Source organism: Stenotrophomonas sp. C-A (assembly GCF_054030835.1).
Genome location: NZ_CM132916.1, coordinates 335,001 through 561,214, shown reverse-complemented (window position 1 = coordinate 561,214; position 226,214 = coordinate 335,001). Strand labels below are relative to the sequence as shown.

Annotated in this window: 200 protein-coding genes, 3 rRNA genes, 3 pseudogenes and 1 riboswitch (2 of these 207 cut by a window edge); of the genes and pseudogenes, 91 read left to right on the top strand and 115 right to left on the bottom strand. The window is 66.0% G+C overall.

The window, feature by feature from the left end:
- The 3 genes from ACW5IY_RS02570 to ACW5IY_RS02560 form a co-directional block, all read left to right on the top strand.
- Positions 1–1,854 carry the 3' portion of a DEAD/DEAH box helicase gene (locus tag ACW5IY_RS02570; RefSeq protein WP_049434963.1) on the top strand. Its footprint begins 777 nt before the window's first position, so the window shows 1,854 of its 2,631 coding nt (coding positions 778–2,631); its start codon lies beyond the left edge, outside the window; it ends in the stop codon at positions 1,852–1,854.
- A 97-nt stretch (positions 1,855–1,951) separates the two neighbouring features.
- Entirely contained in the window at positions 1,952–3,298 is a 1,347-nt protein-coding gene (locus ACW5IY_RS02565) for a phosphohexomutase domain-containing protein (protein ID WP_049434962.1), read from the top strand.
- Positions 3,299–3,310: 12 nt separating this feature from the next.
- Positions 3,311–4,714: a mannose-1-phosphate guanylyltransferase/mannose-6-phosphate isomerase gene (locus tag ACW5IY_RS02560; RefSeq protein ID WP_049434961.1), complete on the top strand. Its 1,404-nt coding sequence runs from the start codon at positions 3,311–3,313 to the stop codon at positions 4,712–4,714.
- 81 nt (positions 4,715–4,795) lie between these two features.
- On the opposite strand, the gene rfbD is transcribed toward ACW5IY_RS02560, so the two are convergent.
- From rfbD to ACW5IY_RS02535, 5 genes are all read right to left on the bottom strand, one after another.
- Positions 4,796–5,689: a dTDP-4-dehydrorhamnose reductase gene (gene rfbD / locus ACW5IY_RS02555; RefSeq protein WP_049434960.1), complete on the bottom strand. Its 894-nt coding sequence runs from the start codon at positions 5,687–5,689 to the stop codon at positions 4,796–4,798.
- On the bottom strand, positions 5,686–6,243 hold the full coding sequence (rfbC, locus tag ACW5IY_RS02550; RefSeq protein WP_049434959.1) for a dTDP-4-dehydrorhamnose 3,5-epimerase: 558 nt from the start codon (positions 6,241–6,243) through the stop codon (positions 5,686–5,688). Before rfbC ends, rfbD begins: the two co-directional genes overlap by 4 nt.
- Positions 6,240–7,127, bottom strand: a complete 888-nt coding sequence (gene rfbA / locus ACW5IY_RS02545; protein WP_049434958.1) for a glucose-1-phosphate thymidylyltransferase RfbA — start codon at positions 7,125–7,127, stop codon at positions 6,240–6,242. Before rfbA ends, rfbC begins: the two co-directional genes overlap by 4 nt.
- Before the next feature lie 14 nt (positions 7,128–7,141).
- On the bottom strand, positions 7,142–8,197 hold the full coding sequence (rfbB, locus tag ACW5IY_RS02540; RefSeq protein ID WP_049434975.1) for a dTDP-glucose 4,6-dehydratase: 1,056 nt from the start codon (positions 8,195–8,197) through the stop codon (positions 7,142–7,144).
- Between the two features lie 117 nt (positions 8,198–8,314).
- Positions 8,315–9,106: a class I SAM-dependent methyltransferase gene (locus ACW5IY_RS02535; RefSeq protein ID WP_160314121.1), complete on the bottom strand. Its 792-nt coding sequence runs from the start codon at positions 9,104–9,106 to the stop codon at positions 8,315–8,317.
- 404 nt (positions 9,107–9,510) lie between these two features.
- Here ACW5IY_RS02535 and ACW5IY_RS02530 point away from each other — a divergent pair, with 404 nt between their 5' ends.
- The 7 genes from ACW5IY_RS02530 (at position 9,511) to ACW5IY_RS02500 (ending at position 17,884) form a co-directional block, all read left to right on the top strand.
- Positions 9,511–10,257, top strand: a complete 747-nt coding sequence (locus ACW5IY_RS02530; protein WP_012509979.1) for an electron transfer flavoprotein subunit beta/FixA family protein — start codon at positions 9,511–9,513, stop codon at positions 10,255–10,257.
- Positions 10,257–11,195: an electron transfer flavoprotein subunit alpha/FixB family protein gene (locus tag ACW5IY_RS02525; RefSeq protein WP_049434956.1), complete on the top strand. Its 939-nt coding sequence runs from the start codon at positions 10,257–10,259 to the stop codon at positions 11,193–11,195. Before ACW5IY_RS02530 ends, ACW5IY_RS02525 begins: the two co-directional genes overlap by 1 nt.
- 72 nt (positions 11,196–11,267) lie before the next feature.
- On the top strand, positions 11,268–11,654 hold the full coding sequence (locus ACW5IY_RS02520; RefSeq protein WP_049434955.1) for a GtrA family protein: 387 nt from the start codon (positions 11,268–11,270) through the stop codon (positions 11,652–11,654).
- Positions 11,655–11,764: 110 nt separating this feature from the next.
- Positions 11,765–12,928 carry a cystathionine gamma-synthase gene (locus ACW5IY_RS02515; protein ID WP_049434954.1) on the top strand — a complete coding sequence of 388 codons (1,164 nt, stop codon included), beginning with the start codon at positions 11,765–11,767 and terminating at the stop codon, positions 12,926–12,928.
- Between the two features lie 95 nt (positions 12,929–13,023).
- Entirely contained in the window at positions 13,024–13,803 is a 780-nt protein-coding gene (locus ACW5IY_RS02510; RefSeq protein WP_162838407.1) for an ABC transporter permease, read from the top strand.
- Positions 13,804–13,812: 9 nt separating this feature from the next.
- Positions 13,813–14,568 carry an ABC transporter ATP-binding protein gene (locus ACW5IY_RS02505; RefSeq protein WP_049434952.1) on the top strand — a complete coding sequence of 252 codons (756 nt, stop codon included), beginning with the start codon at positions 13,813–13,815 and terminating at the stop codon, positions 14,566–14,568.
- Positions 14,569–14,680: 112 nt separating this feature from the next.
- A complete protein-coding gene (locus ACW5IY_RS02500) occupies positions 14,681–17,884 on the top strand; it encodes a glycosyltransferase (protein ID WP_160314063.1) in 3,204 nt (1,067 codons plus the stop codon).
- Between the two features lie 89 nt (positions 17,885–17,973).
- Here ACW5IY_RS02500 and ACW5IY_RS02495 read toward each other — a convergent pair whose 3' ends face one another.
- The 6 genes from ACW5IY_RS02495 to ACW5IY_RS02470 form a co-directional block, all read right to left on the bottom strand.
- On the bottom strand, positions 17,974–19,767 hold the full coding sequence (locus ACW5IY_RS02495) for a DUF2142 domain-containing protein (RefSeq protein ID WP_049434950.1): 1,794 nt from the start codon (positions 19,765–19,767) through the stop codon (positions 17,974–17,976).
- Positions 19,767–20,813 carry a glycosyltransferase family 2 protein gene (locus ACW5IY_RS02490; protein WP_342593348.1) on the bottom strand — a complete coding sequence of 349 codons (1,047 nt, stop codon included), beginning with the start codon at positions 20,811–20,813 and terminating at the stop codon, positions 19,767–19,769. Before ACW5IY_RS02490 ends, ACW5IY_RS02495 begins: the two co-directional genes overlap by 1 nt.
- A 53-nt stretch (positions 20,814–20,866) precedes the next feature.
- A complete protein-coding gene (locus tag ACW5IY_RS02485; RefSeq protein ID WP_049434948.1) occupies positions 20,867–22,237 on the bottom strand; it encodes a pyridoxal-phosphate dependent enzyme in 1,371 nt (456 codons plus the stop codon).
- A gap of 300 nt (positions 22,238–22,537) precedes the next feature.
- A complete protein-coding gene (locus ACW5IY_RS02480) occupies positions 22,538–22,774 on the bottom strand; it encodes a YdcH family protein (RefSeq protein WP_005407964.1) in 237 nt (78 codons plus the stop codon).
- A 324-nt stretch (positions 22,775–23,098) separates the two neighbouring features.
- Positions 23,099–23,983, bottom strand: coding sequence for an OmpA family protein (locus tag ACW5IY_RS02475; protein ID WP_100049985.1), 885 nt, complete (start codon positions 23,981–23,983; stop codon positions 23,099–23,101).
- The gene (locus ACW5IY_RS02470) at positions 23,980–24,345 is read right to left on the bottom strand and encodes a DUF4398 domain-containing protein (protein WP_005407961.1); all 366 of its coding nucleotides are present in this window, start codon (positions 24,343–24,345) and stop codon (positions 23,980–23,982) included. The genes ACW5IY_RS02475 and ACW5IY_RS02470 overlap by 4 nt, the downstream gene beginning before the upstream one ends.
- 121 nt (positions 24,346–24,466) lie before the next feature.
- Here ACW5IY_RS02470 and ACW5IY_RS02465 point away from each other — a divergent pair, with 121 nt between their 5' ends.
- The 3 genes from ACW5IY_RS02465 (at position 24,467) to ACW5IY_RS02455 (ending at position 28,447) form a co-directional block, all read left to right on the top strand.
- Positions 24,467–25,594, top strand: a complete 1,128-nt coding sequence (locus ACW5IY_RS02465; RefSeq protein WP_043398800.1) for a PilT/PilU family type 4a pilus ATPase — start codon at positions 24,467–24,469, stop codon at positions 25,592–25,594.
- Positions 25,595–25,722: 128 nt separating this feature from the next.
- A complete protein-coding gene (locus ACW5IY_RS02460; RefSeq protein ID WP_049434947.1) occupies positions 25,723–27,006 on the top strand; it encodes a putative DNA modification/repair radical SAM protein in 1,284 nt (427 codons plus the stop codon).
- Positions 26,987–28,447: a UdgX family uracil-DNA binding protein gene (locus ACW5IY_RS02455; RefSeq protein ID WP_049434946.1), complete on the top strand. Its 1,461-nt coding sequence runs from the start codon at positions 26,987–26,989 to the stop codon at positions 28,445–28,447. The genes ACW5IY_RS02460 and ACW5IY_RS02455 overlap by 20 nt, the downstream gene beginning before the upstream one ends.
- 47 nt (positions 28,448–28,494) lie before the next feature.
- On the opposite strand, the gene maiA is transcribed toward ACW5IY_RS02455, so the two are convergent.
- Both maiA and ACW5IY_RS02445 read right to left on the bottom strand, forming a co-directional pair.
- On the bottom strand, positions 28,495–29,178 hold the full coding sequence (maiA, locus tag ACW5IY_RS02450) for a maleylacetoacetate isomerase (RefSeq protein WP_049434973.1): 684 nt from the start codon (positions 29,176–29,178) through the stop codon (positions 28,495–28,497).
- A gap of 14 nt (positions 29,179–29,192) precedes the next feature.
- The gene (locus ACW5IY_RS02445) at positions 29,193–30,182 is read right to left on the bottom strand and encodes a fumarylacetoacetate hydrolase family protein (protein ID WP_049434945.1); all 990 of its coding nucleotides are present in this window, start codon (positions 30,180–30,182) and stop codon (positions 29,193–29,195) included.
- 872 nt (positions 30,183–31,054) lie between these two features.
- Here ACW5IY_RS02445 and ACW5IY_RS02440 point away from each other — a divergent pair.
- Complete coding sequence (locus ACW5IY_RS02440; protein WP_049433705.1) at positions 31,055–32,470, top strand: DEAD/DEAH box helicase; 1,416 nt, start codon at positions 31,055–31,057, stop codon at positions 32,468–32,470.
- A gap of 515 nt (positions 32,471–32,985) precedes the next feature.
- On the opposite strand, the gene ACW5IY_RS02435 is transcribed toward ACW5IY_RS02440, so the two are convergent.
- Entirely contained in the window at positions 32,986–35,580 is a 2,595-nt protein-coding gene (locus ACW5IY_RS02435; protein ID WP_049435137.1) for a M14 family zinc carboxypeptidase, read from the bottom strand.
- Positions 35,581–35,654: 74 nt separating this feature from the next.
- Positions 35,655–38,294, bottom strand: coding sequence for a TonB-dependent receptor (locus tag ACW5IY_RS02430; RefSeq protein WP_049435138.1), 2,640 nt, complete (start codon positions 38,292–38,294; stop codon positions 35,655–35,657).
- Between the two features lie 192 nt (positions 38,295–38,486).
- Between ACW5IY_RS02430 and queD the strand changes: the two genes are divergently transcribed.
- Positions 38,487–38,849, top strand: coding sequence for a 6-carboxytetrahydropterin synthase QueD (gene queD / locus ACW5IY_RS02425; protein ID WP_049435139.1), 363 nt, complete (start codon positions 38,487–38,489; stop codon positions 38,847–38,849).
- A 116-nt stretch (positions 38,850–38,965) separates the two neighbouring features.
- Positions 38,966–39,313 (top strand): phasin family protein, encoded by a 348-nt coding sequence (locus tag ACW5IY_RS02420; protein ID WP_049435140.1) that lies wholly within the window; start codon positions 38,966–38,968, stop codon positions 39,311–39,313.
- 444 nt (positions 39,314–39,757) lie between these two features.
- On the opposite strand, the gene asnB is transcribed toward ACW5IY_RS02420, so the two are convergent.
- Positions 39,758–41,659 (bottom strand): asparagine synthase (glutamine-hydrolyzing), encoded by a 1,902-nt coding sequence (asnB, locus tag ACW5IY_RS02415; protein WP_049435141.1) that lies wholly within the window; start codon positions 41,657–41,659, stop codon positions 39,758–39,760.
- 349 nt (positions 41,660–42,008) lie between these two features.
- Between asnB and ACW5IY_RS02410 the strand changes: the two genes are divergently transcribed.
- Together ACW5IY_RS02410 and ACW5IY_RS02405 are read left to right on the top strand one after the other, a co-directional pair.
- Positions 42,009–42,698, top strand: a complete 690-nt coding sequence (locus ACW5IY_RS02410) for a winged helix-turn-helix domain-containing protein (protein ID WP_010484092.1) — start codon at positions 42,009–42,011, stop codon at positions 42,696–42,698.
- Positions 42,695–44,041: an ATP-binding protein gene (locus ACW5IY_RS02405; protein ID WP_049435142.1), complete on the top strand. Its 1,347-nt coding sequence runs from the start codon at positions 42,695–42,697 to the stop codon at positions 44,039–44,041. The genes ACW5IY_RS02410 and ACW5IY_RS02405 overlap by 4 nt, the downstream gene beginning before the upstream one ends.
- On the opposite strand, the gene ACW5IY_RS02400 is transcribed toward ACW5IY_RS02405, so the two are convergent.
- Both ACW5IY_RS02400 and ACW5IY_RS02395 read right to left on the bottom strand, forming a co-directional pair.
- Positions 44,038–45,507 carry a sensor histidine kinase gene (locus tag ACW5IY_RS02400; protein WP_049435143.1) on the bottom strand — a complete coding sequence of 490 codons (1,470 nt, stop codon included), beginning with the start codon at positions 45,505–45,507 and terminating at the stop codon, positions 44,038–44,040. The genes ACW5IY_RS02405 and ACW5IY_RS02400 overlap by 4 nt on opposite strands.
- On the bottom strand, positions 45,504–46,223 hold the full coding sequence (locus tag ACW5IY_RS02395) for a response regulator transcription factor (RefSeq protein ID WP_014645826.1): 720 nt from the start codon (positions 46,221–46,223) through the stop codon (positions 45,504–45,506). The genes ACW5IY_RS02400 and ACW5IY_RS02395 overlap by 4 nt, the downstream gene beginning before the upstream one ends.
- Positions 46,224–46,367: 144 nt before the next feature.
- Between ACW5IY_RS02395 and msrB (ACW5IY_RS02390) the strand changes: the two genes are divergently transcribed.
- The 4 genes from msrB (ACW5IY_RS02390) to ACW5IY_RS02375 all read left to right on the top strand — a co-directional run bounded on the left by msrB (ACW5IY_RS02390) (position 46,368) and on the right by ACW5IY_RS02375 (position 51,122).
- Positions 46,368–46,943, top strand: a complete 576-nt coding sequence (msrB, locus tag ACW5IY_RS02390; RefSeq protein ID WP_049435144.1) for a peptide-methionine (R)-S-oxide reductase MsrB — start codon at positions 46,368–46,370, stop codon at positions 46,941–46,943.
- 2 nt (positions 46,944–46,945) lie between these two features.
- Positions 46,946–48,712 carry a cytochrome c biogenesis protein DipZ gene (locus ACW5IY_RS02385; RefSeq protein ID WP_049435145.1) on the top strand — a complete coding sequence of 589 codons (1,767 nt, stop codon included), beginning with the start codon at positions 46,946–46,948 and terminating at the stop codon, positions 48,710–48,712.
- A 14-nt stretch (positions 48,713–48,726) separates the two neighbouring features.
- On the top strand, positions 48,727–49,464 hold the full coding sequence (gene msrA / locus ACW5IY_RS02380) for a peptide-methionine (S)-S-oxide reductase MsrA (protein ID WP_049435146.1): 738 nt from the start codon (positions 48,727–48,729) through the stop codon (positions 49,462–49,464).
- A gap of 206 nt (positions 49,465–49,670) precedes the next feature.
- The gene (locus ACW5IY_RS02375; protein ID WP_049435147.1) at positions 49,671–51,122 is read left to right on the top strand and encodes an aminotransferase-like domain-containing protein; all 1,452 of its coding nucleotides are present in this window, start codon (positions 49,671–49,673) and stop codon (positions 51,120–51,122) included.
- A 78-nt stretch (positions 51,123–51,200) separates the two neighbouring features.
- Here ACW5IY_RS02375 and bioD read toward each other — a convergent pair whose 3' ends face one another.
- Positions 51,201–51,884, bottom strand: coding sequence for a dethiobiotin synthase (gene bioD / locus ACW5IY_RS02370; RefSeq protein WP_049435148.1), 684 nt, complete (start codon positions 51,882–51,884; stop codon positions 51,201–51,203).
- A 68-nt stretch (positions 51,885–51,952) separates the two neighbouring features.
- Here bioD and ACW5IY_RS02365 point away from each other — a divergent pair, with 68 nt between their 5' ends.
- Positions 51,953–52,435 carry a GAF domain-containing protein gene (locus ACW5IY_RS02365; protein WP_049435149.1) on the top strand — a complete coding sequence of 161 codons (483 nt, stop codon included), beginning with the start codon at positions 51,953–51,955 and terminating at the stop codon, positions 52,433–52,435.
- On the top strand, positions 52,432–52,794 hold the full coding sequence (locus ACW5IY_RS02360) for a TfoX/Sxy family protein (RefSeq protein ID WP_049435150.1): 363 nt from the start codon (positions 52,432–52,434) through the stop codon (positions 52,792–52,794). Before ACW5IY_RS02365 ends, ACW5IY_RS02360 begins: the two co-directional genes overlap by 4 nt.
- Positions 52,795–52,883: 89 nt before the next feature.
- On the opposite strand, the gene ACW5IY_RS02355 is transcribed toward ACW5IY_RS02360, so the two are convergent.
- Together ACW5IY_RS02355 and ACW5IY_RS02350 are read right to left on the bottom strand one after the other, a co-directional pair.
- Entirely contained in the window at positions 52,884–53,462 is a 579-nt protein-coding gene (locus ACW5IY_RS02355) for a histidine phosphatase family protein (RefSeq protein ID WP_049435151.1), read from the bottom strand.
- A gap of 127 nt (positions 53,463–53,589) precedes the next feature.
- Positions 53,590–54,717, bottom strand: coding sequence for an acyltransferase family protein (locus ACW5IY_RS02350; protein WP_197638485.1), 1,128 nt, complete (start codon positions 54,715–54,717; stop codon positions 53,590–53,592).
- A gap of 61 nt (positions 54,718–54,778) precedes the next feature.
- Positions 54,779–55,002: riboswitch (cobalamin riboswitch) on the top strand.
- Between the two features lie 115 nt (positions 55,003–55,117).
- On the opposite strand from ACW5IY_RS02350, the gene btuB reads away from it, so the two are divergent.
- Positions 55,118–56,962 (top strand): TonB-dependent vitamin B12 receptor, encoded by a 1,845-nt coding sequence (gene btuB, locus ACW5IY_RS02345; RefSeq protein WP_049435152.1) that lies wholly within the window; start codon positions 55,118–55,120, stop codon positions 56,960–56,962.
- 58 nt (positions 56,963–57,020) lie between these two features.
- On the opposite strand, the gene gph is transcribed toward btuB, so the two are convergent.
- The 3 genes from gph to ACW5IY_RS02330 form a co-directional block, all read right to left on the bottom strand.
- Positions 57,021–57,689, bottom strand: a complete 669-nt coding sequence (gph, locus tag ACW5IY_RS02340; RefSeq protein WP_049435153.1) for a phosphoglycolate phosphatase — start codon at positions 57,687–57,689, stop codon at positions 57,021–57,023.
- Between the two features lie 64 nt (positions 57,690–57,753).
- On the bottom strand, positions 57,754–58,545 hold the full coding sequence (locus ACW5IY_RS02335) for a class I SAM-dependent methyltransferase (RefSeq protein WP_049435155.1): 792 nt from the start codon (positions 58,543–58,545) through the stop codon (positions 57,754–57,756).
- Positions 58,542–59,471: a LysR family transcriptional regulator gene (locus tag ACW5IY_RS02330; RefSeq protein ID WP_049435156.1), complete on the bottom strand. Its 930-nt coding sequence runs from the start codon at positions 59,469–59,471 to the stop codon at positions 58,542–58,544. The genes ACW5IY_RS02335 and ACW5IY_RS02330 overlap by 4 nt, the downstream gene beginning before the upstream one ends.
- A gap of 108 nt (positions 59,472–59,579) precedes the next feature.
- On the opposite strand from ACW5IY_RS02330, the gene ACW5IY_RS02325 reads away from it, so the two are divergent.
- Together ACW5IY_RS02325 and ACW5IY_RS02320 are read left to right on the top strand one after the other, a co-directional pair.
- The gene (locus ACW5IY_RS02325; RefSeq protein WP_049435158.1) at positions 59,580–60,218 is read left to right on the top strand and encodes an NAD(P)-dependent oxidoreductase; all 639 of its coding nucleotides are present in this window, start codon (positions 59,580–59,582) and stop codon (positions 60,216–60,218) included.
- A gap of 65 nt (positions 60,219–60,283) precedes the next feature.
- Entirely contained in the window at positions 60,284–61,195 is a 912-nt protein-coding gene (locus ACW5IY_RS02320; RefSeq protein ID WP_049435159.1) for an MBL fold metallo-hydrolase, read from the top strand.
- Between the two features lie 312 nt (positions 61,196–61,507).
- Here ACW5IY_RS02320 and dinB read toward each other — a convergent pair.
- Positions 61,508–62,584, bottom strand: a pseudogene (gene dinB / locus ACW5IY_RS02315) (DNA polymerase IV); the annotation flags it as partial.
- Between the two features lie 191 nt (positions 62,585–62,775).
- On the opposite strand from dinB, the gene fabA reads away from it, so the two are divergent.
- Both fabA and fabB read left to right on the top strand, forming a co-directional pair.
- The gene (fabA, locus tag ACW5IY_RS02310) at positions 62,776–63,291 is read left to right on the top strand and encodes a 3-hydroxyacyl-[acyl-carrier-protein] dehydratase FabA (RefSeq protein ID WP_005407930.1); all 516 of its coding nucleotides are present in this window, start codon (positions 62,776–62,778) and stop codon (positions 63,289–63,291) included.
- Positions 63,291–64,499 carry a beta-ketoacyl-ACP synthase I gene (fabB, locus tag ACW5IY_RS02305; protein ID WP_049435160.1) on the top strand — a complete coding sequence of 403 codons (1,209 nt, stop codon included), beginning with the start codon at positions 63,291–63,293 and terminating at the stop codon, positions 64,497–64,499. The genes fabA and fabB overlap by 1 nt, the downstream gene beginning before the upstream one ends.
- A gap of 136 nt (positions 64,500–64,635) precedes the next feature.
- Here fabB and ACW5IY_RS02300 read toward each other — a convergent pair whose 3' ends face one another.
- Genes ACW5IY_RS02300 through ACW5IY_RS02290 form a run of 3 tightly spaced genes read right to left on the bottom strand, consistent with a single transcriptional unit; the run spans position 64,636 to position 67,078 of the window.
- Complete coding sequence (locus ACW5IY_RS02300; protein ID WP_049435161.1) at positions 64,636–65,319, bottom strand: HAD family hydrolase; 684 nt, start codon at positions 65,317–65,319, stop codon at positions 64,636–64,638.
- Entirely contained in the window at positions 65,316–66,017 is a 702-nt protein-coding gene (locus ACW5IY_RS02295) for a pseudouridine synthase (protein WP_005407927.1), read from the bottom strand. The genes ACW5IY_RS02300 and ACW5IY_RS02295 overlap by 4 nt, the downstream gene beginning before the upstream one ends.
- A complete protein-coding gene (locus ACW5IY_RS02290; RefSeq protein WP_049435162.1) occupies positions 66,014–67,078 on the bottom strand; it encodes a class I SAM-dependent methyltransferase in 1,065 nt (354 codons plus the stop codon). Before ACW5IY_RS02290 ends, ACW5IY_RS02295 begins: the two co-directional genes overlap by 4 nt.
- A gap of 157 nt (positions 67,079–67,235) precedes the next feature.
- On the opposite strand from ACW5IY_RS02290, the gene ACW5IY_RS02285 reads away from it, so the two are divergent.
- The gene (locus ACW5IY_RS02285) at positions 67,236–67,499 is read left to right on the top strand and encodes a hypothetical protein (RefSeq protein WP_005407925.1); all 264 of its coding nucleotides are present in this window, start codon (positions 67,236–67,238) and stop codon (positions 67,497–67,499) included.
- A gap of 70 nt (positions 67,500–67,569) precedes the next feature.
- Here ACW5IY_RS02285 and ACW5IY_RS02280 read toward each other — a convergent pair whose 3' ends face one another.
- Both ACW5IY_RS02280 and ACW5IY_RS02275 read right to left on the bottom strand, forming a co-directional pair.
- Complete coding sequence (locus ACW5IY_RS02280; RefSeq protein WP_010484115.1) at positions 67,570–67,863, bottom strand: DUF3247 family protein; 294 nt, start codon at positions 67,861–67,863, stop codon at positions 67,570–67,572.
- A gap of 43 nt (positions 67,864–67,906) precedes the next feature.
- Positions 67,907–69,670: pseudogene (locus tag ACW5IY_RS02275) on the bottom strand (hybrid sensor histidine kinase/response regulator); the annotation flags it as partial.
- 207 nt (positions 69,671–69,877) lie between these two features.
- Between ACW5IY_RS02275 and ACW5IY_RS02270 the strand changes: the two are divergent.
- Complete coding sequence (locus tag ACW5IY_RS02270; protein ID WP_010484117.1) at positions 69,878–70,441, top strand: DUF3016 domain-containing protein; 564 nt, start codon at positions 69,878–69,880, stop codon at positions 70,439–70,441.
- Between the two features lie 139 nt (positions 70,442–70,580).
- On the opposite strand, the gene alr is transcribed toward ACW5IY_RS02270, so the two are convergent.
- Both alr and ACW5IY_RS02260 read right to left on the bottom strand, forming a co-directional pair.
- Entirely contained in the window at positions 70,581–71,648 is a 1,068-nt protein-coding gene (alr, locus tag ACW5IY_RS02265) for an alanine racemase (RefSeq protein WP_049435165.1), read from the bottom strand.
- A complete protein-coding gene (locus tag ACW5IY_RS02260) occupies positions 71,627–72,931 on the bottom strand; it encodes a D-amino acid dehydrogenase (RefSeq protein ID WP_032128742.1) in 1,305 nt (434 codons plus the stop codon). The genes alr and ACW5IY_RS02260 overlap by 22 nt, the downstream gene beginning before the upstream one ends.
- A 149-nt stretch (positions 72,932–73,080) precedes the next feature.
- Between ACW5IY_RS02260 and ACW5IY_RS02255 the strand changes: the two genes are divergently transcribed.
- The gene (locus ACW5IY_RS02255) at positions 73,081–73,560 is read left to right on the top strand and encodes an Lrp/AsnC ligand binding domain-containing protein (protein ID WP_004140558.1); all 480 of its coding nucleotides are present in this window, start codon (positions 73,081–73,083) and stop codon (positions 73,558–73,560) included.
- 70 nt (positions 73,561–73,630) lie between these two features.
- Complete coding sequence (locus ACW5IY_RS02250) at positions 73,631–73,978, top strand: hypothetical protein (protein ID WP_197638488.1); 348 nt, start codon at positions 73,631–73,633, stop codon at positions 73,976–73,978.
- Here the strand turns inward: ACW5IY_RS02250 and ACW5IY_RS02245 are convergent.
- Positions 73,968–74,345 carry a hypothetical protein gene (locus ACW5IY_RS02245; RefSeq protein WP_049435167.1) on the bottom strand — a complete coding sequence of 126 codons (378 nt, stop codon included), beginning with the start codon at positions 74,343–74,345 and terminating at the stop codon, positions 73,968–73,970. The genes ACW5IY_RS02250 and ACW5IY_RS02245 overlap by 11 nt on opposite strands.
- A 140-nt stretch (positions 74,346–74,485) precedes the next feature.
- Here ACW5IY_RS02245 and msrB (ACW5IY_RS02240) point away from each other — a divergent pair, with 140 nt between their 5' ends.
- From msrB (ACW5IY_RS02240) to ACW5IY_RS02220, 5 genes are all read left to right on the top strand, one after another.
- Positions 74,486–74,953, top strand: coding sequence for a peptide-methionine (R)-S-oxide reductase MsrB (msrB, locus tag ACW5IY_RS02240; protein WP_010484122.1), 468 nt, complete (start codon positions 74,486–74,488; stop codon positions 74,951–74,953).
- 91 nt (positions 74,954–75,044) lie between these two features.
- Positions 75,045–75,899 (top strand): flagellar motor stator protein MotA, encoded by an 855-nt coding sequence (gene motA / locus ACW5IY_RS02235; RefSeq protein ID WP_005407915.1) that lies wholly within the window; start codon positions 75,045–75,047, stop codon positions 75,897–75,899.
- 3 nt (positions 75,900–75,902) lie between these two features.
- Complete coding sequence (gene motB / locus ACW5IY_RS02230; protein WP_049435168.1) at positions 75,903–76,841, top strand: flagellar motor protein MotB; 939 nt, start codon at positions 75,903–75,905, stop codon at positions 76,839–76,841.
- Between the two features lie 95 nt (positions 76,842–76,936).
- Complete coding sequence (locus ACW5IY_RS02225; RefSeq protein ID WP_010484124.1) at positions 76,937–77,425, top strand: hypothetical protein; 489 nt, start codon at positions 76,937–76,939, stop codon at positions 77,423–77,425.
- Positions 77,426–77,438: 13 nt separating this feature from the next.
- The gene (locus ACW5IY_RS02220) at positions 77,439–77,714 is read left to right on the top strand and encodes a DUF4031 domain-containing protein (protein ID WP_010484125.1); all 276 of its coding nucleotides are present in this window, start codon (positions 77,439–77,441) and stop codon (positions 77,712–77,714) included.
- 107 nt (positions 77,715–77,821) lie between these two features.
- Here the strand turns inward: ACW5IY_RS02220 and ACW5IY_RS02215 are convergent, their stop codons facing one another.
- Positions 77,822–78,364, bottom strand: coding sequence for a DUF6630 family protein (locus ACW5IY_RS02215; RefSeq protein WP_049435169.1), 543 nt, complete (start codon positions 78,362–78,364; stop codon positions 77,822–77,824).
- Positions 78,365–78,454: 90 nt separating this feature from the next.
- Between ACW5IY_RS02215 and ACW5IY_RS02210 the strand changes: the two genes are divergently transcribed.
- Positions 78,455–78,703, top strand: a complete 249-nt coding sequence (locus ACW5IY_RS02210) for a DUF3297 family protein (RefSeq protein ID WP_012509930.1) — start codon at positions 78,455–78,457, stop codon at positions 78,701–78,703.
- A gap of 101 nt (positions 78,704–78,804) precedes the next feature.
- Here the strand turns inward: ACW5IY_RS02210 and ACW5IY_RS02205 are convergent, their stop codons facing one another.
- The 3 genes from ACW5IY_RS02205 to ACW5IY_RS02195 form a co-directional block, all read right to left on the bottom strand.
- Entirely contained in the window at positions 78,805–80,454 is a 1,650-nt protein-coding gene (locus tag ACW5IY_RS02205; RefSeq protein WP_032128751.1) for a Na+/H+ antiporter, read from the bottom strand.
- Positions 80,455–80,571: 117 nt separating this feature from the next.
- Positions 80,572–81,360, bottom strand: a complete 789-nt coding sequence (locus ACW5IY_RS02200; RefSeq protein WP_049435171.1) for a dioxygenase family protein — start codon at positions 81,358–81,360, stop codon at positions 80,572–80,574.
- 31 nt (positions 81,361–81,391) lie between these two features.
- Positions 81,392–81,802, bottom strand: coding sequence for a DoxX family protein (locus ACW5IY_RS02195; protein ID WP_049435172.1), 411 nt, complete (start codon positions 81,800–81,802; stop codon positions 81,392–81,394).
- Between the two features lie 96 nt (positions 81,803–81,898).
- Here ACW5IY_RS02195 and ACW5IY_RS02190 point away from each other — a divergent pair, with 96 nt between their 5' ends.
- Complete coding sequence (locus tag ACW5IY_RS02190; RefSeq protein ID WP_049435173.1) at positions 81,899–82,780, top strand: LysR family transcriptional regulator; 882 nt, start codon at positions 81,899–81,901, stop codon at positions 82,778–82,780.
- A gap of 47 nt (positions 82,781–82,827) precedes the next feature.
- On the opposite strand, the gene ACW5IY_RS02185 is transcribed toward ACW5IY_RS02190, so the two are convergent.
- Positions 82,828–85,890 (bottom strand): bifunctional diguanylate cyclase/phosphodiesterase, encoded by a 3,063-nt coding sequence (locus ACW5IY_RS02185; protein WP_049435185.1) that lies wholly within the window; start codon positions 85,888–85,890, stop codon positions 82,828–82,830.
- A gap of 176 nt (positions 85,891–86,066) precedes the next feature.
- Here ACW5IY_RS02185 and ACW5IY_RS02180 point away from each other — a divergent pair, with 176 nt between their 5' ends.
- Positions 86,067–88,178, top strand: coding sequence for a M13 family metallopeptidase (locus ACW5IY_RS02180; RefSeq protein WP_049435174.1), 2,112 nt, complete (start codon positions 86,067–86,069; stop codon positions 88,176–88,178).
- Positions 88,179–88,291: 113 nt separating this feature from the next.
- Here the strand turns inward: ACW5IY_RS02180 and ACW5IY_RS02175 are convergent, their stop codons facing one another.
- Positions 88,292–89,464, bottom strand: a complete 1,173-nt coding sequence (locus tag ACW5IY_RS02175; protein ID WP_049435175.1) for an MFS transporter — start codon at positions 89,462–89,464, stop codon at positions 88,292–88,294.
- On the bottom strand, positions 89,461–90,675 hold the full coding sequence (locus tag ACW5IY_RS02170; RefSeq protein WP_049435177.1) for an MFS transporter: 1,215 nt from the start codon (positions 90,673–90,675) through the stop codon (positions 89,461–89,463). The genes ACW5IY_RS02175 and ACW5IY_RS02170 overlap by 4 nt, the downstream gene beginning before the upstream one ends.
- Positions 90,676–90,808: 133 nt before the next feature.
- On the opposite strand from ACW5IY_RS02170, the gene ACW5IY_RS02165 reads away from it, so the two are divergent.
- Positions 90,809–91,396 (top strand): TetR/AcrR family transcriptional regulator, encoded by a 588-nt coding sequence (locus ACW5IY_RS02165; protein WP_049435178.1) that lies wholly within the window; start codon positions 90,809–90,811, stop codon positions 91,394–91,396.
- Between the two features lie 112 nt (positions 91,397–91,508).
- Here ACW5IY_RS02165 and ACW5IY_RS02160 read toward each other — a convergent pair whose 3' ends face one another.
- Complete coding sequence (locus ACW5IY_RS02160; protein ID WP_049435179.1) at positions 91,509–92,438, bottom strand: oxygenase MpaB family protein; 930 nt, start codon at positions 92,436–92,438, stop codon at positions 91,509–91,511.
- Between the two features lie 309 nt (positions 92,439–92,747).
- Between ACW5IY_RS02160 and ACW5IY_RS02155 the strand changes: the two genes are divergently transcribed.
- Positions 92,748–93,362, top strand: a complete 615-nt coding sequence (locus tag ACW5IY_RS02155; protein WP_049432369.1) for a hypothetical protein — start codon at positions 92,748–92,750, stop codon at positions 93,360–93,362.
- 39 nt (positions 93,363–93,401) lie between these two features.
- On the opposite strand, the gene ACW5IY_RS02150 is transcribed toward ACW5IY_RS02155, so the two are convergent.
- From ACW5IY_RS02150 to ACW5IY_RS02090, 13 genes are all read right to left on the bottom strand, one after another.
- Positions 93,402–93,746 carry a hypothetical protein gene (locus ACW5IY_RS02150; RefSeq protein ID WP_049435180.1) on the bottom strand — a complete coding sequence of 115 codons (345 nt, stop codon included), beginning with the start codon at positions 93,744–93,746 and terminating at the stop codon, positions 93,402–93,404.
- Between the two features lie 34 nt (positions 93,747–93,780).
- On the bottom strand, positions 93,781–94,551 hold the full coding sequence (locus tag ACW5IY_RS02145; RefSeq protein WP_010484137.1) for a LytR/AlgR family response regulator transcription factor: 771 nt from the start codon (positions 94,549–94,551) through the stop codon (positions 93,781–93,783).
- Positions 94,541–95,800, bottom strand: a complete 1,260-nt coding sequence (locus ACW5IY_RS02140; protein WP_010484138.1) for a sensor histidine kinase — start codon at positions 95,798–95,800, stop codon at positions 94,541–94,543. The genes ACW5IY_RS02145 and ACW5IY_RS02140 overlap by 11 nt, the downstream gene beginning before the upstream one ends.
- A gap of 176 nt (positions 95,801–95,976) precedes the next feature.
- Positions 95,977–97,626, bottom strand: a complete 1,650-nt coding sequence (locus tag ACW5IY_RS02135) for a M28 family metallopeptidase (RefSeq protein WP_049435182.1) — start codon at positions 97,624–97,626, stop codon at positions 95,977–95,979.
- Between the two features lie 480 nt (positions 97,627–98,106).
- Complete coding sequence (locus ACW5IY_RS02130; protein WP_049436969.1) at positions 98,107–99,750, bottom strand: CsgG/HfaB family protein; 1,644 nt, start codon at positions 99,748–99,750, stop codon at positions 98,107–98,109.
- Between the two features lie 16 nt (positions 99,751–99,766).
- The gene (locus tag ACW5IY_RS02125; protein ID WP_049436971.1) at positions 99,767–100,444 is read right to left on the bottom strand and encodes a hypothetical protein; all 678 of its coding nucleotides are present in this window, start codon (positions 100,442–100,444) and stop codon (positions 99,767–99,769) included.
- A 98-nt stretch (positions 100,445–100,542) separates the two neighbouring features.
- Entirely contained in the window at positions 100,543–101,643 is a 1,101-nt protein-coding gene (locus tag ACW5IY_RS02120; protein ID WP_049436973.1) for a hypothetical protein, read from the bottom strand.
- The gene (locus tag ACW5IY_RS02115; RefSeq protein ID WP_049436976.1) at positions 101,634–102,830 is read right to left on the bottom strand and encodes a hypothetical protein; all 1,197 of its coding nucleotides are present in this window, start codon (positions 102,828–102,830) and stop codon (positions 101,634–101,636) included. The genes ACW5IY_RS02120 and ACW5IY_RS02115 overlap by 10 nt, the downstream gene beginning before the upstream one ends.
- Before the next feature lie 107 nt (positions 102,831–102,937).
- Positions 102,938–104,200 carry an RNA polymerase sigma factor gene (locus ACW5IY_RS02110; protein WP_049436977.1) on the bottom strand — a complete coding sequence of 421 codons (1,263 nt, stop codon included), beginning with the start codon at positions 104,198–104,200 and terminating at the stop codon, positions 102,938–102,940.
- 45 nt (positions 104,201–104,245) lie between these two features.
- Positions 104,246–104,602, bottom strand: coding sequence for a DUF1428 domain-containing protein (locus ACW5IY_RS02105; protein WP_010484145.1), 357 nt, complete (start codon positions 104,600–104,602; stop codon positions 104,246–104,248).
- Positions 104,603–104,626: 24 nt separating this feature from the next.
- Positions 104,627–105,037 carry a VOC family protein gene (locus ACW5IY_RS02100; protein WP_049436978.1) on the bottom strand — a complete coding sequence of 137 codons (411 nt, stop codon included), beginning with the start codon at positions 105,035–105,037 and terminating at the stop codon, positions 104,627–104,629.
- A gap of 40 nt (positions 105,038–105,077) precedes the next feature.
- Positions 105,078–105,500: a VOC family protein gene (locus tag ACW5IY_RS02095; RefSeq protein WP_005407887.1), complete on the bottom strand. Its 423-nt coding sequence runs from the start codon at positions 105,498–105,500 to the stop codon at positions 105,078–105,080.
- A 67-nt stretch (positions 105,501–105,567) separates the two neighbouring features.
- Positions 105,568–105,981 carry a YciI family protein gene (locus ACW5IY_RS02090; protein ID WP_043403334.1) on the bottom strand — a complete coding sequence of 138 codons (414 nt, stop codon included), beginning with the start codon at positions 105,979–105,981 and terminating at the stop codon, positions 105,568–105,570.
- 744 nt (positions 105,982–106,725) lie between these two features.
- On the opposite strand from ACW5IY_RS02090, the gene ACW5IY_RS02085 reads away from it, so the two are divergent.
- On the top strand, positions 106,726–107,133 hold the full coding sequence (locus tag ACW5IY_RS02085; protein ID WP_049436979.1) for a YciI family protein: 408 nt from the start codon (positions 106,726–106,728) through the stop codon (positions 107,131–107,133).
- On the opposite strand, the gene ACW5IY_RS02080 is transcribed toward ACW5IY_RS02085, so the two are convergent.
- Positions 107,111–109,192, bottom strand: a complete 2,082-nt coding sequence (locus ACW5IY_RS02080; protein ID WP_049436980.1) for an NHL repeat-containing protein — start codon at positions 109,190–109,192, stop codon at positions 107,111–107,113. The two genes, ACW5IY_RS02085 and ACW5IY_RS02080, sit on opposite strands and share 23 nt — an antisense overlap.
- Positions 109,193–109,357: 165 nt before the next feature.
- Between ACW5IY_RS02080 and ACW5IY_RS02075 the strand changes: the two genes are divergently transcribed.
- Positions 109,358–110,875 (top strand): tetratricopeptide repeat protein, encoded by a 1,518-nt coding sequence (locus tag ACW5IY_RS02075; RefSeq protein ID WP_049436981.1) that lies wholly within the window; start codon positions 109,358–109,360, stop codon positions 110,873–110,875.
- Positions 110,876–110,968: 93 nt separating this feature from the next.
- Here ACW5IY_RS02075 and ACW5IY_RS02070 read toward each other — a convergent pair whose 3' ends face one another.
- Both ACW5IY_RS02070 and cycA read right to left on the bottom strand, forming a co-directional pair.
- On the bottom strand, positions 110,969–111,745 hold the full coding sequence (locus ACW5IY_RS02070; protein ID WP_049436982.1) for a lytic transglycosylase domain-containing protein: 777 nt from the start codon (positions 111,743–111,745) through the stop codon (positions 110,969–110,971).
- A gap of 319 nt (positions 111,746–112,064) precedes the next feature.
- Positions 112,065–113,438, bottom strand: a complete 1,374-nt coding sequence (gene cycA / locus ACW5IY_RS02065) for a D-serine/D-alanine/glycine transporter (protein WP_049436983.1) — start codon at positions 113,436–113,438, stop codon at positions 112,065–112,067.
- A 230-nt stretch (positions 113,439–113,668) separates the two neighbouring features.
- Between cycA and ACW5IY_RS02060 the strand changes: the two genes are divergently transcribed.
- Positions 113,669–115,285 (top strand): EAL domain-containing protein, encoded by a 1,617-nt coding sequence (locus tag ACW5IY_RS02060; protein ID WP_049436984.1) that lies wholly within the window; start codon positions 113,669–113,671, stop codon positions 115,283–115,285.
- A 321-nt stretch (positions 115,286–115,606) separates the two neighbouring features.
- On the opposite strand, the gene ACW5IY_RS02055 is transcribed toward ACW5IY_RS02060, so the two are convergent.
- Positions 115,607–116,791, bottom strand: a complete 1,185-nt coding sequence (locus tag ACW5IY_RS02055) for an MFS transporter (protein ID WP_049436985.1) — start codon at positions 116,789–116,791, stop codon at positions 115,607–115,609.
- Positions 116,788–117,966, bottom strand: coding sequence for a serine hydrolase domain-containing protein (locus tag ACW5IY_RS02050; RefSeq protein ID WP_049436986.1), 1,179 nt, complete (start codon positions 117,964–117,966; stop codon positions 116,788–116,790). The genes ACW5IY_RS02055 and ACW5IY_RS02050 overlap by 4 nt, the downstream gene beginning before the upstream one ends.
- 228 nt (positions 117,967–118,194) lie before the next feature.
- On the opposite strand from ACW5IY_RS02050, the gene ACW5IY_RS02045 reads away from it, so the two are divergent.
- Together ACW5IY_RS02045 and ACW5IY_RS02040 are read left to right on the top strand one after the other, a co-directional pair.
- Complete coding sequence (locus ACW5IY_RS02045) at positions 118,195–119,094, top strand: LysR substrate-binding domain-containing protein (RefSeq protein WP_049437075.1); 900 nt, start codon at positions 118,195–118,197, stop codon at positions 119,092–119,094.
- 226 nt (positions 119,095–119,320) lie between these two features.
- Positions 119,321–120,928: an ATP-binding cassette domain-containing protein gene (locus ACW5IY_RS02040; protein WP_049436987.1), complete on the top strand. Its 1,608-nt coding sequence runs from the start codon at positions 119,321–119,323 to the stop codon at positions 120,926–120,928.
- Positions 120,929–121,112: 184 nt separating this feature from the next.
- On the opposite strand, the gene ACW5IY_RS02035 is transcribed toward ACW5IY_RS02040, so the two are convergent.
- Entirely contained in the window at positions 121,113–122,438 is a 1,326-nt protein-coding gene (locus ACW5IY_RS02035; RefSeq protein ID WP_049436989.1) for a GTP-binding protein, read from the bottom strand.
- Between the two features lie 68 nt (positions 122,439–122,506).
- Between ACW5IY_RS02035 and ACW5IY_RS02030 the strand changes: the two genes are divergently transcribed.
- On the top strand, positions 122,507–122,881 hold the full coding sequence (locus ACW5IY_RS02030; protein WP_049436991.1) for a MerC domain-containing protein: 375 nt from the start codon (positions 122,507–122,509) through the stop codon (positions 122,879–122,881).
- Positions 122,882–122,976: 95 nt separating this feature from the next.
- Here the strand turns inward: ACW5IY_RS02030 and ACW5IY_RS02025 are convergent, their stop codons facing one another.
- Positions 122,977–123,261 carry a metal/formaldehyde-sensitive transcriptional repressor gene (locus tag ACW5IY_RS02025; RefSeq protein WP_049436992.1) on the bottom strand — a complete coding sequence of 95 codons (285 nt, stop codon included), beginning with the start codon at positions 123,259–123,261 and terminating at the stop codon, positions 122,977–122,979.
- Positions 123,262–123,314: 53 nt separating this feature from the next.
- Between ACW5IY_RS02025 and dmeF the strand changes: the two genes are divergently transcribed.
- Positions 123,315–124,286 carry a CDF family Co(II)/Ni(II) efflux transporter DmeF gene (gene dmeF, locus ACW5IY_RS02020; protein WP_049436995.1) on the top strand — a complete coding sequence of 324 codons (972 nt, stop codon included), beginning with the start codon at positions 123,315–123,317 and terminating at the stop codon, positions 124,284–124,286.
- A gap of 122 nt (positions 124,287–124,408) precedes the next feature.
- On the opposite strand, the gene ACW5IY_RS02015 is transcribed toward dmeF, so the two are convergent.
- Positions 124,409–124,693, bottom strand: a complete 285-nt coding sequence (locus ACW5IY_RS02015; RefSeq protein ID WP_049436996.1) for a hypothetical protein — start codon at positions 124,691–124,693, stop codon at positions 124,409–124,411.
- Between the two features lie 90 nt (positions 124,694–124,783).
- Here ACW5IY_RS02015 and ACW5IY_RS02010 point away from each other — a divergent pair, with 90 nt between their 5' ends.
- The 3 genes from ACW5IY_RS02010 (at position 124,784) to ACW5IY_RS02000 (ending at position 126,507) form a co-directional block, all read left to right on the top strand.
- Positions 124,784–125,200, top strand: coding sequence for a hypothetical protein (locus ACW5IY_RS02010; RefSeq protein ID WP_049436998.1), 417 nt, complete (start codon positions 124,784–124,786; stop codon positions 125,198–125,200).
- 69 nt (positions 125,201–125,269) lie between these two features.
- Positions 125,270–125,593, top strand: a complete 324-nt coding sequence (locus ACW5IY_RS02005) for a hypothetical protein (protein ID WP_049437000.1) — start codon at positions 125,270–125,272, stop codon at positions 125,591–125,593.
- Between the two features lie 71 nt (positions 125,594–125,664).
- A complete protein-coding gene (locus ACW5IY_RS02000) occupies positions 125,665–126,507 on the top strand; it encodes an MnmC family methyltransferase (protein WP_049437002.1) in 843 nt (280 codons plus the stop codon).
- A 3-nt stretch (positions 126,508–126,510) separates the two neighbouring features.
- Here ACW5IY_RS02000 and ACW5IY_RS01995 read toward each other — a convergent pair whose 3' ends face one another.
- Together ACW5IY_RS01995 and ACW5IY_RS01990 are read right to left on the bottom strand one after the other, a co-directional pair.
- Positions 126,511–127,479: a polysaccharide deacetylase family protein gene (locus tag ACW5IY_RS01995; RefSeq protein WP_049437003.1), complete on the bottom strand. Its 969-nt coding sequence runs from the start codon at positions 127,477–127,479 to the stop codon at positions 126,511–126,513.
- Positions 127,480–127,549: 70 nt separating this feature from the next.
- Positions 127,550–128,209, bottom strand: a complete 660-nt coding sequence (locus ACW5IY_RS01990) for a hypothetical protein (RefSeq protein WP_049437005.1) — start codon at positions 128,207–128,209, stop codon at positions 127,550–127,552.
- A gap of 133 nt (positions 128,210–128,342) precedes the next feature.
- Here ACW5IY_RS01990 and ACW5IY_RS01985 point away from each other — a divergent pair, with 133 nt between their 5' ends.
- Positions 128,343–129,023, top strand: a complete 681-nt coding sequence (locus tag ACW5IY_RS01985) for a hypothetical protein (RefSeq protein WP_049437007.1) — start codon at positions 128,343–128,345, stop codon at positions 129,021–129,023.
- Between the two features lie 91 nt (positions 129,024–129,114).
- Here ACW5IY_RS01985 and ACW5IY_RS01980 read toward each other — a convergent pair whose 3' ends face one another.
- Complete coding sequence (locus ACW5IY_RS01980) at positions 129,115–129,288, bottom strand: hypothetical protein (RefSeq protein ID WP_005412082.1); 174 nt, start codon at positions 129,286–129,288, stop codon at positions 129,115–129,117.
- Positions 129,289–129,297: 9 nt separating this feature from the next.
- On the bottom strand, positions 129,298–130,110 hold the full coding sequence (locus ACW5IY_RS01975; protein WP_049437009.1) for an alpha/beta fold hydrolase: 813 nt from the start codon (positions 130,108–130,110) through the stop codon (positions 129,298–129,300).
- A 221-nt stretch (positions 130,111–130,331) separates the two neighbouring features.
- Here ACW5IY_RS01975 and ACW5IY_RS01970 point away from each other — a divergent pair, with 221 nt between their 5' ends.
- A complete protein-coding gene (locus ACW5IY_RS01970) occupies positions 130,332–130,811 on the top strand; it encodes a DUF4440 domain-containing protein (protein WP_049433460.1) in 480 nt (159 codons plus the stop codon).
- A gap of 76 nt (positions 130,812–130,887) precedes the next feature.
- On the top strand, positions 130,888–131,280 hold the full coding sequence (locus tag ACW5IY_RS01965; RefSeq protein WP_049437012.1) for an XVIPCD domain-containing protein: 393 nt from the start codon (positions 130,888–130,890) through the stop codon (positions 131,278–131,280).
- A gap of 67 nt (positions 131,281–131,347) precedes the next feature.
- Here ACW5IY_RS01965 and ACW5IY_RS01960 read toward each other — a convergent pair whose 3' ends face one another.
- The 4 genes from ACW5IY_RS01960 to ACW5IY_RS01945 form a co-directional block, all read right to left on the bottom strand.
- Positions 131,348–132,493 carry a YncE family protein gene (locus ACW5IY_RS01960; protein ID WP_049437014.1) on the bottom strand — a complete coding sequence of 382 codons (1,146 nt, stop codon included), beginning with the start codon at positions 132,491–132,493 and terminating at the stop codon, positions 131,348–131,350.
- A 184-nt stretch (positions 132,494–132,677) separates the two neighbouring features.
- Positions 132,678–133,691, bottom strand: coding sequence for an XVIPCD domain-containing protein (locus ACW5IY_RS01955; protein WP_049437015.1), 1,014 nt, complete (start codon positions 133,689–133,691; stop codon positions 132,678–132,680).
- A 2-nt stretch (positions 133,692–133,693) separates the two neighbouring features.
- The gene (locus ACW5IY_RS01950) at positions 133,694–134,329 is read right to left on the bottom strand and encodes a hypothetical protein (RefSeq protein ID WP_049437017.1); all 636 of its coding nucleotides are present in this window, start codon (positions 134,327–134,329) and stop codon (positions 133,694–133,696) included.
- Entirely contained in the window at positions 134,326–135,252 is a 927-nt protein-coding gene (locus ACW5IY_RS01945; protein WP_049437019.1) for an XVIPCD domain-containing protein, read from the bottom strand. The genes ACW5IY_RS01950 and ACW5IY_RS01945 overlap by 4 nt, the downstream gene beginning before the upstream one ends.
- Before the next feature lie 318 nt (positions 135,253–135,570).
- On the opposite strand from ACW5IY_RS01945, the gene ACW5IY_RS01940 reads away from it, so the two are divergent.
- Positions 135,571–136,302: a hypothetical protein gene (locus ACW5IY_RS01940; RefSeq protein ID WP_152906200.1), complete on the top strand. Its 732-nt coding sequence runs from the start codon at positions 135,571–135,573 to the stop codon at positions 136,300–136,302.
- Between the two features lie 10 nt (positions 136,303–136,312).
- Positions 136,313–140,137, top strand: a complete 3,825-nt coding sequence (locus ACW5IY_RS01935; protein WP_049437023.1) for an XVIPCD domain-containing protein — start codon at positions 136,313–136,315, stop codon at positions 140,135–140,137.
- A 209-nt stretch (positions 140,138–140,346) separates the two neighbouring features.
- On the opposite strand, the gene ACW5IY_RS01930 is transcribed toward ACW5IY_RS01935, so the two are convergent.
- The 4 genes from ACW5IY_RS01930 to ACW5IY_RS01915 all read right to left on the bottom strand — a co-directional run bounded on the left by ACW5IY_RS01930 (position 140,347) and on the right by ACW5IY_RS01915 (position 146,188).
- Positions 140,347–140,964: an HNH endonuclease gene (locus tag ACW5IY_RS01930; RefSeq protein ID WP_100049880.1), complete on the bottom strand. Its 618-nt coding sequence runs from the start codon at positions 140,962–140,964 to the stop codon at positions 140,347–140,349.
- 1,302 nt (positions 140,965–142,266) lie between these two features.
- A complete protein-coding gene (locus tag ACW5IY_RS01925; RefSeq protein ID WP_049437028.1) occupies positions 142,267–143,922 on the bottom strand; it encodes a hypothetical protein in 1,656 nt (551 codons plus the stop codon).
- Between the two features lie 63 nt (positions 143,923–143,985).
- On the bottom strand, positions 143,986–145,086 hold the full coding sequence (locus tag ACW5IY_RS01920) for a hypothetical protein (protein ID WP_049437030.1): 1,101 nt from the start codon (positions 145,084–145,086) through the stop codon (positions 143,986–143,988).
- A 55-nt stretch (positions 145,087–145,141) separates the two neighbouring features.
- Positions 145,142–146,188, bottom strand: a complete 1,047-nt coding sequence (locus ACW5IY_RS01915; protein WP_197638498.1) for a WYL domain-containing protein — start codon at positions 146,186–146,188, stop codon at positions 145,142–145,144.
- A gap of 646 nt (positions 146,189–146,834) precedes the next feature.
- Between ACW5IY_RS01915 and ACW5IY_RS01910 the strand changes: the two genes are divergently transcribed.
- The 4 genes from ACW5IY_RS01910 (at position 146,835) to ACW5IY_RS01895 (ending at position 149,858) form a co-directional block, all read left to right on the top strand.
- On the top strand, positions 146,835–146,993 hold the full coding sequence (locus ACW5IY_RS01910; protein WP_162838408.1) for a hypothetical protein: 159 nt from the start codon (positions 146,835–146,837) through the stop codon (positions 146,991–146,993).
- Between the two features lie 91 nt (positions 146,994–147,084).
- Positions 147,085–147,510, top strand: a complete 426-nt coding sequence (locus tag ACW5IY_RS01905; RefSeq protein WP_049437033.1) for an energy transducer TonB — start codon at positions 147,085–147,087, stop codon at positions 147,508–147,510.
- A 452-nt stretch (positions 147,511–147,962) separates the two neighbouring features.
- Entirely contained in the window at positions 147,963–148,331 is a 369-nt protein-coding gene (locus ACW5IY_RS01900; protein ID WP_049437036.1) for a hypothetical protein, read from the top strand.
- A 624-nt stretch (positions 148,332–148,955) separates the two neighbouring features.
- A complete protein-coding gene (locus ACW5IY_RS01895; RefSeq protein WP_100049877.1) occupies positions 148,956–149,858 on the top strand; it encodes an HNH endonuclease signature motif containing protein in 903 nt (300 codons plus the stop codon).
- Between the two features lie 32 nt (positions 149,859–149,890).
- On the opposite strand, the gene ACW5IY_RS01890 is transcribed toward ACW5IY_RS01895, so the two are convergent.
- From ACW5IY_RS01890 to aceE, 5 genes are all read right to left on the bottom strand, one after another.
- Positions 149,891–150,136, bottom strand: coding sequence for a hypothetical protein (locus tag ACW5IY_RS01890; RefSeq protein ID WP_457327237.1), 246 nt, complete (start codon positions 150,134–150,136; stop codon positions 149,891–149,893).
- Positions 150,137–150,248: 112 nt separating this feature from the next.
- The gene (locus ACW5IY_RS01885) at positions 150,249–150,422 is read right to left on the bottom strand and encodes a hypothetical protein (protein ID WP_160314080.1); all 174 of its coding nucleotides are present in this window, start codon (positions 150,420–150,422) and stop codon (positions 150,249–150,251) included.
- A gap of 201 nt (positions 150,423–150,623) precedes the next feature.
- Positions 150,624–151,688 carry a reverse transcriptase family protein gene (locus tag ACW5IY_RS01880; RefSeq protein ID WP_152906199.1) on the bottom strand — a complete coding sequence of 355 codons (1,065 nt, stop codon included), beginning with the start codon at positions 151,686–151,688 and terminating at the stop codon, positions 150,624–150,626.
- Between the two features lie 541 nt (positions 151,689–152,229).
- Positions 152,230–153,000: a phosphoribosyltransferase-like protein gene (locus ACW5IY_RS01875; protein ID WP_152906198.1), complete on the bottom strand. Its 771-nt coding sequence runs from the start codon at positions 152,998–153,000 to the stop codon at positions 152,230–152,232.
- A 231-nt stretch (positions 153,001–153,231) separates the two neighbouring features.
- Positions 153,232–155,919: a pyruvate dehydrogenase (acetyl-transferring), homodimeric type gene (aceE, locus tag ACW5IY_RS01870; protein ID WP_049437042.1), complete on the bottom strand. Its 2,688-nt coding sequence runs from the start codon at positions 155,917–155,919 to the stop codon at positions 153,232–153,234.
- 545 nt (positions 155,920–156,464) lie between these two features.
- Here aceE and ACW5IY_RS01865 point away from each other — a divergent pair.
- Together ACW5IY_RS01865 and ACW5IY_RS01860 are read left to right on the top strand one after the other, a co-directional pair.
- Complete coding sequence (locus ACW5IY_RS01865; protein WP_049437044.1) at positions 156,465–157,025, top strand: PadR family transcriptional regulator; 561 nt, start codon at positions 156,465–156,467, stop codon at positions 157,023–157,025.
- A gap of 60 nt (positions 157,026–157,085) precedes the next feature.
- Positions 157,086–157,883, top strand: coding sequence for a siderophore-interacting protein (locus tag ACW5IY_RS01860; RefSeq protein WP_049437046.1), 798 nt, complete (start codon positions 157,086–157,088; stop codon positions 157,881–157,883).
- A 159-nt stretch (positions 157,884–158,042) separates the two neighbouring features.
- Here ACW5IY_RS01860 and ACW5IY_RS01855 read toward each other — a convergent pair.
- Positions 158,043–158,794, bottom strand: a pseudogene (locus ACW5IY_RS01855) (hypothetical protein).
- 209 nt (positions 158,795–159,003) lie between these two features.
- Here ACW5IY_RS01855 and ACW5IY_RS01850 point away from each other — a divergent pair.
- Positions 159,004–159,405 carry a hypothetical protein gene (locus tag ACW5IY_RS01850; protein WP_049437048.1) on the top strand — a complete coding sequence of 134 codons (402 nt, stop codon included), beginning with the start codon at positions 159,004–159,006 and terminating at the stop codon, positions 159,403–159,405.
- 199 nt (positions 159,406–159,604) lie between these two features.
- Here ACW5IY_RS01850 and ACW5IY_RS01845 read toward each other — a convergent pair whose 3' ends face one another.
- Together ACW5IY_RS01845 and ACW5IY_RS01840 are read right to left on the bottom strand one after the other, a co-directional pair.
- The gene (locus ACW5IY_RS01845; RefSeq protein ID WP_088479721.1) at positions 159,605–160,315 is read right to left on the bottom strand and encodes a YceI family protein; all 711 of its coding nucleotides are present in this window, start codon (positions 160,313–160,315) and stop codon (positions 159,605–159,607) included.
- Positions 160,316–160,401: 86 nt separating this feature from the next.
- Positions 160,402–160,992, bottom strand: coding sequence for a malonic semialdehyde reductase (locus ACW5IY_RS01840; protein WP_049437050.1), 591 nt, complete (start codon positions 160,990–160,992; stop codon positions 160,402–160,404).
- A 120-nt stretch (positions 160,993–161,112) separates the two neighbouring features.
- Between ACW5IY_RS01840 and ACW5IY_RS01835 the strand changes: the two genes are divergently transcribed.
- The 6 genes from ACW5IY_RS01835 to ACW5IY_RS01810 all read left to right on the top strand — a co-directional run bounded on the left by ACW5IY_RS01835 (position 161,113) and on the right by ACW5IY_RS01810 (position 165,044).
- Positions 161,113–162,078: a mitochondrial fission ELM1 family protein gene (locus ACW5IY_RS01835; protein WP_049437052.1), complete on the top strand. Its 966-nt coding sequence runs from the start codon at positions 161,113–161,115 to the stop codon at positions 162,076–162,078.
- A 128-nt stretch (positions 162,079–162,206) separates the two neighbouring features.
- Complete coding sequence (locus ACW5IY_RS01830) at positions 162,207–162,437, top strand: hypothetical protein (protein WP_046984459.1); 231 nt, start codon at positions 162,207–162,209, stop codon at positions 162,435–162,437.
- A 48-nt stretch (positions 162,438–162,485) separates the two neighbouring features.
- Positions 162,486–163,337 carry a DUF2145 domain-containing protein gene (locus tag ACW5IY_RS01825; RefSeq protein WP_049437055.1) on the top strand — a complete coding sequence of 284 codons (852 nt, stop codon included), beginning with the start codon at positions 162,486–162,488 and terminating at the stop codon, positions 163,335–163,337.
- 19 nt (positions 163,338–163,356) lie between these two features.
- Positions 163,357–163,860 (top strand): hypothetical protein, encoded by a 504-nt coding sequence (locus ACW5IY_RS01820; protein WP_049437056.1) that lies wholly within the window; start codon positions 163,357–163,359, stop codon positions 163,858–163,860.
- Between the two features lie 32 nt (positions 163,861–163,892).
- Entirely contained in the window at positions 163,893–164,408 is a 516-nt protein-coding gene (locus tag ACW5IY_RS01815; protein ID WP_049412249.1) for a hypothetical protein, read from the top strand.
- A 75-nt stretch (positions 164,409–164,483) separates the two neighbouring features.
- Positions 164,484–165,044 (top strand): queuosine precursor transporter, encoded by a 561-nt coding sequence (locus tag ACW5IY_RS01810; RefSeq protein WP_049437059.1) that lies wholly within the window; start codon positions 164,484–164,486, stop codon positions 165,042–165,044.
- 271 nt (positions 165,045–165,315) lie between these two features.
- Here ACW5IY_RS01810 and glnE read toward each other — a convergent pair whose 3' ends face one another.
- Positions 165,316–168,111 carry a bifunctional [glutamate--ammonia ligase]-adenylyl-L-tyrosine phosphorylase/[glutamate--ammonia-ligase] adenylyltransferase gene (gene glnE / locus ACW5IY_RS01805; RefSeq protein WP_049437061.1) on the bottom strand — a complete coding sequence of 932 codons (2,796 nt, stop codon included), beginning with the start codon at positions 168,109–168,111 and terminating at the stop codon, positions 165,316–165,318.
- A 364-nt stretch (positions 168,112–168,475) separates the two neighbouring features.
- Here glnE and ACW5IY_RS01800 point away from each other — a divergent pair, with 364 nt between their 5' ends.
- A complete protein-coding gene (locus tag ACW5IY_RS01800) occupies positions 168,476–169,990 on the top strand; it encodes an acetyl-CoA hydrolase/transferase family protein (protein WP_049437063.1) in 1,515 nt (504 codons plus the stop codon).
- Positions 169,991–170,123: 133 nt separating this feature from the next.
- Here the strand turns inward: ACW5IY_RS01800 and hglS are convergent, their stop codons facing one another.
- The 9 genes from hglS to ACW5IY_RS01755 all read right to left on the bottom strand — a co-directional run bounded on the left by hglS (position 170,124) and on the right by ACW5IY_RS01755 (position 181,352).
- Entirely contained in the window at positions 170,124–171,485 is a 1,362-nt protein-coding gene (gene hglS, locus ACW5IY_RS01795; protein WP_049437066.1) for a 2-oxoadipate dioxygenase/decarboxylase HglS, read from the bottom strand.
- A gap of 165 nt (positions 171,486–171,650) precedes the next feature.
- Positions 171,651–172,139: a hypothetical protein gene (locus tag ACW5IY_RS01790; RefSeq protein ID WP_049437069.1), complete on the bottom strand. Its 489-nt coding sequence runs from the start codon at positions 172,137–172,139 to the stop codon at positions 171,651–171,653.
- A gap of 31 nt (positions 172,140–172,170) precedes the next feature.
- Complete coding sequence (locus ACW5IY_RS01785) at positions 172,171–172,923, bottom strand: HAD family hydrolase (RefSeq protein WP_049397778.1); 753 nt, start codon at positions 172,921–172,923, stop codon at positions 172,171–172,173.
- A 95-nt stretch (positions 172,924–173,018) separates the two neighbouring features.
- Positions 173,019–173,429 (bottom strand): EF-hand domain-containing protein, encoded by a 411-nt coding sequence (locus ACW5IY_RS01780; RefSeq protein WP_049437070.1) that lies wholly within the window; start codon positions 173,427–173,429, stop codon positions 173,019–173,021.
- Between the two features lie 232 nt (positions 173,430–173,661).
- A complete protein-coding gene (locus tag ACW5IY_RS01775) occupies positions 173,662–174,033 on the bottom strand; it encodes a hypothetical protein (protein WP_049437073.1) in 372 nt (123 codons plus the stop codon).
- 558 nt (positions 174,034–174,591) lie between these two features.
- On the bottom strand, positions 174,592–175,305 hold the full coding sequence (locus tag ACW5IY_RS01770) for a M15 family metallopeptidase (protein ID WP_049435065.1): 714 nt from the start codon (positions 175,303–175,305) through the stop codon (positions 174,592–174,594).
- A complete protein-coding gene (locus tag ACW5IY_RS01765) occupies positions 175,238–176,788 on the bottom strand; it encodes a serine hydrolase domain-containing protein (RefSeq protein ID WP_049435064.1) in 1,551 nt (516 codons plus the stop codon). Before ACW5IY_RS01765 ends, ACW5IY_RS01770 begins: the two co-directional genes overlap by 68 nt.
- Positions 176,789–176,810: 22 nt before the next feature.
- Entirely contained in the window at positions 176,811–179,810 is a 3,000-nt protein-coding gene (locus tag ACW5IY_RS01760; protein ID WP_049435063.1) for a TonB-dependent receptor, read from the bottom strand.
- Positions 179,811–179,861: 51 nt separating this feature from the next.
- Positions 179,862–181,352 carry a transglutaminase domain-containing protein gene (locus ACW5IY_RS01755; protein WP_049435062.1) on the bottom strand — a complete coding sequence of 497 codons (1,491 nt, stop codon included), beginning with the start codon at positions 181,350–181,352 and terminating at the stop codon, positions 179,862–179,864.
- A 132-nt stretch (positions 181,353–181,484) separates the two neighbouring features.
- On the opposite strand from ACW5IY_RS01755, the gene ACW5IY_RS01750 reads away from it, so the two are divergent.
- The 6 genes from ACW5IY_RS01750 to ACW5IY_RS01725 all read left to right on the top strand — a co-directional run bounded on the left by ACW5IY_RS01750 (position 181,485) and on the right by ACW5IY_RS01725 (position 187,887).
- On the top strand, positions 181,485–182,924 hold the full coding sequence (locus ACW5IY_RS01750) for an SH3 domain-containing protein (RefSeq protein ID WP_197638507.1): 1,440 nt from the start codon (positions 181,485–181,487) through the stop codon (positions 182,922–182,924).
- Positions 182,921–184,015: a dipeptide epimerase gene (locus tag ACW5IY_RS01745; RefSeq protein WP_012478950.1), complete on the top strand. Its 1,095-nt coding sequence runs from the start codon at positions 182,921–182,923 to the stop codon at positions 184,013–184,015. The genes ACW5IY_RS01750 and ACW5IY_RS01745 overlap by 4 nt, the downstream gene beginning before the upstream one ends.
- A gap of 514 nt (positions 184,016–184,529) precedes the next feature.
- Positions 184,530–185,378, top strand: coding sequence for a MurR/RpiR family transcriptional regulator (locus ACW5IY_RS01740; protein WP_043400005.1), 849 nt, complete (start codon positions 184,530–184,532; stop codon positions 185,376–185,378).
- 15 nt (positions 185,379–185,393) lie between these two features.
- Entirely contained in the window at positions 185,394–186,155 is a 762-nt protein-coding gene (locus ACW5IY_RS01735; protein ID WP_049435060.1) for a L,D-transpeptidase family protein, read from the top strand.
- Positions 186,152–187,453 (top strand): APC family permease, encoded by a 1,302-nt coding sequence (locus ACW5IY_RS01730; RefSeq protein ID WP_049435059.1) that lies wholly within the window; start codon positions 186,152–186,154, stop codon positions 187,451–187,453. Before ACW5IY_RS01735 ends, ACW5IY_RS01730 begins: the two co-directional genes overlap by 4 nt.
- 110 nt (positions 187,454–187,563) lie before the next feature.
- Complete coding sequence (locus ACW5IY_RS01725) at positions 187,564–187,887, top strand: hypothetical protein (protein ID WP_049435058.1); 324 nt, start codon at positions 187,564–187,566, stop codon at positions 187,885–187,887.
- Between the two features lie 104 nt (positions 187,888–187,991).
- On the opposite strand, the gene yiaA is transcribed toward ACW5IY_RS01725, so the two are convergent.
- Positions 187,992–188,447 carry an inner membrane protein YiaA gene (gene yiaA / locus ACW5IY_RS01720; protein ID WP_010484216.1) on the bottom strand — a complete coding sequence of 152 codons (456 nt, stop codon included), beginning with the start codon at positions 188,445–188,447 and terminating at the stop codon, positions 187,992–187,994.
- A 167-nt stretch (positions 188,448–188,614) separates the two neighbouring features.
- Here yiaA and ACW5IY_RS01715 point away from each other — a divergent pair, with 167 nt between their 5' ends.
- Positions 188,615–189,781, top strand: a complete 1,167-nt coding sequence (locus tag ACW5IY_RS01715) for a PQQ-dependent sugar dehydrogenase (RefSeq protein WP_049435057.1) — start codon at positions 188,615–188,617, stop codon at positions 189,779–189,781.
- Positions 189,782–189,828: 47 nt separating this feature from the next.
- Here ACW5IY_RS01715 and ACW5IY_RS01710 read toward each other — a convergent pair whose 3' ends face one another.
- The 4 genes from ACW5IY_RS01710 to folB form a co-directional block, all read right to left on the bottom strand.
- A complete protein-coding gene (locus ACW5IY_RS01710; RefSeq protein WP_049435056.1) occupies positions 189,829–190,371 on the bottom strand; it encodes a hypothetical protein in 543 nt (180 codons plus the stop codon).
- Positions 190,372–190,500: 129 nt separating this feature from the next.
- Positions 190,501–192,675, bottom strand: coding sequence for a glycoside hydrolase family 3 N-terminal domain-containing protein (locus ACW5IY_RS01705; protein WP_049435055.1), 2,175 nt, complete (start codon positions 192,673–192,675; stop codon positions 190,501–190,503).
- A gap of 128 nt (positions 192,676–192,803) precedes the next feature.
- Entirely contained in the window at positions 192,804–194,075 is a 1,272-nt protein-coding gene (locus ACW5IY_RS01700) for a mechanosensitive ion channel domain-containing protein (RefSeq protein WP_049435054.1), read from the bottom strand.
- 59 nt (positions 194,076–194,134) lie between these two features.
- On the bottom strand, positions 194,135–194,488 hold the full coding sequence (folB, locus tag ACW5IY_RS01695; protein WP_005407807.1) for a dihydroneopterin aldolase: 354 nt from the start codon (positions 194,486–194,488) through the stop codon (positions 194,135–194,137).
- 358 nt (positions 194,489–194,846) lie between these two features.
- Here folB and ACW5IY_RS01690 point away from each other — a divergent pair, with 358 nt between their 5' ends.
- A complete protein-coding gene (locus ACW5IY_RS01690; protein ID WP_100049875.1) occupies positions 194,847–195,512 on the top strand; it encodes a hypothetical protein in 666 nt (221 codons plus the stop codon).
- Between the two features lie 53 nt (positions 195,513–195,565).
- On the opposite strand, the gene tsaD is transcribed toward ACW5IY_RS01690, so the two are convergent.
- Positions 195,566–196,591, bottom strand: coding sequence for a tRNA (adenosine(37)-N6)-threonylcarbamoyltransferase complex transferase subunit TsaD (gene tsaD / locus ACW5IY_RS01685; RefSeq protein ID WP_049426946.1), 1,026 nt, complete (start codon positions 196,589–196,591; stop codon positions 195,566–195,568).
- A gap of 166 nt (positions 196,592–196,757) precedes the next feature.
- Between tsaD and rpsU the strand changes: the two genes are divergently transcribed.
- The 6 genes from rpsU (at position 196,758) to ACW5IY_RS01655 (ending at position 201,925) form a co-directional block, all read left to right on the top strand.
- Complete coding sequence (gene rpsU / locus ACW5IY_RS01680; protein WP_002808376.1) at positions 196,758–196,973, top strand: 30S ribosomal protein S21; 216 nt, start codon at positions 196,758–196,760, stop codon at positions 196,971–196,973.
- A gap of 133 nt (positions 196,974–197,106) precedes the next feature.
- Positions 197,107–197,550, top strand: a complete 444-nt coding sequence (locus ACW5IY_RS01675) for a GatB/YqeY domain-containing protein (protein WP_049435052.1) — start codon at positions 197,107–197,109, stop codon at positions 197,548–197,550.
- Positions 197,551–197,653: 103 nt separating this feature from the next.
- On the top strand, positions 197,654–198,598 hold the full coding sequence (locus ACW5IY_RS01670; protein ID WP_049435051.1) for a YihY/virulence factor BrkB family protein: 945 nt from the start codon (positions 197,654–197,656) through the stop codon (positions 198,596–198,598).
- Between the two features lie 60 nt (positions 198,599–198,658).
- Positions 198,659–200,398, top strand: coding sequence for a DNA primase (gene dnaG / locus ACW5IY_RS01665; protein WP_049435050.1), 1,740 nt, complete (start codon positions 198,659–198,661; stop codon positions 200,396–200,398).
- A gap of 26 nt (positions 200,399–200,424) precedes the next feature.
- The gene (locus tag ACW5IY_RS01660; RefSeq protein WP_049435049.1) at positions 200,425–200,925 is read left to right on the top strand and encodes a fused DSP-PTPase phosphatase/NAD kinase-like protein; all 501 of its coding nucleotides are present in this window, start codon (positions 200,425–200,427) and stop codon (positions 200,923–200,925) included.
- 28 nt (positions 200,926–200,953) lie between these two features.
- Positions 200,954–201,925, top strand: a complete 972-nt coding sequence (locus ACW5IY_RS01655; RefSeq protein ID WP_049435048.1) for a bile acid:sodium symporter — start codon at positions 200,954–200,956, stop codon at positions 201,923–201,925.
- A gap of 186 nt (positions 201,926–202,111) precedes the next feature.
- On the opposite strand, the gene cyoE is transcribed toward ACW5IY_RS01655, so the two are convergent.
- The 4 genes from cyoE to ACW5IY_RS01635 are packed head-to-tail and all read right to left on the bottom strand — an operon-like array spanning position 202,112 to position 205,504.
- The gene (gene cyoE, locus ACW5IY_RS01650) at positions 202,112–203,005 is read right to left on the bottom strand and encodes a heme o synthase (protein WP_005407798.1); all 894 of its coding nucleotides are present in this window, start codon (positions 203,003–203,005) and stop codon (positions 202,112–202,114) included.
- Between the two features lie 4 nt (positions 203,006–203,009).
- Positions 203,010–204,173 carry a COX15/CtaA family protein gene (locus tag ACW5IY_RS01645; protein ID WP_049435047.1) on the bottom strand — a complete coding sequence of 388 codons (1,164 nt, stop codon included), beginning with the start codon at positions 204,171–204,173 and terminating at the stop codon, positions 203,010–203,012.
- Positions 204,174–204,183: 10 nt separating this feature from the next.
- The gene (locus tag ACW5IY_RS01640) at positions 204,184–204,753 is read right to left on the bottom strand and encodes a nicotinate-nucleotide--dimethylbenzimidazole phosphoribosyltransferase family protein (protein WP_049435046.1); all 570 of its coding nucleotides are present in this window, start codon (positions 204,751–204,753) and stop codon (positions 204,184–204,186) included.
- A gap of 13 nt (positions 204,754–204,766) precedes the next feature.
- A complete protein-coding gene (locus ACW5IY_RS01635; RefSeq protein WP_049435045.1) occupies positions 204,767–205,504 on the bottom strand; it encodes an SURF1 family protein in 738 nt (245 codons plus the stop codon).
- Between the two features lie 57 nt (positions 205,505–205,561).
- Here ACW5IY_RS01635 and ACW5IY_RS01630 point away from each other — a divergent pair, with 57 nt between their 5' ends.
- Complete coding sequence (locus ACW5IY_RS01630) at positions 205,562–205,780, top strand: twin transmembrane helix small protein (protein WP_010484233.1); 219 nt, start codon at positions 205,562–205,564, stop codon at positions 205,778–205,780.
- Positions 205,781–205,800: 20 nt separating this feature from the next.
- Here the strand turns inward: ACW5IY_RS01630 and ACW5IY_RS01625 are convergent, their stop codons facing one another.
- The 6 genes from ACW5IY_RS01625 to ACW5IY_RS01600 all read right to left on the bottom strand — a co-directional run bounded on the left by ACW5IY_RS01625 (position 205,801) and on the right by ACW5IY_RS01600 (position 210,618).
- Positions 205,801–206,676, bottom strand: a complete 876-nt coding sequence (locus ACW5IY_RS01625; RefSeq protein ID WP_005412024.1) for a cytochrome c oxidase subunit 3 — start codon at positions 206,674–206,676, stop codon at positions 205,801–205,803.
- Between the two features lie 13 nt (positions 206,677–206,689).
- Positions 206,690–207,280, bottom strand: a complete 591-nt coding sequence (locus ACW5IY_RS01620) for a cytochrome c oxidase assembly protein (protein ID WP_049435044.1) — start codon at positions 207,278–207,280, stop codon at positions 206,690–206,692.
- Positions 207,277–207,495: a hypothetical protein gene (locus ACW5IY_RS01615; protein ID WP_049435043.1), complete on the bottom strand. Its 219-nt coding sequence runs from the start codon at positions 207,493–207,495 to the stop codon at positions 207,277–207,279. The genes ACW5IY_RS01620 and ACW5IY_RS01615 overlap by 4 nt, the downstream gene beginning before the upstream one ends.
- A gap of 8 nt (positions 207,496–207,503) precedes the next feature.
- The gene (gene ctaD / locus ACW5IY_RS01610; protein ID WP_005407790.1) at positions 207,504–209,111 is read right to left on the bottom strand and encodes a cytochrome c oxidase subunit I; all 1,608 of its coding nucleotides are present in this window, start codon (positions 209,109–209,111) and stop codon (positions 207,504–207,506) included.
- 62 nt (positions 209,112–209,173) lie between these two features.
- Entirely contained in the window at positions 209,174–210,130 is a 957-nt protein-coding gene (gene coxB / locus ACW5IY_RS01605; RefSeq protein ID WP_049435042.1) for a cytochrome c oxidase subunit II, read from the bottom strand.
- A gap of 11 nt (positions 210,131–210,141) precedes the next feature.
- Entirely contained in the window at positions 210,142–210,618 is a 477-nt protein-coding gene (locus ACW5IY_RS01600) for a DUF2244 domain-containing protein (protein ID WP_004153894.1), read from the bottom strand.
- A gap of 274 nt (positions 210,619–210,892) precedes the next feature.
- Here ACW5IY_RS01600 and putA point away from each other — a divergent pair, with 274 nt between their 5' ends.
- The gene (putA, locus tag ACW5IY_RS01595; protein WP_049435041.1) at positions 210,893–214,111 is read left to right on the top strand and encodes a bifunctional proline dehydrogenase/L-glutamate gamma-semialdehyde dehydrogenase PutA; all 3,219 of its coding nucleotides are present in this window, start codon (positions 210,893–210,895) and stop codon (positions 214,109–214,111) included.
- Positions 214,112–214,232: 121 nt separating this feature from the next.
- On the opposite strand, the gene pnuC is transcribed toward putA, so the two are convergent.
- Both pnuC and ACW5IY_RS01585 read right to left on the bottom strand, forming a co-directional pair.
- The gene (pnuC, locus tag ACW5IY_RS01590) at positions 214,233–214,805 is read right to left on the bottom strand and encodes a nicotinamide riboside transporter PnuC (RefSeq protein ID WP_019338979.1); all 573 of its coding nucleotides are present in this window, start codon (positions 214,803–214,805) and stop codon (positions 214,233–214,235) included.
- Between the two features lie 142 nt (positions 214,806–214,947).
- Entirely contained in the window at positions 214,948–216,297 is a 1,350-nt protein-coding gene (locus ACW5IY_RS01585) for an outer membrane protein transport protein (RefSeq protein WP_049435040.1), read from the bottom strand.
- Between the two features lie 228 nt (positions 216,298–216,525).
- Here ACW5IY_RS01585 and ACW5IY_RS01580 point away from each other — a divergent pair, with 228 nt between their 5' ends.
- Positions 216,526–217,218, top strand: a complete 693-nt coding sequence (locus tag ACW5IY_RS01580) for a rhomboid family intramembrane serine protease (protein WP_010484241.1) — start codon at positions 216,526–216,528, stop codon at positions 217,216–217,218.
- An 84-nt stretch (positions 217,219–217,302) separates the two neighbouring features.
- Here the strand turns inward: ACW5IY_RS01580 and ACW5IY_RS01575 are convergent, their stop codons facing one another.
- Both ACW5IY_RS01575 and ACW5IY_RS01570 read right to left on the bottom strand, forming a co-directional pair.
- Entirely contained in the window at positions 217,303–218,748 is a 1,446-nt protein-coding gene (locus tag ACW5IY_RS01575) for a S41 family peptidase (RefSeq protein ID WP_457326893.1), read from the bottom strand.
- A 108-nt stretch (positions 218,749–218,856) separates the two neighbouring features.
- A complete protein-coding gene (locus ACW5IY_RS01570; RefSeq protein ID WP_049435038.1) occupies positions 218,857–220,155 on the bottom strand; it encodes a murein hydrolase activator EnvC family protein in 1,299 nt (432 codons plus the stop codon).
- A 95-nt stretch (positions 220,156–220,250) separates the two neighbouring features.
- On the opposite strand from ACW5IY_RS01570, the gene ACW5IY_RS01565 reads away from it, so the two are divergent.
- Both ACW5IY_RS01565 and ACW5IY_RS01560 read left to right on the top strand, forming a co-directional pair.
- Positions 220,251–220,913 carry a DUF4097 family beta strand repeat-containing protein gene (locus tag ACW5IY_RS01565; RefSeq protein ID WP_049435037.1) on the top strand — a complete coding sequence of 221 codons (663 nt, stop codon included), beginning with the start codon at positions 220,251–220,253 and terminating at the stop codon, positions 220,911–220,913.
- 86 nt (positions 220,914–220,999) lie between these two features.
- Positions 221,000–222,709, top strand: a complete 1,710-nt coding sequence (locus tag ACW5IY_RS01560) for a M28 family metallopeptidase (RefSeq protein ID WP_049435036.1) — start codon at positions 221,000–221,002, stop codon at positions 222,707–222,709.
- A gap of 336 nt (positions 222,710–223,045) precedes the next feature.
- Here ACW5IY_RS01560 and rrf (ACW5IY_RS01555) read toward each other — a convergent pair.
- The 3 genes from rrf (ACW5IY_RS01555) to ACW5IY_RS01545 form a co-directional block, all read right to left on the bottom strand.
- Positions 223,046–223,160, bottom strand: a 5S ribosomal RNA gene (gene rrf, locus ACW5IY_RS01555).
- Positions 223,161–223,293: 133 nt separating this feature from the next.
- Positions 223,294–223,408, bottom strand: a 5S ribosomal RNA gene (rrf, locus tag ACW5IY_RS01550).
- Positions 223,409–223,535: 127 nt separating this feature from the next.
- Positions 223,536–226,214 (bottom strand): 23S ribosomal RNA (locus ACW5IY_RS01545); it runs 199 nt beyond the window's last position.

Below are 226,214 nucleotides of genomic sequence, written 5' to 3'. Positions count from 1 at the left end.
GATGCGGGCTGGTTCAACCTGGGCCTGGACATCCAGGTGGAAGGCCGCAACGTGTCGATGGTTCCGCTGCTGCAGCAGGTGCTGCAGTCCGATCCCCGCTGGATGCGTGGCCAGCTGGACGCCATCGGCGATGACGAGAACATCCTGTTGATGGCAGGCGACAGCACCCGCCTGGCACTGCGGGCCGCTCGATTGAAGCCGATCATGGCGCTGTTGGCGGACCTGTTCGCCCAGCGTGGCGCGCCGCTGCGCTTGTCAGCGCTTGACCGTGGCCGCCTGCAGGCGCTGCGGGACACGGCGCGCCTGCAGTTCCGGGGGCGCAAGGACACCCAGGCGCTAGTGCAGCGCCTGATGCAGGCACCCGCACTGGGTGAAGTGCCGCCACCGACGGGGCTGGTGGCGACGCTGCGTCCCTATCAGCGTGAAGGCCTGTCGTGGTTGCAGTACCTGCGCCAGCAGGGTCTGGGCGGCGTGCTGGCCGATGACATGGGGCTGGGCAAGACCCTGCAGACACTGGCGCATCTGCTGCTCGAGAAGGAAAGTGGCCGCCTGGACCGGCCGGCGCTGCTGGTGGTGCCGACCTCGCTGTTGCACAACTGGCAGAGCGAAGCCGCACGCTTCACCCCTGGCCTGCGGGTGCTGCCCCTGCACGGACCGACGCGCGAAGCATTGTTCGAGGCGATTCCCGAGCATGATCTTGTGCTGACCACGTATCCCCTGCTGTGGCGCGACGAGCAGGCGCTGCAGGCACATGCCTACCATCTGCTGATTCTGGATGAAGCCCAGCAGGTGAAGAATCCGAAGTCACGTGCGGCCATTACCCTGCGCACGCTGCAGGCCCGCCATCGCCTGTGCCTGACCGGCACGCCACTGGAGAACCATCTGGGCGAGCTGTGGACGCAGTTCGACTTCCTGCTGCCCGGCCTGCTCGGCAGCGAGAAGCAGTTCAACCAGCATTGGCGCCATCCGATCGAACGTGGCAGCGACCACCGTCGCGCCACGTTGCTGGCGCAGCGTCTGCGTCCCTTCATCCTGCGCCGGCGCAAGGACCAGGTCGCGTCAGAGCTTCCGCCCAAGACCCTCATTACCCGTGCGGTGGACATGGAGGGCGGCCAGCGTGATCTCTATGAAACCGTGCGTGCCGCGATGGAGAAGCAGGTGCGCGAGGCCATCAGCGGCAGCGGGCTGGCGCGCAGCCATATCGTGGTGCTGGATGCCTTGCTGAAGCTGCGCCAGGTCTGCTGCGATCCGCGCCTGCTGCCGGGCGACGCCCCGGCACGCAATGCCGGCTCGGCCAAGCTGGAGCTGCTGCGCGACATGCTGCCGTCGATGGTCGAGGAAGGCCGGCGGGTCCTGGTGTTCTCGCAGTTCACCGGCATGCTGGCACTGATCGCGCAGGCGCTGGAGGAGCTCGGGCTGGCCTATGTGACGCTGACCGGCGACACCCAGGATCGGGTCACACCGGTGCAGCGCTTCATGCAGGGCGAGGTGCCGGTGTTCCTGATCAGCCTGAAGGCAGGTGGCGTCGGGTTGAACCTGACCGCCGCCGACACCGTCATCCACTTCGACCCCTGGTGGAACCCGGCGGCCGAAAACCAGGCCAGTGACCGCGCCCATCGCATCGGCCAGCAGCAGCCGGTGTTCGTTTACCGACTGATCGCTGCAGGCAGCATTGAAGAACGGATCGCCGAGCTGCAGGAACGCAAGGCCACGCTGGCCGACTCGATTCTCGAAGGCGGCGGCGCTACGGGGCCGCGCTTCAGCGAGGAAGACGTGCAGGCGCTGCTGGCGCCGTTGCCGGGCCTGCCCGGCAAACGTTCCCGTAAAGCGGGCAAACGGTCGACGCGAGCCTGACCCCCGAACGCCAGTCAGGTGGCGTTTCCCGATGGAAACGATTCCCATACGGGACTGGGACTACAATTGGGGGCTGAGCTCACAAAGGATCTGATCGATGCCCCTGCCCGCCTTCAAGGCCTACGATATCCGCGGCCGTGTGCCGGAAGAACTGAACGAAGACCTGGCCCGCCGCATCGGCGTCGCCCTGGCCGCACAGCTCGCTCCCGGTCCGGTGGTCCTCGGCCACGATGTGCGCCTGACCAGCCCGGCGCTGCAGGATGCGCTGGCCGCAGGCCTGCGTGGTACCGGCCGCGAGGTGATCGACATCGGCCTGTGCGGCACCGAAGAGGTCTACTTCCAGACCGATCACCTCGGTGCGGCCGGCGGCGTGATGGTGACCGCCAGCCACAACCCGATGGACTACAACGGGATGAAGCTGGTCAAGGAGAATGCCCGTCCGATCAGCTCCGATACCGGCCTGTTCGCGATTTCCGACGCGGTCGCCGTCGATACGTCCGAGGCCCAGCCGCCGCGCGCCGGGCAGACCGCCCAGCATGACAAGAGCGCCTACATCCAGCACCTGCTCAGCTATGTCGATACCAGCAAGCTCACGCCGCTGAAGCTGGTGGTGAATGCCGGCAACGGCGGCGCGGGCGCCATCGTCGACCTGCTGGCACCGCACCTGCCGTTCGAGTTCATCCGCATCTGCCACGAACCCGACGGCAACTTCCCCAACGGCATTCCCAACCCGCTGCTGCCGGAAAACCGTGCCGCCACTGCCGACGCCGTGCGCGAGCACGGTGCTGACTTCGGCATCGCCTGGGACGGCGACTTTGATCGCTGCTTCTTCTTCGATCACACCGGCCGCTTCATCGAGGGCTATTACCTGGTCGGCCTGCTGGCCAAGGCCATCCTCGCGCGCAATCCCGGCGGCAAGGTCGTGCATGACCCGCGCCTGGTCTGGAACACCGTAGAGATGGTGGAGCAGGCGGGCGGCGTACCGGTGCTGTGCAAGAGCGGCCATGCCTTCATCAAGGAAAAGATGCGCGCCGAGGATGCGGTGTACGGCGGTGAGATGAGCGCCCACCACTACTTCCGCGAATTCGCCTATGCCGACTCCGGCATGATCCCGTGGCTGCTGATCGCCCAGCTGATTTCCGAAAGCGGCCGCTCGCTGGCCGACTGGGTCGAAGACCGCATGGCGGCCTATCCGTGCAGTGGCGAGATCAACTTCAAGGTGGCCGATGCCAAGGCTGCTGTGGCCCGCGTCATGGCGCACTTCGCGGCGCAAGCGCCGGTACTGGACCACACCGACGGCATCAGTGCCGACTTCGGCGACTGGCGCTTCAACCTGCGCAGCTCCAACACCGAGCCGCTACTGCGCCTGAACGTAGAAGCCCGCGGCGACGCAGCGCTGATGCAGGCCCGCACCGACGAAATCTCCCGCCTCATCCTGCAGTAATCAAGGAAGATCATGAGCAACATCCAGCCCGTCATCCTGTCCGGTGGTTCCGGCACTCGCCTTTGGCCACTGTCGCGCGAGGCGTATCCGAAGCAGTTCCTGCCGTTGGCCAGCGAGCTGACGATGCTGCAGGCCACCTGGCAGCGCGTCGCTCCCATCGCCGCGCATGGCCCGCTGGTGATCGCCAACGAGGAGCACCGCTTCGTCGCTGCCGAGCAGTTGCAGCAGGTCGGCGCCGAGCCGGCTGGCATCATCCTGGAGCCGGTTGGCCGCAATACGGCGCCGGCGATCGCGGTCGCAGCCCTGGAGGCCACCCGCGATGGCGCCGATGCGCTGCTGCTGGTGCTGCCCTCGGACCATGTGATCACCGATGAGGCCGCGTTCCGCACTGTCGTGCAGGCTGCAGCCAGCGCTGCCGAGGCCGGCAAGCTGGTGACCTTCGGCATCGTGCCGAGCGGTCCGGAAACCGGCTACGGCTATATCAAGGCCGCCGATGGGCAGGGCCTGCGTGCGGTCGAGCGCTTTGTCGAAAAGCCCGACCTTGAGACCGCCACCGGTTACGTCAGCAGCGGCCAGTATTACTGGAACAGCGGCATGTTCCTGTTCAAGGCCTCGCGCTACCTGCAGGAACTGGAGCACTTCCAGCCCGACATGCTGGCCGGCAGCCGCCAGGCCTGGCAGCAGGCCCGTAGAGATTCGGATTTCACCCGTCTGGACAAGGACGCCTTCGCTGCGGTTCCTTCCGACTCCATCGACTACGCGGTGATGGAAAAAACCGCAGACGCCGTGGTGATTCCGCTGGACGCCGGCTGGAACGATGTCGGCTCGTGGACAGCCCTGCGCGATGTCTCGCAGCAGGACGGTGATGGCAATGCGCATCAGGGTGATGTGATCGCCATCGACTGCCGCAACACCTATGCCTATGCACAGCGCCTGGTAGCACTGGTCGGCCTGGACGATGTGATCGTGGTCGAGACGGACGATGCAGTGCTGGTCGGCAAGGCCGATCGCATGCAGGATGTCAAGACCGTGGTGGCGCAGCTGAAAGCCGAAGGCCGCAGCGAGGCCACCTGGCATCGCAAGGTCTACCGCCCGTGGGGCGCCTACGATTCAATCGATAACGGCGAGCGTTTCCAGGTCAAGCGCATCACGGTCAAGCCCGGCGGCACGCTCAGCCTGCAGATGCATCACCATCGCGCCGAGCACTGGATCGTGGTCAGCGGCACCGCTGAAGTGACCCGCGGCGACGAAGTGATCCTGCTCAGCGAGAACCAGAGCACCTACATCCCGCTGGGCGTGACCCATCGCCTGCGCAATCCGGGCAAGCTGCCGCTGGAACTGATCGAAGTGCAGTCGGGCAGCTACCTGGGCGAGGATGACATCGTGCGGTTCGAGGACACGTACGGGCGCAGTTGAGCCGACGCCCTGCAGCGAGTGCCGACCGTTGGTCGGCACACTGTGGATGCACGCGACCACCAACGGTGGTCGCCTACCCGGTCAGGCAATCTCCGCCATCACCCGCTTCAACCCGTCCTGCCATGCCGGCAGCACGATGCCGAAATCCTGCTGCAGCTTGCGGTTGTCCAGCACCGACCAGGCCGGGCGCTTGGCCGGCGTCGGATACTCGGAACTGGGAATCGCCTCGACGGCCGGCACCTTCGCCAGCACACCGTTAGCCAGCGCTTCGGCGAAGATCGCCTCGGCAAACCCATGCCAGCTGGTCTGGCCACTGGCCGTCAGATGCCAGGTTCCCGACAAGTGGCCCGGGTGCTGCAGCGCCTGCGCGGTGACATCGGCGATCAGCGCCGCCGGAGTTGGCGTGCCGATCTGGTCGGCGACCACCCGCAGCTGATCGCGCTCGGCGCCCACTCGCAGCATCGTGCGCAGGAAATTGGCGCCATGTGAGGCATACACCCACGCCGTGCGGAATATCAGGTGGCGGCCACCGGCGGCGCGCACGGCGTCTTCGCCATCCCGCTTGCTGGTGCCATACACGCCCAGCGGCGCGGTTGGCTCATCCTCGCGGTAGGGCGCGCTGCCCTGGCCATCGAACACGTAATCCGTGGAGTAATGCACGAACGGCACGTCGTGGGCGGCGCACCAGCGTGCAATCACGCCCGGTGCCTGCGCGTTGGCGGCGAAGGCCGCCTCGGCGTCCTGCTCGGCACGATCCACGGCCGTGTAGGCGGCCGCGTTGACCACCACCGACGGCTGCAACCGGTCCAGCAGCGCCGGCAGGCTGTCGGGCTGGCCGAAATCCACCACCTCGCAGGCACTGCCGTCGGCCAGCTGCCCGCTGCGGGTGGTGGCAATCACCTCACCGAGTGGCACCAGCGCGCGCAGCAGCTCCTGGCCGACCTGGCCATTGCCACCGAAAACCAGAACGGTCATGGCACGTAGACCGGCAGGCGGTCTTCGGCAATGTCCTTCAGGAAGGGTGCGCTCTCATCCTTGGCCGACAGCGTCGGTGCACTGACCGGCCAATCGACCGCGATGTCGGCATCATTCCAGCGCACACCGGCGTCGAAGTCCTTCAGGTAGACCTCGGTGCACAGATAACTGAACACCGCGCGCTCGGAGAGCACGGCAAAGCCATGCGCGAAACCCTCCGGAATCCAGAACTGCTTCTTGTTTTCCGCACTCAGCACCACCGCTTCCCACTGGCCGAAGGTCGGCGAGCCGCGACGGATGTCGACAGCCACGTCGTAGACCTCGCCTTCCAGCACGCTCACCAGCTTGCCCTGCGGGCGCGGCCACTGGTAATGCAGGCCACGCAGCACGCCCTGTGCCGAGGTGGACACGTTGCTCTGCACGAAGCGATCCGGCAGGCCCAGTGCAGCAAAGCGCTCGGCGTTCCAGGTCTCGAAGAAATAGCCACGGGCATCGCCGAACACGGCCGGTTCGATCACCACGCAACCGGGCAACTTGGTTTCAATCACTTTCACGGAACAACTCCTCGCAGGGCGAGCGTGTGCAGGTACTGGCCGTAGCCGTTCTTGATCAACGGTGCAGCCAGTGCTTCCAGCTGTTCGGCATTGATCCAGCCCTTGCCGAAGGCGATTTCCTCCGGGCAGCAGACCTGCAGGCCCTGGCGGGTCTGGATGGTCTCGATGAAGTTGGAGGCTTCCAGCAGCGACTGGTGAGTGCCGGTATCCAGCCACGCATAGCCACGGCCGAGCGCTTCCAGGTGAAGATTGCCTTCTTCCAGGTAGCGCTTGTTGAGATCGGTGATCTCCAGCTCACCACGCGGCGACGGCTTCAGTTCGGCCGCGTAATCGCTGGCCTTGCCGTCATAGAAATACAGGCCGGTGACCGCATAGTTGGAGCGCGGTTTCTCCGGCTTCTCCACCAGATCGATCACCTTGCCGCTCTGGTCGAACTCGGCCACGCCGTAGCGCTCCGGATCATTCACCCAGTAGCCGAACACGGTCGAGCCGTGCACGCGTTCGTCTGCACGCTTGAGCACCTCGCGCAGGCCGTGGCCGTGGAAGATGTTGTCGCCCAGCACCAGGCAGCTCGGCTTGCCGGCGACGAAGTCGCGGCCGATAAGGTAAGCCTGGGCCAGGCCATCCGGACTAGGCTGCACCGCGTACTGGATGTCCATGCCCCATTGCGAACCGTCGCCCAGCAGCTGCTGGAACAGCGCCTGCTCGTGCGGGGTATTGATGATCAACACTTCGCGGATGCCCGCCAGCATCAGCACGCTGAGCGGGTAGTAGATCATCGGCTTGTCGTACACCGGCAGCAGCTGCTTGCTGACACCCTTGGTGATCGGATACAGCCGGGTGCCGGAGCCACCGGCGAGGATGATGCCCTTGCGCTGGGTCATGAGGTCTCCTGGGTTCAGGCCGCGGTGCCGATGCGCTGCAGACGGTAGCTGCCGTCGAGCACGCCGTTGACCCATGCCTGGTTGTCCAGGTACCAGTCGACGGTGAAGGTGATGCCCTGCTCGAAGGTGTAGGCCGGTTCCCAGCCCAGGTCGTTCTTCAGCTTGGACGCATCGATCGCATAGCGGCGGTCATGGCCGGGGCGATCGGTGACATAGGTGATCTGGCTGCTGCGCGGCTGGCCATCCGCGCGCGGGCGGCGCCGGTCCAGCAGTGCGCAGATGGCCTGCACCACTTCGATGTTCTGCTTCTCGGAGTTGCCACCGACGTTGTAGGTCTCGCCGACCTGGCCCTTGGCCAGCACGGTGCGGATCGCTTCGCAGTGGTCGGACACGAACAGCCAGTCGCGCACCTGCTTGCCATCGCCGTACACCGGCAGCGGCTCGCCAGCCAGCGCCTTGGCGATCACCAGCGGGATCAGCTTCTCGGGGAAGTGGTACGGGCCGTAGTTGTTGGAGCAGTTGGTGGTCAGTACCGGCAGCCCGTAGGTGTGGTGGAAGGCACGGACCAGGTGGTCCGAAGCGGCCTTCGACGCCGAGTACGGCGAATTCGGGGCGTACGGTGTGGTTTCGCTGAACTTGCCGGTCTCGCCCAGGGTGCCGTACACCTCGTCGGTGGACACGTGCAGGAAGCGGAAGGCCGCGCCCTGTTCGGCCGGCAGCGTCTTCCAGTAGTCACGGACCGCTTCCAGCAGGCCCAGGGTGCCCACCACATTGGTCTGGATGAAGGCACCGGGACCGTCGATGGAGCGGTCAACGTGGCTTTCGGCGGCGAAGTTCAGCACGGCATCGGGCTGATGCTCGGCCAGCAGGCGGGAAACCAGCGCACTGTCACCGATGTCGCCCTGCACGAACACGTGGTTGGCGTTGCCTTCGAGGCTGGACAGGGTCTTCAGGTTGCCGGCGTAGGTCAGCGCATCGAGGTTGATGACCTTGATGCCGCGGGCGACCGCCTCGAGAACGAAGTTACCGCCAATGAATCCGGCGCCGCCGGTGACAAGCCATGTGGGCACGAAAGGCATCTCCTTGAAGTGGGCAAATCTGCGGGCTGCGTCTGCAACCCGCCGCACGTTGACCGCCAAGGATACATGCCCAGCCGCTCGCCCCCCCAACACCTGAATGAACAGGCGCTAGCCGGCCATCCCGCCAGCAGGGTCGGACTCGGCCTGAAGCACCCAGACCTTGATGTCCGCAGGCAGCAGCCGCATCACCGGCGCGAGCACGCTCAACGCGGCCGTGAGCGCCATGGCCTTGGCCGTCGACACCGACCGGTCGTAGCGGATGCGCGCGTACAGACCTTTCACGCTCAGGGAAGGCAGCGTACGGGCGTGCTGCAGGCTCAAACCGGTGCGGGTACCAATCGCGCGCATGCTGCCGTCGTCCAGGTAATGCACGTGTGGCGACGGGAACCCCTTCTGCCACAACCGCTCGAAGCTGGCAGGTGCCCCCATCCGGGCCATCACCCGCGCGACCCGGTAGAGCACGCCCGTGCGTGCCGGTGCATTGATCACCACCACCCCCCCGGGGCGAAGGACGGCCGTGCAGGCCCGCATCGCAGACAGGATGTCGGGGATGTGCTCCATGACGTCATTGAAGACGATCACGTCAAATTTCTCACCCGCCTGCAGTACATCCGGGAAAAACCCCCGGCGGACGGGCAAGCCGCGCGCGCTGGCCGAATCGGCTACGCGGGCGTCGGGCTCGATGCCCACGACCTCGAAATGGCCCTCGGTGGCCTGCAGGAACCAACCATGGGCACAACCGACATCCAACAGCCGCGGGCGCCCCTCCGCCCGCTGCGGAAACCGCGCTGCCAGATCCTCGGCCAGCACGGCGAAGTTGCGTTGCCGAAGGTCACTCAACCCCTCTTCGCGAAGCACCTCGTCCAGCACCTCGCGATCCCCCTGCACGTCGATATCCACGCGAAGCGAGCTTCCCTCGTAACTGCACCGGCCGCATTGCAGGTGCCAAGGCTGCAGCCCAGCCTTGAGCTGCCCCTCACAGGCAGGGCATTGATCGAATCCCATCAACATCGTCTCCAGGTTCTGACGCACGCATGACCCGCTCTCCCCGGGCCCGGGAAACATCGTGGCGACTTCAGTGACCACCAGAGCATAACGCCCGCATCCGCACCACCATGTTGCACACGCAGCACGCCAACGCGGGGACGCCGTAGCGGCTCCACCCAACCATACGCATTCGCATGGTCACCCCAAGCCAGCTAGAATCGGGATCCCACCCCCGAACCGGTTGCTGTTGCAGGACCGGATGATCTCCAGCAACTGTGAGCCGGCCAGCGGCCGGTACTACAAGGACCCCGTACAAGATGAAAATCCTCGTCGCGTACAAGCGCGTGGTGGACTACAACGTCCGCATTCAGGTCAAGCCGGACGGTTCCGGCGTGGTCACCGACGGCGTCAAGCTGTCGCCCAACCCCTTCGATGAAATCGCTCTGGAAGAAGCCTTGCGCCTGCGCGACAAGGGCATCGCCAGCGAAGTCGTGGTTGCCACCATCGCCCCGGCCGACGCCCAGGCACACCTGCGCAACGGCCTGGCCATGGGCGCCAACCGCGCCATCCATGTCGTCACCGACCAGGCCATCCAGCCGCTGACCGCGTCACGCACCCTGCTCAAGCTGATCGAGAAGGAACAGCCGGACCTGGTGATCCTCGGCAAGCAGGCCATTGACGACGACGCCAACCAGACCGGCCAGATGCTGGCCACGCTGTGGGGCCGCCCGCAGGCGACCTTCGCCAGCAAGCTTGAGATTGCCGACGGCAAGGCCACGGTGACCCGTGAAGTCGACGCCGGCCTGGAAACACTGGAAGTGGATCTGCCGGCCGTGGTCACCACCGACCTGCGCCTGAACGAGCCGCGCTTCATCAAGCTGCCGGACATCATGAAGGCCAAGGCCAAGCCGCTGGAAACCCTGCAGCTGGCCGACCTCGGCGTTGAAGCCGCCGACACCTTCAAGACCACCCAGTACGCCGCACCGTCCAAGCGCAGCAAGGGTGTGATGGTCAAGGACGCGGCCGAACTGGTTGCCGCACTCAAGCAGAAGGGGCTGCTGTAATGAGCAAGATTCTCGTCATCGCCGAGCACCACGACGGCAAGCTCAATGCCGCCACCGCCAAGACCGTCAGCGCCGCCGCCGCCATCAGCGGTGCCAGCATCGACGTACTGGTGCTGGCCGCCGACCCGGCCGCCGTGGCTGCCGAAGCCGCGAAGATCGCCGGCGTCGCCAAGGTCCTGACTGTGGCCAATGCCGCCAACGCGCACGCCCTCGCCCAGGTGCTGGCGCCGCAGATCGCGCAGCTGGCCAAGGGCTACACCCACGTGTTCGGCCCGTCGACCACCTTCGGCAAGGACCTGATGCCGTGCGTGGCTGCCCTGTTGGGCGTCAACCAGGTCTCCGACCTGATGAGCGTCGAAGGCAGCCACACCTTCAAGCGCCCGATCTACGCCGGCAACGCGATCATCACCGTGGAAGCACCGGCCGACCAGATCGTGGTCGCCACCGTGCGTGCCGCCTCGTGGCCGGAAGCCGCCCAGGGCGGCAGCGCCGCCATCGAAGCAGCCAGCGTTGACGCTGCCCTGCCGACCCACACCCGCTTCGTCGGCCTCGCCGCCGGTGCCAGCGACCGCCCGGACCTGCAGAGCGCCAAGCGCGTGGTCTCCGGCGGCCGTGGTGTCGGTTCGGAAGAGAACTTCAAGGTCATCTTCCAGCTGGCCGACAAGCTCGGTGCCGCCGTGGGTGCCTCGCGCGCTGCGGTCGATGCCGGCTACGTGCCCAGCGACCTGCAGGTTGGCCAGACCGGCAAGATCATCGCGCCGGAACTGTACGTGGCCGTGGGCATCAGCGGTGCCATCCAGCACCTGACCGGCATCAAGGATGCCGGCACGATCGTGGCGATCAACAAGGACGCGGATTCGCCGATCTTCGAGATTGCCGATATCGGTCTGGTGGGGGATCTGTTCACGATCCTGCCGGAGCTGGAAGCAGCGCTCTGAGCCCGTTTGCATGACGCTTGCACGGAGGGCGCCGCCAACGGTGCCCTCCCTTTCCGGACTTCTGTCTTATCCATGATGCCGCGCCTGTTTCGCTTCCTCCTTTCCGGCGGCTCGGCCGCCGCCGTCGAATATGCGATCTTCCTCCTGCTTCAGACCGGGCTGGGTACGGACTGGTTGCTGCTGAACCAATCAGTCAGCTTCGCTGGCGGCTTCATCGTGAGCTTCATGCTCAATCGCCACTGGGTATTCCGCAGTGAGGGAGCCTGGGGCGCGGAACTGGCCAGGTACGGGCTACTGGCTGTAATCAACCTGATCCTGGGCAATGTCGCAATCAGTCTGCTGGCAGGCCCTCTCGGCGTTCCGCCACTGCTGGCGAAACTGATCGTGATGGTCATGGTGGCATCCTGGAACTACGTCATCTTCTCCCGACTGGTCTTCCGGCAGCGCCCGATGGCCTGATCCTGCAGGCCCTGGCGCCATCACCACCTTCCTGAACACCTTGGCGGGGCCCTCTCACGGCTTGCCCTAGAATAGGCCCCCCAAACCTTCGTACCTCCAGGTTACTTCGAATGGCAAAGACCCCGAACTCGCTCGGCCTCGGCACCCGTGCCATCCATGCAGGACAGCAGCCCGACCCGAGCACCGGCGCCATCATGACGCCGATCTACGCCACTTCGACCTACGTCCAGGAAAGCCCCGGCAAGCACAAGGGCTATGAGTATTCACGTACCCAGAACCCGACCCGCAACGCCTACGAGGCCTGTGTCGCCAGCCTTGAAGGGGGCACCGCCGGCTTTGCATTCGCTTCCGGACTTGCCGCTGCGTCGACGACGCTGGAGCTGCTGGACGCGGGCGACCACGTCATTGCGATGGACGATCTGTATGGCGGCACCTACCGCTTGTTCGAGCGCGTCCGTCAACGATCGGCGGGGCTGGAATTCAGCTATGTCGACCTGAACGACCTGGACGCGGTACGGGCAGCGATACGGCCCAATACCCGCATGATCTGGGCGGAAACCCCCACCAACCCCATGCTCAAGGTTGTGGACCTGGCCAAGCTGGGCACCTTCGCCCGCAAGCAGGGCCTGCTCCTGGTCGTGGACAACACCTTCTGCTCGCCGATGGTGCAGCGTCCGCTGGAGTACGGCGCCGATCTGGTCCTGCATTCCGCAACCAAGTACCTCAACGGCCATTCGGACATCGTGGGTGGCATCGTGGTGGCCGGCAGTGATGCCCTGGCCGAACAGATGGCCTTCCTGCAGAACTCGATCGGAGCCGTGGCCGGCCCGTTCGACTCCTTCCTGGCCCTGCGTGGCCTGAAGACGCTGCACCTGCGCATGCGTGCACACAACGAAAGTGCGTTGGAACTGGCCCGCTGGCTCGAACGCGACAGCCGTATCGAAGCTGTGATCTATCCTGGCCTGAAGAGCCACCCGCAGCACGCTCTGGCCAAGCGCCAGATGGATGGCTTCGGCGGGATCATCTCCGTGCGCGTGAAGGGCGGCAAGACCAAGGCCCGCCGCATGCTGGAACGTTGCGAGCTGTTCGCACTGGCCGAATCGCTGGGTGGGGTGGAAAGCCTCATCGAGCTGCCGGCGGTGATGACCCACGCGTCGATTCCGCCGGCCCAGCGCAAGCGACTGGGCATCACCGACAACCTGATACGTCTGTCGGTGGGCACGGAAGATCTGGCCGATCTCCGTCACGAACTGGACGCTGCCCTGGGACGTTGAGCCAGGTCTTCATTGATTCCACGCCGCCGCGCCAGCGGTGGCTTGACGCCGCGTCCTGCACGCGGTGACCGTATTGAACCCGCGAGAATTCCTTGATGAATGAAGCACTCTCCGACCTGGGACGCAGCCTGCGCTCCTGGCGCCTGTGGACATTGCTGGGCTGGCTGGAAATCCGCCAGCGCTACGCCCGCTCCCGTGTCGGTCCGTTCTGGCTGACGATCAGCATGGGCGTGATCATCGCATCCATCGGCATGGTCTACGGCACCCTGTTCGGGCAGAAGCTCAGCGAGTACCTGCCTTACCTGGCGACCAGCCTGGTCATGTGGGGGATGTTCACCAGCACCGTGCAGGAGGGCAGCAACGCGTTCATTTCCAATGCCGCCTACATCCGCCAGGTCTCAACGCCGAAGTTCATCTACATCCTGCAGGTGCCGTGGCGCAACCTGCTGATCCTGTGCCACAACATCGTGATCGTGGTGGCGCTGCTCGCCATCTTCGGCGTGAAGCGCTGGGACACCCTGCCGCTGGTCATTCCCGGCCTGGTCCTGGTGGTGCTCAATGCAACCTGGATGGCGACCCTGTCCGGACTGCTGTCAGCGCGCTTCCGTGACTTCCCGCAGATCGTCGCAGCGATCATGCAGGTGGCCTTCTACATCACCCCGATCATGTACAAGCCGGAAGCGCTGACCAAGTATTCGTTCATCGTCAACCTCAATCCCCTTGCCTATCTGCTCAACGTCGTGCGCCAGCCTGTACTGGGCGAGGTTCCGTCCGTGCGGACCTGGGGAGTGGCCATTGCCATGGCCGTTGTCGGCTGGATCGTCGCCCTGGTGATGGTCCACCGTTATCACAAGCGCATCGCGTACTGGGTGTAAGGATTCCACATGGCTTTCATTGAACTGGAACACGTCAGCCTCGATCTTCCGATCTACGAGGTGCACGGCCGCTCACTCAAGCGCCAGGTGATGCGCCTGGGTCGCTCCAATGCCGTTGCCGACAGCAACGACGGCGTCATCATCGTCCGCGCCCTGCAGGACGTCAGCGTTCGCCTGGAGACCGGTGATCGCGTCGGTCTGATCGGCCACAACGGCGCCGGCAAATCGACCCTCCTGCGCGTCCTTGCCGGCATCTATGCCCCCACCGGAGGCATCATCCGACGCGATGGCAAAGTGGTTCCGCTGCTGGACATCAGCCTCGGCATGGACGACAACTCCACCGGTTGGCAGAACATCCGATTGCGCGGCCTGCTGCTGGGCATGACCAAGAACGAGATCATCGAAAAGCAGGAGGGAATCGCTGAATTCAGCGAACTCGGCGATTATCTCGACCTGCCCATCCGGACCTACTCCAGTGGCATGCGCGTACGTCTGGCATTTGCCATTTCCACGGCGGTTGATGCGCAGATCCTGCTGCTGGACGAAGTGATGGGCGTGGGCGATGCCGGCTTCATGCACAAGGCCAAGCAGCGCCTGGCAGATCTTCACGGCCGTTCGGACATCGTCGTGCTGGCCATGCACTCCAACGAAGAGATCCGCCGTGTCTGCAACAAGGTGATCTGGATGGACAACGGTTCAATCCGGATGTACGGCGATACCGCGTCGGTGGTGTCCGCCTATGAGCAGTTCGTCAACGGACATTGAGTCCCCGTCCCACCCTCCGGTACCCCTGATGACGCACCCCATCCAGCCAGCCTCCAATGCCAGCCACTCATCGCCGCAGTCCTCTTCACCGGAGATGATTGCGAGCTGGCTGATGGATACCCTTCGACCACAGCAGGTGATCGATGCGGCTGGAGAAGGCTCGTCCCTGTTTGCAGCTCTGGTCGATCTGGCCGCTTCGCAAGGGCTGCCGGTGCGTCCGGTCGAAGCACCGGACGCATTGGGCAGCACCAAGCTCAACGCATTGGTGATGCTGGCGCCGGACCAGATCAGTGATGGCTGGCAGCTCATGGACTGGATGCGGCGCCTGGACACCCATGGCGGGATCCTGCTGCTGGGCCCTCCGCCTCGTGAGAGCGCGATCACCGGCCACGCCCTGGCAGACGGCCAGCACTGGCTGTTCGTGGCCGATCCGGAATGGAGCATCGGAGCGACACCACCAGGATCAAGCGATCGGCCACAGATCGAAGAGCTCGCCTCCCTGGAAACGGCACAAGCCGTGCTGCTGGAGCAACGCCAGCACATGGAGCAACTGCGCAGCCAGGTCGTGCAACAGGAAAGCAGCCTCACCGAGGTAGAACAGAATCTGCTGCGTGCAGAACGTCGCGTGGCGTCGCTGCGGCGCGCACTGGAAACATCCGGGATCACTTCCCAAGCGACGCTTGATCATCTGCACCGGGCCCAGAATCAGATCGGAGAGCTGCTCAATTCGCGCTCCTGGCGCGTGACCGCCCCGCTGCGCATGGCACACGTTGCCGTCTGGCGCGTTCGTTCGCTGCTCAAGCAGCTCCTGCATCTGTCCACGGCCACCATTCGCGTCGCCCGCCAGAACGGCATCCGCGAGGCCGGACGCCGGATCACCAGCCAGCTGCGGCAGCCCGCTGCATTGTTCCGCCAGGGCTCAGGGGCCGGAAGCTGGAAACTGAGGCCGGTCCATGCGCTTCCACCGGCAAGGCCGGCGAGCAGTTCGCAGCAGCTGCGCGTCCTGCTGGTGGCGGAAATGGGCATCGGGCAGTGCCTGAAATACCGCGTGCTGCAGAAGCAGCTGATGATCGAAAGCCTTGGCTACGACTGCACCGTCGTCAACTGGACTGATGTCGTCTCTACCCGCGACCTGCTCTCCACGCACAGCGTTGCCGTGTTCTACCGCGTCCCCGGCTATCCGGACCAACTGGAGACGATCGCCCTTGCTCGTGCGGCTGGCGTGCGTACGTTCTGGGAAGTCGACGATCTCATCTTCGACATCGAACACTACCGGAACAACAGCAACGTCAACGATCTCAGCCCAGTTGTGCGCAAGGCCATCCTCGAAGGCGTACCGCTGTTCCGGGAGGCGCTGCTGGCTTGCGATGCCTGCATCGCATCGACCACCGCCATGGCCGACGCCATGCGCGCAACCGGTGCGCCCGAGGTCTGGGTCGTCGAGAACGCACTGGACGTGGAGACACTGCGCGCAGCAGAGGAAATCGCCGCCGCACCGCCGCGTGGTGATGGATTGCTGCGCATCGTCTATGGCTCTGGTTCCAAGGCCCACGATTCCGATTTCCGTATCGCCGCTCCAGCGTTGCTACGCATTCTGAAGAAGCGCTATGACGTTCGCCTTACCATCATCGGTCATCTCAACCTTCCCGAAGCGTTCAACGAAGTCGATGCCCAGGTAGAGCGCCTGCCGCCCTCCGATTACCCGACCTACATGCGCAGGCTCGCCAGGTGCCAGATCAACATCGCACCGCTGGAGCGCACGGTCTTCAATGACGCCAAGTCCAACATCAAGTATCTGGAAGCGGCGATCCTGGGCATTCCCAGCGTCTGCTCCTCCAGCATGGAGTACCAGCAGACCGTCCAGCACGGCACCACCGGTCTGCTGGCCAGTACCGAACAGGACTGGGAAGAACAACTGCTGGCATTGATTGGGAGCCCCGGGCTGCGCCGCCAGATCGGCGAGAACTCGCGTCGCCATGTCGAGGATGACTACACCCCTGAAGCCGTAGCCAAGCACAGGCTGCTGCCATGGCTGAAGTCATTGGAACCGTCCGTCGAGCGTCGGCCACGTATTCTGGGCGTCAACATTTTCTTCGAACCACGCAGCTTCGGCGGCGCCACGATCGTGGCCGAGCAGATGGCACGTATCATCAATGCAGGCGGCCGGGCGGAATACGCGACATTCACCACCCTGCCGGCCACCGATGTGCATGCCTACAAGGTGACCCGCTACGAATCGAGCGCGGGCGAGGTGTTCGCCATGGGTCTGCCGCATGAGCACGATCAGGCCCTGCATTTCGACAATCCCTATCCCACGCATGGGTTCCGCGAAATCCTCCGCGCCTGGCGTCCGGACGTGGTTCACATCCATTCCATCCAGGGCATCGGCATCCAGATCGCGGAAGTCTGCCAGGCCGAAGGCGTCCCGTTCGTGGTAACGCTGCACGATGCATGGTGGATCTGTGCGCGCCAGTTCATGGTCAACGACAAGGGCCGTTACTGCTACCAGCGCAAGATCGACCTTGATGTGTGCTCGCGCTGCGTACCGCAGCCCGCAATGAACCCCTATCGCCAGTACCGCCTGCACGAAGTGTTGACCGGCGCAGCGTTGATGCTGTCACCCAGCAAGTTCTTCGCTGGTGTCTACGCCGACAACGGGTTTGATCCCGAGCGCCTGCGGGTCAACAAGAACGGCATCGTCAAACCTGCTTCGGCCATTCACCGCGAGCCACCCAGCACCCGCCCGCTGCGGTTCGGTTTCGTTGGCGGCGAGGGCCCGATCAAGGGAAGCGCCCTGATCAAGAAGGCTTTCGCAGGCCTGCCGCATACCAACTACGAACTGCATGTCGTCGACAACGAACTCAACCTCGGACGTCGTTCGATCTTCGAATCCAACTGGAAGGTTCCCGGCACCTTCAAGGCGGTCCCCGCTTACAGCCAGGAGACCATCGATTCGTTCTTCGGCAGCATCGACGTGCTGTTGTTCCCGACCCAGTGGAAGGAGAGCTTCGGCCTGTCGGTCCGCGAGGCATTGATCCGCGATGTCTGGGTGATCGCTACCGACGCAGGCGGTGTCATCGAAGATATCGTCGACGGCGAGAATGGCGACATCATCCCGCTGGATGATGATGGCAGCGCGCTGCAGGCCGCCATCAAGCGCCTGCTGGATGCGCCGGGCCAGCTCGACGGTTACCGTAATCCGCACGCCGCAATGGTGCGTCTGTTCGACGAACAGGCTACGGAACTGACCGACTACATGCTGGAAGTGATCGAGCGCCAGCCAGTGAACTGGCGCGACCCGGACGAACTGAACTGAACGAAGATGCCGTTGGAATGAAGCCAGCCGGGTTTCCACGAATTCAACGAAAAAGCCGCTGATCGTGAGATCAGCGGCTTTCTTTTTCATCAGGGCTCAGGGCAACCGCGCGGGAGGATGTCGTCCTGGTTTTCCGTTTCCAGGAATACGCAACTGTCCACGCGTTCCTGGCTGTGGCTTTCCCACACACTTACGCCGCTGCCATCGCGCGGCGCGACTTCCCCGCCTACATAGGCTTTGCCATCCAGCTTGAACTCGGCGTAGCCATTGTCGGTGAGCTCTGACAGCTCGAAGGGCAGCACAAGCCGCTCTCCTCCCTGGGTCCACAGCCGCAGTTCGGCCTGCCCGGCATGCGTGGTCATATAGGTGCCAAACCGCACCGAGATACGCTTCAGGCCAGCAGGATCCTCGCTCTGTGCGGGCAGGAAGTGCAACGGCACGGTGTTGTCGGGCGTCAACGGTGGCGAGGGCTTCAGCTCAGGCGCCGCGATTGCGGACTGCGTCGCGCCAGTATGGTAGCGCTCGACCAGGAGCGAACAGCTCGCATACGCCATCCAGGCCAGGAACAGCATTGCCAGCCCGTGCCCGGCCTTGAACAGCAGGCCATCGCGCGGTGCTGCGTTGGCCGTCAGCGCCATCACCAGGCATAGACCCGGAATCAGCAGATAGCGCCCCTGAACGCCATCAACGGTCGTCGAAGCGGGATCGGTCCACTGCACCAGCAGGGCGAGGAAGGTCATCAAGACCGACGCCAGGCAGACCACGACCAGCGTCCAGCGCGCCAGGCTCTGGGTGCGCCACCCTTCCAGGTCGAGCGACAGCAGCATCAACACCACCAGCGTCAGCCCTGTCATGTGGTAGAAGGCAGGTGAGAAGGACGCGTCCAGCCAGCCCAGCACCCCGATGAACGACACGACGTAGAAGGACATCCGCGCCATGTTGGTCCAGGTCGCGAACAGGATGGAGGTCAGTTCACCGGGATGCGTGAGAAGGTGCAGCAGACGAGCTGCATGATCGATCCGATGGCTGCTGGGGGGATAGACCGTCGTCTTCACCGTGAACAGGGTCCATGCCAGTACGAACACACTGATGGCGATCGCAATGTACAGCTGCCGGCGCTCGCGCATCAGCCATGCTGCGACGAAGGGCAACAGCAGCATCGGCAGCATGTTCGCGCGACAGGCACAGACCAACAGGACACTTATGTGGAGTGCAGCCACCGCCGTCGGTGGCGAGGCACGGCCATCGGTGGCGATCCGCATGAAAGCCGATAGGCCAACCAGCGCCACTGCTGTGGCCATGGGATCAAGCACCGCCGCGCCAAACAGAAACAGGTTCATCGGCAATGCGAGCAACGCCAGCACCACCGCCGAAGGCCGGTGGAGTCTGAAGGCCAGCAGTAACAGAACCCCGCAGGTCATCCATTCCAGCAGGCGGGCCAGCCGATAGGATTTGCCCACGCTCATGCCCAGCGCTTTGCCCATGCCCAGCCCCACGGCTTGTGGCGCGTACATCAGCGGGAAGTAGTAAGCGGTCCCCACTGCCGTCTGGAACTGCGGCTGGTCGCTCCACTTCACGCTGCCTGCCGCCTGCAGTTCATCAGCGGAGACTTTGCGCTGTGACGCTCCCTTCAGTGGTTCGAAGTACGACATGTACTGCACCAGGCCACTGTCGAGGTAGCCTCCCGAAGGGGACCCATCCACCGACTTCAACAGGATCTGCCCCTGCCCCATCATGTAGGCACGCTTGACGTGGTCGTACTCGTCAGGCGCCTGGAACGGCGGCGTGATCGCAGACAGGACCAGGCTGACCAGCAGGGTAGCGAGCAGGTACAGCGGCCAGACCTGAGGCGCCACACGCTCTGCCTGGGCGGACACGCGCATCAGGTATTCCCCACTTCAAGCGCCGACCAACGAAGCCGTGGATGAACAGCATGGCGGGGGGTTGCTGCGATGTCCTGGCCGAAGAAGGCAAGCAACAACTGCACACCCAGCAATATCGGCATCGCGGCCAGCATCACCGTACCGCTGCTGGCAACCTGCCCGGTACCAATGCTGGTCAGCCAATGCTGCAGGCCATAGATCATGCCGAACAGCAACAGCACCAGGCCGGCCGGCAGTTCGAACGACGCCAGAGACAGATTACGCAGGTAATAGTTGTAGAAAACGCGCTTGCCGAAGTTGCGCAGGTTCTTGAACAGGAACTCCGACAACACCTGCGAGATCTTCAGATTGCTGACTTCGTCGCCATACTTGGCGTGCATCGGCACATCCAGCACCACCGCGCGCAGCGTGCTGAGCCGGAACAGCATGTCGGTCTCGAAGAAATAGCGCTTGCTGATCCGCCCCATCGGCAGGTGGCGCGCCACATCACGGTGGATGGCGGTGAACCCATTGGTGGGATCGAACAGGTCCCAATAGCCGGAAGAGAGCTTGGTCAGGAAGGACAGCCCTGCATTGCCAAACAACCGCAGCTTCGGCATCTGCGCAATGCGCTCGAGATCGAAGAAGCGGTTGCCCTTGGTGTAGTCGGCTTCACCGGCGATGATCGGGCTGACGAAGCTTGGGATCAGCGCCGGATCCATCTGGCCGTCACCGTCTACCTTGACGATGATGTCGATGCCGTCTTCGATCGCTGCGCGATACCCTGTCATGACCGCACCACCCACGCCCTGATTCTCGAGATGGCGCAGAACGACAACACGCGGATCGGTGCAGTTCGCTTCAACGAAGTCGCCACTGTTCATCGGGCAACAATCGTCCACCACATAGATCCGATGGATGTCACTCCCCATTCCATCAATAACGCCAAGAATGTGGTTGATGACCTTGTAGGACGGAATCACAACGGCGATCTGGACAGGCATGCGCACTCTCTGAAGTTCTCCGGGCTGGCCCCGGCGGGTAACAAAACAAGCCGATTGTGACATCTGCGACCTGTCCAGAGTGTGCAGGGGGCGAACCCGCCCCCTGCGCAGGACGCTTACTGCACGCGACGGCGCAGGTAGTTCAGCAGGTCGATACGGGTGATCAGGCCCAGGAAAGTGTCGCCGTCCATCACGATCGCCACCTGGCCGCGGTCGAACACCGGCAGCAGCGCCTCGATCGGCGACTTCACGTCCAGCCGGTCCAGCTTGCTGACCATGGCGGTGGCGACGGTGTCGCGGAAACGTGCCTCATCGCCATACACATGCAGCAGCACGTCACTTTCATCGACGATGCCCACCAGCTGGTCACCGTCCATCACCGGCAGCTGCGACACGTCGTACAGCTTCATGCGCTGGTAAGCGGTGGTCAGCAGGTCGTTCGGTCCGATCACCACGGTGTCGCGCTGGCCGTACGGGCGCAGGATCAGGTCGCGCAGGTCTCCATGCTGCGGGCGCTGCAGGAAGCCGTTGTCCAGCATCCAGTAGTCGTTGTACATCTTCGACAGGTACTTGTTGCCGGTGTCGCACACCAGCACCAGCACCTTCTTCGGCGTGGTCTGTTCCTTGCAGTACTTCAGGGCCGCCGCCAGCAGGGTGCCGGTGGACGAACCGCCCAGGATGCCTTCCTTGCCCAGCAGCTCGCGCGCGGTGTGGAAGCTCTCGGCGTCGCTGATGGCATAGGCCTTCTTGACGCGGCTGAAGTCGGAGATCGACGGCAGGAAGTCCTCGCCGATGCCCTCCACCAGCCAGCTGCCCGACTTGTCGTTCAGATTGCCGTCGTTGATGTACTCGGCCAGGATCGAGCCGACCGGATCGGCCAGCACCAGCTCGGTCTTCGGCGACAGCTTGGCGAAGGCGCGCGACAGGCCGGTCATGGTGCCGGAGCTGCCACAGCCGAACACGATGGCATCGAGGTCGCCGCCCATCTGCTCCAGGATCTCCGGGCCGGTACCGAATTCATGCGCGGCAGGGTTGTCCGGGTTGCCGAACTGGTTGATGAAGTACGCGCCCGGGGTCTGCTCGGCGATGGTCTTGGCCAGATCCTGGTAGTACTCGGGGTGGCCCTTGGCCACGTCCGAGCGGGTCAGACGCACTTCAGCGCCCATCGCCTTCAGGTTGAAGATCTTTTCCCGGCTCATCTTGTCGGGAACGACCAGAATGAGCTTATAGCCCTTCTGCTGAGCCACCAGGGCCAGGCCCAGGCCGGTGTTGCCTGCGGTGCCCTCGACCAGGGTCGCGCCGGGCTTCAGGTCGCCGCGCTTCTCCGCCGCTTCGATCATCGACAGGCCGATGCGATCCTTGATCGATCCGCCCGGGTTGGCGCTCTCCAGCTTCAGGTAGAGCTCGCAGACGCCGGTGTCCAGGCGCTGGGCCTTGACGATCGGGGTCTGGCCGATGAGTTCGAGGACGGAAGAATGGATGGGCATTCGGAGGACTTTCGGTTCGCGCCACGCAGGGCCGGACCGATGATTATCCGACGGATGGCGATGAAAGTCAGGTCGCTGCGGCAGCGGCGTGCCCGCCGTAAAAAAGAGATGCGGACGGCCCCGGATCGACGAGGAGACCGGTACCGCCCGCACCGGTGAGTTGTGCCTGCAGGCCAAGGCACCACCGCTTGTGGTGCCTTGGCGCGGCCGCCTCATCGGCGGTGCCGCGATGCCGGGGCAGAAGCGCCCGGCGGGGCCATCGATGGCCGGGTCACGCCGTTCCGGGCGTGACGGGGTGCGTCAAAGCGTGGGGGACGTCGTTGGGAGCGGTGTTTCGTACATTCGCAGAAGTCGTTGCTTGGCCAGCAGCTTCTCGCGCTTCATGCGACCCAGGGTGACATCATCGATCGGGAGTACACCCAACTCCGCGTCCATGCACTTCTTGTTCAACTTGCGGTGCTGGTCATGGAGTGCCCTGAACTCCGGATCACGCGCGCGACGGGCGTCGATCTCGCTCTGGGGCTGATCTTCAAACATGATGGACCTCCTTCGACAGATACACGAACGCCCCGGCCGCAAGGCACGGGGCGTTGTTCATGGAGGAGCGCCGGTCGATGGCCACCTGGACGCCTGCAACGACCTGCGGCACTGGCCTGCGCACGTCGATTCGCTGCGGTTCGCGCCCTGTTTGCATCGGCCCGGCCCTCCCATCGTCCGGTCCGCGGCATTGCGTCCCGGACGATTGACCCTACGCCTGCTCAAGGCGGGGTACAAGACCCCTGCGTCAAAAAGACCGAACCCCGCCGGGGCGGGGTTCAGGCTGGATGCTCATCGCAACGAAAAACAAACAATATCAATCAATTACGGGGCGATGATGACCTCGGCCGAGCGCGCCTGGGTGGAGGCCGCCTTCTTGCCGGCGAGCTGGATCCGGTTGCTGGCGACACCGGCCGCGACCAGGGCATCGCGCAGGGCCTCGGCACGCTTCTGGCCTACGCCATTTGCGTTGTCGTAGGCCTCGATGCGCAGGCGGCCCTTCTTGCCGATGTTCAGGTACTCGGCCAGTGCCTTGGCCTGGTTGCGGGCCCCGCCGGACAGGCTGGAGGCGCCGGCGGTGAACGCGTCACCACGGAAGGTGAAGACCTCGCCGCGACCATCGAACTTCGAGGCCGGCAGTTTCTGACCGGACACCAGCTCGGCTTCCTCGCGGGCCAGCTTGGCGGCGTTCTGCTGGGCGGCGCTGAGGCGCTGCTGCTGCTTGCCGGCCACGCTGGTCAGGGCGTTCTCGGCGTCCTGGCGGGCCAGGGTCTCGGCCTCGGCGGCCTGGCGCAGGCGCTCGGCCTCTTCGGCCTGCATCTGCGCCTGCATGCGCAGCTGCTCGGCTTCCTGGCGGGCGCGGGCGGCGTCGCGGCGGCTGGCCTCGATCAGCAGGTCACTGCGGGTGCGATCGAGGCGATCGACCTCACGCGCGGCCAGTGCGGTACGCACGGCGGTCTCGGCAATCTCCACCCGGCGCTCGGCCAGGTAGGTGGCCAGCTCCTGGTCGCGGCGCTTGGCCTTGTCCAAGGTGGCAATGGCCTGCTGGGCCTGCATGCGCTCGAAGGCGCCCAGCTCAGCGGTATCCGGGTTGGCCTGGATCGCCATCAGGCGCTGGCTCAGCTGCGCCACCATCGGATTGTCGGCGGCCACGGCCAGGGTCGGCAGCGCCAGCAGCGCGGCCAGGGTTGCGGCAGTCATCGGCTTCACCGGCGATCCTCCCCGGTCGACAGCTGGCGTTGCAGCTGGTTGACCTCGTTGCGGCGCAGCTGCAGCTGGGCGGTCACGGTGGCTTCCTCGCTGCGCACGCGGGCCAGGTCGGCATCGGCGGCGGCACGCAGGGCCATTGCCGGGGCGTTCTTGCGCTCGCGGCGGTCGCCGGCAGCGCGCTGGGCCTGCTCCAGCCCCTGCCGGGCCAGCCCGATCAGGTCCGGGGCGTACTGGTCGGCATCGGCCTGGGTGGCCTTGTCGACCGCCTGCCGGGCCTGGGCCAGTTCCATCGCGCCATCCTGCGCCCAGGCGGGGGCAGACAGTGCGAATGCAAACGCCATCACATACAGGCTGTGGCGCATTCGTGCGAAGCTAAGTCGTTTCATTGGGGAGGCCGTACCGGTTGTCGGTTCACGGCCATTGTCGTCAAGCCGACACCGTGCTGGCAACGGGCGTCGGCCGTTTCGTTGGGGAAAATTCGCAATGGATATCGGCTACTTCCTGAAGCTGATGACCGAAAAGAACGCTTCGGACATGTTTCTGACCACCGGGGCACCGGTCTACATCAAGATCGAGGGGAAGCTCTATCCGCTGGGCAATACCGGCCTGCCGCCGGGCATGGTCAAGAAGATCGCCTACTCGCTGATGGACGAAGGCCAGGTACCGCAGTTCGAGCGCGAGCTGGAACTCAACATGGCCATCGCCCTGCCCGATGCCGGTCGCTTCCGCGTCAATGTGTTCAAGCAGCGCGGCGAAGTCGGCATGGTCATCCGTGCCATCCGCAGCCGGATTCCGAGCATCGAAGAGCTGAACCTGCCGCAGGTGCTGAAGGACGTCATCATGACCCCGCGCGGGCTGGTGCTGGTGGTGGGGTCCACCGGCTCGGGCAAGTCCACCTCGCTGGCATCGATGATCGACCACCGCAACAGCACCACCACCGGTCACATCCTCACCATCGAGGACCCGATCGAGTACCTGCACAAGCACAAGATGTCGATCGTCAACCAGCGCGAGGTCGGGCTGGACACCCATGCCTTCCACAACGCGCTGAAGAACGCGATGCGTGAAGCGCCGGACGTGATCCTGATCGGCGAGATCCTGGATGCGGAAACGATGGAGGCCGCCATCGCTTTCGCCGAGACCGGCCACCTGTGCCTGGCCACCCTGCACTCCAACAACGCCGACCAGACCATCGAGCGCATCCTCAACTTCTTCCCGGAAAGCGCGCACAAGAACGTGCTGATGAACCTCGCGCTGAACCTGCGTGCAGTGATCAGCCAGCGCCTGGTGAAGAACAAGGAAGGCCGTCGCCTGCCGGCCACCGAGGTGCTGATCAACACGCCGATGATCCGCGACCTGCTGCGTCGTGGCCAGGTGCACGAGATCAAGGCGGCGATGGAAGGCTCACTGGAGGAAGGCATGGAGAGCTTCGACCAGTGCCTGTTCCGGTTGGCCAAGGCTGGCACCATCGAGCAGGAGGAGGCCCTGCGCGCGGCCGACTCGCGCGATGGCCTGGCGCTGAAGTTCCGCCTGTCCGAAGGCAGCAGCGGCGAACACGACCCGTACGCGGATTTCTCGGCCGGCGCGCCGAGCATCACCCACGGGTTCTGACCTGGAAAAGGGGACGGAGGGGATTAAGTCGTTTATGGCACAAACGACTTAATCCCCTCCGTCCCCTTTTTCTGAAGGGTTCAGGGGCGGTCTCATCCAATGAGACCGCCGATCCGTAGGTTTCCGCAATGGAAACCATCCGCAAGCTTGCCATCCTGGCTGACGCCGCCAAATACGATGCCTCCTGCGCCTCCAGCGGCTCGGGCAAGCGCGACTCACGCGCCAGCGGCGGCATCGGCAGCACCGAAGGCATGGGCATCTGCCACAGCTATACGCCGGATGGCCGTTGCGTTTCGTTGCTGAAGATCCTGCTGACCAACTTCTGCGTCTACGACTGCGCGTACTGCGTGAACCGCGTGTCCAGCAATGTGCCCCGCGCGCGCTTCAGCGTGGACGAGGTGGTCGCGCTGACGCTGGACTTCTACAAGCGCAACTACATCGAGGGCCTGTTCCTTTCCAGCGGCATCATCCGCAATGCGGACTACACCATGGAGCAGATGGTGGAAGTAGCGCGGCAACTGCGCGAGGAACACCGCTACGCCGGTTACATCCACCTCAAGACCATTCCCGAAGCATCGCCGGAACTGCTGGCCAGTGCCGGGCGCTACGCCGACCGGCTGTCGATCAACGTGGAGCTGCCCACCGAAGCCGGGCTGAGCGCGCTGGCACCGGAGAAGACCGTACAGTCGATCCGCGGTGCGATGGGCGAGCTGCGCTGGCGCATCGAGGAAGCCAAGGAAGCGCGCAAGGCGCCAGCGGTGGTCGCGCCGGTGTCCACCCGCAGCGCCCGTCCGCGCCCTCCGCGCTTCGCACCGGCCGGGCAGAGCACGCAGATGATCGTCGGCGCCGACGGCGCCAACGACCGGCAGATCCTCGCCAGCGCCGATGCGTTGTACGGCAACTACCGGATGCGCCGGGTGTACTACTCCGCCTTCAGCCCGATTCCGGATGCCAGCCGCCAGCTGCCGCTGCAGCCGCCGCCCCTGCAGCGCGAGCACCGCCTGTACCAGGCCGACTGGCTGCTGCGCTTCTACGGCTATGGCGTGGATGAAATCACCGATACCACCCAGGCCGGCATGCTCGATCTGGACATCGACCCGAAGATGGCCTGGGCGATCCGCCACCCAGAACGCTTCCCCGTGGATCTCAACCGCGCGCCGAAGGAAATGCTGCTGCGCGTACCCGGGCTGGGCGTGCGCAATGTGAAGCGGGTGCTGATGGCGCGCCGCCACGCTCGCCTGCGGGTTGCCGATGTGGCACGCCTGAAGGCGCCGATGAGCAAACTGCTGCCATTCGTGCTGCTGGCCGACCACCACCCGCGCAGGGCGCTGGACGATCCGGCGGCGCTGCGCGCCCAGTTGGCCCCCCCGCCCCGTCAGGGATCGCTGTTCGATGCCCCACCGCCAGCCTGACGCACAGCGCTGGTCGCTGCGGGTGGATCCGCCGTGGTCGCTGGAGGCCTGGCGCAACGGTGCGCGCGATGCCCTGTTGCGCGGCATCGCACCGGAACAGCTGGACTGGCTGGAGGGCAGCGACGCATCACTGCTGGATGCGCCGGCGGTCAGCTCCGCGCCCGTGCTGGCCGATGGCGACGTGCCGAACGTACCGCGCGACTTCCTTGAACTGGCGGCCACCTGCCTGTGTCATCGCGATATGCAGCGCATGGCCCTGTTGTACCGGCTGCTGTGGCGCATCACTCATGGCGAGCGCTCGGTGCTGTCGAATCCCGCCGATGCCGACGTGCTGCGCGCAACTGCGATCGCCCAGGCCGTTCGCCGCGATATCCACAAGATGAAGGCGTTCGTGCGCTTCCGCGAGGTGCCCGGCCAGCCCGAGGCGTTCATCGCGTGGTTCGAGCCACAGCACCACATCGTCGATCGGGTGGCGCCGTTTTTCGCGCGCCGCTTCACCGGCATGCACTGGGCCATCCTGACGCCGTCACGCAGCGTGGCATGGGATGGGCAGGCACTGGCGTTCGGGCCGGGTGCACGGCGTGAGGACGCCCCGGCAGAAGATGCGCGCGAGGCGCTGTGGCAGACCTATTACGCCAGCATCTTCAATCCGGCCCGGCTCAATACCCGGATGATGATGCAGGAGATGCCGGCCAAGTACTGGCGCCACCTGCCAGAGGCGCAGCTGCTGCCGCGCCTGGTGCGCGATGCGGGCGATCGCGTGCAGGAAATGCATGACCGGCCCGCGCAGGCACCGCAACGGAAGATACCTGCGCGGGCGCTGGCGCCAATGCCCGCCGCCGACGCCAAGGGATTGCAGACACTGCGCCAACAGGCGCTGGCCTGCCGCCAGTGCCCGCTGTGGGAAGCGGCCACGCAGGGGGTGTTCGGTGAAGGCCCGGTCGATGCCCGGATCATGGTGGTCGGCGAGCAGCCGGGCGACGTCGAGGATCTGCGCGGCCAGCCATTCGCCGGCCCGGCCGGCCAGCTGCTGGACCGTGCCCTGGCCGAGCTGGGAATCGATCGCGCCACGCTGTACCTGACCAATGCGGTGAAGCACTTCCACCATGAGCGCCGCGGCAAGATCCGGCTGCACAAGCGTCCGGAAAGCCGCCACATCCAGGCCTGCCGGCCATGGCTGATGGGCGAGATCGCGCGGGTGCGGCCGCAGGTCATCGCCTGCCTCGGCGCAACCGCGGCAGCCTCGGTATTTGGCCGTGATTTCAATCTGTCACGCGACCGTGGACGCTGGCACACGCTGGAGGACGGCACCCGCGGCTACGCCACCGTGCATCCGGCGTGGGTGCTGCGGCAGGGCGATGATGCGCGCCGCGAACAGGTCTATGCGCTGTTCCGCGATGATCTCGCGCAACTGCTGCAAGAAGGGGACGGAGGGGATTAGTCGTATATGCATTTACGACTTAATCCCCTCCGTCCCCTTTTGGGGGTTCAGGCGGCGTCGGGCTGGTTTTCCGGGCGGGCGCGGTCGAAGGCGTCCAGCGCCTGGCAGGCCGCTTCGATGCGGCGCAGGGTCGGGTACGGCGTCAGGTCCAAGCCGAAGCGGTGTGCGTTGTAGAGCTGCGGCATCAGGCAGAGGTCGGCCAGGCCCGGACGATCACCGTGGCAGAACGTGCCTGTGTCACCGCTGTTGGCCAGCAGCGTTTCCATGGCCTGGAAGCCTTCGGCCATCCAGTGCAGGGTCCACTGCGCGCGGGCGTCGGCCGGCAACTGCAGGTCGCGCTCCAGGTACTGCATCACCCGCAGGTTGTTGATCGGATGGATATCGCAGGCCACCAGCTGGGCCAGCGCCCGCACCCGCGCGCGGCCGGCGGCGTCGGCCGGCAGCAGCGGTACCTGCGGGAAGCGCTCGTCCAGGTATTCCACGATCGCCAGTGACTGGGTCAGCACTTGACCGTCATGCAGCAGCGTAGGCACCAGCTGCTGCGGATTGAGCGTGCGATAGGCGTCGAGGTGTTGTTCGCCGCCCTCGCGGACCAGGTGCACCGGCCGGGCGTCCCAGGCCAGGCCCTTCAGCTCCAGGCCGATGCGCACGCGGTAGGCGGCGCTGGATCGCCAGTAGGTGTACAGCACGATGCCGTCGTCGACCGGGCCGTCGTCACCCAGGATGTCCATCGCCGCCTCCATGCTCAGGGCTTGGCCGCCTGTTCGATCCGCTGCTCAATCGCACCGAAGATACTGTTGCCCGCGGCATCAAGCATCTCGATGCGGACCACGTCGCCGAACGACATGAACGGCGTGCTCGGCTTGCCGTCGCGCAGGGTCTCCACCACGCGCTGCTCGGCGAAGCACGATGCACCCTTGCTGGTGTCTTCGTTGGCGATGGTGCCCGAGCCGACGATGGTGCCGGCGCCCAGCGGACGGGTCTTGGCCGCATGCGCGACCAGCTGGGCGAAGTTGAACTGCATGTCCACGCCCGCTTCCGGCGCACCGAACCACTTACCGTTGATGTGGGTCAGCAGCGGCAGGTGCACCTTGCTGTCCTGCCAGGCCGCACCCAGCTCATCCGGGGTGACGAACACCGGCGACAGGGCCGAACGCGGCTTGGACTGCAGGAAGCCGAAGCCCTTGGCCAGCTCGCCCGGGATCAGGTTGCGCAGCGAGACATCGTTGACCAGGCCGACCAGCTGGATATGGCCCGCAGCCTGTTCCGGGGTGGCGGCCATCGGCACGTCGTCGGTGATCACCACGATCTCCGCTTCCAGGTCGATGCCGTAGTCCTCGCTGACCACCTTGACGGCATCGCGCGGGCCATGGAAGCCGGCGCTGGTGGCCTGGTACATCAGCGGATCGGTGTAGAAGCTTTCCGGCACTTCAGCGCCACGGGCACGACGCACGCGCTCGACATGCGGCAGGTAGGCGCTGCCATCGACGAATTCATAGGCACGCGGCATCGGCGCGGCCAGTGCCTGCGGGTCGAGGTCGAACACGCCATCGGCGTCGCCGGCGTTGAGCGATTCGTACAGGGCGTTCAGGCGCGGCGCAATGTGGCTCCAGTCTTCCAGGGCCTGCTGCAGGGTGGCGGCAATGCCGGTGGCGCGCACGCCGTGGCGCAGGTCACGCGAGACGACGATCAGGGTGCCGTCGCGGCCGCCTTCCTTCAAAGAACCAAGCTTCATGGGTGGGTGTCCGGAGTCGTGGGCAAACAAGTTTCAAGTGTAATCAAATCTGCGGCGGCGCCAAGCTGCAGCGCGGCATCGGCCCACCCTACCGTAGTGGGGGGTTCGGCAGGGCTTGCAGCCCTGCACCCGCTCAATGTAACGGCAACGACAACGTCAAAAGCGGCTCTGGCTTTCTGCTGGTTGGGCGGGGCGGTGTGGGTGGGCAGGACACGCCGTAAACCCATCCTTGGGGGCTCGATGGCGCCATCCATGGCGCCAACGGTCCTGCCCACCTACACCACCCCACCCCCGACAGGTTCCCGATGACGGATCGAACATCCACATCATTCATCGTCGAGATCCTTCAGACATCGAAATTGATCGAATGAGATCCGACAGATCGCGGAAAACCGTCGAAGGCGGGGTGGGTCCGGTTGCGGGAGTGTCCGCGGCATGGATGCCGCGGCCAAGCCCCCATGGATGGGTTTACGGCGTCTCCCGCAACCGGACCCACCCCGCCACCCCACAGGAACCCGGCTTTTGATGTTGCTCCGGCCTTGGCTCGGGCCTCTGCGGGTGCAGGGCGCAGCCCTGCAGAGAGAACCCCTTACCTGAACAGGCCTTTTTGCGTGAAGTCTCAAACATCGTTTAGACTTGCAGAGTCTGCAGCGGCCGTCCGTTTCCCTCCGGGATCGCCGGCGACCAGGGTCCGCCCTCTTCGCCCGCCCCCACTCCGACGCCGTTCGTCACGCATTCCAGCCTGCGCTTCGTGCCGGCTGCACCCAATTCTCGCAGCGCGGTTCACGGGAACGCTCCGAGTCAGCCGATCAGTTTGATCTGCCCCCGTCTGTCCGTTTGGACAGGCGTTTCTTGTACTTGGAGCAAACTCAATGTCTTTTGAATCGCTGGGCCTGGCGCCCTTCCTGCTGCGCGCGCTTGCCGAACAGGGCTACGAAAACCCGACCCCGATCCAGCAGCAGGCGATCCCGCTGGCGCTGGCCGGTCGCGACCTGTTGGCCGGTGCACAGACCGGTACCGGCAAGACCGCCGCGTTCGGCCTGCCGTTGCTGCAGCACCTGGGCACCGCTTCGCAGGAAGTGCGCAGCGGCCCGCGCAAGCCGCGCGCGCTGATCCTGGCCCCAACCCGCGAACTGGCCACCCAGGTGCACGACAGCCTGCGCGGCTACAGCAAGTACCTGCGCATCCCCAGCGCCTGCATTTACGGCGGCGTCGGCATGGGCAACCAGCTGGACATCCTGCGCCGTGGCGTGGACCTGCTGGTGGCCTGCCCGGGCCGCCTGATCGACCACCTGGAGCGTCGCAGCATCGACCTGTCCGGCATTGAACTGCTGGTGCTGGACGAAGCCGACCGCATGCTCGACATGGGCTTCCTGCCGTCGATCAAGCGCATCCTGGCCAAGCTGCCGAAGCAGAACCGCCAGACCCTGCTGTTCTCGGCTACCTTCGAGGACAACATCCGCCAGTTGGCGCTGGAGTTCATGCGCAACCCGGAACAGATCCAGGTGACGCCGAAGAACACCGTGGCCGAGACCATCACCCACCGCGTCCACCCGGTCGACGGCAGCCGCAAGCGTGACCTGCTGCTGCACCTGCTGGCGCAGGACAGCCGCGAGCAGACCCTGGTCTTCGCCCGTACCAAGCACGGCAGCGACAAGCTGGCCACGTTCCTGGAAAAGTCCGGCATCAAGACCGCGGCGATCCACGGCAACAAGAGCCAGGGCCAGCGCCTGCGTGCACTGGGTGACTTCAAGGCCGGCCGCGTGACCGTGCTGGTGGCCACTGACATCGCCGCGCGCGGCATCGACATCAACGAGCTGCCGAAGGTGATCAACTTCGATCTGCCGATGGTGGCCGAGGACTACGTGCACCGCATCGGCCGTACCGGCCGTAACGGTGCCACCGGCCAGGCGATCTCGCTGGTGGCGCAGGACGAAGTGAAGCTGCTGCGTGCGATCACTCGCCTGCTGGGCCGCGACATGGACATCCGCGACGTGCCGGGCTTCGAGCTGCAGACGCCGATCCGCTGGGGCAACAGTGCACCGGGCAAGGCCGAGCACGATACCGGCGAGCGCGCACCGCGCAAGAGCCACGCGCGCCGTCCGCACGGCGATGCGCCGCGCCATGCACATCCCGGCCCGAAGAAGGCCGGTGGTGGCCGTCGTGAGGGCGGTGGCAATGGCCAGCAGCGTGCCGGTGCGGGTCAGGGCCAGCGTCGCGGTGGTGGTGGCAATGGTGGTGGCCGTGGCCGCGGCCAGGGCGGCAACGGCGGCAATCGCGCCGGCTGATCCCGGCTGAAATGGATGGTGCTTCCCGCTGCGCGGGGGCTATCGAGGGACGGCGCTGACGCGCCGTCCCTTTTTTGTTGCTGACTACCGTGAGTAGAAGCCGGCGGTATGCTGCGCTGAGGGCGGATGGGCGTGGGGCCAGCGCAAAACACGCCGTAAACCCATCCATGGGGGCTCGGTCGGCGCATCCATGCGCCTCACAGTTTTGCGCTGGCCCCACGCCCATCCGCTTCAAGCATTGCCTGCGCCTTCTTCTCCCGCCGGGTAGCCGGGAGAAGAAAGATCGAATTCAAGTTCAAGAGCAAACGCCGATGCTTTTGCTTTTGCCCTTGCTCCCGCCTTGGGGTTCGATGCGTCCGCGCCCGCAGGAAATCGTCGAGGGGAGGCCGGACGGGCTGCGCAGGACCGTTGGCGCCATGGATGGCGCCATCGAGCTTACATGGACGTATTTACAGCGTGTCCTGCGCAGCCCGTCCGGCCTCCCCACCCCTATACCAACTGAAGCGCGTGCAGCCTCAACCCCGCGCTTTCGCCGGATTCACCAGATTCCCGAAGAAGATCGCGTTGATCAGCAGCCGGTCCGTCCCGTGCCAGTACTTGCGGTGCGCGGGGTCATCGGCAAACAGCACAACGTTGCCCTGCCCCTGCGCCGACACCAGCAGCCATGCACTGCCCGCCACCCGCGTACGGTTGCGCTCGGACAGGTAACCATTCACCCGCGGCGGCGTATCAATACGCACCACCGTCGAGAACGGATTCGTGCTCGGCTGCAGCGTCACCGTGTTCTCCTTGTTGATCGCCAACTGCCGGCGCGGCACGCCGAACGCCAGCGGATGGCTGGTATCAACATCGGCACTGAGGATGTTGCCGCTCACCCGCTCGATCGCGGTGATGTCGCGCTGGTCGCCGAACGCGCGGCGGCTTTCGTCAGCAGCGTCTTCTTCCTTGCCGAGCTTCTCGCCGTCGGCCAGCTTCTGCTCGATCGCCCACTTCGAGGCACTGCCATAGGTCACCAGTGAACCACCGGCCTGCACCCAGCGCTTCAGTGCAGCCACCGCCGTGGCATCGACACCGGTGTAGATACCACCAGACAACACGATCGTGGTGTAGCGGTCCAGCGGCACCTTGCCCAGCTGCTGCGGGTCCAGTTTGCTGGCCGGCAGCTGCAGCTGCTGGTCGAGCAGGAACCACGCCGATCCGATTTCGGTGGCGGCCACGCCCTCGCCCATCACCAGTGCCACCGCAGGCTTGCGCAGCGCCTTGACGCCATCACTGCCGAGGTCGATGCCTCCGCGGCTGCGGCCGCTGGACAACGCATGTACCCGTACGCCGGCATCGCGTGCAGCAGCACTCACCGCATCCAGCAGCGCCGCGCCGTGCAGCGGTTGCCCGGCCACCGGAACAACGATGCTGCCAGCGGCGAAATCGGCCTCGCCCTGTGCAGTCGAAGCGGTAAATGGCTGGAACGTTGCGCGTGTGCTCAAACCTCTGGCCTGCAGCACCGCCAGCGCACGCCCGGCGTTGTAGTCGCGCCAGTCGATGACATAGGCGAAGCCGGCTTGGCCACCCAGCACTGCGCCCTGCTCCGCTGGCGGCGCGGCCACGCGGGCGCCGCCTTCGATGCGGCTGCGGCTGCCGGCGAACGCCACGCCATACGCCGGTGCAATCGCATAGCTGGTGCTGCCGTAGAACACATCACCCTTGATCGGCGGCGTCTCGGCAAAAATCGAATGGACCAGGCGGAACTGCGCCTGCTGCACCGGCACCACGTAGGCGCTGCCGGCATCGAAGCGCTGCCCATCGACAGTGACTGCACGATCCAGCGCGCGCACCTCGATGCGATGCAACAGCAACAGTTCCAGCAGGCGACGGGTCAGTGCCGGATCGTGCGCGTCGCCGAACACGAAGCTCTTCACCGGCTGCTGCGCAGCCTGCTTCAACGCGCTCTGGAAGAACTGCTTCTGCAGGTCGAACAGGCCGTTGCGTTCGGTCACCGCGCCGCGCACCGTGCCCAGACCGGTGGCGACCTGGTTGCGGATGGTGAACGGGAAGGTCAGCAGGCCATTCACCGATTCCTGCACGCGACCGCGCGAGCTGGCCTGCTCGACGGTAACGCCGACGGCGCCATGGAAGTCGGGGTAGGTGGAGCCATAGACCGGCGAGAAGTTGTCGAAGTTCTCGCCGGTGTAGTACAGCGACCCCAGCGCATCCAGCGCCTGCGCGTGGTACTTGGCCAGGGTCTTGTTGAATTCATACGACGCCGCCGGAATCAGCGGGCTGTGCATGCTCTTCGGCGAGGGCTCGAAGTAGTAGGTACTGTCCTTGCCCATTTCGTGGAAGTCGATCTGCACGTTCGGGTACCACTGGTGGAACACTTCCACTTTCGGCCGCGAGTCCTGCTGGGTCAGGGCCAGCCAGTCGCGGTTGAGATCGGTGAAGTAGTGATTGGTGCGGCCCTGCGGGAACGGCTCGACGTGCTCCTTGTCGGCCGGGTCGGCCGAGGCCGGGTCGGAGGCCCAGGCGTTGTGCCAGTTGGCGGCACGATCACGTCCGTCCGGGTTCTGCGCCGGGTCGAACAGCACCACCGCCTGCTGCAGCCACTGCTGGGTTTCGGCGCTGCGGTTGGCCACCAGGTAGTAAGCGGTCAGCATCGCCGCCTCGGCGCTGGAGGTCTCGTTGCCGTGCACGCTGTAGCCCAGCCACACCACCACCGGGCTGTCGCCGGCGGCGCTGCGCGGCTGCGCCGGATCGGCCAGGGTCGCGTGCTGCTGGCGGATCTGCTCCAGCCGCGCATGATTGCCTGCAGCAGTGACGGTGGCGATCAGCAGCGGACGGCCCTCGTAACTGCGGCCGATCTCGCGCACGCTGATCTTGTCCGAGCGTTTCGCCAGTTCCTGGAAGTACGCCACCAGCTGGTCGTGCCGGGTGTAACGGCTGCCGATCGGGTAGCCAAGGAACTGCTCCGGCGTGGGCACCGCTGCATCGAACGCCGCTGCGTCGGTGACCTGCGGGAAGAAGTACGCGCTCTGTGCCTGCACCGGCTGCGGCGAGGACAGTGCGGTGGCGGCGGCAAGCAGCAACGGAAGAACGGCACGGCGATGCAAGGACACGGTGACTCCCCTGGAACACAACGGCAGACAGTCGCGCGGCCGGTCCCTTCAGGTGACCGGCCGCGGCGGATGGATCAGAAGCGGTAATCGAAGCCCAGCGTGAAGTAGCGGCCACGCAGGTCGTACTGGCTGAAGTCGTACGGCGCGCGGATGCCCGGGAACGAGGCGTCGTACGGCGGCGTCTTGTCGGCCAGGTTCTGCACTTTTGCGTACACGGTCAGCTTGTCGATGCCGGTGTAGGCCAGGTAGAGGTCGTACTGGCTGTAGCTGCCGACGCGCTGCTGCACGGCCTTGGCCGCGGTGCTGGCTTCCTGGCGGTAGCCGCTGGTGTAGTACCAGGTCACGGCGGCGTTGAAGTCGCCGTACTTCCAGTCCAGCGTGGTGGTGGCCTTGTCCTTGGGCAGGGTCGCGCCGAGGTTGCTGCCGGCGTAGTCCACCAGCGGGCCGCCGACCACGGTCGGGCGACGGTAGTCGCGCACGTGGGTGTAGGCCGAGGACACGGTGAAGTCACCCAGCGCAGCGGTCGGGATACGCTGGCGCAGCTCGACATCGATGCCCGAAGTCTTCAGCTCGCTCAGGTTCTGATAGCGGTTGTAGACCGCCTGCAGCTTGCCGCGTTCATCGCGCTGCACCGCGCCAGCCACGTTGTCGTTGACCAGGGTCTGGGTGTTGTTGGTGCCGACCAGGTTGTCCAGCTGGATGCGGTAGTAGTCCACGCTCAGGTTGGTGTTGGCCCACGGCGACAGCACCACGCCGAAGTTCACGCTCTTGGTGCGCTCGGGCTTCAGCTCGTTGTTGCCAACGGTGAAGAAGGTCGGGTTCTGCCGCGAGCCCGGCACGTCCGGATCACGCGGATCGACCACGCTGCCGTAGGCGATGCTGGTGCTGTTGGAGTTCTCCGACAGCGACGGCGCACGGAAGCCCTTCGAGGCCGATGCACGTACCAGCAGGAAGTCGAGCGGCTGCCAGCGCAGGCCGATCTTCGGCGAGAAGGCATCGCCGAAATCATCGTAATGGTCGGCACGCGCGGCGGCGGACAGCTCCAGCGTCGACGCCAGCGGCACGTTCACTTCGGCATAGGCCGCACTGACCTGGCGCTTGCCGTGCACTTCGGCGATGGCCGGGCGCACCTGCAGGCCGGCGTCGATCTGCCACGGGTTGTTGGAATCGAGCTTCTCGCGGCGCCACTCGGCACCGGCGGCGAAGCCGATCTCGCCGGCCCAGGTGTGGCCCAGGCTGCCGGAAATCTTCGCATCGATGCCCTGCAGCTTGGATTCGGCCGGACGCAGCGTGGCGATGTTGATCGAGTCGCGCACCGACTGCGGCGTGGCCGCCGGGTTGAGCAGGTTGTAGCTGCCCGTGGCCAGCGCATCGGCCAGCGCCCAGCGGTTGGCGAAGCCGCCGGACACGCTCTCGCGTTCGCTGCTGCGCGCACCGAATGCAGCCACTTCCCAGTCCCAGTTGGCGGTGGTGCCGCGCAGGCCGAACACGCCGCGATAGGCCGTGGAGCGGTTGGTCTTTATCGTGCCGCCAAGGTCGAAGAACGTGTACTCGATCGGGATCGCACGGCCGTACGGGTTGTACGGATTGCTGGCCGGCAGCAGCGACGACACCGGCTCGGCCAGGCCGCTGTTGGCGTTCAGTGCGAAGCGGCCGCTCTCCAGGGTGAAGAACGGGCTGCTGCCGAACCATGCGGCGCTCTTGATCTGGCTGTACAGCACTTCGCCGAACGCTTCGACGTTGTCGTTCAGGCGGAAGGTGCCGTTGGCATAGGCCTGGTAACGCTTGGTCGAGGGGATCAGCGTGGTGAACGGCGCTTGGTTGAAGCCGCAGGTGTCACCGGACAGGCCATCAATCGGCGCGCTGGCAACGCGGGTGGTGCCAGCCGGGCAGTTACCGCTGGCATCGAGCATCGGTACCGACACGCCGTTGACCAGGTAGCGCGCGCCCTTGGCCGACCAGCCGTTCCAGCGGCCACCCGGCTTGTCGGTGTAGATGCCGCTCCTGGTCAGGTTGCGCTCGTCCTGGTCCAGGCGCTCGCGGTTGTACCCCTGCAGGCTGAAGAGGATGTTGTAGCCATCGGTGTCGAGATCACCCAGGCCGCCGACGAACTTCAGGTTCTGCTCGTGCAGGCCGCCCTGGTCGGCACCGCCGAAGCTGCCACCGATCTCGGCGCCTTCGAAGTTCTGCCGGGTGATGATGTTGACCACGCCGGCCACGGCATCGGAGCCGTACACCGCCGAGGCGCCGTCCTTGAGCACTTCGATGCGCTCGACCGCAACCAGCGGCAGCGCGTTGAGATCGACAAAGGTGTCGGACAGGCCGCCGGCCGGGAACCCGTAGTTGGCCAGGCGGCGGCCGTTGAGCAGAACCAGCGTGTTCTTCTGCGAAAGACCGCGCAGGCCGATGCCGGCCGAACCGGAGGCCCAACCGTTGTTGGTGGTTTCGTTGCTGGCGTTGCCGGTGTTGGCCGAGATCGAACGCAGCACATCGGCCACGGTGGCCTTGCCGGTCTGTTCCAGCTGCTGGCGGCCGATCACCTGCACCGGGTTGGAGGCTTCGGTATCGGTACGCTTGATGTTGGAACCGGTGACGCGCACGGCGGCCAGGGTGCTGGCTTCGCCACTGGCGTCGGCGGAGGTTTCGGCGGCGGCGGACAAAGGCGCGGCCAGAGCGACGGCCAGGGCCGCCACGAGCAGGGTGTGCTTGGGCATGACGATGTGGGGGAGGTGGAAAGGGCGACGAAGTTCCGCAGTAGTCCATGCCTGGCCGGGGTCCGGCCAATAACATCTCTTCATACGGATATAAGAGAAACTATCATCTCTTCATCCGGATGGAAAGAGTTACTTCACGAAAGCCCAACATCCGCTCAGGCTGCCGAACCGCCCACGGCGTACAATCGCGCCATGGAAATCTTCAAAGTCTTCATGCTCGAGGCGGCGCACCGCCTCCCCAACGTGCCGCCGGGGCACAAGTGCGCGCGCCTGCACGGCCACTCGTTCCGGGTGGAACTGAAGGTCGAGGGCGAGCCAGGTGCGCAGACCGGCTGGATCATGGACTTCAGCGACGTGAAGGCGGCCTTCCAGCCGATCTACGACCGCCTGGACCATCACTACCTCAATGACATCCCTGGCCTGGAGAATCCGACCAGCGAGAACCTGGCGGTGTGGATCTGGAACGAACTCAAGCCCAGCCTGCCGGCGCTGAGCGAGATCACCGTGCACGAAACCTGCACGTCGGGCTGCCGCTACCGGGGCCCTGCGATCTGATCAAATTATTGATCTAAAAGGTTTTTCAAAGGCGCCTTGGGCGCCTTTGTTATTTTTGTTGCAATGCCGCATCAAGGGCGTATGCTGCAATGCATCAAGCCACTTCCTGATGCCCCATGGCCGCCGCCTTCAGCGATCGCTTCAGTGATGCCACCCGCCAGCTCGCCGCCGCTGCAACGCGCGCGAACCGGTTGGCGTTGGAGAACGCGGAAAGCATGTTCGGCGTGCAGCTGAAGGCGATGGAGCGCAACCTGACCGCCACCAGCGGCTGGCTAGGCGAACTGGCCCGCAGTGAAGACGCGGCCGGTACGCTCTCCAAGGGCGCGCAACTGTGGCAGGACAACCTGCAGCGGCTGGGTCAGGCCCAGCAGGACATGGTCGGGCTCGGCCTGCAGGCCAGCAAGGCATGGTCCGAACTGGCACAGGGCTACAACGAATCAACGGCGGACGCGAACAACCACTGACGCGACGCAACGCTCATTGCGTGGGTCCCTCCCCCCACGCAATCCGGACCCGGCAGATCCCTCCCTCTGCCGGGTCTTTTTTTGCCTGACGTCTGGATTGCAGGGCACTTCTTCGTCTCACTTCTCTGCGAGCTGATGGGCCCCGTCGGGGCAGGCAGGGGCCTGGGCAAATGTCCCCCGGCGCCGGCCGTTGGCCGTCACCTCCTCCTTTACTTTGCCCAAACCCCTACCCACCCCGACGAGGCTCGGCTTGCGGTGGGTAAGGCTGCGAGCAATCTGCCTTCAATGAGGCGCCGATAGATTTCGAGCGCAGGGCGGATGCCCTTGCGTACGAAGTAAAGGGGGAGGCGACGGCCAACGGCCGGCGCCGGAGGACATTCGTACGCAAGGGCATCCGCCCTGCGCCACGCAGAATGAATCCGCCACACGCCAAGCTGAAACGGCTCAACGCCCGCGACCACCGTGCCAGTGCTGGTGCCACGCCTGGAACATCAGCACGTTCCACAGGTGCGTGTGCCACTTGCGCTCACCGCGCAGGAACGCTTCCCAGATGCCGCGCACGCGCGCCGCATCGAAGCAGCCCTGGTTGCGCAGCAGCTGCGGATCCAGCAGCGCCTCCGCCCAATCGCGCAGCGGGCCTGCCAACCAACGTGCCATCGGCGGACCGAAACCGCGCTTGGGGCGGTACACCAGGGGCTCGGGCAGGTAGCGTGCCAGCAGGTGCTTGAGAATCCGCTTGTGCTCGCCGTCGTGGTACTTCAGATGCTGCGGCAGGCGCCAGGCCAACCGCACCACCTCCATGTCCAGCAGCGGCGCACGGGTTTCCACGCCCGCCGCCATGCCCGCGCGATCAACCTTGGCGAGGATGCCTTCGGCCAGGTCCATGCGGAAATCCAGCAGCTGGATGCGGGCTTCCGCCGGAAGCGCGGTGTCCTGCTGCTGGAAGATCGTCATCGGCTCTCGCGCGCCCAGCACCACCTGCGCCGGCTGGCGCCAGCGGGTGACGCGCTGCAGGTAATGCCCTTCCACATCGTTGGCAGCGACCTCGGCCACCAGCGCACGCCAACCGCCGAGGCGGCCACGCTCCACGTTCATGCGGTTGCCGCTGCGCCGTGCCAGGTCGCGCACCCAGTCCGGCAGGCCACCGCACAGGCGTGCATTGCGCAGCGCGCGGCCGTAGCTGGGGTGGCCGAAGAACAGTTCGTCGCCGCCGTCACCGGTCAGCGCCACCGGCTTGCGCGCGCCCAGCAGTTCACTGGCCAGCAGGGTCGGCAGCTGCGAGGCATCGGCGAACGGCTCGCACCAGACCTGCGGCAGGCGCTGCAGCAGGTCCAGGCCCTGCCGCGCATCCATCCGGTGCAGATGATGCTGCACGCCCAGATGGCGCGCGACCTGCGAGGCCCAATCGCTTTCGTCATGGCCGGGATCGTCGAAACCGACCGTCCACGCCTCGATCGGCAAGGTCGATTGGGCCTGCATCATCGCGGTCACCAGCGACGAGTCGGTGCCGCCGGACAGGAACGCGCCACACGCCAATGGCGAATGCATGCGTGCGGCAATGGCCTTCTGCAATACGGCTTCCAGCTGGTCGGTGGCCTGTTCCAGGCTCGGCGTCGGCTGCAGGGGCTCCTGCAGCGCACGCTGCATCGCATCGCGTGCACACCAGTAGCGCGTCCCCCCTTCCGTCGCCTGGCTGGAACCGCCGGCAGCGTGGTCATCCAGATCGACGCGCAGCACCGCGCCGGCCACCAGCTTGTGGATGCCCCGGTAGATGGTGTGCGGCGCCGGCACATAGTCGTGGCGCAGCAGCAGGCTCAGCGCATCCTGGTCGATGCTCGGCGCGAAGCCGGCGAAGGCCTGCAGCGCCTTCATTTCCGAGGCGAACAGGAACTGGCCCTGGAACCAGCCGTAGTACAGCGGCCGCTCACCGACCGGATCACGCGCCAACCACAACGCACGCGACTCACGGTCCCATACGCTGAAACCGAAGGCGCCTTCGATACGCGACAGCGCGCGCTCCACGCCCCATTCAACGATCGCCTGCAGCAGCAGCCGGGCATCGCTGCAACTGCGCGGCAGATCGCGCAGCTGCGCCTGCAGGTCGCCACGGTTGTACAGCCGGCCGTCCAGGCACAGCACGTAACGGCCGCAGTCCGAGCTCAGCGGCTGCAACGGCGTATCGGTGGGTGCCCGGCAGTGGCCCAGCGCGAGGCCGGCCTCGGCGTCGGTCCAGTAGCCGATGCGGCCGCGGCCGCGCTGCTGCAGCGCGCGCAGCATCGGCGCCAGCTGCTGCAGCAGCTGTTCGTCCTCGGCGGGTTGCAGCCAGGCGCCGACCACGCCGCTCATCGGGCACCTCCGCAGCGGAAGCGGCGGGACGGGTTCAGCAGGCGGGGGGCGGCGGGCGACATGGGAACGGCACGCGGAGCGGAGGAGACTCCATGCTCGGCGCCGCACCTGCCCCGCGTCAGTCGCTTTGCTGTCAGCGATGGTCACCAGACGTATCGCGAAGGTAACGTTTTGTAACGGCAACAAGCTATGCTGGACGCCAAGTTGTTGCCAGGCCTGAGGCCCGGCCCGCGCGCCAGCAACCCCGGCTGAATGGCGCCCGCCCCCTGGACCCGGGTGGCCCGAAGGCTGGGATAGCATCGCCGCGCTCGTGCCGTGGCGGTACGTATGCCCCACGGAGGCCTTGAAAATGCTGGATATCGTACTGGTCGAAGACGATGCCCGCCTGGGTACGATGGTCAGCGACTATCTGCAGCGGCATGGCTACCAGGTGGCCCATGAGCGCAGTGGTGAGCGCGCGGTAGCCCGGATCCTGGCCGAGAAGCCGGCCCTGGTCCTGCTCGATGTCGGCCTGCCCGACCAGGATGGTTTCGAAGTGTGTCGGCAGATCCGGCCCCACTATGACGGCATCATCTGTGTGCTGACCGCCCGCACCGACAACATCGACCAGGTGCTGGGACTGGAGCTGGGGGCCGACGATTACATCGGCAAACCCATCGAACCGCGGGTGCTGCTGGCCCGCCTGCGTGCGCACCTGCGCCGCCATCGCCGGGTCGAACCGCGCGACGGCAGCCTGCGCTTCGGCGAGCTGAACATCGACCCGTCCACCCGCAATGTGCACCTGCAGGGCGGCCTGCTGGAGCTGACCACGGCCGAGTTCGACCTGCTGTTCCTGCTGGCCAGCAACGCCGGCCAGATCCTGGACCGCGATGCACTGCTGCGCGGCCTGCGTGGCATCGCCTTTGATGGCCTGGACCGTTCGATCGATGCACGCATCTCGCGCCTGCGCCGCAAGCTGGGCGACAACCCTGAACAACCGGAGCGGATCAAGACCGTGCGTGGACGCGGCTACCTGTTCAGCCGCTCGGCATGGGGATGAAGCGCACGCCTTCGGCCATGCGCGGCCACGCCTTCCACTTCCTGCGCTACGGCATCGGCTTCCTGGTCGCCCACCTGCTGCTGATCGTGCTTGGCCTGTGGGCTTGGGATGCGCTGCTGGAAGACCGCACCGAAGCCAGCCTGCTGGCCGAGATGCGTGGCACCCATGCGCTGCTGCAGCAGCGCTTCGCGGAAACACCGCGCGAGCAATGGCCGGCGCTGGCACGCGGGCTCGACGCCGACTTCGCCTATGCCCTGCGGATGGTGCCGCTGGCCGAGGCGGAAAAAGAGCTGTCGGCCAGCCAGCGACCGCCGCTCAACAACGGCCGGGTGCAGATCGACCTCGAACACATGCGCAGCCTGCAGCGGATCGGTGACAGCGACTATGCCGTGATGCTGGGGCCACTGGATGAAGCGCTGCCGGAGGAAGGCTGGCAGGACAGCGAAGTGTCCGGCGTGGCGATCCTGCTGCTGATCCTGATGGTGGCCGTGGCGCTGCCGATGTACGTGATGGTCTACCGCCTGTGGCGCGACGTCTCGCAGCTGGCCCAGGCCGCCCGGCAGATGCGCGATGGCCAGCTGGACACGCGCGCGCCGCGCGCCGGTACCGCGCTGGTGCGGCCGCTGGCCAATGCCTTCAACCACATGGCCGAGCAGCTGCAGCAGCTGCTGGAGAGCCAGCGCGTACTGGCCCAGGCGGTGGCGCACGAAGTCCGCACGCCATTGGCGCGGATGCGCTTCGGCCTGGCCGACCTGGAGGACACCGCACTCGACGATGTGCAGCGCGATGCGCTGGGCGGGCTGCGTACCGATGTCGATCGGCTGCAGCACCTCACCGATGCCGGCGTCGAGTACGCCGCACTCGGTCGCTGTCACCAGCTGACCCGCCAGCGCCTGCAGTTGGCGGCACTGGTGCGCGGCGTGGTGGCCCAGTTCGCGCCGTTGCCGATGCCGGTGCAGCAGGCGCTGTCGCCGGCGGGGCTGGTCAACGTCAACCGGCACATGCTGGAACTGGCGTTGCGCAACCTGCTCGGCAATGCCCTGCGCTACGCGCGGCGGCAGATCCGCATCGCCAGCACCGTCAACGACGGCTGGCTGTGCCTGCAGGTGGAGGACGACGGCCCCGGCATTGCGCCCGAACTGCGCGGCCAGGTGCTGCAACCCTATGTGCGGCTGGATCCGGGCAGCCCCGGTTTCGGCCTCGGCCTGGCGCTGGTGCAGGTGGTGGCCGACAAGCATGGCGGCCACGTCGAGGTGACCGATTCGGAGTTGGGCGGTGCCTGCATCCGCCTGCACCTGCCGCTGGAAAGCGGTGGTGCCGTGGAGGGCGAGACGACCTGCTAGACCGCCGGTTCCGCGCGTGGCAAGGCAAACACGAACAGCGCGCCCTGCTCGCTGTCGCGCAATTCGATCCGGCGCCCATGTAGCTGCACGATGCGCTGCACGATCAACAGGCCGAGGCCACCGTTGTCACCGCGTCGTGCGCCCAGCGCGGCCGGCGCCTGGAACAGCTGCGCACGCAGCGCGGGGGCTACGCCGGGGCCGTCGTCGGCAACAGTCACCTCAACGCTGTCCGGCGTCGCGCGCAGGCACACCTCGATCCGGCCACCCTCCGGCGCATGCCGCAACGCGTTGTCGAGCAGGTTGGTCAGCACCCGCTCGACCAGGCCCAAGTCGGCGCGCACCAGTGGCAGGCCCGGCGGGAACCCGGCGTGCAGGCGCTGGTTGCGCGCCTGCGCGGCCAGCTCGAACTTCTGCAGTACGTCCTGCAGCAGTTCCGGCAGCGCGAACACCTCCCACTCCAGGCGCACTTCGCCATGTTCCAGCCGCGCCAGCTCAAACAGCGCACGCGCCAGCCGGCCAACCTTGGCGCTCTGCGCCAGCGCGATACCGAGGTAGCGGCGGCGCTCATCCGGCGACAGTGCGGCGTCCTTCAATGCCAGCGTTTCCAGGTAGCCGTGCAGTGACGACAACGGCGTACGCAGGTCGTGCGAGATGTTGGCGACCAGCTCGCGGCGCTGCAGGTCCTGCTGGCGCAGCTGCTGCCACTGCTCACCCAGCCGCTGCGCCATCTGTGCGTGCGCGTGTTCGAGGATCACCAGTTCGTCGCGCTCGCCGGGGCGCAGCGGCTCCGGCGGCGGTAGCGGCGTCGGTGCGTCGATGTCGAACGCCTGGATGCGGCGGGTCAGCCGCCGCAGTGGGCGGGTCACCCAGTAGAACGCCACCAGCCCGGCCAGCAGGCCGAGCCCCCCCACCAGCACTACTGACCATAGCGTGGTGTTCCACTGGCTGCCGGCGGCGAGATCGTCGGCCAGCATCTGCCGGTGCTCGCCGACCAGCACCACGTACACATAGCCGGCCTGGCGGCCCTGCACGATCAGCGGTGCTGCACTGAACACCTTGCGGCCATCCGCGCTGCGCGGGTCATCGCCGAGGATCGGCAACGGCGCACCGGCCAGCAGGCGACGCAGCGGCGCCACGTCCACCCGGTTGCGCACCAGATGCCCACTGGGTGCATCGTGGCCAAGGATGCGACCCTGGTCGTCCAGCAGGTAGACCTCGACGCTGGGATTGACCGCCATCAACTGGCCGAACAGCGCGCGCACCGCGGCATCGCGCATGCCGCTGGTATCCATCAGCTCGCTGCGCTGGGCGATGTGCTCGGCCAGGCCCAGCGACAGCCGCTGCACCACCTCCTGCTCGTGGCGGGTATTGGCACGCATCTGCAGTGCCAGCAGCGCCATGCAGCACATCAGCATCAGCGCGGCGATCACCGCCGCCAGCTTCTGCCACAGGTTCGGCTTGATCATGCCGCCGCCCCGGCCGGGTCGACCAGCTTGTAGCCACGGCCCCACACCGTCAGCAGCCGCCGTGGATTGGCCGGGTCCGGCTCGATCTTGCTGCGCAGGCGGTTGATGTGGGTGTTGACCGTGTGTTCGTAGCCGTCGTGCTGGTAGCCCCAGACCTGGTTGAGCAGCTCCATGCGCGCGAACACCTGGTCCGGATGACGGGCAAAGAACAGCAGCAGGTCGAACTCGCGCGGCGTCAGCTCCAGCGTGTTGCCATCCACCGAGGCGGTACGCGCAACCGGATCCAGCTGCAGGCCACCCAGTTCGATCGCGCCGGCATCGATGCGGGCACTCTGCGCCATCGCCTCGGCGCGGCGCAGCAATGCGCGCACCCGTGCCACCAGCTCCGGCATCGAGAAGGGCTTTGCCAGGTAGTCATCCGCGCCCAGTTCCAGGCCGACGATGCGCTGGGTTTCGCTGCCACGCGCACTGATGATGATGATCGGCACATAACGCGCCATCGCGCGTGCACGCTGGCAGACCTGCAGGCCATCCACGCCGGGCAGCATCACGTCCAGCACCAGCGCATCCCACGGACCATCCTGCTCAAGCAGGCGCAGGCCGGCATCGCCACTGGCGGCATGGGCGACGTCGTAACCCTCATCGCCCAGATGCATGCGCAGCAGGTCGGCGATGTGGGCATCGTCTTCAACGATCAGCACGCGTTTGGTCGACATCGGCAGCTCGGGGCCAGTGGGGAGGCTGGCTGCATTGTGGCGCGGGACGGCCGCCGATACCTCACGAAAAATTGAATCCTGCGTGAGGATTCGTTGACCCGGGCGGGCGCAGCATGGCCCCGTCGCCCCTTCCCGGAGTCCGCCATGTCCCTGTCCCGCCGCCATCTGCTGGGCCTGGGCGGTGTTGCCACCGCCGCCGGCCTGTTCGGCCTGGGGGCATGCAGCCGCGCCGCCCCTGCGGCCGCCGAAGCGCGCCCGTCGCGACAGTTCGAGGTCATGCACAGCGATGCACAGTGGCGCCAGCAGCTGACCCCGGCGCAGTACGCCGTACTGCGCCAGCAGGCCACCGAGCGCCCGTACAGCAGCCCGCTCAACAAGGAACACCGGCAGGGCACTTTCGCCTGCGCCGGCTGTGCACTGCCGCTGTTCTCCTCCTCCACCAAGTTCGAGAGCGGCACCGGCTGGCCCAGCTTCTGGGCGCCGCTGCACAACGCCATCGGCGAAGACCGCGACGTCACCTTCGGGATGCTGCGGGTGGAGGTGCACTGCCGTCGCTGTGGCGGCCACCTTGGCCATGTATTCAACGATGGCCCACGCCCGACCGGGCTGCGCTACTGCATGAACGGTGCGGCGATGGTGTTCGTTCCCGGTGCCACTGATGGCGGCACTGCCGACGGTTGGCGGGTGCCGGTCGGTTCTTCCCCTGTTTCCGGAGCCTGACGATGCTGCTGTTGCTGCTTGCCTACCTGGGGGGCGCGCTGACCCTGCTCAGCCCCTGCATCCTGCCGGTGCTGCCGTTCGTGTTCGCGCGTGCCGACCGTCCGTTCCTGCGCAGCACGCTACCGCTGCTGCTGGGCATGGCACTGACCTTCACCGTGGTCGCCAGCCTGGCCGCGGTGGGCAGCCAATGGGTGGCCCAGGCCAACCAGGTTGGACGCTGGATCGCCCTGCTGCTGATGGCGTTGTTCGCAGTCGCCCTGCTATGGCCACGACTGGCCGACCATCTGCTGGCGCCGTTCCAGCGCGTGGGTGCCCGCCTGAGCGCGCGTGCCGATGCGGCGGATGCTGCGGGGCACGGCGGCGCGTGGACCTCGCTGCTGATCGGCATCGCCACCGGCCTGCTGTGGGCACCCTGCGCCGGGCCAATCCTCGGCCTGGTGCTGACCGGCGCCGCCCTGCACGGTGCCAGCGTCGGCACCAGTACCCTGCTGCTGGCGTATGCGCTGGGCGCAATCACCGCACTGGCACTGGCGGTGTGGGTGGGCGGCCGCGTTTTCCGTGCGCTGCAGGCCCGCCTTGGCCTGGGTGACGTCGTGCGCAAGGTGCTGGGCGTAGCCGCGCTGCTGGCGGTGGTGGCGATCGGTCTGGGCTGGGATACCGGCCTGCTCACCCGTCTTTCGACGGTCAGCACCGCACGCATCGAGCAGGGCCTGCTGGATGCGGTACCCAGCGCGCAGCCGGCGGCACCGCCGATGATGATGGCCGGTGCCAACGCCGCAGCCGATGCACCGCTGCCGGTGGAAGGCACCCTGCCCGCGCTGGACGGCGCCACCGGCTGGCTCAACAGCCCGCCGCTGACGAACCAGCAGCTGCGCGGCAAGGTAGTGCTGGTCGATTTCTGGACGTACTCCTGCATCAACTGCCTGCGCGCGATGCCGTTCGTGCACGAATGGGAACGCCGCTACCGTGACCACGGCCTGGTGGTGGTCGGCGTGCACACGCCGGAGTTCGCCTTCGAACGTGACCCGCGCAATGTGATGAAGGCCGTGCAGCAACTCAAGGTCGAGTACCCGGTGGCGCTCGACAACCATTACACGATCTGGCGCGCGTTCAACAACCGCTACTGGCCGGCGCAGTACTTCGTCGACGCGCAGGGCAACATCCGCGGCCACCAGTTCGGCGAGGGCAACTACGCGCGCTCGGAACAGATGATCCGTCGCCTGCTGACCGAAGCGGGCCAGACCCATCTGCCGCCACCGGCTGATCCCGCTGCCGCTGATCTGAAGGGTGTGGCTGCGCAGGCCGACATGGGCAATCTGCGCTCACCGGAAACCTATCTGGGCCACGCCCGCGCCGAGCAGTTCGCCTCGCCCGGCGGGCAGCGCAGTGATGCCGCGTTCGACTACACCTTGCCGGCCACCCTGGCGTTGAACCAGTGGGGACTGTCGGGGCGCTGGACCGTCACCGACGAAGCGGCACAGCTGCAGCAGGCCGGTGGACGCATCGCCTTCCAGTTCCATGCGCGCGACCTGCACCTGGTGCTGGCGCCGGCCCAGGAAGGAAAGCCGGTGCGCTTCCGCGTGTTGTTGGACGGCAAGCCACTGCCTGCCGCCGATGCCGGCAGCGATGTCGGTGCCGATGGCAGCGGTGTGGTCGACGAGCACCGCCTGTACCAGCTGATCCGCCAGCGCGGCACGGTCGGCCCGCATCGCTTCGAGATCGAGTTCCTCGACGCGGGTGTGCAGGCCTATGCCTTCACCTTCGGTTGAACCGGGAGCACACGATGAAACTCTCCTTTGAACAGGGCATCGCCGCCGGTGTTGCAGGTCTGGTGGCCACGGCATTGATCGCCGGTGTGCTACTCGTTGACCACGGCGCCATCGCGGCACCGCTCGAAGCCAGCGCGCAGACCCAGGCACTACCGGCACCCACGGGCGACGCCGCGTTCCGCGATGACGCCACCCACGCCAGCGTGGTGTTCGCCGGCGGTTGCTTCTGGGGCGTGCAGGGCGTGTTCCAGCACGTCAAGGGTGTGAGCAACGCAGTCTCCGGCTACATCGGTGGCAGCGGCGCCGATGCACGCTACGAGCGCGTCAGCGGAGGCCAGACCGGTCATGCCGAAGCGGTGAAAATCGACTACGACCCGCGCCAGGTCAGCTACGGGCAGCTGATGCAGGTGTTCTTCTCGGTAGTTCACGATCCGACCCAGCTCAACCGCCAGGGGCCGGACCACGGCAGCCAGTACCGATCGGCGATTTTCACTGACGACGCACGCCAGCAGGCGGCCAGCCGCGCCTACATCGCCCAGCTCGGCCAGGCCGGCAGCTACCGCGCGCCGATCGTCACCCAGCTGGTCAGCGGCCAGCACTTCCACCCGGCCGAGAGCTACCACCAGAACTACATGACGAACTACCCGCAGGCGGCCTACATCCGCTACTACGACGCGCCGAAGCTGGCCGCGCTGGGCAAGCAGTTCCCGGCGTTGTACCGGCGCGATGCGGCGCTGGTGCCGATGCGGTAACGACGCTCATGTAGAGCCGAGCCCACGCTCGGCTGCTCTTCCGCCAACAGCAGCCGAGCATGGGCTCGGCTCTACACAAAAAAAGACGCACGGCCATCCAGCCGTGCGCTTGGGAAGTATCGGCCGTGCCCCGATCAGGCCCGGCCGACAACGACATGCTAGTCTCGCCATCATCATGGGTACAGCACCAGATGGCGGGAAATTCGATGGATACAGATGACCAGGGCGCGATGATCCCACCCCGCTACCAACGGCTGTCCGACGAACTGGCCGAGGCCATCCACGGCGGCCGGCTTCCAGTAGGCAGCCGCCTGCCTTCGCTTCGGCAGATGGCCCTGCAGCGCAGGCTCAGCCTGAACACGGTGATTGCCGCCTATCGCCAGCTGGAAGATGCCGGCCTGGTGATTCCGCGGCCCAAGGCCGGTTTCGAGGTTGCGCCACGATTGTCGGTGCCGGAACGGTCGCTGCGCGACACCCCGTCCGCGCCCACCGCACCACTGCAGCAGGTGCTGATGGCCCGGGTACTGGAGGCACAACGTCGCCCCGGCGTGATCGACCTGGCCTTCGCCGGCCCGCGCGGTCGCCAGTTCTACCCCGGCGCGCAGTTGGCCAGACACACCGCGCAGGTGCTGCGCCATGGCCAGCAGACGGTGGAGACCTACGCGCGCCCGAATGGTTCGCCGCGGCTGCTGGCGCAGATCGTGCGCCGTGGTCCGCGCATGGGCCTGCACACCCACGCCGAGCGCCTGCTGCTGACCCACGGTGCAATGGAAGCGCTGCAGCTGGCGTTGCGTGCAGTAACCCAGCCAGGTGATGCGGTCGGCATCGAGGCGCCGTCCTACTTCAACCTCTACCCGTTGTTGGCCAACCTGGGCCTGCAGGCCATCGAACTGCCCACCCACCCGCAGCACGGGCTCGACGTGGATGCGCTGGATGCGCTGCTGGAGCACACGCCGCTGGCCGCACTGGTGGTGATGCCCACCGTGCACAATCCGCTCGGCTGCACCATGCCGACAGTGGCCAAGCAACGCCTGGCCGAACTGGTCAACGCGCGCCAGCTGCCACTGATCGAAGATGCGGTGTATGCCGAGCTGCAGTTCTGCGAACCGCCGGCACCCTTGTTGAAAGCCTTTGATCGCAACGGCTGGGTGATGGTGGTCGGTGGCTTTTCCAAGACGCTGGCGCCGGACTATCGCATCGGCTGGCTGGAGGGCGGCCGCTTCGCCGAGCGCATCGCACTGCTGAAATTCCAGTCCACCGGCGGGGAACCGCAGCTGCTGGGTGACGCAGTCGCAGCCTATCTGGAAGCGGGCAGCTACGAGCACCACCTGCATCGCATGCGTCGTCTGTATCGCGAACAGGTAGGGCGGCTGCGCCAGCTGGTGGCCGAACATTTCCCGCCCGGCACCCGCGCCACCGAGCCGCAGGGCGGATTCCTGCTGTGGCTGGAACTACCGGGCGTGGATACGCGCGAGCTGTTCGAGCGTGCGCTGCAGGAGGACATCGTGTTCATGCCCGGCCAGGTGTATTCGCGCGGCGCGCGCTACCGGCATTGCCTGCGGCTGTCGTGCTGCCAGACGCTGGATGCGCGCTTCATCGGCGCGGTGGAGCGGCTGGGTGCGATTGCGCGGGAGCTGGCGGCGCGCCAGCTCCTGTAGAGCCGAGCCTACGCTCGGCTGCCCTTCGTCAATGGTCCCCGCTGAGCCGAGCATGGGCTCGGCTCTACAGGAAGCAGGTCAATCGAGCAGGTACGTGCTCAGGATCTGGCCATCCGCCCCCGGCAGATGCGGCAGCCGCCCCCAGCACGGCATCGGCAGGCGCTGCTGCAGCGTGGCGATGTTCTCGTCCTGGCGCTGCATCGCAGGATCAATGTGGTTGCCGATCCAGCCCAGGCACTGCACGCCGCTGGCCTGCAGCGACTGCGCGGTCAGCCGCGCATGGTTGACGCAACCCAGGCGCATGCCCACCACCAGCAGTACGGGCAGACGCAACGCGCGCACCAGATCGAGCTGGTCCAGCGTGGCCGAAACCGGTGCCAACCAACCGCCGACACCCTCCACCACCACGATGTCAGCCTGCGCGCGCAGACGCTCGAATGCAGCCACGATCGGCGCCAGTTCCACCTGCACGCCATCCTCGGCGGCGGCCAGTTCTGGGGCCAGCGGCTGGCGCAACGCATACGGGTTCAGATCGGCATAGTCCGGTACCGGCCAGCTGGCCGCCTGCAGTGCCAGCGCGTCCTCGTTGCGCAGGCCCTGCCCCAGGTCTTCGCTGCCGCTGGCCACCGGCTTCATGCCGACCGCGCGCAGGCCGCGCCGGCGCAGCGCATGCAGCAAGGCGGTGCTGGTGGCGGTCTTGCCGATCTCGGTATCGGTGCCGGTAACGAACAGGGCGGGCGGCAGCGTGGCGGGCAACGGCATCGAAGGGCTCCAACAGGGCAACTGTGTGTGCATTATCGCCGGCCCGGCGCGCTTGCTAGACTGCGGGCATGTTCACCAATGCCTCGCTCACCGGCAGCAAGCCGGAACAATACGCCCAGCTGCTGGAACAGGCCCGTGGCCTGGTCTACGCCGAGTCCGACCGCATCGCCAACGCGGCCAACCTCTCGGCACTGGTCTACCACGCCCTGCCCGACCTGAACTGGGTGGGCTTCTACCTGTACGACGGCAAGGAGCTGGTGGTCGGCCCGTTCCAGGGCCTGCCGGCCTGCGTGCGCATTCCGCTGGACAAGGGCGTGTGCGGTGCAGCCGCCAGCCAGCGCGTGACCCAGCGCGTGGACGACGTCGATGCCTTCCCCGGCCATATCGCCTGCGATTCGGCCTCGCGTTCGGAGCTGGTGGTGCCGCTGCTGCGCGGTGATGAACTGATCGGCGTGTTCGATATCGACAGCCCCAAGGTCGGCCGCTTTGATGCCGACGACCAGGCCGGCCTGGAAGCCATCGCCCGCGTGTTCGTCGAGGCGCTGGGATGAGCGCACCGAAGCTGCGCAACATCGGCCCGAAAAGTGCGGCGTGGCTGCGCCAGGTCGGCCTGCGCAGCCGCGAAGACCTGGTTGCGATCGGTGCCGTGGGCGCCTTCGTCAAGGTCAAGCGCGCGGGCTTCAAGCCCAGCCTGAACCTGCTGTACTCCCTGGAAGGCGCACTGCTGGACTGCCACTGGCAGGAACTGAGCGAGCCGCAGCGCGATGCGCTGGTGCAGGACTATGAAGCGCGCATCGCCGCGCATCCGCTGAAGGCAGCCGGCCCGGCGTCGGGCCCGGTACATGAGCAGCGCTTCGATGCCGGTGATGACGCTGAAGACAGCGTTGCCGAGCGCGCGGACGAGGATTGAGCCGCGCCCTTCTGTAGAGCCGAGCCCACGCTTGGCTGGCCTTTCTGATCGAAGTGCAGCCGAGCATGGCTCGGCTCTACAAGAGCAGATCAGGGCTGCTGCAGCTCCAGCAGCTCGCCCACCAGCCCGACCTCACCACGTTCCAGCCACACCCGCAGCCGCGTGCCGTGATCGATGCGCAGGGCCCAGCACAGCGACATCGGCAGGCCGCAGACCTGCGAGAGCACCATGCGCAGCGGGCCACCATGGCTGACCACCAGCGTCGGCACCGGATCCTCATCATCGAGCAGGCGATCCAGCGCGCGCGCAATGCGCCGCTCGAAGTGGCCCCAGCTTTCACCGTTCGGCGGCGGGAACGCGTGCGGGTCGGCATGGAAGGCGGCCAGTGCGTCCTCCGGCAGGTCGAACAGCGACTGCCCGTCCCAATCGCCGAAGTCCAGCTCTTCCCATTCCTCGTCCGCTTCCACGTCCAGCCCACGCGGGGTGGCCAGGGCCATCGCCGTGTGCAGCGAGCGCAGCCGTGGCGAACTGATCACCCGCTCCCAGGGCTGCGCGGCGTAGGCGTCGACCAGTTCCTGCGGCAGGCGGGCCAGCTGCGGTGGGTCGCTGCGTCCATCGAGGAACTCATCGCGACCGTTGCCGGCATGGCGGACCAGGTCGAGGATCATGGCACCGCAACCGCGTGCAGCACGCTGGTCAGTGACGGGTACGCGCACGGCGCAGGAGAGATCGGCGATTGAAGCAACATCATGAACACCACTTCCGGACAGCGTCCCCATAGCGGGGCGCGTCATTCTAGCGTGGGCCGCCCTCAGCCTGCCCAGTACGGAGTCCTGCGCGTGAAGCAGACAGCGACGCCATCATGCGTTTACCCAGTCGAATCATGGGTGCTTCAATGCAACGATGTCCCAGCGCAGCCAGCGGGAGTGCGACCGCCAGCACCAGTGCGGCGCACAACAGATAGCCGGATGTCCCGTCACCAACATACGCAAGCAACCGGCGCAGCACCGGTCCCAGCACAGCGATGACAATGGGATGACCCAGGTAGAGCGAGTAACTCACCGTACCCAGCCAAGCCGTCGCCCGGTTGACGAGCAGACGCGGCGGGCATTGCGAGCAACCCAACAGCACTGCCAGATAGCCCAGGCCGGCCAGCTGCCATTGTCCTGCCCCGCTCCAGCCACCTGCGATTCCCGCCACGACCAGCAACAGCAACAGGGCACCGGCCAGGTTGAGTGCCATCCCCCACCAGCGCGCCCGCGCCGGAGGCACTTGTGAGAGCGCGTTGTAGGCGTGGAACGCCACCAGCCCCATCGCAAACACGGGCGCGTGCGTCAGCCAGCCATAGCCGCCCAGTGAAGCTTCCGCGCGTGCACCCAGCGCGCCGGTTCCGGCCAACGCCGCCAGCCCCAGCAGCGACAAGAGGAGCATCCAGGCCCGGCGTCCGTCATTCACCAGCAGGTACAGCGCAGGGAAAATGGCGTAGAACAGCATTTCCACGCCAACCGCCCAGCTGGCCCAGACAATGCCCTGCTCCCAGCCGGGGAACAGGTTGAAGGTGAACGTGGCATTGGCAGCGATCTCGGCCCAGGGATGGCCGGCATGGCTGCCTCGGCCATCGCGGAAGATCGAGAACGCCAGCAGCGCGTAGAACAGCGGCGCAATCCGCAGGAAGCGGTGCAGGTAGAAACTCAGCAAGGGCCGCCCGCTGGCCCTGTGGCGAGGCTGGGTGTAGCACAGGGAGAACGCGCTGATCACGAAGAACAGGGCGACGCCGGTGGCTCCCAGCTGCAGTACCGGCAACAACCCGGCCGCAACGGGCAACGCCGGCGCTGGCATCGACTGGACGTGAAACAGCACGACATAGACGGCGGCCAAGCCTCGAAGCGAATCGAGGAACTGCAAGCGATCCTTTGCAACCATGTTCCCGCTTCCCAACCGCAGTGCGTGCGACGGCCTTCACTCTACCAGCTGGCGATGCCGTAGACTGCGCCCACTTCCAGGTGACCTGCGGCCGTGGCCGGCAGGTTGAAACGGGAAGCCGGTGACGCGTGATTCCACGCCAGGCCGGCGCTGCCCCCGCAACGGTAAGCACGTCAGTTCCAGGCAACACCGCCACTGTGCCGCGCGCATGGGAAGGCGCCTGGACGGGTGGCCCCAGGCCACCCGGCGGCAAGCCCGGAGACCGGCCCGGAAGCCTCAGGTCGCGATGCGGTGGGCATGGCGCTGGATGACCGCAGCGTGCGCTGCGGCGTCGGCGCATGCCTGCCTTCGCGGCTCCTCCCCTTCGCCACGCGGGCGTGCGTGGCACCTGGAGTCCCCCATGAAGCTGCAGTCCCGAATGCTGTCCCTGGCCGTGCTGGCCGCCCTGCCCGCGCTGGCCCAGGCCGCCGATGACACCACTGCGCTCGACCAGATCCTGGTCACCGCCACCCGCACCCCGATCGCGCTGCAGGACAGCATCGCGCCGGCGCAGGTGATCGACCGCGCGCAGATTGAATCCAGCCAGGCCACCTCGCTGCAGGAGCTGCTGCGCGGCCGCGCCGGCATCAACCTGACCAATGCCGGCGGTCTCGGCAAGCAGAGCTCGCTGTTCCTGCGCGGCACCAACTCGGGCCACACCGTGGTGCTGGTCGACGGCGTGCGCATCAACAGCGCCGACCTCGGCCTGGCCATGTACCAGGACCTGCCGCTGGCGCAGATCGAGCGCGTGGAGATCGTGCGCGGCCCGCAGTCGAGCCTGTACGGCGCCGACGCCATCGGTGGCGTGATCCAGATTTTCACCCGCCGCAACCAGGGCAACTTCGCTCCACACTTCCAGCTCGGTGGTGGCAGCAACGGCCTGCGTGAAGCCAGCGGCGGCATCGGCGGCGGCACCGAGCGCGGCTGGTTCGGTGCCGACATCGCCTACCAGCATTCCGACGGCATCGATGCCTGCCGCGGTTCTTCCTCGGTGTTCACTGCCGGCTGCTTTGCCGACGAACATGACCGCGACGGCTACCGCAACCTGTCCAAGAGCCTGCGCGGCGGTTACAGCTTCAACGACCAGTGGAACGTGGAAGGCAGCGCGCTGCGCGCCGATGGCAAGAACCACTATGACGGCTACTACAACTACTCCGAGACCCGCCAGCAGGTGCTGGCCGGCAAGGTGCGCTACACCCCATCCGAACGCCTGGCATTCACCGCCAACGTCGGCCGCAGCGACAATGAATCCGACAACTTCGGCGCACCGGGGGTGTTTGGCAGCGCGCAGACCCATCGTGACAGCGCCTCGCTGCAGGGTGACTTCGGTGTGGCCGAGGGCCAGCTGCTGAGTGCCGGCGTGGACTGGAGCGAAGACAATCTGGACGGCAGCAGCGCCGGGTATCTCGTCGACAGCCGCCGCAACACCGGCGTGTTCGTGCAGTACCAGGGCCGCTTCGGCCGCCACCAGCTGCAGGCCAGCGCCCGCAACGACGACAACCAGCAGTTCGGCAACCACGCCACCGGCAGCGTTGGCTGGGCGATGGAACTGGGCCACGGCCTGCGCGTCAACGCCAGCTACGGCACCGCGTTCAAGGCACCGACCTTCAGCGATCTGTATGACCTGTGGAGCGGCATGCCGACCTTGAACCCGGAGAAGTCCAAGAGCGCCAACCTGGGGGTTTCGCAGCAGGGTCAGGGCTGGCATTGGGGCCTGGATGTGTACGAAACCCGCATCGATGACCTGATCACCTACGATGCGTCCACGATGAAAATGCAGCAGGTGGAGAAGGCGCGCATCCGTGGTGCCGAGCTGACCGGTGGCGTGCTGCTGGCCGGCTTCGACATCAACGCGCAGCTGAGCTACACCAACCCGCGCAACCGCACCCACGGCAGCAGCCAGTTCGACAACTGGCTGCCGCGCCGTGCACAGCAGACCGCGCGCCTGGACATCGACCGCCGCTTCGGCGATTTCCGCGCCGGCCTGACCGTACAGGGCGCGGGCAAGCGCTTTGACAACGCCAGCAACTCGGTGAAGGTTGGCGGCTACGGCGCGCTGGACCTGCGCGCCGAGTACGCGCTGACACCGGAGTGGTCGCTGCTGGCGCGTGCCGCCAACGTGTTCGACCGCAGGTATGAGACGGTGGCGTGGTTCAACCAGCCGGGCCGCGAGTACCAGTTGAGCGTGCGTTACCAGCCGAAGTGAAAGAAGTTGCCGGGCATTGCCCGGCACTTTTCCATCGACGCATGGCGTCGATCTACCGCTACACCGGAATGCCGGCGGCCAACCCCGGCAATTCACGCAGATCGTCGATCACCGCCACCGCATGCGCGGTGGCCAGGTCCAGGCCGCGCGGGTAGCCGTAACGCACCAGCGCGATCGGCATGCCTGCCTCTTCGGCGGCGCGGTAGTCGGTCAACGAATCACCCACCATCAGGCAGGCGTCCACCGGCAGCCCGAAGTGCGCAGCGATGTGCCGCAGCGGTTCGCCACTGGGCTTGCGCTGCGGCAGCGAATCGCCGCCCAGTATCAGCGCGAACGCATCACCGATGCCCAGGTGCTGCAGCAGCGGTGGCACCAGCGCTTCGGGCTTGTTGGTGCAGATTGCCAGCGGCACGTTGCGTGCACGCAGTTGCGCCAGCGCTTCACCCACGCCATCGAACAGGCGCGGGCTGCGCAGCAGGCATTCGCGGTAGTGCACCATGAATACCGGCATCACTTCGGCCAGGTCGACTTCGCGGCCGGTGGCATGCACGGCCTGTTCGACCAGGCGGCGCACACCGTCGCCGATCCAGCCCAGCACCGTGGCTTCCGGTACGCGTGCCACGCCGATGTCCTCCAGCGTGCGGTTCAGCGCTTCGGCGATATCAGCTGCGCTGTCGACCAGCGTGCCATCAAGGTCGAACACGACCAGCGGATAGGGATACGACAAGGGACGGCACCTGCATGACGTGGGGCCGTCCATTGTACGCCGCTGGTTTTTGCACCGATCCGCCTCAGCCGATCCGGCGCGCGCGGGTAGCCAGGAACGTGGGCAGGTAACGGTCGATCAGGAAACGCGGCTGCGGCTGCCAGTCCTCCATGAAGCGATCGATGATGAAGCCGGCATCCAGCTGGCCACCGATCAGTTCGGTCAGGCTGTGGCCGAAGGTCAGCGCATCGCCCCGCGCCAGTTTCGCCTCGCGCTCGGCCGGTGGCAGGTCTTCCAGATCCGAATAGGGAATGGCGTACTGCGGCCGGATCAGGCCCTGGGCATCCAGCTGCGGATCGCGCGCACCGACGAACAGCACCGGGTTGTAGAAGCTGGCCATCAGCATGCCGTCGCGCGCCAGCACGCGGCGGCATTCGGTCCACACCGGCCGGACGTCGGGCACGTACAGGTTGGAGATCGGGTGGAAGACCACATCGAAGCTGTCGTTGGCGAAGGCGTGCAGATCGCGCATGTCGCCCTGCACCGTACGCAGTTGCAGTCCATCACGTGCCGCGACCCTGCGGTCCTGCTCGAGCTGGCCATCGGACAGATCGAACACGGTCACCTCCGCGCCGGCCGCCGCCAGCACCGGTGCCTGCTGGCCACCGCCCGAGGCCAGGCACAGGATGCGGCGGCCGCGCACATCACCGAGCCAGTCCAGCGGCAGCGCGCGCGGGGTCAGGTGCACCTGCCAGCGGCCATCGCGCGCGGCGGCAATCGTTGAGCTTTCCACCGGGCGCGACCATTCGCGCACTTCGCTGGCCTGGCGGTCCCAGGCAGCACGGTTGTGGTCGATCAAGGCCTGTCCATGGTTCATGTGTTCTCCTTGCCCGGTGGGCGCCAATCCAGATCCTGGAAGGCCGGGCTGGCGAAACACTCGGCCAGGAAGTCCAGGAATCGCCGCATGATAGCGGGCTGCTGGCGCCGTGATGCGTACACGGCATGAATGCCGAGTTCGTCCAGACTGAACTCGGGCAACAACTCGATCAGCTCGCCACTACGCAGCAGCGGCGCCACCTGGTAGGTCGGCAGCATGGCGATGCCGGCACCGGCACGCACTGCTTCCAGCAACAGCGAGGCTTCGTTGGCGCTGATGTTGCCGCCCACCGCCACCGACAGCGAACGGCCATCGCGGTGCAGCTGCCACAGGCTCTTGCCCACGTAGTGATGGGTCAGGCAGTTGTGCGCGGCCAGGTGTTCCGGTGTAGTCGGCGTACCGCGCGCCTGCAGGTAGGACGGCGTCGCGCACAGCACCGAGCGGCAGGTGGCCAGCCGCCGTGCAATCAGGCTGGGATCGATCTGGCGCGCGATGCGCACCGCAAGGTCCACCCGCTCTTCCACCAGGTTCACCGTGCGATCGACCAGCAGCAGCTCGATGCGTGCCGCCGGATGGCGCGCAACGAAGCCGGCCACCGCCCGTGCAAGGTGGCTCTGCCCGAACGACACGCTGGCGGTCACCCGCAGCGTTCCGTGCGGCTCGGGATCATCACTGGCCAGCTCGCCCTGCAGTTCTTCGCCGATCGCCAGCATCTGCCGGAAGCGCGCCAGCGCCGCCTCGCCGGGGCCGGTCAGGCTGATCCGGCGCGTGGTCCGGTGCAGCAGGCGCGCACCCAGCCACCCTTCAACCTCGGCCAGGTAGCGGGTGACCATCGCCCGCGACATGTCCAGCACCTCGGCGGCGGCGGTGAGGCTGCCGCGCTCGGCCACCTCGACAAACACGGTCATGGCGGTCAATCGGTCCATATGCTCGATTCATGCAACAAACAAGCGCGTTATACGCTGTTTTTCGATCAACTGCAGCAGCCTAGAGTGGCCGCATTCCCACCCCACACCGCCCCACGGAGTCCTGCCATGAAAATCGCCCTCGTTGGTTCCACCGGCAACATCGGCCGCCAGATCGCCCGCCACGCGCTGGCCAACGGCCACGAACTCACCGTCATCGTGCGCAGCGCGCAGGACCTTCCGGCAGAACTGGCCGGCGCCCACCCGGTGATCGCTTCGCTGGATGACCAGGACGCGCTGGTTGCCGCCATCGCCGGCCACGATGTGCTGGCCAGTGCCTACGGCCCGCGCCCGGGCGATGACATCGGCCGCGTCGGCGAGGTCGCCGCGCTGCTGGCTGCCGCCGCACGCAAGGCCGGCGTGCCGCGCCTGGTGGTGGTCGGTGGCGCTGGCAGCCTGGAAGTGGCACCCGGCGTGCAGCTGGTCGACACGCCGAACTTCCCGGAGGCCTACAAGCCGTACGCGCTGGCCCATCGTGAAGCCTTCAATCGCCTGCAGGCGGTGGACGACCTGGACTGGACGTTCTTCTCGCCGGCCGCCGAAATCGGCCCGGGCGAAGAGCGCGGCCAGTACCGCGTGCAGCCCAAGGCCTTCCTCGCCGACGCCAGCGGCCACAGCCGCATCAGCTACGCCGACTACGGCGCGGCGTTCGTCGCCGAGCTGGAAGCGCACCAGTATCCGAAGCAGATCATCACCGCGGCGTACTGATCGACGCGCGAGCCCTGTAGAGCCAAGCCCACGCTCGGCTCCCCATCCGACACAAGGAATTCCCCATGCGCACCGCTGCCCTGCTGCTTCCCCTCGCGTTGGCCGCCGGCTTCACCAGTGCGCCGCTGATGGCCGCTTCGGCCACCCCGGCGCCGGCCACGGCAACGAAATCCCAGCTGCGCCTGCAGACCTTCCATCCCGGCCCGCAGGCGATGTTCTCAGTGTCCTCGGTGCTGATCGAAGGCCGCCACGATGCGATCCTGGTCGATGCCCAGTTCGGCGCCAGCGATGCACGCAGGCTGGTCGAGCTGATCCGCGCCAGCGGCAAGCAGCTGACCACCATCTACATCAGCCACGGCGATCCGGATTACTACTTCGGCCTGGCCACCCTGCAGGACGCGTTCCCGCAGGCGCGCATCGTCGCCACCGCGCAGACCGTCGCCCACATCCAGCAGACCCAGGCCGGCAAGCTGGCCTACTGGGGACCGAAGATGGGCGCCGACGTGCCGGCACGCATCGTGGTGCCGCAGGTGCTGGACGGCGACGCCCTGCAGCTGGAAGGCCAGCGCCTGCCGCTGATCGGTCTGGATGGCCCGACCCCGGACCGCACGGTGCTGTGGGTGCCGTCGCTGCGCGCGATCGTCGGCGGCATTCCGGTGGTGGCCGGCGAACACGTGTGGATGGCCGACACGCAGACATCTAAGTCCCATGCCGACTGGCTGCAGACCCTGCAGCGGTTGCAGGCGCTGAAGCCGAAGGTGGTGGTGCCGGGGCATTACGCACCGGGTGCGGCGCTGGATGCCAGCGCACTGCGCTTCACCGCAGACTACATCCGTGCGTTCGATGTTGAGGCGGCCAAGGCCAAGGACAGTGCGGCGCTGGTGAAGGCGATGCAGGTGCGCTACCCGAAGCTGGCAGGCGTGGCGTCGCTGGAGTTGAGTGCGAAGGTGGCCAAGGGCGAGATGCAGTGGCCATGAGGTAGGGAGCTTTCTTTTGCAGGGCTGCGCCCTGCACCCGCAGAGGCAACAGCAACAGCTGGCTATCCGTGGGATGGCGAGGTGGGTCCGGTTGCGGGGGGCGCTGCAAGTACGTCCATGTAAGCTCGGTCGCCGCATCCATGCGGCTCACGCCCCCGCAACCGGACCCACCCCGCCTTCGACAGTTTCCCGCTATCCGTCGGAACCTGCTGCTGATGGTGGGTGCCGACCGTTGGTCGGCACAGGGTCGGATCCCGTTGCTGCGCAACGGGCTCTGACCCCACTGTTTGATGAATAGGTATCTGTGGGATTGTTCATGTCGTGCTCGAACAATTCCCCCTGCACCACCGGCTCCTTCTCGCGGAAGCCACCAAGGCCGACGCCGACCAGGCGGTAACGGGTCTCCGCCGGCAGGTCGACGCGGGCGCGCAGGGCCAGTGCGATGTCGCGCAGTTCTTCCATCGATTCCGGTGGGCGTTCCGGGGTGAAGCTGCGGGTGAGGATGCGGAACTGCGCGGTCTTCAGTTTCAGTACCACGGTGTGGCCGACCCGTTCGGTCTTGCGCGTGGCATTCCAGGTCTTCTCCGCCAGCTGCACGATCGCTTCGCCCAGGTCTTCCAGCGGCAGGTCTTCGGCGAAGGTGTCCTCCGAGGAAATCGACTGCACCTGCTGGTCAGGTTCCACCGGCCGCTCGTCGATGCCGCGTGCGCGGTTGTACAGGCTGCGGCCAAAGCTGCCGAACGCCTCTTCCAGATCGATCAGCGCCCACTGCCGCAGATCGCCACAGGTGACGATGCCGCGCGCGGCAAGTTTTCCTTCCATCACCTTGCCGACGCCGGGCACCCGGTTCACCGGCAGCGGCAGCAGGAAGGCATCCACCCGCTGCGGCGGAATCACGAACTGGCCATCAGGCTTGCGCCAGTCCGAGGCGATCTTGGCCAGGAACTTGTTTGGCGCGATGCCGGCTGAAGCAGTCAGGTTCGTTTCCTCGCGGATCTGCGCGCGGATGGTGCGGGCGATGTCGGTGGCCAGTTCAATGCCGCTCTTCGGCTCGGTCACGTCCAGGTAGGCCTCGTCCAGCGACAACGGCTCGACCAGGTCGGTATGCCGCAGGAAGATCGCGCGTACCTGCTGTGACACCGCCTTGTAACGTGCGAAGTCCGGCGGCACGAAGATCGCATCCGGGCACAGGCGCTCGGCACGCACGGCCGGCATCGCCGAACGCACGCCGAACACGCGCGCCTCGTAGGACGCCGCGCACACCACCGAGCGAGCGCCGCGCCATGCCACAACCACCGGCTTGCCGCGCAGTGACGGATCGTCGCGCTGCTCCACCGACGCGTAGAACGCGTCCATGTCAACGTGGATGATCTTGCGCAGTCGGGTCATGTCAGGTGGAAAGGGCGGGGGCGTGCCGAACGGGCCACACGCCGAAGTATGGTCGTTGCACATCAACAGGATGCGCGTATTCCATTGAAAACACTACGGTTGCGTACGGTTGAAATGTTTGATCGGCGCAGTTTCCACGGGCATCCTCGAGCGCTTGTTTCCCTGTTTCCCCGCTTCCAGGATTGTGCTTCATGACCCGTCTCCACGCGTTCAACCGCGAACAGCTGCTGGCCAGCGCACGCGGTGAACTGTTCGGCACCGCCGCCGGCCGTTTGCCCAACGATCCGATGCTGATGTTCGACCGCATCACCGACATCCGCGAGGACGGCGGACCGCATGGCAAAGGCATGGTACGCGCCGAACTGGATATCCGCCCGGACCTGTGGTTCTTCGGCTGCCACTTCATCGGCGACCCGGTGATGCCCGGCTGCCTGGGCCTGGATGCCATGTGGCAGCTGACCGGCTTCTTCCTGACCTGGCTGGGCGCCCCCGGCAAGGGCCGCGCGCTGGGCTGTGGCGAAGTGAAGTTCACCGGCCAGGTGCTGCCGGAGGCCAAGCTGGTGCGCTACGAGATCGATATCAGCCGTGTCATCAACCGCAAGCTGGTGATGGCCCAGTCGGACGCGCGCATGTACGTGGATGACCGCGAAATCTACAGCGCGCGCGACCTGCGCGTCGGCCTGTTCACTGAAACCGGGAGCTTCTGATGCGTCGCGTCGTCATCACTGGCATGGGCATCACGTCCTGCCTCGGCAATGATCTGGATACGGTTTCGGCCGCGCTGCGCGAAGGGCGCTCGGGCATCACCGCCCTCGCCGACCACGCCGAAGCGGGCCTGCGCAGCCAGGTTGGCGGTCGTGTTGACCTCGATCTGGAGGCGCTGATCGACCGCAAGCAGAAGCGCTTCATGAGCGATGCGGCGGCCTTCGCCTACCTGTCCATGCGCGATGCCATCGCCGATGCCGGGCTCAGCCCCGAGCAGGTCAGCAACCTGCGCACCGGCCTGATCGCCGGTTCCGGCGGCGGCTCCAGCGAATGGCAGATCGGCGCGGTCGACCTGCTGCGCGAACGTGGTGTGCGCAAGGTCGGGCCGTACATGGTGCCGCGCACGATGTGCTCGACGGTCTCGGCCTGCCTGGCCACGGCCTACCAGATCAAGGGCGTCAGCTATTCTCTGTCGGCCGCCTGCGCGACCTCGGCGCACTGCATCGGTGCCGCCGCGGACATGATCCGCCATGGCGCGCAGGACATCATGTTCGCCGGTGGCGGTGAAGACCTGCACTGGTCGATGAGCGTGATGTTCGATGCGATGGGCGCGCTGTCGACCAGCTTCAACGAGACCCCGGCCAGCGCCTCGCGCCCTTACGACAAGGACCGCGACGGCTTCGTCATCGCCGGCGGCGGCGGCATGCTGGTGCTGGAGGACTACGACCACGCCGTCGCGCGCGGCGCGCACATCCATGCCGAGCTGATCGGCTATGGCGTGACCTCCGACGGCGCCGACATGGTCGCCCCGTCCGGCGAAGGCGCGGTGCGCTGCATGAAGATGGCGCTGCAGGGCGTCGATCGCCCGCTGGACTACCTCAACACCCACGGCACCTCCACGCCGCTGGGCGACGTCACCGAGCTCAATGCGATCCGCGAAGTGTTTGGCGATGCGGTGCCGCCGCTGTCCTCGACCAAGGCCCTGTCCGGCCATTCGCTGGGTGCGGCCAGCGTGCACGAGGCGATCTACTGCCTGCTGATGATGCGCGATGGCTTCGTCGCCGGTTCGGCCAACATCGACGAGCTGGACCCGAAGGTGGAGAGCTTCCCGATCCTGCGCGAAAGCCGCGAGCAGAAGCTGGATACGGTGATGTCCAACAGCTTCGGCTTCGGTGGCACCAACGCCGCGCTGGTGTTCGGGCGGGTGTGATGGGGAAGGCGTGCCGACCAACGGTCGGCACCCACCAAATAGATGTAGAGCCGAGCCATGCTCGGCTCAGTGCCAACCAAGGTTGGCACCCACAGGGGGCATTGGGGTATGCCGACCCACGGTCGGCACCTACCGGTTACCTCGGCAACAACGGCACCAGCAATGCGTGCGCGTCCACCAGCGACCCTACGATGCGGTGGCCCAGTGCGCGCAGCTCTTCATCAGGATGCACCAGGTCCGGCACCTGGATCACGGTCATGCCGGCCGCCAGCGCCGCGCGCGTACCGGCCGGTGAGTCTTCCAGCGCCAAGCAACGCTCCGGCGCCTGGCCCAGCCGCTGCGCGGCCAGCAGGTAGATATCCGGCGCCGGCTTCGGCCGCGCCACGTCGCCGCTGGTGATCACCGCATCGAAGTACGGCAGCAGGCCAGCAGCGGCCAGCTTGCGGTTGGCCCGCGGCTGCCGCGTGGTGGTTGCCACCGCACGCGGGATCGCATGTGCCTTCAGCAGCTCCAGCAGCTCCAGGATGCCCGGCCGCAGCGGCAGACCGGTCTGTGTGCGTGCTTCGTACAGCTCATGGCAACGTGCCGCCACTGCGTCGATCACGCTGTCCTCGATCCCCTGCGCGCGCAGCAGTGCGTACGTGTCGCGGTCACCGAGGCCGACCATGCGCAGGAACACCGCCTCGTCCAGGCCCAGCCCGAACTCGTCGGCGGCCTCGCTCCAGCAGGCCAGCGAGACCCGCTCGCTGTCGATCATCAGGCCGTCCATGTCGAAGATGACGGCGTCGGGAAGGAACGGCAGCGCAGCGATGGTGGTCATGGAGCGAACAGCGTATCCAGGTCGGTGGAAGTGAGCTGCCGCCATTGCCCCTCGTCCAGTCCCTGCAGGTCCAGCCCGCCGACGCGGCTGCGGTGCAGGGCCTGCACGTGGTTGCCGGTGGCGGCGAACATGCGGCGTACCTGATGGTAGCGGCCTTCGTGCAGCACCAGGCGCGCGCGACGCGCATCCAGCACTTCCAGTTCAGCCGGCAGCAGGGGCGTCTTCTCGGACTCCAGCATCAGCGTACCGCTGGCGAACAGCGCCACCTCGTCGCCGCGCAGGTCATCGCTCAACTCGACCTCATAGACTTTCGGCAGCTTCGACTTCGGCGAGATGATCCGGTGCAGCAGGCCACCGTCGTCGGTCAGCAGCAGCAGGCCACTGGTCTCGCGGTCGAGGCGGCCCACCGTGGACAGCACCGGATCGCGGTCGCGGAAGCGCGGCGGCAGCAGGTCGTAGATCAGGCGGCCGGTGTCCTTGGTCGAGCAGGTGTAGCCGGCCGGCTTGTGCAGCGCGATCGACAGGCCCACCGGCGGGTCCAGCGGCTCGCCGTCGACGCGGATCGCCTCGTGCGGCACCTGGTCGTCGGCATACAGCACCTCGCCGTCGGCGTCGGTGACGCGGCCTTCGCGGAACATCCACTGCACCTGCTTGCGGCTGCCATAGCCCAGGTTGGCGATGAGCTTGACCAGCTTCACTTGCCCTTCCCCTTCACCGCTTCCACCAGCTTGAAGCCATCACGCTCGGCGATCACGCGCACTGCGCCAAAGCTCTCGTTGAGCGTGTACTCGTACGGCAGGTGGCGATTGGCCACCACGTACAGGCGTCCGCCCGGGCGCAGCGCCTGCGCGGCCACGGCGATGAAGCGCTGGCCGATGTCCGGGCGATCGGCGCGCGAGGGCGTGTGGAACGGCGGATTGCTGATGATGACGTCGTAGCCCGGCTCGATGCCGGCGGTGACGTCCTGCCACAGGAAGCGCAGCGGCAGCGGACGCGGCGGCGGTGCCAGGTTCAGCTCGGCCAGTGCCAACGCGCGCTGCTCCGCTTCGTACAGGTCCAGCGCGGTGATCTTCGGGCAGCGCTCCAGCAGCTCGCGCGACAGGTAGCCGTAGCCGGCACCGAGGTCGGCGGCGCGGCCGGCCAGGTCGGCCGGCAGGTGCTCGGCCAACAGCGCCGAGGCCGGATCGATGCGGTCCCAGGCGAACACGCCCGGGCGGCTGAGGAAACGGCCGCCGACGATCGGCCGCACCGCATCCAGTGCCGACCAGCGCTTGGCCAGGTCGGCGTCGTGCTGGCCCTGCATCGGGGCGGTCCAGTACACGCGGCAGTGGTTCTTGGTCAGGCTGCCGCCGAGGCCGGTCAGTTGCTTGAGGTCGCCCTCGCCCGAGCGCGCACCTTCGTTGTTGGACTGGCAGGCAACGATGCGGCCGCCGTCGGCGACCAGCGCCAGCGCGCGGGCGAACAGCGCGCGGGCCTCTTCACGCTGGCGCGGCGGCAGCACCAGCACCAGTGGGTAGCGGCCCTTGCCGGCCACATCATCCAGCTGGCCGCTGACGGTCCAGCCGGCGGCCAGCTGCAGCGGCTGCGCGAACGGGGCGAAGCTCTGCTCGCAGTGCACCTCGCGGTTGCCGGCCGCTTCACGCAGCGGCCAGCCGTCGCGGGCACGCAGGAAGGCCACCGGGCCCTCCGGCCAGCGCAGGGCGCCTTGGGAGAACGGCAGGAACAGGGTCTGCAGGGGGGCGTCGTCGCTGGAGGCCATCGGCGCGGGTACTTCAAGCGTGAGGGCCGTCCATTGTACCGGCTTGGCCGGGCCGGCCCCGGTATGCCGCTTTGCGAAACCCGAACGGGGCCTTGATCTGCCAGCAACATTGAAACGTTCAGGGTAGAGGCTCCCCCGGAAACCCAGGAGAACCTGCATGCGAGCCTTGTTCGTCGGTGGCGTGGTCGACAACAGTGAAATGGACCTGGAAGGCAGCCATCCGCCCGTGCATTACCCCGAGGACACCGGCGGCGGCCACTCGCGCTACCGGCTGCACCAGGTCGGTCATGGCGCCGATGGCAGCGTGGCCTATGCGGTGTACGGCGCGCCGGACCTGGCCGATGACGAGGTGGCCCGGGTGGCGGAAGAACGCGCCTATGCGCGCCGGTTCGAGGCGACGCCGACGTTGTTCGAGCATTGACGCACCGGTAGCGCCCGAGCCCACGCTCGGGCGACGGCGCAGCCGAGCGTGGGCTCGGCTCTACATCCGATCAGGGCGCCCTGGGTGGCAGACGGTTGACGCTGGCGATCTCGTCCAGCCACACATGGTGCTGCTGCACCGGCGTGTCGTAGTCATCCAGGCGCAGCTGGCCGTTGCTGCCTTCGTCGCCGGCGTCATTGCGGTACTGCTGCACGGTCGGTTTCACCGCCACGGTGCCGAGCAGGCGGCGACCATCGTGCAGGGTCAATTGCACCTGCGTTTCGCCTTCCAGCTGCGGCAACAGGGCTTCCAGGCGCGCGATCTGCGCCGGATCGGTATGGATGCGGGGAGCTATACGGGACATCGGCGACCTCCTGCGTGCAGGGTCGCCGATCGGCCGTGAATGCTCAGTGCAGCGCGCTGTCCGCGCGTGGCACCTGCACCTTGCGTACCGCAGCCACCAGCTGTGCCACCGAGTACGGCTTGGCGACATGTTCCTGGAAGCCTGACGCCAGCGCTCGGCGCCGGTCGTCGGCACGTGCCAGCGCGGTCACGGCAACCGCCGGCAGGGTCATCGCATCCACGCCCATGTCCTCGCGCAGCGTGCGCACCAGGCCATAGCCATCCATGCCCGGCATGCCGATGTCGGTCAGCATCACGTGGTACTGCAGGTGCCCGGTATCAGCCAGCAACGCCAGCGCTTCACCGGCCGAGCTGGCGGCCGACACGCTCGCGCCCTGCTCTTCCAGCATGCGCCGCAGGTACTCCAGCACTTCCGGCTGGTCTTCCACCGCCAGCACATGCATGCCACGCAGCGGGTACGGTTCGACGATCACCGGCTCCAGGATCGGCCCGCTGATCACTTCGCGCAGCGGGCGCCGCTCGGCATCGGGAATGTGCTGCGGCAGGCAAACAGTGAAGGTGGCGCCGTGGCCATGGCCTTCGCTGGCAGCGGTGACGGTACCGCCATGCAGTTCGACCAGCTGCTGCACGATCGCCAGGCCCAGGCCGAGGCCGCCATGGCGTCGGGTGGTGGTGCCATCGGCCTGACGGAAGCGGCTGAACAGATGATTGAGGAATTCGGGCGCGATGCCGTCGCCGGTGTCACGCACGGTGATCACCCAGTGGTTGCCATCGGCCTGCAGCCGCAGCTCGATGCGGCCTTCGGCCGGGGTGAACTTGATCGCATTCGACAGCAGGTTCCACAACACCTGCTGCAGGCGGGTGGCATCGCCCAGCACAAGGCTGGGCTGCTCCGGCAGCAGCAGGCTAACGTCCAGCGCCTTGCCTTCGGCGACCAGCTCCTGCGCGCCGATGGCTTCGCCCAGCAGGTCGCGCAGGTCCAGTATCTCCACCTCCAGCTGCACCTTGCCCAGCAGCATGCTGCTGAGATCGAGCATGTCCGAGATCAGCCGCTTCTGCGCACCGGCGCTGTTGGCGATCACATTCAGGCCCTTGTACAGCGGGCTGGTGTTGTCCACGCGCTGCAGCAGCAGCTCGCTCCAACCGAGGATGGTGGTCAGCGGCGTGCGAAGCTCGTGCGACAGCGTGGCCAGGAATTCGTCCTTCAACCGCGCCATGTTCTCTGCGGCACTGCGCGCGGCACGCTCGGACTGCAGCAGCTCCTCGCGGGCCAGTTCGATCTCGCGGCGTTCGGTCACGTCCGGGCTGCTGCCGGCCAGGCCGATGAAGCGGCCCATCCGCGAGAAGCGCGGGCGTGCGTTCATCTCCAGCCAACGCCACTCGCCATCGGCGCGTCGGGCCCGCACCAGCGCATGCATCGACCGCTGCGCCTTCAGTGCTTCCTGCAGCTCGTACTCGAACACCGATGCATCGTCCGGATGCACCAGGCCACGCCAGACATCTTCCGGTACGCGGGTTTCGTCACCGCCGAAGAACTCACTGAAAGCGCTGTTGACGAAACGGGCATGGCCGCGCTCGTCCAGCACCCACACCGGCATCGGCAGGCCGTCGGCCAGTGCGCTGAAGCGGGCTTCGCTTTCGCCCAGCTCCACTTCCATCTGCTTGCGTGCGGTGATGTCGAAGAACAGGATGCCGACCTTGTCTTCGCCCGGACGGCCCACGCGCACCGCATCAACCGCGAACGAGCGGCCCAGCGCACGCGCTTCCATCTCGAACTGGGCGGGGCGGCCACTGCGCGCGACCTCGCCGGCGTCTGTGCAGGCCGGATTGGAAGCACAGCATCTTCCAAAGCGCGTATTCACAGCGTCAAGCGCCGTCAGTCATGGTTGACGTCGATGAATTGGCGGCAACCGCCCTTGCGCACGACGCAATCGGCCATTGCGGTGGCCCGGCCACAGGATCACACTCGATCTGTGATCAACATCGTCCCCAGCGCGGGGACGCAGGAGACCGTCATGAAACGCTCACTCGCGATTGCCCTGCTGGCAGGCGCCCTGGTGGCGGGCGGCGCCAACGCTGCACCGCGCACCGTGACCGATGCGGACGCGCCACGCGCGTTGCAGGCCGATGGCCCGGTCAGCGTGAAATGGGAGGATCCGGCCAAATTCACCGAGATCCGCCAGAGCACCAACCGCTTCGAGGCCGAACGCGGTGACTGGGTGCAGCAGCTGGCCCGCTACCTGCAGACCACCGCTGCCAAGCCGCTGCAGCCTGGGCAGACCCTCGATGTGACCCTGGTCGACATCAAGCGTGCCGGTGACTACGAGCCGTGGCACGGCCCGCGTGGCCGCGACATCCGGATCATGCGCGATATCTACCCGCCGCGGATCAGCCTGCAGTACACGTTGAAGGACGCCAGCGGCCGTATCGTCAGCGAGGGCGATGCGCGCCTCAGCGATACCGGCTACCTGCACAACCTGGGGCTGAAGAGCGACAGTGATCCGCTGCGCTACGAGAAGCGCCTGATCGATGACTGGGTGAAGCGCCAGCTGGCCAGCCAGGCCACCGCCGCGCGGTAATGCCGGGCGACGCGCCCCACCGGGCTGCCGAGGCAATGCCTGGCAACGCGACCCAGCGGTAGGTGTCGACCTTGGTCGACACGCATTAGACGGCGCCGACCAAGGTCGGCCGCTACCGGAGCCGAGCGTGGGCTCGGCTCTACACGTATACCTTGGCCACGCGCTTGACCGCGCACGGCAGCTGGTACGCGCTCACGCCGCAACGCGGCGCCAGTTCGGACAGCGTCGGTGCGCTGCCCCACAGTTCCACCACGCTGCCGATGCCGGCCTGTGCATATGCGGTCAGGTCCACCGTCAGCATGTCCATCGACACGCGCCCGATCAGCGCACCGGGCTGGCCGTCGATCAGCACCGGGGTGCCATTCGGGGCGAACTGCGGATAACCGTCGGCATAGCCGAGCGCGACCACACCCACGCGGGTGCGCGCCTTGGCCACGAAGCGTGCGCCATAGCCCACCGGCTCACCCGCCTCGATCCAGCGCTCGGCGATCACCTTCGACTGCATCGTCATCACCGGGCGCAGGCGCTCGGTCAGTGCCGTGTTGTCCGGCAGCGGATTGGCGCCGTACAGCATCAGGCCCGGACGCACCCAGTCGCTGCGTACATCCGGCCAGCCCAGCAGCGCCGGCGAGTTGCACACGCTGGTCTCGCCACCCAGGCCGTCGATGGCCCGCGCGAAGGTCGCGGCCTGTTCGTGGGTGCGTTCGCTGTCCAGCTCATCGGCGCGCGCCAGGTGGGTCATCAGCACGATGCGCTCGACCTGCGGCAGCGCCGACAGGCGTGCATGCGCGGCACGGAAGCTGTCCACGTCCAGGCCGAGGCGATGCATGCCACTGTCCAGCTTCAGCCACACCGTCAACGGGCGCGGGCTGTCGAAGGCAGCAACGGCCTCCAGTTGCCACGGCGAACCGACAGCGAACCAGAAGTCATGCTCGGCCACCAGCGCCATGTCGCTGGGCTCGAAGATGCCTTCCAGCAGCAGGATTGGCGCACGGATGCCGGCCTGGCGCAGCTCCAGTGCCTCTTCGATGGTAGCCACGCCGAAGCCATCGGCCTCGTCTTCCAGCGCCTGCGCACAGCGCACCGCGCCATGCCCATAGGCATCGGCCTTGATGATCGCCAGGGCCTTGCCACCGCCCAGTTCACGGGCGAGCCGGTAGTTGCTGCGCAGGGCGCCCAGATCGATCAGCGCGCGGGCAGGACGCATGTGCGGTTCTCTTGTTGCGGCGCGTGACCGTACTGGCCGTAGCGGAAAATATCCAGGCCTTCGGTGCTGATCTGCGGCTGGCGCGCGCTCATCAGGTCGGCCAGGTAGCGACCCGAGCCGCAGGCCATGGTCCAGCCCAGCGTGCCGTGGCCGGTGTTGAGGTACAGGTTGCGGAACGGCGTGGCGCCGATCACCGGCGTACCGTCCGGCGTGGCCGGGCGCAGGCCGGTCCAGAACTGCGCACGCGACAGGTCGCCGCCCTTCGGGTAGAGATCGCTGACCACCAGCTCCAGGGTTTCGCGGCGGCGCTGCGACAGCGACAGGTCGAAGCCGGCCACTTCGGCCATGCCACCGACGCGGATACGGTCGTCGAAGCGGGTCACCGCCACCTTGTAGCTCTCGTCGAGAATGGTCGAGGTCGGCGCCATCGCCGGGTCGGTGATCGGCAGGGTCAGTGAGTAGCCCTTCAGCGGGTACACCGGCAGGCGCATGCCCAGCGATGCGACCAGCGCCGGCGAATAGCTGCCGAGCGCGACCACGAAGCGGTCGGCGGTTTCCAGCTTGCCGTCGATGCGCACGCCGGTGATGCGGTCGCCATCGAACTCCAGGCCGGTGATGTCCTGGTCGAAGCGGAACTCGACACCGGCATCCACGCACATCTGCGCCAGGCGGCGGGTGAACAGCTGGCAGTCGCCGGTCTGGTCACGCGGCAGGCGCAGCGCGCCGACCAGGCCATCGACGTGGGCCAGGGCCGGCTCGGCCTGGATGATGCCGGCGCGGTCCAGCACCTCGTACGGCACGCCGTACTGGGCCAGGATCTCGATGTCCTGCGCCGAGGCATCCAGCTGCTGCTGGGTACGGAACAGCTGGGTGGTGCCCAGGTCGCGGCCTTCGAATTCGATGCCGATCTGCGCACGCAGCTCGTTCAGGCAGTCGCGGCTGTACTCGGACATGCGCACCATGCGCGCCTTGTTGATCGCGTAGCGCTCATGGGTGCAGTTGCGCAGCATCTGCCACAGCCAACGGTACTGGGCCAGGTCCATGCCCGGCTTGATCGCCAGCGGCGCGTGCTTCTCGAACAGCCAGCCGATGGCCTTCTTCGGCACGCCCGGGGCCGCCCACGGCGAGGTGTAGCCGAACGACAGCTGGCCGGCATTGGCGAAGCTGGTTTCCAGCGCCGGGCCGGGCTGACGGTCGATGACCGTGACTTCAAACCCGGCCTGTCGCAGGTACCAGGCACTGGTGGTGCCGATCACGCCGCTGCCGAGAACTAGGACTCGCATGGGACTTCTCCAACCCGATCATTCCCTGCACTGGAGCGTGCCGGGACCATAATTGGGGAAGTATAGACAGCCATTCCCAGTTGATTTGCCTGTTTTGAAATCAACCGGCAGGATGTTCTCCTGCAATTCATTCCCCAAGGTTGACGGCCATGGCCACCCGTACCCGCGAACTGGACAAGATCGACCGCAAGATCCTGCGCATCCTGCAGGCCGAGGGCCGTATCTCCTTCACCGAACTGGGCGAGCGGGTCGGCCTGTCGACCACGCCGTGCACCGAGCGTGTGCGCCGGCTCGAGCGCGAAGCGGTGATTACCGGCTACCACGCCCACCTCGACCCGGCCGCGGTGAAGGCCAGCCTGCTGGTGTTCGTGGAGATCAGCCTGGCCTACAAGTCCGGCGACATCTTCGAGGAGTTCCGGCGTGCGGCGCTGAAGCTGCCCAACGTGCTGGAGTGCCACCTGGTATCGGGCGACTTCGATTACCTGCTGAAGGCGCGGATCAGCGAAATGGCCTCCTACCGCAAGCTGCTCGGCAGCACGTTGCTGACGCTGCCGCATGTACGTGAGTCGAAGAGCTACATCGTGATGGAAGAAGTGAAGGAAACGCTGAGCCTGCCGATTCCGGATTGAGGCGGTCGCAGGATGGGGTCAGAGCCCGCGGTGCGGGGTCCGACCCCTGAGTCCGTCAGCGCTGCTGCGGATGCTTCTGCGAGCGCTGTTCCTGCTGCTTGCCGCCCTTGTGCGGCTGCTGTGGGTCCATCTGTTGCTGTTGCTGTTGCTGCTGTTGCTGCTGTTGCTGCTGTTGCTGCTGCGGGTTACGACCCTGCGGTTCCTTGCCGGGATGACGGTTCTGCTGGTTTTTCATGATTGCGATCCAGTGGACAAAGGACATGCGGCGGCGGAATGCCGGCGCAGGGCCACGGTGGTCCCGGAACGGTTAATCGCAGGCGAAAAAGCGGTGATCGCCAAAAGTCTGTTTTCGTGCGTTCAGCCCGCGCAACGCGCAGTAGCTGCCAACCTTGGCTTGGCACCCGAGGTCAGCGCTTGATCTGCTGGCCATCACCGGCTGGCACGCTGTCGTAATAACGGCCGGTGCGCGAGTCGAACACGCGGTTCGGGCCGGCCGGGCGCACGCCAGGCACGATGCGTCCATTGCGGTCATAGACCTTGTCGGCCGGCTTCGGTACCGGCGCCGGCGCGACCTGGGCGGGGCCGGTGGACTTGATCGGCTGCGCCGGCTGCGGCGAGGGCAGTACCTGCGGCTGCGGGCGGGCAGCCTGTGGCGGAGGTGCCACCGGTTGCGGTGCCACGGTGGTGGCACTGCGGGTGGCGGTCGGGCTCGACGATGTAGGTACCTGGGCCTGCGCTACCAGGGGCAGCAGGCCCATCAACAGCAGGGGAAGGCTCGGTTTCATGTCACGCTCCGGCGTGTATCGCATTCACCTTGCGCCTGCACCTGTGTGCCGCCCATGAACGGCCATCACACTTGCAAGCGCGCGCCGGCACCCCCACGTTTTCCGCCATCCCCAGGCCATCGACCCCACGGAGCGCCGCCATGACCGCCTTCGACCTGACGCCCCCCACCGCCACCCAGACCGAGGCGCTCGTTGCCGGCCTCAGTGGCGAAGAACGCCGCGTGCTGCTGCAGCACGGCACCGAGGCGCCGTTCTGCGGTGTGTTCCTCGACAACAAGCGCGAGGGCGTCTACTGCTGTCGTCTGTGCGCACTGCCGCTGTTCCGCTCCAGCACCAAGTTCGATTCCGGCACCGGCTGGCCCAGCTTCTTTGCCCCGTTCGACCCGGCGCACGTGCGCGAGATCCGCGATACCAGTCACGGCATGGTGCGCACCGAGATCACCTGCGCGCGCTGCGGCAGCCACTTGGGCCACGTGTTCCCGGACGGTCCGCCGCCCACCTACGAGCGCCACTGCCTGAACTCCGTCTCACTTTCGTTCACCGGCAATGGCGAGCCCTGGCCCGACCCGTTGCAGCGTGGCGGCGCGGAAAGTGGCGTGGCGGGCTGAAACACCCCGCTGACCGATTTCACAGAATTCCCTCTTCAGAAAACCGGGCGACGGGCCGACAAGGAGATATCCCCTCTCCTTGCGTCGCCCCATGCTCATCATCGTTGGATTCCTGGTCGTCATCATCAGCGTGATCGGGGGCTATCTCGGTGCCCACGGCCGCCTGGGTGCCCTCTGGCAGCCCTACGAGCTGGTCATCATCGGCGGCGCCGCACTCGGTGCCTTCCTGGTCGGTACCCCGGCCAAGACGGTCAAGCAGACCCTGCAGGCCATGGTCGGCGTGTTCAAGGGCCCGCGCTACAAGCAGCAGGACTACATCGACGTCCTCAGCCTGCTCTATGAACTGCTCAACAAGGCCCGCCGCGAAGGCTTCATGGCGCTGGAAGACCATGTCGAGCGGCCGGCCGAGAGCGCGCTGTTCGGCAACTACCCCAAGGTGCAGGCCGACCACCACCTGATCGACTTCATCACCGACTGCCTGCGCCTGATGATCGGCAGCAACATCGAGCCGCACGAGCTGGAACCGCTGCTGGAACTGGAGCTGGAAAAGCACCACGCCGAAGCCATGGCGCCGTCGCAGGTGCTGACCAAGGTCGCCGACGGATTGCCCGGTTTCGGCATCGTGGCGGCGGTGCTGGGCATCGTCATCACCATGGGCTCGATCGGTGGCGACATCGTCGAGGTCGGTGGCCACGTCGCCGGTGCGCTGGTCGGCACCTTCCTCGGCATCCTGCTGGGCTACGGTTTCGTGGGCCCGATGGCAGCCGCGATGGAGGCCCGCGCCGAGCAGGACAGCCGCATCTACGAATCGGTCAAGACCGCCCTGCTGGCCTGCCTGCGCGGCTACAACCCGAAGATCGCGCTGGAATTCGCCCGCAAGACGCTGCCGTCGAACGTGCGCCCCGCCTTCTCCGATTTCGAGCAGCACCTGAAGACGGTCAAGTAAGCCATGGCCGAGACCAAGCCCACTGTCATCGTCCGCCGGGTCAAGAAGGCCGGCCACGCCGCCCATCATGGCGGTTCGTGGAAGGTGGCCTATGCCGACTTCGTGACCGCGATGATGGCGTTCTTCCTGGTGTTGTGGCTGATGGCCACCACCAACAAGAACGACCGTGCAGCCATATCCGAGTATTTCCGCAACCCCAGCCCGCTGAGCGGGCAGAACGCCACGCCGGCCCCCGGCATGGCCGGCCCGGGCGGCGCCAGCACCTCGATGATCAAGCTGGGCGGTGCCACCGACATCTCCCGGGGCAGCAGCAACGATCCCTTCCAGAACCAGAAGGAAGCGGTGCCACAGCCGGTGGACCAGCAGCAGCGCGACAAGCAGCAGCTGGAAGCACTGATGAAGGAACTGCAGGAAGCAATCAGCAAGAGCCAGGCACTGGAGCCGTTCAAGGACCAGCTGCTGCTGGACCTGACCCCGGAAGGCCTGCGCATCCAGATCGTGGACAAGCAGAACCGGCCGATGTTCGATCTCGGCAGCGCCACGCTGAAGCCCTATACGCAGCAGATCCTGCACGAGCTGGCGAACTACCTGAACCACGTGCCGAACCGGATCAGCCTGACCGGCCACACCGACATCACCGCCTATTCCGCCGCACGCGGCTACGGCAACTGGGAACTGAGCGCAGACCGTGCCAATGCCGCACGCCGCGCGCTGATCGATGGTGGCCTGGACGACAGCAAGATCACCCGCGTGGTCGGCCTGTCCTCCTCGGTACTGTTCGACAAGGCCGACCCGCAGAACCCGATCAACCGCCGCATCAGCATCGTGGTGATGACCCAGGCTGCCGAAGCGGCCGCCCTGGCCGGTGCCGGCCCGCAGGTGGGGCTGTCGGCGCCGACCGCCGACCCGGATGTGCAGGCCGCGCAGGGGCCGGCAAAGTAAACGGTAGGTGCGGACCTTGGTCCGCACCCACCAAGGGCATCACCCGGCGCACCCGCTACAATGGCGGTCTTTCCGTTTCCAGGTGACCCCACCCCATGTCCCAGAACTCCAAGGCCAAGCGCGACAAGCGCAAGAAGCAGCAGGCCAAGCGTCCGTTCCTGCGCCTGAACGCCCAGCAGCAGGTGCAGAACCATGCCGTGCTGACCAACGAAGACGGCCAGGTGGTCGCGGCCATCGGCCTGCAGGGCCGTGAATGGCTGCTGGCCATCGGCGGCCAGACCATGGGCAACGCCGAAAACCCGGTGCCGATGCTGGCCATGCTCAAGCACCTGTCCAACGTGCAGGAAAAGGAAGGCCGCAAGGTCAACCTGGAGTACTCCGAGCTGCTGCAGAAGCTGCTGGACACCCTGGCAGCCGAATCCGAGCAGACCGCAGACGAGTACCTGGACAAGCTGGTCGCCGAGTTCGAGACCGTGGAAGCCGAAGAAGGCGAAGAAGCCGCCGAGGCCGCCGAAGGCGAAGTGGTTGAAGCTGCTGCCGAGGCCACCCCGGCCGCTGACAGCGACAGCAAGCCGCAGGCCTGAACCGGCCGCGGCGGTGACGGTCTACGTCGATGACGCGGTGCATCCCTGGCGCGGACAGCGCTGGGCGCACCTGATGGCCGACACCCTGGCCGAGCTGCACGCGATGGCGGCGCAGCTCGGCATTCCCCCGCGGGCCTTCCAGAACAAGGCCAGCGGTGCGCACTACGATGTCACTTCCGAGCTGCGCGCGCAGGCCATCGCGCTCGGTGCGCGGGCAATTTCCCGGCACGCCGACCGTGACCTGGTCAAAGCGGTGATTGCCAACGCCAGGGCGCAGTACCGGCCGTAGGCGCGCTGCCGTTTGCCTCCTGTAGAGCCGAGCCCATGCTCGGCTGCTCTACGCGGACTGCAGCCGAGCGCGGGCTCGGCTCTATATGCGCAGCGCTGCCGGTCCGATCAGAACGGGTCGCTGCCCAGGCGGATTTCCACGTTCAGCAGCGAGCACAGCGCCAGCATCGCGTCGTCGTCGCGGGTCAGCGCCATCACACCGGTGAAGCCGTCGCTGCCGGCATCCACGCTCCACAGCGTGTAGTTGTGCTCGCGCAGGCGGTCGAAGGCGGTGGACATCAGCTGCACGCCGTCCAGGTCTTCGGCGAAGTCCTCGTCGTCCAGGTCGCCACCCCAGTCCAGCTGCAGGTTGAAGCGCGCCGACAGCTCGTTCACCGCCGACTGCAGCGATTCCAGGTCATCGCGCTCGACCTCGAAGCCGGACTGCCAGGCGATGGCCGTGAACAGTGCCGGCACCCAGTCACTGTCCGCTTCCAGCGGCTGCCCGTCCTCGGCCAGGTGCTCGCGCCAGCGGTTGAACTGCTGCAGGGCCAGCTCTTCGTCGCCCGGGTTGATCAGCACCAGCAGGTTCCAGACCCGGGCCTCGAAGCCGTCTTCGTCGAAGTCGTGGATGTCTTCCTCGAAGTCGAAATAGTCGCTGTTGTCGGGCATGGCGGAACTTCCTCTGGGGCAGGCCGGCATTCTACGGTTTATCCTGTGCCGCTGAAGCCGGCCTTGGTGGCCGTCACTGTGAATGAAGCGATGAGCGATACCCCTCCCGACCACCTGGCGATCAACCCGGCCAGCCCCTTCCATGATGCGCAGGCGCTGGAGCGCGGCGTCGGCGTGCGTTTCAACGACGTCGAGCGCGACAACGTCGAGGAATACTCGGTCAGCGAAGGCTGGATCCGCGTGCAGGCCGGCAAGGCCCGCGACCGCCGCGGCAACCCGATGACCATCAAGGTCAAGGGCAAGGTCGAGGCGTATTTCCTGGAAACGAAGCCGGAGTAACCGGCTTTTGTAGAGTCGAGCCATGCTCGACTGCTTTCCGTTCCGGGTTCATGACGCCTGGGGCAAGAGCAGTCGAGCATGGCTCGACTCTACATCCGGCGTCATTCGCGCTTGCGCGATTCCAGCAGGTCCAGGTTGCGGATCAGGCGCCGCGAGATCTCATCGGAGATCACCCCGCGCCGGGTCAACCGGAACAGCTCCTCGCGCTCGGCATTGAGGCCGGCGCTGCGCAGCTGGCGGTAGCCCAGTTCCATGCGCCGCACCTTCTCCGGGTCCACGTCGGGCCCGTCGCTGTCCTTCTCCAGGTGGCGCTGGTACAGCAGGCTGACCCGCGAGGCGGCGTCGTTGTACAGCTGCACGTTCTCGGTGTTCTGGTTCATCACCATCTGCTGGCGCATGCGCTCGACCCCGGCCAGCGCCGCCTTCGACGACAGCCGGCGCGCCAGGTCTTCTTCCTTGCGCTCGCCCGAATCGGACGGCAGCTGCAGGCCCTTCAACAGCCGCGGCAGCGCGATGCTGGCGCCCAGCAGCGAGAACAGGATCACCGACGCGGCCAGGAAGATCACCAGGTCACGCGCCGGGAAGGCACTGCCATCGGGCAGGAACAGTGGCAGGGTCAACACACCGGCCAGGGTGATCGCACCGCGCACACCGGCCACCGAGGTTGCCACCACGATGCGCCAGTTCGGTGCCTCGCCCCGCTCCAGGCCGCGACGGCGCGCGCGCAGCAGGTTCCAGCGCAGCGACAGCCACACCCACAACAGGCGCAGCACGACCAGCGCCAGATTGATCACCACCACATACACCAGCAGCCACCACGCACTCTGGTGGCCGGTCTCGTTCATGGTGGTGGTGGCGCGTTCGACGATGCCCGGCAGCTGCTCGCCCAGCAGCACGAACATGATGCCGTTGAAGCTGAACTGCAGCATGTTCCAGACCCCGGCGCGCTGCACGCGCATGCTGCCGGAGACGCGGCCGGTCAACTCCACGTAGCTCATCGCGATGCCGGCGGCGACCGCAGCGAGGATGCCCGACGCATGGATCTCTTCGGCCAGCAGGTAGGCCGCGAACGGAATGAGCAGGTTGACCAGCATCGCCGCGCCCGGCTCTTCGCCGAAGCGACGCCACAGCCAACGCTGGAAGGTCGATACACCCAGCGTCACCGCCACGCCGACCGCCAATCCCGCCACCGCCACCCACACGAAGGTCAGCGAGGCCGTGGCCAACGAGAAGGTGCCGGTCATCACCGCCGCCACCGCAAAGCGGAAGCAGACCAGGCCGGACGCATCGTTCAGCAGCGACTCGCCCTCGAGGATGTGCATCAGGCGCTTGGGAATCGGTGCCTTGGACGCGATCGCACCGACTGCCACCGGATCGGTGGGTGACACGATCGCCGCCAGTGCGAAGCACACCGCCAGCGGCATCACCGGAATCAGCCAGTGGATCAGGAAGCCGGCGCCGATGACGGTGAACACCACCAGGCCGAAGGCCAGCTCGAGGATCGCGCCCTTGTCGCGGAACAGGCCCTGCTTGGGAATGCGCCAGCCATCCAGGAACAGCAGCGGCGGCAGGAACAGCAGGAAGAACACCTCCGGCTCCAGCGCATGGCCACGGTTGAACACCCCGGCGATCACCGCGCCCAGGCCGATCTGCACCAGCGGCAGCGGCAACGAAAACGGCAGGACGCGAACCAGGTAGCCGCTGGCGACAACGGCTACCAGCATCGCCAGGACGACTTCAATGGTATGCATGCTTCTTCCAGGAAGCGGCGCGCGGGGAGGCTCGGGAGCCAGCGCCGGAAACCCGGAAAAAACTACCACATGCGGCCACGACCGCGACGGCCGGGGCCGCCGCGCGTCAGCCCCGGCTCATGCCCCGTCGAAGCGGTACAGATCCATGGCGAGGAAGCCGGCATCGATACCGGCGTCGATGCGGCGTGCGCCGAAACCGCCCTCGCCGGCCGCGCCCATCGCGAAGAACAGCGGCAGCAGGTGCTCGTCGGTCGGGTGCGCGCGCTCGGCGAACGGCGCCTGCCGGCGGTAATCCAGCAGCGCCTGGCGGTCGTCGGCGGCCAGGCGCTGCTCCACCCATTCGATGAAGGGCCGCACGTACGGCGCTTCCTTGCCGTCCTGGTAGTCGCCCCAGTCGTGCAGGTTGTGGGTGATGCTGCCGGAGCCGACCAGCAGCACACCCTGTTCGCGCAGCGGCGCCAGCGCGCGGCCCAGCGCGAACTGGTGCTCGGGGCCGAGCAGCGGCTGGATCGACAGCGGTACCACCGGGATGTCGGCCTGCGGGCGCAGCAGCCGCAGCGGCACCCACGCGCCATGGTCGAGGCCACGCTGCGGGTCGAGGGCCACTGGCAGGCCGGCGGCGGCGATGCGGCCGGCCACCTCTTCGGCCAGCGCCGGATCACCCGGCGCCGGGTACTGCAGTTCGAACAGCGCGCGCGGGAAGCCACCGAAGTCGTGGATGGTGGGCGGCTGCGGATGCGCGCCGACCAGCGGCTGCCGGCCCAGCCAGTGCGCCGAGGCCATCACGATGGCACGCGGGGTCGGCAGATCCTGCGCCAGCTCAGCCAGGCGCACGCCGACCTGGCCCGGATGCAGGGCGGTCATCGGCGAGCCATGGGAGATGTACAACGAAGGCAGGCGGGTCATGGAATTCTCCAAATGCAGGATCAGGCGGCGATCAGCGCGAACGCAGGGTCCACTTGCCGTCGCCGACCAGGAACAGCACCACCAGCGCCAACGCCCAGAACGCCGGGTATTCCCAGCCGCCGCCGGCATTGGCGAAACCGAAACCGTTGGCGCCGTGCACGGTGACGATGGTGCCCAGCAGCAGCGGCACGCCGACCAGGCCCACCCAGCGCGCATAGACGCCCAGCAGCAGCGCGACAGTGATCACCAGCTCGACGCCGATGGTGAGGTAGCCGAGCGCGCCGGGCAGGCCCAGCGACTCGAAGTACGCCGCCGTGCCGGCCGGGGTGAATACCAGCAGCTTGGTCAGCGCATGGGCCAGGAACAGCACGCCCAGGGCCAGGCGCAGCAGGGTGGCGCCATACGGCGCCAGCGGCGAAACAGGAGCAGTCGTGGTGTGCATGGGGAAGCACCTCGGAGGGAATGGGCACAGGTTATTGCGCCTTCACGGGCCGATAAATACGATCGTTTGACCGTATTTATTTCAAAAGGCGCAACAATGGACACCCTCGAGGCGATGCGTGTGTTCGTGGCGGTGGTCGAGCGCAACGGCTTCAGCGCCGCCGCCCAGGCCCTGGACATGTCCACGGCCGGCGTCACCCGCCAGGTCGCCGCGCTGGAGAAGCGCCTGTCCACCCGCCTGCTCCACCGCACCACGCGCCGGGTCAGCCCGACCAGTGCCGGCGCCGCCTACTACGCCCAGTGCGTGCGCCTGCTGGCCGAATTCGACGCGCTGGAGGCCAGCATCGGCGCGCAGGCGCTGGAGCCCTCGGGCACGCTGCGCATCAACGCACCGGTCAGCTGGGGCATTGCCCGCCTCGGCCCGTTGCTGGCCAGCTACCGCGAACGCTTCCCGCAGGTGGAACTGGACCTGGCCCTGTCCGACCGCCTGGTGGACATGGTCGAGGAAGGCTACGACGTGGCCATCCGCATCACCCGCGAGCCCGGCCCCACGCTGATCGCACGCCGCCTGGGCGAATCGCGGGTGAGCCTGTGCGCCGCGCCGGCTTACCTGGCCGCACGCGGCACCCCACAGACCCCGCAGGACCTGCAGGCGCACGCGTGCCTGAGCTACAGCTACTGGGCCGCCGGCAACAACTGGCCGCTGCAGGGGCCCGGCGGTGAGGTGAAGGTGACGGTGAACAGCCTGCTGCACGCCAACAACGGCGACGTGCTGCGCGAAGCCGCGATTGCTGGCATGGGCGTGATCCTGCAGCCGGATTTCCTGCTGGAAGACGCGCTGGCCGATGGTCGCCTGGTGCGCATCCTGCCAGAGTGGGAGGCCTCGCCGATCGGCATCTTCGCGGTCTACACCAGCCGCAGCCACCTGGCACCGAAAGTGCGCAGTTTCATCGACCATCTGCTGGAAAGCGGGGTGTAGCCGAGTCTGGCGCTTGCCGGCCAGCGGCCGGCAAATACGAGATCCGCTCAGGCAGCGACTTCGTCCAGCGCATCGATGATCCGTTCCAGCGGGGCCGGCCGCCCCAGCAGGTAACCCTGCACCTGGTCGCAGCCGTGCGCAGCCAGCCAGTCCAGCTGTCCCGGCGTTTCCACGCCCTCGGCGATGATGGTCAGGCCCATGCTGTGGCCCAGCGACAACAGCGCGCGGCAGATCGAGGCATTGCGCGGATTGGTTTCCACATCAGCAACGAAACTGCGGTCGATCTTCAGGATGTCCAGCGGCAGGTGCTGCAGGTAGGACATGCTGGAATAGCCGGTACCGAAGTCATCCAGCGACACGCTGATGCCCTGCTCGTGCAGGCGCTGCATGGTCTGCATCGCCTGCGCGGGCTTGCGCATCAGGCTGCTCTCGGTCAGCTCCACGTGCAGCGCGCCGCGGGCCAGGCCGAACTCCTGCTGGGCGCGGGTGAACTCGGCCACCAGATCGCTGTTGAAGAACTGCACCGCCGACACGTTCACCGCGATCGGCAGCTCGCCCCAGCCGGCCTCGACCAGCCGTCGCTGCGCCTTGGCCGCCGCGCGGATCACCCAACGGCCCAGCGCCAGGATCAAACCGGTCTCCTCGCACAGCTGGATGAACTCGTTGGGCGGGATGAAACTGCCGTCGGCCTGCGGCCAGCGCAGCAGCGCCTCCAGCGCCGCCGGGCTGCCATCGCTGGCATGCCGGATCGGCTGGAAGTACAGCTGGAATTCGTTGTCGATGGCCGCATGGATGCGCCCGGCCAGGCGCAGGCGGTCGGCCAGCCGCGTGGTCACCGCTGCGTCGAACCAGACCACCACGTTACCCTCGGCGCGCGCGGCGTGTGCGGCCTGCGCAGCCATGCCGATCACCTGTTCGGCCGAGTGGCCATCACCCGGCACATGCACGGCCACACCGATGCGCGGCTCGAACTGGTGCAGCGAATCCTTGCCGCGCATCGGCGCCGAGACGATCTGCAGCAGGTCGTCCAGCACGCGCTGGGTATCGTGCTCGGCACCGATGGCGAACACGAAGTCCTCGGCTGGCTGGAAGGCCAGCGTGCCGCAGCGCGCGCCCAGGCCACCGAGCCGGGTCGCCATCGACTGCAGCACCGCATCGCCGATCTCGCGGCCCAGCGTATCGGCCACCAGCTGCAGGCCGCGCAGCTGCACGAAGGCGATGGTGTAACCCTGTTCCTGCTCGTCCAGCTGCTCGGTCAATGCACGCACGTTGAGCAGGCCGGTGGCCGGGTTGTGCCGCGCCTGGTAGGCCAGGTCGCGCTCGTAGGCCAGCCGTTCGCTCACATCCTCGGCCAGCACCAGGCAGGCCGGCTGGCCATCGAAATCGAGCTTGGACAGGTGCGCGCGCACTTCGAACACGCTGCCATCCTTGCGCCGGTGCAGGCGCACGGTGGCGTCCTGCAGTTCGCCGACACGGGCCTTGGCGATCGCACCCTTCACCTCGTCCCAACCTTCGCGCGGGCGGATGTCGAGGATGCTCATCGCCAGGAACTCCTCGCGACTGTAGCCGTACTGGCGCACGGCGGCATCGTTGATCTCGATGAAGCGCAGCGTGTCCGGATCGAACACCCAGAACGGCGCCGGATTGCGGTCGAACAACAGGCGGAAGCGGCGTTCCACCTCGCTCATCTGCTCGCGGGCCTGGTAGCGCTCGCTGAGGTCGGTCAGCGCGCCGATCATGCGGCGCTCGCTGTCGGCCACCTCCACCCGCTGCCCACGTGCGCCCACCCAGCGCACTGCGCCCCCGGGCAGTATCAGGCGGAACACCTGGTCGAGCACCGCGCCACCGGCGAAGGCCTGGTCGAAGGCCTGCTGCAGGCGCACCGCGTCATCACGATGCACGCGCGCGAAGAAATCGGCCACCGGCAGCGCATCAGTCTGCACGCCGAAGATCTCGCGCGCCAGCGGCGACCAGCGCAGCAGCGCAGCGTCCTCGTCCACGTACCAGGTGCAGACGCGCCCGACCTGGTGCGCAAGACGCAGCTCAGCATGGCCCGTCTTCAGCTCCTCGGCCATCGCCTGCTGGCTGCGGGTGCTGCGGCGCACGGCGTACAGCAATACCAGCAACACCGCGATGTAGGCCAGTACGATCGCCACCGACGCCTGCAGGTAAGGCCACCAGGGCGCCAGCACGTCCTCGTCGGCCAGGCCGACCTGCACCGCCAGCGGGCTGCGTTCCAGCGTGCTGATGGTGATGATGCGCGGCACGCCGTCGACGACGCCCGGCATGCTGCCCAGTTCGACCACCGCCTGCTTGCCGAGCAGGTCGCGGCGCGGCAGGTCATAGCGGCGGCCCACCGTGCCATGCGGATCGGGTACGCGGGCCAGCATGTAGCCTTCGGCATCGCTGATCGAGACCAGGCCGTTGGGGCCGACATCGAGGCCGCCGACGATGCGCTGCAGTTCGCCGCAGCGCAGCCGCGCCAGCAACCAGCGGTCGCCGGCCATCGGCAGCGCCAGCGGCACCACCCAGCCACCGTCGCTGGCGCGCAGCGGCGGGCCGATGTACAGCGAACTGCCCAGGCCGCGGCGCTGCGGATCGGTCCATAGCGGCAGGTTCAGGTCCCCGTTGCCGGCCGTCAGGGCGCGGCCATAGCTGTCCAGCACCACGATGCTGTGCAGCTCGGCATGCCGGCGCAGCACGCCGCCGATGGAGGCATCCAGCAGCGCCGGCGCCTGCGCGGGCACACTGCGGAACACCTCAACGGCATCGGCGGCGATGCCGGACATCGCCCGCTCCAGGTTGCGCAGCTCCAGCGCCAGCAGGCGCTCGCTGCCCACCGCCAACGCACGGCTCTGGCGCTGTGCGGCCTCCAGCCGGCGGTGATGGTCGTTGGCCAGCATGGTGGCCAACCCGGCCACCAACAGAATGCCCAACAACACCCCGCCCCAGGTAATGGCGCGCAGCGGCCGGGCCAACGCCCGTTTCAGCGCGGGCATCGGTTGGTCTTCCTTGTGCAGTCGGCTGGCTTCATGCGCGAACGAATCCTCCACGTCCCCGACCTCAACGGCCGGCGGACGCCATTCTTGACGCCTGACCCCACCCCGCATGGCCACCTCCCCGTGTCCGCGCAGGGTTCCCGGGCCCAGCATGCACCACCCCGGTGACGGCGTGAAGATCGCTTCCGCGCGTTCAGCCAGATCCCGCACAGGGCAGGTGCCACAACGGGAGGGCCAGCCGGGGCGGAGCGGATTAGACTTGGGGTTTTCCGCTGCAAGAGAAGTCCATGTCCAAGCTGCGCCGTCCCACCCTGGCACTGGCCATTGTTGCCAGCCTGTCCCTGGCCGCCTGCGACCGCCCGGCCGATCCGGCCGCTGGCACCGCCAAGCCCGCCGATGTCGCGCCCGCTGCGGCCAAGCCGATGCTGGGCAGCTTCGGCTTCGATGCCAGCGGCATGGACCGCAGCATCAACGCGGGTGACGACTTCTTCGGCTTCGCCAACGGCACCTGGGTGAAGAACACCGAGATCCCGGCCGACCGCTCGCGCTTCGGCAGCTTCAACGTCATCGCCGAGAAGACCCTGGCCGACACCCGCGCCATTCTTGAAGGCGCCGCCGGCAACACCCAGGCCAGCGGTGACGACAAGCTGATCGGCGACTATTACGCAGCTTACATGGACGAGGCCGGCATCGAGCAGCACGGCATTGCGCCGGTACAGCCGCAGCTGAAGGCGATCGACGCGATCGCCGACAAGGCCGGCCTGGCCCGTGCCCTGGGCGGCGACGTGCGCGCCGACGTCGACCTGCTCAATGCGACCAACTTCTACACCGACCGCCTGTTCGGCCTGTGGGTGTCGGTGGACCTGCTGCAGCCGGACCGCAACGCGCCGTACCTGGTGCAGGGCGGTCTGGGCATGCCCGACCGCGACTTCTACCTGGGCGGTGGCCGCATGGCCGAGCTGCGCAAGCAGTACCAGGCCTACATCGCACAGATGCTGCAGCTGGCCGGCGTCGCCGATCCGGCGGGCAAGGCACAGCGCATTCTCGCGCTGGAAACGAAGATCGCGCAGGCGCACGCCACCCAGGAAGAAACCAATGACGTGACCAAGGGTGCCAATCCGTGGACCCAGGCCGACTTCAATGCCAAGGCGCCGGGCATGGACTGGAGCGCCTTCCTCGACGCGGCCGCACTGGGCAAGCAGCAGGACTTCATCGTCTGGCAGCCCAAGGCCGTGGCCGGCCTGTCCAAGCTGGTCGCCACCGAGCCGCTGGATGCCTGGAAGGACTACCTGGCCTTCCACGCGCTGGACCGCGCCGCTGCCTACCTGCCGAAGAAGTTCGCCGATGCCCGCTTCGCCTTCCACGGCACCGCGCTGAGCGGCACGCCGCAGCAGAGCGACCGCTGGAAGCGTGCGGTGGACGACGCCAACCATGCCGTCGGCGAAGCGATCGGCAAGCGTTACGTCGAGAAGCACTTCGACGCCAGGACCAAGGAACGCGCGGACGAGATGGCGAAGAACATCATCGCCGCCTTCGCCAAACGCATCGACGCGCTCGCATGGATGTCGCCGCAGACCAAGGCCAGCGCCAAGGCCAAGGTGGCCGGCCTGACCGTGGGCATGGGTTACCCGGAAAAGTGGCGTGATTACACCGGCCTGGAGATCCGCCGTGATGACGCGCTGGGCAATGCGCAGCGCGCCGAACTGTTCGAGTACCAGCGCAACATCGCCAAGCTGGGCAAGGCGGTCGACCACAGCGAGTGGGCGATGCTGCCGCAGACCATCAACGCGATGAACGTGCCGCTTGAGAACCGCCTGGTGTTCCCGGCCGCGATCCTGCAGCCGCCGTTCTTCGACGGTGCCGCCGACGACGCGGTGAACTACGGTGCGATCGGCGCAGTGATCGGCCACGAGATCAGCCACGGCTTCGACAACGCCGGCGCGCTGTTCGACGAAACCGGCAAGCTGCACAACTGGTGGACCGCCGAGGACCTGAAGCAGTTCAACGCCGCCGGTGATGCGCTGGCCGCGCAGTTCAGCAGCTACGAGCCGTTCCCGGGCGTGCATGTGAACGGCAAGCTGACCCTGGGCGAAAACATCGCCGACGTGGCCGGCCTGGGTACCGCCTACGACGCCTACCAGCTGTCGCTGCAGGGCAAGCCGGGCCAGACCCTGGAGGGCTTCACCCCGGACCAGCGCTTCTTCCTCGGCTTCGCCCAGGCGTGGCGCAGCAAGAGCCGCGAGCAGGCGCTGCGCAACTCGCTGCTGACCGATGTGCATGCACCGGGCCAGTTCCGCGCTCTCACCGTGCGCAACATCGACGCCTGGTACCCGGCGTTTGAAGTGAAGGAAGGCCAGAAGCTGTACCTGGCCCCGGACAAGCGGGTCAAGGTGTGGTGATGTAATGGGAACGGGCGCCGCAAGGCGCCCGTTTCATTTCCCGGTAGCGGCCAACCCTGGTCGGCACGTGCCTCGCTCTGGTGGGTGCCGACCTTGGTCGGCACGGCGCGGATCTACCTGCGTGTGGTGGCAACCATCAGCAGAGCACTCCCTGCCAACACCGCCGCAGCCCACAGCGTGGCGTGCAGCCCGATGCCATCCAGCAGCCGTCCACCGCCCCACGCCCCGAGCGCGATGCCGATGTTGAACACACCCACATACAGCGCGGTGGCGATCTCCACGGCCTGCGGCACCGCTTTCATCATCCAGCTCATCAGGCCCACCGATACACCGCCATAGGCCAGGCCCCACAGCAGCAGCACCGCGATGCCAGCGGACGGTGTGTTTCCCACCCACAGGAACAACAGCGGCGTCAGCAGCAGGCCCGATGCGATCGCCAGCACCGTGCAACGTGGATGGCGTGCTGCCAGTGGCCCGGCGATGAAGTTGCCGGCGATGCCGGCCAGGCCGTAGACAAACAGCAGTGCACCGATCCACGACGCATCCACGCTGGAGACGGACGTCAGCAGCGGCCGCACATAGGTGAAGGCGATGAAGTGCCCGGACACCAGCAGCACGGTCAGCCACAGGCCACGCCGCAGGTCGCGTTGGCCAAGCTGCTGCACGAACTGCCGCAGCCGCACCGATGTACTGACAGGCAACGCAGGAACCACCCACAGATGCAGCAGCATCACCGCCGCACTGAACAACGCCATCGCCACGAACGCGCTGCGCCAGCCCAATGCATCCCCGATCAGCGCGCCCAGTGGCACGCCCAGCACCGAAGCTGCGGCCACGCCACCGAAGATGATCGAGGTGGCCATGCCGGTGCGGTGAGCCGGCACCAGTCGCGCGGCCAGACCGCCTGCGATGGCCCAGATGCCGCCCATGCAGAATCCCACCAGCACCCGCGCGGCCAGCAGCCAGCCGATGCCCGGTGCCAGTGCCGACGCAAGGTTGGCGACCAGCAGCAGCCCCAGCAGCGCGCACAGGATACGGCGACGATCGATGCCACCGGCTGCGATCACCACCAGCGGTGCGAACAGGGCCGCCAGCAGGGCCGGCAGCGAGATCAACAGACCGGCGGTACCGGTGGACGCGCCGAGATCTTCGGCGATAGGGGTCAGCAGGCCCACCGGCAACATTTCGGTGGTGACCACCGAGAAGGTGGCGAGGCCGACGGCGGAAACTGCCCACCACGGATGGCGGGGCACAGGCGCGGCGTGCGCAGGCGAGGAAGCGCTCACGGGATGATTCCTTCAGGGGATGTGGACGCGGCGGACGGGCGCAGTGCACGTTGCGCGAGCATGGCGAACAGCAGCACGCCACCGCCTGCGACCAGCGCAACGACAAAGCCGCTGCGCACGCCCCCCGCATCGACGCTCTGCCCGGACAGCGCCGCGCCCAGCGCCACGCCGATGTTCAATCCGGCCAGCAACCAGGTCATGCCCTCGGTCAGGCGCGATTCGGGCACGTGCTGTTCGACCAGCGACATCGCCACGATCATCGTCGGCGCGAAGAACACTCCGGCCAGCAGCACGGCAACGGCCAGTGCAGGCAGGTTGCCCACCCACAGCAACGGCAACGTGGTCAGTGCGGTGGCCGCAGCGCCGGCCAGCAACAGGCGCGGCAACGGTGCCTGCAGCTTCAGTGCACCGAACAGCAGGCCCGCTGTGCAGCTGCCCAGCGCATAGGCCGACAGCACCGCGCTGGCGGCAAGCGGCTTGCCCCGCTCTTCGGCGAACGCCACGCTGGTGATGTCGACGGTGCCGACAATCACGCCCATCGCCAGCATCAGCAACGCCAGCAAGCGGATCTCCGGCTGCCGTAGCAACGAACGCGAGGGTACGTCACCTTCGCGGTGCTGCAGCGGCGGCTCGGTGCCACGCTGCATTACCAGTGCGGCCACTCCAATCACCAGCAGCAATGCTGCCGCCAGCACGCCCGCCTGCGGCCACACCGCAACCGACAATCCCACCGACAGCGGTGGCCCGGCGATGAAGGTCACCTCGTCGAACACGGTCTCCAGCGAATACGCGGTCTGCAACTGCGCGCGGCCGCGATGAATCGCGGTCCAGCGCGCGCGCACCATCGCCGACACGCTTGGCATGCAACCGGCCAGCATCGCCGCAATGAACAGCGTCCAGTCCGGCGCAGCCAACAGCGTGCACGCGAGCAGCAACAGCAGCCCCGCCGCACTGGCCGCCGTGGCCCACGGCAGCACCCTGCCCTGGCCGTGGCGGTCGACCCAGCGCGACACCTGCGGTGACAGCAGCGCGTAGGTCAGCACGAAGGTGGCCGACACCGCACCAGCCAATGCGTAGCTGCCGCGCAGCTGCGACAGCAGGGTGATGATGCCGATGCCGGTCATCGGCAGCGGCAGGCGTGCCAGCAGCCCGGCCAGGGCGAGGCCGGCGGTGCCGGGGGCCGCGAACAGGTCGCGATAGGGGGTGGCCATCAGGATCTCCAGGGCAGCGACTTGCCTGGCGCACGGGGCGCCACGACAATACATACAGAACGTATGAATAAGAGGCTACATTCATACGCACCGTATGTAAATAATCATGCACTGTGTATGTAAGGAGCTCCGGATGGTTCGTCGCACCCGCGCCGAGATGGAAGAAACCCGCGCCACCCTGCTGGCCACCGCCCGCCGTGTGTTCAGCGCGCATGGCTATGCCGCCACCTCGATGGACGACCTGACCGCCCAGGCCGGGCTGACCCGTGGCGCGCTGTACCACCACTTCGGCGACAAGAAGGGCCTGCTGGCGGCGGTGGTCGCCCAGCTGGATGCCGAGACCGACCAGCGCCTGCAGGCGATCAGCGACGGCGCCGACGATGCCTGGGAGGGTTTCTTGCAGCGGTGTCGTGCCTATCTTGAGATGGCGCTGGAACCGGAGATCCAGCGCATCGTGCTGCGCGATGCACGTGCGGTGCTCGGTGGCGCCTCACCGGAATCGCAACGCCACTGCGTGCACTCGATGCAGCACCTGATCGAACATCTGGTTGCCCAGGGCATGGTGGCGCCGGTGGATGCGCAGGCGCTGGCGTCGTTGATCTACGGCAGCCTGGCCGAGGCCGCGTTCTGGATCGCCGAAGGCGAAGATGGCGACACGCGCCTGCGGCAAGCGACGGCGGCGCTGGAGATGCTGTTGCGTGGATTGAAGTCGGCCGGGTGAAGCGCATCCACGCATGGCGTGGAACTATTGCGGAATCCGCATCTGGTAGATGCCAACCTTGGTTGGCGCTTCTGCGGCATAGCGCGAAATGCGTGCCAACCAAGGTTGGCATTTACCAGGCAACGGTGGGCCACTCGCGCAGGACGTCCACCGGCACACCCATGCGCGTGCAGGCGCGGCTGGCGAGGCCATCTGGCAGCGCGCGGCGGAACAGGGGCGCCATGCCCTGCATCAACTTCGCTGAAGCTGCCGCCTGCGCACGCTGGCGACCATTGCGTTCCAGCATGCCCTCGGCCCAGTCCGGCAGCAGCGCCGCACCTGCACCCAGGAACACTTCGCGCGACAGCCCCGGCACCGGTACCGGCAGGCGCACGCTGGACAACACCTCCAGCACTTCGCGCGAGCGCTCATCCACGCGCAGTTCCGGCTGCCGCGCGCAGAAGTACGCCGCCACTTCCGCCTCACTGCGCGGTACATCCACCGCGCCCAGTGCCTCGGCCACGCAGCGGTACTCGTCGTAGTAGCGGTCGGCGATGTGCGCCGGCACCTCGCGCCCGTAGCGACGGAAGCCCTGCAGGAAGCCAAATGCTTCAGTCACGTGCACCCAGGTCAGCAGTTGCGGATCGTCCGCCGCGTAGGGCTCGCCCTGCGCGGTCTGGCCGCGGATCTGTGCGTGGATGCGGCGTACCTTCGCCACCAGCGCCTCCACCTCACCGGTGGGCGCATAGCTGGTGCCGGCAACGAAGGCGGTGGTGCGGCGCAGGCGTCCCACCAGGTCCTGACGGAAATTGGAGTGGTCGTAGACCCCGGCCAGCGCGCGCGGGTGCAGGGTCTGCAGCATCAGCGCGCAGAGGCCACCGGCCAACATCGAGGGGAACTCGGCGTGCAGCCGCCAGGTGACGCTGTCAGGTCCGAACCAGCCCGGGTCGCCCAGCGGGTGGTCGTAATCGATGCCGCTCTGGCCACGCGGGAAGGCCTCCAGGACCCAGCGCCGAATCGGCGCGGTGACGGGGCGGGAGAGTCGCTGCAGCAAAGCCGGCATCACAGGTCCAGGAAAGGCGGAAGAACGGCCGCAGGTTGCGCGGTCGGCCCCGATTCTGGGCGATCACGACGCCGGCGGCGAGTCTCGGCGCTCAGCCGCGGTTTCATGTGCGGCCGCAGCACGTTTCACCCTGCGACATCCTGTCGCAGGCTGCGACCATGATGTTGCGATGCAGCAACATTCACCCATTCAGACAAAACCCTTACGCCGCTAGGCATTGCGCCCATTGCACGGCTCGCTGGAAGTGCTAGAACTGAACCCGCCACACCGTCCAACGCTGATCGACGCACGTTCCACAAGGAGCCAGCCATGATTGCTTTGTTCAAGGGTTTGGGACTACTGCTTCGCGACAACGAGCTCTACAGCAGCCCGTTCGAAAAACAGGTCGCGCACTGGCGCAGCCTCAGCGAGCAGCAGATCCGCGATGAAGTGGCTGTGCTGGCCCAGGCCAAGTGCCAGTGGTTGATCGCCTCGATCGTTGGCTGGCAGGCGGCCTCGCTGCTGATCCTAGGGCTGATCACCAACTACCTGTGGCGCGACGATTACCACATCACCTTCACGCGCGTGGTCGTGGTGTTCGGCTCGTGGATCTCGATCCTGTTCGTGATCTGGTTCATGGCCAACATGTTCGACCGCACCGCCGGTTTCGAGCGTTGGATGAAGGCCTTCAACAGCCGTGCCCGCATCAGCTCCAAAGCCGACAGCGTCGAGCACGTGGCCGAGGCGCTTGACCTGGCCGAGCATTACCCGGAAGTGCTGGACTACAAGCAGGCGGTCACCGCCAAGCGCGAGCTGCGCCACGAGGACATCCGCATCATGACCGAGATCGGGCGCATGAAGCAGCACTCCGAACTGGTCGGCCGCCTGAACCATGTGGGCGAGAACGAGCACCACCACGACCTGACACTGCAGCCTGCCTACTGACCCTTCAGGGAAGCGGGGGGACCCACACTGCCACCGTGATCACTCACGGTGGCAGTGCTCTATCGGGTCCTGGCTGACGCACTGACGGAAGCCGTTGGGTAGCCCACGCATAGCCTCGGTCTTGCCTGCTGCAACGGCGAACCGGCGCAGCGGCGGTGTGGTGCACGCGGCATCGGTGCTGCACGCTGGGTCCAGCACCAGGTAATGGCAGTGGCCACTGCTGCTGGCAATGCACTGAAAGCGCGCCTCCCCATCGACCACCGTACTCTTGCTGTACAGCGTGTCCACGCCGTTGGCATGGGTGCGGGTGATCGAGGTGTTGCGGGATTTTTCGCAGCCGGCCAGTGCCAGCACGGCAACGCACGCAATCAGCAGACGGGACATGTTCATTCCTCGGTGCAGGGGGATGCGGCTGCGGCTACATGCCGCGGAACAGGCTCATGAACGGCTGGCTGACCACCAGCGTCTCCGTGCGCCCACGCAGGCGCAGCACGCCGCGCCCGGTATCGTCGCGGCTGACCGCCGCCACCGCCTTCATGTTGACGATGGTCGAGCGATGGATCTGGCGGAAATGCTGCGGGTCGAGCACTTCCAGCAGTTCGCGCAACGGTGTGCGCAGCAGGCTCTCGCCGGCAGCGGTCACCACGGTGGTGTACTTGTTGTCGGCACGGAAGTAGGCCACGTCCTCCAGCATGATCAGCTGCGTCTCGCGGCCGTTGCTGGCGGTGATCCAGGCCAATGGCGGGCGCTCTGCCGCCCCCTGCGATGGCCCCAGGCGCCGCAGCAGGCGCTCGAGTACGGCATCGTCCTGGCGCGTTGATGGCAGCCGCGACAGGATGCGTTCGCGGGTGGCCAGCAGGCGCTCGTCGCTGACCGGCTTCAGCAGGTAATCCATCGCGCCCTGCTCGAACGCGTCGATGGCGTACTGGTCGTAGGCGGTGACGAACACCACCTGGGTACGCGGACTCAGCTCGGACAGCGAACGGGCTACTTCAATGCCACTGATACCGGGCATGCGGATATCGAGGAAGGCGATGTCCGGCTGCTTCTCGGCCAGCTGCTCCAGTGCGCTGGCGCCATCCTCGCACTCGGCCACCAGCTTCAGGTCCGGCCACAACCGGCCCAGCTGCTCGACCAGCGACTGCCGCAGCAGTTCCTCGTCTTCGGCAATGAGCGCCTCAAGCGGCATGGCTGCGCTCCTTGCTCGACTGCGGCAGGGTCATGGTTGCGGCCACGCCGCTGGGGAAGTTGGCGACGATCGCCACGCCGGCCTGCTCACCGCAGGTCAGGCGCAGGCGCTCGCGCAGGTTCTTCAGGCCGATGCCGGTACCGCTGGTGCCCTGGCCGAAGCCGAGGCCATCGTCGGCCACCGTCACCGTCACATGGTCATCGAAGCCACGCGCCAGGATCCAGATCGTGCCACCGCCGGGCTTGGGTTCCAGGCCATGCTTGATCGCGTTCTCCACCAGCGTCTGCAGCGCCATTGCCGGCAGCTGCACGCCGTGCAGCTCGTTGGGCACCTGCACCTCCACCCCCAGCCGTGCGCCCATGCGGATACGCAGGATCTCCAGGTAGGCACGGGTGCGCTCCAGCTCTACGCCCAGCGTGGACAGCGATTCGTCCACCTGTGGCAACGAGCTGCGCAGGTACTGGATCAGGTGGCCCAGCATCTGGTCGGCACGTGCCGGGTCGGTGCGGGTCAGCACCTGCGCGTTGGCCAGCGTGTTGTAGAGGAAGTGCGGTTCCACCTGCGCATGCAGCAGGTTCAACCGGGCCACCGACAGTTCCTTTTCCACCTGGGTCTGCTCGGCCGCGGCCTGCTCGTCGCGACGCTGGTCGGCAACACGGCGGCTGATCGCGCGGGTGACCGCTTCGGCATTCTCGAAGTTGCTGCCCTCATCCAGCGCCAGCAGGTCGGCCCACCAGCCGGCATCCGGTTCAAACAGCAGGGTGACGGTACTGGTGCCCTGCCCCGGCGTGACCGTCGCCAGCACGCTGTTGCGCTTGATCGCCAGCCGTGCCGGCAGGTTCCAGCGCGACGGCTGGCGGCCGTTCCAGGCATCCACGCGGCGCACGTAGGCCCGTACCTGCAGGCTGCCGGCCGAACTTTCCACGTCTTCAACGCGCGGCAGTTCGGCGATGGCCGCTTCCACCACCGAGAATGCCTGGCCGGCATCCATCGGCAGTTCCACCTGGCGGCGCTGGCGGCCGGAGAGCGTGGTCGAATCCAGCCGGCCGGCGACCAGCCAGACGCGGCGTACATGGGTAATCGCGCTGCCCAGCGCGGAAATCATCAGGAACATCGCCAGCAGGCCGAAGATCCAGCCCGGGCCATCGTTCATGCCACTGAAGATGCCGCTCCAGACCATGCCGGCGACGAACAGCGCCGCAGCCCAGGCCAGCAGGTGACGAAGCAGGAGAGAGAGGCTGGCAAACACGGCGGCGCCTTGGAGGAAGGGGGTGAGCCGAGCATAGGGCGGCCCGCCGGGCAAACAAGCGGGCTGCGACGAAGGGGGGAAAAGCGGGGATGGAAGCCGTTACGGAAACGCCGGGCATGGCCCGGCGTTTCCCCGGAGGGGCAATGCCGGCCAGCGGCCAGCACTACCGAACGCCATTATTTGCGCTGATCGGCGCTGGCGTCACGCACGGCGCGGAAGGACTCGTCCCTGCTCCAGTTCGGCCAGCTGCGCGAATTGGCCAGCTGGTTGCCCAGCGTGTACAGCACTTCCAGGTCGCGGGCGGCACCGGCGAACACCCAGTCCGGTTGCCATTCGTCGCCCTGCTGGTGGTAACGCTTGGCGGTGTAGTCCTCGGAGGCCTTCTTGCCTGCGGCCACGCCACCGTCCACCCAGTCCTGGCCGGCCGACCACGACAGTGCCGGCACGCCACGCTTGGCGAACGGGAAGTGATCGGAGCGGAAGAACAGGCCCGCTTCCGGCTTCGGGTCCGGGGTGTAGCGGATGTCCCAGCCCTTGGCCACGTCCTTCAGCTGGTCCAGCAGCTCGAAGCGCGCGGCACCGTAGATGCCGAAGTCACGCGACGGGCCGAACGGCGCCATGCCGTCCATGTTGATCACCGCCACGGTCTTTTCCAGCGGATACAGCGGGTGCGTGGCGTAATACTCCGAACCCAGCAGGCCCTTCTCCTCGGCGGTCACCGCCAGGAACAGGACCGAACGCTCGGGGCGCTTGGCCTTGGCGAAGCCGCGCGCCAGTTCGATCAGCGAGGCGGTACCACTGGCATTGTCCAGTGCGCCGTTGAAGATGCGGTCGCCACGTGCGTCGGGCTCGCCCACGCCGATGTGGTCCCAGTGCGCGCTGTAGACGATGGTCTCGTCCGGGTGGCGGCTGCCTTCCAGGCGCGCGGCCACGTTGTGCGAGGTGATCACTTCGGTCTTCACCGCGTACTTCGCGTCCAGGCTGGCGCCGGTCAGCGGCACCGGGGTGAAGTCGCGCTGCTGCGCCTTCTTCTTCAGCGCTTCGAAGTCCTGCCCGGCCGAGCGGAACAGCTCCACGGCCAGGTCGCGCTGGATCCAGCCTTCCAGCAGCGGGTGGCTGTCGGCCGGGTTGTCACGCACCACGTCGAACATGGTGTTGGTGTTGGAGCCGGCCACGGTGGCCCAGCCGTACGACGCCGGTGCGGTCTCGTGCACGATCAGCACGCCCAGCGCGCCCTGGCGGGCACCTTCTTCGTACTTGTAGGTCCAACGGCCGTAGTAGGTCATGCCCTTGCCGTCGAAGTCGCCCTGGCCGGTCTCGAAGTCCGGGTCGTTGATCAGCACCACGGCGATCTTGCCCTTCAGGTCCACGCCCTTGAAGTCGTCCCAGTTGCGCTCCGGGGCCTTCACGCCGTAGCCGAGGAACACCAGCGGCGCCTTGCTGATGTCGACGTTGCTGGCGCCGTTCATGGCGGCGCGCACGGCGATCTGCTTGCCCTGCTCCAGCGCAACGGTCTTGCCGCCCTGGTGCAGCGCCAGCTGCGGTGCGCCGACGATGTCGCCCTTGCGCAGCGGCACGGCCTGGGTCCACAGGCGCTTGCCGTCCTTGAGGTCACCGCCCGGCTGCAGGCCGGCATCGGCGAACTGCTTGCTGAGGAAGGCGATGGTCTTCTCTTCGCCGGCGGTGGCCGGGGAGCGGCCTTCGTAGGCGTCGGAGGCCAGTTCTTTGACGTCGGCGGAGATCCGCGCGCCGTCGAATTTCGGGGTGGCCGCCATCAGTGCGCTCGACACTGACAAGGCCAGCAGGCCCAGTGCTACTCGCTTCATTGCTCTCTCCAGCAGGGAAATCCTTCTGGAGTGTAATGGGATTCGGCAGGGCTGCGCCCTGCATCTGCCGAAGCCAGGGCAGCAGCAACAGCTGGAGCAACAGCAACAGCAACAGCAGAAACAGGCATTCGGTGGGATGGCGGGGTGGGTCCGGTTGCGGGGGACGCTGTAAACCCCGCTCCTCGGTCCGGCCCAGCCGCTGGCGGCTGTGCGTTCGGGCGCTTGCGAAGCAATGCTTCGCAAGCAAAGCGCCCTCACCCTTGGGGGCTTGGCCGCGGCATCCATGCCGCGGACACCCCCGCAACCGGACCCACCCCGCCTTCGACACATTTCTGCTGCTGTTGGTGGGCGTCAACCTTGGTCGACACGCCGCTGTTGGTAGGTGTCGACCTTGGTCGACACGGACGGAAACACGAAGGGGCCAGAGCCCTCTCCCGGCGGGAAAGGGCTCTGACCCCATCGGTGTGTTGCTTGCGCGTGTTACCAGTTCGGGTCTTCGGCCGGGGCGGCAGCGGGCTTGGGCTTCGGCTTGGCCGCCGGACGAGCGGCGGCAGCCGGCGCGGCCGAGGCGGTCGCACTGGCAGCAGCAGCCGGCTTGCTGCCCAGCTTCTGGCGCAGTTCGATCTGGCCCGGGCGAAAGCCGCCGCGCATCGCGTCGACGCCGTCTTCGATGGTGCCGTAGGAGGTCTGTGCGGCCACGCGGTCGATGCGGATGGTGCAGCACGGGTGTTCGCTGCGGCCCAGCGAGCGGCCGGTCTGCGGGTCCTTCAGTTCTTCGCCCAGGCGCACGGCCTGCCAGCGCTGGCCTGCCTGCAAGGTGTCACCGCCCTGGCTCAGCACCACCTGGTCGCCGTCCACCGAGACCACCGACACCGGGAACAGCGTGGTGACGATGGTGGTGCCGATCTGGCCGGACAGCGATTCCATCATCGCCGCGGCCATGCTGCGGCCGTTGACCACGCGCGGCAGGGTGCTGGGGCCGGTCGAGGCCAGCTGGTGGTCGAAGCTGTCGGACATCACCACCTGGCCGGTGGTGGCGTTGATCAGGCGCAGGGTGATGCGCCCGCCACCGGAGTACGAGGTCACCTGGCGGTCGGACATGCGCAGGTTGCGCACGCTGCGCGGGTACTCGAAGCGCTCGATGGTCGGGATCAGGATCAGGTCGGTCGCCAGCTGCTGGCCCACGCGTGCGGTGTCCTGCAGGCGCACGTTGCCGCTGTTGATGTGGTCGATCTCGGCCTGCAGTTCGTCACCGAACTCGCGGTCCAGCACGATGAAGCGCTGGGTCTGGGTCAGCGTGTCGGACAGGCGGGCACGGATCGCATCGGCCACTTCGTCCGCGTCCACGCGGCCGTCACCCACGGCGTAGCTGCCGGCCTTGGTGCGCGGCAGTGCAACCACGATCTTCGGCTTGCCCTGCTCGTCCGGCGCACGGTACTGGGCAATCTGCGCGCGCACGCGCACCTTCCAGTAGCTGCGCATGCTGCGATGGGTCACATCGGAATCGTAGGAGCTGGCGCCACGCTTGGCATCAACACTCACCTTCTCGTCGTAGCTTTGCTTGACACTGGCCGAGGCCGAACCGCTCTTGGCCGAGGCTTCGCCGGACGCACTGGCCGACGCCGAGCCCTTGAAGCTCCAGCCTTCGTCGCTGGCGCGCACGCGGGCGATGGTTTCCTCGTCCAGCTGCCGCACTTCATCCTGCGACAGGATTTCATAGCCCAGCACCGCGCCCTGCGAGCCGGCGATCATCTGCTGGGTGAACGCGTCGGCGCGGATATCGCCGACGTGTTCGTCATCCACATCCACATGCAGGCCTGCACGCAGGCTCTGCATCTGGCTGGCCACGCGTACGCCGTTGACCTGCGCCACCGCCGACTGCAATGCCGCCAGCACCGCCAGTTCCGGGGTGCTGCCGATGCCGTCGGCTTCGCGCGCGACCTGGGTGGTGCCGCCGAAATCCGGCGTGCCACGCAGGGGCGCTGCTTCCACGGGCGCATTGCTGGCCAGTGCACTGGTTGCCTTGTCCTTGGCGGGCGCGGCGGCCGGGGTGTCCTGCTTGCCACAGGCTGCAAGCAGCGTGGCAGCCAGGCCCAGGCCGATCAAACGGTAGGTCATACGCATGGAGATTCGCCTCGGATCAGAGCTTGTCGAGCATCGAATCGGCGTTGGACGGCACCTTCACTTTGCTCTTCTTGGCGAAGGTCACGGCCGACTTGGTCGAGCCGTACAGGCCCTGGATGAAGCCCGGCGATTCCTTGGCCACCCATGCACCTGCCGCCAGCTTGCGGCCGACGGTGGCCAGCTGGGTCGCGCCCAGGTTCTTCATGCCGGCGGTGAAGTTGCTGGCTTCGCCGCCCAGCTTCTGTGCTTCGGCCGCCGAGGACAGCAGCGAGACCAGGCCTTCGGCGTAGTGCTGCTTGGATTCAGCGTTCAGTTCCGGCTGTGCGGCCTGGCGCTCGTTGATCGCCGCCTGCGCCGCTTCGCTGACCGACACCGACTTCTTCATCGCATCGACGCTGACCGAACCCGACGACAGCGCCTGACGCTCGGCTTCCAGCAGCTGCACCTGCTCGGCCAGGCCGAAGGCGCGGGCGAACGAGGTCTGGGCCTGCAGCGAGTGCGACTGCGAGGTAACGAAACGACGCACCAGCGCTTCCTGCGCGGCTTCGTCCGGAGCGGCGGCGCTGGAGGTGCTGCTGCTGGAGGTGCCGGTGGCGGCACCGGCCAGGTCCTTCAGCTTGCCCAGGCCAGCGTGGGCCGGCATCGACAGGGTGGCGGCAGCGATGGCCACGACAAGAGCGGTATTGCGGATCATATGAGTGTCCTTTGGGAGAGACGGCCGCGAAGCGGCACGTGGGAATCGGTAACCCCAGGGCGATGCCGAGCGGGCTCGGCACCCACCGGGGTGGCGGATCAGCGGACCGCCTTGACGTTCAGTTCGTTGATCATCTGCTGGGCAGCCTTTTCAGCCGCCAGCTGCAGCGCGTTGGTACGGGCGACGGTTTCGTTCGGGCCGGTACCGGAGAACTGCACCGGGCCCACCGACGACACGGTGCGCGGGAAACGACCGGTCACGTCCAGCACCTTGCCGGTGACCGTGACGAACACGCGGGTGTTGCCGCTGGCCGGATCGCGGTCGCGCATGCCGACGTCGAGGGTGCCGACGGCGATGTACGGAATGTTGGCCGCACGAATGCCGTTGGCGGTATCACGCAGGGTGGCCGGCGCCAGGTCGTTGCCGGTGCTGAAGTCCTTGCGGATGCGCTCGATGCTGAGCAGGCCGCGCGACTCGCCTTCCACGTATTCGGCTTCGACCACTTCGTAGCCGGCGGCGCTGAAGGCACCGGTCATCGCGGTGTTCACTTCGGCCGCGTTGGCCACCTTCCAGCTGATGTTGTCGCTGCGCTGGGTGGTGCTGCCACCGCTGGTGACCGACATCGAACCGTTCTGGTTGATGCTGCCGTTGGTGCTCACCGAGTTGCCGCGGAAGCTGTCGCCTTCACGGGTGTTCTCGCTGTAGCTGCTGCTGGCGTCGACGCGGCGGTATTCCTTGTCCTGGAACGACTGCACGGTGTCCTGCGAGCGCGCCATGAACAGGAAGGTCAGCAGCGAACGCTGGGCGGCGGTGGCACTGGCCACGGCCGAACCTGCATCCAGCTTGGTCTGCAGCAGGGTGGTGTTGATCTCGGCGCGGACGGTGACGGTGTAGGTCTTGGCCTTCTTGTCTTCGGTGTCCGACAGCTGCACGGCACTGAGCACATAGCGGTCGATCTCGCCGATGAACTCGGCGCGGCGCGCTTCGAACAGGCGCAGCTTGGCCGCACCGGTTTCGGCGATGTACGCCTCCAGTGCATTGACCTTGGCCTTGTTCAGGGCCTGGGCACGGGTGTCGGCACTCAGGCGCAGGCCGTAGCTGGCCGAACCAGTACCGCGCGAACTGGCGGTCTGCGCAGCGACCGGCGAGGCCACCACCAGGGCGATGAGGATGAGCAGGATGGTACGCATCAACGACATGACTTGATCAACTCCTGGAGGGCTTGGGTCTGCTGCTGCAACGGGCGGCCGCCCGGCTTCTGTTCGTCCAGCCAGCCGCGCGAATCGGCGCGCTTGGCGGCGGCGCCGGCGAAGGCATCGAGGCCCGCCAGCAGGGTTTCGTAGCTGGCCGACCACTGGTCGACCTGCCACTGCGTGACCGGCACCACCTTGGTGGCCCCCTTGCGCAGCGGCTGTTCGAAATAGACCTTGCCGGAGAACGGCTCGGTCACTTTGGCGGTGAAGAACGCGCCGAACAGCATCGTCTTCATCGCCGGGGTTTCTTCGATCACGCCGTTCTTCAACGCATCCACCTGCAGGTTGATGACGTAGTCCGGCTCGGGGATCTTCAGCTGGTAGACCTTGCCGTCGGCAAAGCGCGCCGCCATCGCACCACCGATCGCCTGGCCCGAGGCCGGCGGCAGCAGGCCGACGCCGGTGTTGGACGACAGCGTCTTGGACAGCTCATGGGCCAGCGTTGCACGCAGCGGGGCGTCCCATTTCGGGTCGGGCAGCTTGGCGCGGACCGCGTCGGACAGGGTCACACCACCGACCTGCAGGCGACGCACCGCGGCATCGGGCAGCTTGGCCTGGGCGAGGCTGGCGGCCAGCACCTGCGACAGGCTGGTATCGGCACTGCCGTACAGGAGATCGGCAACGATCGCGTCGATATCGTCGTTGTCCGGCCGGTAATCCTGCACGTCGATGCGCTGCAGGGTCAGCGGATAGGACGCGATCACCTGGCGCTCGCGGAAGTCGAAGAACAGCGCCTGCAGCGCCACTTCCACCAGCACCTTGTACTGGTCACCGATCGGCTCGACCGAGACCAGTTCGCGGTCCAGTGCCGCGGCCAGCACGGTCGCGCTGGTGGTGCCGTCGAGCATCGCCACCGGCTGGTCGATCAGCTGCAGGTGGGCCGGGGTGCGGCGCTTGAGCGACTGTGCCAGCGCCTGGTTCAACGGAATCAGGCCGCGCTGTTCCAGCACCGCATGCGCATGCGGCGTGGTCGCCTGCACGGCGGCGGCATCAGCGGTGTAGGCAAAACCGGCCCAATAGGCCTGCTGTGATTTGTCTGCCGCCTGCACGGCCATCGGCCATACGGCCAGGCACAGGGCACAGGCAAGCAGGCGCGCAAAAGCGCGCGATGCGCTCTTCGTCCTTGAATACATCCAACCGCTCCTCGGTCAATACGCATGGAAAGTGGACGCTGACGCGTCCGCTGGGCGCGAAACATAACGGCTCGCGGGGCTGCCGACAAGTGCTGCCTTCGTCGAGGTCACTCCGCGGGGGGCAGACCAGCCCGTTGCCGCAGCAGGCCTCGCTCTGCCTGGTTCTGGCTGAGTCTGGCGGCTTCGGCAAAAGCGTGACGTGCATCCTGCTCCCGCCCCAGCTTCTGTAGTAGCTCCCCGTGCACCACCTGCAGCGGCGCGTACTCGCGCAGTCGCGCATCCACCAGCAGCGGCTGCAGCTGCGCCCACGCCGCGAAGGCACCGTCGCTGCGCAGTATCGCCACCACGCGGTTCAATGCGACAACTGGCGAAGGCTGCACCTGCAACAGCTGCGTATAGAGCGTTGCGATGCGCGGCCAGTCGGTATCTTCGGGACGTCGCGCCGCCGCATGGCACGCTGCGATGCGCGCCTGCAGCACATAGGGATCGTCGCTGCCACCGGCGGCCAGCGCGCGCGCCAGCACCTGCTGCCCGCGCTCGATCTGCAGCCAGTCCCAGCGCGCGCGGTTCTGCTGGTCCAGCAGCACCGGCACGCCCTGCGCGTCGGTCCGTGCCGCAGCGCGCGAGGCCTGCAGCTCCATCAGCGCCAGCAGGCCCAGCACCGGCGGCACCGGCAGCCGGTGCGCCAGAATGCGCGCGAGTCGCAGTGCCTCCTCGCACAGCGCCGGACGCATCCAGTCGTCACCGGCACTAGCCGCATAGCCTTCATTGAAGACCAGGTAGATCGCCTCCAGCACCGATCCGAGCCGCTCGGGCATCGCGTCGGCACGCGGCACTTCATAAGGCACCTGCTTCTGCGCCAAGGTGCGCTTTGCGCGCACGATGCGCTGGGCGATGGTCGGCTCGGGCTGCAGGAAGCCACGGGCGATCTCAGTTGTGGTCAGGCCACCGAGCAGACGCAGGGTCAGTGCCACCCGTGCATCGGCCGGCAGCACCGGATGGCAGGCCACGAACATCAGCCGCAGCAGGTCGTCCCCCAGGTCATCTTCAAGCGCCTGGCTGTCATCGGGTGCCGGCAACGCCGCCGGATGCAGTTCCTCGCCCCACTGCGCATGCTGCTGCGCCACCCGCTGGTGCTGGCGCAGCACATCAATGGCACGGTTGCGCGCAGTGGTCATCAGCCAGGCTCCGGGATTGTCCGGGATGCCCTGCTCCGGCCAGCGCTCCAGCGCGGCCAGCCAGGTGTCCTGGGCCAGCTCCTCGGCGCGGCCGACATCGCCCCCGAGCAGCCGCGCCAGGCGCGCGATCAACACCGGCGACTCCATCCGCCAGAGGGTTTCCAGACGCTGCGTCAGTGCGGGATCGAGCATGCGCCGATCACAGCACGCACGTCTGGCCCGCACAAGCGCCGCAGCTCACGCTTCAACAATCGGCTTGAAGCCGCCCCAGAACATGCGCTTGGTATCGAACGGCATGTCCTTCGGGCCCAGCGACGCCAGCCGCGGGTCGGCCATCACCCTGGCGTTGATGCGGTCGCGCGCCGCGCGCGAGCGGAACACCACGAAGGCGACGATCACCGTTTCGCCGGGCTTGGCTTTCACCGCGCGCGGGAATGACGTGCTTTTGCCCGGTTCCACGTCGTCGGCCACGCACTCCATGTACTGCAGCGCGCCATGGTCCTTCCACACCGCGCCGGCCTTGCGGGCAAGGCGGCGGTAGGCCGCCACCTTGTCCTGCGGGCACGGCAGCACGTAAGCATCCACGTAAGCCATGAGGGTTCTCCCTTGCGGCGGCCGTCAGCCCGGCTCGCCATCCATGTGTGCGATTTCCCAGAGATGGCCATCCAGGTCCTGGAAGCCACGCTGGTACATGAAGCCCAGGTCGCGCGCCGGCTGCGGTTCGCTGGCGCCGGCGGCCAGTGCCTTGTCCACCAACTCGTCAACTGCCTTGCGACTGGGTGCCGAGAGCGCATTGATCACTTCCGTGTGGGTGTACGCATCGGCAATCGGCTTGTTGGTGAACTGCTGGAAAAAAGGTTGGGTCAGCAGCATCACGTAGATGCTCTCGCTGATGACCATGCCAGCCGCATCGTCATTGGTATAGGTTGGATTGAAGCTGTAGCCCAGCGCGGTGAAGAACGCCTTGGACTTCTCCAGATCCTGCACGGGCAGGTTGACGAATATCATCTGCGGTTGTGGTGCACTCATCGGTAACGCTCCTTGTGGATGAAGAGGAAAGAGGGAGGAATCAGGGCTGCTTCATGCAATTGACCATCCACGGCTTGCCGTAGCGGTCGATCAGCATGCCCCAGCGGTGCGCCCAGAACGTTTCAGCGATCGGCATCTGCACCTGGCCACCTTCGGCCAGCGCAGCGAACACGCGTTCGGCTTCTTCGATGCTGTCGACATCGACATTGATGGTGGTCGAGCCGCCCTCGCCACCGCCGGGACCATCGGCCGCCATCACGATGGCGCTGCCGATTTCCAGCTGGCTGTGCGCAACGTGGTCGAGGGTTTCCGGCGGCATCTCGTTGCAGCCTGGCGAGCCATCGGAGGGCGGCATGTCGCGGTATTTCATTTCCGACGTGACCTGGCCACCGAGTGCCTTGGCGTAGAACGCCATCGCCTCATGGGCCTGGCCGCTGAAGCCGAGGAAGGGAATCAGTTTCATGGCAATACTCCGTTGTGCGGTTCAGGGCAGTAGTGCCGGGTCCTGCCCGGCAGGGAGATGAATCGGGTCAACCTTCCAGCTGTGCACGCAGACGCTGTTCCTGCTGCTGTAAGTCGGGGGTGAAGGCTTCACCGAAGTCTTCGGCGGTGATCAGCGGGCGCAGTTCCAGCGTGCCGCCACTGCCGAACGGCGCGCGGCTGGCCCACTCGACAGCTTCCTCCAGCGACCGCACGTCCCACAGCCAGAAACCGGCGATCTGTTCGCTGGCGGGACCGAACGGACCGGCCTCGACCCTGGGTGCGCCACTGCCGAAGTGAATGCGGCGACCGCGCTGGGTGGCGTGCAGGCCTTCACCGGCGAGCATGATGCCGGCGGCCACCAGTTGTTCGTTGAAGGCGCCCATTTCGGACAGTTCCTGTTCGCTGGGCATGCGGCCGGCTTCAGAGTCGGCGTTGGCCTTCACGATCACCATCACTTTCATTGCAGTCTCCCGTGGGGACGCGTGGTGCGTGCCCTTCACTGGGTACAACGAACCAGGGGGCTGGGAATCGACACGTCTGTTGGAAATTTTTTCTTCCGCGGAAAGCGTGCCTTCGGCGAGGGTCGGCGAACGGCGGAGCCCCTCCGTGGTGGGTTGGGTTGGTCGCTGAAAGCTGGGTTCATGGGCTTTGCCGGGTGGGTAGACGAGTCGGGGGACGCCGTAAACCCGTCCCTGGGGGCTTGGCCGCGGCATCCATGCCGCGGACACCCCCGCCCCGCCTACCCACCCGGCCCTGGACAGTTTCCTGCCTGCGGTACCCATCACGGGAAGATCAAGAAAAAAGGCAAAGGCAAAGGCAACGGCAAAAGCAACGGCAACAGCAACGGCGGATGGCTGGCGGCCTCGGCTTTGCGAGCGAAGCGACCCGCTTTTGCTCTTGTTGTTGATTTCCCGTGGTGGGTCAGCCGCAGAGATCTGTCCAAGGCCGGGTGGGGAGGCAGGGCAGGGGCGTGAGCCGCATGGATGCGGCGACCGAGCTTACATGGACGTACTTGCAGCGCCCCCTGCCCTGCCTCCCCACCCGGCCAGTCGCCAGAAACCCAGCTTTCAGCGACCAACCCAACCCCACCACGGAGGGGCTCCGCCGTTCGCCGATCCCCGCCGAAGGCGCCGCTTCCCGCGCTGCAACATGCCCACGCGCAATCCTGCGCGATCATGGACCCCCGCCCCCGCCAGGACCACGCCATGCAGCAGTACCTGCTTCTGATCTACATCGAGCCTGCCCTGCTGCAGGCCCTGCCCATCGAAGAATTCAACGCGCTGATGCGCGACTGCCTCGCCCACGCCGACCAGCTGCAGGCCGAAGGCACGCTGCTGGCCGCGCAGAAGCTGCAGCCGGTCGACACCGCGCAGACCCTGCGCGTGCGTGATGGCCACAGTCGCGTACTGGATGGCCCGTTCGCCGAAACCCGTGAACTGCTGGCCGGCTTCAACCTGATCGTCGCCCGCGACCGCGACGAAGCCATGCGCATCGCCCGCGACTTCCCTTGGGCACGCTTCGGCAGCATCGAAGTGCGGCCGCTGGAAGACATGGACGCCGAGCGTGAACGCTGCGGCGCCCCGGCTGCCGCTATGGCAGCAGCCGTACCCTGATCTCGCGCGGGCCGATGCCTTCGTTGCCGCTGTAGTCGCGCACGCTGGCACGCACGACGTACTCGCCCGGCGGCAGCGCCGCCGGCTGCCAGCGGCCGGTTTCCATCAGGCCGTCACGCACGGTGTTGGTGGCCAGGTAACGGAAACGGGTCACCGCGCTGCCATGCACGGTGATCCCACTGTCGGGGGCGTAGGCCACGCGCACCGCTTCCTTCTGCGGCGGCATGCGGTTGAACACGATGTTCCAGCGCGGCTGCTCGTAACCCTGCAGCGGCTGCCCAGCCGCATCGAGGATCTGGTAGCCCACCTGGTACATGCCCAGGCGGCGTCGCGGCAGGTTGTTGTCAACCTGGTCCCAGGCCTCGATCACGATCTGCACGCCACGCCCCTGCCGCGCCACCATCACCACGCCGTCGCTGCCGGCGGCCATGGGCTGGTCGGTGTCGTCCAGCAGCGCCACATCGGTGATGCGCGGTGCGAAGTGGTCGGCGTAGTTCTGGAAGCCCAGCGCCACGGCATTGGTCTCGAAACCACCGGTACCCACGGCCAGGTGCACATGCGCCTGGTTGTTGATGCTGCCCAGGCGGTCACCAACGTGGATGCGCATGCCACGACGCACGCGCATCCGCTCCAGCCTGCCCTGCTCGTCGTACAGCGCCTGCCAGCGCGCATCGAACGGTTCATTGCGCGGGGTGCGGCCCACCCGCATGTGGATGTACTTGAGGCGGTCCACCGCCAGGCCTTCGGCCTGCTCGCCCAGGCTCCAGGCCGCCATCGGGCTGCTGATCTTGCCATCGGCGATCGCCAGCACGGTCTGGCCCACATCACCGCGCACGTCGAAGCCGCCGTGCAGGTGATGGCGACTCTCGCCGGTGAAGTTGCCGCGCACTTCACCCAGTGTGCCGACCACTTCGTGCCAGCCATCCTGCGGCGCCAACGGCCAGCGCCCGCCGGTATCGGGCAAGGCGGCATCGGCGGCCGGGCCGACCAGTGCCGGCGCGGGCAGCTCGCCTACCGGCAGCGGGCGCAGGCGATGCAGACGGTAGCTGGCGGCGTCGGCCACCAGCACGCTGCCATCGGCATCCATCGCCAATCCGCTGGGGCGGGCCAGGCGCGGCAGGCGACCATTGCCGACCAGCGCGATCTGGTGGCCCTGCGGTGTCACCTGCACGATGCGGCCATCCATGTCGCCCACGTACAGCACGCCGTCGTGGGTGGTGGCCAGCGACAGCGGCCCATTGATCACGCCACCGGCGGCGACCACGGTGCTGACCGTGCCATCAGCGCCTATGCGGCGTACCGCGTTGTTGAACAGATCGGCCACCAGCAGCGCACCCTGCGCATCGAAGGCCAGTGCCACCGGCGTATCGAAGCGCGCAACGCTGCCCACGCCATCGGCCAATCCCGGCCGCTCACCACCGGCCAGGGTGCGCACCGTGCCGTCGGTGCCGATCACCCGGATACGGTCGTTGTAGGTATCGGCCACGTAGACCTGGCCCTGCGCGTCCACCGCGATGCCCGTAGGCGCATCAAAGCGCGCCTGCGCAGCCGGCCCATCGACATAGCCCTGTTCACCACCGGCCAGCGTGGTCACCTGCCCATCGGTGCCGATACGGCGGATCGCATGGTTGCCGGTGTCGGCCACGTACAGGTTGCCCTGCGCGTCGGCGGCAATGCCCGAGGGCGTATTGAAACTGGCCTGCAGTGCCGGGCCATCGACGCGCCCCTCGCCCTGCCCGGCCACCGTTTCAACACGGCCATCGGGAAGGCGGCGACGGATCCGGTTGTTGTCACCGGCATCGGTGAAATAGACGCTGCCATCGGCACTGCGCAGCAACGCGTACGGATCGGCGAAACGTGCCTGCGCGGCGGCGCCGTCGCGGTTACCCGGGTGGCCATCGCCGGCCAGCGGCTCGATCTGCGCGGTCCACGCCAGCGGCGTTGGAGCCGGACCCGCCGGTTCAGCCAGCGTATGCAGCGGTGTCTCCCACCAGGTCGCAGCCAATGCCACTACCGTCGCCAACGCTACGCCTGCCGCCATCCATTGCCACCGTGCCATCGTGCTGCGCTGCCTGCCTGCTGCCTGAAGAGGCACCGACAATAGACGCTGAACGCACGATCCGCCATGGCCAATCGTACGGCCAAACGCCAGAGTTCCATCCATCGCGCTTGTTCTCGCTGGCTGCAGCGGGTTCAATGCGGTTCCCACGGATGGAGATCCTCCATGCCCCGCATCCTCCCCCTCGCCGCCCTGCTGATTGCCGCATTGGCTTCATCCGCCACCGCTTCGATCACGGTGGCGCCACAGAAGCCGTCCGTCACCGCCGATGCGATGCACCAGGCCTATGCCACGCGATGGGATGAAGCCATCCAGCAGTCGCGCAGTGGCAACACGCTGGGCGCGCTGATCGCGATGGAACGGCTGATGGAAGATCCGATGCTGGATGACTTCGATGCCGAACATCGCGGCCGCGCCGCGCAGGTGGCCGGCTGGACCGCGATGGTGCAGAAGAAGCCGGACCAGGCCCGCCGCTACCTGCAGCGCGCACAGGAAGCACTGCCGGACGATGCGCAGATCCTGCTGACCCTGGTCTCGGTGGAACTGTCCGAGAACCAACCGGCACCTGCCACGAAGCACCTGGTGCAGGCGCTGAAGCATGCCGACGCGCCGTTGCCAGTGGACCGCCACGCGATCAACTACCTGCAGTTCCGCCTGCGGGACCAGCCGCAGCAGCGCATGGAACTGCTGCAGGCGCTGTTCGACAACGGTTGGAAGAGCGGCGGCCTGGAACCCACCGGACTGTGGCTGGCACTGGCCACGCTGCAGGCCGACAACGGCCGTGGCGACGATATTCCCGCCACGCTGGCGCGCATTACCGGTCCCGCCGAAATCATCCGCCTGCGCAGTGACAAGCGGTTTGATCGCTATGTCGACCGCGCCGATGCCCGCTTCGATCCGGTGCAGGCTGCACAGAAGCACCTCGACGAACTGCGGGTTTCCGGCCTGCTCGACCGGGCGCTGGATGCACGCATGGCCGAGTTCAGCAGCACGCTGCTGATGCTGGACCGCAACGAGGAAGTGCTGGCACTGACCGATGGCATGGCCAGTGCGGCGGCCGAAGGCGAGTCGCCCTCGGCGGCGGAAGCCGAATGGGTGGCGTGGCTGCTCAACAGCCGGCTTACGGCGCTGCGCCGGTTGGGCCGTACCGATGATGCGCTGGCGGCAGCCAAGCTGGCCGCACGCATCGGCGCACTGGGTCCGGATGGTGCCGAGCACCAGTTCAACGTCGGCTTCGTGTTCAGTTCGCTGGGCCGCATGCAGGATGCCGCCACCGCGGTGAATGACATGCCGGGCCTGGCCGGTTACGGCAAGGCGGCCCAGGCACTGCTGCAGTTCGTTGCCGCCCGTGAACGTGGCGATGCGAAGGCCGAACAGGCCGCGCGTGCAGCGATCCTGGCCCAGGGCGATGACGCGCGCCTGTTCCAGCGCGAGATGCTGCTGGACGAGGGCAATCTCGACGGCGCCGCTGCCGTGCTGATCGAACAGCTGCGCTCACCCGTCGAGCGCGGCGAGACACTGGCCTCCCTGCAGGACATGCGCACCTATCCGTCGCTGCCCGGTGACGTGAAGATCGATGCGGCCTGGCGTGCGCTGAAGCAACGCGCCGACGTGCAGGCCGAGGTTGCCCGCCTGGGCCGCATCGAACGCTACGAACTGGTCAGCACCTCCACCTCGCGCTGAGGAGCTTTTGTGTAGAGCCGAGCCCATGCTCGGCTGCAATTGGCGCAGCCGAGCATGGGCTCGGCTCTACACCGCGCGTACAGCGCCACTGGCCTAGCGCGCCGGCACCTCGGTACGGATGCCCATCGCCTCGCGATAGCGCGCGTACAGCGCCATCACCTTGTCCACATAGGCCAGGGTTTCGGCATAGGGCGGCACGCCCTTGTAGCGGGTGACCGCGCCGATGCCGGCGTTGTACGCAGCCGCCGCCAGCGGCCGATCACCGTTGTAGCGACGCAGCAGCGCGCGCATGTAGCGGGCGCCGCCATCGATCGACTGCTGGGGCGAGAACGGATCATTCACGCCGTACTCCTGCGCGGTGTCCGGCATCAGCTGCATCACGCCCTGTGCGCCCTTGCTGGACACCGCCAGCGCATCGAAGTTGCTTTCGGCATGGGCAATCGCGCGCAGCCACGCGTCATCGACGCCCGTGGCCTTGGCTGCGGCCTTGAACTGTTTGGCGTGCTGCGCCAACTGCGGCTTGCCGACCTTGCCCAGGCCTTCGTGTGCAGGCTCACCCGGCGGCGTGGCCACGGTGAACTTCAGGAACACTTTCGAGCCGGGCAGGTTGCGGGTGGAATAGACCAGCACGCCGTCCTGCTCACGCTCGTACAGCACGCCACTGAACACGCCCATGTTGCCCCACAGGTTCGGGGTCTGGATGGCGTTGTCGTCGATTTCCTTCGGGGTGCAGCGTGAACCAGGTTCCGGCGCGGTGGCCAGGCTGACGGTGTTGCCCTGCACGCAGCGGTAGACGGTGCGCGCGGCAGCCAGCCCGGGCCACAGGCTGGGCAGCAGCAACAGCGCAAGCAGGAGAGGGCGACGGGACATGGCGGCCGGATCATCCGGCCGCGCCCGCTAATGCTGGGTGAATGGGGGTCGGCCGGGCTGCGGCCTGCACCTGCAGAGGCAACGTCAACAGCCAGAGCAGCGCTGGGCTGTTGAGGGCTGGTCGGATAGGTGTGGCCCGGCAGGACACGCCGTAAACCCATCCATGGGGGCTCGATGGCGCCATCCATGGCGCCAACGGTCCTGCCGGGCCACACCCACCCGCCCTCGACAGTTTCCTGCGGCTGACAGTAGATCCACGCCATGCGTGGATGAAGCTGCCTGGAGACGATGGATCAATCGATGTGACGGAACACCTGGATCACTTCGCGGTCCTGCGGCGCACCCAATACCCCACGCCAAGCAGCACGAACCACACCGGGCTGGCGATCAATGCCTGGCGGGTGTCGGCCTGCAGGCTCAGCAGCACCAGCACGGCAGCGAAGAACACCAGGCAGGCCCAGCACATGGCAACGCCGCCGGGCATCTTGAAGATCGAGGCAGCGTGGCGCTCCGGGTAGCGACGGCGATAGGCCATGTAGGCCACCAGGATCAGCGACCAGACGAAGATGAACAGCACCGTCGCCAGCGTCGTCACCAGGGTGAAGGCGGTCACCAGGTTCGGAATCAGGTAGATCAGCAGCGTGCCACCGAGCAGGCACAGGCACGAGAACAGCAGGCCACGGGCCGGCACGGCGGCGCGTGACAGTTTCGACAACCCGCGCGGGGCGTGGCCCTCTTCGGCCAGGCCGTACAGCATGCGGCTGGTGGAGAAGATGCCGCTGTTGGCCGAGGACGTGGCAGAGGTCAGCACCACGAAGTTGATCAGGCTGGCCGCGGCCGGAATACCGGCCAGCACGAACAGCTGCACGAACGGGCTCTTGTCCGGCACCACCTGCCGCCACGGGGTGACGGCCATGATCGCGATCAGCGCCAGTACGTAGAAGATGATGATGCGCACCGGAATCGAATTGATCGCCTTGGGCAGGTTGCGCTCGGGGTCGGCGGTTTCGGCGGCCGTGGTGCCGACCAGCTCGATGCCGACGAAGGCGAACACTGCAATCTGGAAGCCGGCGAAGAAGCCGACCAGGCCCATCGGGAACATGCCGCCGTCATTCCACAGGTTCGACAGCGCCGCGGTGTGGCCACTGGGTGAAGTGAAGCCCCACGCCACCAGCCCGGCGCCGGTGATGATCAGTGCGCAGATCGCCACGATCTTGATCAGCGCGAACCAGAATTCCATCTCGCCGAACAGCTTCACCGTCACCAGGTTCAACGACAGCAGCAGCATCACGCAGGCCAGCGCCGGTTTCCAGGCTTCAAGCCCGGGGAACCAGAACTGCGCGTAGGCGGCAATGGCGATCACATCGGCGATGGCGGTGACAATCCAGCAGAACCAGTACGTCCATCCACAGAAGAAGCCGGCCCAGGGGCCGAGCAGATCGGTGGAAAAATCGATGAAGGATTTGTACTGCAGGTTGGACAGCAACAGTTCGCCCATCGCGCGCATCACGAAGAACAGCATCGCGCCGATGATCAGGTAGACGAAGACGATGGACGGGCCGGCCAGGCTGATGGTCTTGCCCGACCCCATGAACAGGCCGGTGCCGATGGCACCGCCAATGGCGATCAACTGGAGGTGGCGGTTGGACAGGCTGCGGCGCAGGTGCTCGGGGGGCGTTGCGGGCTCGGTCATGGGCGCGGGCAAAAGGGCGGGCGAAGCGTTCGACGGTAGTCCTCCTCAGGCAGGAGCGCCAGCGCCGGATGAGCCAATCCCGTCAAACTTGGCCGCTTTCATCACAATGTGACCAAATACCGGATTCATCCCATTCCGCCCGGCCCGGCGCCATGCTCAGATAGCCGCACCTGCCCAAGGATCGGCCCGACCATGCGCCCTGCCCTGCCCGCCCCGCTGGAGCCCCGGCCATGAGCCGGCTGCGCGTCATCATTGGTGGCACCGCACTGGCGCTGCTGGCCGCGGCCGTGCCGATCGCGGTGATGGCCTATGCCACCTGGGACCGTGCGGTCAGCGTCGAGCAGCAACGCCTGCGCGACATTGCCGGCCGTGCCCTGCGCCGCGCCGACCAGTCCTACCAGGAAGCACTGGCGGCACTGCAGTCGGCCGAGGTCGGCGCCCACGACGCCTGCGGGCCCGACCATATCCGGCGCATGCAGACGCTGGTGATGACCTCGCCGTCGGTCGACCAGATGGGCTACTTCGAGGGTGGCAAGCTACGCTGTACGTCGTGGGGGCCGTTCCTGTCCGACGTCAACCAGCCCAAGGCCGACCACGTCACCAGTGATGGCGCCGGCATCGCGGTGGATGTGCGCCCCGAGGCAAGCGGACGGCGCCAGGTCCTGTCGATCCTGTATGGCAACTACGACGTGCTGGTCGATCCGCGCCGCTTCGTCGATGTCATCGCCGACCCGAACGTGCGCCTTGCTCTGGCCAGCCCGGACGGCCGTCTCCTGGCCAGGCAGGACGGCATGGATCCGGCATTGCTGGAGACCCTGCTGCGCGCGCCTGGTGAAGGCCTGGACCACAACACCCTGTACGCCACCGCCCGCAACGAAGAGTGGCTGGCGATCGCGACCACGCCGCGTACCGCGCTCGCCGCGACCTTCCGCCAGCAGGCGTGGCTGTTCGTACCGATCGGCGTTCTGCTGGCCGCTGTCGGCGCCGGCCTGGTGATCTGGCTGTCGCGTCGCCGCCTGTCCCTGCGCGGCGAGCTGGCCACGGCGATCCGCCGCCGCGAGCTGTACCTGCACTACCAGCCCATCATCGAACTGGATACCGGCATCTGCGTCGGCGCCGAAGCGCTGGTGCGCTGGCAGCGCCCGGATGGCACCCAGGTGCGGCCGGACCTGTTCATTCCGCTGGCCGAAGAGGCCGGCATGATCGGCGCGGTCACCGATCTGGTGATCGAGAACGTGGTGCGCGACATGCGCGAGCTGCTGGTGGCCGACCGCAGCGCGCACATCGCGATCAACCTGGCCGCCGAAGACATCAGCAGCGGCCGCGCGCTGAAGATGATCTCCAAGCACATGGCCGGCAGCGGCATCCTGCCGCAGCAGATCTGGATGGAGGCCACCGAGCGCGGCTTCCTCGACCTGGACCGCGCCCGCACGATGCTGGCACAGGCGCGTCGGGCCGGGCACAGCGTGGCCATTGACGATTTCGGCGTCGGCTTCTCCAGCCTGCAGTACCTGGAACAGCTGCCGCTGGACGCGCTGAAGATCGACAAGTCGTTCATCGATGCGATCGGCACCGAGAGCGCGACCAGCCCGGTGACGCCACATATCATCGACATGGCCAAGGAGCTGGGCCTGTGGGTGGTGGCCGAGGGCGTTGAAACCGAGGCACAGCTGGCGTATCTGCATACCCGCAAGGTCGAGTTCGCGCAGGGCTGGCTGTTCTCGCGGCCGCTGCCACGGGATGAGTTCGTGGTGTTCCATCACAAGCGGCAGCAGCGCTATGGCGCGGCGCGGGAGCACATGCAGAATCCGCGCAGCGTGCCGATCGAGCGTGAGGGAGTGGAGTAGGACGGCGAACGGCGGAGCCCCTCGTGGTGGGTCGCGTACTGCTATCCCCGGGGTGGCCGGGACGGTCGGGTTCGCGGGGGACGCCGTAAACCCGTCCATGGGGGCTTGGCCGCGGCATCCATGCCGCGGACACCCCCGCGAACCCGACCGCCCCGGCCTCTGACAGGTTCCGGCGGCGTCCCGCCACGGAATCAACGGAAGAAGGCAAAAGCAAAGGCAGACGCGGGTCGCTGCGCTCGGTGGATCCACGCCATGCGTGGATGGCGTGGACCACGGTAGTGCCGGCCGCTGGCCGGCACCTCCGTAACGTTTGCTCTGGGCCTACGCCCACGCCTTCGGCCGCGCCAGCAGCCATGCAGCGCTCACCGCCAGCAGCAGCAACGGCAGCCATCCCAACTGGTTCGGGCCGCCCGCCTGCAGCAGCACACCCCCTGCAACGCCACCGGCGGCGATGGCCAGGTTCCAGCCGGTCACCAGCATCGATTGCGCCAGATCCGCGGCGGCACCCGCTCGCCGTGCCAATGCGGTCTGGAACAACGTAGGCACCGCGCCGAAGGCCACGCCCCACAGGATCGTTGCCAGCAGCAGCGGCGTCGCGTGGCCCGGCCACAACAGCAGGGTCAGCACCGGCACGATGAAACCGATCACCGCGGCCCACACCAGCGTGCGCAGATGACGGTCGACGCCCCAGCCGGCAATGCCGATGCCGGCGATGGCGGCCAGGCCGAAGGCCAGCAGCAGGCGGTCCAGCCACGGGCCGGCACCGGCCTCCACCGCCAGCGGTTCGATGTAGGTGTAGAGCACGTTGTGCGCCAGCACGTACAACACCATCACCGCCAACGCACTGCGCACGCCCGGCATGCGCCACACCGTCGCCAGCGAGGTACGCTGGCCGGCAGCCGCCGCCGGCAACGCGGGCAGTGCCCAGCGTGCGTAGGCCAGCAGCACAACTGCCAGCACGCTCATCAGCGCGAATGCCCAGCGCCAGCCGATCTGCTGGCCCAGCAGCGTGCCGGCCGGTACGCCCAGCGACAACGCCAGCGGCGATCCGACCATCGCCACCGCGATTGCCCGGCCCTGCAGCGAGGGCACAACCATGCGCGCGGCGTAGCCGGCCACCAGCGACCACAGCAGCCCGCCGCTCACGCCCGCCAGGAAGCGCGCGGCCAGGATCAGCGGGTAACTGCTGCTCAGTGCAGTCAGCGTATTGACCACCACGAAGCCGGCAATCGCGGCGAGCAGCAAGGGACGTCGCGGCAGGCGCTGGGTCAGTGCGGTCATCGGCAGTGCGGCCATCACCGAGCCCAGTGCGTACACGCTGACCAGCTGGCCCACCGCCGCGTCACTCACACCGAGGCTTTCGCCCATCGGCCGCAGTACACCGGCCGGCAGGGTTTCGGTCAGCAGAGTAATGAAGCCGCCGCCGGCCAGCGCCAGCAGTCCCGCCCACGGCAGGCGCGTGGCTTCACCGGCCGGGCTGGCCGCATCGATGGCATGGCCGCTCATCGCGCGGTCTCCAGATCGGCATAGACCGCATCACGCAGCTCATCGACGAAGGCACCGTCCATGCCTTCGTACAGGGTGTTGGTCAGCGCCACCACACTGAGCCCACGCGCTGGATCGACAAACCAGCTGTGCCCGTAGGCGCCGCCCCAACGCCATGTGCCTGCGCTCTGCGGCGTGCCGCTGGCGGCCGCATCGCGCAGCACCGCAAAGCCAAGGCCGAAGCCCCAGCCGGCCGGTTCCGGCGGCCCCTGCTCGCCCACCTGCGGGCTGGCCATCTCCGCTGCCAGTGCGGGCGGCAACAGGCCTGAACGCTGCACATCACGCAAGGCCTCCAGCACCGCCATCACTTCATCGGCGCTACCGACCAGACCGGCGCCGGCCGAAGGGAAGCGGCTGGCATCGGTAGCGCGGGCGAGGCTGTACTCGATGCCCACCGTGCCCTCGAACGGGGCGACCACCTCGCCTTCGCGCAGGCGGTGCGGCTGCGGTGTGTCGGTGACGTAGGGCGTGGCAAGCCGTGCCGCATCGTGGGTGGCGAAGGTGGTATCGCGCAGGCCCAAGGGCGCAGCCAGCAAGCGGACGAACAAGGCCTGCAGCGTTTCCCCGGTTGCCGCTTCCGCCACGGCGCCGGCCACGTCCACGCCCAGCGAGTACAGCCACTGGCTGCCCGGTGCGAACAGCAGCGGTGCCTGCGCGATGCGGCGCATGTTGTCGGCCAGAGAGAGCGGGTTCGCGTCCAGGCCATCGCTGACGCCAGCGCGTGCATACGGGCCGTCGGCGTCGGCTTCCAGGAAGCGGTATCCCAGTCCGCTGCTGTGGCTGAGCAGTTGGCGCAGGCTGATCGCTGGCGTGGTGCCATCAGCCAGCGCCGGGCGGAAATCCGGCAGCCAGCGTTGTACCGGCGCGTCGAGGTCTAGCACGCTCTCGGCAACCAGGCGCAGGATCACCGTGGTCAGCAGCGGCTTGCTGACCGATGCCAGCCGGAACAGCTGATCGCGCTGCATCGGCATGGCCGACTCGCGATCGGCCAGCCCGGTCGCGCTGGCGTGGCGCAGCACACCGTGCTCGCGCACCAGCACCACCGCACCGACCAGGCGCTGCGGGTGCACCTGCCGCAGCAGCCGCTGCACCGACGGCAGTGTCGGCGCGGTTTCAAGGGAAGGAGCGGCATTCATCGCGGTGATCCGTGGGGGAGAGGCCGCCACGTTAGGCAGCGGGCGTCCGCGCAAAAAGCCGGTTGCCGCTCCGGGCATCATGGACCGTGCAGTCCGCAATCGGCATGATGGCCGGAACTGCAAGGCCGCAACGGTCCCCACGCCACCCCGCACCACAGTGTTGCGATGGCGGAGCCGCCCGCAGCGGTCGCGCCGACCTACCCTGCCGCTTTCACCGCCCGCACGCCCATGTCAGTCCTGGACAACCTCGCCAATCTGCAGACCTTCGTGCACGCGGCCGATACCCGCAGCTTCGTCGAAACCGGGCGCCTGCAGGGCATCTCGGCCTCGGCCGCCGGCAAATGCGTTGCGCGGCTGGAACAGGCATTGGGCGTGCGCCTGTTCCACCGCAGCACGCGCAGCATCACCCTCACCGCCGAGGGCCAGCTGTTCCTGGCGCGCTGCCGGCGCATCCTCGACGAGCGCGATGCCGCGCGCACGGAGCTCGCACAACCGCATGCCACACCCAGCGGCACCTTACGCATCAGCCTGCCGCTGGTTGGCGACCTGACCCTGCCGCTGATGGCCGAGTTCATGGCGGCCTATCCCGATATCCGCCTCGACCTCGATTTCAGCGACCGCCTGGTCGATGTCATCGAGGAAGGTTTCGATGCCGTGCTGCGTGTCGGCGAGCCCAGCGACTCGCGGATGAACGCACGGCGGCTGGGCGTGTTCCCGCGCCGCATCGTCGCCTCGCCCGCCTACCTGCAGCGCCGCGGCATTCCGCGCACGCCCGCGGAACTGATGCAGCACACGCTGCTGCACTACCGCTTCCCCAGCACCGGCAAGCTGGAACCGTGGCCGATCCACTGGCCCGACGATGAAACGCCGCAGGAGCTTCCGGTGCACATGGTGGCCAACACCATCGAAGCGCGGGTGGCACTGGCGCTGCGCGATATCGGCCTGGCCTTCGTGCCGGTGCACTCGGTGCGCGATGCGCTGGCCGACGGCCGCCTGGTCACGGTGCTGGACGAACACGTGCATTCCTGCGGCACCTTCCATCTGCTGTGGCCGTCGGGCCGACACGTACTGCCGAAGCTGCGGGTGTTCATCGACTTCGTCGGCGCCCGCCTGGGTACCGTGCCGTAGCCGCGAGCAATCCACCCATGCCCGGCCCACAGTAGATCCACGCCATGCGTGGATGCTCTTGTAGTGCAGAGCCATCAAACCATTCAGCCAACCTCGCTATACTGGCCGCTCATTCCTCCAAGAGGCTCGCGACCAATGCGCCATTGATGCCGCCGTCTTCCCACTAGACGGCCTGACTCTTCCCGCCCCTGCGCGCAGGGGAGAACCCGGCATCCATGGAGGTCGCATGACCCCGCATTCCCTCACGCTCGATCGCGTGTCGTATCGATTGGCCGACGGCCGCCCGCTGTTTTCCGATCTGACGTTTTCCTTCGAACCGGTCGCCACCGGCCTCGTCGGTGCCAATGGCGCCGGCAAGAGCGTGCTCGCACGCCTGCTGGCCGGCCGGCGGCTGCCCGACAACGGCCAGGTTCGCGGCAGTGCCCGCGTGTTCCTGTTGCCGACGCCCGGCCATCCCCCCGCCGGCACGGTCGGTGAACTGGCCGGTGTCGGCGCGGAACTGGCTGCACTGCAACGCATCGAAGCCGGCAGCGTGGACGAGGCCGACTTCGCCCGCGTCGGCGACCGCTGGGATCTGCGCGAACGCCTGCAGCAGCAATGGCGTACGCTGCAGCTACCCGACGACCTCGATCCGGCCCAGCCGGCCGCGCGCCTCAGTGGTGGCCAGGCCATGCAGGTCGCGCTGTCCGGTGCCTGGGCCAGCGGTGCCGACTGGCTGATCCTGGACGAACCCAGCAACCACCTCGACGCACGCCATCGCCAACAGTTGTATGAACAGTTGCAGCAGTGGCGCGGCGGCCTGCTGGCGATCAGCCATGATCGCGAACTGCTGGCGCACATGCAGCAGATCGTCGAGCTCGATGCGCGCGGGCTGCATCGCTATGGCGGACCGTGGCAGCACTACGCCGACGCGCGCGCCGCCGAACGTGAAGCCGCCGCCGCCCAGCTTGACCATGCACGTGCACAGCACCGGCAGCAGCAACGCAGCGCGCGCGAACAACACGAACGCCAGCAGCAGCGCCAGGCACGTGGCAACCGTGATGCGAAGCAGGCCAACCAGGCCCCGATCCTGCTGGGCAGGCAGAAGCAGCGTGCCGAGGCCAGTCATGGCCACGCGCAGCAGGTGCAGGCCGAGCGCCTGCAGGCCAGTGCCGACCAGCTGCGCGCTGCAGCCTCGGCGGTTCACGCCGCCCCAGAGCTGGCACTGTTTGCCGGTGAGGGGGAACGCGGCAACGCACGCTTGCTGCAGGCGGAGTCGCTGGTGCTGCCGTATGGCTGTAGTGCGCCATTGCAGCTGGAGATCCGCCGTGGCCAGCGCATCGCCGTGGTCGGTGACAACGGCAGTGGAAAATCCACGCTGCTGCGCGTGTTGGCCGGGCAGCGGCCTGCACGCAGTGGCACCGTGCAACGCCATTGCCCACTGGCGCTGCTCGACCAGCAGCTGCTGGGATTGTCCGGCGAACGCAGCATTCTCGACACCGTGCAGGCCGCCAACCCGCGCGCGGACCCAGGCGAACTGCGCACGCGGCTGGCCCTGCTCGGGCTGGACGCACAGCGCATCCAGCGGGCAGCCAGCAGCCTCAGTGATGGCGAGCGGGTGAAGGGGGCGCTGGCCAGCGTGCTGTATGCCGATCCCGCGCCCCAACTGTTGCTGCTGGACGAGCCCGGTAATGCGCTGGATCTGAGCGCGTTGCAGGCGCTGGAGGAACTGCTTGCGGCGTGGCCGGGCGCGCTGGTGATGGTCAGCCACGACCGGCACCTGCTGCAGGCATTGCGACCGACACAGGTGCTGCAGGTCACCGGCGACGCCTGGCAATGGCGCGACGCCTTGTAGATCCACGCCATGCGCGGATTCGATTCTGTAGAGCCGAGCCCACGCTCGGCTGCAATTGCAGTAGATCCACGCCATGCGCGGATGGAATGATCCGCCAGCCGAGCGTGGGCTCGGCTCTACAAGGCGGGCAAAGACCGGTTGAACCGCCATCCACGCATGGCGTGGATCTACAGGAGCCGTTAGCTCAGCGCTTCCACACCGGGAATGCCTGCGGCATCTGCTGCCACAGCAGCGGTCCCGCACGCAGCTCCTGTTCGTTGAGCAGGCAGGCATCCAGCTCTGCGCGCACGGCGCGCTCGTCCATGTGCACGCCAATCACCACCAGTTCCTGGCGCCGATCGCCCCACAACGGGTGCCACAGGCGCTGCATTGCCGAATGCGCGGCCGCGTCCGGAAACTCCTCCGGTCCCGGCAACGGCGCGCTCCAGCAGTCGGCCTGCTGGCGCGCCCATCCGAGGTCGCTGTACGGCAGCGGTGTCGGCGGCAACAGCGGTGTGGTGTCCTCGATGCCCGCACGCACGCGATCGCGCGCGGCGTACCAGAAGCCCGCCGCCTGCGTCCGCGTCGCGGCACCCACGGTGTTCAGCTCGCCCACCCAGTCCATGCGGTTGGCCAGCCAGAACCAGCCCTTGCTGCGGATCACGCCAGGCATCCCCGACTGCAGCGCGCGAGCGAAGCGCGCGGGATGGAACGGTCGCCGCGAGCGGTAGACAAAGCTGCCGATCCCGTACTCCTCGGTTTCCGGCGTGTGCTCACCACGCAGTTCCTTCACCCAGCCCGGCGCACGTTGTGCACGCTCCATGTCGAAGCGACCGGTATCCAGCAGCTCGGCCAGGGGAACATCACCGAAGCTGGACAGCAGCAGCCTGGCGTCGCGGTTCAGGCCGCGCAGCACGGCCAGCGTGTCCTGCAGTACCTCGTCGTCCACCTGGTCCACCTTGCTGACCACGATCACGTCGGCGAACTCGACCTGCTCGCACAGCAGGTCAACCACCCCGCGGTCATCCTCCGGGCCGGCCTGCTGGCCGCGCTCGGCCAGTCGCGACGTCGAGCCGAAGTCGGCAAGGAAGGCGCTGCCATCCACCACCGTCACCATCGTGTCCAGGCGCGCGATATCGCTCAGGCTGAAGCCGTGTTCGTCGCGCACCGCGAACGTCGCGGCCACCGGCATCGGCTCTCCGATCCCGGTCGATTCGATCAGCAGATAGTCATAGCGGCCCGCATCGGCCAGGCGCCGCACTTCCTGCAGCAGGTCATCGCGCAGCGTGCAGCAGATGCAGCCGTTGCTGAACTCCACCAGCGTCTCTTCGGTGCGGCGCAGTTCGGCCCCACCTTCGCGCACCAGCTGCGCATCGATGTTGACCTCGCTCATGTCGTTGACGATGACCGCTACACGCAGGCCCTCGCGGTTGCGCAGGATCTGGTTGAGCAGGGTGGTCTTGCCGGCCCCCAGGAAGCCGGACAGCACGGTGACCGGAAGGCGACGGTCGGCGCGGGAAACAGTGTTCATGTCGGAGCGGGTTGGCTGCGGAACGGAAATGTTACTGTATAACAATTGTTGCGCAAGGAACCTCCCCGATGAAGTCGCCTTCTGCCGCCCTGCTCGATGCCGGCGCGGTCGCCCTGTCCAGCCTGTGCCTGCTGCACTGCCTGGCGCTGCCCCTGCTTGCGGCCGCGCTACCGCTGTTCGGCGCGTGGGCCCAAGCGGAGTGGGTGCACCTGCTGTTCGTGGCCATCGCCCTGCCGCTGACCGGCTACGCGCTGTGGCGGGCCGAGCGTCGTCACCCGCTGCCCGTGCTGGCCTGGGCCACCGCCGGCGCCGGTCTGGGCCTGTTGCTGGCCGGCGCGCTGGCGCTACCCTCGCATGACTGGGAAACGCCGATGACCGTCACCGGCAGCCTGCTGCTGGCCGCCACGCACATCTGGAACGCACGGCACCGGCACGCAGGGTAGAGTCGACTGTTAGTCGACTCTCGCGCGAAGCGCGGGATCTCATGCCGCCTGGGCGAAGAGCAGTCGACTAACAGTCGACTCTACCGCCCCTCGGCCTATTTGCCGTAGCGGCGCAACAGCTCCACCAGCACCTCGGCCTCGGCCGCCCGCTGCTGCGGGTCGTCGGCAGCCACCACATGTTCCTGCAGGTGCTCGTGCAGCAGCTCCATCAGCAGGCTGTGGGCTGCACCGCGCACGGCGGCGACCTGCACCAGCACGTCCGCGCAGTCGCCCGCCTCGCCGTCGGGCTTGTCCAGCGCCTGCTCCAACGCCGCCACCTGACCCGCGATACGGCGCACCCGGGTCAGCAGCTGCTTTCGATTCTTGTGTACATGGGCCATGACTGGATCATATACCCTATGGGGGTATCCACTCCACCCCCCCTTGGTCCCCCATGCACCTGGACGCCCTCGCCGCCGCCCGCCGCCACGAACACCGCTTCGACGACGGCAATCCGCTGGCCGAACGCAATACCCGCCGCGCCCTGTGGCTCACCGTCGGCATGATGCTGGTGGAGATCATCGGCGGCTGGTGGTTCAACTCCATGGCCGTGCTCGCCGATGGCTGGCACATGAGTTCGCACGCGCTGGCGCTGGGCCTCTCGGTGTTCGCCTACCGCTGCGCGCGCCGCTACGCGCACGATCCGCGCTTCGCCTTTGGCACCTGGAAGATCGAGATCCTGGCCGGCTACACGAGCGCCATCGCCCTGCTCGGCGTCGCCGCGCTGATGGCCGTGCAGTCTCTGGAGCGGCTGTGGGTACCGGCGCCGATCCACTACAACGAAGCCATCGCCATCGCTGCGGTGGGCCTGGGCGTGAACCTGCTCTGCGCATGGTGGCTGCACGACAGCCCGGGCCACGCGCATCACCACCACGGGCATGACCATGGCCATCATCACGCGCATGACCACGAACACCACGATCACGGCCGTGCGCACGGTCACGACCTCAACCTGCGCTCGGCCTACGTGCACGTGCTGGCCGACGCCGCCACCTCGGTGCTGGCCATCGTCGCCCTGCTCGGCGGCAAGCTGCTGGGCCTGACCTGGCTGGATCCGGTGATGGGCCTGGTCGGCGCCGTACTGGTCACGGTGTGGGCGATCGGCCTGCTGCGCGACAGCGGCCGCATCCTGCTCGACGCGCAGATGGACGCGCCGGTGGTGGCCGAAGTGCGCGAGGTGATCGAACAGGGCCCGTGGCCGGCACGCCTGGCCGACCTGCACGTCTGGCAGGTCGGCCGCGGCAAGTACGCGGTCAGTGCCAGCGTGGTCACCAGCGACGCAGGTCTCGATGCCGATACCGTGCGCAACGCGCTGGCGATCCATGAGGAGCTGGTGCATGTGACGGTGGAGATCCACCGCAGCTGATTCTGTCCGGCTGCCGTCGCACTTGTAGAGCCGAGCCATGCTCGGCTTGCCGTTGCCTTTGTAGCGCCGAGCCATGCTCGGCTGTCGCAGGCCATCAGCCGAGCACGGGCTCGGCTCTACAGTCAGAGCTTCAGCATCATCCGCAGCAGGTACATGAGCAGCGGCAGCGCACTCAGCACCGCGCCACCGATGCCGATCCACGGCCAGCGCTCGCCGCGCACGCGCGAAGCCACCGCCAAGCCGCAGCCCACCAGCGCCGCGCCCAGCACACCCACGCCCAATCCCGCAGCCATGCCATTGCCGCCCGCGGCCACCGCCGCCTGCGCAGCCAATGTACCGGCGCCCCAACCCACAGCGATCCCCAGCCAACTGGCCACGCCGCACCACGGTGCCTTGCCCTGCGCCATCCGAAAACCCCTGTGTCCTTGCCGAATATCTGTACGGGCCGTGCCCGCATGCTGCCTACACTAGCCGCACCTGCCCCGTAGGGACATCCCATGCGCACGCTCCGCCTGCTGCTGCCCGGTGCCCTCCTGCTGCTCACGGCCTGTGGGGGTGACGCCGGGCTTCCGTTCTCCGCCGATCCGCTGCAGGGCTGTTTCGCCACCAGCGCGCGCAAGCCGGCCGATTTCCGTATCGACAAGGAAGGCGGCCAATACTTCGTCTCTTTCAGCCGCGGCGACCAGTGGCAGCGCGAGCCCAATGCGCTGCACAAGGCCACCCGCAGCGAGATCAGCCGCTACTTCCGCGATGACGCCGAGCAGATCGACAGCGCGTTGATCCGCATGGCCGGTGGCTTCGGCATCTTCCACTTCAACAAGGACGCGACGCTGAAGGGCAAGGCCAGTGATAGTGACTACATGGCGTTGATGCTGATCGGTGCTGGGCCGGTGTATGCAGTGAAGTGCCCGTAAGACGCAATGATTCTCATGGCGGCTCAGGGCAATATGGGTACATCCTGTCTTCTTTGAGGAGCGATGCCAATGCTGCTGTTTCTGCTGCTTGCAGTAAGCGCGCCGAAGACGCAGGGTGCCTATGACGAAGTCCGGCAGCTGCCCGATGGCCAGACCCTGATCATGCGTACCCTGGACTGGGATCTCGGTGATGCTCGCCATGAGCGCGTTACCGTGCATTGGCTGCTGCAGGAAGACGGCAGCCTGCGCTACGACTTCGATCGGCAGCCACCGGAAACCCAGGAGGTCCATCGTCGAGCGTGCGCGCTGCAGGGCATGCAGCCATCGCGTGGCATCGGTACGATCTCAGGAGAAGGAGCCACGCACGGCTTCAGCTGCACCCGCCAGCGGTAGCGCCGAGGGTGGACTCGGCGCTACAACAGCTGCGGTACCATGCCCTCCCCCGAACCGCCCCGGTACCCGCCGTGCCCCACTACACCGGCCCCCTGCTGACCCGCGACAGCGCCAATACCCTGCGCCGTGCCCATGACAAGCGCGCTGACGAATGGCAGGGTTCGCTCGACCTCGGCCGCAGCGAGGACAGCGTGGCGCTGGATGCCGACGGCTTTCACTTCCGTGGCCAGCCCTACCCGTGGCCGGGCAAGCTGAAGGACCGCACGCTGTACTATTGGGACGGCGAGGACTTCGCGCCAATCTCGCGCTACAGCGGTTCGCTGATCAAGCTGGTGCCGACCGAATGGGGCGCACCGACCTTCGAGATCGACGGCATCAAGATGCTGCCGACCTCCAAGCTGTCACCGTTCGAGGACGCGCGCCGCAAGGTCGAGCTGGTCGCCCCGGCCGGCAAGGTCATCCTCGATACCTGCGGCGGCCTGGGCTACTTCGCCGCCTGCGCGCTGGAGGCCGGTGTCGGCCAGATCCGCTCATTCGAGAAGAATGCCGACGTGATGTGGCTGCGCACGCTCAACCCGTGGTCGCCGGATCCGGACTCGGTCGCCGCCGGAGGCCGCCTGCAGTTCAGCCACGGCGATGTCTCGCAGCAGATCGAACAGGTGGCCAGCAACAGCGTCGACGCGATCCTGCACGACCCGCCGCGCTTTGGCATCGCCGGCGAACTGTACTCGCAGGTGTTCTACGACCACCTCGCCCGCGTCATCCGCAAGGGCGGGCGCCTGTTTCACTACACCGGCGCCCCGAACAAGCTGACCAGCGGCCGCGACGTGCCGCGTGAAGTGGCCAAGCGCCTGGAAAAGGCCGGTTTCAAGGCCGAGCTGGCGCTTGACGGCGTGCTGGCCGTCAAGCGCTGAGCCTCACTCCGAACCCACCTTGGCCAGCTTCATCACCCACGTCGGCACTTCCGGTTCTCCGGCGTAGAAGTCCTTCGGTTTCTTCTCCGCCATCGCCCAGCGGTGCAGCCAGCTCGGGCCGTAACGGCCACTGTAGCCTTCGGCACCGCGTGCATAGGCCGGGTCACGCATCGCCTCATCCAGTGAGATGAAGCGATAGCCGCGGCGCTTCGTCGCCGCCACCAGTTCGGCGAACGTGGCCGCATTGAGTTCGTTGGCGTGCATCAGCCAGACCTGTGGCAGCGCGTAGCCCAGCAGCGCTTGCGACTGCTTCTCGTAGTAGTCGAGCTTGTTCAGCATGTAGGGCACATAGCCTTTGCGCAGCTGCGCCAACGTCGCCTCGCGTGCCGGGGAATCGGGCTGCTCGTTCATCACGTTGGCATAGGCGAACGCCCACACCCACTCGCCGTTGTCGACCGTCACCGGTGCCACCCGGTAGCCATGCTGCTTGAAGAACACGTCCATCTCCGCGCGTTCTTCCGGCGTGCGCCCGGCACGCAGATAGGGGTGACGCATCCACTGAGGCTTGAGCCCGCGCTCGGCCAGCAACGGCCGCAGCACCGCCTCGCCACGCAGGAAATCCTGCTGGAACGCAGGCACGCCCTTGGCGTTCAGATCCATGTGCGAGTAGGTGTGGTTGCCCAGCACATAACCGGCGTCCAGCCAGTTGCGCAGCATCTGCACCCGCGCCGGCTGCACCTGCCCGCCGATCTCAAGCTTGTTCCCGTTGACGAAGCCAACCACCGGCACGCCCGCCTGGCGCAGCTGCGCCATCAGCGCTTCATGCCGCGACTGCAGGTCCGGCGGAACGATCTCGTCCACCCGCGCCCATGGCAGGTCGTCGATGGTCACCGCGATCCGACGATCCACTTCGGCGGCGTGCACCGCCAACGAACACAGCAGCAATGGCACAGCACGCAGTAACCAACGCATCAGCACATCCTTGCAGGAGCGAAGTGCTGACTTTAGCGCGATTGTGGATGCATGGTCGGCCACGCACCCGCTATGGGCTGCGCGACTGCACCTGACGCTCGCGCACGATCGCCCGCCACAGCATGAATCCCGCAGCCATCGCCATCAGCATCAACGCGACCAGCACCAGGGCAAGGTCATCGGGATTGCGCAGCAGCGGCGCGTGCTCGCGGGTGAGGATGCCGAATACCACCTGTTGCGCCTGTGCCAGCGGCAGCCGGCCCTGCTCGCCCAGTTCCACCAGGCACGCCGCTGGGGACAGTTTGGCTACGCTGATCCACGCCATGTCGTACAGATGCAATGCCCTGACGGCCAGCGCCAGGATCGCGGCGTGCAGCGCCATCAACCCCCAGTTGGCGCGTCGCAGGCGTTCCGACAGGCGACCCAGGCGGTAGACGCTGATCGACATCGCGCCCAGCAGCGCCAGTGCCACGCCTGCCATCGGAATCCACTGCAACGGTTGCCATGGTGCAAGCGCAGTGGACCGCGCCAGCAGCTGTTCGGCCACCTGCATGCGCGCGACCGGGTCAGGCCCACCGCATGCGTCATCCACCGGCTCCAGCAGCAGTCCCACGCGGTAGTGGAAGAAGCCGGCTGCAAGCGCTACCGCCAGCAGCGCCACCACCTGCAGTGCCAGCAGGATCGGGCCAGGACCACAGATACGACAGAAGCGGGTAGCGGCAGAGACCATCGGTTCATCCGTGACAACAAAGGACCATCCTAACCAAGCGCCCTGTGCTTGTCGGCTGGCGGATACGACAACCGTCGCGTGGTCCCGGTAGGATGTGGATGAGCATGGATGGTCGTACGTAGAGGTGTTGTGGATGGTCACGCTGTATCTGTGGGTGAGAACGCTGCTTCCGCTGCTGGCATTCGTGATCGCGTGGATGCTGCTGTCGCGCCTGATCAAGGCCCGCGTAGCGCGCCTTCCACGGGTTCCCTTGAACCTGCCCGAGCACAGCACCAGCCCGCGCCGGAAGGACCGGCGCATCTACGCACGCAAACTGCGGCGCAGACCGGGCCTGCGCACCGCAACGCGCCCGGCCACCGCGCCGCGCAGCTGGAACCTCGCGGCCGTGTTCGTCTCGTTCTCCGCATTGATCGCCACCGTGCTGGTCATGCCGGATGGCGCGCGCTTCCAGGTGATGGTCGAGAGCCTCACTGGCTACCCGGCCACGATTGCAGAAGTAAAGGTTCCCGCTGCCGGGCAGCCTCTCGTGCTGCAGGCGTGGCAGCCCGCACTGGCGCAGCTGTCGCGACCGGTAGCGATGCGCTACCCGATCGGGCGCACCGGCGGCGGGCACGACGCGCACGCCACGCTTCCGGTGCAGGTGAGGCATCAGGGTGATCGGCTGCAGGTGGCTGCGGCCTTGCCGGTGGATACCAATGTGCTGCGTGCAGAGCTTGCGCGCTTGGCGGGGCTGCCGGTTGAGGCCATCACCGTCCGCCAGAACAAGATCGCGCCCTGGCTGGAACCCGGCTGGAAGCCGCTGGCCAACCTGTAGAGCCGAGCCCACGCTCGGCTGCTTTTGCAGTAGATCCACGCCATGCGTGGATGGATGCAGAGCGGAGTCGAGTATGACTCAACTCTACAGATCACGATCCGCGCGGCAGCTTCGCGGCCCACATGTTGTCCACCAGATTCGGATAACGTCGCCCATTCTCTTCGGCACGCTGCCGCGCCGCCTCTTTCTGCGCAGGTGACAGCGGCTGCGAGGTCTGGCCCTTGGGGTTGGGCTTCTTCCACGGGGGTGTCTTGGTCTGGCGCATGGCCGCAGCTTACCGCTTCAGGAAGTTCAGCAGCGCAAGATTGAAGTGGTCCGCATGGCTGGTATTGCACCCATGTGGTGCGCCTTCCAGGATCACCACTTCGCTACCTGCGATCGCCCGGTGCGTGCGCTGGCCAGAACCTTCAAACGGCACGATCGCGTCGCTGTCACCATGCAGAATCAGTGTTGGCACGGTGATCTTCTTCAGATCGTCGCGAAAGTCGGTGGTCGCGAACGCGTGCATGCAACCCAGCGCCGCCGTCTGGTCGGATTGATGGCACAGCGCGATGGCCGCCTGACGCGTCTCTTCGGTCACCATCAGCTGGCCATTGGCGCTGAAGAAATCGCGGGTGAAGCCATCGAAGAACGCCTCGCGATCCTTTTCCAGACCGCTGCGCATTTCGTCAGCCTTGTCCTGGGTCAGCGGGCCGTCCGGGTTGTCGTCGCCGCGCAGCAGGAACGGCGGCACCGCCGCAGCGAACACCACGCTGTGCAGGCGCTCCTGGCCATGGTTGGCCACGTAACGCGCCACCTCGCCACCGCCCATCGAGAAGCCGACCAGGGTGACGTCGCGCAGGTCACGTTCCTCGATCACCCCGGCCAGATCCGCCGCCAGCGCGTCGTAGTCGTAACCTTCTGTCGGCTTGTCAGAACGGCCGAAGCCACGCCGGTCGTAGCTGATCACCCGGTGCTGCGCGTCGCGCAGGATCGACACCTGCGTCTTCCAGGCATCGGCGGACAGCGGCCAACCGTGAATCAGAATGACCGGGCGGCCATCGCCACCGGTGTCTTCAACGTGCAGGCGGACGCGGGAAGCAGGCATGGGAGCTCCTGTGGAAGGGGAGGATTTCAGGCTATGGGCCGGCCCCTATCGCGACCGTGATGGAATCGCCGGCCGCCATGACACCGCCTGCACAGGGCACGCCACCCGGCCAATCCATAGATGCGGGCATTCACTCCCTGGAAATCCCGTTTCGTCGCAGGGCGGCTGCGGCCCTCGGAGCACCGTGCGAGCCTGCATGAATCCCGCCCTGGAGCCTCGCCATGCTGCTGCTCACCCTGCCCCTGCTGGCCGCCGGCCTCGCCGCCGCACCCGCGCCCTCCGATGACCTGCGCGAGCAGATCCACCAGGCCGACGCGCAGCTGTTCGCCGCCGCGTTCGACGACTGCGATGCCGACAAGGCCGCGGCCATGACCACTGAAGACATGGAGTTCTTCCATGACAAGGCGGGCAAGTCCGCCAGCAAGCGCGACGACTTCCGCCGCAGCGTGGCCGCCCTGTGCGAGAGCACCCGCGCCAACCGCACCCATCTGCGCCGCGAGCTGGTGGAAAGCTCGCTGCAGGTGTTTCCGCTGCACGACGATCGCGCCCTGGAGATCGGCGACCACCGCTTCCACGAGCGCGATGCAAACGGCATCGAGCACTGGACCGGCCAGGCCCGCTTCATCCAGGTCTGGCGCCGCGTGGACGGGCGCTGGCTGGCCGAGCGGGTGATCAGCTACGACCATCGGCCGGCGGACTGATCGCCGCGATGCGGTGGTTCACGGACCGGTTCTATACTGCCCAGGTCCATCACGACCTACCGCTGCAGATCGCCCCATGGCAGAGATCACCCCCAACCATCCCGAGTACGGCCTCAACCAGCAGATCCGCCAGGGCGTGGCCGCCCTGGACGCGCAGCATGGCCGCCCGTTCGACCAGACCAGCGAGCGTCTGGCCGCCAGCCTGACCGTACTCGCGCGCGAGCAGGGCCTGCAACAGGTCGACCACGTGCTGGTCAGCAACGCCACGGCCCAGCATCCGGCCGGGCACAACGTCTTCGTGGTGCAGGGCGACCCGGCCAATCCGGCGCACCTGCGCGCGATGATGCCGACGGCTGTGGCGGCGCAGACGCCGGTGGAGCAATCGATGCAGAAGCTGGGCGTGGGTGTGCAGCAGCAGGTCGAAACCCAAGCGCAGGAAATGCAGAATCCCGCGCCGCGGCTGGGGTAAACGCTGCAGCTTGAAAAGGGGCAGCGCATTGCGCCCTGCCCCCGCGCTTACAGCCTGGGCACCGCAGTTACAACTGAATCCGCGCCACACTCTCGTCAGCGCCCTTGTCGTCCTTCTCGCCGTTCTTGATGCTCACGAACAACACGTTGTTCTTCGCATCCAGCGCCAGGCTGTTCGGGTGGGTCGGCACCGTGTAGGTGGCCACCTTCTGGTAGCTGTCACTGTTGTATGCCGTCACCGTACCCGCCTCGCGGTTGGTCACGTACAGGCGCTTGCGCGGTGCATCCAGCAGGATGCCCAGCGGGCCGGCATCGGTCGGGATGCTGGCCAGTTCCTTGCCGGTGCTGCGATCGAGCACCAGCACGCGCTGGCCCGGATGCTTGCTGACCAGGCCGCTGCTCTTGGCCTGGTAGCCACGCAGGAATTCCGAGCCCTGGTCGGTCACAAACAGGCGCTTGCCGGCCGGGTCCAGCGCGATGTTCATCGGCTGCTCGGCAGCGATCTTGTGCTGCGCCACCACCTTGTTCGAATCGGTGCCCACCACCACCAGGTCGGCCAGCAGGTTGCTGGTGTAGACGCGCTTGTTGGCCGCATCCAGCGCCAGGCCCGGCGCCTTGGCATTGCCCAGGCCGTCGATGGTGTTGATCACCTTCAGCGTGTTCGTATCGATCACGAACAGCACGCTGCTCACGTCCGGCTGGCTGCTGTGGCCGGTCACGTACAGGCGGTTGGCGGCGCTGTCGACCACCAGCTCGCGCAGGTCGTGGGTGTAAGCAGCCTTGCCGTCCTTGCCGGTCTTCTTCTCCATCAGCTGGATGGTGCCGACGGCCTTGTTCTGCGCGGTGTCGACTACGGTCACCGACAGGTCCACGGTATTGCCCACGTACAGGCGGTTGTGGGCGTCATCCAGCACCACGCCGAAGCCTTTGCGCTCCAGCGGGATGCGGGTTTCCACGGCCAGCGTGGCCGGGTTCAGGCGCAGCACCTGGGCCGGGCCGGCGTCATCGCCGAAACCACCGGACGAGGCCACGAACACGGCGTTCTGCTTCGGGCTGTAGGCCAGCTCGTACAGGCCCTTGGCCACGGCCTGGCGCTGCACGGCGGCGGTAGCACTGGCGGCGGGTGCGTTGTCGGCGAACGCGGAGGGCACGCCGAGGCTGAGCGAAACGGCCACGGCCAAGGCGGCCGAGCGGAAGAGAGGATTACGGAACATGCGAGCGTCCTTGAATGGGCACGGGAAGGTGTCCTGGCTCGCTGGGCCGTACTGCGACGGCCCGACCTGCATCTGTCTGCGCGGGTGGGCTGGCTGGGGTTGCGGGGGAATGGTAGCAGGTGGGGCGCGTGGCGTGCGCCGGCGCGGGCATGGCCGACGCTCGACCTCTATGCTGCGCCCGCGGCTATGCCATCCGTGGACCGTGGCTCTGCTGAAGCTGCTGCTCCTCCTGCAGGCGCTGCGCGTCTCGCTGCGGCTCGTTCTGCTGCAACTGCGCGACACGATCGAACGAGGCCTCCACCGTTGCCTGCGCAGCCACCTCCGCCGGCATGCTGGCGCGCTGGTGTGCCGGGTCACTGCGGTCACCCTGCACGATGAACAGCTTCGGTGCGGTATCACCGCGCTGCTCGCCCAGCACCACTTCGTCCACGCGCGAGAACTGCTGCTCCTTCGACAGCGCGAGCAGACTGGCACTGACATTGCCGTTGCGTGCACCGAAAGCGCCGAGGTCGGCCACCTGCTGGTGGATCTGGTTGAGGCGGGCATGATCGTCGTGCGCCGGGTCTGCGGGCGTGCCGCTTGCCGCGAGTGCACTGTTGCCGCGCCACTGCTCGCCGTTCTCGGTGAACATCCATTCGCGGAACGTCTGCTTCGGCATCGGGTTCCACTGCACCTTGTCCAGCTCGCTGCCCTTCACCTGCTGCGGAATGGCGTTGACGGCGCGGATGTTGTTCAGGACCCTGGTGGCGCCCTCGTAGTTGGTGATCTCCCCGGCCAGCCCGATCGGGCGCAGGCCTGCGTGGTTCAGGGCACCCCATGCGAAATCGGTGCAGGCGTTGGAGAAGAAGTCGTAGTTCATGTCGAAGCCGTGCTTCTTCGGGTCTGCGGAGAACTCGAGGATGCGGTCGTACTGCTCCTTGCTGATCTCGATCGTGCGCTCGAAGCGGGGCTTGTCGTAGACCGACACGTCCATGTCATCGACTTTGCCTCTGTTCGGCTCGTCCTTGGTGCCTGCGTGTGTGAAACCAATGCTCTCCGGCAACGGTTCACCCGAACGGCGCAGAGACAGGAACATGTGACCCGCGAACGAGGGCTCCAGCAGAAACCTGTTTCCCTCAGCATCTCGGCCGTAGCGCGGCGTGCCGGGGGCCGCCAGATGGATGGTTACGCTGTAGCGCTCGGCATCGTCCTTGTGCATGTCTACTTTCCTAGTGATTGGTAGCCAACGATCAGTTCTGCTTTCAGGCCTTCCAGCTGGGGCCGATCCTCCACGAGGTCCACCCGCAGAAGGTAGCGCCCGGGTGTAATGCCTCCGACCTGCGCCAGCTGCAGCGTGCGATAGAGCACGCCTTCAGAGTACAACCCGGCCTCGGCCAAGCTGTTGATGTCCACGCTCCCCGTCGTCAGGTCTGTGACCACGCCATCATCGGCGATCTTCTGCGAGTCGCGTCCATCGCGAGTACGCTGCCAGAGCTGTACATGACGAGGCGCGCTGCCATCAATTCGCTCCAGGTGCAGCCGCGTTGGCAAACGTCCGAGAGTGATCTTCTCCGACGCATCCAGCAGCCGTCGGGCGTCGGTATCCTGCAGCCGCAGCCCGATGTTCAGGATCGGAATGGCCGGCTTCTGGGGTGCCGGCAAATCAAACGTGACCTCGGCAATCCGGCCGGCCTTCTGCAACTGCACGGCTCGCGTGAACGGCACAACCGTGCGCGCCTCGGCCTGTGCGCGCGTCAGCAGGGGCGGCGCAATCTCAGGCGCTGGTGACACACGGCATGCCGCCAGCGCGCCTAGCACCGCCAGTAACACCAGCCTCTGCCGCAGTGGCCGCGTCATTGCTCCTTCAACCGCAGCGAATCGGCCACATCGGTCGTGGCCGCCACTTCAGTGGCGATGCTGGCGCGGCGGTGCCCCGGGTCATTGTGATCGCCTTGCACGATGAAGATGCTCTCTGCCGCATGGCTGCTCTTCGTTGGCTGGCTGAGCAGCACGTGGTCCACGCGCGAGAGATTGTTCTGCTTGGCCAGCACCAGCAGGCTGGCGCTGATGCGCTGGCTGGCGGCATCGAAGGGGCGCCCGTGCGCGGCATCCAGTTCGGCCACTTTCTGGATCAGCTGCGAGAACAGGCGATGGTCTGGATGCGAGGGGTCCAGCAGCGTGCCGGCCACTTCAATCGGCGTCGGCGGCGGTTCATCGCTGGCACGGTCGGCCTGGCGATGATGTTCGGCCTCGCGCTCGGGCATCGCATGGTGGGTTTCGGCATTCAGATCACTGCCCGGGAACGGCGCAGCAATGCACTGGATTTCCGGCAGGTTGAACAGCACCGCGAACTCGCCCAGGTTGCTGCCGCCATCCAGCGGCGCCGGCAGCGGATGCAGGCCGGCGTAGTGCAGCGCCGCCCAGACGAAATCGCTGCAGCGGTTGATGGTGGCCGGGCGATCCACGTCGAATTCGAACTCGGCCGGTTCCTCGGCGAAGTCGCGCAGGCAGCCGTAGTGCTCCTCGGTGATTTCCAGGGTGCGGCTGTAATACGGATCCAGATGCTCGTCGGCATCATCGTGGCGCACCTGCGCGTACTGCGCACCCGTGGGGGATTCGCCCGGCGCGTGGCGCGGTGGTGCGAAGCCGTAGCTGTGGGCCTCGTCGCCTGCTGCTACCTGCAGGTACATATGGCCGCGCGGCGAGGTGCCTCCACTTTTCAGCGGGGTGCCGGGGGCGGCCAGATAAAGGGTTGCGGTGTAGCGTGTTGCCTGCTCCATGCCTGTTCAGCCTTGATGGGTGCTGCGGTCCTGGCCGGATGATGGCATAGGTGGGATGGGGGGCAGGTGGAGGACAAAGCTAGGGCCGCGGCTGGCCTGCTGAATGTGTGAACCAGCGTGCATTCCGGCAGTGCCCATGAATCGTTGTATGGAGTAACGCGGGAGTGGGCCGTATAGTTGGCGCATGTGAAGCAATGGATTTGCTCATGGACCTCATCGTGAGGCTGCCGACACTGTTGCCCTTGTGTGAACGATGGCGCGGGCTTTGCGTTCAGGCTCTGCCCGCTGTCGTGATTGGCTCAAAACTAATCATCGGCCATGCAGACGCGCAAGGTGCAGGCCCTCGCCTCCAACAGCGATCCGACATGCTGCGGGCTTTTGAATCCCGCGATGTATCTCTCGTTGGCAAGGTCATCGACCCGATGTCGCACGGCATCAAACGCGACCGGGCTGTTCTGGCTAGGGATGCCCTCCCTATTCTTGCTGACGCCGACCGACTCACTCGATCGGTCATTAGCGGCCGCCGCCCCACTCAACGCAGGAACTGAGATGCCTTTCCAATTCCAGGCCAAGCCTTACTCCTCGCTCGATCCGATCAGCGAAACGGAGATCCCTCGCCCAAGAATTGGACCGACTGCTCTGGCAGACGGCCGGCACGGGACCGAGTATCAGTTCGCCATCTATCGCGGAGATTCGCGCGTAGGCGGAGTCGGCTTCGACGGGTGGGATGAAACCACGCAGGACGAAGGACGCCTTGTCCACTGCTTCGTCTTTGACCTCAGGCATGCTCAGGTCATCCACGCCATGCTGGCATACAAGCAGACGCTTGGTAGCGTCGATGACGACTTCACCTATCTTAAAGGGCTCGCGCAAGGGTTCGTACTTTCATTCGCAGGCCGAACTGACAACGATGAATCCCTACGCTATCTCGCGGTGACCAGTCCGCAGGCACTGATGGAATCGCAGATTCCGGCACCCGCAGACGTCGTCACGTTGGCCGACGGCTCCATCGTGCTGGCCAGCGTTGAAGTCCCCGCATTCGGCGCCTGAGGTCTATGCCATGAGCAAATTCATCTTCGATGATTTTGTGAAGACCACACTCGGCGGCGCAACCCAGGCCGGGAGTGGAGAAGCCCTGACTGCGCAGCAGATTTCCGATGTCATCACCTATCTGAAATCACCGGGATCGGGTCCTACCACCAGCGTCAGCTTCGAACAGTATGTAACCGGCAACATGCAGGCCCACCCTCCGCGACTTCCGGATGGGATGGATTACCTCGCGTTCTCGGGCAAGGACGCCGCAAAAATCTCCAACTACACCATTGCAGAGGTGTACTCAAAGGATATCAACGGAAAGTCGGGAATAATTGGCGATACCCCATGGGGCAAGTTCGTCGATCAGCTAGCCAAGAATCCAGCTCACATCCCCGATCTCCAGTCGATGGAAGCTGGCCTCAGAAGCGTGATGGAGTCAAAGGGGATCGTTCCCTTCGACAAGAACTATGTGGGTGCGCTCCAAGACATAATGTGGAACGCCGGCAGCCCAAAGTTCTTCGAGAACGCCATTGCTACGGGCAAGCCACTGATCGCTTTCGTGGATGGGGCGCCTCCCGATCGCGGTTTCAGTAGGTTCGAACTAGCCACCGCCCTCGACCACCCCACCGTCCGCATCAACGGCTATCCCATAAGTGCCTTCGGGCCTGAGCCGCTGGCCTTCGCAAGCCAGTCCGCCGCCGAGTACCAAGCACTTGAGCGCAGCCTCGCGCAGCATGCCACCACCAACAGCGCGCAACCCGTCGATGTTGCGCAGGTGCGCCTGCATCTCAAACCCATCGATGGCTATGACGCTGTCAGCAAGACGCTCTTCGAACGACCGCTGCACGACTACAGCGCATTGAACCTGAGCGAGATGTCGACCACGCGCGCGAACTGGGTCGCCGCGCATGCCAACCTGGGCACAGGGCCGCGCCTGTTCGCTGACTTGCCCGAACCACCACCGCACGCGCCCCTGCAGCCAGGAGCTCCACGCGGCCCTCCCCATGCGGCGACGGTTGCCGAAGCAGTGGCCGACGTTGCACCGCATGGCATGCACGCCGGAATCAACCCCGCTATCAAGGTTGCCGGCGTTGCAGGCGTCGCCCTGCTTGCGCACGACTTCGCCACCTCTGGGCACAAGTGGATCGAACTCAACTCGCAGGGCAATGCCGCAGGCGCAGATTCCACCGCTGCACACTTCGTGGGCCGCAACGTCGGCGGCGCAGTGGGTGGCTTTCTTGGCGGCGCTGGTGTCGGCCTCGCTTCGGGCTCGTGGACCGGGCCCGGCGCCATTGCAACGGGTATCGGTGGCGGTGTCCTCGGTGCGTATCTCGGCGAACGCTGGGCCGAGCAGAAAGACATTGAACGCGTCTACTCCCAAGTTGACCCGATGGGGCGCACTTGGACGCGCGACCCCGCTGATCCCAATGGGCGCTGGCTGCGAGCCGGCGAACAGCAGCAGGTCCAGAGCACCGACCTGGGCACCGGCGTCGAAGTCCGCCCGGTGCAGACGGCACAGGGTGACGACGTCACCTCCCGCATCAGCTATGTTGCCACCGGCACATTGGAGCGCCAGTTGAACTGGCAGGCGGCTCGGGCCTCGTATGAGTTGGGCTTGTCGAATCCGCCACCCCCACAGAACCCCTACCGGCTGAACGCCAATGGCTTGGCCGAGCCCGCGCGAGGTGCCTTCGAAACCGATCGCGCCTTTGTACGCGATGCCAGCTCGGGGCAATGGGAACTTGAAATCAAGGAAATGGTGGATGGTCGAGTGCCCAACAGCCGCCACCTGCCAGTCTCGGAGGAGCAGGCGCAGGCGCTGGATGAACAGTCGCGCACGGTCATCGCCCAGAACGCGTCAAACACCAAAGCCGCGATGGCTGCGCGCTACATGGTTGCTCACGAGCAAGGACGTTGGAGCGACTTCGGCGACGCAAACAATCCATCCATTCCCCGTGCCGTTGAAGACGCGCAAGCCAGCGCCGACACGTTGAAGGCGAGTGATGGCAATGCCTATACACGTCAGGCGGACGGCCAATGGGTCAGCAAGGGCGTGATCTTTGACAGCACCGCCAACCGAAACCTGAGCGACGAGCTGGAGATCACGTGGCAAAGCCAGAATGACGGCATCGCCGGGCTGCACGGCATCGCCAGGCAGCTCAAGGACACCGCACAGGTTGCACACGAAGGTATTCGCGGCCAGGTGGATGCGCTCTACGCGCGCCATGGCATCGAGCGCACCGAGCAGCAGCTTGCAGCTACTGCCGTCGCGGTGGAGCAGACGCTGAATCTGCAGGGCAGAACAGGCGACGTAGTTCTGGAACTGATGCCAGACCCCCGTACCCACGCGCCCAGCGCAGAAAGTGCCATCGCCACGTTCGGTGACGCCGGCGGAAACCGGATGGTGCTCACCGGCACCACCACCATTGAGGACATTACGCGGGCTCAGTCGCAGCTTCGGCCAGAGGCTTCACTGGCTGCCCAACGCGCTGCGCTTGCAGATCAGGCGACGACACCCGACGTGCCCGAGCTACGCATTGCTGCGTTAACTGCAAAGGAGCAGGATGCACACCGGCAAGCCCTGCAGGAGGCCAATCGTCAAGGCAGCGCGGCGGTGGATGCGCAGCAGGCAGCGTCTGCGGCCGTGCTGGAGGCGCGAGGGGTGCAGGTTGACCCGGGTGAGGCACTGAAGGTCGACCGTGACCTGCAACGAGGTGCGGCAACCAGTGCTGCCGTTGAACCCGCTCGCGAGCCCACTCCGGCGCCCGCTCCTGTCATCGCCGCGCCCTCGGCGTCGATTGTTGAGCCAGAGCGCACGCGTCCCTCCCGTGAGAGTGAGCAGCCAGTAGAGAGTCGCCCTGAACGACAAGCCGATTCGGCGCAGCGTGCAGAAGATGCCGCTCGGCAGGACGTTCGGCAGGAAGAGCCGGCACCGACTGCACCAGCGGTGGGCCCTCAAAGTGCCTCGCAGCATGAACCGACTGTAGAGCAAGCCTATGAGGAGCGGAATGCATCGGTCGTAAGTACTGTGGCCAGTGCAGGCTCAACCCAACAAGTTCACATGCAGGAGCACAAGGCTGAGGATCCCACGCTTCAGGGCGGTGCTGAGCCGCAGAAGCTTGCGGATGCACTGCCGGTGCAGCCCGCCGTCGCTACAGCTCAAGACAAAGCAGAGAAGCCACTGCCGCAACCTTCTGAGAACGAGCAGGCCCCAAGGACTGCGCAGGAAGTCCCGTTGGATCTCCCACTTCCGCCACTACCGGCTCAGGACAATCCGGAGCCGGAACCTGCAGGCCCCAGAACGGCTGACGTTGGCGGAGACGCTACCCGTCAGGCAGCGCCCCCCTCTTCCCCTTCAGATGAGGAGCGCGACCTCCCTGAGCATGCAGAGCCGCAGCCGGCCGCTCTGACGGAAAGCAATCCAATGCAGCCCGGTCATCCCGATCACCCGCTCTATCAGCAGATCCGCGAGGGCGTAGCGGAGCTGGACGCCAAACACGGCCGAAGCTTCGATGCCACGAGCGAGAGGATGACGGCAAGCCTGCTGGTTCTGGCCAAGGACAATGATCTGTCCCACGTTGATCACGTACTCGTAAGCAACGCCACGGCAACGCATCCTGCCGGCCATACCCTCTTCGTGGTGCAGGGCGAGGCGAACGATCCTGCCCATCTGCGCGCCTCCATGCCAACGGCAGAAGCGGCGCAGACGCCTGTGGAGGAATCACTGCTGCAGTTCGATTCGGTCAGCAGGGAGGCGCAGCAGCGTGCATTGGCTAATCAGCAGGAGCAGCAACTGCAGGACGAGCGAGCACAGCAGGATATTCAGGTGCGGGCGGCAAGTGCGGGGTGAGCACGGATTCAGATGAAGACCGCGCTCAATGGCTGACGTTGAGGACTTCAGCAGCTGACCTTCATTCAGCTCCTCGCTCAAACTCCGATCACCACCGTGAATTGCTCAGACAATTACCAGCGCAATGAGCGATTCGGGCCGTTATCGGCCAAACCCCTCCGATTGCAGGCACCCCTAATTTTGGGATGCCTACGATCGACGATTCCCACCTACTTACGCAGCAGCACATCTCGATGGTAGTTCAGGTAATAGACCTGCGCCGCGGAGAACGGAACGTTCGAAATCTTCTGCACAATATCCCACTTCAAGCGCACCGCCTCTGGCAACTGACTGCTCACAACTAGTCGGCCGTCATCTTCAAACGAGATGTACCCGCGATCGAACAACCGATCGATATGAGGTGCCAGCATGAGGCCGTTGTTCCCATCAAGACGCTCGTCGTTGGTGCTCTTTGCCCAGGGCTTGATGTGGCTGGCGATCAGAAATTTGGGCTCACTCGTACCAGTAACGCGGCAGGATTTTTCAATGTCACTCACGCTCTTCCGGTAGATACCCTGTCCCACTCTGGCATTGATCAGCTGGGCCCTTACGGTTTCACCAATATTGTTGTCTTCCTTAATTTGCTTGACCGACACCTCGTCCTGCCAATCACCCAGCTGGTCAATGTCAACATTGAGCAGCGCCAACAGCTCAGTGGCCATCGCCTCGGGCACAGGGAACAGATAGGCCTGGTTAGCCTTTCCATCCAGCTTCAGCGGAGAGTACTTTTCCGGAAGACGCGGCCCAATCTTCGCCATGTGATCGCTCACTTTTAGCGGCACTTCCATTAGGTGATAGTCCACCGGAACGGCCCAGCCGTCCTTGCGCCATTCGTTGTCCGTCTTCCTGAATTCATCAGGACGATCCTTCGCTTAGTGCACCCCATTGATGACCGCAACCGCCCTGATTCGAGTGTTGGCAAACGCAAAGACCACATCGCCCGGCCGCACCTGGGTCATGTGCTCATAGAAGGGATTCGTCTTCCCCTCCACATTGGTCTTCGGCGACCACAAATAGCCTGCCTTAACTGCCCGATCAAACGTCTGCTTTTGGTTCACCCACCAGTACGCCATCCGTGCTTCCCCTGTCTCATCTAGTTGATGCGGCCAACTGGCCTCCGAGACGGGATAGTACCTTTCGATGTCGTAATCAGCACGTTTCTGGCAAGTACAGTATTCGGCAGAGGAAGCTCCGCCTTCCTTGCCTCAACGTGGCAACACGTCTTGCAACCGGCCCCGCACCGCGCGCTCGTCCACGCTCCTTTCGCTGGCCCTGATACTCACGAAGAGCACTTTTTTCTTCGCGCCGGGGAGCAGGCTCTACGGGCGGGCGCGACCGGGTAGATCGCCACCTTCTGGTAGCTAGCACTACTTTCCGTTCTAGCCGTGCCCGCATCGTGGTTGGGCACGAACAGGCGCTTGCCGCCCAGTCCAATGGCTCGGCGCCGATTCTGTGCTGCGCTACCATCTGCTCGAATCGCCCCCCACCAGCAGGTTGGTCAGAAGGCTGGTGATGTAGATGCGCTTGTGGCCAGCTCAAGCGCCGAGCCCCGTGTCTTGGCAGAACGTAGGATCTCGGGAGAATTGAAGCTCCATGCCAGAAGTTCAGACCTGCGACACATGTTGTCGCAACTTCACACAGAATGGACTTCGATGGAATCGTTTGAGGCAGGGAAGCCAACTCCCCTCAACCAAGAAGAGGAAGTGCGATGTTCAGAATCATTGGGGCGGTTGTTGTATACGGATTTGCGCTCTACGACGTTGGCCACTGGTTGGCCAATCGCGATGATCCGTCAGCAATCGATCAGGAACTGCGCTGATCAGACTCTGGCGAAGCCTGAGCCTGCAGAAAGCGGCATGCCTGCACGTTGATCTCAACGAAGGCATCCCAGGACATTGTTGCCGCATAGTGCCTATGGAATTGAAGATCGACCCGACAAATGTCGGGTCGATCTTCGTATATGCCACAGCGCCGATTATCTTCGCAGTAATGGCGGCAGACTCCATCGCCTCTGTCCAGGAAACGCGTCTGCTCAGCCACATGGACCTGCTGGCAACAAAGTCCACAGCCGCTGCACGGAAACGGCGCGTTCACGCCCTAGCCAGTCCAGAAAGCCACGCGCGCGTGCCAGATACATTGCCAACCTCGTATGGCAATTCAATGCCACGTCGCTCGATCTCAGTCGCCAGCACCAACGAGCGTTCGAACTCAGCGTTGCAGGCCGCCAGGTCCTGAGCAAATTCAACCATCGCGCACGGATCAACATTCAGTTCAATCGCAGCCAGTTCCATCAGGTAGGCATCAAGTCGGCGATTGATCTCGATGAAGTCCGCCAGAGTCTGAACATGTGCGCTGCGCGCCATGAAGTCCCATATCTTTGCGGCCAGAGGACTGTGCAGAAGTGACCAGGTCAAGCCCAAGGTCACCACGCCACTCACCAGCGCCGCCAGGAACGAAACCAGCGGACCGCCGATGATTGGGGTCGCAGAAAGCGCTGCCAACTGACTCAGAACCAGTGAAGCCGCGATCGCCCCTGCACCCACAGTAAGTGCTTCCAGTGCTGCCCGCTTCTGATCGATGTCATTCAACCTGCCCGGGTTGAGGCACATGATCTTGATCGACTTCACCAGCGCCCCCCACATCTCGCGGATGATCTTGGCGGTGTTCTTGGCCGACCTTGCGAAGATATTGAACACCGTCGTGGTGATGCTGGCCGCAACGCCGCCAAGGAAAGAATCTCCAAACTCCGCAAGCAAGTCGCGGAATCGGCGCTGAACTCTACGCCAGATGCCACTAAGCAGCGCACTTACCCTATGAAGAAATCGCTCGAACGTGAAGCGCCGCTTCAGCCCCTTCAGTGCTGACGGCAGTTTTGCCCGCAGCTCAAACCAAACCTCGCTCGCAATCAAACCCAGGACCTGGCGCAGTCCCATTCGCATCCCCAAGTTCGCGGACGCATAGGCAGTATTCTTGAGGAACTTGCTACCGGTGTAGTAGGCAACGTTGACCTCACGCTCATAGGCATCACGGGCCTCAGCATCACGCTGACGCATTCCGTCCTGGTCAATGTCCTTCAGCGTGTCATTGCGCTTTTCAACTTTGGCAATACCGGCCTCCAAGGTTCTTGCGTGATGCTGCTGTTCCGGGGTGTCGCGCGGCATCGCGTCCAGCTCCCGCTTCCATGCCGCGATCTTTCGCTCATTCTCCCTGATGGTTCTGGAGACGTCCGCCAGATACGCGTCCACCGGCTTGGCGCCTTTGGATGAGTTGATGGTCTGGTGCGTTGACTGCAAATTGCTGGATCGGTTGGCAAGCTCTACGCCATCCAGCTCCGCCAGCACGCGCCCAGGATCATCATGAACCTCCTTGGCTGCGATGACATGATCCAAGGCGCGCTTGTCCTCCGCTCCCATGGCCTTCCCACGATAGGGGTCACTGAGCGTGCCGGCCTGATGACTCGCCTTGTCTGCTCTGCCCTGGTCCTTATAGTTGTTGTGGGTGTGATAGGCCGTGGTGTCGTACTCCCCGCGGTTCTCATACCGCTGCCTTTCGGTATTGGCGGCACCGCTGTCACCATCCGCCACGTAGTGCCCCTGACGAACATTGTGGATGGTGTCCACATCCCCCCCCTGCTTATCCTGAAGCAACAGGAAGTCGAGGCCAAAGCTGGTCGCCAGGCTGTTCACGACGGTCTTCTCCAACTGGGGCATCCAGTCGAAATCGTGATCTGCATACGATGAGATCATGGGATAGTCCAAATGAGGAGATTTGATGAAGATGGCGGATGTCGAGCACCCGCCACTGGATGCTTACTGGGGGTTGAATCGCATTGCGCTGTTGCGACCTTCGGCCAAGGCCGCGTCAATGTCGTCCTTGTTGAGAATCATCGATCCATCCGCGTCAGTCTCCATCTGCGGCACGCCATCGGTGCTTACCACCACATCGCCATCCTTCATCTTGACCTTGAACAGTGGCGTGGAAATGATGTCGGTTAGGATCGCCGCCAACGCGTAGCCATTGCCGATGGCCAGCATGATCTCGTCCTCAAACTTCGACAGCTCTTCGTCGACATTCCGACCCAGGCGCTTCAGACCGCCTACGAGACTGTCCATCCCCTCCAGCGTATCGAGGTAGCGCTCGAAGTTGACGCGGATCTCTTCCAACGCCGCCTTCACCTTGCGTGCTGACAGCGCAGTGCTCGCAAGTGAAACGCCTGCCTTTTCCATCTTGGAAACAGCCTTGTCGACCTCAATGCTGGACTGCTTGGCATTCTTCAACGCCTTGTCGCCATGGCTGTCATAGGCCCAACCCGCAATGGCGAAGATGGGGGCGGCTACCGCGGCGCCGAGGATGGCCGTGCCGCCCGCGATACCCATCCCACCAGCAGCCAGCGATCCTCCACCTATCGCTGCCAGCGTCGCGTTCGTCGCCGCAACACCCGCCAGACTGGAGATTGCGGTGCCCGTTGAAGCCGCAGCAAACGTCATCACGCCGCCATACACGGCGAAGCCAGCGGCAACACCACCAGCGCCCGCGCCGGCAATGCTCCCCAGCACGCCCACCGCGGAATACGCATAGGCCTCGACCTTCTGCAACGTGTGCCGTGGCAGCTTGACCTCGAGCTTCAGATCGCGGCTCTGATTGAGCTGCTCCAACAATGCCGCCGACAGCAATGAGAAGCGCTCGAAGTCCTTTCCGATGCTCAGTTCCAACTGCCCAAGCGCGTCGAGCGACTCAAGTGCCTTGGCCTCCTGGCGATCAAACTGCTCTCGACGAACCTGATAGCGCGAACGCGCGGCATCGGCGATGTCGTCCGATTCACTATGCTTCTTGTAGCCGTCGTAGACCTTCTTGGCGCCAACCGAGAGGGCTGCCGCAGCGCCGAGTCCGATGATGATAGGTAGGGGCATGTCCTTGTTTCCTGGCAGTGGTGGTGTTGGGTACGAACAGCTTTGGGGGTGTGAATCAGACGTCTGTCAGCAGGTAAGCTGCTGCTGCGCTTTGTACTCGGACTGCGATGCGCTGGCGGAGGGAATCTGGCTCAATTACACGGATGCGCTCGGCCTGGGCCAGAATCCAAGTGATCATCTCTTGGTCGTCAGTCACCTGGACCCGCAGCCGTTGCCAGTCACTTCCTTCGATGGCCTGCAGTTGCTGCCCGGTGGCAAGCGGCGTTTCGGCCAGAGCCCAGGCCAGATGCGGATGCACTTCAGCATGCAGCTCTGTGGTCCCGATGCTGTTGCGAGGGCTGAAGGCAGCCGACTGGAGATAGCTCGGCATATCGAAGCCACGATCATCGGCCTCCTCCTCCTTCACGGAGATGTCCAGGATGCGATGCAAGGCGTAGTGCCGAAAATCATCAAAGTCGCCAACGCGAGCAATCAGATAGGTCGTCGCGCCCCGTGACGCCAGTCCCGCGGGATGAAGCATCAGCTCGGCCGGGGTCTCTTTTGCGCGGCTGAGATAGCGAACCTGAAGCACGCGACCGGCGAGAAGACCGGTGGCAACGCGGTCCCAGATCTCCGGCACAACCGAAGCCGGTTGCAGAGGCTTCACGGGCGGCACTACCCGAACACGCCGAGACCACTGCGAGAGACCGTTGTGGTCCATGGCCTGCAGCAGAGCACGGGACTCGTTGAAGTGCGGATCCAGCAGATCGAGAACGGAAGGCGGGAGAATATGACGGAGGTGTTCTTCGGCCATGGTCATTGCCAATGCGGCCGCCGGACTAACGGAAGGAACCGTCGTCTGGGCGCCTGCAGCAAATGACCATCGATAAGGACGCAAGCGACGCACAGCCTCATCACTGTCTTCTGAGCTGCATACCAGCTGGAAGAGCGTGCTCAGCTTTCCGGAGAGATCGCGCTGCAACGAGCGCAAGTTAATATCAAAACCCTCCGCCCACAGTGCATCACGCAGTTCAACTGTGGAGATGCTGCGCGGATAGCGCGGAATCAGGCGCAACAGGACAAGATTCCTGGCGAGTGGGTCCTTGTTTGAGCGTTGACTCATGGTTCCTTGCTGGGCCCGACCTAAGTCGCCGCCCCCCTCAAAGTGTGGGAACAGACTGCGGGGAGCACGCGACAATCCGTGTCGTCTCATACTGATCAGTACGACTGAGATTCAAATGATCGGTGGTGCGGGTGTGGCGCGTGCTTGGGTACAGGCGTCGTTGCCCGTTACCGCGCAGCCATAGGTAAGGCCATCGCCTTGGTCCGCCGAAGTTGAGGCTGGTTAGAAACCATGGAGCGCCTGGCGGCGTGCGGCGCGCCTGGCCCATGCGGCAGTATCCCTGCCGGCACAAGAGAATTCCCTTTCATCTCAAGCCCCCCTGTGGGCCAATCCATTTTTGCAGAGTCTACGACATTGGAGCGACAGGATGGCCCTGATTTCCATAGGAATTTATGCAACTCATGGGGACCAGAAACAAGCCTAAAGATCCGCTTTGCGGCGCCGCTAACTTCCCAATGGCAAATGCGATGGCAATCTGAAGCGGAGATTCGGGCATTTGCGACAGCTCTCTGCGTCCGGGTGCCTTCGGCGGCTGGTTGACGAATTTCACAGCAATCGGCACCCGGCGGTGCATTCGCTGGTACTTCTGTTGTCGATCCTACTCATCGGCGGCGGCAGGGCTGATTTCGCTGATACGACGCACGCAATGTCTGTGGCTGCGGACCACCGCAATACCCACATGGATGAATACCTGCTGGGCTGCTACGCAGACCTCCCGCCACGCGAGGCTGCACTGGCGTTCGGCAGCGACTACGACCTGGAGCGTGACGATGCGCTGTGGCCACGGCCTGGCGCGCCTATGTGATCCGCGTGGAGATCCCGCACGCCGGCATTCAAGGCAAGCGATGCCAGGGGATGGCCGCTATGCTGGCAGCGCGCCGGAATGGAAACCACGTATGCCCCACTTCAACACCGCCCTGGCACTGAACTTCGTTCTGATGCTGCTGGGCGCTACACCTGCCATGGCCATGGCGGCAGACCCGCAGGTTTCCACTGAGGTGTTCGTGGAGCGCGGTGACAACCCCACCTTCGAGCTGCAGCAGGCACCTGCCATTGAGTATTCAACGGCCCCTACCACGCCGCCCGATACCTTCCTGCAGGCTCCCATGCAGGTGCTGCTGGTTGCCCAATTGGATGAGCTGGGCCACGTTTCCAACGTGATGGTGGCGCGGTCCAGCGGGCTGCGGGAGATGGATCGTGCGGCCCTTAACGCCGTGGACAAGTGGCGCTTTGATCCGGTCGTGGTTGAGGGCGTCGCGCTGCATGCGCGGGTGCGGGTCCGTCTGACCTTCGCGCCCACGACCGAGGCGCCGCCGGGCTGAACCGCTGGTTCAATCTGTCGCGATTGGCACTAGGCCATCGCCCTGGCTGCGGGCGCTCCTGCGCTTGGGGCCAATAGCGCCAAGCCCTTCAAGACCATTGCGGCGCAATCGGTTGCTGGCTTAACACCGTGTGCGACAATGCCGAAAGCGTCAGGACTGGCAATCATCAGTCCTGTGGTTTCTTGGCATTTGGTTGCTGCACGGGTATCTCTTGGCGTGCCACCGGAAAAGGGTGGCGCGGGACTCGAAAACCCGTCTATGTACCAGATGTATGCGCTTGCCGGCCGGCGTCACCTTTTGTGTGGCGCCGGCTGGCAATCCGTTCGCGTTCCATGGCGGGCGGTGCGTGGGGATCTTCGGATCCGCCGGTCTGGTACATACCGGTTTTCGAGCCCGCACCGTCCGCCACCTTTATTGGTGGCGCTGCTGTCTGTCCTGTACGGAGCATTGCCATGAACACATCGGACTTCCGTTCCCTGCACGCGCAGTACGATCCGGACAACGCCGAACCCGAACGCGAACGTTCCGTCGATCCCAACGCCTTCGTCGCCACGCTGCACCGCATCGGAACCGGTGCAGCTGCGGATGGCCAGCCTTGGCCGGAGCGGCATCAACTGCCTGGGCGTTGTCTTCAGCTGGCGGACGCGGATTGCGCGCTGGCGGGTCTTCGCGTGGTGGCGGAGCTGATGCTGGCTGCGGAGCGCACGCGGCAGAACGGTGCACCCGAGGAGTACCTGGGGGATCGGGTGATGGAAGGGTTGAAGTTGGCGTGCGTGGCGTTGACTGCGCAGGCTATTGAGCGGTTGCAGGTGCGGGAGTAGAGCGCTCCTCTCTGCGCACATCGAATGCAATGCACGGATCGTATGCACGGTCCGAAGCATTCACCGCTGTCTGAGCCTTTAGCCTCTAACACTAGCCTCACTATGCCGAGCCGGACTTTGCTTGCCCTGACGGCGGCAGCGCTATTGGGATTGATCATTGGAGGGACGTACACGCCGGCCACCGCAATGAGTTTTGAGAACTACCCAAGACTCACCGACTCGGAGTTTGCCCTGTTCCAGGCCGACGCCGAGAGCTTTGCCGAAGCATTGGCTTGCCAAGGCGTCACCATCGAAAAACATGATTCCAGTAGACGCTTCTTTGATATGAGCGTACTTGGCGATGCCATTCTGTTCGTGGACAACTCTGGGCCGAGTCTTCTAATAGTCACCATGTCTACGGTCGCAGGCGTTGCAATGGAGCTACAGCGCTGGAAGGATGGATGGGGCTCACCAGAGAGACGCAGGAGGAACTTGAGCGCACCTGAGAACAGCTGCCCTAGGTCTGCGTCCCAGTAGCCCCCCATCTGCACCCTGTCGAGGCAGCCAAACGCGTCAACCAATGACACAAGGAACCTGGTTCTGGCTAGAATCCTGAGCAGTTAGCTTCTGGGACAGGGATCTAGGATGGAACTCCCATTCGAAGTGGGCGCGCTCTACAACCGTCAAAAGCAGATCCATGGCGTATTTGGCGGGCAACAGCAAGGCGGCATTTCGACACCCAAAGAGCATCCGCTAGTCATCGCGTTCACTGGCGAGGCCGGCGTGTCTCACGGCTACCATGACTTCTGGGACGACGACGAAGTATTTCATTACTTCGGCGAGGGTCAAGTCGGAGACATGAAGTATGTGGCGGGCAACCGAGCGATCGGCGAGCACGTCAAAGATGGCAAGACGCTCGTGGTGTTTCAGATGATGGGCAAGGGGCGACCCTACCGGTACCTCGGTAGGTTCCTGTGTCTGTCCACCTACGTTCAACCTGACACGCCAGATCGAGAAGGGCAGCCAAGGTCTGCGATCGTGTTCCGCTTGAGATCACTGGAGACCTCACTGGGCCTCGCGGCAAGTGAGTCGGAGCAAGCTGAGATCGATGCCGCTGTCGATGACGTCGGCGCCACCAGCACAAGACGCGAAACCGAAGTGCGGACGAAGCAACGCCTCTTCCGCGAGCGCCTGATCGGCGTTGAGAAGGGTTGCCGGCTCACCGGCATTGAGGACCTCAGATTCCTCCGTGCGAGCCACATCAAGCCATGGGCGGATAGCACTCACAGCGAGCGCGTTGATGGCGAGAACGGGCTTCTGCTGGCTCCGCATGCGGACCTGCTGTTTGATCGGGGGTGGATTAGCTTTTCGGCGAGCGGTCGCCTACTAGTTTCGAATGCCCTACCTACCGGCGTACAAGCTCGGCTCGGTTTGAACTTGGATACATCACTTCGATATGGAGTCTTCTCCTCGAAGCAGCTCAGCTTCTTGGAATTTCATCGAGCTGTTGTTTTTGATCGGCGCCAAACCTCCTCACAGAAATCCTGAGGGTCAAGTTGGGCGATGATAGATCAAGCACATCAGCTCCCGTTCTTTTCCCAACCGGGATGCCAGCCCTTTTTCGGGCGCGGATCACCAGCATTGCCTCGTCGTACGCTTCCCTGCAGGTTCTCCGGTTGCCGCTCGTTCTGCTCGCGCACATCCTCGGACTTGGCTCGCAGGGCGTTTTCCCTGCCGCGTTTGCCGTCCTCGACCCAGCTTTCGATTTCCGCCGCAGCCAGATCGAACTGGCGGCTGGCGACGGCCACCGTCGTCTTGCCCTGGATGATATCAAGGACCAGCGCCGACTTACGCCGGGCAGTCCAGCACTTGAATCTCTTCTTCCATCATTTCGCTCATCGGCGTCTCTTTCGGGGAGAGCAACACCTGAGCAGGAAATCAGTGGGTCACCACACCGACGCCTCGTAGCCAGCGGACGTCCATTTCAGGCACCGCTCCTCCTTTGAATGATCCTTGGGGAAGCACGCTGCGACGATAGAACAGCACGGGAACTATCGCCAATTCCGAAATAATCTCGATCCGGCGGTCCATTGACAAATCGGCCGCATTCATTGCAAGCAAAGATTCCGTATAGAGCGAAGGAGTAGTACGCAGATCGCTGAAATTGACGCTGAATAGCAGCTCTTCTAACGAGACGTGAGCTTAGCGAAACCGACGAAGCAGCCGATGATTGGCGACCAGACCACTAGAATGCGGAGGACTCCGGGACACAAGCAAACCACCTTGTCCTCCACGCATATGTCGCATCGAAGCTCATTCGATATCCACCATACGGCAGGTCAAGACATTACGAAGGAACAAAGCGTCTCTATCACGTGGATTTGCCGAAATTACAAAACTCGCTCTACCTAAATAATGCTCTCTCGCACCGGACCTATTTTCGGATATATGAGAAAGATGACTATCCATTCCATGCTTGGCGATAAAGTAAGCAATCTGCCTCAACCGCCTTCTATATTCTCGCGGCGCATTCACACGATCATTCACGACATGACCAACGACAACCTGCCTGCATGCCCTACCCATAACCGTGGTCTTCTTCGGATTCACATTAAATCCGTGACTCACAATCAATGACGAGATAAATTTAACAAACCCATAATCTATAGAATCGCCTGAAAATATGAAATCATCAGCATACCGCGTGTACCTTAGAGACCTACCTCGGCAGTATTTAAGAATATCCCCATCCAAAGACCTAAGTACAACATTGGAAAGATAAGCACTACAAACCCCTCCCTGAGGAAGAGATTCATTTACACAACAGAGACGAGCAAGCGTACTGGAAACCTCCGATGAGTATCCAATCAACCTAAATATACCAAAAACCCTATCCCTAGTAATACTAGGAAAGAAATCTGCAATATCTATTTTCAATACATGCTTCTGACGCGCATGAAATCGCGCCGCGTCTCTTACCTTTCTACGAGGAACGAACGCCTTTGCTGCGCTAGAAACTGGCACTCGCAGGAGAATTTCCTTATAGATCCAACGCTGTACCTCCTTGAGCGACGGGAGGGGCTCGGAGATCAGCCTCTTTTCACCGGACCTTTTTGGTATTTCAAATTCCCGATAATAAAGATGAGGGGAATTCGCGACAGCATCTATATATCCTTCCTCATACCCCAACAGCGCACAGAGATGCTGCCGACTAAAGATCACGGGCAAACCGTTGGAGAGAAGATTCTTCGAATATTCAAGGCACCGCTCCAAAAACCCATCATCGGAGCCATTGCCATATCTCATAACATATCGTTCAACGAACAATTTCTTATATTCTTCGAACGATGGAAGAGCATGGAGGGAGTGGGCGTTCAAGTTACTATTTCCTTCCTTCTGACACTGAAGCCGTGCTTTTCGGCTTCAGTGCGCCGGTTTCATGGCGCAGGCCAAAACGGCGTTGCGAGCTCCTGCTCGCAATGACGCTTTTGGCCTGAGGCTTGAATGATAGTTCGCTTCAGGCTCGGCGACTCGCCGGCCTTGCCTTTCGGCATGTGCTAACTTGAACACCCACTCTCTACATGCTCCTTTGCAGATATCTAATCAAGGATAACACGACGACCCGGAATGAATGGCTCGAAGTTCGTTAGCTTGGCTCTAACCTTCACCCCAGCGAGAGGCACAATCCAGTCCCCGTCATTTTTAGGCACTGGAGCTCCCTGAAGTAGCGCCGCCCCTCCTTCAGTAAGCGCTAACCCTTCCTCTCGGTTGAGAATCATCCCTGCATCCTCCAGCCGCAACAACTCTCTCATTACCTGCCCGGAAGTGAATCCCTCATCCATGACATGAGCCATTGAGATTCGTCTAGCGACCAGCGCGAGGACCGCCCTTTCGATCGAGCTACTACGATCAGAATTACTCACCGACTAAATGCCCCATTCCATACCGGTCCATCCCACCAAAAAACTGGGAAAGTGTTGTTTGGGCAGAAGCACATTAGAGCCAAGGACTCACTCTGCTCGTAACCGAGCCGAAAGCCGTCTCTAACTCCATTCCTCTCCTCCATTCTTGCCATCATTTCGAGCGCCGCAGCTTTATCGTCAATATTGATCGCGTCAGAGATCCCGCGCGCCTGTTTAGACAGCATTATGCAGTTTACACCAGCCTCACGCAGCACCGTTTCCCCGCGCACCATGCCGACGAAAGAGCACACGTAGATGTTCGCTCCAGGCACCCCCAATCCGACCAAGCGATCAACAGCTTTACGCGCCGTTTTCCCACTCCCGATGAAGTCATCAACCATTACGAATGCAGTGCTCGCCGCCCGACCAAGCAGCGCATCTGGGATATGCTCAGATGCCATAGCAAATTGTCGACCAGACGCCTCTACGTTTGCTCTAAGCCTACGACTCATTAGCCATGAGATCGCATCTCCACTTTTTGACTTCCGGGCAGGAACATCACCTAAAAGAGGGAGAAGAAGCACATTCCCAATTGATGGAGGCAGTCGCTCCATCACAATGTCGGCGACTTCATGAGCTTTATTTTGATACTGACCAAACTGACACACATCAAACCGCGACAGTAGCGAGAACAGCAGCTGTCTACCCTCTGAATCCTGATGACTAAGGAGTGAGATCAACGCATCCCCTGAATCTTGAATGCCGAGACTTTCTAGCAATTCACCCAACCTAAGTAGCTCGCTCGCACCCAGCACGCCCCCTCCCATACGCATCCAATGCACGTGAGATCAAATCACAATCTCGAACTGGACTCAAGATTGATGACGTCGCGAATTGTTGAACTGGGCCTAGCTTGTCTCTCCTAAACTCCCGCTTCGAATTTCAATATAGCCATGCATAAAGAACGGGCGACCAGTTGGCCGCCCGCTGTTGTCGGAACTCTTCAATTAGTACTTCAATCAAACCCCAACAGGATTAGCCTTCTCCGGATCAATCTTGTACTGCTTGATCGCCCGGGCCACATCCTTCGCGGTCATCTTCCCTTCCTTCGCCAGCGCCGCAATCGCGGCATGCGCGATGTAGTAACGATCCACCTCGAAGAACCGGCGCAGGTTCGCACGGGTATCCGAACGACCGAAGCCATCGGTACCCAGCACGGTGTACGACATCGGCACGAACGCACGGATCTGGTCCGCATACGCACGCACGTAGTCGGTGGCGGCAATCGCCGGGCCCTGGCGGCCTTCCAGCAGCTCGGTCACGTAGGCCTTGCGCTGCTCACCTTCCGGATGCAGGCGGTTGGCACGTTCCACGTCGAAACCATCGCGACGCAGTTCGTTGAAGCTCGGGCAGCTCCAGATATCGGCGGTCACGCCGAAGTCCTTGTCCAGCAGCTCGGCGGCGGCAATGGCTTCGCGCAGGATGGTGCCGGAGCCCAGAAGCTGCACGCGCAGCTCGCCCTTCTTCGGCTTGCCGGCGTCGGTCAGCAGGTACATGCCCTTGACGATGCCTTCGGCCGCGCCTTCCGGCATTTCCGGGTGGGTGTAGTTCTCGTTCATCAGGGTGACGTAGTAATACTCGTCCACCTGGTCTTCCATCATGCGCTTGGTGCCGTGCTGCAGGATCACCGTCACTTCGAAGCCGAAGGTCGGGTCGTAGCTGCGCACGTTCGGAATGCCACCGGCCACCAGATGGCTGAAGCCATCTTCGTGCTGCAGGCCTTCACCGTTCAGCGTGGTGCGGCCGGCGGTGCCACCCAGCAGGAAGCCGCGGGTACGCATGTCGGCGGCCTGCCAGGCGATGTCGCCCACGCGCTGGAAGCCGAACATCGAGTAGTAGATGTAGAACGGCAGCATCGGCACGTTGCTGACCGAGTAGCTGGTACCGGCGGCCATCCACGAGCTGATCGCACCCGGCTCGCTGATGCCCTGCTGCAGCACCTGGCCGCTCTGGTCTTCGCGGTAGAACATCAGCTGGTCCGCGTCCACCGGCTTGTACTTCTGGCCGAACGGCGCGTAGATGCCGATCTGGCGGAACAGGCCTTCCATACCGAAGGTACGGGCTTCGTCGGCCACGATCGGCACGATGTGCGGGCCCAGTTCCTTGTCGCGCAGGGTGATGTTCAGGCTCTGCACGAAGGCCATGGTGGTGGAGTAGCTGCGCTCGCCGCTGCTCTTCAGCAGGCGGTCGTAGGTTTCCAGCTTCGGCGCCACAAAGGTCTTGTCGGCCTTGCGGCGGCGCTGCGGCAGGTAACCGCCCAGCGCGGCACGGCGTTCCTGCAGGTACTGCACTTCCGGCGAATCCGGGCCCGGGTGGTAGAACGGCACCTGGCCGTCGGCCAGCTGCGCGTCGGTCACCGGAATGTTGAAGCGGTCGCGGAAGTGGCGCACCGCTTCGTCGTCCAGCTTCTTGGTCTGGTGGGTCGGGTTCAGTGCTTCACCGGCGCTGCCCATGCCGTAACCCTTCACGGTCTTGGCCAGGATGACGGTCGGCATGCCCTTGGTGTTCACGGCCTGGTGGTAGGCGGCGTACACCTTGTGCGGGTCGTGGCCACCACGGTTCAGGCGCCAGATGTCGTCGTCGCTCAGGCCGGCCACCATCGCAGCGGTTTCCGGGTACTTGCCGAAGAAATGCTCGCGGGTATACGCGCCGCCGAAGGCCTTGCAGTTCTGGTATTCGCCGTCGACGGTTTCCATCATCAGCTTCTTCAGGACGCCATTGGTGTCCTTGGCCAGCAGGGCATCCCAGTAACCGCCCCACAGCAGCTTGATCACGTTCCAGCCGCCGCCACGGAACACGCCTTCCAGTTCCTGGATGATCTTGCCGTTGCCGCGCACCGGACCGTCCAGGCGCTGCAGGTTGCAGTTCACCACGAAGATCAGGTTGTCCAGGCCTTCACGGCCGGCCAGGGCGATGGCACCCAGGGTTTCCGGCTCGTCGCTCTCGCCGTCGCCGATGAAGCACCACACCTTGCGGTCGGACTTCTCGATCAGGCCACGGTTTTCCAGGTAGCGCATGAACTGCGCCTGGTAGATGGCGGCCAGCGGGCCCAGGCCCATCGACACGGTCGGGGTCTGCCAGTAATCGGGCATCAGCCACGGGTGCGGGTACGAGGACAGGCCACCGCCGTCCACTTCCATGCGGAACTTGTCCAGCTGCTCTTCGCTGATGCGGCCTTCCAGGAAGGAACGCGCGTAGATACCCGGGGCGCTGTGGCCCTGGATGAACAGCAGGTCGCCCGGGTGGTTCTCGCTCGGGGCGCGCCAGAAGTGGTTGAAGCCCACGTCGTACAGGGTGGCGCCGGACGCGAACGAGGCGATGTGGCCGCCCAGGTCACCCGGCTTGCGGTTGGCGCGGACCACGGTGGCCATCGCGTTCCAGCGGATGATCGAACGGATGCGCCATTCCAGCTCGGCGTTGCCCGGGCTCTTGGCCTCGAACTGCGGCTCGATGGTGTTGACGTATTCGGTGGTGGGAGAGAACGGCAGGTAGGCGCCCGAACGACGGGTCAGTTCCACCATGCCTTCCAGCAGCTGATGCGCGCGCTCGGAGCCCTCGACATCAATAACGGCCTTCAACGACTCGATCCACTCCTGGGTTTCCACAGGATTCGGGTCGTTGTTCAGCACCTCGTTCAACCAGTTCATTAGCGCTCCCATAACCGCACGCACGCGCGCGACTGTTGTATAGATTTCTAGACCGCAAAGTGTAGCGCACCAAGGGCTTTCGTCACTTGGCTACGCAGGCGTATGGATGCAACCGGCCAGTGTCCGCAAGGGGCTTGCAAGCGCCCTTGACGGCCCTGCAGCGGGCCTTGGCGGCTGCGCGGGCTGTCGCTTGCGGGCCGCTGCGCCCATGTGCAGGACGCAGTGTTACTGCTGCCGATGACGGTTGTGGGGCAACTCCTGGGCCGCGGCGGGCGCGTTCCGGACTCCGGCACTGAACCGGCGACAACGTGTCGCACCTGCCTCTGGATTGCCGGTGGCCGTGGGCCCAGGGTGGCCCGTGAGTGATGGGCCCGGTGGCCCTGCTCCCTTCCACAGCATCGCCGGGGCGCCTCGCAAGGGGCGCCCCTTTTGCTGTGGGAGGAGCTGGCCGTGGCCCAAATTGCACCTGCATGTGGCCGGATCGGGCGTTGTCGCTTTCGACATATCGATATATCGTTTGCACACTCGTTTACCGATATATCGAAATGAGCCGAAGCCCCTCTCCCAGAGCCCGTTCCACCGATTCGGCGGTGCCGCGCCGCAACGGCCAGCCGCGCGTGCTCAGCCGTGGCGACCTGCGCCTGCTGGTGCTGGCCCTGATCGGCGAGCAGCCGCGCCATGGCTACGAGCTGATGCAGCTGATCAGCAACCAGTTCATGCAGGCCTACACGCCCAGCGCCGGCACCATGTACCCGCTGCTGGCCAGCTTCGAGCAGGCCGGCTGGATCGAGGCCGAGGAAGTGGACGGCAAGCGGATCTTCCGCATCACCGCCGCCGGCGAGTTCGAGCTGAAGGTGCAGCGCACCCAGGTGCGGCTGGCGCAGCGACGTGCCTTCGACCGTGCCCGCGAGATCACCAAGGCCTCGCTGCCGCCGCCGCTGGCCTGCGCCCTGCGCGAGTTCAAGCGGGCGCTGGTGCACCACCACGGCCGCTGGGCCGAGGGCGAGGCGGACGAAGTGGCGGCGCTGCTGACGCGGGCGTCTGCCCTGCTCAACGGTACCGCGGGTAGCGAGGCATCACCGCTTTCAACGACCCAGCCAGACTGATTCCAGCCAGGTCCTCCCCCATGCCGCGCGCCCCCGCGCGACACCTTTACAGGTATCCCCATGACCGAACACAACAACACGCGCCTGCGCCTGGATGTGCGCTTCCGTGAACTGACCGTGCTGCGCACCGAGGAAGTCACTCCGCACATGCGCCGCATCGTGCTGGGTGGCGACGCGCTGGCCGGTTTCGATTCGCCCGGCGCCGACGACCACATCAAGCTGTTCTTCCCCAACGCGGCGGGCGAGATGGTGCTGCCGGTGCTGACCGCCGAAGGCCGCAGCTACCCGGACGGCAAGGAGCCCTCGCCCGCCCGCGACTACACCCCGCGCTGGTGGGACCACGAAACCGGCGAGCTGGCCATCGACTTCGTGCTGCACGACCAGGGCATTGCCGGGCCGTGGGCCGAACGCGCGCAGCCGGGCGACACGCTGGTGATCGGCGGCCCGCGCGGCTCGTTCGTGGTGGCCGACACCTACGACGCCTATGTGCTGATCGGCGATGAAACCGCGCTGCCGGCCATCGCCCGCTGGCTGGACGTGCTGCCGGAAGGTGCCGAGGTGCAGGCGTACATCGAAGTGCGCGATGAGGCTGAACGCCAGGACCTGCCGCAGTACGAGAACGTGCGCATCCACTGGCTGGAGCGCAATGGCTTCCCGGCGGCGACCAGCACCCTGCTGGAAGACATGCTGACCGACTTCGAGGCACCAGAGGGCGATGTCTACTACTGGATCGCCACCGAGTCGCGCCGCGCGCGGATGATGCGCAAGTTCATCGAAGGCCACCTGGGCGTGCCGCGCGACTGGATTCGTTCCACCGGCTACTGGAAGGCCCACCCGGACGAAACCGACGGCGATTGACCGGGCAGCCGGTGGGTGCGGACCCTGCTTGGTGGGTGCGGACCGTTGGTCCGCACGCCTTTGACGCACCTTCCTGGGTGGGTGCGGACCGTTGGTCCGCACGCCCTTGACCATGTAGAGCCGAGCCCACGCTCGGCTGCTTTTCGATTCGCCCTCGCGCTACGCGCGATGAGCCGAGCATGGGCTCGGCTCTACAGGAGGGACCGCGACCGGCGGCTTGGCCACCTGCCGCGTCCACCCGAACCGCTGCGCGGCCCAGATCTCCAGCGCCACCAGCAGCGCGATGATCAACAACGGCAGCAGCAGCCCGAAATACACGCCCGGCATCATGCCGTTGATCTGCGCCTTCACCAGCCGCAGCACGCCGCGGGTGTGCAGCAGCTCATCCACATGCATGGTCAGCGCCTCACGCACCACCTTCGGCTCCAGGCCGAGGGTGCCGGCCCGGTCCACCAGCGTGTCTTCCACCATGCCGCGTAACAGGCCCTCGCGTACCTTGCCGATCACCCAGCCCGCACCGCGTGCCAAGGGGCCATCGCCAAGGCGGTCGAGGCCAGGCAGCGGGTGTTCGCTCAGATAGGCCGAGGCGATCGAGTCGGCCACATCGCCCACCGTGCCCTGGCTGTGCAGTGCCTCGCGCATGCGCGGGTCGTCCAGCGAATCGGTGAAGCCTTCGCTCCAGCCTTCCACCAGCGTCTGCAGGTGCGGCTGGAAGTGATCGAGCTGCTTGAACAGCGCGCGGTGCGCACCAGCAGTGAAGCCCAGCTGCAGGCCGAAGAAGGCGGTCACCAGCGGCAGCCGACGATGCCCAGCACCAAGCCAAACAACGTGCCGAGCACGCTGCCGCCCAGCAGATCAAGCACGCTCAGGCCCGACCAGAATTCGTTCAACCAGTACTGCGCGTCCTGCATGGGTCTTCCTTCCGTGGGTGATACAGCGGGCCATTGTAGAGCCGAGCCAATGCTCGGCTGCTCTTCGTTCCGCGATCGGCGAACCCTCGCGCTGCGCGCGATGAGCCGAGCGTGGGCTCGGCTCTACAGGTGCTCCGTCGCCCGGTTCAACGCATCAGCCGCGAAGCAATGCGACAATCGCGCTCCTTTCCTGCAGCAACGAGGCCCACATGGCCAAACTGACCCTGGCCAGCGTGGATGCGCTGCGTACCCGCTTCACCGATGACGCCGCCTGCGATGCGGCACTGGCCGCGTTCGCCGACACCGCCGCCCTGCGCACGCCGTTGCGTGAGCTGGTGGAGGCACAGCACCGCTACCTGCAGGCCGAGTTCGAAGTGGCGCAGGTGGCCGACGTGCTGCGCCGCGACCAGAAGTACGCGCCGGTGGGCCGGCCTTCGATCAACATCGTGCAGCTGCGCAAGCAGCAGGCCGCGACCAAGCAGGCCGCGCTGATCGCACGCCAGGTCGTGGCGCAGGCCGCGCAGACCTTCGTGCGCGTGAGCGGGATGACGGTGAAGGCCAAGCAGAGCCCAAGCGAAGCGTGCGTGGCATGGTTGGGCGCGCTGCGCTGAGGGATCGTGCGGACCAACGGTCCGCACCCACCAGATGCAGGTTGGCGTCTACCGGTTAGTGCCGGCCGCTGGCCGGCAACCCCATCAGCATCGGGCACCCCGCATGCAGCCGGCCAGCGGCCGGCTCTACCGGCACCCAAAAAGAAGGCCCGCTTTTCAGCGGGCCTTCTGCCTTCTCACGACGAGTGAGTTGGATGCATCAAGCAGCCGGCTTTTCGCCGGTGGCTTCGGTGGTGATGCGGATCTTCACTTCATCACTGACGTTCGGGGCATAGGCGCCGACGCCGAAATCGCTGCGCTTCAGGGTGGTGGTGGCATCGAAGCCGGCGGCCGGAACCTTGGCCATCGGGTGCTCGCCGCCGCCGTTGACGGTGACGTCCAGGGTGACCGGCTTGGTGATGCCCTTGATGGTCAGGTCACCGGTGACGGTCAGCTTGTTGGTGCCAGCGGCTTCCACCTTGGTGCTCTTGAAGGTGGCATCGGCGAACTTGGCAGCGTCGAAGAAGTCGGCGCTCTTCAGGTGCTCGTCGAACTTGGCGGTGAAGCTGTTCAGGCCGCTCAGCGGCAGCTTCACTTCCACGGTGGACTTGGTCACGTCTTCGGCGTTGTACACCAGGGTGCCTTCAACGTTGCCGAAGTGCGCGCTGGGATTGGAGAAGCCGAAGTGGCTCCACTGGGCCAGCACGTCGGTGTGGGTCGGGTCCAGCTTGTAGGTGCCCGAGGCGATCTTGATCGCTTCGGCGGCCGGCGCAGCGGCGGCGGCGGCATCAGCCGCCGGGGTGGCGGCCTGCTCGGTGGTGGCCGGGGCGGCGGCATCGGCAGCCGGGGCAGCGGTGTCGGCCGGCTTGGAGCAGGCGGCGATGGCCAGGGTCAGGGCCAGCGGCAGCAGCAGTTTACGGGTGGCGCTCATCTCAGGAACTCTCCGGATCGTAGGGTGGGTACACGGTGCAGCAAGAGCCCGCCGCGGGACGGCGGGCCCGAAACCGATACAACGACTTACGCGATGCGCGCCGCTTCGTCGAACGACAGGCGCGGCAGACGCGGGAACAGGCCCGCCGAGTCACCGTAACCCAGGTTGACCAGGAAATTCGACTTGATGGAGGTGCCGGCGAAGAAGGCTTCGTCCACCTTGGCCGGGTCGAAGCCCGACATCGGGCCGGCATCCAGGCCCAGCGCGCGTGCGGCCAGGATCAGGTAGGCGCCCTGCAGGCTGCCGTTGCGGATGGCGGCTTCGTGGCGGCCTTCCTGCGGGCCATCGAACCAGGCCTTGGCATCGGTGTGCGGGAACAGGTACGGCAGCTTCTCGTGGAAGTCCAGGTCGAAACCGATGATGACGGTGACCGGGGCGGCCATGGTCTTGGCCAGGTTGCCTTCGGACAGGGCCGGGGCCAGCTTGGCCTTGGCTTCCTTCGAGGTGACGAAAACGAAGCGGGCCGGCGTGGTGTTGGCAGCCGTCGGGCCCCACTTCACCAGGTCGTACAGTTCCTGCAGCAGGCTGGCCGGGACCGGCTTGTCGAGGAAGGCGTTCTGGGTACGGGCAGTACGGAACAGCTGATCGAGGGCAGCAGCGTCGAGCGCGTGGGACATCGGTGGATCTCCAGGGCGGCTAAGGGAAGTCAGTGCCCGCGGGCGGCGCGGGGCGAATCGACGAGCCGCAGTGTAGAGTGTCGCGACTGTTGCAACACCCAGCAGGGCTGAAACGAATTAATGCCACAGGTGAAACGATCGAGTGCGCCCTGGACGGTCACGGACGGCCGTGCGGGCAATGTCCGCCAGGCGGTCGCGCTGGCCTCTGCGCTGCGCCAGGGCACCCATCGGCCGCTGGTCCTGCAGCCCCGCGCGCCCTGGCGCTGGCTGTCGCCGCGTCGCCTGCCCGGCGATGTGAATGGCTACGGCGAGGCCTTCGCGACGCTGGCTGCAGATGCCCCGGCGCTGGCGATCGGTTGTGGCCGCCAGGCCGCTGGCGCCCTGCGCGTGCTGCGCGCACGTGGCAGCCAGGTGGTGCAGATCCTCGACCCGCGCATCGGCGCACGCTACTGGGATGTGGTGGTGGTGCCCGAACATGACGCCCTGCGCGGCAGCAATGTGTTGACCCTGCTCGGCAGCCTCAACCCGGTGGATGATGACTGGCTGGCCTGGGGCCGCGCCGCGTTCGCCGGCTTCAGCACCCTGCCCGGTCCGCGTACTGCGCTGCTGGTGGGCGGGCCGACACCACTGGCACCGTGGGATGAGACGGCGATGGTCGGCGTGTTCCAGGCGCTGGCCGACCAGATCCGCAGCGAAGGCGGCAGCCTGCTGGCGACCACCTCGCGACGCACGCCGCCGGCCTTGGCCGAGATCCTGCGCGCGACCTTCGCCGACCTGCCGCACGTGATCTGGGGCGACGGCGGCGACGGCACCAATCCCTATGGTGGCCTGCTCGGCTGGGCCAACCGCGTGGTGGTGTCGCCCGATTCGGTGAACCTGCTCTCTGAAGCCTGCGCCACGCGCATGCCGGTGATGGTGGCGCTGGCCGATACCGTGCAAGGCCGGCTGGCACGCTTCCAACAGCAGCTGCGCGAGCGCGGGCGATTGCAAACGCGCTGGCTGGACTGGCAGTACGACCGCATCGAGCCGCTGCGCGAGACCGCTCGGGTAGCGGCAGAAGTGAAGCAGCGCCTGGCATTGGGGTAGTCCCGGCCGCTGGCCGGCAATCCTGGGCGCCCGGCAACACGGTGGTGCCGGGTGCGCAGCGATTTCTGAACATTTCGGTCCGCCCGCACCGTTAGAGTCCAGCTTCCCCCATCACGCTGAACGTCTTCATGCGCACCCTGCTCCTGCTGCCCCTGGCCCTGCTCGCTGCCTGCTCCACCACGCCCACCGAACTGGACCCGATTTCCTACCAGTGCCAGCAGCAGCTGGACGCGTATCGCGAACAACCGGCCTTGCGCGATCCGAAGACGGGCGAGCGCCCGCCGCTGCCGATCGCGCCGATCAGCGATGCCTGCGACAGGGAACTCAAGCGCAAGGGCGTGGACCGCCCGCTGCGCTGAGCGGCGTATGATCGGCGCGCGGGCCTGCCCGCCGTTGAAGGTATCGACATGGATCGTTTCTCCCGCCTGCCCCGCGCCGCCCTGCTGATCGCCAGCCTGCTGGCGACCGCACCGGCATGGGCCAACAGCACCGAGTGCCGCGAGCGCTACCCGAGCGTGGCGTCGCAGGCGGCGATGCTGGACGTGGCCTGGACCACCGCCGAGCGCCTGGATGCGCTGCCCGATGTGGACGTGGTGGTCGCCGCGCGCGGTGGCCAGGATCTGAGCCGCTACGGCCTGCGCCACAGCCACCTGGCGTTCCTGCTGCGCGAGGACGACGGCCGCTGGCGCGCGATGCACCTGCTCAACCGCTGCAAGACCGACAGCTCGCAGCTGTACCACGAAGGGCTGGGCAACTTCGTCGGCGAGAGCGGCGGCCATACCGACCTGCGCATCGGCGTGCCCTCGGCGCCGCTGCGTGCCGCGTTGAAGGCGATGCTGGTGTCGCCCTCGATCCAGCCCAAGGCGCTGCACGAAACCAGGTACAACGTGGTCGCCTACCCGTTCGCCACCGACTACCAGAACTCCAACCAGTGGGTGCTGGAAGTGCTGGCCGCAGCGATGGCGCAGACCGAGAGCGCGCCGGCCATCGTCAAGCGCGAACAGGCACAGCAGTGGCTGCGCCAGCAGAAGTACCAGCCCAGCGTGCTGCATATCGGCCTCGGCAAGCGCGTGGGTGCGCGCCTGTTCGTGGCCAACGCCACCACCACCGACCATCCGGCCGGCGAACGCATCTCCGGCAACTATTCGGTGGTAACGGTGGAATCGGTGTTCGACTTCCTGCACCAGCGCAGCCAGCTGCAGCAGGAACTGGTGATCCCCCACGTGCCGGTGGCTGGAGCCACCGCTGCCTCGCCCTGAATCATGCAAGGAGAACGAGATGCGCGCATTGCCTGTTTCCCTGATGTCGATGGTGATGGTTGCCGGTCTGCTCGGCGCGAACACTGCCCATGCAGAACGCCGCATCGTCATCATCCACGATCCGGGCCCACAAGGGCCGAGCCTGGAGATGTCCACGCAGATGGTGGACTCGGCCCGCGCGGCGGCGGCCAAGGAAGCCCAGGATGCAGCCGACGCCGGTCAACCACTGGCGCGCCCGCAGCAGATCAAGCTGCCCCAGATGCAGGTGAGTGCGATCGCCACCACCGTGGATGGCCGCCGCGAAGTGCTGCTGCGTGATGCCAACGACCCGCAGAACACCGCATCGATGCAGTACCCGCGCGGCATCGGCGATCCCGCCGTGCAGTTCACCGTGGGCCAGACCGTGAACTTCGAGCCCACTGGCAACGACCAGGGCTGGCAGCTGAAAGACAACCAGGGCCGCCCGCTGGAATACCTGCCCGAGGCCACCGGCCCGCGCGACATCTTCGATACCCGGCGCTGAGCCGCCGTCCCCACCCTGACCAGGAGGTCTCCATGTTCCGTTGCCTGCGCGTTCCCGCCACTGCCCTGCTGCTTTCAGCGCTGGTGGTGCCCACCGTCCATGCCGGCGCCGCGCCACAGTTGAACAGCGGCCAGACCAGCGTGCTGGTCACGTCGCTGATCGTGCTGTCGATTCCGTTGGCCACGTCGATGGGATTGGCCGAACTGTCCAAGGCCCCGTTCAAGGCCAGCGAGCGCAACGGCAAGGTCGCCGCACGCACACCGGCGGTTCCGCTGCCGCCGATGGAGGTGAAGCAGGTCGCCACCACGCCAGCCGGTGATCGCCAGGTGCACCTGCAGGTACCTGGCAAGGCCGACCAGACCGCAACGCTGCAATGGCCGGCGGCTGCAGGCGATGACCCGGTCGCCGGCTTCGTCGTTGGCCAGCAGGTGCGCTTCGACCCGACCGACGCCGGCGCCGGCTGGACCGTGAAGAGCGCGCAGGGCCAGGCGCTGGCCTATGTGCCGACCGCCTACGCCGCCGGCGACGTGATGAGCGAGGTGCTGTAAAGCTGAACGACCGGTTTTGGCGTTGCCGCGGGCCGGGCGGATAATGGGCGATCCCCTTTGTCCCCCTGGCTCGCCATGTCCGTGCGTCCTGCCCCTGTGTTTGCCCCGCTGACCGCCCGCGCCCTGGTGCTGGCGGTGCTGGCCATGGGCGCGGTGGTGCTGCTGTCCAACGTACTGGTGCAGTACCCGATCAACGATTGGTTGACCTGGGGTGCCTTCAGCTACCCGGTCGCGTTCCTGGTCAGCAACCTGATCAACCGCCGTTTCGGCCCGGGCCCCGCCCGCCGCGTGGCGTGGATCGGCTTCCTGGTGGCGGTGCTGCTGTCGGTATGGGTTGCCACGCCGCGCATCGCCATTGCTTCGTGTTCGGCCTTCATCGTGGCGCAGCTGCTGGACATCACCGTGTTCGACCGCCTGCGTCGTGGCAGCTGGTGGCGTGCGCCGATGGTGGCCACCACCTGCAGCGCGACGGTGGATACCACCATTTTCTGGTCGATCGCGTTTGCCGGTTCCGCCCTGCCGTGGGTGAGCTGGGCGGCGGGTGACCTGGCGGTGAAGCTGGCGATCGGCGTCTGCCTGCTGGCGCCGTTCCGCGCGCTGTTGTGGAAGATGGCGCCGCTGCGCGCCACCAGCTGACCGCACATGCTCTGGTGGGTGCCAACCTTGGTTGGCACGCTGTGGCCGGGGTCATGAACGCTGACGGGTTTTGCCAACCAAGGTTGGCACCTACCAACAGCAGGCCAACGGCCAGATCATCGGTCCGGCAGGTCATCGCCGAGCCATTGATCCGGTGGGTGCCGACCGTTGGTCGGCACGCTCCATCAGAGTTCATCGCCGCTGAAAGATAGTGCCGACCAACGGTCGGCACCTACCCAAAGCAAGCCATTGCTCTGACGGATGCAACCACTCAGGCGAACGGCAACGCTGCAGCTCTGCACGCTGCCGTAATCGCGGCACACGCCTCTTCAATCCCGGGCGTGGTTGGTGCCAAGCGCGGTCGCCGATCCAGCGTGCAGGCCAGGCCTACGTCCAGCAACGTGGCATGCGCGCCATGCAGCGCCTGCGCCGTGTCTTCCGGCAGGAAACCGGCAACCGCCAGCGCATCGATCAACGACGGCGTATCGCGTGGTTGCAGCAGCGCCGCATGCTGCGCACTGCGCGCCAGCACGCCGGTCTGCAGCAGGAACTCCAGGTCCACCACACCACCCGCGCCCTGCTTCAGGTCCAACCGCGCGGCATCGCTGCGGTCCAGTTCGGTGCGCATGCGGCCACGCATCTTCAACACATCGGCATACAGCGTGGCCGGATCGCGTTCGCGGCCCAGCGTCTGCGCACGCACCTGTTCGAAGTCGGCCAGCAGGCTGGCATCGCCGGCCACACCACGCGCGCGCACCAGGGCCTGGTGTTCCCAGGTCCACGCACGCTCGCGCTGGTACTCGGTGTAACTGGCCAGCGAAGACACCAGCGAACCCTTGCCGCCATCCGGGCGCAGGCGCACGTCGATGTCGTACAGGCGGCCCGCAGCAGTGACCGCACCGAGCAGCGCCATCACCTTCTGCGCCAGGCGCGCATACCAGCGCCCCGGCTCCAGCGGACGTGCACCATCGCTGGCGTCCACCCCGGCCGGGTTGTCGTGCAGGAACACCAGGTCCAGATCGGAACCGAAGCCCAGCTCCAGACCCCCCAGGCTGCCGTAGCCGATGATCGCGAAACGGCCACCGGGAATATCACCATGCGCGGTGCGCATATCGGCTTCGGCCATCGCCAGCACGGTGACCACCACCGCCTGCGCCAGTTCGGCCAGTTGCCGGGTGCTGTCCACCGCGCCCTGGCGGCCGTCCAGCGTGGCCATCGCCATGCGGAAGCTCAGCGCCAACCGCGTCTCGTTTAGCCAGCGCAGTGCGGATTCGGGATCCTCCACCGCCAGCACCTGCTGGCACTCGGCCAGCATGCCGGCGGCATCGGGCATCGGCCCGGACACGCGTACGTCCAGCAGTTCATCCAGCAGCAGCGGATACGCCGCCAGGCGTTCGGCCAGCAGTGCGCTGCGCGCCAGCACATCGACCAGCCGCGCCAACGCGCTGGGCTGCTCGTCCAACAGCGCGAGATAGCTGGTCCGGCGCAGCACCGCCTGCAGCAGGCCAAGCACGCGCTTGAGCGCGGCGTCGGGCTGGGGCGAACGCGTGGCGGCATGCAGCAGTGCCGGCAGCACGCGATCCAGCCGCGCACGCGCGGCGTCGGACAACGACTTCACGCCGGTGCTTTGAGCGAAATCGCGCAGCGACTGGTCAGCGCCGTTGGCATCGAGGAAGCCGGCTTCGGCCAGCAGCGGTGCATTGCTGCCTTCGGGCAGGCTGCGCCAGTAGTTGGCCAGTGCATCGGGCGCGGCCTGGCCCTTGCGCGGTGCCAGCAACGCGGCGAATTCAGTACTGACGCGCTGCTGCTGTTCGGCCAACGCCGCGCGCAGCACGTCCCAGTCCGGGTAGCCGAGGCCGACGGCAATGCGCTCGCGGTCCAGCGCATCGCTGGGCAGCACATGCGTCTGCGCATCACGCAACATCTGCAGGCGGTTTTCCAGGCGGCGCAGGAACAGGTAGGCCTCGCGCAGCGCGCTGCCATCTTCGGGGGCGATCTGCCCGGCGGCGACCAGCGCGTCCAGCGCCACCAGCAGGCGGCGCTCGCGCAGTGCTGGTTCACGGCCACCCCGGATCAGCTGCAGCGCTTGGCACAGGAACTCGATTTCGCGGATGCCACCGGCGCCGCGCTTGATGTCTTCATGCAGTTCACGGCGCGCGACTTCGGCGGTGATGGCCGCCTTCATTTCGCGCAGGCCATCGAGCGCGGTGAAATCCAGGTAGCGGCGATACACGAACGGGCGCAGGGTCTGCAGCCACGCCTCGCCGGCCTCGATGTCGCCGGCCACTGCGCGCGCCTTCAGCCACGCATAACGCTCCCAATCACGGCCCTCGCGCTGGAAATACTGGTCCATCGCCGCGAACGACAGCGCGACGCGGCCGGCGCTGCCGAACGGGCGCAGGCGCAGGTCGACGCGGTGGCTGAAGCCATCGACGGTGGTTTCGTCCAGCAGCTTGGCCAGGCGCTGGCCGAGCCGGGCGAAATACTCTTCGGCGGCCAGCGCACGCGGCCCGTCGGATTCGCCGCCGTGCGGGTAGGCGTAGACCAGGTCGATATCGGAACTGAAGTTCAGCTCGCCGCCGCCCAGCTTGCCGAGGCCAAACACCACCAGCTGCTGCGGAGCGCCTTCGCCATCGCGAACCACGCCGTGGCGCTGGGCGAACTCCTGCTGCAGGGCATCCAGCGCCAGCCGCAGGCAGTCCTCGGCCAGGGTGGTGGCGCCGGCCAGGGTCTGCGCCACGTCGTCCAGCCCGGCCAGGTCGCGCCAGATCAGCCGCGTGGACATCGCCGTTCGCCAGCGCCGCAGCTGTGCCGGCCAATCGCTGGGCTGCAGCGGGTCGAGCACGGGTGCGGGGATCGGCGGGCAGCCGGGCGCGGCCAGCTGCGCCAGCAGCGCCGGTTGCCGCACCAGGGTATCGAGTGCGAAATCGCTGGTGACCGCCAACCGGGTCAGCAACGGCAGCAGGTCAGCCGGGACGGGCTCGGGCAGGACCTGGGCCAGGCGCGCCAGGGCGCGGTCGACAAGAGGCTGCAGGGAGGCGGGCAGGTCAGCGGGGGCGAGAGTCATGAGCGGATTGTATCGACCCCGTAGAGCCGACCGCTGGCCGGTAGATCCGATGATCCTGCCGAAGGTTGCTCAGGTTGCCGGCCAGCGGCCGGCACTACCAATAATGGGAACCGCGTATTCATACTGGGCAACAGGCAATAAAAAAGCCCGCTTGCAGCGAACTGCCAGCGGGCTCTGCTCCCTCCCCCACGTCGGGATGCAGGGCCATCGTGCGGGCTGCGAAAGCACTTTGCACGCTGCACTGCAAAACAAAACCGGTGGGTTTGGGTGAGCCCCCGGGGAAAAGCCATTCCACGAAGGTAGAACCCCCCGTACGGATGAGGATGGCCGATAATCGGAATTCCCCCCAGCAACACGTGTCGTCATGTCTGTTGATCGCATCGCCAACGCGCGTCTCCGTGACCGCGTGGTCTCCGCAGAGGCCGCAGCCGCGCTGATCCAGCCCGGTGAAACCGTGGCCATGAGCGGCTTTACCGGCTCCGGGTATCCCAAGGCCGTTCCCGTCGAACTGGCCCGCCGCATCGAAGCGGTGCATGCCCAGGGCCGGCCCTTCCAGATCAGCCTGATGACCGGCGCCTCCACCGCGCCGGAACTCGATGGCGCGCTGGCCAAGGCCGATGGCATCGCCATGCGCATGCCGTTCCAGAGCGACCCGGATGCGCGCAACCGCATCAACGAGGGCAAGCTGGATTACATCGACATCCACCTCAGCCACGTGGCCCAGCACGTGTGGTTCGGCTTCTACGGCGAGATCGATACCGCCGTGATCGAAGTCTCGGCCATCCGTGAAGACGGTTCGCTGGTGCCCTCCACCTCGGTCGGCAACAACAAGACCTGGCTGGACCTGGCCAAGAAAGTGATCGTCGAGGTCAACGAGTGGCAGCCGGCCGGCGTCGACGGCATGCATGACATCTACTACGGCACTGCGCTGCCGCCGCACCGCAAGCCGATTCCGCTGGTGAACGCCAACGACCGCATTGGCGACACCGCGCTGCGCTGCGACCCGGACAAGATCGTGGCCGTGGTGCGCACCAACGGCCCGGACCGCAACAGCCCGTTCAGTCCGATCGATGCGACCAGCGAGCAGATCGCCTCGCACCTGATCGAGTTCCTCAAGCACGAGGTGAAGAAGGGGCGCCTTCCACCGAACCTGCTGCCGCTGCAGTCGGGCGTGGGCAACATCCCCAACGCGGTGCTGGCCGGCCTGGCCAAGAGCGGTTTCCGCGACCTGGCTGCGTTCACCGAGGTGATCCAGGACGGCATGCTCGACCTGCTGCGCGACGGCGTGCTGAGCTATGCCTCGTGCACGGGTTTTGCGCTGAGCCCGCAGGCCAACGAGACGTTCAAGGAGAACATCGATTTCTACCGTGAGCGCATCATCATGCGCACGCAGGAGATCTCCAACCACCCGGAACTGGTGCGTCGCCTCGGCTGCATCGGCATGAACGGCATGATCGAGGTGGACATCTACGGCAACGTCAATTCGACGCACGTGATGGGCACCCGCATCATGAACGGCATCGGCGGTTCGGGTGACTTTGCCCGCAACGGTTTCCTGTCGGCGTTCCTGAGCCCGTCCACCGCCAAGAACGGCACCATCTCGGCGATCGTGCCGATGGCCAGCCATGTCGATCACACCGAGCACGACGTGTCGGTGATCGTGACCGAACAGGGCCTGGCCGATCTGCGTGGGCTGACCCCGCGCAAGCGCGCGCAGGTGCTGATCGACAACTGCGCGCACCCGGATTTCCGCCCGCAGCTGCAGGACTACTTCGACCGTGCCAGCCGCGAAAGCTACGGCAAGCACACCCCGCACCTGCTGCCGGAAGCGCTGTCGTGGCACCAGCGCTGGCTGGATACCGGCACGATGAAGGGCTGACGCCCGCGGCTGTAGAGTCGAGCCATGCTCGACTCTCCTTCCCTGTGGAGCCGAGCATGGCTCGGCTCTACAAGGGCCCGCTCCACAGAATCCCTGTAGAGCCGAGCCCACGCTCGGCTCCACGGCAAGCCGTTTACCCGCGCAGCGCCGCCAGCGACTCGGCCTGCAGCCGCTCGTAGATCTCGAACTCGTCATTCACCGCCACGCCCAGCGCCTGCTCGAAGGCCTCGCGGTTGGCATGCGCGGCATACGCGCGCTGCTCTTCACCGCCCAGGTTCGACTGGAAGATGCCCGCCGCGCTGACCGGCAGGAAATCCTCGTAGACGATCGGGTCGGCCGTGGCCAGGCCCGCAGCCACCAGCACTTCAGCCGGCAGATCGGCCACGCGCTCCGGCGCGGCACGGCCGGCATCGGTCAGCTGGTAGCGGTAATACCCCAGGCCTTCCTGGCGCAGCGTGTCGTGGTCATCCGGGAAGCTGGCGAACACCGCCTGCAGGCGCTGCCCGTAGTCGCCGCCGGTGCTGCCTTCGCCACCGGCATCGCGGGCCTGCGACAACAGCTGGTCGTACAGCGCGCGGCCCTTCGGGGTCAGCGCAAGGCCGCGCTGTTCGATCTCGCCGAAGCGCGCGGTATGCGTGCCGGCATCGCCACCTTCCGCGTCCGGGAAATGCACGGCCTCTTCCAGTGCCTTGAAACTGGTCTGCCGCAGCAGGATCGGGCAGGCACGGCGCGGCGGGCCTTCGATGACCGCCTTGGCCGCCATGCCGTGCTCGATCATCGCGGCCTGCGCGGCGTCGATGTCCAGCGTGCGCGGGGTCAGGTGATTGATGTGCGGGCCACGGAAACTGACCACGTCGGCCACCAGCCGATGCGCGTTGTGCAGCGCGTGGTAGGTCGGCAAATCGACCGTGGCATCACCGTGCCAGCGGAAGGTTTCCAGCGCTTCATCGACAAAGCGCTCGGCATCGGCCTGCGACAGGCCACCGTCACGCTCGGCCTGGTCGATCAGCGCCAGGGCGCCCTCGGTGAAGATACGGCGGCGTTCGAGGATGCGTGCGGACTCGGCACGCAGCGCTTCGTCCTCGATCAGCTCCAGGCGCAGCAGTGAGGTGAACACGCGGAACGGATTCTGCGCCAGCGCGGCGCCAGTGAGCGGGCGGAACGCGGTGGAATGCACCGGCACGCCGGCCACCGACAGGTCGTAGTAGCCGACCGGGTACATGCCCATCACCGCGAACAGGCGGCGCAGCGTGGCCAGTTCCTGCACGGTGCCCACCCGGATCGCGCCATGGCGTTCTTCATCCAGGCGCGCACGCTCGTCATTGCGCTGCAGCTGCGCGGCCAGCGCCGGGTCCTGGGCAAGCACCTGCGCGTTGATCCGCTCCACCAGTTCCACCAGCGTGCCGTACAACGGCACTTCAGTGCGGTACATGCGGGACATGGCCTGTGCGAACAGGCGGCGGATCACATCAGGCGAAACGAAAGAGGCGCTCATCAGTCACTCGATTACGGGAACGGGGAACAGCTCGAACCCGTATTGTCGCCGGAGCGCGCGGCGGCGGCGATATGCAGAGCAACATGAAAGAAATCGGTAGTGCCGGCCGCTGGCCGGCAACCTCCGGATGCCTGGAAGGGTGCAGTTGCCGGCCAGCGGCCGGCACTACCGCTTGAGTTGGCGTTTCAAGGTGGCATCCAGGGTGATCGGCCGGTCCCAGTGCTGGTAGCTGGCCACGATGGCATGGCGCACGGCGCGGTAATGCAGGTTGTCCGGCTTGGAGGGCATGCGCTTCACCACCGCCTCCCAGCCGCCCGCCGGGTCCTGGCTGAAGGCGCGCACGCTGTCGCGGCAGGTCTGGCCGCTGGCCTTGGCCCAGAAACAGGCGAAGTAGATGTCCCCGGCCTGCCAGCCGTGGGTGGTGAACAGCGCGCTGATGTAGCCGCGCGGCACGTCGGCGTAGCGCGACACTTCGTCGAGGAAGGCGTCGGGGTAGCGTTCGGCGTAGTGGTTGATGTCCTGCAGCTGGGCATCGACCCAGCTATCACCGGTCTCCACCTCGTAGGCTGCCGAGCGCTCGGCGGTCTGCTGGGCCAGCACGGTGGCCGGCACCAGCAGCAGGGACAACAACAGCGCGCGCAGTCGGACGTTCATGCCCCGATTCTGCCGCAGCCGCCGGGTCCTGTCAGGCCGCCGCAGCGGCCTTGGCCTCGATCGCCGCCAGTGCAGCCGGCCAATCGTGGGCGGTGTCGGCGGTGACCATGCGCGGTTCGTCGTCGGCCACACCATGCTGGGTCTCGTGTGCCCAGGTCACTGCATACGGGGTATGCACGCCCCAACCACCGAGGGTGACCACCGGCTCGATGTCCGAACGCAGCGAGTTGCCGACCATCACGAAGCGCTGCATCGGCAGATCGAATTCGGCCAGCACGCGGGCATAGGTTTCCGGATCTTTCTCCGAGACGATCTCGATGCGCGGGAACAGCTCGGCCAGGTTGGCGACCTTGATCTTCGCTTCCTGGTGGAACAGGTCACCCTTGGTGATCAGCACCACCGGGTAGTGCTCGGCGATGGCTGCCACGGCTTCGCGCACACCGTCGATCAGTTCGACCGGGTGGCGCAGGGTGTCGTGGCCGATATCCAGAATGCGCTGGATATCCTTGGCCTCGATGCGCTGGCCGGTGATGTCGATGGCCGCTTCGATCATCGACAGGGTCATGCTCTTCACACCGTAGCCGAAGGTGCCTAGGTGGCGCTGCTGAACTTCCAGCAGGTGGCGCGCGGTCTGGGTGTCATGCACGTCGACGTAGCGCGACAGCAGGTCAAGGTAATCCTGCTCGGCCTTGCGGTAGTAGTCCTCGCTCTTCCACAGCGTATCGTCACCGTCAAAACCGACCAGGCCGATGGCGCGCGACGGCGCAGGCGTGGAGGTGTTCATCGGCCAAGGATACAGGGGTGGCGATGACGAGAAAAACCCGGGCGGCCGCAGCCGCCCGGGTCCCCATGCACCGGTCTTCCCGAATCAGGTGTGGATCAGCGGCCCTGGGCCGCGCCGGCACCCGCACCGGCCTGCTGCGCGGCCACATAGGCCTTGTACTCATCGGCGCTCAGCTCGCCGTCCTTGTTGGTATCGGCCTGGTCGAACACCTGGGCCAGGCCCGCGTTCACCTGTGCCTCGGTCTTGCTGATGGTGCCGTTGCCATCGGTATCGATGCTGGCCCAGGTCTGGCCACCGCCATTGGCCTGCGCCGATGCCGCTGCGGCCGCATTGGTCGCCTGGTCGGCGGCCTGGCCAGCCTGTGCAGCCGCCTGCTGGGCCTGTGCGGCCTCGTTCTGCGCATGCGCCGCCTGCTGCTTGGCCGACTGCGCCATCGCCGGAATGGCCAGCACGCTGCCAGCGGCGACGATCAGGGCGATCAGGGGCTTGCGGTTGCGAATAGTCATCAGGGGTGTCTCCTGCCAATTGGGTGGTGTTGCGCGGCGTGTTGTCTCCGCACGGCACCTACCCTGCCACCGCGTTTCTGAATCGATTTTGCGTCGCGAGCGGCGTGCACACACACGATTAACCACTCGCCTCCACCCATGCATTAGCGCGGTGGTTAGCAGCAAGTGAGCAGCTCATAAGATGCGCATTCAGCGCTGCCGGATTTAACCGGCAACCAACGAAAAACCTGCGTCAGTCGACGGTTTTTCCCGATGACCGCGAACTGAACAACACCCACCCAAGGGCGACACCGGCGAGCGCGCCGGCGATTTCCAGCACTACGCGACTGCCGAGTTCGTTCGGATCGTGGATGGTTGCCAGGAACAGGCGCGCGTACAGCGGCGACTCCAGCCGCACGATGCCCATGTAGAACAGCTTCCATGCATCGATGCCGGCGGAGATGATCACGGCGATGACGCAGGACCAGCCGATGGCGTGGCCGACCGTCCAGTGCAGGAGTCGGCACAGCTGCGACCACAGGAAGTACACCAGCAGCCCGACCAGCAGGGCGATGGCGCCGGCTTCCAGGGTACCGAGCAGGCCGAAGTGCAGGGGAAGGTTCATCGGGTGGGCAGCGGTGGGATGGCGGCCAGTGTAAGGGTATCGGCAGGGTTGCACCCTGCACCCGCAGAGGCTTCAGGCAACGGCCAAAGCCAAAGCGGCTCTGGACTGCTGATGGTTTGGCGGGACGATGTGGGTGGGCAGGACACGCCGTAAACCCATCCCTGGGGGCTCGATGGCGCCATCCATGGCGCCAACGGTCCTGCCCACCCACACCGCCCCACCTCCGACAGATTCCTAATGACGGCGTGGATCTACCGTGTCGACCAAGGTCGACACCTACCAACAGCAGCGACCCACTGTCGAAGGCGGGGTGGGTCCGGTTGCGGGGGCGTGAGCCGCATGGATGCGGCGGCCGAGCTTACATGGGTGAGGGCGCTTTGCTTGCGAAGCACTGCTTCGCAAGCGCCCGAACGCACAGCCGCCAGCGGCTGGGCCGGACCCCGGAGGGGGGCTTGCATCGCCCCCCCGCAACCGGCCCCACCCCGCCATCCCACAGGAGGCCCGCTTTTGACGTTGCTTCGGCCTCTGCGGGTGCAGGGCGCAGCCCTGCCGATACCCCTACCGCACGGGGACGTCGTACGCGGTACCGGGATCCGGCTCCGGCTGCAGGGTGTAGTGCCACCACTCCTGCGGGTAGTTCACGAAACCACGCCGGGCCATCGCCTGCACCAGCTGCTGGCGGTTCGCCCGCTGCGCATCAGTCAGCCCGCTCGCCCGTGTATGCGCACGCGGGCCAAAGAAATCGAAGTCGGTGCCCATGTCCAACGGCATGCAATCACCGCTGCGGCAATCCAGCAGGCCCAGATCAACGGTGGCACCGCGGCTGTGGCCGGATCGCTCGGCGATGTAGCCGTCGGCCAGCAGCCGTGGCTTGTTCAGATCCGGGTACTGCAGCGCCTTGCGCGAGAGTTCGCCTGGGTCGTTCACCCAGGCCATGAAGGCCTGCACCGAACGCACCGGCCGATAGCAATCGTAGAGCCGCAGGCCGAAACCCTGCGCGCGCAGATCCTGTTCCACCTGCGCCAGCGCTTTCGCTACCGGCGCCAGCAGGTAGCAGGACGACGCCTCGTAGCCGGGCACGCGCGCGCCGGTGAAGTTGTTGGCGCCGGCGTAGCGGATGTCCATGTCGATACGCGGCGCCACCGAACGGATTTCCACCAGCCCTGCCTCGGTCGCATCGGTGGCTGGCGAAACGCGCGGTGGCTCAGCGGCGCTGGCGGTCGCCGTCAGCGCAGTCGCCAGTACGAGTGAAATGCAGGTCGTGGAAGTCATAGCTGAAGTCGATGTCCGGATCGATGGCGCGCAGGTCCAGCGTCGGTACCGGGCCCTCGCCTGGCTGCAACCACGCCTGCGCTTCGTCGCCCAGCGTATCCCAGCGCAGCAGCCAGCGCCCCTGCAACTGCAATACGGCCGCCTGCAACTTTGGCGACTTGTCCACGCTGAAGCGCAGGCCATCCTTGCCCGGGCACAGCGACGCCGGGCCCAGCCAAGGGTCGCTGTAGCGGCCCTGCCAGCGCGTCAGATCAGCACCCATGGTCGCCTGCGCCGGACTGGCTTCAGGCCGCTGGTGGCCGGTTGCCGCGCGCATGGCCTGGTCAGCCTTCAGTTCGGCCAGGTATTCCATCGCCGGGCGTGCATCGTCGGGTGCGGTGAAGCGCTTCAGCGTGGCCTGCATCAGCGCGGTGCGCGCATCCTCGCCCTCGCCGTTCATCAGCATCACCACGCCCACCCTGCGGTCGGGCAGCAGCGCCAACGACGAATACATGCCCGACAGCGTGCCGGTGTGCGCCACCTTCCACCGCCCGTGCATGTCCGACACGCGCCAGCCATAGCCGTAACCGTAAAAATGCGCGTTGTCCCAGCGTCGCTGGCGTTCACCCAGCGGCATGGGCATGTGCAGGGTCCACAGCGTGCGGCGCTGCTCAGCGCCCAGCCATTCCGGCACCAGCGCAGGATCCAGCAGCACCTGCATCCAGCGCGTCATGTCCCGCAATGAACAGCGGATGCCGCCGGCCGCCATCGACGGCAGATCGGGGCTGATCGCTCCATCTGCGTTCACGACCTCATTGCGATCACCGCGCCAGGCATGCGGCTGCGCCACGTTGCCCACGCGTTTCACCGACCACGCCCCCACCTGGCAGCGCGTCATGCCCAGTGGTTCGAACACCTGCTCGCGCATCAGCTGGTCATACGGCTTGCCACCCGCCACCGCTGCCACTTCGCCGGCCACCACATACATCAGGTTGTCGTAGGCGTAACCGCTGCGGAAGCTGCTGACCGGCTTCAGGTGTGCCAGCCCGGCAATGATGTCGGCACGGGTGAATGCGTTCGGCTCCGGCCACAGCATCAGGTCGCCGGCCCCCAGGCCCAGGCCGCTGTTGTGGATCAGCAGGTCACGCACCTGCATCTGCTGGCCCACCCACGCGTCGTGCATACGGAAGTTGGGCAAGTGCCGCTGCACCGGATCATCCCAGCGCAGCTTGCCCTGCTGCACCAACCGCGCCAGCAACGCGGCGGTCATCGCCTTGCTGTTGGAGGCGATCTTGAACAGCGTGTCCTCGTCGATATGGCCGCCATCGCCGCGCACACCCTCCGCATGGCGATAGACCACCTGCCCGTTGTCGACCACTGCCATCGCAAGCCCGGGCAGATGTTCGACCCGGACCACGGTGGCGACATCGGCATCGAGGGATGCGGTGTCGGTCGCCGATGCCGAAGAGGCGGCCAATGCCGCCAGCATCCAGAGGCTATACATGCTCACGCCCCGGCACTGGGCCTCAGTAGGCCCAGGTGACGGTCAGCTGCGCGTAGCGCGGCGACTGGAAGCTCGTGCCGTAGCGGTACAGCGGGTTCGGCGTGCCGATGCTGTCCTGCGGCTCGTAATCCTGGTCCACGGTCACCACGCGCTGCTGGTTCAGAACGTTGTACACCGCCAACTTCAGGCGCAGATCGGTGGGGATCGGCACTTTGTACGAAACACTCACGTCCAGGTCGTAGGTCCACGGCGTACGCCCATCGCCGCCGCGCGGCGAATGCACGAACACACGTTCGGACGGTACCGTCGCCTGGCAGTTGGACACGCACACGTAGTAGCTGTGGAAGTCGGTGTCGTCGAAAGGATTGCCGGCACCGAAGCGCGTGATCGGGCTGCCCGACTGTACGCCCAGCGTGGCGGCCACGCTCAGGTTCTCGGTCAACGAGTAGCTGCCGCGGAACTTGAACTGGTGGCGGCGATCGTTGGCCAGGTAGCCGTAGCCGCGATAGTTGACCCACGGGTTGTCGAAGTTCTCGGTGCGGCCGGCATCGGCGAAGTCGGTATCGGAGTTGACCGGGCCTTCGGCGTTGCCGCGTCCATAGGCCAGGGTATAGGACGCGTTGAAGCCCCACTTTCCATCCCACGCACGGTCGACCTGAAGTTCCAGCGCCTTGTAGTCGCGCTTGGGCTTTACCCAGCCGCGCTGGCCCACGTAGTTGCCATCATCGTCGTACAGCGCCCAGCCTTCCCTGGATGTGTCGATGTTGATCCAGCCATCATTGGTGCCATCACAGTTGGTGTCGCCCCAGACAGTGTTGGTGCGTCCCGGGTTGCCCATGATCCACACCCCGTCGATGGCACCGCATTGGCCGGTGGCGGTGATGTTCATGTCATCGATGGCGTTGTGCAGGCGGCGGTAAGTCACGCTGGCGCCAACCGACCAGGCCTCGTTGATCATCTGCTGGAAGCCCAGGATCGCTTCATCCTGGTAGACCGGATCCATGTCCCGGTTCACTTCAGCACGCAGGTCCGGCACGCTGCCATCGCCCTGCGAATTGTCCACCGGTCCGATCTGCGCGCCCAGCACCGGCACATTGTTGGCCGCGCCGCTGTAGCCCAGGAACTCATACCAGGTGCGTTCGTCGAGGAAGCCACCGGCCTGCTTGATGTTGATGACGTTCGCCACGGGCAGGAAGTAGCGTCCCAGGTTGCCAAACACCTTGGTGGTGCCATCGCCGCGCACATCCCATGAGAAGCCGAGACGTGGCGCCACCATGTCATCGATCTTGATGTAGCTGCTGCCATCGCCGCCCTTGTTGTCGAAGGCTTCCAGGCGCACGCCCATGTTCAGCAGCAGGTTCGGTGTCACCTGCCAGTTGTCTTCCAGGTACCAGGCCGAGTTGACGGTCTCAAACGCACCCTCCACCTCATAGCGGCGCGTACGCGCCACCAGGCCACTGGCCGGCACCACACCGCCGTTGAGTGAACTTCCCGGAGTACGCGCATAGATGTCGTAGCGCAGGCCGCCCGGACCGGGGTAGGCACGGCTGTAGTCGGAGGTGTTTTCCTCGCGGTCCATGCCGAAGCGCAGCAGGTGATTGCCCAGTGTCCATTCGAAATCGGCGCGGGCGGCCTTGCGGGTATCCAATGCTGATTCCAGCTGCGAGCTGCTGGTGCAGCTGCGGTCACCCTGCAGCGAGGGTGGCACGCCCTGGCTGGCCGTTCGGTTGTCGAACACACGGTTGCAGTTCTCGTCCATCAACGAGCTCTGCATGCGGTTGCGCTTGTTCTCGCCATACATCAGCTTCATGGTCAGGTCGTTGTTGACCTGCCAGCTATAGGTGCCGGACCAGTTCTTGCCGCCCACCGTGTTGTAGATCTGGTTGCTGCGCTCACCCACAGTCTGTCCCGTGGCGTAGTCGTAATCGTAGACATCGGTGAGCGTCTTGCTCTTGTCCGAGAATCCGAACAGCGACAGCATCTGGTTGTCGGTGATCTGCCAGTCGATCTTGCCGCCCCAGAACGGATCATCGGCCTTGCCCTGGCTCAGGCGGGTGCCAGCGTCGTTGGTCGATGTCGGGCGGTAGTCGCGAGCTTCATACATGCCGAAGAAGAACAAGCGGTCCTTCACCAGCGCACCGGACGCGAATACGTTCAGCGCACTGCGACTGTAGTCGTCGCGGCTCGCTGTGATGTAGCGGCTGCCGCTGCCGTCGTAGCGGTCGCGCGCCTGCGACTGCCAGGCACGCGGTTCGAACACCAGTTCGGCACCGGCCTTGAAGTCGTTGCTGCCGGACCGGGTGACTGCGTTGATGACACCGCCGGTACTGCGCCCGAACTCTACCGAATAGCCGCCAGTCTTGACCTGGAATTCCTGGTAGAACGAGAACGGCACCGACGAGAAGCCGACCCGGTTGTAGAAGTCGGTAACGTTCAGGCCGTTGATGTAGACGGTGTTCTCGGCCACCGACGAACCACCGAAGGAAATGCCCTGGCCGCCCAACGAGCCCTTGCCCTTCACCGCGCCGGGCGCGAGCAGTGCGACGGCGGTGATGTCACGGTCCACCGGCAGGCGCGAAAGCTCCTCGCGGGTGATGTTCGTGGCCGATTCGGTGGACTTGACATCCACCATCGACACCACCTGCGGTGCACGTACCTCGACCGTACCCAGCGTGCTGACCGCACCCAGCGGCACGTTCACCGTGGTCGCACTGCCAAGGCTGATGGTGACCTGGCCAACACGGCTGGCCGCTCCACCCGGCAGGCTCACGTCCATCTCGTAGGTGCCGACCGGCAGCAACGGGATGCGGTAGCTGCCATTGGCGTCGGCCTGCACCGATCGGACAAAGCCCGTGGCGGGGTTGCGTACGGTGACCGTGGCACCGGCCGGCACCTGGCCGGCATCGCTGACCAATCGGCCGACCACCGAACCATCCTGTGCGAATGCGCTGGGCGCGATCACGCCCAGACACGCCCCGAGGGCGACGCACAACGCCGCCCGCTTGATGCTGTAAGCCTTCATCCCCTGCTCTCTCCTGCAAGAATTGAATGGTGTGGAATGCGATGTGTCGCGCTAGCGTTGCCTGGCTGGCAGTACCCGCCACTGGAAGTCGTAGCTCCATTGGTCGAAGTACAGGTTGCCGCCTGCCCACTCGGCCTCGCCGCGCTGCGAGTCGACCGTTTCCGAGCGGAAGTACTGCTTGGCCGGCACCAGGGGCTGGCCGAAATCGTCGTTGAAGGCGATGCGGTAGCCGTCGAGGCCACCCAGATAGAAATCGCGCAGGGCGAGCACGTCGCTGGCCAGTGCGCCGGTGGTCACGTCCATCGGCAGCCAGCCATACGGCGCCAGGTAGACCTGCCCCCAGTCATGCAGATTGTTGTAGCCGCTGCCATCGTCGGAGAACACCATGCCCGACTGCCAGCGCGCGGGAATGCCGTTCATGCGCAGCAGCGCGATCAGCAGCAGGGTCTGTTGGCCGCAGTCGGCATGGCCGGCATGCAGCGCGTAATCACTGATGTTGCTGATCGTGGAGTATTCGCGCGCGCCCGCCCATGGAATGCGATCGACCGCCGCGAACAGCTTGCGCACCACTTCATACGGTCGCGTCTCACCCTGCAGCACCTGGTCGGAGAACAGCTTCAGCGAGGGGGTGAAGCGCACATGCGGCAGCTGTTCGGCCAGGTAGGGCTTCAATGCGGGATCGTTCGGTGTGGCCTGCACCTTGGCGGGATCGATCGCGGTGTGCCGGGCAAAGAGCGTGACCGCATAGCGGATCTCGAAGCGGGTCGGCTGCCCGGCCACGGCCTTGGCTTCCAGGTAGGCCGTGCGCTGCAGGGTGCTGGCTGGCGCCACCCGCGCCTTGCCCGGGGTGCTGCCCAGCCACTGCACCTGCTCCTGCTGGCCCGGAATCTCGCGCGGGTACGGAATCCAGGCGCGCACGGTTTCACCGGCCGGAACGGCATCGGCTTTCACCGTGAGCGACTGGGTGAATTCAATACGCTGCGGCAGTACCGACGCCTGGCCACTCTGTTCGGCCGCGGCAAGCACGCGCGCGTGGTGTGCATTGAGCACCTCGTTCGGGCCCGGCGCCGGCATCGGTTCATCCGCGCGGCGGCGTGCGCGTGCCTCATCGCTGAGCAGGAACAGGTTCGACGGTGCGCGCTTGAAGTACCAGCGCGCGCCATCGATATCGAGGTGTTCAATCAGGCCGAGCTGGTCCCAGCGCGCGAATTCCTCGTCGGTGAGGTCGGGAATCCAGCGGCGCACGGCGGACTTGGCGGCGGTTTCATCGAGGGAAAAATCCAGGCGGATGCGGCGCATGCGTTCTTCCTGGAACGCGATGTCGTCGAAACTGACGCCAGGCTCCGCCGCGTCGGCAGCCGACCAGGTGTTCAGTTCGCTGTGAGCTTCAAAGAACCGTCCCGCGTCGATCATCTGCACGACGCGCGCAAACTGGATGGCTGAGGGCGGCGGCTCCGCTCCCGCCGACCACGCCCACAGCAGCAGCGCGGCACAGAGACCGGCGGCGGCAGGCAGACACGGTTTGCGAACGGCAGACTCCACAGCGACACTTCCCCAGCGCGGGTGGTAACGGCTGTGTAACACGGGCCGGGATGCCGGTCAATAATTTATTCTTGATTTCGAAGCCGAAAGGAATAAATATTCCAACAGGCATTCGAGGAGGGTGTGCACCGCATGAGCCTGGCTTCCCGCGAACCGCGCCGGCGTTGGCCGCGCCGGCTGACCCTGGCCCTGTGCCTGCTGGCCGCGCCGGCCTTCGCACAGGCTGCCCCGGCACCCGATCCCGGCGCACCGCTGCCCTATGTGATCGGCCTGCACGAGGCCTACCTCACACCGCAGTACTGGGCCGCGCGCCTGGACAACGCTGATGCGCCGATTCTGGACCGCGCACAGATCGAGGCACAGAACGCGCGGATGCGGGCGCAGGACAGCCACATCCAGAACATCGCCGCACTGCCCGCCCAGCTTGATGCGGCGACGGTGCGTGCCAGCATCGCCGCGCTGTCGAGCTGGCCCACGCGTGCCCTTTACAACGACAAGGGCCAGGCGATCGCGCCCGCGCTGCGCAGCGCGATCGAAGCCAACCTCGGCCTCGATGCGATTCCCGCCCAGACGGCACCGGCCTACGGGCTGGTGGTGAAGCGCGCGGCACTGCGCACCTTCCCCACCCGCGAGCGCGTCTTCAGCACCGTCGGCGACACCGACATCGACCGCTTCCAGGAATCGGCACTGTTCCCCGGTGACAGGGTTGCCGTGGTCCATCGCAGTGCCGACGGCCGTTGGCTGTTCGTGCACAGCGAGCGCTACAGCGCGTGGATCGAGGCCGATGCCATCGCCAGCGGCGACAAGGCCACGGTGCTTGGCTACGGCGCGAAGGGGCCGTACCGGATCGTCACCGGCGCCACCGCACAGACCGTCTACACCCCGGAAGAACCGCGTGTCTCGCGCCTGCAGCTGGACATGGGCGTGCGCCTGCCGGTACTGGCCGACTGGCCTGCGTCAGAGCCGGTGAACGGCCAGCAGGCGCATGCTTCGTGGGTGGTGCAGTTGCCGGTACGCGAGGCCGATGGTCGCCTGAAACTGGTGCCGGCGCTGCTGCCGCGCTCGCAGGACACCGCCGCCGACTACCTGCCGCTGACCCCGCGCCTGCTGCTGCAGCAGTCCTTCAAGTTCCTGGGCGAACGCTACGGCTGGGGCCATGACTACGACACCCGCGACTGCAGCGGGTTCGTTTCCGAGATCTACCGCAGCTTCGGCGTGCTGCTGCCGCGCAATACCAGTGCACAGGCGGTCAGCCCCGCACTGGATCGCCTGCCCTTCACCGGCAAGGACGGCAAAGCGGTGCGCGACCGCGCCGTCACCGACCTGCAGGTGGGCGACCTCGTCTACATTCCCGGGCACGTGATGATGGCCATCGGCCATGTCGACGGCCGCACCTGGGTCATCCACGATACCGCGGGCGGCAGCTGGTTCGGTGCCGACGGCACGCGCGTGCAGGCCCACCTCAATGGTGTTTCGGTCACGCCGCTGGAGCCGATGATGGCCAGCGATACCGTCCGCTACATCGACCGCATCACCAACATCCAGCGCCTGCGGGCCAAGACTCCTGAATGAAGATCACTGCCATCGAACTGGGCATGCTGCGCGTGCCGCTGAAGACGCCGTTCAAGACTGCCCTGCGCACGGTGGAAACCGTGGAAGACGTGGTGGTGCTGATCCGCACCGACACCGGCCACACCGGCTACGGCGAAGCCCCCGCCACCGCAGTGATCACCGGTGACACGCACGGCTCGATCATCGAAGCGATCCGCCACTTCATCGCGCCGCGCCTGATCGGCCAGGACGTGGTCAACCTCAACCATCTGTGCACGCTGGTGCAGACCGCGATGGAGCGCAACACCAGCGCCAAGGCCGCGGTGGAAATCGCGCTGTACGACCTGTGGGCGCAGCTGCACGGTGCGCCGCTGTACCAGATGCTCGGCGGCGGCGACCCGGTGATCACCACCGACATCACCATCAGCGTGGACTACATCGACAAGATGGTGGCCGATTCGCTGTCGGCGATCGAGCGCGGCTTCGAGTCACTGAAGATCAAGGTCGGCAAGGACATTGGCCTGGACATCGAACGGGTCAAGGCGATCCATGCCGCCGTCGAAGGCCGCGCCCTGCTGCGCCTGGACGCCAACCAGGGCTGGACCGCCAAGCAGGCGGTGCATGCGATGCGCACGCTGGAAGAGGCCGGCGTGGTACTGGAGCTGCTGGAGCAGCCGGTTAAGGCCGCGGACATCAGTGGCCTGAAATACGTCACCGACCGCGTCAACACGCCGGTGATGGCCGACGAAAGCGTGTTCAGCCCGAGCCAGGTGATGGACCTGATCCAGCAGCGCGCGGCCGACATCATCAATATCAAGCTGATGAAGACCGGCGGCCTGTCCAACGCGATCCGCATCGCCGACATCGCCGGCATCTACGGCGTGCCATGCATGATCGGCTGCATGATCGAATCCAGCATCAGCGTTGCCGCCGCCGTGCACCTGGCGGTGGCCAAGAGCGATGTGATCACCAAGGTCGACCTGGACGGCCCGTCGCTGGGCCAGTTCGACCCGGTCAGCGGCGGTGTGCATTTCAACGAATCGGAGATCAGCATCAGCGATGTGCCGGGGTTGGGCATCACCGAAGTGCGTGGGCTGGAGATGCTGGGTTGATCTCTGCCTTGCGGCTGGCCTGGCGTGCCACTGACGTTGGGTCGGGCGTTGCTTTTCTTTTCGCGAAAAGAAAAGTAACCAAAAGAAACGCTCCGCCGGCCGCAAGCCGGTGCTACGAACCGGTTCCCTGCGCTCCTCGGCCCGTCGAGGGACGGCGCGGGAACTCGCTACGCTCAGACACCCGCGCCTCTTCGCCCTCGCCGGACCTGCGGTGCTCGGTTCGCTTGAAGGCGGACTCAACGTCCAATGCAACAGCTGCACCTATTAGATCCACACCACGCGTGGAAGCGCTTGTTTTTGCCCTACCCCGTAACCCCTTCGCGGCTGGCGCGCGCGCGATGTGTCCGGGGTCGGGCGGGTGGGGCTTGCGGGGGTGTCCGCCGCATGGATGCGGCGGCCAAGCCTACACGGACGTACTTGCGGCGTCCCCCGCAATCTCCACCCGCCCGACCCACCCCATAATTCGCTTTACGCGGTCAACCGCAACGCCTTTGCAGACACCCGGACACCCCGCATGCCGCCCCTGCTGAAGATCCGTTCCGAGCGCGGGCAGATGTCGGCCATCGAGCGCCGTATCGCCGACTTCATCCTCGACAACGCCCACCTGCTGCGCGACTACTCGTCCCAGCAGCTGGCCAGCGCGTTGGGCATCAGCCAGTCCAGCGTGGTGAAGTTCAGCCAGAAGCTCGGCTTCAAGGGCTACCCGGACCTGAAGTACTCGATCGGCCAGGATGTGGCCCGCGCCGGTGCCGATCCACAACAGGCCCCCAGCGAACCCGACGGCGGCGATGACTACCTGCGCCTGGGCGACGCCCTGCGCCGCAGCAAGGCGCAGGCCGAAGAGGAAACCCGCCAGGCCAACCCACGCGAAGAAATCGAGCGCATTGTGCAGCTGCTCGACGGCGCGCCCAAGCTGTTCGTCCATGGCTTGGGTGACGATGGCCTGTTCGCCCGCGAGTTCGCCATGCGGCTGTCGCTGCTCGGCCTGCTGGTGGTGCCGCATACCGATCCGATCCTGATGCTGGCCAACCTGTCGGCCGCGCGCCCGGGCGATGCGCTGCTGATGTTCTCCGAATTCGGCAACCTGCCCCAGCTGTCGCAGCTGTCACGGCAGTTCCAGGACATGGGTGGCAAGGTGATTTCCATCACCCGCCACACCGCCAACCCGCTGCGCGCGCATGCTGATGCAGCACTGGTGGTGTGTGCGCACGATCGCACGCCGCAGGTCGCGCAGCTGCTGTACCGTAGCGCCATGCATGCCCTGCTCGATTTCCTGTTCGTGCTGCTCTGCCACACCAATCCGGACCGCCAGCAGCAGCTGGCGGTGAACCTGGAGCGGATCGACCACCTGCTGGATTCCTGACCGGAGCACCTGTTGATGAAATCGCTGGTTCGCCTCGCTACCGCTGCGCTGCTGCTTGCTGCAGCGGTGTCCGTCCACGCGGCACCGCTGGATGGTGCGCGCCAGCTGATCGTGGTCACCAGCGAAAGCTGGGACAGCACCCAGGGACAGCTGCAGGCCTATGTGCGCGATGGCAAGGGCTGGCACGCGCATGGACAGGCGTTCCCGGTGGCGCTCGGCCGCACCGGCAGTGCCTGGGGCCTGGGCCTGCACCCGGCGCAGGCCGACGGCCCGCAGAAGCAGGAAGGCGATGGCCGCAGCCCTGCGGGCGTGTTCGCGCTAGGCAGTGCATTCGGCTATGCCGTCACTCGTGCCGGCACCGCGATGCCCTACCAGCCGATGCTTGAAAGCAGCTACTGCATGGACGTACCCGGTTCACCGTTCTACAACCGCATCGTTGATGAAAAGAAGGTCGGCAGTGCAGCGGTCAAGGGCTCCACCGAGCCGATGCGGCTGGACCTGCACAACAAGGGCGATGTGCGTTACCAGGAAGGCTTCGTCATCGCCCACAACCCGGACAACCAGCCCGGCAAGGGCAGCTGCATATTCGCCCACCTGTGGCGCCAGCCGGGTGAGGCCACCGCCGGCTGCACCGCCATGCCGCAGGCGCGCATGCAGGCCCTGCTGAACTGGTTGCGGCCGCAGGATGCGCCGCGCTTCGTGCTGCTGCCGCGTGCCGAGTACACGCGCCTGCAGGCCCAGTGGCAACTGCCCGCACTGAGCGGAGACGCCCGTTGAGCGCGCAGGACGAACCGCAGCTGCAGCGCGCGGTCAGCCGCTGGCAGATCGTCGGCCTGTCGATCAACGATGTGATCGGCAGCGGCATCTACCTGCTGCCGGCCGCCACCGTCGCCCTGCTCGGTCCCTTCAGCCTGTGGGGCGTGGTCGCCGCCGGCATCGTGGTCGCGCTGCTGGTGCTGTGCTACGCGCAGGCCGCCAGCTACTTCGATGAACCCGGTGGCAGCTACCTGTATGCACGCGAGGCGTTCGGGCGATTCGCCGGGTTCGAGATCGGCTGGATGATCTGGTTGACCCGCATCAGTTCGGCGGCCGCACTGAGTAATGCACTGGCCGATGCGGTCGCGCGCTTCTGGCCGTGGGCGGGCGCCGGCATGGGTCGCATCGCGGTGATCGTGGTGTCGCTGGGCTTCCTCACCGGCGTCAACATCATCGGCGTGCGCTCGGCCGCGCGTACCGGCGTGGTGCTGGTGATCGGCAAGATGCTGCCGCTGCTGTTGTTCGTGGCCATCGGCGCGTTCTACATCGATCCGCAACTTGCGTTCTCCGGCCAGCGCCCGGACCCGCATGACCTGCAGCGTATGGGTGAAGCCGCATTGCTGCTGCTGTACGCCTACGCCGGCTTCGAGAACATCCCGGCTGCTGCGGGCGAGTACCGCAATCCGCGCCGCGATATTCCGTTCGCGCTGATCACCATGATCATCACCGTCACCGTCATCTACGGCGCGGTGCAGGTGGTGGCGCAGGGCACGCTGGCCGGCCTGTCCAGCTCCGCCACGCCACTGGCCGATGCCGCCGCCGGCTTCGGCGGCGAGGCGCTGGCGCTGATCCTCACCATCGGCGCCACCATCTCCATCCTCGGCACCAACAGCAACACGATGATGATGGGCCCGCGCTTCCTGTTCGCGCTGGCCCGCGATGGCTACGGGCCGAAGATCCTGGCGCAGGTGCACCCGCGCTTCCACACCCCGGCCGCCTCGATCCTGTGCCAGGGTCTGATCGCGCTGGGCCTGGCCCTGTCCGGTTCGTTCGTGCAGCTGGCCCTGCTGTCGATGACCACGCGCCTGTTCGCCTATATCGGTACCGCTGCTGCGGTACTGGTGCTGGCCAAGCGCTATGCCGACCGCCCGGGCGCATTGAAGCTGCCCGGAGGGCCATTGATTCCGGTGCTGGCACTGCTGCTGTGCGTGGCGCTGTTCGCCAGTGCCAGCTGGCAGAACATCGCGGCTGCGTTGGTCGCGTTTGCCATCGGTGCGGTGATCTACAAGCTGCCGCGCAAGGATGCCGACGCCGGGTGACCGGTAGCGCCGGGCCATGCCCGGCGGATTGATCTGGCGATCACGCTGCCGGACCGGGCCGTTAACCGCCACGCAGGCACGATCAGGCTTCGTCCACAACGGAGCCTTCCATGACCGAGTACCAGATCCCCGGCCGCGTACCGGACGACAGCACGCCGCGTGATGCGGTCAGCAACTACTGGCGCGAACGCTACACGGCCGAGCCCTACTATGACGACCAGTTGTTCTTCGAGGACTACGAGCCTGCCTACCGCATCGGCCACGCCGCGCGTGCACGGGACATGATCCGCGCCTACGAACAGGTCGAAGCCGAGCTGGAATCGCGCTGGGCCAATGAACGTGGCCGCAGCCGGCTGGAATGGGCGCAGGCGCGCGGTGCCGTTCGCCGTGGCTGGGAGGATGCACAGCTGGCGGATCCGCGGTTGAAGCGATAACGCCATGCTCCTGTAGAGCCGAGCCCATGCTCGGCTGAGAGTCGAGCATGGCTCGACTCTACAGAAATCCTGCGAGAGCCGAGCGTGGGCTCGGCTCTACAGAATCACTCCTGTTCCGGCAGCGGCGGCACGCCTGCGCTGCGCTTGCTTTCACCGCCACCGGCGGCGATCAGGTCGCGGGTGTTCTTCTGCACCGCCACCGCACCGAACAGCGACAGCGCGTAGGCCATGCCGTAGAAGCCCTTCTCGCTCGATGCCAGGGTGGCATTCCACAGGCCGACCAGCAGCAGCATCAGCGCCGACAGCAGCGCGAACCAGCACAACGCGTAGTACAAGCCACTCACCGGAATACCCTCGACGCGGTCACGCACGCTCTTCTGCAGCGACACCGCCGCGAAAAGGCCGAACAGCAGCAGGGTCAGGTAGTAGCCCTTCTCGTTGAGCGCCATCGTTGCGGCGTTGAACAGGCCGATCAGGTAGGCCGCCGCGCCCAGCAACAGGGCCACCCACGAGGCGGCGATGAAGGCGGTGGACGGCTTGTGGGGCATGGCAGTGTTCATTGCAGATCCTTGGCAGGCAGACGGGCACGCTTTGCCCGGGCGTGCCCACCCTAGACGATCCCGCCGCCCTCGCACAGGGGTTGCAGGACCTTCGGGCCACGACGGTCACCGCTCCAGTGGTATACAAGGTACAGCCCGGCCATCCGCATCCCCGCCTGGAGATACCCATGACCCGCATGCCCCTGCTGCTCGCCCTCGGCCTGGTGCCGATCCTCGCCACCTCCGCCTGCAATGCCGCCGACCCGGCCGCCAACGGCGCCCAGGCCACGGCCACGGCGTCCGCCGCCGCCGATCAACGCCCGTTCACCGCCACCGAGGTCAGCCGTTTCGACCAACCGTGGGCGATGACCTTCCTGCCCGACGGCAGCCTGCTGGTCACCGAGAAGCGCGGCAAGCTGCAGCACCTGGACCTGGCCAGCGGCCAGAAGCATGAGATCACCGGCGTTCCCAAGGTCGCCTATGGCGGCCAGGGCGGTTTCGGTGACGTGATCCTGCACCCGCAGTTCGCAAGCAACCACGTGATCTATCTCAGCTACGCCGAGGAAGGCACGCTGGACACCCGCGGTGCTGCCGTGGCCCGTGCCACGCTGGCGCTGGACGCCAACGGCGCCGGTCAGCTCAAGGACCTGAAGGTGATCTGGCGGCAGAGCCCCAAGGTCAGCGGTGAGGGCCACTACGGCCACCGCCTCGCTTTCGGCCCGGACGGCAAGCTGTGGATCAGCTCCAGCGAGCGGCAGAAGTTCGATCCGGCGCAGGACATGGGCGGCAACCTCGGCAAGATCATCCGCCTCAACGATGATGGCAGCCTGCCCGCCGACAACCCGTTCGCCTCGCAGGGTGGCGTGGCCGCGCAGGTGTGGTCGCTGGGCCACCGCAACATCCTCGGCATGGCCTTCGACGCCAACGGCAAGCTGTGGGCACACGAGATGGGCCCGGCCGGCGGCGACGAACTGAACCTGATCGTGCGCGGCGCCAACTACGGTTACCCGATTGTTTCCAATGGTGACCACTACGACGGCCGACCGATTCCAGACCACGACACGCGCCCGGAATTCGCCGCCCCGAAGGTGACCTGGACGCCGGTGATCTCGCCGGCCGGCTTCGTGATCTACAGCGGCAAGCTATTCCCGCAGTGGAAGGGCAGCGGCTTCATCGGTGGGCTGTCGTCGACCTCGCTGGTGCGTGTGGCGTTCGACGGCGACAGCGCGCGCGAGGCCGAACGCTTCAACATGGGCGAGCGCATCCGCGAAGTGGAACAGGGCCCGGATGGTGCGCTGTGGCTGCTGGAAGACGGCAGCAAGGCGCGCCTGCTGAAGCTGACGCCGAAGGCCTGATCGGCACCTTTTTCCCGGAACGGCCCCGCATGCGGGGCCGTTTCCGTTTACTGGATGGTGATGACCTTCACCTCGGTCTTCGTGCAGGCCTGGTCCAGGCACTGCCCGCTCAACCACACCTGTCCATCGCCGATCATCACGCCCTGCTGGTTGACGAAGACCTTGCCGAAGTCCTGTTCGGACACCGCCTTGACCACCGCCGGTGTGATGATCTTCTCGTAGTTGCGCTGGAACTCACCGGGGCCGGTGATCTTCTTTCCGCCGCTGATATTCAACGGGAAACGCACTTCCTCGACCACGGCAGCGCGATCTCCACCGACCACCGCGGTCTTGAACGCATTGAACACCTTTTCGTACTGCGCCGCATCGCCAAGCAGCGACTCGATGCGCGCGCGTGCGTCTTCCGCGGGCGCATCCGCTTCGGACGCGGCCGGTGCGGCGGCGGTGGGCTCAGCGGGGGGTGCCGCAGGCGCTGCCGGGGCGCTGGCCTCCATCGGCGGCGGCGCATCCGCTGCAGGCTCGGCCGGCGGCGCCGGCTGCGAACAGGCCGCCAGCAGCAGGGCGGGAATCAGACAAGCCATCCGGCGCATGCGCGCACTCCATCGAAACAGGAAGCCCGATGGTAGCGCCGCCGCAGTGAGGACAACAAAAAGGGGACGGAGGGGATTAAGTCGTTAGTGCCACAAACGACTTAATCCCCTCCGTCCCCTTTTTTTCGATCAGGCCTTCAGCAGCTCGAACTGCACCGCTTCACCGGCCGCCGACGAGGCGCAGACCCACAGGTCGAACACACCCGGCTCGGCGCGCAGCACGCCGTCGCGGCCGGTGAACGCCAGCTGCTCACGGCTGAGGGTGAACACCACTTCGGTGGACTCGCCCGGCTGCAATGCCACCTTGCGGAAGTCCTTCAGTTCGCGCACCGGACGCACACGACTGGCCACGCGGTCGTGGATGTACAGCTGCACCACTTCCTCGCCAGCCACATCGCCGCTGTTGGTCAGCGTGGTGGTGATGGTCAGGGTCTCTTCCCAGCCCAGCACGGCCGTGCTCAGCTGCGGCACGCCGTAGGCGAAGCTGGTGTAGCCGATGCCATGGCCGAACGGGTACAGCGGCTCGTTCGGAATCTCGCGCCAACGGGCCTTGAACTCCGACATCGTCGGCAGTTCCGGGCGGCCGGTGCGCGGGTGGTTGTAGAAGTACGGCTGCTGGCCGGATACCTGCGGGAAGCTGACCGGCAGGCGACCAGACGGGCTGTAGTCGCCGAACAGCACATCGGCCACGGCATGGCCGGTCTGCGTACCCAGGTACCAGGTCACCGCCACCGCCTGTGCATTGCGCACCGCGCCCTGCAGCGCCAGCGCGCGGCCATTGCGCAGCAGCACCACCAGCGGCTTGCCGGTCATCGCCACGGCCTCGGCCAGCGCCTGCTGTGCCGGCGGCAGGGTGATCTCCACGCGCGACTGCGCTTCACCGCTGTAGCGCTGCGGTTCGCCCAGCGCCAGTACCACCACGTCGGCACGCAGCGCGGCAGCCACGGCCGCTTCGGTGCCGCCTGGAATCGCGGTTTCCAGTTCGCAGCCCGGCACGATTTCCAGCAGCGCTTCGTCGCCGATGGCGGCGCGCACGCCGGTTTCCAGGTCCACGTAGCGCTGCTTGTCACCGAACAGCGTCCAGCAGCCCTCGATGTTCTCGCGGTCCTGCACGAACGGGCCGATCAGTGCGATCTTCTGCCCGGTCTTCTGCAGCGGCAGCACATTGTCGCGGTTGTTCAGCAGCACGATCGAACGGCGCGCGGCGTCGCGCGACAGTTCGTCATGCGCGGCGAGGTGCGAGGTATCCGCTTCGCGCGCCGGGTCCAGCGAACGGTACGGGTCGTCGAACAGGCCGATGGTTTCCTTCAGCCACAGGATGCGGCGCACGCCTTCATCCAGCACGCTCATCGGCACGTCGCCGCTCTCGACCAGGCCCGGCAGGTGCTCGGCGTAGAAGCCGCTCTGCATGCTCAGGTCCAGGCCGGCGGTGAATGCCTTGGCGGTGGCATCGCGATCGTCGGCGGCATAGCCGTGCGCGACCAGTTCCATGTCGGCGGTGTAATCGGAGATCACCACGCCCGGGAACTTCCATTCGCCGCGCAGGATGTCGGTCAGCAGTTCGGCATTGGCGCTGGCCGGCACGCCGTTGATGTCGTTGAACGAGGACATCACGGTGATCGCGCCGGCGTCGAAGGCGGCCTTGAACGGCGGCAGGTGCACGTCGCGCAGGGTCTGCGGCGAGATGTCCACCATGTTGTATTCCATGCCGGCCATCACCGCGCCATAGGCGGCGAAGTGCTTCGGCGTGGCCAGCAGCGAATCGGCGGCGCGCAGGTCGCTGCCCTGGAAGCCGCGCACGCGGGCGGCGGCGAACGCACAGCCCAGCACCACGTCCTCACCGGCACCTTCGGCGCCACGGCCCCAGCGCTGGTCGCGGGCGATGTCCACGGCCGGGGCATAGGTCCAGTGCAGGCCGGCAGCGGTGGCTTCGATGGCGGTGGCGCGCGCGGTGCGCTCGGCCAGGTCCGGTTCGAAGCTGGCGGCCTCGCCCAGCGGGATCGGGAACACGGTACGCATGCCGTGGATGACGTCGGCAGCCAGGATCACCGGGATGCCCAGGCGGCTTTCCTCGGTGGCGACCTGCTGGATGCGGCGGCCCAGTTCGGCGCCCACACCATTGAACAGCGAGCCGACCTTGCCCTCGCGCACCTGCTGCAGCACCTGGTCGGCATTGCGCACGTTAGCTTCCGGGTTCACGTCCGGGGCGAACGGGCGGACCATGTCCGCGAAGACACCCAGCTGGCCGACCTTTTCCTCGACGGTCATCTGGGCAATGAGGGATTCGATGCGATCGGAGGCCACCGGCAGTCCTTGATGAAAACGTTTACAAGCCCGGCATTCTAGCGATCCCGAGCCGTTTGGCGAGAGGTTTCTTCATTCAGTTTCAGCCACCAGCGGGGACCGTATGGCCCCGCCGGGGGCACCGCAGCTTACTCCGAGCCGGCCAACTGGCGCTGCCCGGCCATCAACATGGCGTCGCTGGAGGCCTGGAACACCCGCAGGCCAAACGCCGGCAGGATCGCCAACAGGTGGTCGAAGATGTCCGACTGCACCGCCTCGTACTCGCCCCAGGCAGTGCTGCGGGTGAAGCAGTACAGCTCCAGCGGCAGGCCTTCGGTGGTCGGCTGCAGCTGACGTACCAGCAGGGTCATATCGGTATGGATGCCCGGGTGGCTGCGCAGGTAGCGCTCCACATAGGCCCGGAAGGTACCCAGGTTGGTCACGCGGCGGCTGTTGACCTCGGCCACGCCCTGCTCGCGCAGGCGCCCGTTCCACTGGCCCAGCTCCTGCTCCTTGGCCTGCAGGTAGTCGCGCAGCAGCGCGAACTGGCCGAGGAAGGCCAGGTCGCCCTCGTCCAGGAAACCGACGCTGTGCTGGTCCAGGTACAGCGCGCGCTTGATGCGGCGGCCACCGGCCTCCTGCATGCCGCGCCAGTTCTTGAACGACTCGGTCACCAGCTTCTTGGTCGGGATGGTGGTGATGGTCTTGTCGAAGTTCTGCACGATGATGGTGTGCAGGGCGATGTCGATCACATCACCATCGGCGTTCTGGCTGGGCATCTCGATCCAGTCACCGATGCGCACGCGGCCGTCGCCACTGATCTGCACGCTGGCCACCAGCGACAGGATGGTGTCCTGGAAGATCAGCATCAGCACTGCGGTGGCCGCGCCCAGGCCGGTGACCAGCGGCCCCAGCGCTACGCCCAGCAGGGTGGCGATGATCGACAGGCCGGCGGCCACGAACACCACGATCTTGACCACCTGCAGGTAGCCCTTGATCGGCTTGTTGCGCGCATCGGGCTTGCGCTCGTACAGGCTGTTGGCCGCGTCCAGCGCATGCGAAAACGCCATCGACACCGTCAGTACGGCCCACACGATGCACAGCTTGATGATGACGTTGACCAGGCCGGGCGGCAGATCGGGGATGAGGGTGATGCCCGAGGCGATCACCTGGCTGGGCACCACGTTGGACAGGCGCGAAATGACCCGCATCAAATGGCTGCCACGCCCGGACTCGGCACCCGGAAGGCGCTGCAGCAGGCGTCGCAGGCCACGCACCAGGATGCGCTTGGTCACCCAGTTGGCCAGGCCGGCTGCGATCAGCAGCGCCGAGATCATCAACGCCAGGTAGGCGCCGGGATAGGGTTCCAGTGTGTTCTGCAGCTTTTCCAGCCACTGTACCGCCACCACCGCGTCCACCATCAGTTGTCTCCTTTCTTCATTGCTGTTGAGGTTGCCGGCCAGCGGCCGGCATGACCGGGTCAGTCCCGCGTGCGCTCGATGATCACGCCCACCGCGCGCGCACCGCGCACCGCGCCCGGCTTGCTCAGCTTCAGGCGCAGCCACTTCACGTCGAATTCGTCCAGTACGATCTGCGCGCAGCGCTCGGCCAGGGTCTCGACCAGGCCGAATTCCGACTCGCGCACGAACTGCTCCAGGCGCTTGCTCACCGCCTTGTAGTTCAGGGTGTGGGCGATGTCATCGGTAGCCGCAGGGCGACGGTTGTCGAAGCCCATTTCCAGGTCGAACACCAGGTCCTGGCGGATCCGTCGCTCCCAATCGTAGATACCGATCAGGGCGTCGATCGTCAGCCCCTCGATGAAAACCTTGTCCATTGCGCTTACCCGCCCGAATACAGGGGGCCATGGTAACGGCACGGCGGTGACCCTGCCCGGAACGGGCGATGGGTGGCCGGCACGGGGCGGGCCCGGAAAAGACAAAGGGCCCCGCTAGCAGGGCCCTTTGGTACTACCGTTTGTCCCCAGGGGGAGCTGGAATCCAGCCGCGAGTCCCGGTGGCGCAGGCACGCAGATTAGGCAAGGACTAGATCGCCGGTCAAGGCCAATTCCGACAGGGCAGGTCAGGTATTCGCCCGAGGCGAAACGCAGGAAATCAGCCGCGCGGACAACTACGTTCCCTGATGGTGGTCGCCGCCCACTCTCGCGAACATTGAGCCCTCCTTCACCACCGCACATGACGATGGCTCCATACGATGTACTGCGGCGCGCGTTGTCAGCGGAGCGCCTGTCGACTTACGAGAGAATCGCATCGACCTGCAGCCCTGACGTCACTGCCGATTCCCTGTATCTCTGGAACATGCGGATGTGCGGTGCGCTGATGATGCCGGTCCATCTGTGCGAGGTGGTCATTCGCAACGCCGCTGCAGCTGTGCTTACCCGACAGCACGGCCCGCGTTGGCCGTGGAATGATGCCTTCCGCCGCAGACTGCCAACTTCATCCAGTACTTCTCCACGCACGGCACTGGAACAACTTGCCAGCCGCGTAACCGATACACCTGAGATCGTCGCCAACCTGCCAATGGTGTTCTGGCAACAGCTCTTTACATGTCGCTTCGACTCTACCCTGTGGATACCCGCACTTGGTGGGGTTCTACGTCATGCACCTTCGGCACATCCCAGTGTCATCAGGAAAGCCATCCACGCAGACATTGGACGCATCCGCCACCTGCGCAACCGGATCGCGCACCACGAACCCATCCTGGAACGCGACCTCGGCGCCGACCTGGCCGCGATCGGGCGGCTGATCCACGCCCGCTGCCCGCACACCCTGGGGTGGCTGCAGCGCCATGAGCGGGCGACGACGGTATTGGCAGCGTCGCCATTGGGTGCACGTGCGTAGCGATCACGCGCAGTCGAGCATGGCTCGACGCTACAAAGAGCGGCCGTTGGGACTCACACCGCCGGCAGGGTCGCCATGTCCCAGCGCGGGGTCACATCCACCTTCGGCGGGCTGTGCTGGCCGGCCTGCAGGCGCAGCGCGCCAGCGAAGGCGATCATCGCGCCGTTGTCGGTACACAGCGCAGGCCGCGGGAAACAGGCGCGGCCGCCCAGGCGCTCGGCCATCTGCTGCAGGCGCGCGCGCAGGCGCTTGTTGGCGCCGACGCCGCCGGCCACCACGATCACGTTAGTCCCGGCCGCTTCCAGCGCGCGCTCGCACTTGATCGACAGGGTCTCGACCACCGCGTCTTCAAAGCCACGGGCGATGTCGGCGCGGGTCTGCTCGCTCTGGTCGCTGTCGCGCCAGGCCATCAGCACCTGGGTCTTCAGGCCGGAGAAACTGAAATCCAGCCCGGGGCGGTCGGTCATCGGCCGCGCGAAGCGGTACGCGCCCGGCGTCCCCTGCTCGGCCAGCCTGGCCAGCTGGGGACCACCCGGGTACGGCAGGCCCATCAGCTTGGCGGTCTTGTCGAAGGCCTCGCCGGCCGCATCGTCCAGGGTCTCGCCCAGCAGCCGGTACTGGCCGATGGCGTCCACCGCCACCAGCTGGGTATGGCCACCGGACACCAGCAGTGCCACGAACGGCGCTTCCGGCGGGTCGTCTTCCATCAGCGGGGCCAGCAGGTGGCCTTCCATATGGTGTACGCCCACCGCCGGCACCTCCAGCGCCCAGGCCAGCGAGCGGGCCACGCCGGCGCCCACCAGCAGCGCGCCAACCAGGCCGGGACCGGCCGTGTAGGCCACCCCGTCGATGTCGCCTACGCCGAGACCGGCTTCGGCCAGGGTCTGGCGCACCAGCGGCAGGAGCTTGCGGACGTGGTCGCGGCTGGCCAGCTCGGGCACTACACCGCCGTACTCGGCATGCAGGGCGATCTGGCTGTAGACCGCATGGGCGCGCAGGGCCGCGCTGCCGGCCAGGTCGGTGTCATACACCGCCACGCCGGTCTCATCACAGGAAGATTCGATGCCAAGGACTCGCATGCCTGCTATTATGACGCCCCTGCCGCCCCCTCGGGGGATGTGCAGATCTCACTGCTTTCGAACTTCCGGCCCGTATTCAGGGTTGGCCGCTTGCAGTTTGTCTATTCGCCGCTATAATGTGCGGCTCGCCGGGCGTGACCCGGTTCTACTGTGTCCCGGAGATTCCATGCCCAGCGTCAAAGTCCGCGAGAACGAGCCCTTCGAGTTTGCTCTTCGCCGCTTCAAGCGCACTTGCGAAAAGGCCGGTGTGCTGGCCGAAACCCGCAAGCGCGAGTTCTACGAAAAGCCGACCCAGGAGCGCAAGCGCAAGGCCGCCGCTGCTGTGAAGCGTCAGCTGCGCCGCTCGTCGCGCGACGTTACCAAGCGTCAGCGCCTGTACTGATCGGACGCATCTTCATTGCGGCGGGCTTGCCTGTCGCGATGGAGCCGAAGCCGGCACGCGCGAGCGTCGCCGGCTTTTTGCGTTTCCGGGTTCGGGCATCCGCCCCGCCCCACCTACCACCACGAGGTTCCTCATGAGCATGAAGCAGCAGCTCACCGAAGACATGAAGGCCGCCATGAAGGCGGGCGAGAAGCACAAGCTGGGCGTGATCCGCCTGATCAACGCCGCCATCAAGCAGCGCGAAGTGGACGAGCGCATCGAACTGGACGACACCGCCGTGATCGCCGTGCTCGACAAGATGGTCAAGCAGCGCAAGGACTCGGTCAGCCAGTTCGAAGCCGCCAACCGCGAGGACCTGGCCGAGATCGAGCGCGCCGAGATCGTGGTCATCGAAGCCTACCTGCCAGCGAAGATGGGCGAAGCCGAGATCGTGGCCGCCATCCAGGCCGCCATCGCCGAAACCGGTGCTTCCGGCCCGGCCGACATGGGCAAGCTGATGGGCGCGCTGAAGCCCAAGCTCGCCGGCCAGGCCGACATGGGCCTGGTGTCCAAGCTGGTCAAGCAGCTGCTGGCATAAGCCATTGCCGGGGTCGGATCCCTTTCGCATCGCGGAAGGGCTCTGACCCCATTGATGCATCCGCTTCACCGCACCTTCGACCCCCGGCTGCTACAACACCCCCATGGTCGAGCAATCGCATTCCCCCGCCGACACGCGTCCCCACGGCATCCCCGCACGGCTTCGCCACTACGCTGACCGCCTGCAGGACAGCTTCCCGATGGCGGTCGCCAAGCGCTTCGTCGAAATCGACGTGCTGACCCAGGCCGCTTCGGTCTCCTTCTACGCCCTGCTGTCGATGGCACCGCTGCTGGTGCTGCTGTTGTGGCTGACTGCCTCGCTGTACCCGCCTGCACAACAGACGTTGATCAGCCAGATCGGCTCGGTGGCCGGCAGCAGCGTGGCCAGCGTCGCCGACACCGTGCTGCACAACGCCAACAGCCAGCCCAGCGTCGGTTCGCTGGCCGGGCTGTGGAGCACGCTGCTGCTGTTCGTGGGTGCCACCGCCGTGTTCGCCCAGCTGCAGAACGCGCTGAACCGGATCTTCCACACCAGCGGCCAGCGCCTGGAAGGCGTCAAGGCCTGGCTGCGCAAGCGCGTGTTCTCGTTCGGCGTGGTGCTGGCACTGGGCTTCCTGCTGATCCTCTCGATGACCGCCACCACTGCACTGCAGGTGGTGTTCGCGCAGCTGCCCTCGGTGCTGCCGGCGATCGGCTACCTGACCTCGCTGCTGCTCTACACGCTGGCCTTTGCCTTCCTCTACCACTACCTGCCGGACCGCCGCGTGGCCTGGCGCCAGGCCTTCATCGGCGGCGCCATCACCTCGGTGCTGTTCACCCTTGGCCGCTACGGTATTGGCGTCTACATCGCTACCGTGGCCCCGGGCAGCGCCTACGGCTCGATGGGCGCGTTGGTGATCGCACTGGTGTGGATCTACTACGCCACCGCCGTGTTCTTCGTCGGTGCGTTGATGACCGCGGTGATCGACGAGCGCCTGCATGCACGGGCTCAGCTGGCCAAGGCCGGGGTCGAGGCCGAACAGGCCAGTCCCGGCGTCGCCAGCGAGTAAACTAGGGGAACCTGCCGCCCCTGCTGCGCGCCCTGGCGGCCGCGCCCCGTTCTGTTGCCCATGGCCCGTATCCCCGACGCTTTCATCGACGATCTGCTCGCCCGCTCCGACATCGTCGAGGTGGTGGGCAGCCGCGTGCCGTTGAAGCGACAGGGCAAGGAATATGCAGCGCGCTGCCCGTTCCATGACGAGCGCTCGGCGTCGTTCACGGTCTCGCCCACCAAGCAGTTCTATCACTGCTTCGGTTGCGGCGCGCACGGCACCGCGATCAGCTTCCTGATGAACTACGACCGCCTCGAGTTCCTCGACGCGGTGGATGAGCTGGCCAAGCGCGCGGGCATGGAAGTGCCGCGCAACGAGAACCCGCGCAGCCCCCAGCAGCAGGACGACAGCCGCGAGCTGTATTCGGCGCTTGAGGCGGCCACGAAGTTCTTCCAGAACAACCTGGAAGGCAGCGACAAGGCACGCAGCTATCTCGATGGGCGTGGCGTGGACGAAGAGAACCGCGCACGCTTCCAGATCGGCTACGCGCCGGATGGCTACAGCGGCCTGCGCGATGCGCTGGGCAAGGACGAGCGGCGCATGAAGCTGCTCGACCGCGCCGGCCTGTTCTCCAAGAACGACCGCGGCCACGTCTACGACAAGTTCCGCGACCGGGTGATGTTCCCGATCTTTGACCGCCGTGGCCGGGTGATCGCCTTCGGCGGCCGCGTGTTCGAGAAGGACGACGGCCCCAAGTACCTCAACTCGCCCGAAACCGCGCTGTTCCACAAGGGCCGCGAGCTGTACGGCCTGTGGCAGGTGCGCCAGGCCAACCAGAAGATCGAGCGGCTGATCGTGGTCGAGGGCTACATGGACGTGGTCTCGCTGTTCCAGTTCGGCGTCACCCAGGCGGTGGCGACGCTGGGCACGGCGACCACGCCGGACCATGCCGAGCTGTTGTTCCGCAACGCGCCGGACGTGTTCTTCTGCTTCGACGGCGACGCCGCCGGCCGCCGCGCCGGCTGGAAGGCACTGGAGTCGGTGCTGCCGCGCATGAAGGATGGCCGCCAGGCGTTCTTCCTGTTCCTGCCCGATGGCGAGGACCCCGACACCATCGTGCGCAAGGAAGGCGCCGAGGCCTTCAACGAACGGCTGAAGCAGGCCACGCCGCTGTCGCAGTTCTTCTTCGACGAACTGACCCGCGAGATCAACCTGGGTACGCTGGACGGCAAGGCACGCCTGGCCGAGCGGGCCAAGCCGATGCTGGCGCAGATTCCCGACGGTGCCTTCGGCGACCTGATGAAGCAGCAGCTGGCGCAGCTGACCGGCCTCGGCGGCAACGCCCCGTCTGCGCGCGCGCCGATGCCTCAGCGCCAGCCGGCACGCACTATTCAACCGGTGGCCAAGCGCAGCCTGGTGCGCGGCGCGATCGCCGTGCTGCTGCAGCAGCCGTCGCTGGCACTGACGCTGGGTGGAAAGCACCATTTCCAGGGCCTGCGCCTGCCGGGCGTGGAGCTGCTGCTGGAACTGCTGGGGCTGGTCGAACAACGCCCGGACATCAGTACCGGCGCCTTGCTGGAGCATTTCGACGGCCGCGACGAACAGGCCTCGCTGCACACCCTGGCCGCGCAGACGCTGGCGGGCGATGAAGCGATGTGGACGGTGGAACTGCATGACGCGGTCGGGCAGCTGGAGAAGCAGCTGCTGTTCCAGCGGATCGACGACCTTAACGCCAAGCAGCGACAACAGGGTCTGGACGATACTGACAAGTACGAGATGCGCGAGCTGCTCAAGGCCCGCGCCAATCTGCGCCTGTAGCGGCAGAACACAGCCCCGGAGAGACCATGCTGCTGCGCCTGACCTGCCTGCTGTTGTTGTCGCTCTGCCTGCCGCTGGCCGCCCTGGCCGCGGATACCCCGCTCAATGAAGTCCGCCCCGGCCTGTATGCCGGTGGCCAACCCAGCGCCGCACAGCTGCGCGAACTGGCCGCACAAGGCGTACGCACCGTGATCGACCTGCGCCAGCCTGGCGAGGACCGGGGTTTCGATGAAACCCGCGTGGCCGAATCGCTGGGCCTGCGCTATGTGCGCATTCCGGTGGCCGGTGCCGAGGGCCTGGATGCAGCCAATGTGCGCGCCGTGCACCAGGCCCTGCAGCAGAGCCAGGGGCGGGTGCTGCTGCACTGCGCGTCCGGCAACCGCGCTGGTGCCGTGCTCGGCCTGGTCAATGCACGTTACGAACACGCCAGCCCGGAACAGGCCCTGCAGCTCGGCCAGCGTGCCGGCCTGAAGTCGCTGGAAGCTGCCACCCGCCAGCGTCTGGCCACACCGGTCACCTCGCCCTGAACCCTCCGCACCAAGGACTCTGCCCACCATGACCCGCTGGTGGTCGCGCCTGCGACCGGACAACTTCACCCTCGCCCTGCTGTGCACCGTCGGCCTGGCTTCGATGCTGCCGATGAAGGGCGCCGCCGCCATCGTCCTCGACGATGTCACCACGGTCGCCATCGCCGCGTTGTTCTTCCTGCATGGCGCACGCCTGCCGCGCGAGTCGATCATCGGCGGCATGCTGCACTGGCGGCTGCACCTGACCATCCTCGCCTGCACCTTCATCCTGTTCCCACTGCTGGGGCTGATGTTCAAGCCACTGTCGGGCTGGCTGCTGACCCCGGAGCTGTACCTGGGCGTGCTGTTCCTGTGCACCCTGCCGTCCACCGTGCAGTCGTCCATCGCGTTCACCTCGATGGCGCATGGCAACGTGCCCGCAGCGGTGTGCAGCGCTTCGTTGTCGAGCATCCTCGGCGTATTCCTGACCCCACTGCTGCTGACCGCGCTGGCCGGCACCTCCGGCGGCGTGCACGATCCGCTGCATGCGATCGGCGGCATCATGCTGCAGTTGCTGGTGCCGTTCGTGGCCGGCCATCTGCTGCGGCCGTGGATTGCCGGCTGGGTGGAGAAGCAGCGTGCGCTGCTGCGCTACACCGACCAGGCCACCATCCTGCTGGTGGTGTACTCGGCCTTCGGCGAAGCGGTTACCGAGGGCCTGTGGAGCAAGACGCCGCTGCTGTCGCTGCTGGCCGTGGCCGTCGTGGCCGCCGTGCTGCTGGGCATCGCCATGCCGCTGATCACCTTCATCGCCCGCCGCCTGCGCTTCAACCGCGAGGACGAGATCGCCATCGTGTTCTGCGGCTCGAAGAAGAGCCTGGCCACAGGCGTGCCGATCGCCAAGGTGTTGTTCGCTGGTGGCAGCCTGGGCGCGATCGTGCTGCCGGTGATGATCTATCACCAGATCCAGCTGATCGTCTGCGGCGTGATCGCGCAGCGGTATGCGCGGCGCAAGCCCTGACCCGACCGGGAGACATCCACGCATGGCGTGGATCTACTGTAGAGCCGAGCCCATGCTCGGCTGATGCCTGTGATCCGGAGTGGATCCACGCCATGCGTGGATGCTCCTGCCATCAGACCGGGTCAGAGCCCCGCTGGGGATCTGACCCTGAGTCGAGCATGGCTCGACTCTACAAAGGGCAGCCGGTCACAACCAGGGCAGGATCCAGTGGTCCACCAGCAGGAAGGCGAACAGCGCCATCAGGTACACGATGGAGTAATAGAACATCTTCATCGAGAACAGCTCGTCCGGCGGGTTCAGCATGCGCCAGGCGTACCAGAGGAATACGGCGTTGAGCACGATCGCGCCGCCCAGGTAGAACGCGCCGCTCATGCCCACCAGGTACGGCAGCAGGCAGACCAGTGCCAGCACCACCGAATAGACCATGATCTGCTTGCGGGTGTGCACCACGCCATGGGTCACCGGCAGCATCGGGATTTCGGCCTTGGCGTAGTCCTCGCGGCGGAAGATCGCCAGCGCCCAGAAGTGCGGCGGCGTCCAGATGAAGATGATCAGCACCAGCAGCGACGAATACGCCCAGTCCGACGAACCCTGCATGCCGGTCACCGCGGCCCAGCCCAGCATCGGCGGCATCGCGCCGGCCAGACCACCGATGACGATGTTCTGCGAGGTCGCACGCTTGAGGTACACGGTGTAGATCACCGCATAACCGATCAGCGAGGCGAAGGTCAGCACCGCAGTGATCAGATTCACCCACAGCACCAGGATGGTCATCGACAGCACGATCAGCACGCCGGCGAACACCAGCACCTGCCACGGCTTGACCTTGCCCACCACCAGCGGACGCCACGAGGTGCGCGCCATCTGCGCATCGATGTGGGCATCCAGCAGCTGGTTGATGGCGGCGGCGGCCGAAGCGGCCAGCCAGATGCCGAGGAAACCGAGCACGCCGGCGCGCACCTGCTCCCAGCTGGGCACGCCGGGGATGGCCAGGACCATGCCGACCAGGGCAGTGAAGACAATGAGGGCGACGACCTTGGGTTTGGTCAGGTCCCAGTACTGGCGGTAATTGGAAAACATGGAATCAGTCCGGGGCACGCAGGCGGGCCAGCAGGCTGACCAGCACGAACAACAGGGCAACGGCCACGCCGTTGTGGGCCACCGCCACTTCCAGCGGCAGCGCCAGCTTCACATTGAGGATGCCGAGGGTGACCTGCAGCACCAGCAGCGCCATCAGCGCGCTGGCCCAGCCACGCATGCTCGGCAACCGGAACAGGCGTACGCCCAGCCACAGCAGGTAGACAGCCACCACCACCGCGAACAGGCGGTGCGCCATCTGGATGGCGATACGCGAAGCGCCATCCAGCACGCCGCCTTCGTAGTCCACGCCGATGCCACGCCACAGGGTGAAGCCTTCGACGAAGTTGTGCTGCGGCCACCACTGGTTGGCGCAGCGCGGGAAGTTGTCCAGCGAGGCGCTTCCGCCGCCGCAGGCCAGCGCCGCGTAGTTGGCACTGACCCAGCCCCCCAGTGCGATCTGGGTGACCAGCACCGCCACACCGATGCGCAGCAGCCACTTCAGCTTCGGCGCTTCGGCCAGGGTGATCGGCATGTGCGTTGCGCGCCAGGCCATCCACACCAGCAGCGCGAACATCAGCATGCCGCCCAGCAGGTGGCCCATCACCACGATGGGTTTCAGCAGCAGGGTTACCGTCCACATGCCCAGCAGCGCCTGGAAGATCACCACCGCCAGGGTCAGCAGGGCAGCGCGCGCCAGGTCGATGTTGCTCCAGCGCAGCGCGGCGATCAGCAGGATCGCTTCGCCTATGAGGGCCAAAGCGCTGGCCGTGCCATGCCAGCCCATCATGTACAGCGGTATGCCGGCGGCCACCAGCACACACGCGGTCACCACCGCCGTGCTTCCGAATCGCCGCTTGCGCGTGGCCAGCAGGGCCAGGGTCAGGATCTCGATGCCCAGTGCGCCGGCCAGGAAGCGATGCACCTGCTCACGCCAGGCCTTGTGGGTTTCCAGCGGGCGGATCTCCGCCGCCGGGTGGCCAATGGTCTCTTCCACGTGCTGCGGCCAGGTGGCCTGGCCATAGCAGGTGGGCCAGTCCGGGCAGCTCAGGCCGGCATCGGACAGGCGCACGAAGGCACCGAACATGATCGTGCTCGCGGTCATGATCATGGCGAACCACGCCAGGCGGTGGAAATTGCGGTGCAGCGCCGGACGCGCGGAAAGGCTCATCAAACGGGACTCACTTCAGTTTCAGCAACGTGGCCATGTCCTTGCGCAGGCCACCCAGGTCGGTGCCCGGGGCATGACGCATGATCACGAAGCCGTTCGGATCGATCACGTAGACCGGCAATCCCGCCGGATCATCGACGCCAGGCAGCGCCGCGCGCAGTGCTGGCGACGGAGCCAGCGGCCGCAGCGCGGGCAGCGAGGCGATCGACGCCGGTGGCGTTCCCAGCCACAGGATTTCGACATTATCGGCGTTATGGCCGAACAGCTGCCACACCTTGCCCAGTCCCTGCGACAAAGTGACGCACTGCGCGTCGCAGACTCCGGCCGGCGCCACCAGCAGGCGCCAGGTCCGGGCCTCCGGGTTCCACGGGTAGGCTTGGCCAGTGGCCAGGGTCGGGCTCCGCTGGCGCAGGTCCACCGGCGGCTTCAGCAGTTGGCCGGCATTACGGTGCCCGGTGGGCTGCCAGCCGGAGAAGCGCAGTACGGCAGCCAGTGCCATCGCCCCGAAGAACACGGCAAACAGCAGCACCAGGGTCCGGCGGCCGGAGCCGCGCGCCTGCGGGGACGTAGCAGTGTTCATGCGGGGCATTTTCTCATGGTTGGGTACGGGATGCCGGTCGGGCCACGGCGCGCCTCCTGCGCCATTCCAGCACCAGCGCCACCACCAGCACGGTCAGGGCCAGGCCGAACCACTGCACGGCGTAGCCCAGGTGACGCTGCGGTGGCAGCGTGTTCGGCAACAGGTCCAGATCACGTTCGTCGCCGAAGGGCAGCGCCGGGTCCAGGCGCAGTACACGATCGGGAAGTGACTGCACCCCCAGCGCGCGGGCCAGGCCTTCGGCCGGCAATCGGCTGGCCAGCCAGCGGCCCGCTTCCCCCGTGGCGGAGAATGCGGGACCGAGTGCCAATCCGGCCGACGGCGGCGGCGCCAGCAACCCACGTACGGCCACCGGCGAAGGGGGTGCCGGCACATCCGGCAGGGTGCGATCCGGCGGCAGCGCGCGCCATCCCAGATCGACCAGCAGCACGCTGCCCTCGTCACTGCGGAACGGGCGGTAGATCTTCACGCCCGCGCGGCCGTGCCGGGTCTGATTGTCCAGCAGCACCACGCCGGGAAGGAAGCGGCCGTGGTCGGCCACGCCATGCAACGCACCGGGCGCTGCGAGCGCCTGCGCCAACGACAGTACCTGCGCTGCGGCTGGACCTTGTGCATCCAACATTGCCTGTTTGGCATGCATGCGCTGCAGCTGCCACAGCCCCAATGCGGTGAAACCGGCCATTGCCAGCACGGCCAGCAGCCATCCGAAAACGCGCGTGTGCTGGCGCATCATGACAAGTCCGCGCAAACGCGGTCAGATAGGCCCATCCACCCTGCCCTCGAGCCGCGCATGAGTGATTCGCTGAAGACCCTGCTGGTAATCGCGTTTCTGATCGTCATTGTCTGGAATCTGGGCGCCGGCCTGTATTACCTGCTGGTCGACCGCGGCCAGACCAAGCGCACGGTCAACGCACTGACACGCCGCATCGGGGTGTCGGTGGCCTTGATCGTACTGGTGATCGTGAGCATCTACATGGGCTGGATCAAACCGCACGGCATCGGCGGCTGAGGCCACCGATGCGTGCGCGGTCAAAGCACGTAGACGAACATGAAGAGCATCAGCCACACCACGTCGACGAAGTGCCAGTACCACGCGGCGGCTTCGAAACCGAAATGGTTGTCGCGGGTGAAGTGGCCCTTGGCCGAACGCAGCCACATCACGATCAGCATGATCGTGCCCAGCAGCACGTGCGCGCCGTGGAAGCCGGTCAGCATGAAGAACGTCGAACCATAGATTCCCGAGCCGAGCGTCAGGTTCAGTTCCTTGTAGGCGTGGATGTACTCCTCCGCCTGCAGGGTCAGGAAGCCGAGGCCGAGCACCACGGTCAGGCCCAGCCAGATCAGCAGCTGGCGGCGGTTGCCGGCCTTCAGTGCATGGTGGGCGATGGTCAGGGTCACGCCGGAGGTGAGCAGGATCAGCGTGTTGATCAGCGGCAGGCCCCAGGCCGGGATGGTCTGGAACGCGCCGCCGATCGCCGCCGGGCCATTGGTCGGCCATCCTGCCGAATAGCCCTGCCAGAGCAGTTCGTTGGTCATCACCCCGCGACCTTCGCCACTGAGCCACGACAGGCCCAGGTTGCGGGTATAGAACAGTGCGCCGAAGAAGGCGCCGAAGAACATCACCTCGGAGAAGATGAACCAGATCATCCCCATCCGGAACGAACCATCGACCTGGTGGTTGTAGTTGCCGGCCTGCGATTCACGCACCACGTCGCTGAACCACCAGAACAGGGTCAGCACCAGCATCGCGATGCCGATGTAGAACGTCCAGCGTCCCCAGCTGGCATCGTTGAGCCAGCTGGCCACGCCGACCATGGTCACCATCATCGCGATGGAACCCACGAACGGCCATTTGCTCTGGGCCGGGACGAAGTACACGTTGGCGTCGGTCGGTGTCTGGGCCATGTCGGTATCCGGGTCAGGGTGCGGCGTGCGCGCCTTCGGAGGTGGCCGCAGGGGCCAACCGGTCCGAGAGTGCGTCGTTGCGGTAGAAGGTGTAGGACAAGGTGATCGTCCTGATTTCCGGCGGCAGATCCGGATCGACGATGAAGCGCACCGGCATGTCGCGCTTCTCGCCGGCCTGCAGCGTCTGCGCGGTGAAACAGAAACATTCGGTCTTGCTGAAGAAACCCGACGCACGCGCCGGTGCCACCGAGGGCACCGCACTGCCCACCACCGCCTGCTGGCTGTCGTTGCGGGCGAAGTACAACGCTTCGTTGAGCTCGCCGGGCACCACGTCCATGGTCAGCTGCTCGGGGTGGAACGACCACGGCAGGCGCGAGTTGACGCCGCCATCGAATTCCACGCGTACGGTGCGCTTGCCGGACGCCGCACCCGCACTGGCTTCGCTGCCGGGGCCGCGCTCCAGGCGCACACCGAACACCTTCTCGCAGGCGATGCGGTACAGCGGCACCAGCGAGAACGTCAGCAGGAACACCGCCACCGCCACGCCGATCAGGCGCGGCAGCCCGGCACTGCGTGAGGTCCCGGTGGCCGGTGCGTCGCTCATCGGCCGATCACCCCACTGAGGATGAAGCCGACGTAGACCAGCACCGCGATGGCGCCGACCCACATCGCCGTGCGTTTGGCGCGCTGGCGTTGCTGTTCGATGCCGTTTTCCGGGGCCTCGCCCGGGCTGTTGTAGAGCCGAGCCATGCTCGGCTGCTTTTCGTCAGCCGAGCATGGCTCGGCTCTACAGGTCTGCAGTGGGCTCTCGTTATGCATGCCCCACCTCAGTGCGTGATGTCGTCATGCGCCAGGTCCCCCGGGCGGATGGTCGGCGGCGTGGTGAAGGTGTGCGCCGGTGCCGGCGACGGCAACGTCCACTCCAGCCCACGTGCGCCTTCCCAGGAACGGGCCTCGGCCTTCTCGCCGTTGCGCAGCGAGGACAGCAGGATCGCGGCCATCATGAACGGCGTGACGAACATGCCGAACGCACCGATCGAGCTGATCAGGTTCCAGTCGGCGAAGGCCACGCTGTAATCGGGAATGCGGCGCGGCATGCCGGCCAGGCCGAGGAAGTGCTGCGGGAAGAACAGCAGGTTGACGAACACGATCGACCACCAGAAGTGCACCTTGGCCCACTTCTCGCTGTACATGCGCCCGGTCCACTTCGGCCACCAGTAGTACACCGCGGCAATCAGCGCGAACACCGCGCCGGTCACCAGCACGTAGTGGAAGTGGGCGACCACGAAGTAGGTGTCGTGGTACTGGAAGTCGGCCGCCACGATCGCCAGCATCAGGCCGGAGAAGCCACCGATGGTGAACAGGATGACGAAGGCCACCGACCACAGCATCGGCGCCTCGAACGTCAGCGAGCCGCGCCACATGGTGCTGACCCAGTTGAACACCTTCACGCCGGTCGGGATCGAGATCAGCATGGTGGCGAACATGAAGTAGATCTCGCCACCCAGCGGCATGCCCACGGTGAACATGTGGTGGGCCCAGACGATGAACGACAGGAATGCGATGGCGGCGGTGGCGTACACCATCGCCTGGTAGCCGAACAGCGGCTTGCGGCTGAAGGTCGGGATGATCTCGCTGACCACGCCGAAGGCGGGCAGGATCATGATGTAGACCTCGGGGTGCCCGAAGAACCAGAAGATGTGCTGGTACATCACCGGGTCACCGCCACCGGCGGCATTGAAGAAGCTGGTGCCGAAGAACTTGTCGGTCAGCAGCATGGTCACCGCGCCGGCCAGCACCGGCATCACCGCAATCAGCAGGAAGGCGGTGATCAGCCAGGCCCAGCAGAAGATCGGCATTTTCAGCAGGTCGATGCCCGGCGCACGCATGTTCAGCACGGTGGCGATGATGTTGATCGCACCCATGATCGAACTGATGCCGGCCACGTGGATCGCGAACACGCTGAAGGCCACGTTGTAGCCGCCCTGCAGCGACAGCGGCGGATACAGCGTCCAGCCACCAGCCGGCGCACCACCGGGCAGGAACAGGGTCAGCAGCAGCAGGCTGAAGGCCACCGGCAGCAACCAGAACGACCAGTTGTTCATGCGCGGCAGCGCCATGTCCGGCGCGCCGATCTGCAGCGGGATCATCCAGTTGGCGAGGCCGACGAAGGCCGGCATCACGCCACCGAAGATCATCACCAGCGCATGCACGGTGGTCATCTGGTTGAAGAACTCGGGCTTGACGAACTGCAGGCCCGGCTGCGCCAACTCGGCGCGGATCACCACGCTCATCGCCGCACCGATGATGAACATGATGAAGCTGAAACCCAGGTACAGCGTGCCGATGTCCTTGTGGTTGGTCGAGAAGAACCAACGCTCGAAGAAGCTCTGGTGGTGATGGTGATCGTCGTGCCCAACTGCCGAGTGCGCCATTGCAAAACACCTCTCAGAATCGGTTGTCACCGCGGCCGCAGCAGGCGGCCGCGGGCTTTACATCACGCGCCGCTGGCCGCGGTGGCAGGTGCGCTGCCGGATTCGGCAGCCGCAGGTGCTGCCGGTGCTTCGCTCGCAGGTGCAGCCGGTTCTGCAGGTGCCGCGGGCGTTGTCGGCGCGGCCGGCGGCGCCGGCTTGCGCTGCGCCAGCCACTGCTTGAATTCCTCCTTGGACACCGCCTCGACCACGATCGGCATGAAACCGTGGTCCTTGCCGCACAGCTCGGCGCACTGGCCGCGGTAGACACCCGGCTGCTCGATGCTGGTCCAGGCTTCATTGATGAAGCCGGGGATGGCGTCCTGTTTCCAGCCCAGCGCCGGCACCCACCAGGCGTGGATCACGTCGTCGGAGGTGATGACGAAGCGCACCTTGGTATCGACCGGCAGCACCAGGCGGTTGTCGACATCCAGCAGGTAGTGCGGATGGCTCTCGCGGGTCGGCACGACGCCGCTCTGCCGCACACGGTCGGACTCGCGGTCCAGACGGCTGGTGAAGGTGACGTTCTCGCCGAGATATTCGTACTTCCACATCCACTGGTAGCCGGTGACCTTCACCGTCATCTCGGCATCGCGGGTGTCGTACATCTTGATCAGGTTGGCCGTGGCCGGCCAGGCCATCACGATCAGGATGATCACCGGGATCACCGTCCAGATCACCTCGGCCTTGGTGTTGTGGCTGAAGGTGGCGGCGACCGCGCCCTTGGATTTGCGGAACTTGAACATGGCGTAGGCCATCGCCCCGAACACGATGACGCCGATCACCGTGCAGATGATCAACGACAGGTTGTTCGATTCCCAGGCCAGGCGCGAGGTCTGGGTCACCCCCTTGCCCATGTTCAGCTGCCACGGCTTGGGATCGGCCGCCTGGGCCCAGGCCAACGACGGCATCAGTCCCCCGGTCACCAGCACTGCGGCAACCGCGTTCACGCACTTCGTGCCCCACCTGCTGCTTTGCTTCATTGCCTAGACCCTTAGCGTCGTCGGTTGCCGCCATCGCTGGCGGCGAGCAAGCTTTCAAGTGTCTCTGCAAGCGTCTGACGTTCGGCCGGCGCGAGGAAACTCCCCACCTCCACCTGCCGGCCGCTGGATGCCAGCCGGACCCTCTCATCGTCGGTGAGCAGGCGCACCCAGTGGGGGTGGGCCCGGAACACCGGCGATCCACCGGGTACGGGAATGACCTCCACGTACGCCGGCACTACCCGGATCTCCTCCTGCCGTTCACCGCTGCGCCACAAGGCACGCAGCGCCGCCGCCAGCACCAGGCTGTACAGCAGCGCGAACAGGGGGGCGAATGCATTGCCGGCCAACCACCCGAGGGCGGACACCAGCCACATCGCACCCGACAACACGGTGAACAACAGGACGAACTGCCGGGCATCGAGCGCCCGTGGGGGACGCAGCCGCAGCTGCGTACCTGACCCATCCGGAGCTGGAAGCACCTCGATCATGTCGCAACCGCGTTCCTGCCGCGGGAAACGTCTCGATGGTAGCCCCGCCCTCTCGCCGGTAGCAAGGGTGCATTCACACTTTTTCCCATGCTGCAACACAGCATGAGGTCGGCGACACAAATGACGAATTCAGCACAAATTATTCTGAGCTTGCTGAACACGCTGAATCCACCGCAGCTCGGGGCTATCAGCACTTAACGAAGGCGGCTGCGGGGCACTTCCGGAACCCGCAAAAATGATTAAAATCGCCAAGTTTTCCACTGGCCGGACCGGCATGAACGCACCTTCCTCCTCCCCTGCCGCCCACGACGCTCCGCGTCCCGGCGCGCTGCTGTCGCCGGAACTGCCGGCGCCCCCCAACCCGTTCCGCCAGGCCATCACCGATGGCTGGTTGAAGGACGAGGCCAGCCACGTGCGCGAGCTGCTGGCACAGGCGCGCCTGCCCGCCGAGGAGCAGGCCAGGGTGCAGGCGCTGGCCGCCGACCTGGTCGGCCGCGTGCGCGTGCGTGCCAAGGACCAGGGCGCGATCGAAGCCTTCATGCGCCAGTACGACCTGGGCAGCGAGGAAGGCGTGCTGCTGATGTGCGTGGCCGAAGCGCTGCTGCGCATTCCGGACCAGGACACCGCCGACAAGCTGATCCGCGACAAGCTGGCCGATGCCGACTGGGAAAAGCACCTGGGCGGCAGCGACTCGGTGCTGGTCAACGCCTCCACCTGGGGCCTGATGCTGACCGGCAAGCTGGTGCAGATGAATGATGCCACCCGCGCCGATGCGCCCAGCGCGTTCAAGCGCCTGGTCGGCCGCGTGGGTGAGCCGGTGGTGCGCCTGGCCGTGCGCCAGGCGATGAAGATCATGGGCCACCAGTTCGTCATGGGCCGCACCATCAGCGAAGCACTGGCGCGCTCGCACAAGGGCGACAACGCCAGCTATCGCTACTCGTTCGACATGCTGGGCGAAGGCGCGCTGACCATGAAGGACGCGCTGCGCTACCTGGAAGACTACCGTCGTGCGATCCACGCCATCGGTGGCGATCACAAGGCACGCGGCGGCCGTCCGGACGGCGACGTCAACAATGCCCCTGGCATCTCGATCAAGCTGTCGGCGCTGTACCCGCGCTACGAGCACGCCAAGCGCGAGCGCGTGCTGAAGGACCTGGTGCCGGGCGTGCTGGAACTGGCACAGCTGGCCAAGAGCTACGGCATCGGCTGCACCGTCGACGCCGAAGAGTCCGACCGCCTGGAACTGTCGCTGGACATCATCGAGCAGGTGTTCTCCGACGCCTCGCTGGCCGGCTGGGATGGCTTCGGCGTGGTCGTGCAGGCCTACCAGAAGCGCACCCCGTACACGATCGACCATCTGGCCGACATGGCACGCCGCGCCGGTCGCCGCCTGCAGGTGCGCCTGGTCAAGGGCGCCTACTGGGACGCCGAGATCAAGCGCGCGCAGATCGAAGGCTATCCGGGCTACCCGGTGTTCACCCGCAAGCAGAACACCGACGTGTCCTACCTGGCGTGCGCCAAGCGTCTGTTCACCCATGCCGACGCGATCTACCCGATGTTCGCCACGCACAACGCGCACACCATCGCCGCAGTGCGCAGCATCGCCAACGGTGGCGTGTACGAGCACCAGAAACTGCACGGCATGGGCGATGACCTGTACGCCGAAGTGGTGCCGGCCGATCGCTTGAACCTGCCCTGCCGCGTGTACGCACCGGTCGGTTCGCATGAAGACCTGCTGCCGTACCTGGTGCGCCGCCTGCTGGAAAACGGCGCCAACTCCAGCTTCGTCAACCGCATCACCGACGAGCGCGTGCCGATCGCCGACCTGATCCGCGATCCGGTCGAGATGGTGTCCTCGTTCGAATCGATTCCGCATCCCAAGATCCCGCTGCCGGTTGACCTGCTGCGCAGCCAGAACCACGACAGGAAGAACTCCATGGGCGCCAACCTCGCCAACGACAACGAACTGCGCGCCCTGGCCGAGCAGATCAACGCCGCCGTGAAACCCTGGCAGGCCGCTCCGCTGGTACCGGGTGCGAACCCGGCCGGCGCCGCGCTGCCGGTGACCAACCCGGCCGACACCCGTGAAGTGGTCGGCCAGTGGCTGGCCGCCGACGCTGCCACCGTGCAGAAGGCCCTGGCCAATGCCGTGGCCGCGCAGCCGGCCTGGAACCGCACACCGGCCGCCAGCCGCGCCGCCATCCTCGAGCACGCCGCCGACCAGCTGGAAGCGCGCATGCCGGAGTTCATGGCGCTGTGCGTGAAGGAAGCCGGCAAGAGCCTGCCCGACAGCATCGCCGAAGTGCGCGAAGCGGTGGACTTCCTGCGCTACTACGCCAAGCAGGCACGCGAGCAGTTCAGCCACGCCGAGAAGCTGCCGAGCCCGACCGGTGAATCCAACGAGCTGCAGCTGCACGGCCGCGGCGTGTTCGTCTGCATCAGCCCGTGGAACTTCCCGCTGGCGATCTTCCTGGGCCAGGTGGCCGCTGCACTCGCCGCTGGCAACAGCGTGATCGCCAAGCCGGCCGAGCAGACCAACCTGATCGGCTACTACGCGGTGAAACTGCTGCATGACGCCGGCGTGCCGGCCGAGGTGGTGCAGTTCCTGCCCGGCGACGGTGCCACCGTAGGTGCGGCGCTGACCGCCGACCCGCGCGTCGCTGGCGTGGCCTTCACCGGTTCCACCGACACCGCCCGAGCGATCAACCGCGCGATGGCCGCGCGTGATGCCGCCATTGGTGTGCTGATCGCCGAGACCGGCGGCCAGAACGCCTTCATCGCTGATTCCTCGGCGCTGCCGGAACAGCTGGTCAAGGACGCGATCGGTTCGGCCTTCACCTCCGCCGGCCAGCGCTGCTCGGCCGCACGCGTGCTGTTCGTGCAGGACGACATCGCCGACAAGGTGATGACCATGCTGGCCGGTGCGATGAAGGAACTGAAGGTCGGCAACCCCGGCCTGCTGTCCACCGACGTCGGCCCGGTGATCGACGCCGATGCGCTGAAGATCCTGCAGGATCACGCCGCGCGCATGGACCGCGAAGCGCGCCTGATCGCCGCTGCCGAGCTATCCACCGAAGCCGCCAATGGCACCTTCTTCGCACCGCGCGCGTACGAACTGAAGGACCTGGGCCAGCTGCAGAAGGAAGTGTTCGGTCCGGTGCTGCACGTCATCCGCTGGAAGGGCGACCAGCTCGACGCGGTGATCGACCAGATCAACGCCACCGGCTACGGCCTGACCCTGGGCGTGCATTCGCGCATCGACGAGACCGTCGACCGCATCAGCAACGGCGTCCACGTCGGCAACGTCTACGTCAACCGCAACCAGATCGGTGCGGTGGTCGGCGTGCAGCCGTTCGGCGGCCAGGGCCTGTCCGGCACCGGTCCGAAGGCCGGCGGCCCGCACTACCTGCTGCGTTTCGCCACCGAGAAGACGGTGACGGTGAACACCACCGCCGCCGGCGGCAACGCCTCGCTGCTGACCCTGGGCGACTGATCGCCCGGCGTCATGCAGTGAGCGGAAAACCCCGCGAAAGCGGGGTTTTTTGTGCCTCTTTTTCCCTGTAGAGCCGAGCCCATGCTCGGCTTGAACGTTACAGCCGAGCCCGTTCTCGGCTCTACACCCGCATCAGATTGCGCCAGTGGCGCAACGCCACCAGTGCATTGATCCAGAAGCCCACGTACAGGATCGAGGTCAGATGCAGGCCACGGCTGTAGTACAGCGGCACCGCAACGGTGTTCACCAGCAGCCACACCCACCACGATTCCAGCTTGCGCCGCATCATCAGGATCTGTGCGATCACGCTCAGCACCAGCACCGCCGAATCGATGTAGGGCGCGTAGGCGTTGGTCAGGCGGGTCAGCATCCAGCCGTAGCCGAAGGTGGCCACCACCGCCAGTGGTGCCAGCCACGCCCAGGCACGCGGTCGCAATGAGGTGATCGGCAGGGGTGCACCGTGGTCGCCGCGCAGCCACTGCCACCAGCCCAGCACGCTGATGGCGATGAAGAAGAACTGCAGCACCATGTCTGCATACAGGTGAGAGCGCTCGAACACCGCCGCGAACAGCGCGCAGCCGACGATGCCCAGCCACCAGGTGTGCACGTTGTTGCGGCCGGCCAGCAGGATCGAGCCGGCGACGGCGATGTTGGCGGCCAGCTCCAGCTGGAAGTTCGGGTCGGACAGGTTCATCGCGCTATTGTCGTGGATCCACGCGCTGCGTAGGCAATCGGCTGCATCCACACCCTGCGTGGATGCCCCAAGGCGTTCCACAAAAAAAGAAGGCCCCGCTTGCGCGGGGCCTTCCGTGTACTGCGTCAGGCCGAGGCCTGGATCAGAACTTGTACTGGAACGAAGCAGCCAGCACGTCGCCACGGACCTTGTACTTGCCCGACAGCGAGTTGCCCTGGTTGGCAGTGGTCGCACGCACGTTCACGTTCGGATCGCTGGTGAACAGGTGGGTGTAGCCAAAGTTCCACTCGGTGTTCTGCGACGGGGTCCAGCCCACGCCCAGCGACAGCCACTTGCGGCTGGTATCCGGCACGCGGACGTCGCGGTGGGCGTCGGTGGTCGGGGTCTGGTCCAGCGCAACACCACCGCGCAGGGTGACGGTGTCGCTCAGCTTGTAGTCGGCGCCCAGCGACACGAAGGTGGTGTCACGGTAGCCGAACTCCAGGACCGAATCCGCCTGCGGCGAAGCGTAGTCGACGGTGACGCTGTCAAAGGCGGTCGACCAGGCGGTGCGGGTCACGTCGCCCATCACGGTCCAGCGGTCGTTGACCTTGTGGGTCACGCTCAGGGTGGCCGAGGCCGGCATGGTCACCGTGGCCTTGCCGCTGGTGTCCATGAACCAACCGCGGGTACGCGGCGAGTTGGTCAGCAGGGAACGGGCGCGGTCGGCGCCGCTGAAGGTCGCATCACCACCGGTGATCTTGTGCTCGACCTTCGAACGGTAGCTCAGGCCGATGTGGGTGTTCTCGTCGATCGAGAACAGGCCACCGACGGTCCAGCCCACGGCATTGTTGTCACCCTCGATCTTCAGGGTGCCATCGGCGCTGCCCGGGGCGAAGCCCGGAGCGCCGGCACCGGCCAGGATGCTGCCGTAGTCGACGGCGTTGCTCAGCTCGATGGTCAGGTGCTCGACGAACACCGACGCGCCGAAGGACACGTACGGGTTGACGTCATACGACGCGGCGAAGCCGAGGTCGATGGCCTTCAGATCGGTCTTCAGGCCGCTGTAACGACCGACCCAACCGTTGTCGTATTCGGTCTTGAAGCCGAACGGTGCGGTCAGCGACACACCGAAGTGGGCCTTCTCGCCGATCGGCATGTGGAAGTACGCGGCCGGAACCGGAGCGATCATGCCGGCGTCGCCGCCGTCACCACCGGTCTGCGGACGGCCTGCTGCATTGCGGCCCTGGCCCTTGAACTCGGCCTTGAAGCTGATGGCGCTCAGGTCGCCCTGGACCATGGTGCCATCGAGCTGGCGCATGCCGGCCGGGTTGACGGCGATGATGGAGGCGTCGCCTTCGGCGCTGCCGGAGCCGGCGAACGCGCGGCCCAGGCCCTTGGCGCTGTTTTCCTTCAGCTGGAAGGCAGCGGCATTGGCGTCGGCAGCAGCCAGCGCACCGGCAACGCCGACGGCCAGCAGGGTCAATCGGGCAATGGTGGAAGCGGTTTGCATCGTAGTTCTCTCTCTCCGGTAAGCGGTGATGGTGCTCTGAGTGCGCCTGCGCCCGGCGGGCCTTGGGGCCCTTCGGAGCGCGCCGGATTCCCCTCCCGACATACGACGCCGTATGCGAGTATTACCCAGAGCTGTTAATGAAACAATAACAGCGCAGGCGCTTTTTTCGTCTCAAAAGCTGAACAGGACAATCCCCGCCGTAAGCGCCCTCACGCTAGGCTAGTGCCCATGTTCGTCTCCCTCCCGTCGCGCAAGAAGGCAGCCCTGCGCTGGGCCACGCCCGTGCTGTTTGCGGCACTGTGGCTGGCGTTCCTGTGGTCGATCTCGCGTCCGGACGACGCGCGGGGCAGCCTCTGGCTGGACTGGGGCGCCCTGTCCACCGGCCTGACCCACCCGCTGGACTGGTGGGCGACCCTGCAGGACGGCAGCGTGCTGCGCCTGTTCACCGCCCTGTTCCTGCACGCGGACTGGTCACACCTGCTGGGCAATCTGGTGTTCCTGCTGATCTTCGGCCTGCCCGCCGAGCGGGTGCTGGGGCCGTGGCGGTTGCTGCTGCTGTTCCTGGTGGGCGGCGCGGTATCGAACCTGGTGGCGATCTACACCATGGGCAGCCCGGACCAGATCATCATCGGTGCCAGCGGTGCGGTGTCAGCGCTGATCGGCGCCTATCTGGCCCTGTTCCCGGGCGCCCGGCTGGGCGTGGTGATCCCGCTGGGCCTGTTCCTGGAGTTCGTGCGCGCCCCGGCCTACCTGCTGATCGGCGTCTGGGCCGCCCTGCAGGTGGTGTTCGCCCACATCGGCCCAAGCTTCGGCATGGTGGCCTGGTGGGCGCACATCGGTGGCTTCCTGTTCGGCCTGCTGTACGGCGTGTACGTGCGCGCGGCGATCGCACGCCGCCTGCGCAAGCGGCACGGCTTCTGAACCCCTGGTGGTGCCGGCCGCTGGCCGGCTCCACGCTCACCCGCTCGTTCGTAGATTAGTCGAGCACGGCTCGACTCTACAGAATCAGGGCTTGGCCGGAGCCGGTGCGGGCTTTGCTTCCGGCTTCGCTTCCGGCTTTGCTTCCGACTTCGGTTCGGCCTTCGCTTCCGGCTTCGCAGCTGCGGCCTTCACGGCCTTCGCCGCTTCGGCCTTCAAGCGTGCAGCCACCGAACCCGGATTCTTCAGCTCGGCCAGCGCGTCGTTGATCGGGCCATCGCCCGGCAGCACCGCACCGGCGTGGTAGCCCTCGGTGCCTTCGTCATCGCCGCGCAGATGGCCCGGCAGGGTCGCTTCGCTGTAGTCGCTCAGGCTGGCCGGCAGTGCGTCTTCCGCCGGGGTGGCGGCCGGCTTCAGTTCAACGTCCGGCACGATGCCGGTGGCCTGGATCGACTTGCCGCTGGGCGTGTAATAGCGCGCGGTGGTCAGCTTCACCGAATCACCGTTGTCCAGCGGCAGCACGGTCTGCACCGAGCCCTTGCCGAAGGTGCGGCTGCCGACCACGCGCGCGCGCTTGTTGGCGCGCAGGGCGCCGGCCAGCACTTCCGAGGCACTGGCCGAACCGGCATCGGCCAGCACCACCACCGGTGCGCCCTTCAGCAGGTCGCCCGGGGTCGCGTCAAACCGTGCATCGCTGATGCTGATGCGGCCACGGGTGCTGACGATGTTGCCCTTGTCGAGCAGATCATCGGCCACCTGCACCGCAGCGGTCAGCAGGCCACCCGGGTTGCTGCGCAGATCCAGCACCAGGCCCTTGAGCTGACCACCGGCCTGCTTCTGCAACTGCTGCACCTGCTTCTGGAAGTCCGAACCGGTATCGGCCTGGAAGGTGCTCAGACGGATGTAGCCGTAGCCCGGTTCCAGCATGCGGCTCTTCACGCTGGTCACGCGAATGGTCTGGCGGGTCAGGCTCACGTCGAATGGCTTGGGCTTGCCGTCGCGCACGATGGTCAGCACCACCTTGCTGCCGGCCGGGCCACGCAGCGGTTCACTCGCATCAATGGCGCTGATCGGCTTGCCGTCGATGGCGATGATCAGGTCACCGGCGAGGATGCCGGCCTTGGCCGCCGGCGTGTCGTCGATCGGCGAAATGACCTTCATGCTGGCGTTGTCCGGCTGCTGCTGCAGCTCCACGCCGATGCCCTCGTAGGCACCGTTGGCCTGCTCGTCGAAGGCCTGCGCGTCTTCCTTGTTGAAGTAGGTGCTGTGCGGATCGAGGTCGAGCAGCAGGCCGCGCACGGCCGACTGCATCAGCTTCTTGTCATCGACCGGGTCGACATAGGCGGCGCGCACCGCGTTGTATACGGCCACGAAACGGCGGATGTCCTCCAGCGGCACCTTCGAGGTCACCGCCTCCTCGCTGTTCGCTGCCTGCCCGCTGGTTTCCTGACTCGGGGCGGGCGCGGTCTGCTGCGCCCAGGACAGCGCTGGCAACAGGGCCAGCAAGAGGGTGGCGGTACGGGCTGCGCGCATGGATCACTCCTGTCGACGGTGGCATGGTGCCCAAGGCACATGCACCGATTATGCGCGAAGCACAGCTAAATTCCCGTTGAATCCAGCCCGCACGTGGCGGGCCGGGATTCAGCGCCGCTGCAGCCAGCTGTCCGGATTGACCGGCTGCCCGCCACGGCGCAGCTCGAAGTACAGCGCGGTCACGCCCTGGCCCCCGGAATTGCCGACCTTGGCCACCGCATCGCCGCGGCTGACCCGCGCGCCGGCATCCTTCAGCAGGGTGTCGTTGTGGGCATACAGGCTCATGTAGCCATTGCCGTGGTCGACGATCAGGATCATGCCGTAGCCGGTCATCCAGTCGGAGAACACCACGGTGCCGTCGGCCACCGCGGTGACGGTGCTTCCGGCCGGGGCGCCGATCAGCACGCCGCTGCTGGTGCGGCCATCGGGCAGCTTGCCGCCGTAGCGGGCCAGCAGGTTGCCGGACAACGGCCAGCCCAGGCCACCGACCTTCGGGGCCGGTGCGGACGCCACCGCCGGCGGAACCTTGGTGGGCGGCGGCGGCCGTCCCTGTGCCGCGGCCTGGCGTGCCGCACGTTCGGCGGCAGCCTTCTCCGCTGCCGCACGACGTGCAGCCGCGCGACGCTCGGCCTCGGCGCGGGCCGCAGCAGCACGCAGATTGGCCAGCAGTGTTTCCAGCGCCTTGGCATCCTGGCCCAGCGCCTGTTCCTTCTCGCGCTGGTCCTTGAAGCGCTCGTCCAGCGAGGCCACGGTCTTTGCGCGATCGCGACGGTCGGCTTCCAGCGCCGCGGCCTGCTGCTTCTGGTCCTGCTGTGCACCCTGCAGCTTCTGCTTGCGCTCGGCGATCTGCGCCTGCAGCGCTTCCAGTTCCTTCAGGTCAGCGGTCAGCGTGGTGATGCGCTGCGCACGTTCGCGCTGCAGGTAACGATGGTAGGCCAGGGCGCGATTGGCATCGGCCACCGTGTCCTGCGACAGCAGCAGCTTCAGTGGTGCGTGGTTGCCCAGCTGGTAGGCCGCACGCAGCAGGCCGGCCAACTCGCGATGCTGCTGGGCGAGGTTGGTCTGCAGCGTGCTGCGGCGTTGTTCGGCCTCGGCCAGGGCCCGTCCCTGCTCGCGCAGCGCGGTTTCCGTCTGCGCAAGCGCACGGCCGGTGCGGGCCACCTTCTCATCTGCCTCGCGCAGCTGCTGCGAGGCCTGGCCACGCTGGCCTTCGATCTGCCGGCGCTCCTGCGCCACGCCCTTCAGTTCACTGCGCAGTTTCTGCAGCTTGCGCTCGGTCTCGCGCGTGGTCTGCGCGGCACCCGGCAACGGCAACGCCAGTGCCAAGGCCAGCCCCAACAGCAGGCAGCGCCCGCCGCGGGCAGCGGCGATGTGATGTCGGCGTGATGGGAAGGCGTTGTTGCGCAAGGGCTTTCCAGTGACTTCAGGCAGTTGCAGGGGGTACCGGGGAATGGTGACATCTCCGCACGCGGCCTGCCAGCCGCACATCCATCGAGGTCCCCATGAAAGCTCTCTCCATTCCGCTGCTGTTGGGCGTACTGCTGGCCACCGGGCCGGTCTGTGCCCAGCAGAACATCAGCAAGGTCAACGGCAGCATCAGCGCCGAACCCGGCCAGCGCTACGGCAAGCTGGACACCGTCAACGGCGGCATCCGCGTCGGCGAAGGCGTCGAGACCGGCAGCATCGACACCGTCAACGGCGGGGTGAAGGTCGCCGATCGCGCGCGCACCGGCAAGATCGAAACGGTCAACGGCGGTGTACGCCTGGGCCGCGAAGTGATCGCCCATGGCAACGTCAGCACCGTCAACGGCAGCATCTTCAGCGATCGCGGCAGCCAGATCGAAGGCGGCGTTGAAACCGTGAACGGTGGCATCGGGCTGGTCGAAAGCCGCGTCGGCAACGACGTGGAAACCGTCAACGGTGACATCACCGTGGGCATCGGTTCGCAGGTCAAGGGCGGTGTGCACGTGCGCAAGCCGAACTTCAGCGTCTCGCTGACCGCCAGCCGCAAGCCACGCGTGATCATCGGCCCGAATGCCGTGGTCGACGGCCCGTTGCAGTTCGAGCGCGAGGTGGTGCTGTACGTGCACCGCACGGCCCGCATCGGCCCGGTCACCGGCGCCGAGCCGATCCCGTTCGACACCGAAACCGCTCCGGCGGACTGAGCACACCGCGCCCATCGGTTCGGTGATACTCGCTGTTACCGGTCGTACACGAGGTGCGGCCGCCCTTTGTTTTCCAGGAATCGACGATGCCCCGCAAACTCCTCCTGTGCCTGGCCGCTGCGGCCGCACTCAGTGCCTGCAAAGGCGAAGACACTCCGGCGCCCGCGCCGGCCACCGACACCGCCGCTGCCAAGCCGGCGGCCCATGCGTTCTCGCCGGAGATCAACGCCGGCGACTTCGCCGAGATGGTCAAGACGCTGGCTTCGGATGAATTCGAAGGCCGCGCCCCGGGCAGCAAGGGCGAGGAACTGACGGTCAACTACATCCGCGACCAGATGCAGCGCATCGGCCTGCAGCCCGGCAACGGCGACAGCTGGTTCCAGGATGTGCCGATGACCGAGACCACGGCCGACACGTCGACCGTGCTGAAGATCACCCAGGGCGGCAAGACCACCGAGCTGAAGTTCGGCACCGATATGGTGGTCGGCACCCGTACCGGCCAGGCCGAGGTGAAGGTCGATGCCAGCGACCTGGTGTTCGTCGGCTACGGCGTCGATGCGCCGGAGCAGAAGTGGAACGACTATGCCGGCCAGGACTGGAAGGGCAAGACGGTCGTGATGTTCGTCAACGACCCGGGCTTCCATGTCGATGATGCGAAGCTGTTCGACGGCAAGCGCATGACCTACTACGGCCGCTGGACCTACAAGTTCGAGGAGGCTGCGCGCAAGGGCGCCGCTGCCGCCCTGATCGTGCACGACACTGCCGGCGCTTCCTACGGCTGGGATGTGGTGAAGAATTCCTGGGCCGGCCCGCAGTACGACCTGCCGGCCAAGGATGACCCGGAAGCCCGCATTCCGGTGCAGGGCTGGCTGAGTGCCGACGCCGCCAAGGCGCTGTTCGCCGGTGCCGGCCTGGACCTGGCGCAGGCCTACAAGGACGCCAGCAAGCGCGGCTTCAAACCGGTACCGCTGAAGGCCACCGCTGCGGTCGACCTGAAGAGCCAGATCGCGCAGAAGCAGTCGCGCAACGTGGTGGGCGTGCTGCCCGGCAGCAAGCGTGCCGACGAAGCCGTGCTGTACATGGCGCACTGGGATCACCTGGGCAAGCATGAGGGTGAGACCGGCGACAACATCTACAACGGCGCAGTCGACAACGCGACCGGCGTGGCCGGCATCCTCGAGGTGGCTGAAGCAATGGCCCACCAGGATCCGAAGCCGGAACGTTCGGTGGTGTTCCTGGCCGTGACTCTGGAAGAGTCCGGCCTGCTGGGTTCGAAGTACTACGTCTCCCACCCGACGTTCCCGCTGGACAAGATCGCAGGTGTGATCAACATCGACGCGATGTCGGTGGCCGGCCGTGCCAAGGACGTGACCGTCACCGGCTTCGGCAGCTCGGAACTGGAAGACATCCTCAAGCCGCTGGCTGCGGCCCAGGACCGCACGCTGCATGGTGAGACCTCGGTGCAGAGCGGCTTCTACTTCCGCTCGGATCACTTCAACTTCGCCAAGGCCGGCGTGCCGGCCCTGTACGCCGATGGCGGCGAAGATCTGCGCGACGGTGGCGTGGACGCTGGCCGCAAGGCCGCGGCGGACTACGGTGCCAACCGTTACCACGGCCCGAAGGACGAGTTCGATGCGTCCACCTGGAAGCTGGACGGTACGGTCGAAGACCTGCAGCTGATGTATGGCGTCGGCAAGGAGCTGGCCGGCGGCGATCGTTGGCCGAACTGGTACGAGGGCAACCCGTTCAAGGCGGCCCGCGACGCGATGATGAAGGACAAGGCCCCGGCCAAGTAAGTCGGGCCATGCTCGACTGAACATCGTTGAGAGCAGAGCGGCGCCCCACGGGGCGCCGCTTTTTTTTGTGCGCTCCGCCCTTGGTGGGTGCCAACCTTGGCCTGCTGTGTGTAGCGGCCAACCTTGGTTGGCGCCTTGGTTCCTTGCGGGGAGCATCCACGCATGGCGTGGATCTACCGCTGATCCCTCTGCCATCGGTAGTCGCCAACTTTGGTTGGCGCCGCCGCTCGCGGCGGTTCCATCAACGCGTCTGCCGGCCAGTGGCCGGCATTACCCGGTATTTCCTGCACACAAAGAAAAACCCCGCTGCGTGAGCAGCGGGGTTTTGGGTGTAAACCCTGGCGATGACCTACTCTCGCATGGCTTGAGCCACACTACCATCGGCGCAGCTGCGTTTCACTTCCGAGTTCGGGATGGGATCGGGTGGTTCCACAGCGCTAATTTCACCAGGGAGACGGTTGCAGCAGCGCTTGCAGCGCCAGCTTCGCGATCTTGCCCTTGGGGCGGAAGCCACCCGGAAAATGCAGTGCCTTCACTTAATAAGAAAAACCCCGCTGCGTGAGCAGCGGGGTTTTGGGTGTAAACCCTGGCGATGACCTACTCTCGCATGGCTTGAGCCACACTACCATCGGCGCAGCTGCGTTTCACTTCCGAGTTCGGGATGGGATCGGGTGGTTCCACAGCGCTAATTTCACCAGGGAGGCGGTTGGAGCGTCGCCATCCGATACAGCTGGATAAGGCGCCTGCCTCTCGTAGTTCTTGTGACGTAGCGTGCACTTGGATGCTCTTACGACGTTGTCGTAAAGCCAAGGCAACTTGAGGTTATATGGTCAAGCCTCTCGGATCATTAGTATCAGTTAGCTCAATACATTGCTGTACTTACACACCTGACCTATCAACCACGTAGTCTACATGGTTCCTTCAGGGGGCTTGTGCCCCGGGAGATCTCATCTTGAGGCGCGCTTCCCGCTTAGATGCTTTCAGCGGTTATCGCTTCCGAACATAGCTACCCGGCAATGCCACTGGCGTGACAACCGGAACACCAGAGGTTCGTCCACTCCGGTCCTCTCGTACTAGGAGCAGCCCCTCTCAAATCTCCAACGCCCATGGCAGATAGGGACCGAACTGTCTCACGACGTTCTGAACCCAGCTCGCGTACCACTTTAAATGGCGAACAGCCATACCCTTGGGACCGACTACAGCCCCAGGATGTGATGAGCCGACATCGAGGTGCCAAACACCGCCGTCGATATGAACTCTTGGGCGGTATCAGCCTGTTATCCCCGGAGTACCTTTTATCCGTTGAGCGATGGCCCTTCCATACAGAACCACCGGATCACTAAGTCCTAGTTTCCTACCTGCTTGATCCGTCGATCTTGCAGTCAAGCACGCTTATGCCTTTGCACACAGTGCGCGATGTCCGACCGCGCTGAGCGTACCTTCGAGCTCCTCCGTTACTCTTTAGGAGGAGACCGCCCCAGTCAAACTACCCACCATACACGGTCCCCGACCCAGATAATGGGCCCAGGTTAGAACGTCAAGCACGACAGGGTGGTATTTCAAGGATGGCTCCACTGCAGCTAGCGCCACAGTTTCATAGCCTCCCACCTATCCTACACAGACGAACTCAACGTTCAGTGTAAAGCTATAGTAAAGGTTCACGGGGTCTTTCCGTCTTGCCACGGGAACGCTGCATCTTCACAGCGATTTCAATTTCACTGAGTCTCGGGTGGAGACAGCGCCGCTGTCGTTACGCCATTCGTGCAGGTCGGAACTTACCCGACAAGGAATTTCGCTACCTTAGGACCGTTATAGTTACGGCCGCCGTTTACTGGGGCTTCGATCAAGAGCTTCGCCTTGCGGCTGACCCCATCAATTAACCTTCCAGCACCGGGCAGGCGTCACACCCTATACGTCCACTTTCGTGTTTGCAGAGTGCTGTGTTTTTGATAAACAGTCGCAGCGGCCTGGTTACTGCGACCCTCTTCAGCTATAGCTCGCACGAGCCACCAAAAAGGGTGCACCTTCTCCCGAAGTTACGGTGCCATGTTGCCTAGTTCCTTCACCCGAGTTCTCTCAAGCGCCTGAGAATTCTCATCCTACCCACCTGTGTCGGTTTACGGTACGGTCTGCGTAAGCTGAAGCTTAGGAGCTTTTCCTGGAAGCGTGGTATCAGTGACTTCGCCATAAAGGCTCGTCTCGGTGCTCGGTCTTAAAGGATCCCGGATTTGCCAAAGATCCAAACCTACCGCCTTTCCCCAGGACAACCAACGCCTGGTACACCTAACCTTCTCCGTCCCTCCATCGCACTTACGCGAGGTGCAGGAATATTAACCTGCTTCCCATCGACTACGACTTTCGTCCTCGCCTTAGGGGCCGACTCACCCTGCGCCGATTAACGTTGCGCAAGGAAACCTTGGGCTTTCGGCGTGCGGGTTTTTCACCCGCATTATCGTTACTCATGTCAGCATTCGCACTTCCGATACCTCCAGCAGACTTCTCAATCCACCTTCAACGGCTTACGGAACGCTCCTCTACCGCGCATACAAAGTATGCACCCCAAGCTTCGGTTCACTGCTTAGCCCCGTTAAATCTTCCCCGCAGACCGACTCGACCAGTGAGCTATTACGCTTTCTTTAAAGGGTGGCTGCTTCTAAGCCAACCTCCTGGCTGTCTGTGCCTTTCCACATGGTTTTCCACTTAGCAGTGAATTTGGGACCTTAGCTGTGGGTCTGGGTTGTTTCCCTTTTCACGACGGACGTTAGCACCCGCCGTGTGTCTCCCATACAGTCCGTCTCGGTATTCGGAGTTTGCAATGGTTTGGTAAGTCGCGATGACCCCCTAGCCATAACAGTGCTCTACCCCCGAGAGGATACATATGAGGCGCTACCTAAATAGCTTTCGAGGAGAACCAGCTATCTCCGGGTTCGATTAGCTTTTCACTCCTAATCACACCTCATCCCCTACCTTTGCAACGGGAGTGGGTTCGGGCCTCCAGTGCGTGTTACCGCACCTTCACCCTGGGCATGACTAGATCACCCGGTTTCGGGTCTACTGCCCGCGACTATGCGCCCTTATCAGACTCGGTTTCCCTTCGCCTCCCCTATACGGTTAAGCTTGCCACGAACAGTAAGTCGCTGACCCATTATACAAAAGGTACGCAGTCACTCCTTGCGGAGCTCCTACTGCTTGTACGCACACGGTTTCAGGTTCTATTTCACTCCCCTCTCCGGGGTTCTTTTCGCCTTTCCCTCACGGTACTGGTTCACTATCGGTCGGTCAGTAGTATTTAGCCTTGGAGGATGGTCCCCCCATGTTCAGACAGGGTTTCACGTGCCCCGCCCTACTCGTCTTCACTGAAATGGCCCTTTCAGATACAGGGCTATCACCTTCTATGGCCGCTCTTTCCAGAGCGTTTTCCTAGAACCAAATCAGCTTAAGGGCTAGTCCGCGTTCGCTCGTCGCTACTTACGGAATCTCGGTTGATTTCTTTTCCTCTGGTTAC

Bases quoted from the DNA above. Each gene is read 5' to 3' on its own strand.
- ACW5IY_RS02565 (WP_049434962.1), top strand. From the start codon at position 1,952: ATGCCCCTGCCCGCCTTCAAGGCCTACGATATCCGCGGCCGTGTGCCG.
- ACW5IY_RS02560 (WP_049434961.1), top strand. From the start codon at position 3,311: ATGAGCAACATCCAGCCCGTCATCCTGTCCGGTGGTTCCGGCACTCGC.
- rfbD (WP_049434960.1), bottom strand. From the start codon at position 5,689: ATGACCGTTCTGGTTTTCGGTGGCAATGGCCAGGTCGGCCAGGAGCTG.
- rfbA (WP_049434958.1), bottom strand. From the start codon at position 7,127: ATGACCCAGCGCAAGGGCATCATCCTCGCCGGTGGCTCCGGCACCCGG.
- ACW5IY_RS02530 (WP_012509979.1), top strand. From the start codon at position 9,511: ATGAAAATCCTCGTCGCGTACAAGCGCGTGGTGGACTACAACGTCCGC.
- ACW5IY_RS02525 (WP_049434956.1), top strand. From the start codon at position 10,257: ATGAGCAAGATTCTCGTCATCGCCGAGCACCACGACGGCAAGCTCAAT.
- ACW5IY_RS02520 (WP_049434955.1), top strand. From the start codon at position 11,268: ATGATGCCGCGCCTGTTTCGCTTCCTCCTTTCCGGCGGCTCGGCCGCC.
- ACW5IY_RS02515 (WP_049434954.1), top strand. From the start codon at position 11,765: ATGGCAAAGACCCCGAACTCGCTCGGCCTCGGCACCCGTGCCATCCAT.
- ACW5IY_RS02510 (WP_162838407.1), top strand. From the start codon at position 13,024: ATGAATGAAGCACTCTCCGACCTGGGACGCAGCCTGCGCTCCTGGCGC.
- ACW5IY_RS02505 (WP_049434952.1), top strand. From the start codon at position 13,813: ATGGCTTTCATTGAACTGGAACACGTCAGCCTCGATCTTCCGATCTAC.
- ACW5IY_RS02500 (WP_160314063.1), top strand. From the start codon at position 14,681: ATGGATACCCTTCGACCACAGCAGGTGATCGATGCGGCTGGAGAAGGC.
- ACW5IY_RS02495 (WP_049434950.1), bottom strand. From the start codon at position 19,767: ATGCGCGTGTCCGCCCAGGCAGAGCGTGTGGCGCCTCAGGTCTGGCCG.
- ACW5IY_RS02490 (WP_342593348.1), bottom strand. From the start codon at position 20,813: ATGTCACAATCGGCTTGTTTTGTTACCCGCCGGGGCCAGCCCGGAGAA.
- ACW5IY_RS02485 (WP_049434948.1), bottom strand. From the start codon at position 22,237: ATGCCCATCCATTCTTCCGTCCTCGAACTCATCGGCCAGACCCCGATC.
- ACW5IY_RS02480 (WP_005407964.1), bottom strand. From the start codon at position 22,774: ATGTTTGAAGATCAGCCCCAGAGCGAGATCGACGCCCGTCGCGCGCGT.
- ACW5IY_RS02470 (WP_005407961.1), bottom strand. From the start codon at position 24,345: ATGCGCCACAGCCTGTATGTGATGGCGTTTGCATTCGCACTGTCTGCC.
- ACW5IY_RS02465 (WP_043398800.1), top strand. From the start codon at position 24,467: ATGGATATCGGCTACTTCCTGAAGCTGATGACCGAAAAGAACGCTTCG.
- ACW5IY_RS02460 (WP_049434947.1), top strand. From the start codon at position 25,723: ATGGAAACCATCCGCAAGCTTGCCATCCTGGCTGACGCCGCCAAATAC.
- ACW5IY_RS02455 (WP_049434946.1), top strand. From the start codon at position 26,987: ATGCCCCACCGCCAGCCTGACGCACAGCGCTGGTCGCTGCGGGTGGAT.
- maiA (WP_049434973.1), bottom strand. From the start codon at position 29,178: ATGGACATCCTGGGTGACGACGGCCCGGTCGACGACGGCATCGTGCTG.
- ACW5IY_RS02445 (WP_049434945.1), bottom strand. From the start codon at position 30,182: ATGAAGCTTGGTTCTTTGAAGGAAGGCGGCCGCGACGGCACCCTGATC.
- ACW5IY_RS02440 (WP_049433705.1), top strand. From the start codon at position 31,055: ATGTCTTTTGAATCGCTGGGCCTGGCGCCCTTCCTGCTGCGCGCGCTT.
- ACW5IY_RS02430 (WP_049435138.1), bottom strand. From the start codon at position 38,294: ATGCCCAAGCACACCCTGCTCGTGGCGGCCCTGGCCGTCGCTCTGGCC.
- queD (WP_049435139.1), top strand. From the start codon at position 38,487: ATGGAAATCTTCAAAGTCTTCATGCTCGAGGCGGCGCACCGCCTCCCC.
- ACW5IY_RS02420 (WP_049435140.1), top strand. From the start codon at position 38,966: ATGGCCGCCGCCTTCAGCGATCGCTTCAGTGATGCCACCCGCCAGCTC.
- asnB (WP_049435141.1), bottom strand. From the start codon at position 41,659: ATGAGCGGCGTGGTCGGCGCCTGGCTGCAACCCGCCGAGGACGAACAG.
- ACW5IY_RS02410 (WP_010484092.1), top strand. From the start codon at position 42,009: ATGCTGGATATCGTACTGGTCGAAGACGATGCCCGCCTGGGTACGATG.
- ACW5IY_RS02405 (WP_049435142.1), top strand. From the start codon at position 42,695: ATGAAGCGCACGCCTTCGGCCATGCGCGGCCACGCCTTCCACTTCCTG.
- ACW5IY_RS02400 (WP_049435143.1), bottom strand. From the start codon at position 45,507: ATGATCAAGCCGAACCTGTGGCAGAAGCTGGCGGCGGTGATCGCCGCG.
- ACW5IY_RS02395 (WP_014645826.1), bottom strand. From the start codon at position 46,223: ATGTCGACCAAACGCGTGCTGATCGTTGAAGACGATGCCCACATCGCC.
- msrB (WP_049435144.1), top strand. From the start codon at position 46,368: ATGTCCCTGTCCCGCCGCCATCTGCTGGGCCTGGGCGGTGTTGCCACC.
- ACW5IY_RS02385 (WP_049435145.1), top strand. From the start codon at position 46,946: ATGCTGCTGTTGCTGCTTGCCTACCTGGGGGGCGCGCTGACCCTGCTC.
- msrA (WP_049435146.1), top strand. From the start codon at position 48,727: ATGAAACTCTCCTTTGAACAGGGCATCGCCGCCGGTGTTGCAGGTCTG.
- ACW5IY_RS02375 (WP_049435147.1), top strand. From the start codon at position 49,671: ATGGATACAGATGACCAGGGCGCGATGATCCCACCCCGCTACCAACGG.
- bioD (WP_049435148.1), bottom strand. From the start codon at position 51,884: ATGCCGTTGCCCGCCACGCTGCCGCCCGCCCTGTTCGTTACCGGCACC.
- ACW5IY_RS02365 (WP_049435149.1), top strand. From the start codon at position 51,953: ATGTTCACCAATGCCTCGCTCACCGGCAGCAAGCCGGAACAATACGCC.
- ACW5IY_RS02360 (WP_049435150.1), top strand. From the start codon at position 52,432: ATGAGCGCACCGAAGCTGCGCAACATCGGCCCGAAAAGTGCGGCGTGG.
- ACW5IY_RS02355 (WP_049435151.1), bottom strand. From the start codon at position 53,462: ATGATCCTCGACCTGGTCCGCCATGCCGGCAACGGTCGCGATGAGTTC.
- ACW5IY_RS02350 (WP_197638485.1), bottom strand. From the start codon at position 54,717: ATGGTTGCAAAGGATCGCTTGCAGTTCCTCGATTCGCTTCGAGGCTTG.
- btuB (WP_049435152.1), top strand. From the start codon at position 55,118: ATGAAGCTGCAGTCCCGAATGCTGTCCCTGGCCGTGCTGGCCGCCCTG.
- ACW5IY_RS02335 (WP_049435155.1), bottom strand. From the start codon at position 58,545: ATGAACCATGGACAGGCCTTGATCGACCACAACCGTGCTGCCTGGGAC.
- ACW5IY_RS02330 (WP_049435156.1), bottom strand. From the start codon at position 59,471: ATGGACCGATTGACCGCCATGACCGTGTTTGTCGAGGTGGCCGAGCGC.
- ACW5IY_RS02325 (WP_049435158.1), top strand. From the start codon at position 59,580: ATGAAAATCGCCCTCGTTGGTTCCACCGGCAACATCGGCCGCCAGATC.
- ACW5IY_RS02320 (WP_049435159.1), top strand. From the start codon at position 60,284: ATGCGCACCGCTGCCCTGCTGCTTCCCCTCGCGTTGGCCGCCGGCTTC.
- fabA (WP_005407930.1), top strand. From the start codon at position 62,776: ATGACCCGTCTCCACGCGTTCAACCGCGAACAGCTGCTGGCCAGCGCA.
- fabB (WP_049435160.1), top strand. From the start codon at position 63,291: ATGCGTCGCGTCGTCATCACTGGCATGGGCATCACGTCCTGCCTCGGC.
- ACW5IY_RS02300 (WP_049435161.1), bottom strand. From the start codon at position 65,319: ATGACCACCATCGCTGCGCTGCCGTTCCTTCCCGACGCCGTCATCTTC.
- ACW5IY_RS02290 (WP_049435162.1), bottom strand. From the start codon at position 67,078: ATGGCCTCCAGCGACGACGCCCCCCTGCAGACCCTGTTCCTGCCGTTC.
- ACW5IY_RS02285 (WP_005407925.1), top strand. From the start codon at position 67,236: ATGCGAGCCTTGTTCGTCGGTGGCGTGGTCGACAACAGTGAAATGGAC.
- ACW5IY_RS02280 (WP_010484115.1), bottom strand. From the start codon at position 67,863: ATGTCCCGTATAGCTCCCCGCATCCATACCGATCCGGCGCAGATCGCG.
- ACW5IY_RS02270 (WP_010484117.1), top strand. From the start codon at position 69,878: ATGAAACGCTCACTCGCGATTGCCCTGCTGGCAGGCGCCCTGGTGGCG.
- alr (WP_049435165.1), bottom strand. From the start codon at position 71,648: ATGCGTCCTGCCCGCGCGCTGATCGATCTGGGCGCCCTGCGCAGCAAC.
- ACW5IY_RS02260 (WP_032128742.1), bottom strand. From the start codon at position 72,931: ATGCGAGTCCTAGTTCTCGGCAGCGGCGTGATCGGCACCACCAGTGCC.
- ACW5IY_RS02255 (WP_004140558.1), top strand. From the start codon at position 73,081: ATGGCCACCCGTACCCGCGAACTGGACAAGATCGACCGCAAGATCCTG.
- ACW5IY_RS02250 (WP_197638488.1), top strand. From the start codon at position 73,631: ATGCTTCTGCGAGCGCTGTTCCTGCTGCTTGCCGCCCTTGTGCGGCTG.
- ACW5IY_RS02245 (WP_049435167.1), bottom strand. From the start codon at position 74,345: ATGAAACCGAGCCTTCCCCTGCTGTTGATGGGCCTGCTGCCCCTGGTA.
- msrB (WP_010484122.1), top strand. From the start codon at position 74,486: ATGACCGCCTTCGACCTGACGCCCCCCACCGCCACCCAGACCGAGGCG.
- motA (WP_005407915.1), top strand. From the start codon at position 75,045: ATGCTCATCATCGTTGGATTCCTGGTCGTCATCATCAGCGTGATCGGG.
- motB (WP_049435168.1), top strand. From the start codon at position 75,903: ATGGCCGAGACCAAGCCCACTGTCATCGTCCGCCGGGTCAAGAAGGCC.
- ACW5IY_RS02225 (WP_010484124.1), top strand. From the start codon at position 76,937: ATGTCCCAGAACTCCAAGGCCAAGCGCGACAAGCGCAAGAAGCAGCAG.
- ACW5IY_RS02215 (WP_049435169.1), bottom strand. From the start codon at position 78,364: ATGCCCGACAACAGCGACTATTTCGACTTCGAGGAAGACATCCACGAC.
- ACW5IY_RS02210 (WP_012509930.1), top strand. From the start codon at position 78,455: ATGAGCGATACCCCTCCCGACCACCTGGCGATCAACCCGGCCAGCCCC.
- ACW5IY_RS02205 (WP_032128751.1), bottom strand. From the start codon at position 80,454: ATGCATACCATTGAAGTCGTCCTGGCGATGCTGGTAGCCGTTGTCGCC.
- ACW5IY_RS02200 (WP_049435171.1), bottom strand. From the start codon at position 81,360: ATGACCCGCCTGCCTTCGTTGTACATCTCCCATGGCTCGCCGATGACC.
- ACW5IY_RS02195 (WP_049435172.1), bottom strand. From the start codon at position 81,802: ATGCACACCACGACTGCTCCTGTTTCGCCGCTGGCGCCGTATGGCGCC.
- ACW5IY_RS02190 (WP_049435173.1), top strand. From the start codon at position 81,899: ATGGACACCCTCGAGGCGATGCGTGTGTTCGTGGCGGTGGTCGAGCGC.
- ACW5IY_RS02185 (WP_049435185.1), bottom strand. From the start codon at position 85,890: ATGCGGGGTGGGGTCAGGCGTCAAGAATGGCGTCCGCCGGCCGTTGAG.
- ACW5IY_RS02180 (WP_049435174.1), top strand. From the start codon at position 86,067: ATGTCCAAGCTGCGCCGTCCCACCCTGGCACTGGCCATTGTTGCCAGC.
- ACW5IY_RS02170 (WP_049435177.1), bottom strand. From the start codon at position 90,675: ATGGCCACCCCCTATCGCGACCTGTTCGCGGCCCCCGGCACCGCCGGC.
- ACW5IY_RS02165 (WP_049435178.1), top strand. From the start codon at position 90,809: ATGGTTCGTCGCACCCGCGCCGAGATGGAAGAAACCCGCGCCACCCTG.
- ACW5IY_RS02160 (WP_049435179.1), bottom strand. From the start codon at position 92,438: ATGCCGGCTTTGCTGCAGCGACTCTCCCGCCCCGTCACCGCGCCGATT.
- ACW5IY_RS02155 (WP_049432369.1), top strand. From the start codon at position 92,748: ATGATTGCTTTGTTCAAGGGTTTGGGACTACTGCTTCGCGACAACGAG.
- ACW5IY_RS02150 (WP_049435180.1), bottom strand. From the start codon at position 93,746: ATGTCCCGTCTGCTGATTGCGTGCGTTGCCGTGCTGGCACTGGCCGGC.
- ACW5IY_RS02145 (WP_010484137.1), bottom strand. From the start codon at position 94,551: ATGCCGCTTGAGGCGCTCATTGCCGAAGACGAGGAACTGCTGCGGCAG.
- ACW5IY_RS02135 (WP_049435182.1), bottom strand. From the start codon at position 97,626: ATGAAGCGAGTAGCACTGGGCCTGCTGGCCTTGTCAGTGTCGAGCGCA.
- ACW5IY_RS02130 (WP_049436969.1), bottom strand. From the start codon at position 99,750: ATGCGTATGACCTACCGTTTGATCGGCCTGGGCCTGGCTGCCACGCTG.
- ACW5IY_RS02125 (WP_049436971.1), bottom strand. From the start codon at position 100,444: ATGATCCGCAATACCGCTCTTGTCGTGGCCATCGCTGCCGCCACCCTG.
- ACW5IY_RS02120 (WP_049436973.1), bottom strand. From the start codon at position 101,643: ATGTCGTTGATGCGTACCATCCTGCTCATCCTCATCGCCCTGGTGGTG.
- ACW5IY_RS02115 (WP_049436976.1), bottom strand. From the start codon at position 102,830: ATGTATTCAAGGACGAAGAGCGCATCGCGCGCTTTTGCGCGCCTGCTT.
- ACW5IY_RS02110 (WP_049436977.1), bottom strand. From the start codon at position 104,200: ATGCTCGATCCCGCACTGACGCAGCGTCTGGAAACCCTCTGGCGGATG.
- ACW5IY_RS02105 (WP_010484145.1), bottom strand. From the start codon at position 104,602: ATGGCTTACGTGGATGCTTACGTGCTGCCGTGCCCGCAGGACAAGGTG.
- ACW5IY_RS02100 (WP_049436978.1), bottom strand. From the start codon at position 105,037: ATGAGTGCACCACAACCGCAGATGATATTCGTCAACCTGCCCGTGCAG.
- ACW5IY_RS02095 (WP_005407887.1), bottom strand. From the start codon at position 105,500: ATGAAACTGATTCCCTTCCTCGGCTTCAGCGGCCAGGCCCATGAGGCG.
- ACW5IY_RS02090 (WP_043403334.1), bottom strand. From the start codon at position 105,981: ATGAAAGTGATGGTGATCGTGAAGGCCAACGCCGACTCTGAAGCCGGC.
- ACW5IY_RS02085 (WP_049436979.1), top strand. From the start codon at position 106,726: ATGCAGCAGTACCTGCTTCTGATCTACATCGAGCCTGCCCTGCTGCAG.
- ACW5IY_RS02080 (WP_049436980.1), bottom strand. From the start codon at position 109,192: ATGGCACGGTGGCAATGGATGGCGGCAGGCGTAGCGTTGGCGACGGTA.
- ACW5IY_RS02075 (WP_049436981.1), top strand. From the start codon at position 109,358: ATGCCCCGCATCCTCCCCCTCGCCGCCCTGCTGATTGCCGCATTGGCT.
- ACW5IY_RS02070 (WP_049436982.1), bottom strand. From the start codon at position 111,745: ATGTCCCGTCGCCCTCTCCTGCTTGCGCTGTTGCTGCTGCCCAGCCTG.
- cycA (WP_049436983.1), bottom strand. From the start codon at position 113,438: ATGACCGAGCCCGCAACGCCCCCCGAGCACCTGCGCCGCAGCCTGTCC.
- ACW5IY_RS02060 (WP_049436984.1), top strand. From the start codon at position 113,669: ATGAGCCGGCTGCGCGTCATCATTGGTGGCACCGCACTGGCGCTGCTG.
- ACW5IY_RS02055 (WP_049436985.1), bottom strand. From the start codon at position 116,791: ATGAGCGGCCATGCCATCGATGCGGCCAGCCCGGCCGGTGAAGCCACG.
- ACW5IY_RS02050 (WP_049436986.1), bottom strand. From the start codon at position 117,966: ATGAATGCCGCTCCTTCCCTTGAAACCGCGCCGACACTGCCGTCGGTG.
- ACW5IY_RS02045 (WP_049437075.1), top strand. From the start codon at position 118,195: ATGTCAGTCCTGGACAACCTCGCCAATCTGCAGACCTTCGTGCACGCG.
- ACW5IY_RS02040 (WP_049436987.1), top strand. From the start codon at position 119,321: ATGACCCCGCATTCCCTCACGCTCGATCGCGTGTCGTATCGATTGGCC.
- ACW5IY_RS02035 (WP_049436989.1), bottom strand. From the start codon at position 122,438: ATGAACACTGTTTCCCGCGCCGACCGTCGCCTTCCGGTCACCGTGCTG.
- ACW5IY_RS02030 (WP_049436991.1), top strand. From the start codon at position 122,507: ATGAAGTCGCCTTCTGCCGCCCTGCTCGATGCCGGCGCGGTCGCCCTG.
- ACW5IY_RS02025 (WP_049436992.1), bottom strand. From the start codon at position 123,261: ATGGCCCATGTACACAAGAATCGAAAGCAGCTGCTGACCCGGGTGCGC.
- dmeF (WP_049436995.1), top strand. From the start codon at position 123,315: ATGCACCTGGACGCCCTCGCCGCCGCCCGCCGCCACGAACACCGCTTC.
- ACW5IY_RS02015 (WP_049436996.1), bottom strand. From the start codon at position 124,693: ATGGCGCAGGGCAAGGCACCGTGGTGCGGCGTGGCCAGTTGGCTGGGG.
- ACW5IY_RS02010 (WP_049436998.1), top strand. From the start codon at position 124,784: ATGCGCACGCTCCGCCTGCTGCTGCCCGGTGCCCTCCTGCTGCTCACG.
- ACW5IY_RS02005 (WP_049437000.1), top strand. From the start codon at position 125,270: ATGCTGCTGTTTCTGCTGCTTGCAGTAAGCGCGCCGAAGACGCAGGGT.
- ACW5IY_RS01995 (WP_049437003.1), bottom strand. From the start codon at position 127,479: ATGCGTTGGTTACTGCGTGCTGTGCCATTGCTGCTGTGTTCGTTGGCG.
- ACW5IY_RS01990 (WP_049437005.1), bottom strand. From the start codon at position 128,209: ATGGTCTCTGCCGCTACCCGCTTCTGTCGTATCTGTGGTCCTGGCCCG.
- ACW5IY_RS01985 (WP_049437007.1), top strand. From the start codon at position 128,343: ATGGTCACGCTGTATCTGTGGGTGAGAACGCTGCTTCCGCTGCTGGCA.
- ACW5IY_RS01980 (WP_005412082.1), bottom strand. From the start codon at position 129,288: ATGCGCCAGACCAAGACACCCCCGTGGAAGAAGCCCAACCCCAAGGGC.
- ACW5IY_RS01975 (WP_049437009.1), bottom strand. From the start codon at position 130,110: ATGCCTGCTTCCCGCGTCCGCCTGCACGTTGAAGACACCGGTGGCGAT.
- ACW5IY_RS01970 (WP_049433460.1), top strand. From the start codon at position 130,332: ATGCTGCTGCTCACCCTGCCCCTGCTGGCCGCCGGCCTCGCCGCCGCA.
- ACW5IY_RS01965 (WP_049437012.1), top strand. From the start codon at position 130,888: ATGGCAGAGATCACCCCCAACCATCCCGAGTACGGCCTCAACCAGCAG.
- ACW5IY_RS01960 (WP_049437014.1), bottom strand. From the start codon at position 132,493: ATGTTCCGTAATCCTCTCTTCCGCTCGGCCGCCTTGGCCGTGGCCGTT.
- ACW5IY_RS01955 (WP_049437015.1), bottom strand. From the start codon at position 133,691: ATGCACAAGGACGATGCCGAGCGCTACAGCGTAACCATCCATCTGGCG.
- ACW5IY_RS01950 (WP_049437017.1), bottom strand. From the start codon at position 134,329: ATGACGCGGCCACTGCGGCAGAGGCTGGTGTTACTGGCGGTGCTAGGC.
- ACW5IY_RS01945 (WP_049437019.1), bottom strand. From the start codon at position 135,252: ATGGAGCAGGCAACACGCTACACCGCAACCCTTTATCTGGCCGCCCCC.
- ACW5IY_RS01940 (WP_152906200.1), top strand. From the start codon at position 135,571: ATGCAGACGCGCAAGGTGCAGGCCCTCGCCTCCAACAGCGATCCGACA.
- ACW5IY_RS01935 (WP_049437023.1), top strand. From the start codon at position 136,313: ATGAGCAAATTCATCTTCGATGATTTTGTGAAGACCACACTCGGCGGC.
- ACW5IY_RS01930 (WP_100049880.1), bottom strand. From the start codon at position 140,964: ATGGAAGTGCCGCTAAAAGTGAGCGATCACATGGCGAAGATTGGGCCG.
- ACW5IY_RS01925 (WP_049437028.1), bottom strand. From the start codon at position 143,922: ATGATCTCATCGTATGCAGATCACGATTTCGACTGGATGCCCCAGTTG.
- ACW5IY_RS01920 (WP_049437030.1), bottom strand. From the start codon at position 145,086: ATGCCCCTACCTATCATCATCGGACTCGGCGCTGCGGCAGCCCTCTCG.
- ACW5IY_RS01915 (WP_197638498.1), bottom strand. From the start codon at position 146,188: ATGAGTCAACGCTCAAACAAGGACCCACTCGCCAGGAATCTTGTCCTG.
- ACW5IY_RS01910 (WP_162838408.1), top strand. From the start codon at position 146,835: ATGTCTGTGGCTGCGGACCACCGCAATACCCACATGGATGAATACCTG.
- ACW5IY_RS01905 (WP_049437033.1), top strand. From the start codon at position 147,085: ATGCCCCACTTCAACACCGCCCTGGCACTGAACTTCGTTCTGATGCTG.
- ACW5IY_RS01900 (WP_049437036.1), top strand. From the start codon at position 147,963: ATGAACACATCGGACTTCCGTTCCCTGCACGCGCAGTACGATCCGGAC.
- ACW5IY_RS01895 (WP_100049877.1), top strand. From the start codon at position 148,956: ATGGAACTCCCATTCGAAGTGGGCGCGCTCTACAACCGTCAAAAGCAG.
- ACW5IY_RS01885 (WP_160314080.1), bottom strand. From the start codon at position 150,422: ATGAATGCGGCCGATTTGTCAATGGACCGCCGGATCGAGATTATTTCG.
- aceE (WP_049437042.1), bottom strand. From the start codon at position 155,919: ATGAACTGGTTGAACGAGGTGCTGAACAACGACCCGAATCCTGTGGAA.
- ACW5IY_RS01865 (WP_049437044.1), top strand. From the start codon at position 156,465: ATGAGCCGAAGCCCCTCTCCCAGAGCCCGTTCCACCGATTCGGCGGTG.
- ACW5IY_RS01860 (WP_049437046.1), top strand. From the start codon at position 157,086: ATGACCGAACACAACAACACGCGCCTGCGCCTGGATGTGCGCTTCCGT.
- ACW5IY_RS01850 (WP_049437048.1), top strand. From the start codon at position 159,004: ATGGCCAAACTGACCCTGGCCAGCGTGGATGCGCTGCGTACCCGCTTC.
- ACW5IY_RS01845 (WP_088479721.1), bottom strand. From the start codon at position 160,315: ATGAGCGCCACCCGTAAACTGCTGCTGCCGCTGGCCCTGACCCTGGCC.
- ACW5IY_RS01840 (WP_049437050.1), bottom strand. From the start codon at position 160,992: ATGTCCCACGCGCTCGACGCTGCTGCCCTCGATCAGCTGTTCCGTACT.
- ACW5IY_RS01835 (WP_049437052.1), top strand. From the start codon at position 161,113: ATGCCACAGGTGAAACGATCGAGTGCGCCCTGGACGGTCACGGACGGC.
- ACW5IY_RS01830 (WP_046984459.1), top strand. From the start codon at position 162,207: ATGCGCACCCTGCTCCTGCTGCCCCTGGCCCTGCTCGCTGCCTGCTCC.
- ACW5IY_RS01825 (WP_049437055.1), top strand. From the start codon at position 162,486: ATGGATCGTTTCTCCCGCCTGCCCCGCGCCGCCCTGCTGATCGCCAGC.
- ACW5IY_RS01820 (WP_049437056.1), top strand. From the start codon at position 163,357: ATGCGCGCATTGCCTGTTTCCCTGATGTCGATGGTGATGGTTGCCGGT.
- ACW5IY_RS01815 (WP_049412249.1), top strand. From the start codon at position 163,893: ATGTTCCGTTGCCTGCGCGTTCCCGCCACTGCCCTGCTGCTTTCAGCG.
- ACW5IY_RS01810 (WP_049437059.1), top strand. From the start codon at position 164,484: ATGTCCGTGCGTCCTGCCCCTGTGTTTGCCCCGCTGACCGCCCGCGCC.
- glnE (WP_049437061.1), bottom strand. From the start codon at position 168,111: ATGACTCTCGCCCCCGCTGACCTGCCCGCCTCCCTGCAGCCTCTTGTC.
- ACW5IY_RS01800 (WP_049437063.1), top strand. From the start codon at position 168,476: ATGTCTGTTGATCGCATCGCCAACGCGCGTCTCCGTGACCGCGTGGTC.
- hglS (WP_049437066.1), bottom strand. From the start codon at position 171,485: ATGAGCGCCTCTTTCGTTTCGCCTGATGTGATCCGCCGCCTGTTCGCA.
- ACW5IY_RS01790 (WP_049437069.1), bottom strand. From the start codon at position 172,139: ATGAACGTCCGACTGCGCGCGCTGTTGTTGTCCCTGCTGCTGGTGCCG.
- ACW5IY_RS01785 (WP_049397778.1), bottom strand. From the start codon at position 172,923: ATGAACACCTCCACGCCTGCGCCGTCGCGCGCCATCGGCCTGGTCGGT.
- ACW5IY_RS01780 (WP_049437070.1), bottom strand. From the start codon at position 173,429: ATGACTATTCGCAACCGCAAGCCCCTGATCGCCCTGATCGTCGCCGCT.
- ACW5IY_RS01775 (WP_049437073.1), bottom strand. From the start codon at position 174,033: ATGAACCTTCCCCTGCACTTCGGCCTGCTCGGTACCCTGGAAGCCGGC.
- ACW5IY_RS01770 (WP_049435065.1), bottom strand. From the start codon at position 175,305: ATGACTTCCACGACCTGCATTTCACTCGTACTGGCGACTGCGCTGACG.
- ACW5IY_RS01765 (WP_049435064.1), bottom strand. From the start codon at position 176,788: ATGTATAGCCTCTGGATGCTGGCGGCATTGGCCGCCTCTTCGGCATCG.
- ACW5IY_RS01760 (WP_049435063.1), bottom strand. From the start codon at position 179,810: ATGAAGGCTTACAGCATCAAGCGGGCGGCGTTGTGCGTCGCCCTCGGG.
- ACW5IY_RS01750 (WP_197638507.1), top strand. From the start codon at position 181,485: ATGAGCCTGGCTTCCCGCGAACCGCGCCGGCGTTGGCCGCGCCGGCTG.
- ACW5IY_RS01745 (WP_012478950.1), top strand. From the start codon at position 182,921: ATGAAGATCACTGCCATCGAACTGGGCATGCTGCGCGTGCCGCTGAAG.
- ACW5IY_RS01740 (WP_043400005.1), top strand. From the start codon at position 184,530: ATGCCGCCCCTGCTGAAGATCCGTTCCGAGCGCGGGCAGATGTCGGCC.
- ACW5IY_RS01735 (WP_049435060.1), top strand. From the start codon at position 185,394: ATGAAATCGCTGGTTCGCCTCGCTACCGCTGCGCTGCTGCTTGCTGCA.
- ACW5IY_RS01725 (WP_049435058.1), top strand. From the start codon at position 187,564: ATGACCGAGTACCAGATCCCCGGCCGCGTACCGGACGACAGCACGCCG.
- yiaA (WP_010484216.1), bottom strand. From the start codon at position 188,447: ATGAACACTGCCATGCCCCACAAGCCGTCCACCGCCTTCATCGCCGCC.
- ACW5IY_RS01715 (WP_049435057.1), top strand. From the start codon at position 188,615: ATGACCCGCATGCCCCTGCTGCTCGCCCTCGGCCTGGTGCCGATCCTC.
- ACW5IY_RS01710 (WP_049435056.1), bottom strand. From the start codon at position 190,371: ATGCGCCGGATGGCTTGTCTGATTCCCGCCCTGCTGCTGGCGGCCTGT.
- ACW5IY_RS01700 (WP_049435054.1), bottom strand. From the start codon at position 194,075: ATGGTGGACGCGGTGGTGGCGGTACAGTGGCTGGAAAAGCTGCAGAAC.
- folB (WP_005407807.1), bottom strand. From the start codon at position 194,488: ATGGACAAGGTTTTCATCGAGGGGCTGACGATCGACGCCCTGATCGGT.
- ACW5IY_RS01690 (WP_100049875.1), top strand. From the start codon at position 194,847: ATGACGATGGCTCCATACGATGTACTGCGGCGCGCGTTGTCAGCGGAG.
- tsaD (WP_049426946.1), bottom strand. From the start codon at position 196,591: ATGCGAGTCCTTGGCATCGAATCTTCCTGTGATGAGACCGGCGTGGCG.
- rpsU (WP_002808376.1), top strand. From the start codon at position 196,758: ATGCCCAGCGTCAAAGTCCGCGAGAACGAGCCCTTCGAGTTTGCTCTT.
- ACW5IY_RS01675 (WP_049435052.1), top strand. From the start codon at position 197,107: ATGAGCATGAAGCAGCAGCTCACCGAAGACATGAAGGCCGCCATGAAG.
- ACW5IY_RS01670 (WP_049435051.1), top strand. From the start codon at position 197,654: ATGGTCGAGCAATCGCATTCCCCCGCCGACACGCGTCCCCACGGCATC.
- dnaG (WP_049435050.1), top strand. From the start codon at position 198,659: ATGGCCCGTATCCCCGACGCTTTCATCGACGATCTGCTCGCCCGCTCC.
- ACW5IY_RS01660 (WP_049435049.1), top strand. From the start codon at position 200,425: ATGCTGCTGCGCCTGACCTGCCTGCTGTTGTTGTCGCTCTGCCTGCCG.
- ACW5IY_RS01655 (WP_049435048.1), top strand. From the start codon at position 200,954: ATGACCCGCTGGTGGTCGCGCCTGCGACCGGACAACTTCACCCTCGCC.
- cyoE (WP_005407798.1), bottom strand. From the start codon at position 203,005: ATGTTTTCCAATTACCGCCAGTACTGGGACCTGACCAAACCCAAGGTC.
- ACW5IY_RS01645 (WP_049435047.1), bottom strand. From the start codon at position 204,173: ATGAGCCTTTCCGCGCGTCCGGCGCTGCACCGCAATTTCCACCGCCTG.
- ACW5IY_RS01640 (WP_049435046.1), bottom strand. From the start codon at position 204,753: ATGAACACTGCTACGTCCCCGCAGGCGCGCGGCTCCGGCCGCCGGACC.
- ACW5IY_RS01635 (WP_049435045.1), bottom strand. From the start codon at position 205,504: ATGATGCGCCAGCACACGCGCGTTTTCGGATGGCTGCTGGCCGTGCTG.
- ACW5IY_RS01630 (WP_010484233.1), top strand. From the start codon at position 205,562: ATGAGTGATTCGCTGAAGACCCTGCTGGTAATCGCGTTTCTGATCGTC.
- ACW5IY_RS01625 (WP_005412024.1), bottom strand. From the start codon at position 206,676: ATGGCCCAGACACCGACCGACGCCAACGTGTACTTCGTCCCGGCCCAG.
- ACW5IY_RS01620 (WP_049435044.1), bottom strand. From the start codon at position 207,280: ATGAGCGACGCACCGGCCACCGGGACCTCACGCAGTGCCGGGCTGCCG.
- ACW5IY_RS01615 (WP_049435043.1), bottom strand. From the start codon at position 207,495: ATGCATAACGAGAGCCCACTGCAGACCTGTAGAGCCGAGCCATGCTCG.
- ctaD (WP_005407790.1), bottom strand. From the start codon at position 209,111: ATGGCGCACTCGGCAGTTGGGCACGACGATCACCATCACCACCAGAGC.
- coxB (WP_049435042.1), bottom strand. From the start codon at position 210,130: ATGAAGCAAAGCAGCAGGTGGGGCACGAAGTGCGTGAACGCGGTTGCC.
- ACW5IY_RS01600 (WP_004153894.1), bottom strand. From the start codon at position 210,618: ATGATCGAGGTGCTTCCAGCTCCGGATGGGTCAGGTACGCAGCTGCGG.
- putA (WP_049435041.1), top strand. From the start codon at position 210,893: ATGAACGCACCTTCCTCCTCCCCTGCCGCCCACGACGCTCCGCGTCCC.
- pnuC (WP_019338979.1), bottom strand. From the start codon at position 214,805: ATGAACCTGTCCGACCCGAACTTCCAGCTGGAGCTGGCCGCCAACATC.
- ACW5IY_RS01585 (WP_049435040.1), bottom strand. From the start codon at position 216,297: ATGCAAACCGCTTCCACCATTGCCCGATTGACCCTGCTGGCCGTCGGC.
- ACW5IY_RS01580 (WP_010484241.1), top strand. From the start codon at position 216,526: ATGTTCGTCTCCCTCCCGTCGCGCAAGAAGGCAGCCCTGCGCTGGGCC.
- ACW5IY_RS01575 (WP_457326893.1), bottom strand. From the start codon at position 218,748: ATGCGCGCAGCCCGTACCGCCACCCTCTTGCTGGCCCTGTTGCCAGCG.
- ACW5IY_RS01565 (WP_049435037.1), top strand. From the start codon at position 220,251: ATGAAAGCTCTCTCCATTCCGCTGCTGTTGGGCGTACTGCTGGCCACC.
- ACW5IY_RS01560 (WP_049435036.1), top strand. From the start codon at position 221,000: ATGCCCCGCAAACTCCTCCTGTGCCTGGCCGCTGCGGCCGCACTCAGT.